Source organism: Microbacterium sp. NPDC079176, assembly GCF_040686675.1.
In the GTDB taxonomy this organism is placed as follows: Bacteria; Actinomycetota; Actinomycetes; order Actinomycetales; family Microbacteriaceae; genus Microbacterium.
Genome location: NZ_JBFBLM010000002.1, coordinates 366079 through 592152, shown reverse-complemented (window position 1 = coordinate 592152; position 226074 = coordinate 366079). Strand labels below are relative to the sequence as shown.

The 226074-nt window shown below is 67.9% G+C and carries 221 protein-coding genes, 5 tRNA genes, 1 other RNA gene and 2 pseudogenes (1 of these 229 only partly in view); 61 read left to right on the top strand and 168 right to left on the bottom strand.

Features of this window, described 5'->3' with window-relative positions:
• On the bottom strand, positions 1-204 hold the 5' portion of the coding sequence (locus AB0P11_RS06960; protein ID WP_363520766.1) for a PAC2 family protein. The gene continues 645 nt to the left of window position 1, outside the view; only the first 204 of its 849 coding nucleotides appear in the window; it begins with the start codon at positions 202-204; its stop codon lies beyond the left edge, outside the window.
• A 91-nt stretch (positions 205-295) separates the two neighbouring features.
• Between AB0P11_RS06960 and AB0P11_RS06955 the strand changes: the two genes are divergently transcribed.
• Genes AB0P11_RS06955 through lnt form a run of 9 tightly spaced genes read left to right on the top strand, consistent with a single transcriptional unit; the run spans position 296 to position 10011 of the window.
• Positions 296-979, top strand: a complete 684-nt coding sequence (locus AB0P11_RS06955) for an HAD family phosphatase (protein ID WP_072591272.1) — start codon at positions 296-298, stop codon at positions 977-979.
• Entirely contained in the window at positions 976-1995 is a 1020-nt protein-coding gene (locus AB0P11_RS06950) for a tRNA (adenine-N1)-methyltransferase (protein WP_363520763.1), read from the top strand. The genes AB0P11_RS06955 and AB0P11_RS06950 overlap by 4 nt, the downstream gene beginning before the upstream one ends.
• 10 nt (positions 1996-2005) lie before the next feature.
• A complete protein-coding gene (locus AB0P11_RS06945; protein ID WP_056278717.1) occupies positions 2006-2923 on the top strand; it encodes a hypothetical protein in 918 nt (305 codons plus the stop codon).
• The gene (locus tag AB0P11_RS06940) at positions 2923-3918 is read left to right on the top strand and encodes a WYL domain-containing protein (protein ID WP_056278718.1); all 996 of its coding nucleotides are present in this window, start codon (positions 2923-2925) and stop codon (positions 3916-3918) included. The genes AB0P11_RS06945 and AB0P11_RS06940 overlap by 1 nt, the downstream gene beginning before the upstream one ends.
• Positions 3915-4904, top strand: coding sequence for a WYL domain-containing protein (locus AB0P11_RS06935; protein ID WP_363520759.1), 990 nt, complete (start codon positions 3915-3917; stop codon positions 4902-4904). Before AB0P11_RS06940 ends, AB0P11_RS06935 begins: the two co-directional genes overlap by 4 nt.
• A 27-nt stretch (positions 4905-4931) precedes the next feature.
• The gene (gene tatA, locus AB0P11_RS06930; protein WP_053096064.1) at positions 4932-5189 is read left to right on the top strand and encodes a Sec-independent protein translocase subunit TatA; all 258 of its coding nucleotides are present in this window, start codon (positions 4932-4934) and stop codon (positions 5187-5189) included.
• Between the two features lie 54 nt (positions 5190-5243).
• On the top strand, positions 5244-6002 hold the full coding sequence (gene tatC, locus AB0P11_RS06925) for a twin-arginine translocase subunit TatC (RefSeq protein ID WP_056278720.1): 759 nt from the start codon (positions 5244-5246) through the stop codon (positions 6000-6002).
• Positions 5999-8476, top strand: a complete 2478-nt coding sequence (locus tag AB0P11_RS06920; RefSeq protein ID WP_056278721.1) for a DEAD/DEAH box helicase — start codon at positions 5999-6001, stop codon at positions 8474-8476. The genes tatC and AB0P11_RS06920 overlap by 4 nt, the downstream gene beginning before the upstream one ends.
• Positions 8477-8487: 11 nt before the next feature.
• The gene (lnt, locus tag AB0P11_RS06915) at positions 8488-10011 is read left to right on the top strand and encodes an apolipoprotein N-acyltransferase (protein ID WP_363520755.1); all 1524 of its coding nucleotides are present in this window, start codon (positions 8488-8490) and stop codon (positions 10009-10011) included.
• On the opposite strand, the gene AB0P11_RS06910 is transcribed toward lnt, so the two are convergent.
• The 4 genes from AB0P11_RS06910 to AB0P11_RS06895 form a co-directional block, all read right to left on the bottom strand.
• Complete coding sequence (locus AB0P11_RS06910; RefSeq protein WP_053096068.1) at positions 10008-10391, bottom strand: RNA polymerase-binding protein RbpA; 384 nt, start codon at positions 10389-10391, stop codon at positions 10008-10010. The two genes, lnt and AB0P11_RS06910, sit on opposite strands and share 4 nt — an antisense overlap.
• A 125-nt stretch (positions 10392-10516) precedes the next feature.
• Positions 10517-11290, bottom strand: coding sequence for a glycerophosphodiester phosphodiesterase family protein (locus tag AB0P11_RS06905; RefSeq protein ID WP_187249639.1), 774 nt, complete (start codon positions 11288-11290; stop codon positions 10517-10519).
• Complete coding sequence (locus AB0P11_RS06900) at positions 11287-12213, bottom strand: SPFH domain-containing protein (protein WP_053096070.1); 927 nt, start codon at positions 12211-12213, stop codon at positions 11287-11289. The genes AB0P11_RS06905 and AB0P11_RS06900 overlap by 4 nt, the downstream gene beginning before the upstream one ends.
• 9 nt (positions 12214-12222) lie before the next feature.
• Positions 12223-12696 (bottom strand): NfeD family protein, encoded by a 474-nt coding sequence (locus tag AB0P11_RS06895; protein ID WP_053096071.1) that lies wholly within the window; start codon positions 12694-12696, stop codon positions 12223-12225.
• Between the two features lie 120 nt (positions 12697-12816).
• On the opposite strand from AB0P11_RS06895, the gene AB0P11_RS06890 reads away from it, so the two are divergent.
• A complete protein-coding gene (locus AB0P11_RS06890; protein WP_363520749.1) occupies positions 12817-13581 on the top strand; it encodes an SDR family oxidoreductase in 765 nt (254 codons plus the stop codon).
• Positions 13582-13644: 63 nt separating this feature from the next.
• Here the strand turns inward: AB0P11_RS06890 and AB0P11_RS06885 are convergent, their stop codons facing one another.
• Positions 13645-14244, bottom strand: a complete 600-nt coding sequence (locus AB0P11_RS06885; RefSeq protein ID WP_363520746.1) for a DUF308 domain-containing protein — start codon at positions 14242-14244, stop codon at positions 13645-13647.
• A 138-nt stretch (positions 14245-14382) separates the two neighbouring features.
• Between AB0P11_RS06885 and AB0P11_RS06880 the strand changes: the two genes are divergently transcribed.
• From AB0P11_RS06880 to AB0P11_RS06870, 3 genes are read left to right on the top strand one after another with little or no spacing between them, the layout of a single operon-like run.
• A complete protein-coding gene (locus AB0P11_RS06880) occupies positions 14383-14823 on the top strand; it encodes a helix-turn-helix transcriptional regulator (RefSeq protein WP_301331491.1) in 441 nt (146 codons plus the stop codon).
• A gap of 5 nt (positions 14824-14828) precedes the next feature.
• Complete coding sequence (locus AB0P11_RS06875; RefSeq protein ID WP_056279056.1) at positions 14829-15239, top strand: VOC family protein; 411 nt, start codon at positions 14829-14831, stop codon at positions 15237-15239.
• Positions 15240-15264: 25 nt separating this feature from the next.
• Positions 15265-17616, top strand: coding sequence for an excinuclease ABC subunit UvrA (locus AB0P11_RS06870; protein WP_056278728.1), 2352 nt, complete (start codon positions 15265-15267; stop codon positions 17614-17616).
• A gap of 66 nt (positions 17617-17682) precedes the next feature.
• Here AB0P11_RS06870 and AB0P11_RS06865 read toward each other — a convergent pair whose 3' ends face one another.
• Entirely contained in the window at positions 17683-18528 is an 846-nt protein-coding gene (locus tag AB0P11_RS06865; RefSeq protein ID WP_056278729.1) for a methyltransferase, read from the bottom strand.
• A 100-nt stretch (positions 18529-18628) separates the two neighbouring features.
• On the opposite strand from AB0P11_RS06865, the gene AB0P11_RS06860 reads away from it, so the two are divergent.
• A complete protein-coding gene (locus AB0P11_RS06860) occupies positions 18629-18955 on the top strand; it encodes a hypothetical protein (protein WP_056278730.1) in 327 nt (108 codons plus the stop codon).
• Positions 18956-19076: 121 nt separating this feature from the next.
• On the opposite strand, the gene AB0P11_RS06855 is transcribed toward AB0P11_RS06860, so the two are convergent.
• Genes AB0P11_RS06855 through AB0P11_RS06840 form a run of 4 tightly spaced genes read right to left on the bottom strand, consistent with a single transcriptional unit; the run spans position 19077 to position 21510 of the window.
• Positions 19077-20186 (bottom strand): GNAT family N-acetyltransferase, encoded by a 1110-nt coding sequence (locus tag AB0P11_RS06855; protein ID WP_363520740.1) that lies wholly within the window; start codon positions 20184-20186, stop codon positions 19077-19079.
• Positions 20187-20220: 34 nt separating this feature from the next.
• Positions 20221-20553 (bottom strand): metalloregulator ArsR/SmtB family transcription factor, encoded by a 333-nt coding sequence (locus AB0P11_RS06850; RefSeq protein ID WP_072591278.1) that lies wholly within the window; start codon positions 20551-20553, stop codon positions 20221-20223.
• Between the two features lie 27 nt (positions 20554-20580).
• On the bottom strand, positions 20581-21126 hold the full coding sequence (locus AB0P11_RS06845; RefSeq protein WP_363520737.1) for a GNAT family N-acetyltransferase: 546 nt from the start codon (positions 21124-21126) through the stop codon (positions 20581-20583).
• Positions 21127-21141: 15 nt separating this feature from the next.
• On the bottom strand, positions 21142-21510 hold the full coding sequence (locus tag AB0P11_RS06840; protein WP_363520734.1) for a VOC family protein: 369 nt from the start codon (positions 21508-21510) through the stop codon (positions 21142-21144).
• A gap of 96 nt (positions 21511-21606) precedes the next feature.
• Between AB0P11_RS06840 and AB0P11_RS06835 the strand changes: the two genes are divergently transcribed.
• Positions 21607-22932: an MFS transporter gene (locus AB0P11_RS06835; RefSeq protein WP_053096080.1), complete on the top strand. Its 1326-nt coding sequence runs from the start codon at positions 21607-21609 to the stop codon at positions 22930-22932.
• 11 nt (positions 22933-22943) lie between these two features.
• Entirely contained in the window at positions 22944-23159 is a 216-nt protein-coding gene (locus AB0P11_RS06830; RefSeq protein ID WP_363520730.1) for a hypothetical protein, read from the top strand.
• A 16-nt stretch (positions 23160-23175) separates the two neighbouring features.
• On the opposite strand, the gene AB0P11_RS06825 is transcribed toward AB0P11_RS06830, so the two are convergent.
• From AB0P11_RS06825 to polA, 6 genes are all read right to left on the bottom strand, one after another.
• Positions 23176-23931, bottom strand: coding sequence for a formylglycine-generating enzyme family protein (locus tag AB0P11_RS06825; RefSeq protein WP_230100794.1), 756 nt, complete (start codon positions 23929-23931; stop codon positions 23176-23178).
• The gene (locus AB0P11_RS06820) at positions 23928-24686 is read right to left on the bottom strand and encodes an SGNH/GDSL hydrolase family protein (RefSeq protein WP_056278756.1); all 759 of its coding nucleotides are present in this window, start codon (positions 24684-24686) and stop codon (positions 23928-23930) included. The genes AB0P11_RS06825 and AB0P11_RS06820 overlap by 4 nt, the downstream gene beginning before the upstream one ends.
• A gap of 37 nt (positions 24687-24723) precedes the next feature.
• Entirely contained in the window at positions 24724-26076 is a 1353-nt protein-coding gene (locus AB0P11_RS06815; RefSeq protein ID WP_072591281.1) for an MFS transporter, read from the bottom strand.
• A gap of 42 nt (positions 26077-26118) precedes the next feature.
• The gene (locus tag AB0P11_RS06810) at positions 26119-27153 is read right to left on the bottom strand and encodes an LLM class flavin-dependent oxidoreductase (protein WP_056278758.1); all 1035 of its coding nucleotides are present in this window, start codon (positions 27151-27153) and stop codon (positions 26119-26121) included.
• A 53-nt stretch (positions 27154-27206) separates the two neighbouring features.
• Positions 27207-28883 (bottom strand): DUF885 domain-containing protein, encoded by a 1677-nt coding sequence (locus AB0P11_RS06805; protein ID WP_053096084.1) that lies wholly within the window; start codon positions 28881-28883, stop codon positions 27207-27209.
• A 102-nt stretch (positions 28884-28985) separates the two neighbouring features.
• The gene (gene polA / locus AB0P11_RS06800; protein ID WP_363520724.1) at positions 28986-31619 is read right to left on the bottom strand and encodes a DNA polymerase I; all 2634 of its coding nucleotides are present in this window, start codon (positions 31617-31619) and stop codon (positions 28986-28988) included.
• A gap of 45 nt (positions 31620-31664) precedes the next feature.
• On the opposite strand from polA, the gene AB0P11_RS06795 reads away from it, so the two are divergent.
• Positions 31665-32093 carry a hotdog fold thioesterase gene (locus AB0P11_RS06795; RefSeq protein WP_363520721.1) on the top strand — a complete coding sequence of 143 codons (429 nt, stop codon included), beginning with the start codon at positions 31665-31667 and terminating at the stop codon, positions 32091-32093.
• On the opposite strand, the gene AB0P11_RS06790 is transcribed toward AB0P11_RS06795, so the two are convergent.
• Together AB0P11_RS06790 and AB0P11_RS06785 are read right to left on the bottom strand one after the other, a co-directional pair.
• Positions 32068-32631 (bottom strand): GNAT family N-acetyltransferase, encoded by a 564-nt coding sequence (locus AB0P11_RS06790; RefSeq protein WP_363520719.1) that lies wholly within the window; start codon positions 32629-32631, stop codon positions 32068-32070. The genes AB0P11_RS06795 and AB0P11_RS06790 overlap by 26 nt on opposite strands.
• A gap of 3 nt (positions 32632-32634) precedes the next feature.
• Positions 32635-33255, bottom strand: coding sequence for a response regulator (locus tag AB0P11_RS06785; protein ID WP_042536652.1), 621 nt, complete (start codon positions 33253-33255; stop codon positions 32635-32637).
• A 101-nt stretch (positions 33256-33356) separates the two neighbouring features.
• Between AB0P11_RS06785 and AB0P11_RS06780 the strand changes: the two genes are divergently transcribed.
• A tRNA-Leu gene (locus AB0P11_RS06780) sits at positions 33357-33439 on the top strand.
• Between the two features lie 16 nt (positions 33440-33455).
• Here the strand turns inward: AB0P11_RS06780 and AB0P11_RS06775 are convergent.
• The 45 genes from AB0P11_RS06775 to AB0P11_RS06555 all read right to left on the bottom strand — a co-directional run bounded on the left by AB0P11_RS06775 (position 33456) and on the right by AB0P11_RS06555 (position 83815).
• Positions 33456-33998: a hypothetical protein gene (locus AB0P11_RS06775; protein ID WP_363520716.1), complete on the bottom strand. Its 543-nt coding sequence runs from the start codon at positions 33996-33998 to the stop codon at positions 33456-33458.
• Between the two features lie 73 nt (positions 33999-34071).
• A complete protein-coding gene (locus AB0P11_RS06770; protein WP_363520713.1) occupies positions 34072-34731 on the bottom strand; it encodes an alpha/beta hydrolase in 660 nt (219 codons plus the stop codon).
• Between the two features lie 139 nt (positions 34732-34870).
• Positions 34871-36322, bottom strand: coding sequence for a pyruvate kinase (gene pyk, locus AB0P11_RS06765; RefSeq protein ID WP_053096089.1), 1452 nt, complete (start codon positions 36320-36322; stop codon positions 34871-34873).
• A gap of 55 nt (positions 36323-36377) precedes the next feature.
• Positions 36378-37844: a glutamate synthase subunit beta gene (locus AB0P11_RS06760; protein ID WP_053096090.1), complete on the bottom strand. Its 1467-nt coding sequence runs from the start codon at positions 37842-37844 to the stop codon at positions 36378-36380.
• Positions 37837-42360 carry a glutamate synthase large subunit gene (gene gltB, locus AB0P11_RS06755; protein WP_157538235.1) on the bottom strand — a complete coding sequence of 1508 codons (4524 nt, stop codon included), beginning with the start codon at positions 42358-42360 and terminating at the stop codon, positions 37837-37839. The genes AB0P11_RS06760 and gltB overlap by 8 nt, the downstream gene beginning before the upstream one ends.
• Positions 42361-42495: 135 nt before the next feature.
• Positions 42496-43524: a prolipoprotein diacylglyceryl transferase gene (gene lgt / locus AB0P11_RS06750; RefSeq protein ID WP_363520709.1), complete on the bottom strand. Its 1029-nt coding sequence runs from the start codon at positions 43522-43524 to the stop codon at positions 42496-42498.
• Between the two features lie 10 nt (positions 43525-43534).
• The gene (trpA, locus tag AB0P11_RS06745; RefSeq protein ID WP_053096094.1) at positions 43535-44338 is read right to left on the bottom strand and encodes a tryptophan synthase subunit alpha; all 804 of its coding nucleotides are present in this window, start codon (positions 44336-44338) and stop codon (positions 43535-43537) included.
• Complete coding sequence (gene trpB / locus AB0P11_RS06740; RefSeq protein ID WP_053096096.1) at positions 44335-45603, bottom strand: tryptophan synthase subunit beta; 1269 nt, start codon at positions 45601-45603, stop codon at positions 44335-44337. The genes trpA and trpB overlap by 4 nt, the downstream gene beginning before the upstream one ends.
• Positions 45603-46373: an indole-3-glycerol phosphate synthase TrpC gene (gene trpC, locus AB0P11_RS06735; protein ID WP_072592282.1), complete on the bottom strand. Its 771-nt coding sequence runs from the start codon at positions 46371-46373 to the stop codon at positions 45603-45605. The genes trpB and trpC overlap by 1 nt, the downstream gene beginning before the upstream one ends.
• Positions 46374-46375: 2 nt before the next feature.
• Entirely contained in the window at positions 46376-46621 is a 246-nt protein-coding gene (locus tag AB0P11_RS06730) for an HGxxPAAW family protein (RefSeq protein ID WP_053096098.1), read from the bottom strand.
• Positions 46622-46669: 48 nt separating this feature from the next.
• Positions 46670-47260 carry a Trp biosynthesis-associated membrane protein gene (locus AB0P11_RS06725; protein WP_363520704.1) on the bottom strand — a complete coding sequence of 197 codons (591 nt, stop codon included), beginning with the start codon at positions 47258-47260 and terminating at the stop codon, positions 46670-46672.
• Entirely contained in the window at positions 47257-47616 is a 360-nt protein-coding gene (hisI, locus tag AB0P11_RS06720; protein WP_056278765.1) for a phosphoribosyl-AMP cyclohydrolase, read from the bottom strand. The genes AB0P11_RS06725 and hisI overlap by 4 nt, the downstream gene beginning before the upstream one ends.
• Positions 47613-48374, bottom strand: a complete 762-nt coding sequence (hisF, locus tag AB0P11_RS06715; RefSeq protein ID WP_363520702.1) for an imidazole glycerol phosphate synthase subunit HisF — start codon at positions 48372-48374, stop codon at positions 47613-47615. The genes hisI and hisF overlap by 4 nt, the downstream gene beginning before the upstream one ends.
• Positions 48374-49216, bottom strand: a complete 843-nt coding sequence (hisG, locus tag AB0P11_RS06710) for an ATP phosphoribosyltransferase (protein WP_053096106.1) — start codon at positions 49214-49216, stop codon at positions 48374-48376. The genes hisF and hisG overlap by 1 nt, the downstream gene beginning before the upstream one ends.
• A 38-nt stretch (positions 49217-49254) precedes the next feature.
• Positions 49255-49518 (bottom strand): phosphoribosyl-ATP diphosphatase, encoded by a 264-nt coding sequence (locus AB0P11_RS06705; protein ID WP_017202142.1) that lies wholly within the window; start codon positions 49516-49518, stop codon positions 49255-49257.
• Complete coding sequence (gene rpe, locus AB0P11_RS06700; RefSeq protein WP_053096108.1) at positions 49515-50195, bottom strand: ribulose-phosphate 3-epimerase; 681 nt, start codon at positions 50193-50195, stop codon at positions 49515-49517. The genes AB0P11_RS06705 and rpe overlap by 4 nt, the downstream gene beginning before the upstream one ends.
• Positions 50196-50198: 3 nt before the next feature.
• Complete coding sequence (locus tag AB0P11_RS06695) at positions 50199-51746, bottom strand: transcription antitermination factor NusB (RefSeq protein ID WP_363520697.1); 1548 nt, start codon at positions 51744-51746, stop codon at positions 50199-50201.
• The gene (gene fmt / locus AB0P11_RS06690) at positions 51743-52663 is read right to left on the bottom strand and encodes a methionyl-tRNA formyltransferase (protein WP_363520694.1); all 921 of its coding nucleotides are present in this window, start codon (positions 52661-52663) and stop codon (positions 51743-51745) included. Before fmt ends, AB0P11_RS06695 begins: the two co-directional genes overlap by 4 nt.
• A 66-nt stretch (positions 52664-52729) precedes the next feature.
• Complete coding sequence (locus AB0P11_RS06685; protein ID WP_363520692.1) at positions 52730-54712, bottom strand: primosomal protein N'; 1983 nt, start codon at positions 54710-54712, stop codon at positions 52730-52732.
• A gap of 7 nt (positions 54713-54719) precedes the next feature.
• Complete coding sequence (gene metK / locus AB0P11_RS06680) at positions 54720-55913, bottom strand: methionine adenosyltransferase (RefSeq protein ID WP_053096114.1); 1194 nt, start codon at positions 55911-55913, stop codon at positions 54720-54722.
• 93 nt (positions 55914-56006) lie between these two features.
• Positions 56007-56264 (bottom strand): DNA-directed RNA polymerase subunit omega, encoded by a 258-nt coding sequence (gene rpoZ / locus AB0P11_RS06675; protein ID WP_042536631.1) that lies wholly within the window; start codon positions 56262-56264, stop codon positions 56007-56009.
• A gap of 65 nt (positions 56265-56329) precedes the next feature.
• Positions 56330-57238, bottom strand: a complete 909-nt coding sequence (gmk, locus tag AB0P11_RS06670) for a guanylate kinase (protein ID WP_187249657.1) — start codon at positions 57236-57238, stop codon at positions 56330-56332.
• Positions 57231-58076 carry an orotidine-5'-phosphate decarboxylase gene (gene pyrF, locus AB0P11_RS06665; protein WP_053096118.1) on the bottom strand — a complete coding sequence of 282 codons (846 nt, stop codon included), beginning with the start codon at positions 58074-58076 and terminating at the stop codon, positions 57231-57233. Before pyrF ends, gmk begins: the two co-directional genes overlap by 8 nt.
• Positions 58073-61360: a carbamoyl-phosphate synthase large subunit gene (gene carB, locus AB0P11_RS06660; RefSeq protein ID WP_053096119.1), complete on the bottom strand. Its 3288-nt coding sequence runs from the start codon at positions 61358-61360 to the stop codon at positions 58073-58075. The genes pyrF and carB overlap by 4 nt, the downstream gene beginning before the upstream one ends.
• Positions 61360-62505, bottom strand: a complete 1146-nt coding sequence (gene carA / locus AB0P11_RS06655; RefSeq protein ID WP_053096121.1) for a glutamine-hydrolyzing carbamoyl-phosphate synthase small subunit — start codon at positions 62503-62505, stop codon at positions 61360-61362. Before carA ends, carB begins: the two co-directional genes overlap by 1 nt.
• On the bottom strand, positions 62502-63029 hold the full coding sequence (locus AB0P11_RS06650) for a hypothetical protein (protein ID WP_320488322.1): 528 nt from the start codon (positions 63027-63029) through the stop codon (positions 62502-62504). The genes carA and AB0P11_RS06650 overlap by 4 nt, the downstream gene beginning before the upstream one ends.
• Positions 63026-64330 carry a dihydroorotase gene (locus AB0P11_RS06645; protein ID WP_363520686.1) on the bottom strand — a complete coding sequence of 435 codons (1305 nt, stop codon included), beginning with the start codon at positions 64328-64330 and terminating at the stop codon, positions 63026-63028. Before AB0P11_RS06645 ends, AB0P11_RS06650 begins: the two co-directional genes overlap by 4 nt.
• Positions 64327-65292 carry an aspartate carbamoyltransferase catalytic subunit gene (locus AB0P11_RS06640; RefSeq protein ID WP_053096128.1) on the bottom strand — a complete coding sequence of 322 codons (966 nt, stop codon included), beginning with the start codon at positions 65290-65292 and terminating at the stop codon, positions 64327-64329. The genes AB0P11_RS06645 and AB0P11_RS06640 overlap by 4 nt, the downstream gene beginning before the upstream one ends.
• Positions 65289-65819 (bottom strand): bifunctional pyr operon transcriptional regulator/uracil phosphoribosyltransferase PyrR, encoded by a 531-nt coding sequence (gene pyrR / locus AB0P11_RS06635; RefSeq protein WP_363520682.1) that lies wholly within the window; start codon positions 65817-65819, stop codon positions 65289-65291. The genes AB0P11_RS06640 and pyrR overlap by 4 nt, the downstream gene beginning before the upstream one ends.
• A gap of 68 nt (positions 65820-65887) precedes the next feature.
• On the bottom strand, positions 65888-66421 hold the full coding sequence (locus tag AB0P11_RS06630; protein ID WP_150115069.1) for a hypothetical protein: 534 nt from the start codon (positions 66419-66421) through the stop codon (positions 65888-65890).
• A 52-nt stretch (positions 66422-66473) separates the two neighbouring features.
• Positions 66474-68051, bottom strand: coding sequence for a Rieske 2Fe-2S domain-containing protein (locus AB0P11_RS06625; protein ID WP_187249660.1), 1578 nt, complete (start codon positions 68049-68051; stop codon positions 66474-66476).
• Between the two features lie 75 nt (positions 68052-68126).
• Positions 68127-71426 carry an SNF2-related protein gene (locus AB0P11_RS06620; protein ID WP_363520678.1) on the bottom strand — a complete coding sequence of 1100 codons (3300 nt, stop codon included), beginning with the start codon at positions 71424-71426 and terminating at the stop codon, positions 68127-68129.
• Positions 71427-71482: 56 nt separating this feature from the next.
• Positions 71483-71893 (bottom strand): transcription antitermination factor NusB, encoded by a 411-nt coding sequence (gene nusB / locus AB0P11_RS06615; RefSeq protein WP_053096135.1) that lies wholly within the window; start codon positions 71891-71893, stop codon positions 71483-71485.
• Positions 71894-71896: 3 nt separating this feature from the next.
• The gene (efp, locus tag AB0P11_RS06610; RefSeq protein WP_053096137.1) at positions 71897-72457 is read right to left on the bottom strand and encodes an elongation factor P; all 561 of its coding nucleotides are present in this window, start codon (positions 72455-72457) and stop codon (positions 71897-71899) included.
• 75 nt (positions 72458-72532) lie between these two features.
• Positions 72533-72970 carry a type II 3-dehydroquinate dehydratase gene (aroQ, locus tag AB0P11_RS06605; RefSeq protein WP_285365512.1) on the bottom strand — a complete coding sequence of 146 codons (438 nt, stop codon included), beginning with the start codon at positions 72968-72970 and terminating at the stop codon, positions 72533-72535.
• On the bottom strand, positions 72967-74055 hold the full coding sequence (gene aroB, locus AB0P11_RS06600) for a 3-dehydroquinate synthase (protein ID WP_363520674.1): 1089 nt from the start codon (positions 74053-74055) through the stop codon (positions 72967-72969). Before aroB ends, aroQ begins: the two co-directional genes overlap by 4 nt.
• Positions 74052-74570 (bottom strand): shikimate kinase, encoded by a 519-nt coding sequence (locus tag AB0P11_RS06595; protein WP_363520671.1) that lies wholly within the window; start codon positions 74568-74570, stop codon positions 74052-74054. The genes aroB and AB0P11_RS06595 overlap by 4 nt, the downstream gene beginning before the upstream one ends.
• Positions 74554-75783 (bottom strand): chorismate synthase, encoded by a 1230-nt coding sequence (gene aroC / locus AB0P11_RS06590; protein ID WP_056278778.1) that lies wholly within the window; start codon positions 75781-75783, stop codon positions 74554-74556. The genes AB0P11_RS06595 and aroC overlap by 17 nt, the downstream gene beginning before the upstream one ends.
• A 54-nt stretch (positions 75784-75837) precedes the next feature.
• On the bottom strand, positions 75838-76650 hold the full coding sequence (locus AB0P11_RS06585) for a shikimate dehydrogenase (protein WP_363520668.1): 813 nt from the start codon (positions 76648-76650) through the stop codon (positions 75838-75840).
• Complete coding sequence (gene mltG / locus AB0P11_RS06580) at positions 76647-78185, bottom strand: endolytic transglycosylase MltG (RefSeq protein WP_363520665.1); 1539 nt, start codon at positions 78183-78185, stop codon at positions 76647-76649. Before mltG ends, AB0P11_RS06585 begins: the two co-directional genes overlap by 4 nt.
• Positions 78185-78661, bottom strand: coding sequence for a Holliday junction resolvase RuvX (gene ruvX, locus AB0P11_RS06575; RefSeq protein WP_053096151.1), 477 nt, complete (start codon positions 78659-78661; stop codon positions 78185-78187). Before ruvX ends, mltG begins: the two co-directional genes overlap by 1 nt.
• The gene (gene alaS / locus AB0P11_RS06570; protein WP_363520662.1) at positions 78658-81318 is read right to left on the bottom strand and encodes an alanine--tRNA ligase; all 2661 of its coding nucleotides are present in this window, start codon (positions 81316-81318) and stop codon (positions 78658-78660) included. The genes ruvX and alaS overlap by 4 nt, the downstream gene beginning before the upstream one ends.
• A 79-nt stretch (positions 81319-81397) precedes the next feature.
• Positions 81398-81586: a hypothetical protein gene (locus AB0P11_RS06565; protein WP_053096155.1), complete on the bottom strand. Its 189-nt coding sequence runs from the start codon at positions 81584-81586 to the stop codon at positions 81398-81400.
• A 106-nt stretch (positions 81587-81692) separates the two neighbouring features.
• Positions 81693-82322 (bottom strand): 30S ribosomal protein S4, encoded by a 630-nt coding sequence (rpsD, locus tag AB0P11_RS06560; RefSeq protein ID WP_052677824.1) that lies wholly within the window; start codon positions 82320-82322, stop codon positions 81693-81695.
• A gap of 161 nt (positions 82323-82483) precedes the next feature.
• A complete protein-coding gene (locus AB0P11_RS06555) occupies positions 82484-83815 on the bottom strand; it encodes a replication-associated recombination protein A (protein WP_082297813.1) in 1332 nt (443 codons plus the stop codon).
• Positions 83816-83927: 112 nt separating this feature from the next.
• Here AB0P11_RS06555 and AB0P11_RS06550 point away from each other — a divergent pair, with 112 nt between their 5' ends.
• Positions 83928-84224, top strand: a complete 297-nt coding sequence (locus AB0P11_RS06550; RefSeq protein WP_053096157.1) for a hypothetical protein — start codon at positions 83928-83930, stop codon at positions 84222-84224.
• Positions 84225-84289: 65 nt separating this feature from the next.
• Here AB0P11_RS06550 and AB0P11_RS06545 read toward each other — a convergent pair whose 3' ends face one another.
• From AB0P11_RS06545 to nirB, 4 genes are read right to left on the bottom strand one after another with little or no spacing between them, the layout of a single operon-like run.
• Positions 84290-85417 (bottom strand): uroporphyrinogen-III synthase, encoded by a 1128-nt coding sequence (locus AB0P11_RS06545; RefSeq protein WP_363520657.1) that lies wholly within the window; start codon positions 85415-85417, stop codon positions 84290-84292.
• Positions 85414-86181: a uroporphyrinogen-III C-methyltransferase gene (gene cobA / locus AB0P11_RS06540; RefSeq protein ID WP_053096161.1), complete on the bottom strand. Its 768-nt coding sequence runs from the start codon at positions 86179-86181 to the stop codon at positions 85414-85416. Before cobA ends, AB0P11_RS06545 begins: the two co-directional genes overlap by 4 nt.
• Positions 86178-86546, bottom strand: coding sequence for a nitrite reductase small subunit NirD (gene nirD / locus AB0P11_RS06535; protein WP_053096163.1), 369 nt, complete (start codon positions 86544-86546; stop codon positions 86178-86180). Before nirD ends, cobA begins: the two co-directional genes overlap by 4 nt.
• Positions 86543-89122 carry a nitrite reductase large subunit NirB gene (nirB, locus tag AB0P11_RS06530; protein ID WP_285365494.1) on the bottom strand — a complete coding sequence of 860 codons (2580 nt, stop codon included), beginning with the start codon at positions 89120-89122 and terminating at the stop codon, positions 86543-86545. Before nirB ends, nirD begins: the two co-directional genes overlap by 4 nt.
• 209 nt (positions 89123-89331) lie before the next feature.
• Here nirB and AB0P11_RS06525 point away from each other — a divergent pair, with 209 nt between their 5' ends.
• Together AB0P11_RS06525 and AB0P11_RS06520 are read left to right on the top strand one after the other, a co-directional pair.
• Positions 89332-90696: a DUF349 domain-containing protein gene (locus AB0P11_RS06525; RefSeq protein WP_363520861.1), complete on the top strand. Its 1365-nt coding sequence runs from the start codon at positions 89332-89334 to the stop codon at positions 90694-90696.
• Between the two features lie 61 nt (positions 90697-90757).
• Positions 90758-91309: a type IV toxin-antitoxin system AbiEi family antitoxin gene (locus AB0P11_RS06520; protein ID WP_053096165.1), complete on the top strand. Its 552-nt coding sequence runs from the start codon at positions 90758-90760 to the stop codon at positions 91307-91309.
• On the opposite strand, the gene AB0P11_RS06515 is transcribed toward AB0P11_RS06520, so the two are convergent.
• The 8 genes from AB0P11_RS06515 to AB0P11_RS06480 form a co-directional block, all read right to left on the bottom strand.
• The gene (locus AB0P11_RS06515) at positions 91296-93545 is read right to left on the bottom strand and encodes a bifunctional (p)ppGpp synthetase/guanosine-3',5'-bis(diphosphate) 3'-pyrophosphohydrolase (RefSeq protein ID WP_363520652.1); all 2250 of its coding nucleotides are present in this window, start codon (positions 93543-93545) and stop codon (positions 91296-91298) included. The two genes, AB0P11_RS06520 and AB0P11_RS06515, sit on opposite strands and share 14 nt — an antisense overlap.
• Before the next feature lie 65 nt (positions 93546-93610).
• Complete coding sequence (gene secF / locus AB0P11_RS06510) at positions 93611-94603, bottom strand: protein translocase subunit SecF (RefSeq protein WP_363520649.1); 993 nt, start codon at positions 94601-94603, stop codon at positions 93611-93613.
• Entirely contained in the window at positions 94603-96333 is a 1731-nt protein-coding gene (gene secD / locus AB0P11_RS06505; RefSeq protein WP_053096171.1) for a protein translocase subunit SecD, read from the bottom strand. Before secD ends, secF begins: the two co-directional genes overlap by 1 nt.
• A 52-nt stretch (positions 96334-96385) precedes the next feature.
• Positions 96386-96805 carry a preprotein translocase subunit YajC gene (locus tag AB0P11_RS06500; protein ID WP_308418036.1) on the bottom strand — a complete coding sequence of 140 codons (420 nt, stop codon included), beginning with the start codon at positions 96803-96805 and terminating at the stop codon, positions 96386-96388.
• 73 nt (positions 96806-96878) lie between these two features.
• Positions 96879-97904 carry a Holliday junction branch migration DNA helicase RuvB gene (ruvB, locus tag AB0P11_RS06495; RefSeq protein WP_053096175.1) on the bottom strand — a complete coding sequence of 342 codons (1026 nt, stop codon included), beginning with the start codon at positions 97902-97904 and terminating at the stop codon, positions 96879-96881.
• Entirely contained in the window at positions 97897-98502 is a 606-nt protein-coding gene (ruvA, locus tag AB0P11_RS06490; RefSeq protein WP_056278784.1) for a Holliday junction branch migration protein RuvA, read from the bottom strand. The genes ruvB and ruvA overlap by 8 nt, the downstream gene beginning before the upstream one ends.
• A 9-nt stretch (positions 98503-98511) precedes the next feature.
• The gene (gene ruvC / locus AB0P11_RS06485) at positions 98512-99096 is read right to left on the bottom strand and encodes a crossover junction endodeoxyribonuclease RuvC (RefSeq protein WP_053096180.1); all 585 of its coding nucleotides are present in this window, start codon (positions 99094-99096) and stop codon (positions 98512-98514) included.
• A 45-nt stretch (positions 99097-99141) separates the two neighbouring features.
• Positions 99142-99903, bottom strand: a complete 762-nt coding sequence (locus AB0P11_RS06480) for a YebC/PmpR family DNA-binding transcriptional regulator (protein WP_053096182.1) — start codon at positions 99901-99903, stop codon at positions 99142-99144.
• Between the two features lie 155 nt (positions 99904-100058).
• Between AB0P11_RS06480 and AB0P11_RS06475 the strand changes: the two genes are divergently transcribed.
• Positions 100059-101438, top strand: a complete 1380-nt coding sequence (locus AB0P11_RS06475; protein WP_056278785.1) for an aminotransferase class V-fold PLP-dependent enzyme — start codon at positions 100059-100061, stop codon at positions 101436-101438.
• Positions 101439-101453: 15 nt separating this feature from the next.
• On the opposite strand, the gene AB0P11_RS06470 is transcribed toward AB0P11_RS06475, so the two are convergent.
• From AB0P11_RS06470 to pdxS, 5 genes are all read right to left on the bottom strand, one after another.
• Complete coding sequence (locus AB0P11_RS06470; protein ID WP_295102305.1) at positions 101454-104807, bottom strand: SbcC/MukB-like Walker B domain-containing protein; 3354 nt, start codon at positions 104805-104807, stop codon at positions 101454-101456.
• Positions 104804-105463, bottom strand: coding sequence for a DUF4194 domain-containing protein (locus tag AB0P11_RS06465; RefSeq protein WP_053099121.1), 660 nt, complete (start codon positions 105461-105463; stop codon positions 104804-104806). The genes AB0P11_RS06470 and AB0P11_RS06465 overlap by 4 nt, the downstream gene beginning before the upstream one ends.
• Positions 105456-106919, bottom strand: coding sequence for a DUF3375 domain-containing protein (locus tag AB0P11_RS06460; protein ID WP_053096186.1), 1464 nt, complete (start codon positions 106917-106919; stop codon positions 105456-105458). Before AB0P11_RS06460 ends, AB0P11_RS06465 begins: the two co-directional genes overlap by 8 nt.
• A gap of 73 nt (positions 106920-106992) precedes the next feature.
• Complete coding sequence (gene pdxT, locus AB0P11_RS06455; RefSeq protein WP_053096188.1) at positions 106993-107598, bottom strand: pyridoxal 5'-phosphate synthase glutaminase subunit PdxT; 606 nt, start codon at positions 107596-107598, stop codon at positions 106993-106995.
• Positions 107588-108481 carry a pyridoxal 5'-phosphate synthase lyase subunit PdxS gene (pdxS, locus tag AB0P11_RS06450; RefSeq protein WP_363520641.1) on the bottom strand — a complete coding sequence of 298 codons (894 nt, stop codon included), beginning with the start codon at positions 108479-108481 and terminating at the stop codon, positions 107588-107590. The genes pdxT and pdxS overlap by 11 nt, the downstream gene beginning before the upstream one ends.
• Before the next feature lie 114 nt (positions 108482-108595).
• Between pdxS and AB0P11_RS06445 the strand changes: the two genes are divergently transcribed.
• On the top strand, positions 108596-109903 hold the full coding sequence (locus AB0P11_RS06445) for an aminotransferase class I/II-fold pyridoxal phosphate-dependent enzyme (protein WP_363520638.1): 1308 nt from the start codon (positions 108596-108598) through the stop codon (positions 109901-109903).
• A 46-nt stretch (positions 109904-109949) separates the two neighbouring features.
• Positions 109950-110801 carry a pyridoxal kinase PdxY gene (gene pdxY / locus AB0P11_RS06440; RefSeq protein WP_056278788.1) on the top strand — a complete coding sequence of 284 codons (852 nt, stop codon included), beginning with the start codon at positions 109950-109952 and terminating at the stop codon, positions 110799-110801.
• Between the two features lie 21 nt (positions 110802-110822).
• On the opposite strand, the gene AB0P11_RS06435 is transcribed toward pdxY, so the two are convergent.
• The 3 genes from AB0P11_RS06435 to AB0P11_RS06425 are packed head-to-tail and all read right to left on the bottom strand — an operon-like array spanning position 110823 to position 113774.
• Positions 110823-111371, bottom strand: coding sequence for an HIT domain-containing protein (locus tag AB0P11_RS06435; RefSeq protein ID WP_363520635.1), 549 nt, complete (start codon positions 111369-111371; stop codon positions 110823-110825).
• Positions 111368-113368, bottom strand: a complete 2001-nt coding sequence (gene thrS, locus AB0P11_RS06430) for a threonine--tRNA ligase (RefSeq protein WP_053096198.1) — start codon at positions 113366-113368, stop codon at positions 111368-111370. Before thrS ends, AB0P11_RS06435 begins: the two co-directional genes overlap by 4 nt.
• Positions 113369-113414: 46 nt before the next feature.
• Positions 113415-113774, bottom strand: a complete 360-nt coding sequence (locus tag AB0P11_RS06425) for a YnfA family protein (RefSeq protein ID WP_056278790.1) — start codon at positions 113772-113774, stop codon at positions 113415-113417.
• Between the two features lie 101 nt (positions 113775-113875).
• On the opposite strand from AB0P11_RS06425, the gene AB0P11_RS06420 reads away from it, so the two are divergent.
• Together AB0P11_RS06420 and AB0P11_RS06415 are read left to right on the top strand one after the other, a co-directional pair.
• Entirely contained in the window at positions 113876-114295 is a 420-nt protein-coding gene (locus tag AB0P11_RS06420; RefSeq protein ID WP_285365481.1) for a hypothetical protein, read from the top strand.
• A 56-nt stretch (positions 114296-114351) separates the two neighbouring features.
• Positions 114352-115701, top strand: coding sequence for a deoxyribodipyrimidine photo-lyase (locus AB0P11_RS06415; protein WP_363520631.1), 1350 nt, complete (start codon positions 114352-114354; stop codon positions 115699-115701).
• Between the two features lie 71 nt (positions 115702-115772).
• Here AB0P11_RS06415 and AB0P11_RS06410 read toward each other — a convergent pair.
• From AB0P11_RS06410 to AB0P11_RS06400, 3 genes are all read right to left on the bottom strand, one after another.
• Positions 115773-115844 (bottom strand) — tRNA-Val (locus AB0P11_RS06410).
• 25 nt (positions 115845-115869) lie between these two features.
• Positions 115870-115940, bottom strand: a tRNA-Cys gene (locus AB0P11_RS06405).
• A 53-nt stretch (positions 115941-115993) separates the two neighbouring features.
• Positions 115994-116066, bottom strand: a tRNA-Gly gene (locus AB0P11_RS06400).
• 152 nt (positions 116067-116218) lie between these two features.
• On the opposite strand from AB0P11_RS06400, the gene AB0P11_RS06395 reads away from it, so the two are divergent.
• From AB0P11_RS06395 to AB0P11_RS06385, 3 genes are all read left to right on the top strand, one after another.
• Positions 116219-116294, top strand: a tRNA-Val gene (locus AB0P11_RS06395).
• Between the two features lie 92 nt (positions 116295-116386).
• Entirely contained in the window at positions 116387-116839 is a 453-nt protein-coding gene (locus AB0P11_RS06390; protein WP_056278792.1) for a hypothetical protein, read from the top strand.
• A gap of 89 nt (positions 116840-116928) precedes the next feature.
• Positions 116929-117291, top strand: coding sequence for a GIY-YIG nuclease family protein (locus AB0P11_RS06385; RefSeq protein ID WP_363520629.1), 363 nt, complete (start codon positions 116929-116931; stop codon positions 117289-117291).
• A gap of 51 nt (positions 117292-117342) precedes the next feature.
• Here AB0P11_RS06385 and AB0P11_RS06380 read toward each other — a convergent pair whose 3' ends face one another.
• The 4 genes from AB0P11_RS06380 to zapE all read right to left on the bottom strand — a co-directional run bounded on the left by AB0P11_RS06380 (position 117343) and on the right by zapE (position 120823).
• On the bottom strand, positions 117343-117726 hold the full coding sequence (locus AB0P11_RS06380; protein WP_053096209.1) for an SPW repeat protein: 384 nt from the start codon (positions 117724-117726) through the stop codon (positions 117343-117345).
• A 94-nt stretch (positions 117727-117820) separates the two neighbouring features.
• Positions 117821-118399: a type II toxin-antitoxin system PemK/MazF family toxin gene (locus tag AB0P11_RS06375; RefSeq protein ID WP_363520626.1), complete on the bottom strand. Its 579-nt coding sequence runs from the start codon at positions 118397-118399 to the stop codon at positions 117821-117823.
• 20 nt (positions 118400-118419) lie between these two features.
• Positions 118420-119658, bottom strand: coding sequence for an ammonium transporter (locus AB0P11_RS06370; protein WP_053096211.1), 1239 nt, complete (start codon positions 119656-119658; stop codon positions 118420-118422).
• 115 nt (positions 119659-119773) lie between these two features.
• On the bottom strand, positions 119774-120823 hold the full coding sequence (zapE, locus tag AB0P11_RS06365) for a cell division protein ZapE (RefSeq protein ID WP_056278794.1): 1050 nt from the start codon (positions 120821-120823) through the stop codon (positions 119774-119776).
• Between the two features lie 146 nt (positions 120824-120969).
• On the opposite strand from zapE, the gene AB0P11_RS06360 reads away from it, so the two are divergent.
• Complete coding sequence (locus tag AB0P11_RS06360; RefSeq protein ID WP_363520623.1) at positions 120970-121863, top strand: sulfurtransferase; 894 nt, start codon at positions 120970-120972, stop codon at positions 121861-121863.
• Positions 121864-121882: 19 nt separating this feature from the next.
• On the top strand, positions 121883-122314 hold the full coding sequence (locus tag AB0P11_RS06355) for a SufE family protein (RefSeq protein WP_072591311.1): 432 nt from the start codon (positions 121883-121885) through the stop codon (positions 122312-122314).
• Here the strand turns inward: AB0P11_RS06355 and AB0P11_RS06350 are convergent.
• Entirely contained in the window at positions 122298-123452 is a 1155-nt protein-coding gene (locus AB0P11_RS06350) for an alpha/beta fold hydrolase (RefSeq protein WP_056278797.1), read from the bottom strand. The genes AB0P11_RS06355 and AB0P11_RS06350 overlap by 17 nt on opposite strands.
• Positions 123453-123477: 25 nt before the next feature.
• On the opposite strand from AB0P11_RS06350, the gene AB0P11_RS06345 reads away from it, so the two are divergent.
• The 4 genes from AB0P11_RS06345 (at position 123478) to AB0P11_RS06330 (ending at position 128689) form a co-directional block, all read left to right on the top strand.
• Positions 123478-124059, top strand: coding sequence for a DUF3000 domain-containing protein (locus tag AB0P11_RS06345; RefSeq protein WP_056278798.1), 582 nt, complete (start codon positions 123478-123480; stop codon positions 124057-124059).
• Entirely contained in the window at positions 124052-125245 is a 1194-nt protein-coding gene (locus AB0P11_RS06340; RefSeq protein WP_053096223.1) for an HRDC domain-containing protein, read from the top strand. Before AB0P11_RS06345 ends, AB0P11_RS06340 begins: the two co-directional genes overlap by 8 nt.
• A 73-nt stretch (positions 125246-125318) precedes the next feature.
• Positions 125319-126524 (top strand): thiolase family protein, encoded by a 1206-nt coding sequence (locus AB0P11_RS06335; protein WP_053096225.1) that lies wholly within the window; start codon positions 125319-125321, stop codon positions 126522-126524.
• A 5-nt stretch (positions 126525-126529) separates the two neighbouring features.
• The gene (locus AB0P11_RS06330) at positions 126530-128689 is read left to right on the top strand and encodes a 3-hydroxyacyl-CoA dehydrogenase NAD-binding domain-containing protein (RefSeq protein ID WP_363520617.1); all 2160 of its coding nucleotides are present in this window, start codon (positions 126530-126532) and stop codon (positions 128687-128689) included.
• A gap of 46 nt (positions 128690-128735) precedes the next feature.
• Here the strand turns inward: AB0P11_RS06330 and AB0P11_RS06325 are convergent, their stop codons facing one another.
• The 3 genes from AB0P11_RS06325 to AB0P11_RS06315 are packed head-to-tail and all read right to left on the bottom strand — an operon-like array spanning position 128736 to position 132920.
• Complete coding sequence (locus tag AB0P11_RS06325) at positions 128736-130388, bottom strand: GMC family oxidoreductase (protein ID WP_363520614.1); 1653 nt, start codon at positions 130386-130388, stop codon at positions 128736-128738.
• Complete coding sequence (locus AB0P11_RS06320; protein ID WP_363520611.1) at positions 130385-131296, bottom strand: YegS/Rv2252/BmrU family lipid kinase; 912 nt, start codon at positions 131294-131296, stop codon at positions 130385-130387. The genes AB0P11_RS06325 and AB0P11_RS06320 overlap by 4 nt, the downstream gene beginning before the upstream one ends.
• Entirely contained in the window at positions 131289-132920 is a 1632-nt protein-coding gene (locus AB0P11_RS06315) for an FAD-binding oxidoreductase (RefSeq protein WP_363520608.1), read from the bottom strand. Before AB0P11_RS06315 ends, AB0P11_RS06320 begins: the two co-directional genes overlap by 8 nt.
• Positions 132921-132940: 20 nt before the next feature.
• Here AB0P11_RS06315 and AB0P11_RS06310 point away from each other — a divergent pair, with 20 nt between their 5' ends.
• The 3 genes from AB0P11_RS06310 (at position 132941) to AB0P11_RS06300 (ending at position 135828) form a co-directional block, all read left to right on the top strand.
• Positions 132941-133549 carry a TetR/AcrR family transcriptional regulator gene (locus tag AB0P11_RS06310; protein WP_230101212.1) on the top strand — a complete coding sequence of 203 codons (609 nt, stop codon included), beginning with the start codon at positions 132941-132943 and terminating at the stop codon, positions 133547-133549.
• Positions 133546-134991: a glycerol-3-phosphate dehydrogenase/oxidase gene (locus AB0P11_RS06305; protein WP_363520605.1), complete on the top strand. Its 1446-nt coding sequence runs from the start codon at positions 133546-133548 to the stop codon at positions 134989-134991. Before AB0P11_RS06310 ends, AB0P11_RS06305 begins: the two co-directional genes overlap by 4 nt.
• Positions 134992-135132: 141 nt before the next feature.
• A complete protein-coding gene (locus AB0P11_RS06300; RefSeq protein WP_285365459.1) occupies positions 135133-135828 on the top strand; it encodes an SPFH domain-containing protein in 696 nt (231 codons plus the stop codon).
• A 57-nt stretch (positions 135829-135885) separates the two neighbouring features.
• On the opposite strand, the gene dxs is transcribed toward AB0P11_RS06300, so the two are convergent.
• The 5 genes from dxs to dut form a co-directional block, all read right to left on the bottom strand.
• Positions 135886-137826, bottom strand: coding sequence for a 1-deoxy-D-xylulose-5-phosphate synthase (gene dxs / locus AB0P11_RS06295; protein ID WP_056278804.1), 1941 nt, complete (start codon positions 137824-137826; stop codon positions 135886-135888).
• Between the two features lie 168 nt (positions 137827-137994).
• Positions 137995-140877 carry an aconitate hydratase gene (locus tag AB0P11_RS06290; RefSeq protein ID WP_171821918.1) on the bottom strand — a complete coding sequence of 961 codons (2883 nt, stop codon included), beginning with the start codon at positions 140875-140877 and terminating at the stop codon, positions 137995-137997.
• 108 nt (positions 140878-140985) lie between these two features.
• Entirely contained in the window at positions 140986-141720 is a 735-nt protein-coding gene (locus tag AB0P11_RS06285; RefSeq protein WP_056278805.1) for a DUF3159 domain-containing protein, read from the bottom strand.
• On the bottom strand, positions 141717-142304 hold the full coding sequence (locus AB0P11_RS06280; protein WP_056278806.1) for a DUF3710 domain-containing protein: 588 nt from the start codon (positions 142302-142304) through the stop codon (positions 141717-141719). Before AB0P11_RS06280 ends, AB0P11_RS06285 begins: the two co-directional genes overlap by 4 nt.
• Positions 142297-142770, bottom strand: a complete 474-nt coding sequence (dut, locus tag AB0P11_RS06275; protein ID WP_056278807.1) for a dUTP diphosphatase — start codon at positions 142768-142770, stop codon at positions 142297-142299. Before dut ends, AB0P11_RS06280 begins: the two co-directional genes overlap by 8 nt.
• A gap of 12 nt (positions 142771-142782) precedes the next feature.
• On the opposite strand from dut, the gene AB0P11_RS06270 reads away from it, so the two are divergent.
• On the top strand, positions 142783-143247 hold the full coding sequence (locus AB0P11_RS06270; RefSeq protein ID WP_363520599.1) for a DUF3093 domain-containing protein: 465 nt from the start codon (positions 142783-142785) through the stop codon (positions 143245-143247).
• A 114-nt stretch (positions 143248-143361) separates the two neighbouring features.
• Here the strand turns inward: AB0P11_RS06270 and AB0P11_RS06265 are convergent, their stop codons facing one another.
• The gene (locus AB0P11_RS06265; protein ID WP_042540214.1) at positions 143362-143655 is read right to left on the bottom strand and encodes a DUF4193 domain-containing protein; all 294 of its coding nucleotides are present in this window, start codon (positions 143653-143655) and stop codon (positions 143362-143364) included.
• Between the two features lie 196 nt (positions 143656-143851).
• Between AB0P11_RS06265 and sepH the strand changes: the two genes are divergently transcribed.
• The gene (gene sepH / locus AB0P11_RS06260) at positions 143852-144886 is read left to right on the top strand and encodes a septation protein SepH (protein WP_053096248.1); all 1035 of its coding nucleotides are present in this window, start codon (positions 143852-143854) and stop codon (positions 144884-144886) included.
• 27 nt (positions 144887-144913) lie between these two features.
• On the opposite strand, the gene AB0P11_RS06255 is transcribed toward sepH, so the two are convergent.
• Positions 144914-146035 carry a nucleotide pyrophosphatase/phosphodiesterase family protein gene (locus AB0P11_RS06255; protein WP_363520597.1) on the bottom strand — a complete coding sequence of 374 codons (1122 nt, stop codon included), beginning with the start codon at positions 146033-146035 and terminating at the stop codon, positions 144914-144916.
• A gap of 59 nt (positions 146036-146094) precedes the next feature.
• Here AB0P11_RS06255 and AB0P11_RS06250 point away from each other — a divergent pair, with 59 nt between their 5' ends.
• A complete protein-coding gene (locus AB0P11_RS06250) occupies positions 146095-148536 on the top strand; it encodes a DNA topoisomerase IV subunit A (RefSeq protein ID WP_082297818.1) in 2442 nt (813 codons plus the stop codon).
• 87 nt (positions 148537-148623) lie between these two features.
• Here AB0P11_RS06250 and AB0P11_RS06245 read toward each other — a convergent pair whose 3' ends face one another.
• The gene (locus AB0P11_RS06245) at positions 148624-150729 is read right to left on the bottom strand and encodes a DNA topoisomerase IV subunit B (RefSeq protein ID WP_053099126.1); all 2106 of its coding nucleotides are present in this window, start codon (positions 150727-150729) and stop codon (positions 148624-148626) included.
• A 179-nt stretch (positions 150730-150908) separates the two neighbouring features.
• On the opposite strand from AB0P11_RS06245, the gene AB0P11_RS06240 reads away from it, so the two are divergent.
• Entirely contained in the window at positions 150909-151121 is a 213-nt protein-coding gene (locus AB0P11_RS06240) for a hypothetical protein (protein ID WP_042540282.1), read from the top strand.
• 54 nt (positions 151122-151175) lie between these two features.
• Here the strand turns inward: AB0P11_RS06240 and AB0P11_RS06235 are convergent, their stop codons facing one another.
• Positions 151176-152216: an alanine racemase gene (locus AB0P11_RS06235; protein WP_056279082.1), complete on the bottom strand. Its 1041-nt coding sequence runs from the start codon at positions 152214-152216 to the stop codon at positions 151176-151178.
• A complete protein-coding gene (locus AB0P11_RS06230; protein WP_230101208.1) occupies positions 152213-152920 on the bottom strand; it encodes an alanine racemase C-terminal domain-containing protein in 708 nt (235 codons plus the stop codon). Before AB0P11_RS06230 ends, AB0P11_RS06235 begins: the two co-directional genes overlap by 4 nt.
• Positions 152921-152999: 79 nt before the next feature.
• Between AB0P11_RS06230 and AB0P11_RS06225 the strand changes: the two genes are divergently transcribed.
• Entirely contained in the window at positions 153000-154016 is a 1017-nt protein-coding gene (locus AB0P11_RS06225) for a sugar-transfer associated ATP-grasp domain-containing protein (RefSeq protein ID WP_053096256.1), read from the top strand.
• Between the two features lie 75 nt (positions 154017-154091).
• Here AB0P11_RS06225 and AB0P11_RS06220 read toward each other — a convergent pair whose 3' ends face one another.
• The 3 genes from AB0P11_RS06220 to AB0P11_RS06210 form a co-directional block, all read right to left on the bottom strand.
• On the bottom strand, positions 154092-154784 hold the full coding sequence (locus AB0P11_RS06220; RefSeq protein ID WP_285365447.1) for a coenzyme F420-0:L-glutamate ligase: 693 nt from the start codon (positions 154782-154784) through the stop codon (positions 154092-154094).
• Positions 154784-156016 (bottom strand): RNA polymerase sigma factor, encoded by a 1233-nt coding sequence (locus AB0P11_RS06215; RefSeq protein WP_053096261.1) that lies wholly within the window; start codon positions 156014-156016, stop codon positions 154784-154786. The genes AB0P11_RS06220 and AB0P11_RS06215 overlap by 1 nt, the downstream gene beginning before the upstream one ends.
• A gap of 167 nt (positions 156017-156183) precedes the next feature.
• On the bottom strand, positions 156184-157125 hold the full coding sequence (locus AB0P11_RS06210; RefSeq protein ID WP_053096264.1) for a PAC2 family protein: 942 nt from the start codon (positions 157123-157125) through the stop codon (positions 156184-156186).
• A 103-nt stretch (positions 157126-157228) separates the two neighbouring features.
• Between AB0P11_RS06210 and AB0P11_RS06205 the strand changes: the two genes are divergently transcribed.
• The 3 genes from AB0P11_RS06205 to sucB all read left to right on the top strand — a co-directional run bounded on the left by AB0P11_RS06205 (position 157229) and on the right by sucB (position 161962).
• A complete protein-coding gene (locus tag AB0P11_RS06205; RefSeq protein WP_056278813.1) occupies positions 157229-158704 on the top strand; it encodes a leucyl aminopeptidase in 1476 nt (491 codons plus the stop codon).
• A gap of 2 nt (positions 158705-158706) precedes the next feature.
• Positions 158707-160080, top strand: a complete 1374-nt coding sequence (lpdA, locus tag AB0P11_RS06200; protein WP_363520590.1) for a dihydrolipoyl dehydrogenase — start codon at positions 158707-158709, stop codon at positions 160078-160080.
• A 67-nt stretch (positions 160081-160147) separates the two neighbouring features.
• Positions 160148-161962: a 2-oxoglutarate dehydrogenase, E2 component, dihydrolipoamide succinyltransferase gene (gene sucB, locus AB0P11_RS06195; RefSeq protein ID WP_363520587.1), complete on the top strand. Its 1815-nt coding sequence runs from the start codon at positions 160148-160150 to the stop codon at positions 161960-161962.
• 8 nt (positions 161963-161970) lie between these two features.
• Here sucB and AB0P11_RS06190 read toward each other — a convergent pair whose 3' ends face one another.
• Positions 161971-163473 (bottom strand): hypothetical protein, encoded by a 1503-nt coding sequence (locus AB0P11_RS06190; protein ID WP_363520584.1) that lies wholly within the window; start codon positions 163471-163473, stop codon positions 161971-161973.
• A 161-nt stretch (positions 163474-163634) separates the two neighbouring features.
• Here AB0P11_RS06190 and AB0P11_RS06185 point away from each other — a divergent pair, with 161 nt between their 5' ends.
• Complete coding sequence (locus AB0P11_RS06185; RefSeq protein WP_053099128.1) at positions 163635-164345, top strand: DUF4191 family protein; 711 nt, start codon at positions 163635-163637, stop codon at positions 164343-164345.
• Between the two features lie 64 nt (positions 164346-164409).
• Here AB0P11_RS06185 and AB0P11_RS06180 read toward each other — a convergent pair whose 3' ends face one another.
• Positions 164410-165597, bottom strand: a complete 1188-nt coding sequence (locus tag AB0P11_RS06180; protein WP_053096274.1) for a RimK family alpha-L-glutamate ligase — start codon at positions 165595-165597, stop codon at positions 164410-164412.
• A gap of 26 nt (positions 165598-165623) precedes the next feature.
• Here AB0P11_RS06180 and AB0P11_RS06175 point away from each other — a divergent pair, with 26 nt between their 5' ends.
• Complete coding sequence (locus tag AB0P11_RS06175; protein WP_053096276.1) at positions 165624-166103, top strand: ATP-dependent zinc protease; 480 nt, start codon at positions 165624-165626, stop codon at positions 166101-166103.
• Between the two features lie 6 nt (positions 166104-166109).
• Here the strand turns inward: AB0P11_RS06175 and AB0P11_RS06170 are convergent, their stop codons facing one another.
• A complete protein-coding gene (locus AB0P11_RS06170) occupies positions 166110-166496 on the bottom strand; it encodes an RDD family protein (protein ID WP_157557472.1) in 387 nt (128 codons plus the stop codon).
• Between the two features lie 160 nt (positions 166497-166656).
• Here AB0P11_RS06170 and glnA (AB0P11_RS06165) point away from each other — a divergent pair, with 160 nt between their 5' ends.
• On the top strand, positions 166657-168081 hold the full coding sequence (glnA, locus tag AB0P11_RS06165; protein WP_053096279.1) for a type I glutamate--ammonia ligase: 1425 nt from the start codon (positions 166657-166659) through the stop codon (positions 168079-168081).
• Positions 168082-168324: 243 nt separating this feature from the next.
• Here the strand turns inward: glnA (AB0P11_RS06165) and AB0P11_RS06160 are convergent, their stop codons facing one another.
• Positions 168325-168564, bottom strand: coding sequence for a hypothetical protein (locus AB0P11_RS06160; RefSeq protein WP_053096281.1), 240 nt, complete (start codon positions 168562-168564; stop codon positions 168325-168327).
• A gap of 50 nt (positions 168565-168614) precedes the next feature.
• Complete coding sequence (locus AB0P11_RS06155) at positions 168615-168803, bottom strand: hypothetical protein (protein ID WP_363520579.1); 189 nt, start codon at positions 168801-168803, stop codon at positions 168615-168617.
• A 141-nt stretch (positions 168804-168944) separates the two neighbouring features.
• Here AB0P11_RS06155 and AB0P11_RS06150 point away from each other — a divergent pair, with 141 nt between their 5' ends.
• The gene (locus AB0P11_RS06150) at positions 168945-170099 is read left to right on the top strand and encodes an AI-2E family transporter (protein ID WP_082586596.1); all 1155 of its coding nucleotides are present in this window, start codon (positions 168945-168947) and stop codon (positions 170097-170099) included.
• Here the strand turns inward: AB0P11_RS06150 and AB0P11_RS06145 are convergent.
• Genes AB0P11_RS06145 through AB0P11_RS06130 form a run of 4 tightly spaced genes read right to left on the bottom strand, consistent with a single transcriptional unit; the run spans position 170086 to position 175562 of the window.
• Complete coding sequence (locus tag AB0P11_RS06145) at positions 170086-171015, bottom strand: diacylglycerol kinase family protein (RefSeq protein WP_053096286.1); 930 nt, start codon at positions 171013-171015, stop codon at positions 170086-170088. The two genes, AB0P11_RS06150 and AB0P11_RS06145, sit on opposite strands and share 14 nt — an antisense overlap.
• Before the next feature lie 9 nt (positions 171016-171024).
• Positions 171025-174000: a bifunctional [glutamine synthetase] adenylyltransferase/[glutamine synthetase]-adenylyl-L-tyrosine phosphorylase gene (locus AB0P11_RS06140; protein WP_056278817.1), complete on the bottom strand. Its 2976-nt coding sequence runs from the start codon at positions 173998-174000 to the stop codon at positions 171025-171027.
• A 9-nt stretch (positions 174001-174009) separates the two neighbouring features.
• The gene (gene glnA / locus AB0P11_RS06135; RefSeq protein WP_042541155.1) at positions 174010-175347 is read right to left on the bottom strand and encodes a type I glutamate--ammonia ligase; all 1338 of its coding nucleotides are present in this window, start codon (positions 175345-175347) and stop codon (positions 174010-174012) included.
• Positions 175348-175349: 2 nt separating this feature from the next.
• Positions 175350-175562: a hypothetical protein gene (locus tag AB0P11_RS06130; RefSeq protein ID WP_053096290.1), complete on the bottom strand. Its 213-nt coding sequence runs from the start codon at positions 175560-175562 to the stop codon at positions 175350-175352.
• A 70-nt stretch (positions 175563-175632) separates the two neighbouring features.
• Here AB0P11_RS06130 and ppgK point away from each other — a divergent pair, with 70 nt between their 5' ends.
• On the top strand, positions 175633-176379 hold the full coding sequence (gene ppgK, locus AB0P11_RS06125) for a polyphosphate--glucose phosphotransferase (protein ID WP_053096292.1): 747 nt from the start codon (positions 175633-175635) through the stop codon (positions 176377-176379).
• 178 nt (positions 176380-176557) lie between these two features.
• The gene (locus AB0P11_RS06120; protein WP_285365435.1) at positions 176558-178045 is read left to right on the top strand and encodes an amino acid permease; all 1488 of its coding nucleotides are present in this window, start codon (positions 176558-176560) and stop codon (positions 178043-178045) included.
• A 197-nt stretch (positions 178046-178242) separates the two neighbouring features.
• Here AB0P11_RS06120 and AB0P11_RS06115 read toward each other — a convergent pair whose 3' ends face one another.
• The 5 genes from AB0P11_RS06115 to AB0P11_RS06095 form a co-directional block, all read right to left on the bottom strand.
• The gene (locus AB0P11_RS06115; protein WP_056278819.1) at positions 178243-178767 is read right to left on the bottom strand and encodes a hypothetical protein; all 525 of its coding nucleotides are present in this window, start codon (positions 178765-178767) and stop codon (positions 178243-178245) included.
• A 61-nt stretch (positions 178768-178828) separates the two neighbouring features.
• Positions 178829-179185, bottom strand: an RNA gene (rnpB, locus tag AB0P11_RS06110) — RNase P RNA component class A.
• Positions 179186-179215: 30 nt separating this feature from the next.
• The gene (locus AB0P11_RS06105; protein WP_363520571.1) at positions 179216-180913 is read right to left on the bottom strand and encodes a bifunctional 3'-5' exonuclease/DNA polymerase; all 1698 of its coding nucleotides are present in this window, start codon (positions 180911-180913) and stop codon (positions 179216-179218) included.
• A 25-nt stretch (positions 180914-180938) separates the two neighbouring features.
• Positions 180939-181670, bottom strand: coding sequence for a C4-type zinc ribbon domain-containing protein (locus AB0P11_RS06100; protein WP_363520568.1), 732 nt, complete (start codon positions 181668-181670; stop codon positions 180939-180941).
• Between the two features lie 34 nt (positions 181671-181704).
• Positions 181705-182127 (bottom strand): YchJ family metal-binding protein, encoded by a 423-nt coding sequence (locus AB0P11_RS06095; protein WP_053096300.1) that lies wholly within the window; start codon positions 182125-182127, stop codon positions 181705-181707.
• Positions 182128-182149: 22 nt separating this feature from the next.
• Between AB0P11_RS06095 and AB0P11_RS06090 the strand changes: the two genes are divergently transcribed.
• The gene (locus AB0P11_RS06090; RefSeq protein WP_072591328.1) at positions 182150-182989 is read left to right on the top strand and encodes an aldo/keto reductase; all 840 of its coding nucleotides are present in this window, start codon (positions 182150-182152) and stop codon (positions 182987-182989) included.
• A gap of 54 nt (positions 182990-183043) precedes the next feature.
• Here AB0P11_RS06090 and AB0P11_RS06085 read toward each other — a convergent pair whose 3' ends face one another.
• Positions 183044-183880, bottom strand: a complete 837-nt coding sequence (locus AB0P11_RS06085) for a helix-turn-helix transcriptional regulator (RefSeq protein ID WP_053096305.1) — start codon at positions 183878-183880, stop codon at positions 183044-183046.
• 100 nt (positions 183881-183980) lie between these two features.
• Here AB0P11_RS06085 and AB0P11_RS06080 point away from each other — a divergent pair, with 100 nt between their 5' ends.
• Entirely contained in the window at positions 183981-184745 is a 765-nt protein-coding gene (locus AB0P11_RS06080; RefSeq protein ID WP_056278820.1) for an SDR family oxidoreductase, read from the top strand.
• 27 nt (positions 184746-184772) lie between these two features.
• Here the strand turns inward: AB0P11_RS06080 and AB0P11_RS06075 are convergent, their stop codons facing one another.
• Positions 184773-185663: a TIGR01777 family oxidoreductase gene (locus AB0P11_RS06075; protein ID WP_053096309.1), complete on the bottom strand. Its 891-nt coding sequence runs from the start codon at positions 185661-185663 to the stop codon at positions 184773-184775.
• A 101-nt stretch (positions 185664-185764) separates the two neighbouring features.
• On the opposite strand from AB0P11_RS06075, the gene AB0P11_RS06070 reads away from it, so the two are divergent.
• On the top strand, positions 185765-186598 hold the full coding sequence (locus AB0P11_RS06070) for a zinc-ribbon domain-containing protein (protein ID WP_082586598.1): 834 nt from the start codon (positions 185765-185767) through the stop codon (positions 186596-186598).
• 29 nt (positions 186599-186627) lie between these two features.
• Here the strand turns inward: AB0P11_RS06070 and AB0P11_RS06065 are convergent, their stop codons facing one another.
• Positions 186628-187002 carry a hypothetical protein gene (locus AB0P11_RS06065; protein ID WP_056278823.1) on the bottom strand — a complete coding sequence of 125 codons (375 nt, stop codon included), beginning with the start codon at positions 187000-187002 and terminating at the stop codon, positions 186628-186630.
• A gap of 131 nt (positions 187003-187133) precedes the next feature.
• On the opposite strand from AB0P11_RS06065, the gene AB0P11_RS06060 reads away from it, so the two are divergent.
• Positions 187134-188222, top strand: a complete 1089-nt coding sequence (locus AB0P11_RS06060) for an AAA family ATPase (protein WP_053096315.1) — start codon at positions 187134-187136, stop codon at positions 188220-188222.
• 33 nt (positions 188223-188255) lie between these two features.
• Here AB0P11_RS06060 and AB0P11_RS06055 read toward each other — a convergent pair whose 3' ends face one another.
• The 35 genes from AB0P11_RS06055 to AB0P11_RS05885 all read right to left on the bottom strand — a co-directional run bounded on the left by AB0P11_RS06055 (position 188256) and on the right by AB0P11_RS05885 (position 216560).
• Positions 188256-189059: a sigma-70 family RNA polymerase sigma factor gene (locus AB0P11_RS06055; RefSeq protein ID WP_285365419.1), complete on the bottom strand. Its 804-nt coding sequence runs from the start codon at positions 189057-189059 to the stop codon at positions 188256-188258.
• 170 nt (positions 189060-189229) lie between these two features.
• On the bottom strand, positions 189230-189544 hold the full coding sequence (locus AB0P11_RS06050; RefSeq protein WP_053096320.1) for an HU family DNA-binding protein: 315 nt from the start codon (positions 189542-189544) through the stop codon (positions 189230-189232).
• 241 nt (positions 189545-189785) lie between these two features.
• The gene (locus AB0P11_RS06045; RefSeq protein WP_056278824.1) at positions 189786-190184 is read right to left on the bottom strand and encodes a flagellar assembly protein FliW; all 399 of its coding nucleotides are present in this window, start codon (positions 190182-190184) and stop codon (positions 189786-189788) included.
• Positions 190181-191068 (bottom strand): flagellar hook-associated protein FlgL, encoded by an 888-nt coding sequence (gene flgL, locus AB0P11_RS06040; protein WP_072591334.1) that lies wholly within the window; start codon positions 191066-191068, stop codon positions 190181-190183. Before flgL ends, AB0P11_RS06045 begins: the two co-directional genes overlap by 4 nt.
• A gap of 16 nt (positions 191069-191084) precedes the next feature.
• Positions 191085-192491 carry a flagellar hook-associated protein FlgK gene (flgK, locus tag AB0P11_RS06035; RefSeq protein ID WP_285365416.1) on the bottom strand — a complete coding sequence of 469 codons (1407 nt, stop codon included), beginning with the start codon at positions 192489-192491 and terminating at the stop codon, positions 191085-191087.
• 7 nt (positions 192492-192498) lie between these two features.
• Entirely contained in the window at positions 192499-192981 is a 483-nt protein-coding gene (flgN, locus tag AB0P11_RS06030; RefSeq protein WP_053096323.1) for a flagellar export chaperone FlgN, read from the bottom strand.
• Between the two features lie 120 nt (positions 192982-193101).
• On the bottom strand, positions 193102-193350 hold the full coding sequence (gene csrA, locus AB0P11_RS06025) for a carbon storage regulator CsrA (protein ID WP_363520557.1): 249 nt from the start codon (positions 193348-193350) through the stop codon (positions 193102-193104).
• 89 nt (positions 193351-193439) lie between these two features.
• Positions 193440-195506 carry a flagellar biosynthesis protein FlhA gene (locus tag AB0P11_RS06020; protein WP_072591335.1) on the bottom strand — a complete coding sequence of 689 codons (2067 nt, stop codon included), beginning with the start codon at positions 195504-195506 and terminating at the stop codon, positions 193440-193442.
• Positions 195507-195558: 52 nt separating this feature from the next.
• A complete protein-coding gene (locus AB0P11_RS06015) occupies positions 195559-196662 on the bottom strand; it encodes an EscU/YscU/HrcU family type III secretion system export apparatus switch protein (RefSeq protein WP_056278827.1) in 1104 nt (367 codons plus the stop codon).
• Entirely contained in the window at positions 196659-197420 is a 762-nt protein-coding gene (locus tag AB0P11_RS06010; protein ID WP_042541108.1) for a flagellar biosynthetic protein FliR, read from the bottom strand. The genes AB0P11_RS06015 and AB0P11_RS06010 overlap by 4 nt, the downstream gene beginning before the upstream one ends.
• Positions 197420-197695, bottom strand: a complete 276-nt coding sequence (fliQ, locus tag AB0P11_RS06005) for a flagellar biosynthesis protein FliQ (RefSeq protein ID WP_042541106.1) — start codon at positions 197693-197695, stop codon at positions 197420-197422. Before fliQ ends, AB0P11_RS06010 begins: the two co-directional genes overlap by 1 nt.
• The gene (gene fliP / locus AB0P11_RS06000) at positions 197692-198540 is read right to left on the bottom strand and encodes a flagellar type III secretion system pore protein FliP (protein WP_363520552.1); all 849 of its coding nucleotides are present in this window, start codon (positions 198538-198540) and stop codon (positions 197692-197694) included. The genes fliQ and fliP overlap by 4 nt, the downstream gene beginning before the upstream one ends.
• Positions 198541-198668: 128 nt before the next feature.
• Positions 198669-199100: a flagellar biosynthetic protein FliO gene (locus tag AB0P11_RS05995; protein WP_072591336.1), complete on the bottom strand. Its 432-nt coding sequence runs from the start codon at positions 199098-199100 to the stop codon at positions 198669-198671.
• Between the two features lie 2 nt (positions 199101-199102).
• Positions 199103-199759 carry a FliM/FliN family flagellar motor switch protein gene (locus AB0P11_RS05990; protein WP_056278829.1) on the bottom strand — a complete coding sequence of 219 codons (657 nt, stop codon included), beginning with the start codon at positions 199757-199759 and terminating at the stop codon, positions 199103-199105.
• Positions 199759-200652: a flagellar motor switch protein FliM gene (locus AB0P11_RS05985; RefSeq protein WP_363520548.1), complete on the bottom strand. Its 894-nt coding sequence runs from the start codon at positions 200650-200652 to the stop codon at positions 199759-199761. Before AB0P11_RS05985 ends, AB0P11_RS05990 begins: the two co-directional genes overlap by 1 nt.
• Before the next feature lie 33 nt (positions 200653-200685).
• Positions 200686-201495 carry a flagellar motor protein MotB gene (locus tag AB0P11_RS05980; RefSeq protein ID WP_053096330.1) on the bottom strand — a complete coding sequence of 270 codons (810 nt, stop codon included), beginning with the start codon at positions 201493-201495 and terminating at the stop codon, positions 200686-200688.
• Complete coding sequence (locus AB0P11_RS05975) at positions 201492-202289, bottom strand: MotA/TolQ/ExbB proton channel family protein (RefSeq protein ID WP_056278831.1); 798 nt, start codon at positions 202287-202289, stop codon at positions 201492-201494. The genes AB0P11_RS05980 and AB0P11_RS05975 overlap by 4 nt, the downstream gene beginning before the upstream one ends.
• Positions 202290-202291: 2 nt before the next feature.
• Positions 202292-202507 carry a flagellar FlbD family protein gene (locus tag AB0P11_RS05970; RefSeq protein WP_042541095.1) on the bottom strand — a complete coding sequence of 72 codons (216 nt, stop codon included), beginning with the start codon at positions 202505-202507 and terminating at the stop codon, positions 202292-202294.
• A 121-nt stretch (positions 202508-202628) separates the two neighbouring features.
• On the bottom strand, positions 202629-203795 hold the full coding sequence (locus AB0P11_RS05965) for a flagellar hook protein FlgE (RefSeq protein ID WP_363520544.1): 1167 nt from the start codon (positions 203793-203795) through the stop codon (positions 202629-202631).
• Positions 203796-203825: 30 nt separating this feature from the next.
• The gene (locus tag AB0P11_RS05960; protein WP_320488432.1) at positions 203826-204308 is read right to left on the bottom strand and encodes a flagellar hook capping FlgD N-terminal domain-containing protein; all 483 of its coding nucleotides are present in this window, start codon (positions 204306-204308) and stop codon (positions 203826-203828) included.
• Between the two features lie 12 nt (positions 204309-204320).
• Positions 204321-205790, bottom strand: coding sequence for a hypothetical protein (locus AB0P11_RS05955; RefSeq protein ID WP_363520542.1), 1470 nt, complete (start codon positions 205788-205790; stop codon positions 204321-204323).
• Entirely contained in the window at positions 205787-206155 is a 369-nt protein-coding gene (locus tag AB0P11_RS05950; protein WP_285365403.1) for a hypothetical protein, read from the bottom strand. Before AB0P11_RS05950 ends, AB0P11_RS05955 begins: the two co-directional genes overlap by 4 nt.
• Positions 206152-206577, bottom strand: coding sequence for a hypothetical protein (locus tag AB0P11_RS05945; RefSeq protein ID WP_056278835.1), 426 nt, complete (start codon positions 206575-206577; stop codon positions 206152-206154). The genes AB0P11_RS05950 and AB0P11_RS05945 overlap by 4 nt, the downstream gene beginning before the upstream one ends.
• The gene (locus tag AB0P11_RS05940) at positions 206574-207902 is read right to left on the bottom strand and encodes a FliI/YscN family ATPase (RefSeq protein ID WP_363520538.1); all 1329 of its coding nucleotides are present in this window, start codon (positions 207900-207902) and stop codon (positions 206574-206576) included. The genes AB0P11_RS05945 and AB0P11_RS05940 overlap by 4 nt, the downstream gene beginning before the upstream one ends.
• A complete protein-coding gene (locus AB0P11_RS05935; RefSeq protein ID WP_157557416.1) occupies positions 207899-208537 on the bottom strand; it encodes a FliH/SctL family protein in 639 nt (212 codons plus the stop codon). The genes AB0P11_RS05940 and AB0P11_RS05935 overlap by 4 nt, the downstream gene beginning before the upstream one ends.
• Before the next feature lie 134 nt (positions 208538-208671).
• The gene (gene fliG, locus AB0P11_RS05930; RefSeq protein WP_230100771.1) at positions 208672-209754 is read right to left on the bottom strand and encodes a flagellar motor switch protein FliG; all 1083 of its coding nucleotides are present in this window, start codon (positions 209752-209754) and stop codon (positions 208672-208674) included.
• Entirely contained in the window at positions 209751-211391 is a 1641-nt protein-coding gene (gene fliF, locus AB0P11_RS05925) for a flagellar basal-body MS-ring/collar protein FliF (RefSeq protein WP_363520534.1), read from the bottom strand. The genes fliG and fliF overlap by 4 nt, the downstream gene beginning before the upstream one ends.
• A 2-nt stretch (positions 211392-211393) precedes the next feature.
• Complete coding sequence (gene fliE, locus AB0P11_RS05920) at positions 211394-211711, bottom strand: flagellar hook-basal body complex protein FliE (protein ID WP_056278838.1); 318 nt, start codon at positions 211709-211711, stop codon at positions 211394-211396.
• Positions 211711-212103 carry a flagellar basal body rod protein FlgC gene (gene flgC / locus AB0P11_RS05915; RefSeq protein ID WP_053096340.1) on the bottom strand — a complete coding sequence of 131 codons (393 nt, stop codon included), beginning with the start codon at positions 212101-212103 and terminating at the stop codon, positions 211711-211713. Before flgC ends, fliE begins: the two co-directional genes overlap by 1 nt.
• A complete protein-coding gene (gene flgB / locus AB0P11_RS05910) occupies positions 212100-212447 on the bottom strand; it encodes a flagellar basal body rod protein FlgB (RefSeq protein WP_053096341.1) in 348 nt (115 codons plus the stop codon). Before flgB ends, flgC begins: the two co-directional genes overlap by 4 nt.
• Before the next feature lie 109 nt (positions 212448-212556).
• Entirely contained in the window at positions 212557-212835 is a 279-nt protein-coding gene (locus tag AB0P11_RS05905) for a hypothetical protein (RefSeq protein WP_056278839.1), read from the bottom strand.
• Positions 212836-212841: 6 nt separating this feature from the next.
• Positions 212842-213255, bottom strand: a complete 414-nt coding sequence (fliS, locus tag AB0P11_RS05900; RefSeq protein WP_056278840.1) for a flagellar export chaperone FliS — start codon at positions 213253-213255, stop codon at positions 212842-212844.
• Between the two features lie 41 nt (positions 213256-213296).
• Positions 213297-214658, bottom strand: a complete 1362-nt coding sequence (gene fliD, locus AB0P11_RS05895; protein WP_056278841.1) for a flagellar filament capping protein FliD — start codon at positions 214656-214658, stop codon at positions 213297-213299.
• 102 nt (positions 214659-214760) lie between these two features.
• Positions 214761-215585: a flagellin gene (locus AB0P11_RS05890; RefSeq protein WP_363520527.1), complete on the bottom strand. Its 825-nt coding sequence runs from the start codon at positions 215583-215585 to the stop codon at positions 214761-214763.
• 117 nt (positions 215586-215702) lie between these two features.
• Positions 215703-216560 carry a sigma-70 family RNA polymerase sigma factor gene (locus AB0P11_RS05885; protein WP_290368294.1) on the bottom strand — a complete coding sequence of 286 codons (858 nt, stop codon included), beginning with the start codon at positions 216558-216560 and terminating at the stop codon, positions 215703-215705.
• 218 nt (positions 216561-216778) lie between these two features.
• Here AB0P11_RS05885 and AB0P11_RS05880 point away from each other — a divergent pair.
• The 5 genes and pseudogenes from AB0P11_RS05880 to AB0P11_RS05860 form a co-directional block, all read left to right on the top strand.
• Positions 216779-216940 (top strand): annotated as a pseudogene (locus tag AB0P11_RS05880) (manganese catalase family protein); the annotation flags it as partial.
• Positions 216916-217299: a hypothetical protein gene (locus AB0P11_RS05875; RefSeq protein WP_363520868.1), complete on the top strand. Its 384-nt coding sequence runs from the start codon at positions 216916-216918 to the stop codon at positions 217297-217299. The pseudogene AB0P11_RS05880 and the gene AB0P11_RS05875, both read left to right, overlap by 25 nt.
• A gap of 170 nt (positions 217300-217469) precedes the next feature.
• The gene (locus AB0P11_RS05870) at positions 217470-218060 is read left to right on the top strand and encodes a sulfite oxidase-like oxidoreductase (protein WP_053096353.1); all 591 of its coding nucleotides are present in this window, start codon (positions 217470-217472) and stop codon (positions 218058-218060) included.
• Positions 218057-218782: a ferredoxin reductase gene (locus AB0P11_RS05865; RefSeq protein WP_056278843.1), complete on the top strand. Its 726-nt coding sequence runs from the start codon at positions 218057-218059 to the stop codon at positions 218780-218782. The genes AB0P11_RS05870 and AB0P11_RS05865 overlap by 4 nt, the downstream gene beginning before the upstream one ends.
• Complete coding sequence (locus tag AB0P11_RS05860) at positions 218782-219069, top strand: DUF6510 family protein (RefSeq protein WP_056278844.1); 288 nt, start codon at positions 218782-218784, stop codon at positions 219067-219069. The genes AB0P11_RS05865 and AB0P11_RS05860 overlap by 1 nt, the downstream gene beginning before the upstream one ends.
• Positions 219070-219091: 22 nt before the next feature.
• Here the strand turns inward: AB0P11_RS05860 and AB0P11_RS05855 are convergent, their stop codons facing one another.
• The 8 genes and pseudogenes from AB0P11_RS05855 to AB0P11_RS05820 all read right to left on the bottom strand — a co-directional run bounded on the left by AB0P11_RS05855 (position 219092) and on the right by AB0P11_RS05820 (position 226073).
• The gene (locus AB0P11_RS05855; RefSeq protein WP_268778159.1) at positions 219092-219214 is read right to left on the bottom strand and encodes a hypothetical protein; all 123 of its coding nucleotides are present in this window, start codon (positions 219212-219214) and stop codon (positions 219092-219094) included.
• Entirely contained in the window at positions 219201-219440 is a 240-nt protein-coding gene (locus tag AB0P11_RS05850; RefSeq protein ID WP_157538201.1) for a hypothetical protein, read from the bottom strand. The genes AB0P11_RS05855 and AB0P11_RS05850 overlap by 14 nt, the downstream gene beginning before the upstream one ends.
• Before the next feature lie 103 nt (positions 219441-219543).
• Positions 219544-220272 carry a GAF and ANTAR domain-containing protein gene (locus tag AB0P11_RS05845; RefSeq protein WP_056278846.1) on the bottom strand — a complete coding sequence of 243 codons (729 nt, stop codon included), beginning with the start codon at positions 220270-220272 and terminating at the stop codon, positions 219544-219546.
• Positions 220269-220976, bottom strand: coding sequence for a GAF and ANTAR domain-containing protein (locus AB0P11_RS05840; protein WP_056278847.1), 708 nt, complete (start codon positions 220974-220976; stop codon positions 220269-220271). Before AB0P11_RS05840 ends, AB0P11_RS05845 begins: the two co-directional genes overlap by 4 nt.
• 204 nt (positions 220977-221180) lie before the next feature.
• A pseudogene (locus tag AB0P11_RS05835) lies at positions 221181-221683 on the bottom strand (DUF6766 family protein).
• A 142-nt stretch (positions 221684-221825) separates the two neighbouring features.
• Entirely contained in the window at positions 221826-224204 is a 2379-nt protein-coding gene (locus AB0P11_RS05830; protein ID WP_056278850.1) for a glycosyl hydrolase family 65 protein, read from the bottom strand.
• Positions 224205-224304: 100 nt separating this feature from the next.
• Entirely contained in the window at positions 224305-224439 is a 135-nt protein-coding gene (locus AB0P11_RS05825; RefSeq protein WP_072591348.1) for a methionine/alanine import family NSS transporter small subunit, read from the bottom strand.
• A complete protein-coding gene (locus AB0P11_RS05820) occupies positions 224436-226073 on the bottom strand; it encodes a sodium-dependent transporter (protein ID WP_056279101.1) in 1638 nt (545 codons plus the stop codon). Before AB0P11_RS05820 ends, AB0P11_RS05825 begins: the two co-directional genes overlap by 4 nt.
• Position 226074 lies beyond the last annotated feature (1 nt).

Sequence of the window (226074 nt, the reverse complement as noted above, 5' to 3'; positions counted from 1 at the left end):
GGTGAGCTGGCGACGCCCTTCGACGTCCATCTTCGTCGCAGGGCGCGTGTACTGGTAGTCGAAGTACAGCTCCGGGTCGATCGAGTGCACGAGGTCGTAGTCCGTCGTCTCGCGCAGTGCGGCGACCGCGCCGCTCGCGGCTTCCCCTGCGTCGTTCCACCCGTCGAAGGCGACGATGACGATGCGTGAACCGAGGCCATCCATCGTGGGCTCCCTTCGTGGATTTCGGATCGGTATCCCTCCAGGCTAGTCCGACGGCGCGGGGACAGGGTGGACCCACGGGTAACATGGTTCGGTGAGCAGACAGCCCCGCGCGATCCTCTGGGACATGGACGGAACACTCGTCGACACCGAGCCGTACTGGATGGCGGCCGAGACCGCGCTGGTCGAATCCTTCGGCGGCACGTGGACCCACGAGGATGCGCTTCAGCTCGTCGGCAACGGACTCATCGACAGCGCGATCATCCTTCAGAACGCGGGCGTCGACATGGATGCCGAGGCGATCATCTCGCTCCTCACCGACGGCGTGCAGGATGCACTGCGCACGCAGGGAGTGCCCTTCCGGCCCGGCGCCCGCGAGCTGCTGCAGGACCTGAGGTCAGCGGGGATCCCCACAGGACTCGTCACGATGTCGCTGCGTCGCATGGCGCTGAGCGTCGTCGACCTGATCGAGTTCCAGGCCTTCGACATCGTCGTCGCCGGCGATGATGTGACCAACCCGAAGCCCCACCCCGAGCCCTACCTCCACGCGGCATCCCTGCTCGAGATCGACATCGCCGATGCTGTGGTCATCGAGGACTCGCCGACCGGGCTCCGCGCGGGCATCGCATCCGGCGCCGTCGCCCTCGGCGTGCCGCACATCGTCTCGCTCGATCACGTGGGCGCGCATGAGCTGTGGCCGAGCCTCGAGGGGCGCACCGCCGCCGACCTGATCGAACTCTTCGACCGAAAGACCTCCATGACGGGAGCCACCCGATGACCGACACCACCTCACAGCGGCCGAGCGGGCCGTTCCGCGAGGGCGATCGGGTGCAGCTGACCGGCCCCAAGGGTCGCCTGCACACCGTGACCCTCCGAGAGGACGGCGAGCTGCACACGCACCAGGGCGTGCTCCGGCACCGCGACCTCATCGGTCTGCCCGACGGCTCAGTGGCCCCAAACAGCTCGGGACACGAGTACCTCGCGCTCCGGCCTCTGCTCCGCGACTTCGCGATGTCGATGCCGCGCGGCGCCGCGATCGTCTACCCCAAGGACGCCGCGCAGATCGTGATGCAGGCCGACATCTTCCCCGGTGCCGTCGTGGTGGAAGCGGGTGTCGGGTCCGGTGCCCTTTCGCTCTCGCTCCTGCGGGCCATCGGTCCGGTCGGCCGGCTGGTGTCGTTCGAGCGTCGTGAGGACTTCGCCCAGGTCGCACGGGGCAACGTCGAGACCTTCTTCGGCGAGACGCCGGACACCTGGGACGTCGTGGTGGGAGATCTCGCGGATGCGCTGCCGACGGAGTTCCCGGCGGGCACGGTCGACCGTGTCGTACTCGACATGCTCGCGCCGTGGGAATGCATGGATGTCGTCGCCGACGCACTCACCCCCGGCGGCGTCGTGCTGTGCTACGTGGCCACCGCCACGCAGCTCTCGCGGGTGGCCGAGTACCTCCGGAGCACGGGCCTGTTCACGGATCCCGAGGCGTCCGAGACGATGGTTCGCGGCTGGCACGTCGAGGGTCTCGCCGTGCGACCCGATCACCGGATGGTGGCGCACACCGGCTTCCTCCTCACGGCTCGTCGGCTGGCGCCGGGCGCCGTGGCCCCACAGGTGAAGCGCAGGGCATCGAAGAGCAGCTACGGCGATGCGGATGTCGAGGCGTGGACGCCGGGGGCTGTCGGCGATCGCGAGATCAACGACAAGAATCTGCGCAAGCGGGCGAGAGAGGCCGCGAAGGCCGCTGAGGGCGCCCGTCTCGCCGCCGGTTCGCGCGAATCCGAGCCACCGACGGAATAGACTGGAGCGCGTGCGTAAAACGTCCGCCGTTCTGGCAACCATCAGCCTCGCCGTCCTCACTCTGACCGGATGCGCCTCGGCGCCCTCGTTCGCCGGTGATGCGTGCGATCGGGCGGCGGCATCGACCGCATCCGTGAAGGATTCGGTCACCGTCGAGGGCGACCTCGGAGAGGCTCCGGACGTCACCGTGTACAGCCCGGTGAAGGCGGACGAGACGTCCTTCGCCGACGTGGTGACCGGCGAGGGAAACACCCTCACCACCACCTCCCAGCCGATGGTGCTCGACATCGCCTTCTATGGCGGCGAGAGCGGCGAGAAGCTCTACGAGTCCGAGTTCAACGGCGACCCGAGCCGTGTACACAGCATCTCCTACTGGGCAGAGCGGTCCGCCGGTCTCGAGACCGTGCTGGAGTGCGCGACCGGAGGCAGCCGGATCGTCGCGGTGCTGACCCCCGAGGACTTCGGCGAGGCGAATGTCGAGGCCTTCGGTCTCGAAGAGGATGAGAACGTGGTCGCCATCATCGACCTCCAGGATGTCTACCTCGCTCATGCCGAGGGCTCATCGCAGTTCAACGACGCCCGGGGCCTGCCGACCGTCGTCCGTGCTCCCGATGGCACCCCCGGAGTGATCATCCCCGACAGCGACGCCCCCACCGAGACCGTCACTCAGACGCTCATCAAGGGTGACGGGGAGAAGGTCGAGAAGGAATCGACCATCGTGACCAACATCATGGCGCTCGGATGGGACGACAAGACGGTCACCTCGAGCACGTGGGGTGCCGAGCCCAACATCGGCCCCGCGGCGAAGGAGCTCGTCGGCGCGACGATCGGCTCCCAGCTCCTGGTCGTCGTGCCCGAGGCAGACGGAAACCCGGCGACCGCGATCGTGGTCGACATCCTGGGCGTCGTTCCCGTCCCGGAGCAGTGATGGCGGCCCGTATTCCCGCGGAAGAGCGCCTGACGAATCTCGTCGTGGCGCTCATGGCCACGGAGATCGGGCTCACCAAGCAGCAGATCCTCGACAACGTGTCGGGTTACCGTCAGCGCGCCGATGCGGGCGTGCGCTCGGATGCACTCGAGAAGATGTTCGAGCGCGACAAGGATGAGCTGCGCACTCTCGGCGTCCCCGTCGAGACGATCGGGGATCAGGCCGATCCGAATGACCTCCGCGAAGCGCGATACCGTATTCCGCAGGCGGAATACGACCTGCCCAGCGATATCGAGTTCACGGCCGCCGAGCTCGCCGTGCTGCAGCTGGCGGGGAGCGTGTGGAGTGCCGAGTCCGCATCCGGCGACGCCAAGGCCGGCGTGCGCAAGATCCGGGCGCTCGGGATCGACGGCGACGAACCGATCATCGGGTTCGCGCCGCGGATCACCGCGCGCGATGCCGCTTTCCCTCCACTGCAGGATGCCATCGAGAAGAGCCGCGTGGTCGTCTTCGACTACCTCAAGCCGGGGGAGGGCGCACCGCGGCGCCGCAGCATCCGCCCGCTCGCACTCGTCGACTATGAAGCGAGATGGCACGTGTTCGGCGTCGATGTGGACATCGAGCAAGACCGCATGTTCCTGCTCAGCAGGATCGTCGGCGATGTGAAGATCACGGCGAAGGCATTCGACCCTGCGCTGCGCGAGGGCGCGGGGGAGCGTGCCCTGGCCGGTCTCGAGCGCGTCGCCGCTCAGAACTCTGCGCTGCTCGAGGTCACACCCGGCACCGAGGCGTCGCTGCGGCTCGGCCGCCGGGCGACTCCGGCGGCGACCCAGGGCATCCTCGTCCCGTTCGTGGACCTGCACATCTTCGCCGACGAGCTCGCGTCGTACGGTCCCGAGGTGCGGGTTGTCGAGCCTGCGGAGCTCCGCTCGGCCGTCGTCGATCGCCTGACCGCGGTCGTGGCGACGAATTCGGATGCGGGGGAGGTCCGATGAGCGCCCGAGGCAAGCCGCTGCTCGCCGCCGACCGAGTCCGCGTCTATCTGACTCTGGTGCCCTATCTCCTCGAGCACGGACAGGTCTCGCTCGCCGAGGCGGCTGCCGAGTTCGGTGTGACCTCGACGGAGATGCGGCAGATGGTCGAGAAGCTCACGGTCATCGGCCTGCCCGGTGATTCCGGCTTCTGGCAGCAGCCGCAGGAGATGTTCGACATCAACTGGGACCTCCTCGATGAAGAGGACATCATCGAGATCACCAACGATGTCGCTCTGCGCCGGGTTCCTCGATTCACGGCCCGAGAAGCCGCCGCGCTCCTCGCGGGCCTGCAGATGGTCGCGGCCGTGCCGGCGGTCTCCGACTCGGGATTGGTCAGCGGCCTCATCTCGAAGCTCTCGCGGGGCGCGGCCGATGCGCCGGCCGAGGTCGTCGTCGCACCCAGCGCCGTCGACGAGGTCCGCCAGGTGGTGTCGAGGGCCGTGCAGAACGGCGTCGCCGTGTCGTTCACGTATCGGGCCCCCGATGCCGCGCCCACGACGCGCACCGTGGATCCCGTGCAGGTGCTCATCACCAACGCGCAGTGGTACCTGCAGGGGTGGTGCCACATGCGACAGGCCATGCGCACCTTCCACCTGGATCGCGTGAGCGATGCCCGGCTGACCGACATCCCGATCACGCACGCGGGCGAGCACGTCCCTGAGGCCTTCTCGGCCGTCGAGGACGAGGGGGAGGTGCGAGTGCGGGTGCCCGAGCGGATGGCGCCCCTGCTCGGAGACTTCCTGACGGCCGACAACTCCGACGCCAGCGATGGGATCGTCACCGTTCGGCTGCATCTCGCAGACCCTCGGGGAGTGAAGCGACTGGCGGCGAAGTTCGGCGGCGCCCTCGAAGTGGTGGATCCCGGCGTCGCTCGAACTGCGGCGCGGGAATGGGCTGCGGCCGGACTCGCCCTGTATCGCCACCCCGAAGGCGACAACGCCCGTTAGACTTTCACCAAACGACGAAGGAGAATCATGGGCGCTTTCGGTTGGCCACATCTGCTGATCATCCTCGCCGTCATCCTGCTGCTCTTCGGTGCGGCGAAGCTGCCGGCACTGGCGAAGAGCCTCGGTCAGTCCGCCCGGGTGTTCAAGGGCGAGATGAAGGCGATGAAGAACGAGGACGCGACTGATGCCGCAGATCCGGCATCCCCGACCACCACGACCTCGGTCGCAGACACCACGGTGACGGCTCGCGACACGGATCCGGGTCAGCCTCCTCGATCCGCCTAGTTCGTGTCCGCTCTCGATTCCGCCGACCAGGAGACGCCGGGCCGTGACAGGCGGATGTCTCTCGGCGCGCACCTGATCGAGCTCCGTAAGCGTCTGTTCATCGCGGCTGGTGCCCTGGTGGTCGGCATGATCATCGCCTTCTTCGTGACAGGGCCGATCATCGACCTGCTCTCGGTGCCGATAGCCACGATCGCGGAGCAGCAGGGGCGCGAGTACACCGGCCTGAATTTCACCACCGTGACGAGCGGGTTCGATCTGCGCATGCGGATCGCCTTCGCGATCGGACTCCTGATCTCCGCGCCGGTGTGGCTGTGGCAGGTCTGGGCCTTCGTCATGCCGGGGCTCACGAAGAAGGAGACCCAGTACACCTGGGGATTCCTCGGGGCGGCCATCCCGCTGTTCTTCGGCGGTTGCACGGTCGCGTTCTTCGTGCTTCCGCATGTGATCGAAGTCATGGCGTCGTTCGTCCCCACCGGCATGGCGCAGTTCTTCGACTACTCCACCTACTACGACTTCGTCTTCAAGTTCCTGCTCGTGCTCGGCATCGCCTTCGTGCTGCCTGTCTTCCTGGTGGCACTCAATCTCGCCGGCATCATGTCGGGCCGCGACATCCTGAAGGGCTGGCGAGTCGCCATCCTGGTGTGCACGATCTTCGCCGCCGTCACGACTCCGCCTGCTGATGTGTTCTCGATGCTGCTGCTGATGGGATCGATGATCGTGCTGTACTTCGCGGCGACCTTCATCTCGATGCTCTTCGACCGACGCAAGCGCAAGCGCGACGCCGCTGCAGGCATCGAACCCGTGGCCGTATGAGCTCGCCGGCCGAACGATACGCCGCGGCTCGACAGGCGGCAGGGCACCCGGCGACCGTCGCCTTCGCTGCGAACCAGAAGTTCGAGCTCGACCCCTTCCAGGTCGAGGGATGCCACGCACTCGAAGACGGCCAGAGCGTGCTCGTCGCCGCGCCGACCGGTGCAGGCAAGACGATCGTCGGCGAGTTCGCCATCCATCTCGCGATGCAGACTCCACGGGACAAGGCCTTCTACACGACGCCGATGAAGGCGCTCTCGAATCAGAAGTTCCGCGAGCTGGTCGATGTGTACGGCCCGGACGACGTCGGTCTGCTCACCGGCGACACGAACATCAACGGCAACGCCCGGATCGTCGTGATGACGACCGAGGTGCTGCGCAACATGATCTACGCCGACTCGGCCGCGCTCCGGGACCTCCGCTACGTCATCATGGACGAGGTCCACTACCTCGCGGATCGTTTCCGCGGGGCAGTGTGGGAGGAGGTGATCATCCACCTGCCGCAGCACGTCCGGCTGGTCTCCTTGAGCGCCACCGTCTCGAACGCCGAGGAGTTCGGGGACTGGCTCGACACCGTGCGCGGGGACACCGAGGTGATCGTCTCGGAGATCCGTCCGGTTCCACTCGAGCAGCACGTGCTCGTCCGTGATGATCTGCTGCCGCTCTTCGACGATCGGGCGGGGATCGCGACCGCACAGGTCAATCAGGAGCTGATGCGGATCCGCTCCTTCACCGGCTCCAACTACGACAACAATCGTTCGGCGCAGGAGTATCGCAGCAATCGCCATGCCGGCCGACAGGCGCAGCGCCCGCCACGAGGCGGACGTCGCCCCGTCCGTTCCGCGAACGTGCGTCGGATCGAGCGCATGGATCGCCCGGACGTGGTGCGGCTGCTCGAGCAGGCCAACCTCCTGCCTGCCATCTTCTTCATCTTCAGCAGAGTCGGGTGCGATGCGGCGGTGCAGCAGGTCCGGAGATCGGGCGTGCGGCTGACGTCGACCGAGGAGCGCGCGGAGATCCGAGCGATCGTCGAGGACCGGACCCGTTCGCTGCAGGATGAGGACCTCGGCGTGCTGGGCTACTGGGAGTGGCTCGAGAACCTCGAGCGCGGTGTGGCTGCGCACCATGCGGGTCTGCTGCCGGCCTTCAAGGAGGTCGTCGAGGACCTCTTCAAGCGCAAGCTCGTGAAGGTCGTCTTCGCCACCGAGACCCTGGCTCTGGGCATCAACATGCCCGCGAGAACCGTCGTTCTCGAGAAGATGGAGAAGTTCAACGGCGAGGCCCGAGTCGCGATCACATCGGGGGAGTACACGCAGCTCACCGGTCGCGCGGGACGACGCGGCATCGACGTCGAAGGTCACGCGGTGGTGCAGTGGACCGAGGGCATGGATCCGCAGGCGGTCGCGGCCCTCGCGTCTCGCCGCACCTATCCGCTGAACTCCAGCTTCCGGCCGACGTACAACATGGCCGTCAACCTGATCGATCTGTTCGGCAAGCCCCGGGCACGCGAAGTGCTCGAGTCGTCTTTCGCGCAGTTCCAGGCCGACCGCGCAGTCGTCGGACTGGCGAGACAGGTCCGCGAAGCGGAGGAGTCGCTCGACGGGTACAAGGCGGCGATGGTCTGCGATCACGGCGACTTCCTGGACTACGCCTCCATCCGCCGCGAGCTGAGCGATCTCGAGAAGAAGAACCGCCAGGACTCGAACGCGCCGCGCACATCGCGTGACAAGCGCATGAAACAGATCCACAGCCTCCGCACGCGCATGCAGCGTCACGGATGCCATCGATGCCCTGATCGCGAAGCCCATGCGCGCTGGGCCGAGCGGTACTGGAAGCTCAAGCGTCAGAACGATCGCATCCGCCGACAGATCGAGACGAGGACCGGCACGGTGGCGCGCGTCTTCGATCGCGTCGTCGAGGTGCTCGAGACCCTGGACTATCTCCACCGAGACGACGAGGGCGAGACAACGCTCACCGAGGCCGGGCGGACGATGCGCCGGATCTACGGCGAACGCGATCTGCTGGTGGCCGAATCTCTCAGGCAGGGGCTGTGGAACGGTCTCGACGCGCCGTCCCTCGCTGCGATGGCGTGCTGCCTCGTCTACGAGCCTCGTCGCGACGAGGCGAATGCGGGGGAGCGGGACCTGCCCCGAGGTGCCTTCCGCGCAGCGTACGAGAAGACGACGACCCTGTGGGCCGAGCTGGACGACCTCGAGAAGGACCACCATCTGCCGGGATCCGAGCCTCTGTCGGCAGGCCTCGCCGGTGCGATGCACTCGTGGGCGCGAGGAGGGATGCTAGACCGCGTCCTCGTGGACGCAGACATGGCGGCCGGCGACTTCGTGCGATGGGCCAAACAGACGATCGATCTGCTCGATCAGCTCTCGATCGTCGCGGAAGACGGTGCGCTGGCCCGCAACGCCCGCGTGGCTCTGGACGGCGTCCGCCGCGGCATCGTCGCCTATTCCTCGATGTGAGAATAGGAAGGATGCCCGAACCCCGCGTGCCGCAGCGCCCCCTCCTGCCGCTCTCGCTCGCCCTCCCCGCTGCGGCGATGGCCGCGCTCCTGATGAATCTGTCCTATCCGTCCACTGCGGTGTGGGTGCTGGCTTTCCCGGCCACAGCGCTGCTGCTCGTGGCGCTGATCGGCCGACGGGCCGGCGGAGCTCTGGCGGTCGGACTCGTCTACGGTGTGCTCTTCTTCGGACTGCTCGTGTCCTTCACGTCTCGCTACCTGGGCCCGCTGCCCTGGGCGGCGCTGAGTGTCCTGGAAGGCGTGCTCACGGCGGCGGCCGTGATCCTGATCACCCTCGCCTATCGCTGGATGCCCCGAGCCTTCCCGAGCGTCTGGGCGCGGCTCCTGCTCCTTCCGGCCGTGGTGGCGGCGCTCTGGGTCGGGCGCGAGGTGTTCGTCGGCTCCTGGCCCTATGGAGGGTTCCCCTGGGCTCGTCTGGGCATGAGCCAGGCCGAGAGCCCGCTGGCTCACGTCGCGTCCTGGACCGGCGTGAGCGGTCTCAGCTTCCTGATGGTGTTCCTCGTCGCCCTCGTGATCCAGGTGGTGCGCGAACGACTGTGGCGCCGGCCGGCTGCGCTGATCGCACCGGTCGTCGTGACCGTGGTTCTGCTGCTCACACCGCTCTTCCCCACGACCACCAGCGGGTCGCTGCGCATCGCGGCGGTGCAGGGGAACGGGCCGAGCGGGTATTTCGACGAGCGCGAGCCTTACTCGCTCATCGACGCGCAGACCGACGCGACCGAACCGCTCTACGGCGAGGACGTCGACCTGCTGGTCTGGCCCGAGGGGTCGCTCGACTTCGATCCGTTCCAATCGGACTCTCTGGCGAGAAGAATGAGCGCGATCGCCTCGCGTGTCGGCGCACCGCTGCTGGCGAATGCCGCCACGGAACGAGACGGTCTCTTCTACAACACGTCGATGCTCTGGACGGAAGAGGGCGCTGACGGGCAGGTCCATGACAAGCGGCATCCGGTCCCCTTCGGGGAGTACGTCCCCGACCGCGCCTTCTTCAACGCACTCGCACCCGATCTGATCGGTCTGATCCAGCGCGAGTACACCCCGGGCTCGAATCCGCCGGTCATCGACGTCGACGGTGTGAAGGTCGGGCTGGCGATCTGCTTCGACGTGATCTACGACGACGTGATCAGCGAGGGCATGGCAGACGGTGCCGAAGTGCTCGTCTTCCAGACGAACAACGCGGACTTCCGTGGGACGAATGAGAATCTGCAGCAACTCGCCGTCGCTCGGATGCGTGCGATCGAGACCGGCCGCAGCGTCGTGAACATCTCGACGGTCGGCACCAGCCAGGTGATCCGCGCGGATGGCACGACGGTCTCGAGCCTGGATGCAGGAAAGGCCGGAGCGTTGCTCGAGGATGTCGAGCTGCGCTCCGGCCTGACTGCTGGAGTCGTCCTGGGACCCTGGATCCAAGGTCTTCTGGTCTGGGGCGGACTGGGCGCGCTGGCCTTCGGGTGGTTGCGCGCCCGCAGGCGCTAGGCGCCGATCTTCTCGCGGGTCGGGTCTTCACCTGCGCCGCGGCGGGCACGGATGAAGGCGAGTCGCTCCTCGAGGAGCTCCTCGAGCTCTGCGCGGGTACGACGCTCGAGAAGCATGTCCCAGTGTGTGCGGGCGGCCTTCTCGTCCGTGGCATCGAGCGTGACGGCCTGGCCGTCGACGTTCAGGCGCGCGTCCGCTCCGCAGGAACGGCATTCCCACGTCTGGGGCGGCTCTGCGTCCGCCGAGAACATCAGGTTCGTGACATGGCCGCAGGTGTCACAGATGTAGGTGGTTTCACGGCGCTCCATGAAAACGACGCCCTCTTCGCTCTGTAGGCTCTGGGCGCCGAGTCGGATGCCGCGTAGGCTGCGATCTGCCATTGTGTGGTCCTCTCGTCGCTGTCAGGTATAACGCTCCAGCCTGTGCGCTTCATCCATACGAGCGCGTTCTCGGCGCTATTCACAGCGGAATCCCAGCGCCACAGCGTAATGGCGGCGTGGCGGTCTCAGCGGCCGATCGTGACCAGCGCGAGATCGGCGCGGTCGGTGACGATGCCGTCGACACCGAGCCGGACGAGTCGTCGCATGGAGTCCGCGTCGTTCACCGTCCACACGTGAACCTCGACGCCGCGCCGGTGCGCCGCTCGGAGGAGTGCAGGCGTCAGCACCTTCACGCCGCGATGCCGCTCAGGAATCTGCAGCACGTCGATGTCGAGCAGAGCGCGGCCGGGGGAGAGGCGCAGAGCGGAGAGAGCGCGGACCGCGGCGATGGTGCGGCTGCCGCCCGACGTCGCCGGTCGGAGCGGAGCCCCCGCGCGCAGGACCGCTGCGATCGTCGCACGTCGGTTCGCATCGGAGAAGCTGGTCACGAGAACTCGATGCGTGTGGTCCGCCAGGAGGGGGCCGAGGGGTGCTGCCGCGTCGACGGTCTTGACGTCGATGTTGAAGCGCGTGGTCGGGAAGGCGGAGAGTGCGTCAGCGACCGTGAGTAGCCCGCCGTGGTCGGAGAAGATCGCGGCGAGTTCGCGGGTGCGCACCTCACCGACGGGACGGGGATCGTCGGCCAGTCTGTGCAGCGTCGCGTCGTGGAAGAGCACGACGTCACCGTCGGCCGTCACCCGGCAGTCGGTCTCGATGTACTCTGCTCCGGCGGCATGAGCGGCGGCGACGGCGGCGGCCGAGTTCTCCCAGACACCGGAGTCCCCGCCCGCCGCGGTGATCAGACCGCGGTGAGCGAGGACTCGGGGGTGACGCGCCTTGACGAAATACGGGTGCGTCACGCGCCCGGCAGGTTCGTCGGGGGCTGTCCCGGTCGCGGGGTGAACGCGGTGCCGATGCCCTTGAGCGCCTCGGTCAGCTCGCTCGGGATGATCCAGAGCTTGTTCGACTGGCCTTCGCTGATCTTCGGAAGCATCTGCAGGTACTGGTACGCGAGCAGCTTGTCGTCAGGCTCGCCCTGGTGGATGGCGGTGAACACGTTCTGGATCGCTTCGGCCTCACCCTGGGCGCGCAGCACGGCGGCCTGCTTGTCGCCCTCTGCGCGGAGGATCTCCGCCTGTCGCGCACCTTCGGCCTCGAGGATCGCCGACTGCTTGGTTCCCTCAGCCGTGAGGATCGCCGCTCGACGGTCCCGCTCGGCGCGCATCTGCTTCTCCATCGAGTCCTGGATGGAGATGGGCGGGTCGATGGCCTTCAGCTCGACGCGACCGACGCGGATTCCCCACTTGCCCGTCGCCTCGTCGAGCACGACGCGAAGCTGTCCGTTGATGTTGTCACGACTGGTCAGGGCCTCTTCGAGGTTGAGTCCACCGACCACATTTCGCAGTGTCGTCGTCGTCAGCTGCTCGACGGCGCCCAGGTAGTTGGCGATCTCGTATGTCGCAGCGCGAGCATCGGTCACCTGGAAGTAGACGACGGTGTCGATCGAGACCACCAGGTTGTCCTCGGTGATCACGGGCTGCGGTGGGAAGGACACGACCTGCTCGCGCATGTCGATGAGGGGACGCAGCCGGTCGATGAACGGCACCAGGATGTTCAGACCCGGCGTCAGTGTCTTGTGATATCGGCCCAGGCGCTCGACCACGCCGGCCGTGGCCTGGGGGATGATGCGGATGGAGCGAGCCAGCGTGACCACCACGAAGATGATGATCGCGATGACGAGGATCCACCCGATCGCTGCGGGGATGAACGATGCATCGTCCAAGAGACTCTCCTAGTCGTTGACGGGACGGACGGTCGCGGTCGCGCCGTTGATCGTCATGACGGCGATCGGTGATCCTTGCGGGATCGGCACGGCTCCGGCGGTGCGGGCGGTCCAGGTGTCGCCGTTGCTCAGCTTCACCTGGCCGGAGATCTGGGTGATGTCCTGCAGCGCGATGCCTCGGAGATCGAGAAGTGCGTCGACGTTGGACTTGGTCGGGTCCTCGCCTCGATGCAGGCGTTTGATCAGCGGCGGACGCAGGAACAGGATGAAGAGCGCGGCCGCCGCGGCGGCGATCAGCACCTGTACCCAGACCGGGATGCCGAGGAAGTCCGTGACGAGCCCGACGACGCTGCCGAAGCTCAGCATCAGGAAGGTGAAGTCGAGAGTCAGCATCTCGATCACGAGGAAGATGGCGATAAGGATCAGCCAACCGATCCATGCCCATTGGTCGATGAACTGAACGAATGTCGCGAAGTTGTCCATGCGGCCTCCTTTGCGGTCAACCTATCACGCAGGTCGAGCCCGGTCCCGGCTGGACGGGGCCGGCTTGATAGTCTGAAAGCGCCGTGTCATCACGGCGAATCACGCATCAGAGGAGTCACTGTGACCGACGTTCTTCCCGCAGGTTCTCTCGAGGGCAGGGTCGCCCTCGTCACCGGCTCGTCTCGAGGCATCGGGGCGGACACCGTGCGCTACCTCGCCGAGGCCGGCGCCGACGTGGTGATCAACTTCCGCAACAAGGCCCCACGTGCAGAGAAGCTCGCCGGGCAGCTGCGCGAGCTGGGCCGCCGCGTGCTGGTCGTCGGTGCCGACCTGACCGATCCCGCGTCCGTCGGCGAGATGTTCGATGCGGTGAAGGCCGAATTCGGACGCCTCGACGTCCTCGTCCTCAATGCCTCCGGCGGCATGGAATCGGGAATGGCCGAGGACTACGCCCTGACCCTCAACCGCGACGCGCAGCTGAACGTCCTCGACGCTGCTGTTCCGCTGCTCGGCGACGGCGCGCGGGTCGTCTTCGTCACGAGCCACCAGGCGCACTTCATCCGCACCACCCCGACCATGCCGGAGTACGAGCCCGTCGCCCTGTCGAAGCGCGCCGGAGAAGACGCGCTCCGCGAGCGGATCCCCGGCCTCGCTGAGAAGGGCATCGGCTTCACCGTGGTGTCCGGAGACATGATCGAAGGCACGATCACCGCGACTCTGCTCGAGCGCGCCAACCCTGGAGCGATCGCGGAGCGGCGCGAATCCGCCGGCAAGCTCTACAACGTGTCGGAGTTCGCCGCGGAGGTCGCTCGCGCGGCAATCGACGCTGTCCCCGCCGACAACACGCGTCTCGTCGGCGATGTGAGCGCATTCGCCGCGGAGTGAGCGGCTGATACCACCGAAAGAGCCCCGTCCGCGTGGACGGGGCTCTTCGCGTTGCGGGGAGGATCAGAGCGCGGAGTCGGCCTTCGCCGATGCCACGAACTCCTTCGCGTCCTTGCCCAGTGTGATCGCGCGCACGATCTGCACGATTCCGAGGGCGACGAGCGAGATGCCGAGCACCAGCCAGAGCACGGCTGCCGCGTACAGGGGCGAGAAGAGGACGACGATACCGGCGATGATGCTCAGCAGAGCGTAGAGCAGCGTCCAGACTCGCGAGCCGTCCTTTCCGAGAAGCGACAACGCGACCACTCCGTCGACGATCCAGCTGATGCCGATGAAGATGACGACGACGAGCGCCAGAGTGGCAGCGGCGACGCCGAGGTTCGCGAACGCGATGACGCCGGCCACGATGTACACGAGGCCCAGCACGATGTGGCCGACTCGAGCCCACCCGCCCTTCACGCGGGAGAAGATGCCGAGCCCGATGTAGACGAGGCCCGCGATCACGAGGTAGGTGGCGAAGATGCCCGTCACGATGACGGCGGACTTGGCGGGCCAGACGAGCAGGACGATGCCCGCGATCAGTGCGATGACACCGGAGACGGCCAGGACGACTCGAATGGACGTGAACAGCGATTTCGCTTCGGAAGCGAGGGAATCAGACATGGTGGGGACCCTTTCTGAGAAAATCCTGTGAGGGATGCTGACAGAGTAGCGCTGTCCGGTGACGGATGGGGGAACCCGATATCGATATGTCGCCGACGTTCACACGCCGTCACGCGCGGTCATGGCAAAATCAGGGGGGTGACCTCGGACGATGACGCGCGGCTCCGCGAGCTCGTCGTGATGCGCAAGGTGCGGGATCGGATCGACCGCGAGTACGCCACGCCTCTCGATGTGGAGGCGCTCGCCCGCGGAGCACACATGTCGGCCGGCCATCTCAGCAGGCGCTTCAAGGAGACCTACGGCGAGTCTCCATACTCCTATCTGATGACGCGGCGGATCGAGCGCGCGATGGCTCTGCTGCGCCGCGGCGACCTCAGCGTCACCGAGGTGTGCTTCGAAGTCGGATGCTCATCGCTGGGCACGTTCAGCACTCGATTCACGGAACTGGTCGGTGTCCCACCCCGCGTGTATCGTGAGCGCGCCGCCGACGTCGACGGCATTCCGACGTTCCAGGCGAAGCACGTCATCCGACCGATCAGGAATCAAGAAGCGCCGCGCACGGGCGCGCACCTAACGTGAGTCTCATGAACATCAGCATCCACTACGCATTCCTTCCGCACACCGATGCCGAGGCGGCTCTCGGCTTCTACCGTGACGCCCTCGGCTTCGAGGTGCGCAACGACGTCGGCTACGACGGCCTACGGTGGCTCACGGTCGGTCCCGCGGGGCAGCCGGAGACGTCGATCGTGCTGCACCCGCCGGCAACCGATCCCGGGATCACGGACGCCGAGCGCCAGACGATCCTCGAACTCATCGCGAAGGGCAGCTACGGCGCGCTGACTCTCGCGAGCGACGATCTCGACGCGGTGTTCGAGCGACTTGTCGACAACGGCGCCGATGTGGTGCAGGAGCCCATGGATCAGCCCTACGGCGTGCGCGACTGCGCCTTCCGAGACCCCGCAGGCAACCTGCTCCGAATCAACCAGGCCGGCTGACCCCGGTCGCTATTCGAGGATCACCATGACGACGCATCCCGCTGACGGCCACGACATCATCCGCGTACAGGGTGCGCGCGAGAACAACCTCAAAGAGGTGAGCGTCGACATTCCCAAGCGTCGCCTCACCGTCTTCACCGGAGTCTCCGGATCCGGCAAGAGCTCGCTGGTCTTCGACACGATCGCCGCCGAGTCACGGCGCATGATCGACGAGACGTACAGCGCGTTCGTCCAGGGCTTCATGCCGTCGGTCCCGCGTCCGGACGTCGACGTGCTCGAGGGACTCACGACCTCGATCATCGTCGATCAGGAGCGTCTCGGCGCGAATCCGCGATCCACCGTCGGAACGGTCACCGACGCGAACGCCATGCTGCGCATTCTCTTCAGCAAGCTCGGTGACCCCTACATCGGAGGCCCGACGGCGTTCTCGTTCAACATCCCGACTCAGAAGGCCAGCGGAGTGATGACGGGGCCGGGCGGCGAGAAGAAGATCGTCAAGGACGCCATCTACCTCGGCGGCATGTGCCCTCGGTGCGAGGGCAGGGGAGCGGTGTCGGATCTCGACCTCGCGCAGATCGTCGACGAGTCGAAGTCTCTCGACGAGGGAGCGATCATGGTTCCCGGCTACACGGCGGACGGCTGGATGGTGAAGGGCTTCTCCGCATCGGGCTTCTATCCCGCCGACAAGCCGGTCTCGGAGTTCACCGAGAAGCAGCGACAGCTCTTCCTCTACGGCGAGGTCACCAAGGTCAAGATCTCGGGCATCAACATGACGTACGAGGGGTTGATCCCCAAGATCACGAAGTCGATGCTCTCGAAAGACCTCGACGCGCTGCAGCCGCACATCCGCGCCTTCGTCGAACGCGTGGCGACGTTCGCGACATGCCCGGAGTGCGATGGCACCCGCCTCACCGAAGGAGCGAGGTCCTCCAAGATCGACGGCATCAGCATCGCCGATGCCTGCCGCATGCAGGTGACCGATCTCGCCGAGTGGGTGAGGGGCCTGGAGCTCCCCGGGGCGGCGCCCCTGCTCGAGGCGCTGAGCGCGAACCTCGACGCGTTCGTCACGCTCGGCCTGGGATACCTCAGCCTCGAGCGTCCATCTGGGACGCTGTCCGGGGGAGAGGCGCAGCGCATCAAGATGCTGCGTCACCTCGGCTCGTCTCTCACCGATGTGACGTACGTGTTCGACGAGCCGACCATCGGCCTCCACCCGCATGACATCCAGCGGATGAACACCCTCCTGCTGCGCCTGCGCGACAAGGGCAACACCGTGCTGGTGGTGGAGCACAAGCCGGAGACCATCGCCATCGGAGACCACGTGGTGGACCTCGGTCCCGGCGCAGGAAGCGCCGGTGGTGAGATCTGCTTCGAGGGGACCATCGAGGGATTGAAGGCCAGCGGAACCCGCACCGGCGCCCACCTCGACGATCGAGCCGCGCTGAAGGATTCGGTGCGCAGTGCCACCGGCGCGATCGAGATCCGAGGCGCCTCGGCCAACAACCTGCAGAACGTCGATGTCGACATCCCCACCGGGATCCTCACCGTCGTGACCGGGGTCGCGGGTTCCGGCAAGAGCTCCCTGATCCACGGGTCCGTGTCGAAGCGCGAGGGGGTCGTGGCGATCGACCAGGGCGCGATCAAGGGATCACGGCGCAGCAATCCCGCCACCTACACGGGCATGCTCGAACCGATCCGCAAGGCGTTCGCCAAAGCCAACGGCGTCAAGCCGGCCCTATTCAGCGCGAACTCCGAGGGTGCCTGCCCGACCTGCAAGGGCGCCGGTGTCATCATCACCGAACTCGGGTTCATGGACACGATAGAGACACCTTGCGAGGACTGCGGCGGCAAGCGCTTCCAGGCTGCCGTCCTCGAGTACAAGCTGGCGGGCAAGGACATCACCGAGGTCTTGGATCTCCCGGTCGCCGAGGCACGGGTGTTCTTCTCCGAGGGGGAGGCGAAGCTGCCGGCGGCAGCGACGATCCTCGGACGCCTCGAAGATGTGGGCCTCGGTTACCTATCGCTGGGACAGCCGCTGTCCACCTTGTCCGGAGGCGAACGCCAGCGCATCAAGCTGGCCATCCAGATGGGGGAGAAGGGCGACACGTACGTGCTCGACGAGCCGACCACGGGGCTCCACCTCGCTGACGTCCAGAACATCCTCGGACTGCTCGATCGACTCGTCGAATCCGGAAAGACCGTGATCGTGATCGAGCATCACCAGGCTGTGATGGCGCACGCCGACTGGATCATCGACGTCGGTCCCGGCGCGGGCCACGATGGCGGCCGCATCGTCTTCGAGGGAAGCCCCGCAGAACTCGTGGCTGCGCGATCGACGGTCACGGGCGAGCATCTGGCAGAGTACGTCGGCGCGTAGAGCGGGCGGCTGGCGCCATGTCACGAGCCGTGTCGCCAGATGAGTACGAACCTTCGCGACGAGCGATCAGTCCTTGCGTGCGACCACGGTGTACGTGCAGGGGAGAAGGTTCCGTTCCGCTTCAGGCCAGGCATACCCGCCGGGGACCTCGACCATCCGAGGACTGAACCGCCAGGGGAGTGTTCGCCCCTCGTCGAAGTGCAGAAGACGAAGGCCCGCTTTCAACAGCGACCCCAGGATCTCCGAGAGCGGGTGCGGCCATTCGTACGTGCGCGGGTGCGCGACCTTGCCGTCCCCGGCGTAGGTCGATTCGTCGTCCCATCGCTGCGCCCGGCCGTCACCGAAATACGGGTAGCGGGTCACGAGCGTCGGCGCATCTTCGTCGAGCGCGTACAGAGCAGGATGTCCGTCGCGGATGAAGAACGTGCCTCCCGGACGCAGCAGGCCGACGATCTGAGCGGCCCAGCGGTCGAGGTCGTCCAACCAGGTGATCGTGCCGATGCTCGTGTAGACGACGTCGAAGTCACCCGTCACGGCTGCGCGTGCGTCGAGGACGTCCGTCTCGATCCATGTCGCCGAAACCCCCGTGCGCTCGGCCAGCGCTTCGGCCGCAGCAAGGGCCGGCGCCGAGAAGTCGACGCCGGTGACGGTCGCTCCCGCACGGGCCAGCGAGACGGAGTCGGTACCGATATGGCATTGCAGATGGCACAGGTCGAGTCCCGTGATTCTGCCGTCGGGCAGGAATCGGCGAAGCACCGGGAGATCGGCACTGACCACGTCGCTGAGATGCGAAGGATCGTCGAACTCGTCGAGACCGTAGGCGACCTGATGCAGCGGGACGCGATCGTTCCAGTTGTCCTGATTGGCGTCGCGGGCGACCGTCCAATCGATGTCGATGTTGCTACCGTTCACGCCTAGAGCCTAGCGATGCGCTCGCATCGTTCTCGTAGCAAATAACGAGTCGCGGTTCAAGGGAGATCTTGTCGACGGCGACATCCTCTAGAAAAGCAGCATGCAGAAGATCATCTACGCCGGAGATGAGTTCCTCACTGGAGATGCGATCGCCGATGCGCTGCTGGCTTACAGCCGAGCACTGGGAGACGATGAGCGTGCCGAGATCGTCGAGATCCCGGTGCGGGAGAACGACGGCGGCACAGCAGTCGCGAAGTTCCTCATCGGTCCAGCGAGCCAGATCGTGTCCAAGGAGGCCGCTGGCGAGGGTCCGGAGATCGAGGATCCCGAACTCGTCGAGCGACTGCGACAGCGCACCCGTTCTATCGAGTCTCCGACGAGTCAGCCGCTGGAGATCGAGTATCCACCCGGATACGACCTCGAATGACATCGGCCGTCCCGCGGCGTTCTGGACGACGGCGCAGCGGGAGCCATCGAAATGGGTAATAGCCGATAATGCACATTATGTCAGTTCGAAGGAGAAGCGCCCTCTCCCGGAGGCCTGAGCGTCACCAGGGCGTACCCCTCAGATCGACGTCCCCCGGCGGCCATCGCGAGTCAGATGCGTCGTAGATGAGTATGGGAGCTCCGAAGGGCTCGGTCGCGTCGGAACCGTCGGCGATCGATATGTGACGTTCTTGCGCGCGGATCCGCCTCCAGCCGGTGCTCTCATAGAAAGGCACGACCGCCTCACGGCATCCGAGGTATCCGAAGTCGACCAGCGCGTCGTTCCGCATCGCCTGCTGGGCACGCGCCATCACCCGTCGCCCGACCCCACTGCCGCGCCAATCGGAATGCACGAGGACTCCCCCGGTTCCGGCGACGACGATCTCGTGGCCGCCTGCACTGATCGTGCGTCGCTGAAAGCCGACATGCGCGATCACGATCCGGCCGATCGACAGCATCACATGAACATGCGCCGGCGAATACCCGTACGGGCGGTCAGGATTCCAGGCGCCGTGCGTCACACGGTACTCGGAGTCGAAGAGTTTGCCGAGCGCTGACAACTGCGATGTGGAAAGATCCTGATGCTCGACGAGCTCGGTGCGTTCGATCGGGGTGTGCTCGGTCCCGAGGTCGCGGACCGTGATGAGGGTGCGACCGTGCTCGCTGACGCGGCCCGATCGGCCCGAATCCACGAACCCCAGCTTGTCGAGCACGCGACGCGAACTCACGTTCCACTCCCAGACTCCCGCCCACGCACGGCGATAGCCCGCTTCGGCAGCCCACCGCAGGACCGCCGTCGCGGCCTCCGTGGCATATCCGCGATTGTGCACGGCCTGGAGGAGCTCGAACGCTACCTCGGGCTCCTCATCGTTGCCGTTCGCGTCGAAGACGAGCCCGCAGTATCCGTAAACCTCCCCTGACACCGCGTCCTCCACTGTGAGCAGGCTCGATCGCTCCGAGGCCGGATCGGTGATGTGCGCGGCGATGTCGGACGCCGTCGGGTGTCCGGCTGCGTCCAGCTTCCGGTGCGCCGGCACGCGCTCATCCCGCTCGGTCCAGAGCGTGTGGAAGACGGTCGCGTCGGTGGCGGTCTGCGGCCGAAGGATCAGGCGCGCCGTCCGCAGGCGACCAGAAAGGGGTCTTGCGCCCGCTCGGCCGGATGTGTTCGTCACGGGGCCTCGGGGTTCTCGGCCGCCAGCGTGTCGATCATCGGGGCTCCTCCAGTCCTGCAGCGACCACTTCGAGTCGATCGGTACGGGAATCCCAGATTCGGCGCTGAGCGTCGAGCCAGTCCCCCACTGTGGCGAGTCGATCGCGGTCGAGGCTGCAGGTGCGCACGCGTCCGCGTTTGGTCGTGCGGATGAGACCATTCCCCTCCAGTGTGCGCACGTGCTTCATGAAAGAGGGCAGCGTGATCGCGAACGACTTCGCCAACTCCCCCACGCTCGCCGGACCCGATCCGAGAATCCGGATCACCTCCCGCCGCGTCGGGTCCGCGAGCGCGAGGAACACTCCGTTCACGCCGTCATGGTTAGCCATAGATGAAAGTATTCTGCACCTGGACGGTTAGCGCAAGGGCAAAGTGTCGCGGTGTCGCACCATGCACACGAGGGCCTCGCGATCCTCCCAGGATTCGACACGCAGGAAGTCCCGGGATTCATACAGACGGATCGCCGCATCACGCCAGTGCCAGACGGACAGCCGGACAGGGGAACCCGCGACCTCCAGGGCGGCATCGAGCAGAGCACCGCCGACGCCTCGTCCCCGCACGCTCGGATCCGTCCAGAACCTCTTGACCTCTGCTTCTCCGGCGACCGGCCGGATGACGACCACTCCCACGGGCTGATCGTCCAGCTCTGCGATGAGCACAACGCACCCGGCGTACGCCAGAGCGGGGTCATCAGCCTCCTGCCTGTAATGCGGCGGCAGCGTGCCGGGCGGGGATGGCACTGCGATCCCGTGCTCCCGCTTCTCGTCCTCGGTCTGGAGGAGGTACGTCCGCACGAGATGGGTCACCGCAACCGCGTCGGAACCGTGCAGGTTCGTCAGCCGGATGCGGACAGAGGCGCGCTCGGGGCGTATGAGTGTGTCGAGATCAGGCTGTTCGGTCACAGGTTCATTCTGCCCTCAGCGTGAGGACCAGACGCCGAGCTCGTTGCCGCTGGGGTCGAGGAAGTGCAGGCGGCGGCCGCCCGGGAACTCGTACGGACCTTGCACGACCGCACCGCCGGCCTCGGTGATCGCCGCCTGGGTGGCATCCAGATCGTCGGAGTACAACAGCACGAGAGGGTCACCGGGCGGGCGTCCCTGATCGGAGAGGAGCAGCCCGCCGACCTCGGATCCGTCGCCTGTGAGTGACGCGATGCCTGCATAGGCGGGACCGTAGTCGACGAAGACCCAGCCGAAGGCGTCGCGGTAGAACCGCTTCGCCGTCTCGAGATCATTGACGACGAGTTCGACGTAGTTGATGGCGTGGTGCACGGGTGCGGGTGTCATGCGGCCACGCTAGCGACAGCATCCGACATGCGCCAGACAACCGAGAGGGCGGGCTGCGCGACAGGGGAGGTCGCGACCAGGAGTACCGTGGGAGGAGTGCATCAGGTTCCCCGCTCCCCCGTGACCGCCCCGGGATGGAGAGCCTGGCTCATCTGGGGTGTCGGCGTCGCGGCGTACGTCCTGGCGATCACGAACCGCACCTCCCTCGGCGCCGTCGGGGTGGAGGCCGCGGATCGATTCCAGGCCGACGCGTCGACCCTCGCGCTGTTCGCCGTCGTCCAACTCGCCGTCTACGGCGGGATGCAGATACCGATCGGCATCCTGCTCGACCGCTTCGGCTCGCGCCCGATCATGACGATCGGCATGCTGCTCATGGCCGCAGGCCAGCTCACCATGGCCCTCTCCCCCGGCATCGGCATCGCGATCTTCGCGCGCATCCTTCTCGGCGCCGGTGACGCGGCGATCTTCCCGGCCGTGCTGCGGCTCGTGGCGACGTGGTTCCCTGCCCAGCGCGGGCCGATCATGGTCCAGTTCACCGGCATCATCGGGCAGGCGGGACAGTTGATCGCACTCGTGCCCCTCGCCGCACTCCTGCACGCGACGACGTGGACGATCACCTTCGGCAGCATCGCGGGGCTCGGCGTGCTGTTCACCATTCTCGTCGCGCTCGTCATCCGCAATCACCCGGCGGAGCGTGGGGCCGACGTGACGGTCAACACCGACACGGGTGTCATCCGCGTCGTCACGTCGGCGATCGACACCGGTGTCGGCATCCGCGCCGCGTGGGCGCACCCCGGCACCCGCCTCGCGTTCTGGTCGCACTTCACGACACCTTTCGCGGGCACGGCGTTCATCCTCCTCTGGGGAATGCCCTTCCTGACCGCAGCGCAGGGGCTCGACACGGCGCATGCTGCGGGCATCATCTCGGTGTATGTGATCGCCGGAATGGCACTGGGCCCCATCATCGGAGACCTCTCGCGTCGGCTGCCGAATCAGCGTTCGCTCGCACTCGTCCTTCCGGCCGTCGGGGTGCAGGTCGTCGCATGGGTCGCCGTCCTCGCCCTGCCCGAACCGGCTCCGCTCTGGCTGCTCTACGTCCTCGCCGTGGCGCTCGCGACGGGAGGCCCGGCGAGCATGATCGCCTTCGACCACGCGCGCACGCACAACCCCTCGCATCGTCTCAGCACGGCCACAGGAGTGACGAATGCCGGTGGCTTCATCGCCGCTCTCATCGCGATCTTCCTCATCGGTCTCGCACTCGACCTGCAGGGCGCGGGGACGCCGGAGACCTACTCGCTGGAGGCGTTCCGAGTGGCGTTCCTCATGCCCATCCCGCTGTGGATCCTCGGTGTCACCTTCATCGTGATCGAACGCAAGCGCACCCGCATCCGGATGGGGCTGGATCCTGAGCGGCGACGCTGAGGAATCCGCGGATGGTGCTCATGCCCCCGAGCTTCACCTTCTCGAACGAGGACTCGGAATCGGAATCGGAATCGCTCGTGCAGGGCATCGTCGATGATCTGCAGGAGACCTCGACCGTGAAGCGCATCATGCTCGCCACCAGCGATGCGGACGGCCTCTACGCGAAGTTCGGCTTCTCCGAGCCGGAGGGACCGAGCCGGTACATGATCAGGCCCATGTCGCGATGAGACGGCCTCGAGCGATTCAGCGCCCTGGGCGCCGCAACGGCGTCCAGCCGAACGGCACCGGGCCGTCGAACGCTGCTCTCTCCTGGTCGGCGCGCGTCGACCACCCCTGAGCTTCTCCCGGAGTCTCATACGCGCCGCGCGCGACTCGAAGCCCGACGTCCTCATGGTGCATGCGGGGTCCTCCCCCGCGACGCACCGAGGCGCGGACGCTCCACGAATCGTCTGCGAAGCCGCCCCCGCGGAACACGCGATAGTCGTCGTATCGCGCGGGATCCAGCAGATCCCAGCACCACTCCCACACGTTGCCGAGCATGTCGAACAGCCCGTTGAGGTTGGGCAGCTTGCCGCCGACCTCCTGGGGAGCCGACACACCGTCGGCACTCGTCCACGCGGCCTCGGCGAGAGGTGCATAGTGCGGCCCCGTCGACCCTGCCCGGCACGCGTACTCCCATTCGGCTTCAGTCGGGAGACGATAGCCCTCTCCGGTCACGTCCCAGGTGACGTCCTCACCGTCGAATCGGTAGACCGGGTCGAATCCCTCCCACTCCGATGCGGCGTTGCAGAAGTGGATCGCGCGCAACCAGCTCAGGTCCGCGGCCGGTCGACGGGGATGGCGTGAGGAGATCGGAAGGATCTCCGCCAGCTGCTCCTCGGTGATCGGGAAGACGCCGATCTCGAAATCCTCGAGACTGACGGTGCGTTCCACCTTTCGGCGCGCATCATGCAGTGTGACCGACCCGCCCCGGATCGGTCGCATCTCGATATCGGTCACGCCTGCGGCACCCTCTCGACCCAGTCGGGGTACTTCGCGGCACGTCCGTCACCGGACGAGGTGCGCGTGACGCGTCGCCTGACCCACGGGCCGACGAACTCTCGATAGTAGGCGAGCCCCGCGGGGCCACCCGCGGTGAGGGCTGTCGGTGACCACCAGGTCGACGGAGGCTCGTAGCCCAGCCCCTGCAGCACCCGTGCGGCGACTCGGTGGTGACCGGCGGCGTTCATGTGCAGGCGGTCCTCGGACCAGTACTTCGCATCTGCCAACTCGCGGTCGGGCCAGTTCAATGCGCGCACGACATCGTCGCGCCCTTCGACGCGTCGAAGCACGGCATCCGAGAGCTGGTCGCCTCGCCGCTGCACGAGCGATCCCATCGGGAGCTGGCCGCTCGGATTCGCTCCGGAGAGGAGGATCAGGGTGACGCCTTCTTCGTCGCAGCGGCGCAGGACCCGGCTGAACGCGTCAGCGATGTGCTCGAGGTCGGTACGCGGCCGCAGCATGTCGTTGCCTCCGCCGTTGAACGACAGGTGGGTCGGGCGCAGCGCGAGCGCCGGCTCCAGCTGCTGCTCGACGATCGGCCAAGCCAGCTTGCCGCGGATGGCGAGGTTGGCATAGCTGATCGAATGGCCGGCGGCATCGGCCCACCCCTGAGCCACGAGATCGGCCCAGCCTCGCTCGCGGCCGTCGGGCAGCACATCACCCACTCCCTCGGTGAAGGAATCTCCGATGGCCACATAGCGAACGTCTGTCACCTCGACAGCCTATTCCCGCTCGCCGACACCAGGCGCATCAGCGGTCGTCGAGCGCCATCCCGCCGCGATCGACCAGGCCCCACGCCGCCGCGGCCGCGACCACGAAGCACGCGCCGAACACCGCGAACAGCACCGGCGCGCCCCCGGCGACGAGAACGACCGGCACCGCGAGCGGAGCGATGATGGACGCGATACGCCCCACTCCGGCGGCCCATCCCGCGCCGGTGCCGCGAAGCGAGGTCGGGTAGATCTCCGGGGTGACCGCGTACAGCGCACCCCATGCGCCCAGGTTGAAGAACGAGAGAGCCATGCCCGAGGCGATGATCGCGGCTTCGGTCGTCGACGTGCCGAAGAAGACGGCCGAGACCGCCGAGCCGATCAGGAAGACCGACAGCGTCGTGCGTCGACCCCACACCTCGATGAGCCACGCGGCGACGGCGTAACCCGGAAGCTGCGCGAGCGTGATGATGAGAGTGAAACCGAACGAGCGGACGAGATCGAAGCCTGCATCGACCAGGATGCTGGGGATCCAGATGAAGGCGCCGTAGTACGCGAAATTCACGCACAGCCAGACGACCCATAGACACAGGGTGCGCACGCGGAACTCGCCGTTCCACAGTGTCGTCAGACGAGCTCGCGTCGTCACGGCGATCGCCCGCGACATCGGCTCGCGTCTGATCGCGGGCCCCGGCTCGACACCGGCGTCGGCCTCGAACGCCGAGACGATGCGATCGGCCTCGGCGATGCGCCCGCGCGACGCGAGCCACCGAGGCGATTCCGGCAGTCCCCAGCGCACGATCAGTGCGTAGACCGCGGGGATCGCGCCGAGGGCGAACGCCCAGCGCCAGCCGGCGTCGGACGCGGGGATCACGAAGAAGCCGATCAGTGCGGCCGCCGTCCATCCCACCGCCCAGAACGCCTCGAGTATGACGATCAGTCGGCCTCTGATGCGCGCCGGCGCGAACTCGCTCACGTACGTCGACGCCACGGGAAGCTCGGCGCCGAGCCCCAGCCCCACCAGGAAGCGCAGCACGAGAAGCGCGGCGAGGCCGCTCACGAGCGCACTCGCTCCGGTGGCGATGCCGTAGATGAGCAACGTCAGAGCGAAGACCTGGCGCCGTCCGAGCCGGTCGGCGAGAAGTCCGCCCAGCGTTGCGCCGATCGCCATTCCGATGAAGCCGACGGAGGCGATCCACCCGGCATCCGCCTTCGTCAGGCCCCACTGCTGGGTGAGTGCGGCGAGGATGAACGAGATGAGTCCCACGTCCATCGCATCCAGAGCCCACCCCACGCCTGATCCTGTGAGCAGACGAAGGTGGCGGCGCGTGAACGGAAGCTCATCGAGACGCCCGGCGATGGACGCCCGGCTCGGCAGCGCGGTGTTGGCCATCCCCTCATCGTAGAGGGGAGCGCCGCGCTGCCGAGTCCCGCGTCAGTCCTGGGCGGCCAGCAGCTTGCGCACCCGAGGGATGACCTCGGACCCGTAGAGCTCGATGCTGCGCATCATCGAGTCGTGCGACAGCGTGCCGGTGGCGTACTTCATGTCGAATCGCCCGAGTCCGAGCGTCGTGACGGTGTCGGCGATCTTGGCCGCGACCCGGTCGGGAGAACCGACGTAGAGGGCACCCGCGGGACCGACGTCGTTCTGGAACCGCGCCCGGCTGTAGGGAGGCCACCCGCGCTCGCGACCGATGGTGTTGTTCATCGCCTCGAAACCGGAGTACGCGGCCTCCCACGCTTCCTCGTCGGTGTCGGCGATGTGACCAGGCGAGTGCACCGCGATCGGATGCGACGTCGTGCCGAAGGATGCGATCGAGCGGTGGTAGAGGTCGACGAACTGACGGAATCGCCCCGCAGGACCTCCGATGATCGCGAGCATCAGGCCCAGTCCGTGGCGGGCGACCCGCACGACGGATTCGGGGCTGCCGCCGACACCCACCCAGGTGCGCAGACCGTTCTCCGTCTTCGGGAAGACATTCGCGTTCTCGAGCGATGCGCGCATCGAGCCGGACCAGGTCACCGGCTCCTCCTTGAGGAGCTCGACGAAGAGGTCGAGCTTCTGCTCGAAGAGCGCGTCGTAGTCGCGGAGGTCGTATCCGAAGAGCGGGAAGGACTCGATGAACGATCCGCGCCCGAGCACGACCTCGGCGCGTCCGTTGGAGAGCGCGTCGAGTGTCGAGAACCGTTCGAAGACGCGCACCGGGTCGTCGGAGGAGAGCACGGTGACGGCGGTGCCGAGGCGGATGTTCTCTGTGCGCCCTGCGATGGTGGCGAGCACCATCTCCGGGGACGACACCGCGAACTCCTCGCGGTGGTGCTCCCCCACACCGAAGAAGTCGACACCGACGCTGTCGGCTCGCTCCGCCTGCTCGACGATGTTGCGGATCGTCTGCGCGCCGGTCAGGAGCTCGCCGTCGTCGCCTCTCGTGATGTCTCCGAAGGTGTCCAGTCCGAACTCGATGCTCATGTCAGCCCTTTCTATTCAGCTGAATGAACAGCGCACACCGGCGCGGCATTCCCTCAGCGATTCAGAAGTGCCGTGCGGAGCGTGTCGAGTCCGACCCCGCCCATGTCGAGCGCGCGCTTGTGGAACTCCTTCACATCGAAGTCCGCGCCACGCTCCGCCTGATACGCATCGCGCACCTGCTCCCAGATGCGCTGCCCGACCTTGTACGACGGAGCCTGCCCCGGCCAGCCCAGATACCGGTTGACCTCGAACTGCACGAACTGATCGGACATGTTCACGTTCTTGCGCATGAAGTCCAGGGCGTAGTCGGCATCCCACGTGCCCTGACCGTCGAGACGAGGTTTGCCGAGGTGTACGCCGATGTCGAGCACGACGCGGGCTGCGCGCATCCGCTGACCGTCGAGCATGCCGAGCCTGTCCGCCGGGTCGTCGAGGTAGCCGAGCTGCTGCATCAGACGTTCGGCGTACAGCGCCCATCCCTCGGCGTGTCCCGACGTCCCTGCGAGCAGACGGCGCCAGGAGTTGAGCTCCGCGCGGTTGTAGACCGCCTGGGCGATCTGCAGGTGGTGCCCCGGGACGCCCTCGTGGTAGACGGTCGTCAGTTCCCGCCAGGTGTCGAACTCGGTGACGCCTTCGGGCACCGACCACCACATCCGGCCGGGGCGTGAGAAGTCGTCGGTGGGGCCGGTGTAGTAGATGCCGCCCTCCTGCGTCGGAGCGATCATGCACTCGAGGGTCCGGATCGCCTCCGGGATGTCGAAGTGCGTCGCGCCGAGCTCTGCGACGGCACGGTCGCTCGTCTCCTGCATCCAGCGCTGTAGAGCATCGGTGCCCACGAGCTTGCGGGACGGGTCGGCCTCGAGATGGGCGACAGCCTCTTCGACGGTGGCTCCGGGCAGGATCTCGTTCGCGATCGCGGTCTGCTCCGCGACCATGCGGGCGAGTTCTTCGCGGCCCCATTCATAGGTCTCGTCGAGGTCGATCGTCGCGCCGAGGAAACGTCGCGAGTTGAGCGCGTAGAGTTCTCGGCCGACGGCGTCCGTCTCAGTCGCTGCCGGTGCCAGCTCGTCAGCGAGGAAGCTGCGGAGCTCGTCGTAGGCGACCCGAGCGGCGGCCGAGTTGTCGGCCAGAGTACGGGCGAGCGATGCGGGGAGATTGCCTTCCTGAGGCGCTGCCTCGGCGACGAATGCAGCGAAGAATCCGTCGTCGGCGGTATAGCGATCGATCTGCGTCGCGACTTCCACGACCTGACGGCGTGCGGGGGTCACTCCGGCGGCGATGCCTGCACGAAGGGTCTCGGTGTAGCCCCGGAGCGCATCAGGGACCGCGGCGAGGCGGGTGGCGATGACGCTCCAGTCGTCCGCCGTCGCGGTGGGCATCAGGTCGAAGGCCGACCGTACGTCCTGCGCCGCCGACGCGATGACGTTCAGGTCGCGCAGGTGCCAGTCGGCATCGTGCAGTTCGAGGTCGAGACTCAGCTCGGCAGCCAGATCGGTCTTGGTGACCTCATCGATCGCGTCCACGGGTTCGAGCGCTTCGAGCGCGGCGAGGGTCGAACGAGTCGCTCGCACGATCTCCTCGTGCCCCTCGGGGCTCAGGTCGCCGAAACGGTCGTTGACGTCGTCCCGGCCGATGTAAGTGCCGAGCGTCGGAGCGAGCACCGCGATGGTGTCGACCCACTCATCGGCGACTCTGTCGATGGCAGACGGTGTGCGAGAGGAAGAGGTCATCCCTCCAGCGTAGCCCTGCGCCCCGGCGCAGGATATTGGTACCCGTCGCCGGCGCTGCCGGCCCTCGCGGTCGCATCCGTCGTCACGGACGCGCGGTCGGAATCAGTGCGCCGCCTCGTTCCAGTCCTGCCCGCGCCCGACCTGCACGTCGAGCGGCACGGTGAGATCCGCCGCATCGCCCATGCGAGTCCGAACGATCCGCTCGGCCGCGTCCCACTCCCCCGGTGCGACCTCGACGACGAGTTCGTCGTGGATCTGCAGCAGCGCACGCGAGGCGAGTCCCTCCGACCTGAGGTCTTCGTGGATGTGCAGCAGCGCGATCTTCATGATGTCGGCCGCGCTGCCCTGGATCGGTGCGTTGAGCGCCGCGCGCTCGGCGTTCTCGCGCAGCACGCGGTTGGGGCTCGCGAGGTCGGGGAAGGGTCGCCGCCGCCCGAAGATGGTCTCGGTGTAGCCGACCTCTTTGGCCTTCATGACAGATGCCCGGAGGTAGTCGCGTACCGCTCCGAACCGCGCGAAGTACTCGACCATCAGCTGCTTCGCCTCGGACTGCTCGATGCGGAGCTGCTTCGACAGGCCGAACGCGGAGAGACCGTAGACGAGGCCGTAGGACATCGCCTTCACCTTCGTGCGCATCGCGGACGTCACCTCGCTCGGTTCGACTCCGAACACTCGCGCGCCGACGAAGCGGTGGAGGTCCTCACCGCTGTTGAACGCCTCGATGAGGCCTTCGTCGCCGGACAGATGGGCCATGATGCGCATCTCGATCTGCGAGTAGTCGGCGGTGAGCAGCGACTCGTACCCCTCTCCCACCTGGAACGCGCTGCGGATGCGACGCGACTCCTCGGTGCGCACCGGGATGTTCTGCAGGTTCGGGTCTGTGCTCGACAGGCGCCCGGTCTGGCTTCCGGTCTGCACATACGTCGTGTGCACACGGTGACCGATTCCGATCGCAGTGTCGAGCGACTCGATGATCTGACGGAGCTTCGTGGCCTCACGGTGCTGCAGCAGCAGACCGAGGAACGGATGCGGATGCGACTCCTGGAGATCGGCGAGCACCGCAGCATCCGTGGAGTATCCGGTCTTCGTCTTGCGGGTCTTGGGCAGCTGGAGGTCGTCGAACAGCACCTCCTGGAGCTGCTTCGGAGATCCGAGATTGAATTCGCGACCGACGATCCCGAACGCCTCCTGTGCGAGGCGGTCGGCGCGCGTCGCCAGCTCGCCCGAGAACGTCGAGAGGACGTCGTGCGACACCGCGACTCCCGCGACCTCCATGTCGGCCAGGGTGAGCAGGGTCGGAAGCTCGATGTCGGTGAGCACAGCGGCGACCGACTCGGGGATGTCGTCACGCAGAGCCGTGGCGACGCGGAGCGCGAACCAGGCCTCCTGCGATGGGGTGGCGCCCTCCGTCTCCGGCACGAGCTGCGAGGGATCCGCCTCGGGCAGCTTCTCTCCGAGATACCGTTCGACGAGGTCGGACAGGGTCTTGTCGGGGAAGCTCGGTCGCAGCAGCCAGCCGGCGAGACTGGTGTCATAAGCGAGTCCCTGGAGTCGGATGCCGAGGCGCAGCAGCGCCTTCACCTGGGGCTTCGCATCATGCAGCACCTTGGGGCGCGTCGACTCGAGCCACGGTCTCAGCACCTCGATGTCGTCATCGTTCCAGTCGAGTTCGCGGAGCTCGCTCGCGGTCGCGGCGCCGAGACGCGTCGGTGCCCCGCCCTGCACGACGATACGCAGTGCGACGTCGTCCGTCTGCGCGTCGGCCCAGCTGACGAACTCGGCTGCGGTGACCTGCGTCGGTTCGGGCAGCACCACCGTCGCGGCCGGATCGTCGGCGACCTCGCCGGCGCCGACTGCTTCGAAGACACGGGGCAGCAGGGTGCGGAACTCGAGGCGGGCGAAGATGTCGCGCACGGCCTGAGCGTCGATCGGGGCGACCGCGAGGTCGTCGGGAGCGACGGGAAGCTCGACGTCGCGCAGCAGTCGGTTGAGCCGACGGTTACGGCGCACGTCCTCGATGTGATCGCGCAGGTTGCCGCCCACGACCCCCTTGATCTCACCGGCTCGCTCGAGCAGGTCGTCGAGCGAACCGAACTGCGTCAGCCACTTGACGGCGGTCTTCTCCCCCACCTTGGGCACGCCGGGGAGATTGTCGCTCGTCTCTCCCACGAGAGCCGCGATGTCGGGATACTGCTCGGGCCGCACTCCGTAGCGTTCCTGCACGGTCACCGGGTCGTAGCGCTTGAGCTGCGAGACGCCCTGCACGGACGGGTACAGCAGCGTGACGTCGTCGGTGACCAGCTGGATCGTGTCACGGTCTCCGGAGACCACCAGGACGTCGTATCCCTGCTCCGCGCCCTGCGTCGAGAGCGTCGCGAGGATGTCGTCGGCCTCGAAGCCCTCTTTGGTGAGCACGGGGATCGACATCGCCGCGAGGCAGTCCTGCAGCAGCGGGATCTGACCCCGGAACTCCTGCGGGGACTCCGACCGCGTCGCCTTGTATTCGGGATACTGATCGGTGCGGAACGAATGACGGGAGGTGTCGAACGCGATCGCCATGTGCGTCGGCTGCTCGGCCTTGATGAGGTTCACCAGCATCGACAGGAAGCCGTAGATGGCGTTCGTGTGCTGATTGTCCTTCGTCGTGAAGTTCTCGACCGGGAGGGCGAAGAAGGCACGATAGGCGAGCGAATGGCCGTCGACGACCATGAGGGTAGGCTTTGCGGAGTCCGTCACCCTGTCAGCCTAACGAGGACGACAGACACCCGCTGAGGAGGAACCATGAGCGACACTGCCACCAGTGCAGGACTCGACTGGGCGACAGCCCGTGGAATGGGTGCTCTCGCTAAGAAGATGGGCATGGAGTTCCTCGAATTCACCACCGAGCGATGCGTCGCGACGCTCCCGGTCGAGGGGAACACACAGCCCGTCGGCCTCATGCACGGCGGTGCCTACGTGGTTCTCGGCGAGTCGCTCGGCTCGATGGCGGCGAACCTGCACGCGGGCCCGGGCCGACTCGCGGTCGGGGTGGACATCAACGCCACCCACACGCGCTCCGCCACGTCGGGTGTCGTGACGGGCGTCTGCACACCCGTCCATCTCGGCCGCAGCATCACCGTGCACGAGATCGTCGTGACCGACGATCAGGGGCGTCGTTGCTCGACCATCCGGATCACCAACATGATCAAGGACGCTCCTGCGGCAGGCTGAGCGGCTCGACCAGCAGCAACTGGAACAGCAGGTGATCCTGCCACTCCCCCGCGATGCGCAGGTACTGCGACGCGATTCCGATGCGCTCGAAGCCGTTGTCGGCGAGCACACGCTGTGAACCAGAGTTGTGCAGAAGAGTCGCTGCCTGCAGCCTGTGCAGCTGCACCTCGTCGCGGGCGTACTCGGCGACCCGGTGCACGCCGCGGGAAGCGAGTCCCCGCCGCAGACGCGTCCTGTCGACCCAGTAGCCCAGGTCCGCATTCCAGAAAGCCCCGCGGACGATGTTGTTGAGGTTGATCCTTCCGCGGATCTCACCATCGGACGACTCGATCACGAACCGGATGTTGCGACCGGCCGAGGCTTCGATGACGCACTGCTCCGCATGGAACTCCTGCCACTCCGGAGTGAAGAACTCCGGAGCCCTGAGCGGTTCCCACGGCGCGAGATGGTCGCGATTCGCGGAGTACGCTCTCGCGAGGGCCGCGCCGTCGCCGGTCCGGACCGGACGCAGAACATGCTCTGCGTCGAGTGGAAGCAAAGGCTACTTCTTCGGAGCGAGCTGCTCGATGATCGCCTTCGCCACGTCCTGCATCGTCAGGCGGCGGTCCATCGATGCCTTCTGGATCCAGCGGAACGCCTCGGGCTCGGAAAGGCCCATCTTCTCGTTGAGCAGTCCCTTGGCGCGGTCGACGAGCTTGCGGGTCTCGAAGCGCTCGACCATGTCGGCGACCTCGGCCTCGAGCGTGATGATCTGCTCGTGGCGAGCGAGAGCGATCTCGATGGCGGGCAGCAGGTCGTTCGGCGTGAACGGCTTGACCACATAGGCCAGGGCGCCGGCCTCGCTGGCCCGTTCGACGAGTTCCTTCTGGCTGAATGCCGTGAGGAGGACGACGGGTGCGATGTTGCCCTTGTGCAGCTTCTCGGCGGCGCTGATGCCATCGAGCTGCGGCATCTTGACGTCCATGATGACGAGATCGGGGCGCAGCTCGGTCGCCAGCGCCACGGCGGTCTCTCCGTCGCCGGCCTCGCCGACGACATCGAAGCCGTTGTCGCGGAGGATCTCGACGATGTCGAGACGGATCAGCGACTCGTCCTCGGCGACGACGACGCGTCGGGGTGCGGATGACGTGGGCTGCTCGGCTGCCTGTTCTTGCTCGGTCACAGATCCATCCTAGTGGAGAGCGCCTCTGAGGTCCCCCGATGCCGCGGCGCGTGAGGATCGACACTGATCCGCTGCGCTAAAGTCGAAGACGCGACACACGAGCCGGCGTGGCGGAATGGCAGACGCGGAGCACTCAAAATGCTTTGTCCGAAAGGGCGTGTGGGTTCGAGTCCCACCGCCGGCACATCAGAGAACAGCCCTCAGACGAGTGACCAGATCTCATCGTCGATGAGGAGGTAGCGATCCAGCGCGGGCCGCATGGCCGCGTGCAGTTCGCGCTCCGCGACGGCAGGATGCTCTGCGAGCACGACCCGTGTCGGCACCGCCGCACGGATGATCGCGTCGAGGTTCTCGTCGGAGGCGTCCACCGGGGCTCCGTCACGCAGCACGGGCATGTAGGTGCCGCCACCGTAGATGCGGGCTCCGTCGTCCGCCGCGATCGTCTCGGCGATGCGCGTCTGCGCGAGCGGCACCGGCACGCACGCGATCGCGTCGCAGGTTCGGAATCGACGCTTGAGGCGGTATCGGACCCCGATGCTGCCGGACTTCGACGACGTCATCGGATCAGCCATCACCGCAGCAGGGTCGGCCGGGGCCTCGGAACGACCCGCACCGGGCACGCCGCACGGCGGCCGGGCGCTGTCGAGGCGCGCGTCCGTGGCGGGTTCGATGGTCGCTTCATCCATGGGCACGGCGCCCGCGTGGTCTGTCACGGCGTGCGCCAGCACCAGAGTATCCGTCATGCGCTGAGAATCCGTCATGTCGCGGCGCCGACCGGTCCCGAGACGGTGCCCGCGGGCGCCGAGGCCGAGCGGCTCAGGGTTCGGAGAGAGACGCGACCTCGCCGAGGACGCGAGGATCCGCGAGGATCCGGAAGTGCCCGCCTGTGTCGAGCCGGACGTTCCGGCGCGCACCCGGCAGTTCGCTGCCCTCGGGGATATGCGGATCGAAGGTGGCGTACACCGATACGATCCGTTCGTTCACGTCCTGATGCCGAGCGAGCTCCACGATCGAGGGATGCGAGGGGGCGAAGGCCCACAGGGACGGGACAGGGAGTATCCGTGCGTACCGGGAACCGCCGAAGGGAGTCGCGACCGCCAACATGGCGCGTACTCGAGTCCCCGCCGGGCCGGCCATCGCGAGCTTCCCCGCGAGTCCACCCTTGCTGTGCGCGACGAGCAGCACGTCGGACAGGTCCGCGCGCTCGAGGAAGGCCGTCACGACCCGCGCTGCATCCCGCACGGGACGCTGATTGCGTCTCAGGGCATCGACCACGTATATCGGATGACCGCGATCATGCAGGGCCGTGATCAGCGGTTGCATGAAGCGCCATGTCTCGTAGACCCCGGGAAGGATGACGATCGGAGCGGCATGGCCCCCGGCGAATGAAGACGGATCGCGGCGATCGAAGGCCGAGCGCACCTGCCAGTAGGCGGCATAGGCGTAGTCCGCGATCCACCAGCCGGTCCGTCTCACGAGATCGATGATGTCCCCTCCCCTGGCCGCCGCCGCGCCGCATCCGTCACGCCAGACGATACCAACCGCCAGGACTCCCCGGAGAAGGATACGACGAAGGGGCGGAACCGTGGCTCCGCCCCTTCGCCTCTTGCCTGGATCAGACCGTGGCTTCCTTGTAGATCGGAGCCGCGCCGTTCACGGCGTCTCCGACCTTGTGCACGCGGATGTCGTTGGTCGAGCCGACGATTCCGGGAGGGGAACCGGAGATCACGACGACCTTGTCACCCTCGACGGCGAGTCCGCTGCTGAGCAGATAGTCGTCGACCTGCAGATACATCAGGTCCGTGTGCTGGACCATGTCGACGAGCTTCGAGCGGATGCCCCAGGTGAGCGCCATGCGACGGCGGATGCTCGGCTCGGGTGTGAACGCGATCATCGGGATACGCGAGCGCAGACGCGAGAGACGACGCGCCGAGTCACCGGACTGGGTGAACACGCAGAGGAACTTCGCGTCGACGAACTCGGCCACCTCGAGAGCGGCGAGAGTGATCGCACCACCCTGCGTGCGCGGCTTGTTCGTCAGCGGGGCGATGCGCTCGAGTCCGTGCTCTTCGGTGGACTCGATGATGCGAGCCATCGTCTCGACGACGACGACCGGGTAGTCACCCACGCTGGTCTCGCCCGAGAGCATCACGGCATCCGCGCCGTCGAGCACGGCGTTGGCGACGTCGGAGGTCTCGGCGCGCGTCGGCACCGGGCTGTTGATCATCGACTCGAGCATCTGAGTGGCGACGATGACGGGCTTCGCGTTGCGGCGTGCCAGTTCGACAGCGCGCTTCTGGACGATCGGCACGGCCTCCAGAGGCAGCTCGACCCCGAGGTCGCCACGGGCGACCATGATCGCGTCGAACGCGTCGACGATCTCCTCGAGAGCGTCGACGGCCTGCGGCTTCTCGACCTTGGCGATGACGGGGACCTTGACGCCCTCCTCTGCCATGATCTCGTGCACGCGGCTGACGTCTTCGGCGTTGCGGACGAACGACAGGGCGATGAGGTCGGCGCCGATGCGCAGGCCCCAACGGAGGTCGTCCTCGTCCTTCTCGCTGAGCGCGGGGACGTTGACGGCGACGCCGGGCAGGTTGATGCCCTTGTTGTTCGAGACGGCGCCCGCGACGATCACGCGCGTCGTGACGGTGACTCCGTCGGTCTCGACGACCTCGACGCGGACCTTGCCGTCGTCGATAAGCAGGAAGTCGCCCGGCTTGACGTCGTTGGGCAGGCCCTTGAACGTCGTGCCCGAGATCTCCTTGTTGCCGATGATGTCTTCGGTCGTGATCTTGAAGATGTCGCCTTCGGCGAGCTCGTAGGGACCGTTCTCGAACTTGCCGAGACGGATCTTCGGCCCCTGAAGGTCGACGAGGATGGCGACGGCGCGGCCCGCATCGTCGGCAGCGCGACGGACGTTGGCGTAGTTGTTCTCGTGCACGGAGTAGTCACCGTGGCTGAGGTTCAGACGGGCGACGTCCACTCCGGCGTCGATGAGTGCACGCACGGTCTCGTACGTGGAGGTGGCGGGGCCCAGGGTGGCGACGATTTTCGCGCGTCTCAAAGATTGCTCCAGGGTAGTGGGGGATGGAAATCAGGCGACGGTGCCGCCGCTCAGCCTACGCGGGCTGGAGACCGATAGCGACTTCATGTGGTCGCACCGGCTCGGGCAGCACGGTGGTCCCCATGAGGAATCGGTCGACGTTCGCCGCAGCCGCGCGGCCCTCGGCGATCGCCCAGACGATCAGCGACTGTCCGCGACCGGCATCACCGGCGACGAAGACGCCGGGAACCGTGGACTCGTAGCTGTCATCACGTCGGAAGGCACCGCGGTCGGTCACCTGCGGGAGGGTGTCCTCGGAGTAGCCGTCCTGCTCCGGACCGGTGAAGCCCATCGCGATCAGTACGAGATCTGCGGGGATCTCGCGCTCCGTCCCGCTCTTGGGAACCCGGCGGCCGTCGATGAACTCGGTCTCGGCGACGCGGAGCGCGCGCACCTCGCCGACATCGTTCGAGAGGAATTCGACGGTCGAGGCGAGGAAGACCCGCTCGCCGCCCTCTTCATGTGCCGAGGAGATCTCGAACAGCGTCGGCATCATCGGCCAGGGCTGGTGGCCCGGCCGCTCGGTGCCTGGCTGCTTGCCGATCGCGAGGTTCGTCACGCTGATCGCGCCCTGACGGTGTGCGGTGCCGATGCAGTCCGCACCGGTGTCACCGCCGCCGATCACGATGACGTGCTTGCCCTCGGCGGTGATCTGCTCCGGCACCTTGTCACCGGCGACCGCGTGGTTCGACTCGACCAGGTACTCCATCGCGAAGTGCACTCCGTCGAGGTCGCGACCAGGGATAGACAGGTCGCGCGGAACCGTGGATCCGGTGGCGATCACGATGGCGTCGTAGCGGGCGCGCAGGTCGGCCCATGAGATGTCCTTACCGATCTCTACTCCGGCGCGGAAGCGTGTTCCCTCTTCCTGCATCTGGCGAAGGCGCGACTCGAGCTGCCCCTTCTCCATCTTGAAGTCGGGGATCCCGTAACGCAGCAGGCCGCCGATGCGGTCGTCGCGCTCGAACACCGCGACCGTGTGACCGGCGCGCGTGAGCTGCTGAGCAGCGGCGAGACCGGCAGGGCCGGACCCGACGACCGCGACGGTCTTGCCCGTCAGGCGGGCCGGTGGCTGCGGTTCGACCCAGCCCTTGGCGAACGCCTCGTCGATGATCGAGACCTCGATCTGCTTGATCGTGACAGGAGGCTGGTTGATGCCGAGCACGCAGGAGCTCTCGCACGGTGCCGGGCACAGGCGACCGGTGAACTCCGGGAAGTTGTTGGTCGCGTGCAGGCGATCGATCGCCGCACGGCCCTCGCCGCGCCAGGTCAGGTCGTTCCACTCGGGGATCAGGTTGCCCAGCGGGCAGCCCTGATGGCAGAACGGCACGCCGCAGTCCATGCAGCGACCTGCCTGCCGCTTCAGGACGGCCTGGTCGCCGGGCTCGTAGACCTCTTTCCAGTCCATGATGCGCACGGGCACAGGGCGACGCGGGGGAAGCTCACGTTCTGTGACCTTCAGAAAACCTTTGGGATCAGCCACCGGTCACCTCCAGGATGCGGTTCCAGACGATGTCGCCGTCGGGGTCGATGCCCTCGGCGACTGCTTCTTCGCGCATGCTGCGGACTGCCGCGTAGTCGCGAGGAAGCACCTTCGTGAACTGGCCTGCGGTCTCATCGAACCGTGCCAGGATGTCGGAGCCGAGCGGCGAGGCCGTGCGCTCCACGTGTGCCACGATCAGGCTCCGCAGCACTTCGAGGTCGGCTCGGTCGAGCGGTTCGAGCCGGAGCTCGCCGCTGCCGAGCGACTGGGCGTTGATCTTGCCGCTGTCGAGCGAGTGGATGTAGGCCACTCCCCCGGACATGCCGGCGCCGAGGTTGCGACCCGTCGAGCCGAGGATCACCGCGACGCCGCCCGTCATGTACTCGAGCGCGTGGTCGCCCACTCCTTCGACGACGGCGGTCGCGCCGGAGTTGCGCACGAGGAATCGCTCGCCGACCACCCCGGAGAGATACATGGTCCCGGACGTCGCGCCGTAGCCGATCACGTTGCCGGCGATCACGTTCTCGTGCGGAGCGATGGCAGCCCCGCGAGCGGGACGGATCGAGATGTCGCCGCCCGAGAGTCCCTTGCCGACGTAGTCGTTCGCGTCGCCCTCGAGTCGAAGCACGATTCCAGAAGGCAGGAAAGCGCCGAGCGACTGACCGGCGGTGCCGTGCAGCGTGACGTCGATGGTGCCGCTGGGAAGCCCCGCGGCGCCGTGTCGGGAGGTGACCTGGTGACCCAGCATCGTCCCGACGGCGCGTTCGGTGTTCGCGATCGGCAGCTCGACCACCACCGGTTCGCCGTTGAGGAGGGCCGGCTTGGCGATGTCGATGAGCTGCACGTCGAAGTGCTTCTCGAGCTCGTGATCCTGCGTGCGGCGGCTGCGACGCGGTTCGCTCGCCGGGAATGCCGGTCCCTCGAGCACGGGGCTCAGGTCGAGGCCCTCCGCCTTCCAGTGCTGGAGTGCGGCGTTCGCCTCGATCAGCTCGGTGCGGCCGACGATCTCATCAATCGAGCGGTAGCCGAGCTCGGCCAGGATCTCGCGTACCTCTTCGGCGATGAACTCCATGAAGTTCACGACGAACTCCGGCTTGCCGGTGAAGCGCTCGCGCAGCACGGGGTTCTGCGTCGCGACGCCCACCGGGCAGGTGTCGAGGTGGCAGACGCGCATCATGATGCAGCCGCTGACGACGAGCGGAGCCGTCGCGAATCCGAACTCCTCCGCGCCCAGCAGAGCGCCGATGATGACATCGCGTCCCGTCTTGAGCTGGCCGTCGACCTGCACGACCACGCGGTCGCGCATGCCGTTGAGCATCAGCGTCTGCTGGGTCTCGGCGAGGCCGAGCTCCCACGGCGTTCCCGCGTGCTTGAGCGAGTTCATCGGGCTCGCACCCGTGCCGCCGTCGTGACCTGAGACCAGGATGACGTCGCTCAGAGCCTTCGCGACACCCGCAGAGACCGCGCCGATGCCCGACTGGCTGACGAGCTTCGTGTGGATCCGCGCCTCGGGGTTGGCCCGCTTCAGGTCGAAGATGAGCTGCTTCAGGTCTTCGATCGAATAGATGTCGTGGTGCGGCGGGGGCGAGATCAGTCCCACACCGGGTGTTCCGCCGCGCGTGCGCGCGACCCACGGATACACCTTCTGCGGAGGCAGCTGACCGCCCTCGCCGGGCTTCGCGCCCTGGGCGAGCTTGATCTGGATGTCGTCGGCCTCGGTGAGGTACAGGCTGGTGACACCGAAGCGTCCCGAGGCGACCTGCTTGATCGCGCTGCGGCGCTCGGGATCGAGCAGACGGTCGGCATCCTCCCCGCCCTCACCCGTGTTGGACTTGCCGCCGAGCCTGTTCATGGCGATCGCGAGAGTCTCGTGGGCCTCTTTCGAGATCGATCCGTAGCTCATCGCGCCGGTCGAGAACCGCTTGACGATCGCCGAGACCGGCTCGACCTCGTCGAGCGGCACCGGCTTGCGCGTACCGGTCCGCAGCGAGAACAGACCGCGCAGAGTCTTGAGCTCCGCCGCCTGATCGTCGACCATCCTGGTGTACTCGCGGAAGATGTCGTAGCGGCGCTCGCGTGTGGCGTGCTGCAGCTTGAACACCGTCTCCGGGTTGAAGAGGTGCGGGGAACCGTCGCGACGCCACTGGTACTCGCCACCGGTCCAGAGGCGCTCGTGAGCGCGAGCAGCCTCATCCTCCGGGTAGGCGTAGTCGTGACGAGCCTGATTCTCGATGAAGATCTCTTGGATCCCGATGCCGCCGAGCTTCGACTCGGTGCGCGTGAAGTACTTGTCGATGAACTCCTCGCTCAGACCGACGGCCTCGAAGACCTGTGCGCCGGCGTACGACGAGACGGTCGAGATGCCCATCTTCGACATGATCTTCAGCACGCCCTTGCCGAGCGCGTAGATCAGGTTGCGGACGGCCTTCTCGGGGCTGATGCCGGTGATGTAGCCGGTGCGCACCAGGTGCTCGACGGTCTCCATCGCGAGGTACGGGTTGACCGCCGACGCGCCGTATCCGATCAGCGTCGCGACGTGATGCACCTCGCGGACGTCACCCGCCTCCACGATCAGACCGACCTTCATGCGGTTCTCACGACGGATCAGGTGGTGATGGATGGCCGAGACCATGAGAAGCGAAGGGATCGGGGTCAGATCCTTGTTCGAGTCGCGATCCGACAGGATGATGAACTCGGCACCGCTCTCGATGGCCTCATCGACCTCGTCGCACATCTCGGTCAGACGCTTCTCGAGCGTGTTAGAGCCGGCGTCGAAGTGGTACAGGCCCCTGATCGTCACGCTGGAGCGATCGGGAAGAGCCTTGTCGATGTGACGGATCTTCGCGAGCTCGTCGTTGTCGATCACCGGGAAGTCGAGCGACACCGTGCGGGTGTGGTCGGGACCCCAGGTGAGCAGATTGCTCTCGGGGCCGAGACCGAGCTTCAGACTCGTCACGACCTCTTCGCGGATCGAGTCGAGCGGCGGGTTGGTCACCTGCGCGAACTGCTGAGTGAAGTAGTCGAAGAGCAGGCGGGGACGCTTGCTGAGGACCGCGATCGGAGTGTCGGATCCCATCGCGCCGAGAGGCTCGACACCGTTCTGGCCCATCGGGGTCAGCAGGATGCGCACCTCCTCCTCCGTGTAGCCGAAGGTGCGTTGACGGCGGGTGATCGATGCGGGCGGGTGCACGATGTGCTCACGCTCGGGGAGGTCCGCGAGCCGCACGGAACCGGCATCCAGCCATTCCTGCCACGGGTGCATGGTCGCGAGATCGTGCTTGATCTCCTCGTCTTCGATGATGCGTCGCTGCGACGTGTCGACGAGGAACATCTTGCCGGGCTGCAGGCGTCCGCGACGCTTGATCCGCTCGGGTTCGAAGGTGAGCACACCGGTCTCCGAGCCGATGACGATGAGGCCGTCGGTCGTCTCGGTCCACCGCCCGGGGCGGAGCCCGTTGCGGTCGAGGGTCGCGCCGACGACGGTGCCGTCGGTGAAGATGAGCGCCGCGGGGCCGTCCCAGGGTTCCATCTGGTTCGAGTGGTACTCGTAGAACGAACGAAGCTCCGGAGAGATGTCGGACTGCTTCTCGTATGCCTCGGGGACCATCATCATGATGGCGTGCGGCAGGCTGCGACCGGTGAGGGTGAGCAGCTCGAGCACCTCGTCGAACGACGCGGAGTCGCTGGCACCGTCGGTGCAGATCGGCAGCAGCGGCGCGACGTCGCCCAGCAGCTCGGATTCGAGCTGCGACTGGCGAGCCCGCATCCAGTTGCGGTTGCCGCCGACCGTGTTGATCTCGCCGTTGTGCGCGAGCATGCGCAACGGCTGAGCGAGCGGCCAGGAGGGGAACGTGTTCGTGGAGTAACGGGAGTGCACGACCGCGAGCTCGGACATGAAGCGCTCGTCCTGCAGGTCGGGGTAGAACGGCTCGAGCTGCAGCGTCGTGACCATGCCCTTGTAGCCGAGAGTGCGGGCGGACAGCGTCACGAAGTAGGCGCCGAGCTCGTGACCGGCGCGCTTGCGCAGTCGGTATGCGACGCGGTCGAGGGCGATGCCGGTGAGCGGGGCGTCCGAGTGCGTCGCTCCCCCGGCGCTCACGAAGAGCTGCTCGAAGGCGGGACGCGCCTCGTCGGCGAGCTTTCCGAGGTTGTCGTTGACCGTCGGAACCTCGCGCCAGCCGAGGACGCGGAGTCCCTCCGAGCGGGCGATCTTCTCGATGCCGGCCTTCTGCTGGCGGCGCTCGCTGGAATCGCGCGGCAGGAATGCCAGGCCCGCGGCGTACTCGCCGACCGGGGGCAGTTCGAAGTCGGTGACGGCGCGCAGGAACGCGTCCGGCATCTGCGTAAGGATGCCCGCGCCGTCTCCGGTGCCGGCATCCGAGCCGATCGCCCCGCGGTGCTCCAGGTTGCGCAGCGCTTCGAGCGCGAGCGCGATGATGTCGTGGCCCGCCTCGCCGCGGAGGGTCGCGACCATGGCGAGGCCGCAGGCGTCCTTCTCGAACGCCGGGTTGTACATGCCCTGCTTCGGGGGGTAAGCGCCGGAAGCGCCGTAGGGAGGCTGAAAATACACCAGTACCGTCCTCAGATCTTCGGATGACCCGGGGGCGTCATTGGCCGGGTGGATGCGATGGGGTCCGCACGGACCGGTGGGCTATCGAGCGCCTTCCGAGTCCGTGGGAGCGGTGCTTGTGGCGCTGGCTCCTGCGGCGACTTCTTCGGACGGAGGCTCACTCACGTCCACGAAATCGGAGGGATTGTTCTGCGATTCTACATCAGCGTCGAGGTCCTTCCGGCCGCGGCCGGGCTGGTAGGGCGACGGCTCGAGACCGGGGTGACGGCGAGACTGGACGATGAGGATCGCGATGCCCACGATGATGCCGATGATGGCGGCCCACACGTTGCTGCGGAGACCCAGGATGATCTCGCTCGGATCGATGCGGATCGACTCCCAGACCACACGTCCGGCGCTGTACCAGATGAGGTAGATGGCGAAGAGCTTTCCCCACTGCAACGCGGTCGCCTTGCGGCTCAGCCAGAGCAGCACCATCACGCCGAGACCGTTCCAGATCACCTCGTACAGGAACGTGGGGTGGAAGAGCGTGCCCTCGGGAAGGCCGGGAGGGAACGCGGAGTTGTCGGAGGGGATCTCGAGGCCCCACGGCAGGTCGGTGGGCAGACCGTAGAGCTCGTTGTTGAACCAGTTGCCGAAACGGCCCATGGCCTGTGCGAGCAGGAGCCCGGGTGCCAGTGCGTCGGCGAAGGTCCAGAAGCGGATGCCGGTCCAGCGGCATCCGAGGTACGCGCCCACTGCGCCGCCGATGAGGGCGCCGAAGATGGCGATACCGCCCTCCCAGATGGCCCAGACGGATCCGGGTTCGAAGGGATTCCAGGTGTTCCTGCCCTCGCCGAAGTAGAAGTTCGGGTGGGTCAGGACGTGGAAGATGCGCGCGCCGATGATGGCCAGCGGAACGGCGAGGATCGAGATGTCGATCACGACCCACGGCTCTGCACCGCGCTTGGTGAGGCGGTGGTTGGTGAGCAGTACCGCCGCGATGATGCCGGCGATGATGCAGAGCGCGTAGAAGTGGATCCGGAGCGGGCCGAGGTCGATGTAGGAGACCGTGGGGCTCGGGATGCTGGCGAGCACGCCGCTGAAGGTGCTGTGGAGCGCGAGGGACATGAGTGCGATTCTAGTTCTCGTGTACGGGGCGTGCCGACGACGTGCCGACCGCCAGGTTTCGGGTGACCTCTGCGAGGGCGGGGATGCCGCCGTCGCGGAGGGCGCGGACGAGTGCGGTGCCGACGATGGCGCCGTCCGCGTATTCGGAGACTCCGGCGATCTGCTCGGCGGTCGAGATGCCGATCCCGACGCAGGCGCGGATGTCGCCGTGCTCGCGAAGGCGTCCGACCAGGGTGCGCGCAGCGCGGTCGAGCTCGGTGCGCTCACCGGTGATGCCCATGGTCGAGACGGTGTAGACGAAGCCGGTGGACGACTTCACGACGAGGTCGAGGCGCTCGTCGGTCGAGGTGGGCGCGGCGAGGAAGACGCGGTCGAGGCCCGTGCGCTCGCTCGCTGCGATCCACTCCCCTGCCACGTCAGGGGTGATGTCGGGCGTGATCAGGCCCGCTCCCCCCGCTGCCAGCAGGTCGTCCGCATAGCGATCGACGCCGTACTGGAACACCGGATTCCAGTACGTCATGACCAGGACGGGCACATCGGTGGCGTCGGTGATCGCGCGCACGGCCGTGAAGAGGTCCTTCATCTTGAAGCCGTTCGCGAGAGCCGCGGTGGTCGCCTCCTGGATCACGGCGCCGTCCATCACCGGGTCGCTGTAGGGCGGTCCGAGCTCGATGATGTCGACGCCGTTCTCGGCGAGGGCGATGGCGGCGCGGATGCTCGTCTCGAGGTCGGGGTAGCCGACGGGGAGGTATCCAACGAAGGCGCTGCGGCCCGCGTCATGGGCGGCGGCGATCGCCTGTTCGACGCGGCTCACAGCTCCGGCTCCCCCTTCGACGCGGCTGCTTCGGCGTCGCTCTCGTCGGCGACATCGTGCGCGAGCGCCTCGGCGTCGTAGAGGTCGAAGTAGCGGGCCGCGGTGTCCATGTCCTTGTCGCCGCGACCCGAGAGGCAGATCGCGAGCACGGCGTCCGGGCCCATCTCACGTCCGAGGCGCAGGGCGCCCGCGAGGGCGTGGGCGGACTCGATGGCGGGGATGATGCCTTCGGTGCGGCTCAGCAGGCGCAGCGCCTGCATGGCCTCATCATCGGTCGCCGGGATGTACTCGGCGCGACCGATGTCGGCGAGCCAGGAGTGCTCCGGCCCCACGCCCGGGTAGTCGAGACCTGCGGAGATCGAGTGCGACTCGACCGTCTGGCCGTCTTCGTCCTGGAGGACGTAGGTCTTCGCGCCGTGCAGGATGCCGGGACGCCCACGCTCGATGGAGGCCGCGTGGCGAGGTGTGTCGACGCCGTCACCGGCCGCCTCGACTCCGTAGAGCTTCACGCCGGCGTCGTCGAGGAACGCATCGAACATTCCGATCGCGTTCGAGCCGCCTCCGACGCACGCGATGACCGCGTCAGGCAGTCGGCCGACCTCGTCGAGCAGCTGCTGGCGAGCCTCTTCGCCGATGATCTTCTGGAAGTCCCGAACCATCGCGGGGAACGGGTGCGGCCCCGCCGCGGTGCCGAAGATGTAGTTGGTCGTCTCGACGCTCGCCACCCAGTCGCGGTACGCGTCGTTGATCGCGTCCTTCAGCGTGCGCGATCCGGAGGTGACCGCGATCACCTCCGCGCCGAGCAGTCGCATCCGCGCGACGTTGAGCGCCTGGCGCTCGGTGTCGACCTCGCCCATGTAGATGGTGCAGTCGAGGCCGAAGAGAGCGGCAGCGGTAGCCGTGGCGACGCCGTGCTGGCCTGCCCCCGTCTCGGCGATCACGCGGGTCTTGCCGAGGCGCTTCGTCAGCAGCGCCTGCCCCAGCACGTTGTTGATCTTGTGCGAGCCGGTGTGGTTGAGGTCCTCGCGCTTGAGGAACACTCGCGCTCCGCCGGCGTGCTCGGCGAACCGGGCGACCTCGGTGAGCGGCGACGGGCGCCCGGCGTAGGAGCTGAGCAGAGACGCCAGCTCGTCGCGGAAGACCGGATCGACGATCGCGTCGGCGTATGCCGCCGAGAGCTCGTCGATCGCGGCGATCAGCGACTCGGGCATGTAGCGTCCGCCGTAGTCGCCGAACAGTGGACCGTGCTGGTCTCGCAGGCTCATCACGCCTCCAGGAAGCTCTTGAGTGTGGCGACCGGGTCGCCCGTGACGAGCGCCTCCCCGATCAGGACGACGTCAGCGCCCGCTGAGCGGTAGTGCCTGACGTCTTCAGGTGTGAGGACCGCGGATTCCGCGATCTTGACCGCGGTCTCAGGGATCCGGTCGACGAGACGGCCGAAGAGATCGCGGTCGAGCTCGAGGGTCTTCAGGTCGCGCGCATTGACGCCGATCAGCGATGCCCCGAGATCGATCGCGACCTCGAGCTCGTCGGCCGAGTGCGTCTCGACGAGCGGCGTCATGCCGAGCTCGGTGATGAAGCCGAAGAGCTCACGGAGCACATGCGGCTCGAGCCCCGCGACGATCAGCAGCACGAGATCGGCACCGGCGGCTCGTGCTTCGAGGACCTGATATCGATTCGCGATGAAGTCCTTGCGCAGCACGGGAAGGGACACGCGCGCGGTGACAGCTTCGAGATCGGCGAGGCTGCCGCCGAACCGGCGTTCCTCGGTCAGGACGCTGATCGCCGACGCGCCGCCCGTTTCGTACAGCGACGCCTGGAGAGCGGGATCCGGGATCTCGGCCAGGGCGCCACGCGACGGGCTCGCGCGCTTCACCTCGGCGATGATCTTCACGCGCTCGGCGGGAGCGAGGAACGCCAGGGCGTCCTTGGCGGCGGGGCGTGCGAGAGCATCGCGTTCCACCTCGGCCAGTGGCCTGGTGAGAGCGCGACGCTCAGCGTCTGCGACTGCGCCGGCCGTGAGGTCGGCGAGCACCATTAGTGCGCCTTCGGCGAGTACTTGGGGCCCTTCACGCCGTAGCCGGCCCTCGCGAGCAGCCAGCCCACGAGCGCGCCGATCGGGATGATGGCCGCGCCGACCCAGATCAGGGCGACCCAGACGGGGCTGAACTCGGCGAGGCAGAACGCCAGCGTGCCGATCGTGAAGCCGGCGAGCATGATGATGACGCCCGTCCATGCGGCAGGCGAGTGTCCGTGGCCGGGGTCAGCGATCGGGTTGGTCATGGTCTCCTCCGGGGGACGACGTGCTGGTTCGGGTCAAGTCTATCGGGGTCATCGCGTCGGGTCGGTTCCGCGAGACAGGTCGTCCCACGAATCGATCGCGTCCACGGGGCCGGCGGTCGCGTCCACATGTGCGGCATCGGTGCGGTAGCGGCGGCCGCCGCGCTTCCAGCGGCGCCACGTGACGAGCACGACGAGGGATGCCGCGAGCAGGATGACCCAGCCGATGAGCGTCATGACGGGCCAGGCGGAGAGCTCGATGCCGGCGACCACGTCCGTGATCGCCGAGCTCCCGGCGAGACCGGTCGTCTCGGTGACGGTGGGGCCGACGGCGCCCAGCGGCTCGGTCAGCACCAACTGGAGCGTCGTCCACCCGAGGAAGAGCGCGGCAGCGGTGGCGAGCACGCCGAAGATCAGCCGGAGCACGGGACCGACGATCGAGAGCGCGATGCCGAGCGCCAGCACGGCGAGGCTGAGAGGCGCGAGCAAGGGCAGCGCGGACGCCCCTGGCACGAGGATCGCCTCTCCCGCATCGGTGCGCGCGACGGTCAGCCAGGTCTGCGTCGACGAGATGATGCCGATCGCACCGGAGAGGAGGAACCCCGAGACGGCGATCGACCGGCCTCTGCGTGCGAGCGTCATTCTGCGGAGCCCCCCTCGACGGCCTGCAGGTCGGTCGTGTCGAAGCAGGTACGCGTGCCCGTGTGACAGGCCGGTCCCGTCTGGTCGACACGCAGCAGGATCGCATCGCCGTCGCAGTCGAGCCGCGCCTCGTGCACCACCTGGATGTTGCCCGAGGTGTCGCCCTTGCGCCAGTACTCCCGGCGGGATCGAGACCAGTAGACCGCACGTCCGGTGGTGAGGGTACGTCGCAGCGCCTCGGCATCCACCCAGGCGAGCATCAGGACCTCTGCAGTGTCCCACTGCTGCACGATCACCGGTGCGAGACCGTCGTCATTGAAGGCGACCTGCGCGATGCGCTCTTCGACGTCGCTCATCGGACGAGCACTCCTTCCGCACGCAGTGCATCCTTCACGTCGCCGACCGTGAGCGCGCCGGTGTGGAACACGCTGGCTGCCAGAACCGCATCCGCCCCGGCCTTGATCGCCGGAGCGAAGTCTGCGGCCTTGCCTGCTCCGCCCGACGCGATCACGGGCACCGAGGCTGCCTCGCGCATCAGCTTCACCAGCTCGAGATCGAAGCCTTCTCGCGTGCCGTCGGCATCGATCGAGTTGACGAGCAGCTCGCCCGCGCCGCGTTCAGCGGCCTCTCGCGCCCAGTCGAGTGCGTCGAGGGTGGTCTGCGTGCGTCCGCCGTGGGTGGTGACCACGAAGCCGGATGCGGTCGTGTCGGCCCGCTTGACATCGAGCGACAGCACGAGCACCTGCGCCCCGAAGCGGTCGGCGATCTCGCCGATCAGCTCGGGGCGCGCGATCGCAGCGGAGTTCACACCGACCTTGTCGGCTCCGACGGACAGCAGGCGTGACACGTCGTCGACGCTGCGGACTCCCCCGCCGACCGTCAGCGGCACGAACACCTGCTCGGCGGTGCGCTGGACGACGTCGTAGGTCGTCGCGCGTGCATCGACCGTCGCGGTCACGTCGAGGAAGGTGATCTCATCGGCGCCCTGCGCCGCGTAGTGGCGGGCAAGCTCGACCGGGTCGCCCATGTCGCGCAGGTTCTCGAAGTTGACTCCCTTGACGACGCGGCCGGCGGCGACGTCGAGGCAGGGGATGACGCGACTCGCGAGCGCCATCAGAGCCTCGCGTTGTGGATCGCCGTGACGAGGATCGCTCGGGCACCGAGAGCGTAGAGCGCATCCATCACGGGGTTGACCCGCGCGCGGGCCACCATGACCCGCACCGCGACCCACTCGGGGTCGCGCAGGGGCGAGACGGTGGGAGACTCGATGCCGCCGGCGATCTTCACGGCGTCGTCGAGCAGAGCGAGCGGCAGGTCGTAATCGATCATCACGAACCGGCGGGCCACCATGACGCCGCGGAGACGGCGGAGAAGCGTCTCGGATCCCTCGGCATCCTGCGGACCGGCGATCAGCACGGCCTCGGACTGCAGGATCACGGGACCGAAGACGTCGAGCCCCGCTTGACGCAGTGTCGTGCCCGTCTCGACGACGTCAGCCACGGCGTCGGCCACACCGAGGCGCACGGCGGACTCCACCGCACCGTCGAGCGGCACGAGGTCGACCGCGATTCCGCGCTCATCGAGGAACGCGTCGACGAGACCCGGATACGACGTCGCGATGCGCAGACCGTCGAGCTCGGACACCTCGGTGTAGCGCCCCGAGGGCGCGGCGAAGCGGAAGGTCGAGCCGGCGAAGCCGAGTGCCTCGATCTCGCGCGCGCCGGGCATGCGGGCGTCGAGAAGCAGGTCGCGACCCGTGATGCCGACATCGATGGCGCCGGAGCCGACGTACGTCGCGATGTCCTTCGGACGGAGGTAGAAGAACTCGACGTCGTTGTCGCTGTCGACGACGTGGAGCGTCTTGGGGTCACGGCGACCGGCGTAGCCGGCCTCCGCGAGCATGTCGGCGGCCGTCTCGGAGAGAGAGCCCTTATTGGGAACAGCAATGCGCAGCATGGGATGCCTTCAGATCGAAGCGAGTGGGGCGGAGCGCTTCACAGATGTCGGTAGACGTCCTGCAGGCTCAGGCCCTTCGCGAGCATCATCACCTGCACGTGGTAGAGCAGCTGCGAGATCTCCTCTGCAGCGGCCTCGTCGGACTCGTACTCGGACGCCATCCAGACCTCGGCAGCCTCCTCGACGATCTTCTTGCCGATCGTGTGCACGCCGCCGTCGAGCTCTGCAACCGTGCCTGATCCCTCGGGGCGGGTCTCGGCCTTGACGCTGAGCTCGGCGAACAGCTCGTCGAAAGTCTTCACGATTCCAGGCTAGCGGCTCTGGCGCGGTCTCTGAGCCGGGTGACGGCCGCCTCGACGTCGTCGGCGCCGTAGACCGCGGATCCTGCGACGAAGGTGTCTGCGCCGGCGGCGGCCGCCGCCTCGATCGTCGCATCGGAGATCCCGCCGTCGACCTGCAGCCAGACGTTCGACCCTCGCCGCTTCGCCTCGTCGGCGAGAGCGCGCAGCTTCGGCATCGTCTCGGGCATGAATCCCTGCCCGCCGAACCCTGGTTCGACGGTCATCACGAGGATCTGGTCGAACTCCTCGAGCACGCTGTAGAGACCGTCCGCGGGGGTGTCCGGCTTGATCGCCACTCCGGCCCTCGCCCCGATGCTGCGCAGAGTGCGGGCCAGCGAGATCGGATCGGCGGCGGCCTCGAGGTGGAACGTGACGCTCGCGGCACCGAGCTCCGCATACGCGGGAGCCCACCGCTCGGGGTCGGTGATCATCAGGTGCACGTCGAGCGGGATCGGGCTGGTCGCCTGGATCCGCTCGACCATCTGCGGCCCGAACGTGAGGTTCGGGACGAAGTGGTTGTCCATGACGTCGACATGCGCGAAGTCGGCAGTGGCGATCTTGGCGAGATCACGCTGCATGTTCACGAAGTCGGCGGCCAGGATGCTGGGGTTGATGCGCGGTGCGCGGGGCAGGTCCACTCTCTAGTCTCCTTGCTCGGCGCTGGCGTCGCGCTGATCGGTGTCGGCTCGTCGGAGGAGCGCGAGGAACATCGCATCGGTCCCGTGCCGGTGCGGCCACAGCTGGACCCGCCCGGTGCCGTCGCTGCCGAGATCGATCGGTGAGGTCACGACACCCTCGAGGACCGCACGCGCATCGAGCTCGGTGATGTCGGTGCGGCCACGGAGCACCTCCTGGACGACGCCCGTCGTCTCGGCGAGATGCGGCGAGCAGGTCGCGTACGCGACGATGCCGCCGGGCGCCAGCGCGTCGAGGGCCGCCGAGAGCAGTTCGACCTGCAGCGGCACCAGCTCGGCGACATCACCGGGGGTCTTGCGCCATCTCGCCTCGGGCCGCCGCCGCAGAGCCCCGAGTCCCGTGCACGGCGCATCGACGAGGATGCGATCGAACTGGCCCGCGTGGGAGGTGCCGAACGTGCGGCCGTCCTCTTCATGAACCACGACATCGGCGGGCACGGCGCGCAGGGCGTTGCGGACGAGTCGCGCACGGGTGGGCACCACCTCGTTCGCCTCCAGCGACACATCGTGCTGTCGCGCGACCGCCGCGAGCAGCGCCGTCTTGCCGCCGGGGCCTGCGCACAGGTCGAGCCAGCGTTCGCCGGAACGGATCGGAGCAGCTTCGGCGAGAGCCAGTGCGACGAGCTGCGACCCTTCATCCTGCACACGCACCGTGCCGCCCGAGGAGGCGATCACGTGGTGCGGGTCGCCGCCCGGAGATCCGTAGGCCGTCGGCGCATACGGTCGACGTGGCTCCCCGGGCTCGGCGAGGCCGGGCAGAGCGACGAGAGTGACCTCCGGCGAGGCGTTGTCGGCGTCGAGGAGGTCGTCGAGCTCCTCGACGCGACCTTCAGCGGCCAACGCGCGACGCAGGGCACGGATGACCCAGACGGGGTGAGCGGAGCGCAGCGCCAGCCGCTCGTCGTCCGACCGCGCGGAGGACTCGATGCGCTGCTCCCACTCCCCCGGCGTCTCGCGGGAGATTCGCCTCAGCACGGCGTTCGCGAAGCTGGATGCACCGCGGCCCTGGGTGGCGGCGACGATGTTCACCGACTCGTTGACGGCCGCGTGCGACGCGACGCGGGTCGCGAGCAGCTGATGGGTCGCGAGTCTCAGCGCGTCGAGCACACCGGCGTCGATCTCCTCGACAGGCCTGTCGGCGGCCGCGGCGATGATCGCGTCATACGTTCCGCGGCGTCGCAGTGTGCCGTAGGCGAGTTCTGTGGCGAGAGCGGCGTCCGGTGGAGTGAGTCCTGCGTCCGCGATCGCGGCCGGAAGGATCAGGTTCGCGTAGGCATCCGATTCCGACACCGCCCGCAGCACGTCGTAGGCCACGCGCCGCGCAGGCTGCACCGTGCGCTGCGGGCCGCGGGACTGTCCGTCGCGCTTCCCGCCCCGAGCCTGGCCGTCACGTGGACGCTGATCGCGCGGCGTGCTCGGTCCCGAACGGGATCCGCGGCCGGACTCGCCGCGACGCGGCTCGCGACGTGCGCCGTCGTCCTGCCGCCCGCTCATGCGCCGGCTCGCAGGTTCTCGGTGTCGCGCTGCCCGCGCCACCAGTCGACCGCGCTCATCGCGCCCTTGCCCGAGGGCTGCACACGCGTGACCGCGAGCGGGGCCGAGGCCGTTCCGATGAGGAGAGCGGACTTGGTCGCGGTGAACGCGCCCGGCGCGAGGGCGACGTCGCTTTCCGAGGGAGTGGCCTCCAGCACCTTGAGGCGGATCCCGTCGACGGTCGTGTGGGCGCCCGGTTCGGGGGTGACTCCACGGAACCGCGCGAACACCTCGCTGAGCGGGCGGGTCCAATCGAGCAGACCATCGTCGAGAGTCAGCTTCGGGGCCAGCGACGCCTCCCCCTCCTGGGGCACAGCGCGCGCAGTGCCGTCGGCGATGGCCGCGACCACTTCCGCCGTCAGTTCGGCGCCATCGAGAGCGAGTGCGTCGAGTGCGGCATCCGCCGTCGCCTCGGGAGCGACCGCGACGACCCGCGTCGCGAAGACATCACCGGCATCGAGCGCGGGAACGAGCTGGAACACACTGGCACCCATCTGCGCATCGCCGTTGATCAGTGCGCGCTGCACGGGTGCGGCACCGCGCCACTGCGGGAGGAGCGAGAAATGCAGATTGATCCAGCCCTTCGTCGGTGCGGAGAGCAGCGGCTCGCGAACGAGTCCGCCGTACGCCACGATCACACCGAGCTCGACACCGAGCGCGGTGATGGCGGCCGTCGCGTCGTCGTCGAGGCGAGCCGCCTTGATGACCGGCAGGCCGAGCTCGTCGGCGGCGTGAGCGACAGGCGACGGCGTGAGCACCCGCTTGCGGCCCAGCGGCGCGTCCGGGCGGGTGACGACCGCAGCGATGTCGTGCTCGGCCGCGAGGCGGCGGAGTGTGGGGACGGCTGCCGACGGTGTGCCGGCGAAGACGAGACGCATGAAGGTGCTCCGGAGGGATGCGGGGGTGGATCGGGTGAGATCGGAGCGCGAGGTGGTTCTTCGCGTTCAGAGTTCCGGATCGAGGATATCGAGTCGAACCGTGAGGGCGCTCCGAGTCGACTTGCCCTTGCCCCGCCGGTTGCTGACCGCTTCGGCGACGACCGCGGCCCGCAACGTGGTGGCGACCCTGGTACCCGCGCTGTAGTCGAACCGGATCAGGGCCCTGACACGCGGCGGGTAGTCGTCAGACTCGATCGGCACCGGGCCGAGTACCGCGTCGGAGGGCAGAGCGAGCTCCTGCAGCGACGCCAGCGCTCTCGCCACGGATGCCGTCGACCCCTCGACCAGCGCGACCCTCGCAGCCGGCGGCATGTGCAACGGCGCACGTTCGGAGAGCTCGGTCCTCGCATAGGCGGACTGGCTCCAGGTGGCAAGCGCTCGCGCGATCGCTCCGTCGACGCCGACCAGATGGATGGGAGCACCGGGAGCCGCGAGTGCAGCCGCGTTCGACCACCAGCGCAGACAGGACTCGCCGATCCGCAGGTCGGGAGCCTGGAGCATCCTCGGTCCGTCGAGCAGGACCACGGCACGGTATCCGCCCTCCGCCAGCGGCTCGGCCCCCCGTGTCGCGACGACGAGGGCCGGCTTGTCGGCGACGCGCTCGACCGGATGAGCGCTGTCTGCCACGATGACCCGGATTCCGGGGAACGCCTTGCCCAGCTCATCCGCCGTCCGCTCGCTGCCCGAGGACGCGAGGCGCAGCTTGGTCGACGAGCACGTCGGGCACGCCCACGCTCGGGCTCCCCTGCCGCACCAGGCGCACACCGGCACGGCACCACGGTGCTTGGCTCCGAGCGGTCCGCCGCAGTGGGCGCACCGTGCAGGCGCCCGGCATTCGGCGCAGACCAGCGACGGGGCGAACCCCGGTCGAGACACCTGCACCAGCACCGGTCCCTCGGCTGCGGCATTGCGCGCGGAGAGGAACGCGGACGACGGCATCCGCTGTGCAGTCGGAGCATCCATCTCCTGGGGTGTGCTGAGGATCACGCGCGGCAGCACCCGACGCGCGGCCCGGACATCCTGCAGCCATCCGTGGGCGACGAGGCGTTCGACGTCGGTGGTGCGGGTGTGGCCGACGAACAGCAGTGCGGATCCCTCCTGCTCCTGACGGAGGAGAGCAGCGTCCCGTGCGTTGATGTACGGCGCGAGCGGCTCGCCGAGGAGAGGATCGCCGTCGTCCCACACAGCGACGACGCCCGCACGAACCGGCGCGTACACCGCAGAACGATTGCCCACCACGATGCACGGCGCGTCCTCGAGCGAGCGCAGGAACGCGCGGTACCGATCGGGGTTCGTCTGGCGCGAGTCGAAGCGCACGACGGCCTGGTCAGGGACATACGAGCCGAGAGCGGCGAGCAGCTGATCGAGGTCGCGGTGGTCAGGCACGACGAGAACACTCGAACGGCCTGCTGCCAGCGTCCGCGCCGCTGCGGACGCGAGAAGCGCCGCCCACCCGGGATCGTCATGATGGCGCACGGGGATCGCCTCGACCGCGGCCCGGCCGCCCGCATCGAGCACATCGGCGAGCGAGTCGTAGGACGCGATCAGCTCGGATGCGGCCGAGAGTGCTTCGTCTGATGGGGCGAGCTCCGGGGAGTCGTCGCTCCAGGCCTTCTCCACCCGCACCTGGCGCTTCGGGATGACGAGCCGCAGGACGTCGGAGGCGGAGCCCGCAGCGCGATCGGCGGCGCGGCGCGCGAGGCGGTAGAGACGCTCCGGAAGCACCGCCACAGGGGATACGACGCTGTCGACCTCGGACAGTGGCCTGTCGCCATCGTGTTCGGTGTCGAGTTCGACGACGTAGCCGTCGATGACACGACCGGCGGTACGCAGGGGCACACGCACGCGCACGCCCAGAGGGACGTCTCCGAGCTCCGCAGGCACGGCGTAGTCGAAGAGACGATCCAATTGTGGAAGCGGCGAGTCCAAGAGCACGCGAGCGATCCTCCGACTCTGCGATGTCAGAGGAGAAGGGACGCCATCAGGCATGCGGCCCTCAGAGTCCTGCAGCGCGCCGCAGCTCTTCCGCGCGATCGGTGCGCTCCCACGTGAACTCCGGCAGCTCCCGTCCGAAGTGCCCGTAGGCGGCGGTCTGCGCGTAGATCGGGCGCAGGAGGTCGAGCTGCTCGATGATCGCCTGGGGACGCAGATCGAAGACCTCGTCGATGGCGCGCGTGATCACCTCGTCGGACACCTTGCCCGTGCCGAATGTCTCGACGTAGAGACCGACCGGACGAGCGACCCCGATCGCGTAGGCGACCTGGACCTCGAGACGGTCGGCGAGTCCTGCGGCGACCGCGTTCTTGGCCACCCAGCGCGTGGCATAGGCGCCGGAGCGGTCGACCTTCGACGGATCCTTGCCGCTGAAGGCACCGCCACCATGTCGCGCCGCTCCGCCGTAGGTGTCGATGATGATCTTGCGTCCGGTGAGTCCGGCATCGCCCTTGGGGCCGCCCGTCACGAACGGACCGGCGGGGTTGATGTAGTACGTGAGGTCGCCGAGATCGAGCCCCGTGGAGGCCAGGATCGGATCGATCACGTGCTCGCGCACCTGAGCCTTGAGGTCGTCCTGCGAGATGTCGGGGTGGTGCTGGGTCGACAGCACGACGGCATCCACGGTCTTGGGGGTGAAGCCCTCATATCCGAGAGTGACCTGGGTCTTGCCGTCCGGGCGCAGGAACGGCAGCGCACCCGATCGTCGGACCTCGCTGAGCCGCTCCGCGATGCGATGCGCGGTCCACGCAGCCATGGGCATGAGCTGCGGGGTCTCGTTCGTCGCGAAGCCGAACATGATGCCCTGGTCGCCAGCGCCGAGGCCGTCGAGAGGATCGATGGAGCCGCCGTCGCGGTGCTCCTGAGCGTTGTCGACGCCGTGGGCGATGTCGGTCGACTGCTCTCCCACCGAGATGCTCACACCGCAGGAGTCTCCGTCGAAGCCGGTCTCGCTCGAGGTGTAGCCGATGCCGTTGACCACCTGGCGGACGATCGTCGGGATGTCGACGTACGCCTCGGTGCGGATCTCGCCGGCGACGTGGACGAGACCGGTGGTCACCAGCGTCTCGACGGCCACCCGCGAGCCGGGGTCTTTCGCGATGAGTCCGTCGAGGATGCTGTCCGAGATCTGGTCGCAGATCTTGTCGGGGTGCCCCTCGGTGACGGACTCGGACGTGAACAGACGCAGCGCGCTCATCAGGGCTCCAGAACGGAATCGGACAGCAGGAAGGGGGTGGCTCCCATGATGGACCGCACCGCCGACATCAGTCGGCGGTGCGGTCATCGGACGTCACTCGGCGTGACGGAGGCGGAGCTTGTCCTCGTTGATCTCGTGCAGAGCGATGGTCAGCGGCTTGTCCTCGACGGACGAGTCGACGAGCGGCCCGACGTTGTCGAACAGGTTGCCCTCGTGGAGGTCGGAGTAGTAGTCGTTGATCTGACGGGCGCGCTTGGCGGCGTAGATCACGAGCTCGTACTTCGAGTCGACCCGGTCGAGCAGGTTGTCGATGGGGGGATCGATGATTCCGTTGGTGTGGTGTCCGGCCATGGTGGGACCTCCTGATCAGGCGACGGGATCGTCGCGAAGACGGTGATGCGGGCGCGCGAAGACGCTCAGCGCGCAGAGCTCGAAGACAATTCTACGACCTCCGCGGCCGCAGCGGCGACGTCCTCGTTCACGATGAGGTGGTCGAACTCGTTCTGCGCCGCCAATTCGACCTTCGCGGTGCGCAGTCTGCGAGCGCGTTCCTCCGCGCCCTCCGTGCCTCGTCCGACCAGCCGCTGGACGAGTTCGTCCCAGGTCGGAGGCAGCAGGAAGATGAGCGTGGCAGCAGGCTCCGCCTTGCGCACCTGGCGCGCGCCCTGCAGGTCGATCTCGAGTAGCACGGTCTTGCCTGCAGCGAGAGCGGCGTCGATCGGAGCCCGCGGCGTGCCGTAGCGCGACTTGTTGTGGACGACGGCGTACTCCAGGAGTTCGTCGTCGGCGATCAGACGGTCGAACTCCGCATCGTCGACGAAGTAGTAGTGCACGCCATCGATCTCGCCAGGTCGCGGTGCGCGCGTCGTCGCCGAGACCGACAGATGGATCTCGGGGTTGTGCTCACGGATGTGGGCGGCGACGGTGCCCTTGCCGACTGCCGTGGGCCCGGCGAGCACGAGCAGACGGCTTCGTGCGCCACGCGGCTCGAGCAGAGGGAAGCGCGCGTCGAGCCACTGCGAGAGCGCCACCCGCTGGCGGACGCCGAGCCCTCCCAGTCGCTTGACCGGCGAGATGTGCAGCTCTGCCAGGATGCGGTCGCGCTTGCCCGCGCCGATCGCGGGGAGAGCGAGCAGGAAGTCCGTGATGCGCATGGACCCCTCGACCGAGTCCGGGTCTGCGGTCGCCCGCTCGAGCACGGCCTGCGGTGTGACGACACGCGTGGTCAGATCGCGCTTGAGCGATGCGCGGGCGCGGCGTCGTTCGACCGCCTTGCGTGCGGCGGCAGCGCGGTCGACCTCGGGGACGGGACGGGACTCAGCCACGGCCGGCCTCCCTGTACTCTGCGACGCGGGCGTCGATGGCGGCGGCGAGACCGGCGGGTCCGGCCGAGAGGATGCTGCGGCTCTCGCTCGCGATGACGGCGGCGCTCATCGAACCGAACCGGCGGTGCAGGTCTGACGGCGTCGCACCCTGCGTGCCGAATCCCGGAGCGAGGATGGGTGCCACCGGTGCGAAGGCGGCGATGCCGGCATCCGTCCAGTCCACGGTCGCGCCGATGACGAAGCCGAAGCTCCCCCACTCCCCTGCGGGCGTGTGCTCGGTGTTGCGCGCCGAGACGACCGAGACGATGTCAGCCGAGACGGCACGGCCGGTCTCGGAGATCGAGCGCTGCAGCACCTCGGCTTCGGGGTTGCTCGTGGCAGCCAGCACGAACAGACCCTTGTCGTGCTGATCGGCGAGGGCGAAGGCGCCGTCGAGCGCGCCGACACCCAGGAACGGGTTCACGGTGAGGGCGTCGGCCTCGAGCGGAGACCCCGGGGTGAGCCAGGCAGCCGCGTAGGCGTCCATGGTCGACCCGATGTCGCCGCGCTTGGCATCCGCGATCACGAGGAGGCCGGCGTCCCTCGCAGCCGCGATGACCTCTTCGAGCGCCGCGAATCCTGCGGATCCGAAGCGCTCGAAGAACGACACCTGAGGCTTCACGATCGCGGCACGGCCCGCCGCGGCCTCGACCGTGCGCAGCCCGAACTCCCGGACGCCCGAGGCGTCGTCGCCGAGGCCCCAGGATCCGAGCAGGGCGGCGTGCGGGTCGATGCCCACGCACAGCGGGCCGTGCGCCGCGAGGGCGACACGGACCCGTTCGCCGAAGCGTGCGCTCACACTGCGGCCTTCCGGTCGAGGGCGTACTCCTGCAGGCTCTTCACCTGGAAGCCCTCGTGCGCTGCGTCCATACCGCTCACGGCGGCGCCGAGCACCGCCATCGTGGTGAACAGCGCCTTGTCGGCCGCGACAGCCGCCGCGCGGATCTCATAGCCGTCTGCACGCGCCGCGCCCCCGGACGGGGTGTTCACGACGATGTCGATCGAGCCGTCGTTGATGAGGTCGACGATGTTCGTCGCGCCGGACTCCTGGGTCTCGCTGTACTTCTCGACCACCGTCACCGCGATGCCGTTGCGCGAGAGGATCTCGGCAGTGCCCTCGGTGGCCACGATCGTGAACCCCAGCTGCTGCAGGCGATGCGCCGGCAGGATCACGGCGCGCTTGTCGGAGTCCGCGACCGAGATGAACACCGTGCCGGAGGTCGGCATTCCGCCGTACGCGGCCGCCTGGCTCTTGGCGAACGCGGTCGGGAAGTCGCGGTCGATGCCCATGACCTCGCCGGTCGAGCGCATCTCCGGGCCGAGGATCGAGTCGACGGTCTTGCCGTCGGCCGTACGGAACCGCTTGAACGGAAGCACGGCCTCCTTGACCGAGACGGGGGCGTCGAGGGGCACTCGCGAGCCGTCCTGCTCGGGCAGCATGCCCTCGGCGCGGAGCTCCGCGATCGTCGACCCCACCATCACACGGCTCGCGGCCTTGGCCATCGGGATGCCCAGCGCCTTCGAGACGAAGGGCACGGTGCGGCTCGCGCGCGGGTTCGCCTCGATCACGTAGAGGACGCCGGCGCTGATCGCGAACTGCACGTTGAGCAGGCCACGGACGCCCACGCCCTTCGCGATCGCGAGTGTCGCCTCGCGCACCCGGTCGATGTCGGTGCGGCCGAGCGAGACGGGCGGAAGCGTGCAGCTCGAGTCGCCCGAGTGGATGCCGGCCTCTTCGAGGTGCTCCATCACGCCGCCGATGAACAGTTCGGTGCCGTCGTAGAGGGCGTCGACATCGAGCTCGATCGCGTCATCGAGGAAGCGATCGACGAGCAGGGGCTTGCCCTCCTCGATGATGACCTCGCCCGCCGTGCGCACGAAGTACTCGCGCAGCGACTCGGAGCTGTAGACGATCTCCATGCCGCGTCCGCCGAGCACGAAGCTCGGACGCACGAGCACCGGGTATCCGATCTCCTCGGCGACGGCCACCGCGCCGTCCGCGTCCACAGCGGTGCCGTGGCGCGGGGCGATGAGGCCTGCCGTGTCGAGCAGCTGCGAGAACAGCTCGCGCTCCTCGGCGATGTCGATGGCCTCCGGGCTGGTGCCGAGCACCTGGTAGCCGGCTGCCTCGATGCCCTTTGCGAGCCCCAGCGGCGTCTGGCCGCCGAGCTGGCAGACGACTCCGAGGATGGTGCCGCTCGCGGCTTCCGCGTCGAGCACCTCCAGCACGTCCTCCAGCGTGAGCGGCTCGAAGTAGAGCCGGTCGGACGTGTCGTAGTCGGTGGACACCGTCTCGGGGTTGCAGTTGACCATGATGGTCTCGAAGCCGGCATCCGAGAGGGCGAACGACGCGTGCACGCACGAGTAGTCGAACTCGACGCCCTGACCGATGCGGTTCGGACCCGATCCGATGATCACGACCTTGGTGCGATCGGACGGTGTGACCTCGGTCTCGAAGTCGTAGCTCGAGTAGTGGTAAGGCGTGAGAGCCGGGAACTCGCCGGCGCAGGTGTCGACGGTCTTGAACACCGGACGGATGCCGAGTCCGTGGCGCACGCCGCGGATCTCCGCTTCCTTCTCGCCGCGGAGCTCCGCGATCTGCGCGTCGGAGAAGCCGTGCTCCTTGGCGTAGCGCAGCGTGGCCGCGTCGAGCTCCGGTGCCGTGCGCACGATCTCGGCGACCTCGTTGATCAGGACGATCTGGTCGATGAACCAGGGATCGATCGCCGTGGCCTCGAACGCCTGCTCGACCGTCGCGCCCTTGCGCAGCGCCTGCTGGAGGGTGACGATCCGACCGTCCGTCGGGACCTTCGAGATCTCGAGCAGCTCGTCGACGGAACGGCTCTCCGCGCCCCAGTGGAAGCTGGAACCGCGCTTCTCGAGCGAGCGCAGCGCCTTCTGCAGCGCGGTCGCGTAGTTGCGGCCGATCGCCATCGCCTCGCCGACCGACTTCATGGTGGTCGTCAGCGTCGCGTCAGCGGCCGGGAACTTCTCGAACGCGAACCGCGGCACCTTGACGACGACATAGTCGAGCGTGGGCTCGAAGCTCGCGGGGGTGACGCCCGTGATGTCGTTCGGGATCTCATCGAGACGGTAGCCGAGCGCCAGCTTCGCGGCGAGCTTCGCGATCGGGAACCCCGTGGCCTTGGAGGCCAGGGCGCTCGAGCGCGAGACGCGAGGGTTCATCTCGATGACGATGATGCGCCCGTTGCTCGGGTCGATGGCGAACTGGATGTTGCAGCCGCCGGTGTCGACGCCCACCGCGCGGATGATGTCGATGCCGATGTCGCGGAGCTTCTGGTATTCGCGGTCCGTGAGCGTCAGAGCGGGAGCCACGGTGATCGAGTCGCCCGTGTGCACGCCGACGGGGTCGACGTTCTCGATCGAGCAGACGACCACCGTGTTGTCGGCGGTGTCGCGCATGAGCTCGAGCTCGTACTCCTTCCAGCCGAGGATCGACTCCTCCAGGAGGACCTCCGTGGTCGGAGAGTCGCGCAGACCGGCACCGCCGATGCGACGCAGATCCGCCTCGTCGTAGGCGAAGCCGGACCCGAGACCGCCCATCGTGAACGAGGGGCGCACGACGAGCGGGTAGCCCAGCTCGGCCGCTCCCTCAAGCAGGTCGTCCATGGTGTGCGCGATGATGCTGCGGGCGACGTCGGCGCCGGCATCGAGGACGAGCTGCTTGAAGATCTGGCGGTCCTCGCCCTTGTTGATGGCTTCGAAGCTCGCACCGATCAGCTCGACGTCGTACTTCTCGAGGATGCCGTGGTTGTGCAGCTCGATCGCGGCGTTCAGGGCCGTCTGCCCGCCGAGGGTCGGCAGGATCGCGTCGGGACGCTCCTTCGCGATGATCGTCTCGATGACCTGCCAGGTGATCGGCTCGATGTACGTCGCGTCGGCGAAGTCGGGGTCGGTCATGATCGTCGCCGGGTTGGAGTTGACCAGGATGACCCTCACGCCCTCCTCGCGCAGGACGCGGCAGGCCTGGGTGCCGGAGTAGTCGAACTCGCACGCCTGACCGATGACGATCGGGCCGGAGCCGATGACGAGAACGGAGTTGATGTCGTCGCGCTTGGGCATTACTTGGTGTCCTTCTTGCTGGCGATGACCATGTCACGGAACCGGTCGAAGAGATAGTTGGCGTCGTGCGGTCCGGCCGCAGCCTCCGGGTGGTACTGCACCGAGAACGCCGGGATGTCGAGAGCGCGGAGGCCCTCGACCACGTTGTCGTTCAGGCCGATGTGACTGACCTCGACCTTGCCGTAGCCGTGGGGGCTGTCGAACGAGCCCTCCAGCGGCGCCTCCACGGCGAACCCGTGGTTGTGCGCGGTGATCTCGACGCGTCCGGTGGACTTGTCGAGTACGGGCTGGTTGATGCCGCGGTGCCCGAACGGCAGCTTGTAGGTGCCGAGACCCAGCGCCCTGCCGAGCAGCTGGTTGCCGAAGCAGATGCCGAAGAAGGGCAGCCCGTCGTCGAGCACCGAGCGCAGCAGCTCGACATGGTCCCCGGAGGCTGCGGGGTCGCCAGGGCCGTTCGAGTAGAAGACGGCGACGGGATCGATCGCACGGATGTCATCGATCGTGACGTTCTGAGGCAGGACGTGCACCTCGAAGCCACGGGCCGCCAGGTTGTCGATCGTGGCCTGCTTGACGCCGAGGTCGAGGACGGCGAGATTGCCGACCCGCTCCCCCATCGCCGTCGTGACCGTGGCGACGTCGACCGAGACCTGCGCCGAGAGGTTCTGGCCGGCCATCTGAGGCGCCTCGCGCACGAGGCGCAGCTGCTCGTCGGCGTCGATCTGCGCGGCCTCGCCCGAGAAGACGCCGCCGCGCATAGACCCGGCAGAGCGGATGTGCCGCGTGATCGATCGGGTGTCGATGCCGCTGATGCCGACGATGCCGTCCCGCTCGAGGATCTCGTCCAGCGAAGCGGTCGCACGCCAGTTCGAGACGACTCGTGAGGGGTCGCGCACGATGTAGCCGGCGACCCATATGCGACGGGACTCAGGGTCCTCGTCGTTCATGCCGGTGTTGCCGATGTGCGGGGCCGTCTGCAGGACGATCTGGCCCGCGTACGACGGGTCGGTGAGCGTCTCCTGGTATCCGGACATGCCGGTCGAGAAGACGACCTCGCCGAAGGTGGTGCCCAGCGCGCCGTATGCACGGCCGACGTGGCGGGTCCCGTCTTCGAGGACGAGGACGGCGGGTTCGGGGAGGGCTGTCATGACGTTGCTCCTGTGTCGGGGGCGGCGGTGTCGTCCGTGGCGGGGACGAGGCGCTGCAGTTCTGAGATGAAGTTCTGGGGATCGCCGTCGGTGACCCGCAGATACGAGTCGACGATCGTGTCGTCGTCCGCATTCCAGGCGACGCGGACGAGTCCACCCGGTTCGACGACGCGGTCGATCGTCACCGTGGCGCGGTCGACGCTCGCGAGTCGTGCAGAGGCGAGGAAGACGGTCGGCGCACCGTCGAGGCAGAGTGCGAGTCCGCGATCGGTGACCGCAGCCTCTCCCCTGGCGCGATAGGCGAGCGGCCGGATGGCGAGGCGCTCCAGCGGCTGATCGTGCTTCGTCGTCGAGACGTAGAGCACCTCGTGACGGTCGAGGACCTCCGCATGCTCCGGCACGCCCAGGGGAGCCGCCAGACCCGAGTCGCGTCGGAGTCGTCGGCGCCACGCCGTGAACATGGCGACCAGGACGAGTGCCGCCACGGCAATCGTGATCGCGATGGCGATGTCGCGCGTGCTCATGCGTTCAGCTCCTCGACCACGGATCCGCCGTCGACCGTCAGCAGCCCGCGGTGGATCGTGAACTCGACGCGGCCGGGGAGGTCGCGACCGAGGTACGGCGAGTTCACGCTCCGACCGTGCAGGTCGGATTCGGTGAAGACGCCGGCGGCGGACGGGTCGTAGAGGGTGATCTGCGCAGCAGCACCGGCCTGCAGGGGCAGCCCATGATCGGACAGACGTCCGATCCGCGCGGGGGCCGCACTCATCACCCGGGCGACGTCCTCCCAGCCGATCAGGCCGGTCTGCACCATCGACTGGTGCACGACGCGCAGGGCGCTCTCGAGTCCGACCATGCCGTTGGCTGCGGCCTGCCACTCGCACGACTTGTGCTCGCTCGGGTGCGGGGCGTGATCGGTCGCCACGATGTCGATGGTGCCGTCGGCGAGGCCCTCGCGCACCGCCATGACGTCTTCCTCACGGCGCAGCGGCGGGTTGACCTTGTAGCGGGCGTCGTAGCCGCGCACCAGTTCATCGCTGAGCAGGAGGTGGTGCGGGGTGACCTCGGCCGTGACGTTGATCCCCCGCTTCTTCGCCCAGCGGATGATGTCGACAGAGCCTGCGGTCGACAGGTGGCACACGTGCAGTCGGGATCCGACATGCTCCGCGAGGAGCACATCGCGAGCGATGATCGACTCCTCCGCGACCGCGGGCCATCCGGCGAGTCCGAGCTCGGCCGACACGGTGCCCTCGTTCATCTGGGCACCCTCGGTGAGGCGTGGATCCTGAGCGTGCTGCGCGATGACTCCGTCGAACGACTTCACATACTCGAGTGCGCGCCGCATGATCAGCGGATCGAAGACGCAGAAGCCGTCGTCGCTGAAGACGCGCACCTGGGCGCGCGAGGTGGCCATCGCACCGAGTTCGGCGAGGCGCTCGCCCTTCTGCCCCACGGTGACGGCGCCGATGGGCTGCACGGTCGCGTACCCGGCGGCCTCGCCCAGGGCGAGCTCCTGCTCGACCACACCGGCCGTGTCCGCGACCGGCGAGGTGTTCGGCATCGCGAACACCGCCGTGAACCCGCCTGCCGCCGCAGCACGGGTCCCGGTGAGGATCGTCTCGGAGGCTTCGTAGCCCGGCTCCCGGAGGTGGGTGTGCAGGTCGACGAGTCCGGGAAGGGCCACCAGGCCGTCGGCGTCGATGACTCGCGCACCGGAGCGGCTCAGTCCGGTGCCGATCTCGGAGATCTGCCCGTTCTCCACGATGATGTCGGCGCGCTCGGCACCGAGAAGCTGTGCTCCGGTGATGACGAGGGTCTCGCTCACTGGTCTCCCCCTCGTTCGTCGTCTCGTTCTCCTGCAAGGAGCAGGTACAGCACCGCCATGCGGATGGACACCCCGTTCGTCACCTGTTCCAGCACTGTCGAGCGCGGGGAATCTGCGGCTTCGGAGGATATCTCCAACCCTCGGTTCATGGGTCCGGGGTGCATCACAATGCTACCGTCCGGAAGGCCGGCCACACGCAGTGCGTCCAGACCCCATCGCCTGGAATACTCCCGCTCAGTGGGGAAATATGCAGCGCTCATCCGTTCGAGCTGGATGCGGAGCATCATCACGGCGTCCGGACCGTCCGCCAGAGCCTGATCGAGGTCGTAGACGACCTTCGCAGGCCAGAGCGAGACGTTCTGCGGCACCAGGGTGGGCGGCGCGACCAGGGTGACCTCGGCGCCGAGCGTGGCGAGCAGCCAGACGTTCGACCGTGCGACGCGGGAGTGGAGCACGTCGCCGACGATCACGACCCGGATGCCGGCGAGATCACGACCGCGGCTGTCGGCGCCGAAGCGCCGTTTGCGGATCGTGAACGCGTCGAGGAGAGCCTGGGTCGGATGCTCGTGCGTGCCGTCGCCGGCGTTCACGACTCCGGCGGAGATCCACCCGCTGGTCGCGAGGGTCTGCGGGGCGCCGGAGGCGGGATGGCGGATGACGACCGCATCCGCTCCCATCGCCTGCAGCGTCTGGGCGGTGTCCTTGAGGCTCTCGCCCTTCGACACGCTCGAGCCCTTGGCTGCGAAGTTGATCACATCGGCTGAGAGGCGCTTCGCAGCGGCTTCGAAGGAGATGCGGGTGCGGGTCGAGTCCTCGAAGAACAGATTCACGACCGTCTTGCCGCGAAGGGTCGGAAGCTTCTTGACCTCGCGCGACTGGGTGTCGGACATGTCTTCGGCGACATCGAGGATGCGCAGAGCCGACTCTCGGTCGAGGGTGCGGGTATCCAGCAGGTGTCTCATGCTTCGATCGTCACCTCTTCGGTGCCGTCGTGCTCGGTCAGCCGGACGTTGACGCGCTCCTGGCGAGACGACGGGATGTTCTTGCCGACGAAATCGGGGCGGATCGGGAGTTCCCGGTGGCCGCGATCGACGAGGATCGCGAGGCGGACGACCGACGGGCGACCGATCGACTGCAGCGCGTCGAGTGCGGCGCGGATGCTGCGGCCGGAGAACAGCACGTCGTCGACGAGGACGACGGTCCTGCCGTCGATCCCGCCGGCAGGGATGTCCGTGGGCCGCGGAGAACGCGTCGGCTGCGAGGCGAGGTCGTCACGGAAGAGGGTGACGTCCAAAGCCCCCACCGGAACGGTGGTCTGCGCGATGGCGCCGATCGCTGCGGACAGGCGGTGGGCGAGAGTGACGCCGCGGGTCGGAATGCCCAGCAGTACGAGGTTCTCAGCCCCTCGATTGGATTCGAGGATCTCGTGCGCGATACGGGTGAGAGCCCGCGAGATATCGGCTTCGTGCAGCACGGTTCGTGCAGACATCGGCCGCTCCCTTCTCCGCCTCACAGGACGGTGTTAAAGGTTGCTTGATGGCACCAGTCTAGCGTGCGTCAGTGCCAGCCCAGGACCTCTCGGACGACCGCCTGCGAGACGGGGGAACCGTCATCCGGGACTCCGGCGAGCGATTCGTGCGAGAGCATCGCGCCTTCCAGGCCCGCTGCCGCGGTGATCTGCTCGAGGGCGTCGCGCACGCGAGGAGCCGCGGCTCTCGAGTAGGGCGGCGCACCGCGACGCGAGGTGTGGGGAAAGACGATCAGCTCCGACACGAGGGGTCCGACGGGACGGGACGCGACGACGACCAGCGTCGGCGACAGCACACGCTGGAACGCCCGGGGGACGGGGAACGGGAGTTCGTCGATCACGAGCCCGAGCAGTGCGCGCCTCTTCGACTTCTCCTCGTCCCCGATCTCCAGCGCGACGGCCGTCCACTCGGATCCGCGGCCTCTCAGCTTCTCGTCGAAGCCATCATGCCGTTGCTCGAAACCGGCGTCCTCGAGGAATTCCACGGCCACCCGGATCAGCCGTTCCGGCGTGGAGCGGGTGATCCATCGAGCCCCGCGGAGAGGCCCCGTGAACATCGGCATCGGCGTTCGAGCGTCGCGCCCCGATCCGTGCGGGTGCGAGGAACGAACCACGTCAGCTGGCCTCGCGAAGCACTGCGTCGGTGACCTCGTCGATCTTCGTGGAGCGGATCGGGTGGCCGCTCGTCGACAGGCAGCGGCCTGTGTTGAGGTCCCACTTCCAGTCGTGCATGCTGCAGGTCAGGATGCCGTCGTCGTCGACCTTTCCGGTCTTGGTCAGGTCGGCGCGCAGGTGGGGGCAGCGACGCTGCACGACCCAGTCGCCGATCTCGGCATCCTCGGTCTGGTCCGTCTGCTCCTGATACCAGTTCTCGACGTACTCGATGCGATCGACCGAGAGGCACTTGAGGAACGTCGTGAGGAACTCGTTGAACTTTCCGCTGCGCCCCACCTCGAACTGCATCGAGAGGAAGATCGAGTTCGACCAGTCGATCTCGTGGTCGCGGATGTTCGTCGAGACGAGGTCAGCGGGGATCGTGTACCAGTAGATGCACTCCTCGCCCGCGTACTCGCGAACCTTCGCGCGGGGGAAGTCCACGACCATGTCGAGGTCGCCGATCCTGAAGCGCACGCATCCCCCGACTCCGAGTCGGATCGTGCGCGACTTCTTCAGCAGCGGCTCCCACCAGGTCTTCAGCTCCTCGAGCATCTCGGCGGCGGGCATGACCTCGGCGCGCGACGCCTCCTCGTCACGGATCTCCCGCTGTCGGGAGGCGCGCTGCTCCTCGAGGTAGTCCCACTTCTCGTCGAAGATGTGGGCGAGCTCGGCCTCGGTGTAGAGCGACTGCTCGGTGGACACGGAGCCGCTCTCGACGGTGACCACCGTGCCCGGCACGAACAGATGTCCGTCGTACTGGGGCGAGAGCTCCTTCATGTGGGCCAGGAACTGCTTCTGGTCGGTGAAGATCGATTCGCCGTTGCGCCCGACGCCGTTGAAATCGAAGAGCTCGTCGCGCAGGAACATCGGCGGACCGGCCATCGGGAAGACGTGAGGCGCGTCCACCTTGTCGATGTAGTACATCGCCCGCTTGTTCTGCGCGTCGCGCTTGAGCTTCGCGAAGTTCTGCTTCGCATCCAGCGGCAGGTCATAGACCATGGGCCACCAGATCGCACCCGAGACCTGCGTGAAGTACGCGTCGGGCTTGCCGAAGTGCAGCAACGTGTCGAGATCGAGAGGGTGCGAGTCGTTCTGGTTGAGCACCGAGCCGGTGCCGTCGTCGACGCTCAGCGACGAGTCTCCGATGGGTCCGTCGCTCGGAGCGCGCAGCGGAGTGATCATGATCTTCAGATCGCCGCGCTCGATGATCTCACCGGCCGGGGCGTAGGTGATGTTCGTGTAGCCCAGCGCCCTGATGTCCTGCTCGAGGTCATCGATCGGGTACTCGGGTAGCAGCACCTCGATGTCCTTGCGGATGTAGCGCTCGAGGAGCCGGGGATCGAAGTGGTCGCGGTGCCGGTGCGAGATGTACAGGAAGTCCGCTTCGCGTCCGAAACGCTCCCAGTCGAGCCCGCGGTTGTCGGGGAACGGGAACCACGAGCCGAAGAACGAGGGCCCGAGAACCGGGTCGCAGATGATGTTCCCGCCGACCGTCTCGATGAACATCCCGGCGTGGCCGAGTCCCGTGATCCGCATGCATTCCTCCTGAAGTGAACCGTTCGATTCTACCGACGGGGTCCTGGGCGGACGCGGTGACCCGGCCGGGAGAAATCACGCGCCGTCGAACAGACCCTTGATGTCGTCTGCGGTGAGGGACTGCGCGAACAGCTCGTCGTCGTCCATCACCGCGGTGAAGAGCCTGGCCTTGCGGCGCTGCAGCTCGAGCACCTTCTCCTCGATCGTGCCGGTCGAGATCATCCGGTAGACGAACACCTGATTGGTCTGACCGATGCGGTGCGTGCGGTCGATCGCCTGCTCCTCGGCCGCGGGATTCCACCACGGATCGAGGAGGAACACGTAGTCGGCTTCCGTCAGCGTGAGTCCGAACCCACCCGCCTTCAAGCTGATGAGGAAGACCGGCTGCTCCCCCGACTTGAAGCCGTCGATCACCTGCTCTCTGCGGCGCGTCGAGCCGTCGAGATGCGCATACGGGATGCCGGCGGCCTCGAGCCGGGCAGCCGCGAGGTCGAGGAACGACGTGAACTGGCTGAAGACCAGAGCACGGTGCCCTTCGGCCTGCAGTTCGGCGACGCGCTCGAGCAGTGTGTCGAGCTTGCTCGACCCGATCTCGGCGTCGGCCTCGTCGACCAGCGCGGGAGCGAGACTCAGCATGCGCAGCAGGGTGAGCGAGCGGAACACGATGAAGCGGTTGCGATCGAGGTCGTCGATCAGCCCCAGGACCTTCTGCCGTTCGCGCTGCAGCACGACGTCGTAGAGGGCCCTGTGCGCCGGACTCAGCTCGACCTCGAGCAGTTGCTCCTGCTTCGCCGGCAGGTCGGGAGCGACGAGCTCCTTGGTGCGTCGCAGCATCAGGGGCCTCACTCGACGACGCAGTTGAGCGAGGCGCCGTGCGCGGTACTCGCCGCCCTCCTCGTTCTCGGGCACCTTGCCCTTCTCGATCGGCTGGATGTAGCGGTCCTTGAACTTCCGAGCCGAAGGGAACAGGCCGGGGGCGGCGAGCTTGAGCAGCGACCACAGCTCGGAGAGGCTGTTCTCCATCGGGGTTCCCGTGACCGCGTACGTGACGTCGGCATGGAATGTCGAGATGGCGCGGTGGAGCCGCGTCTTGGGGTTCTTGACGAACTGGGCCTCATCGAGGATCAGTCCGGCCCACTCGATCTCGCGGAACTCCTCCTCGTCGAGTCGGGCGACCGTGTACGAGCTGACGACGAGATCGCTCGACCGGGCCGCCGCCCTCAGGACGTCGGCCCGTTTCCCGCTCGTGCTGTCGACGATGGACACACGAAGCCCGGGCGTGAATCGGGCCGCCTCCGACCGCCACGTGCTCAGGACAGACGTGGGCGCCAGCACCAGGAACGGTCTCGTCTCGCCGGCATCCCGCGTGTGCTGGACGAACGTGAGGAGCTGCAGGGTCTTGCCCAGACCCATGTCGTCGGCGAGGATCCCGCCCAGTCGGTGACGCCACAGGAAGACAAGCCAGTCGAAGCCGGCCTTCTGATAAGGGCGGAGATCGGCCTGCACTCCCGCAGGAACGGGCGTCGGCGGAACCCCCGTGGCCTGACGGAGCCCGTCGGCCGTGGCGCGCCAGCTGACAGCCGGCTGGGCCTCGTCGGCGAGGTCTTCGAACTCCTCCCACAGATCGGTCTGGTAGCGACTGATGCGCGGACCGGTCTCCCACTCGTCGAGCTCGCCCGCCTCCTCGATGAGATCACGCAGACGATCCAGCGACGGGTGGTTGAGCGAGAAGTAGCCGCCGTCGGAGAGGAGCAGCTTCTTGCGCCCCCTGCTCAGCGCCGTGAACAGCGGTCCGAACGGGATGAGTCGACCGTCGATCGTCACGAGGATGCCGAGATCGAACCAGTCCGAGTCGGTCGATTCGACGGTCGTGACTTTGACCTCAGGATCCCCCGTCAGCTCGCGATACGCCTTGCGTTCTCCGTGGGACTCGACGCGGACGCCCACAGCCTCGAGCGCGGGAACGCCTTCCGCGATGAACGCCGCCGCATCGATGTCGTGGAACGAACCGCTCGGGCGGAAGCTCGTCGTGCGGAACTCCTGCCATGCCGCCTCGATCGCCGCGCGTCTGATCGTCTCGCTCTCGGCATCTCGCACCGCTGCGTCATTCCACGCGAACGGCACTCGGCCGAACGGACCGTACGACCACTCGAATGCGTAGCTGACGACGTCGCCGCGCTCGTAGCTGACCGTGAGCACCGCCTCCGGTTCGGGCACGTCGGGAAGCGCGACCTCCCCGACCGTGCGCACGGTGCTGCGCCGGGCCAGAAGCGGATAGGCGTCGGCGATGAACGCCTGCTCGTCGTCGGCCGGCACGAGGATAGGGTCGGAGGCCGCGAGCAGAGCACGTGTCTGCTCGCTCAACGACACTTCGGCGAGGACGACCTCGATCCGCGCACCCACGAGGCTCGCCGCGTAGACACCCGTACGACCGATCGGATGCACCTCGCGGGCGGGAATCACTCGATCGTCGATGCGCACGTCGGCGGCGACCTCCAGAGCGCCCTCCTCGGTGCGACTGATCTTCGCGGAGACGTCGGCCGCGGATGCGATCCGCACCGAGGCGCTCTTCTGACTGGGAACGAGAGGGATTCCGACGTCGGTGGCCGATCGGAGGTGCCTCCACAGCAGCGGCGACTCGACCTGGTCGAGGACGAGCCACTCGCCGGCATTGCCGGAGAGCAGCGAGTCCCGCGAGATGCTGAGGAGATCCCCGAACCAGCGGTTCTGGTCGCGACCGAACTGCGAGGCGTCGCGACGGACCGCATCCCAGCCTGCGCCGCCCTGGATCCATGCACCGGTCTGCGCGCTGCGCATCATCGGGCGGATCGCCAGAAGCAGCTCACCGCTCGGGCGGGCGAGATCGCGCGCGGTCGCCGCCCGGACGGGGCGCGGCCCCCAGTGGTTCTCGCTCCGAGACTCACGGTGACGCAGTTCGATGCCGAGAGCGAGGCGCTGCGGGTGCTGCGACACCGCAGGGTCGAGCAGGGTCCGCCACGACGCCACTGCGGCGGTGCGCGGTGCGGCGGGCTTCTGCTCCGCGTCGGGCTGCCGCTGGAGAGCCGCGGCCTGCTGCGAGTACTCGTGCACATTGGACGCGAGCAGCGTGGCGACCACGTGCTTGCAGCCGCTCCGCACCGGGCAGGTGCAGCGGGTCGTCCGAACCCGTCTCGTCCCGTTGGACGAGAGGAAGACGATCTCGGTCACATACTGGGCGTCCGAGCTGCCGCGCACATGGCCCTCGAGTTCGAGCAGATCCTCGTGCCACACCACGTCGAGCACATTGCCCTCGCGGAAGTACGCGAGACCGCGCTGGTAGCCCCCGACATCGGTGATCTGCATGAGGTCGCGAAGATCGACGTGCGGCGCGGGCATGGCCCCATCCTTCCCGCGGCCTCCGACATCTCGGAGACCGCGTCCCGAGTCGTCGCTCAGGCCGCGCGAGAGACGCGTGCGAGCACGCCGTGCACGAACGCGCCCGAATCGTCGGTGGAGAACTCCTTGGCGAGCTCGACCGCCTCATCGATGGCGACAGCGGTCGGCACCGCGTCATTGAACAGGATCTCCCAGACGCCGATGCGCAGCAGCGCGCGATCGACCGCGGGCATGCGCTCGATCCTCCAATCGCGGCTGTGGGTCGTGATCTGCTCGTCGATCTCGTCGTGGTGGTCGATGATGCCGTCCACCACCTCACGGGCGTAGAGCCAGGAGGCCTCGCGAGCGGGTTCGCTCGCGGCGCGCTTGGCCTCTGCGGCCAGGGTCACCGCGATCTCGTCTCCACGGACGTCGGCGGAGAACAGGATGTCGAGTGCGCGCTTGCGCGCTTTCGTACGGGCGCTCACGCCTTACTTCTCGCGACCGAGGTAGTCGCCGGTGCGCGTGTCGACCTTGACCTTGGTGCCGGTCTCGACGAAGAGCGGCACCTGGATCTCGTAGCCCGTCTCGAGCGTGGCCGGCTTCGTTCCCGCCGACGAGCGGTCGCCCTGCACACCGGGCTCGCTGTAGGTGATCTCGAGGATCACGGACGCGGGGAGATCGATGTACAGCGGGTTGCCGTTGTTGAGCGCGATCGTGACCTGCTGGTTCTCGAGCAGGAAGTTCTTCGCGTCGCCGACGGTCGCAGCGGGGACCGTGATCTGGTCGTAGTCCGTCTGGTCCATGAACACGTACCCGTCACCATCGGTGTAGAGGTAGGTGAAGTCGCGACGGTCGACGTTCTCGATCTCGACCTTGGCGCCGGCGTTGAACGTCTTGTCGACGACCTTTCCGGTCATGACGTTCTTCAGCTTGGTGCGCACGAAGGCGCCACCCTTGCCGGGCTTGACGTGCTGGAACTCGACGACGCTCCAGAGCTGCCGCTCGATGCTCAGGACGACGCCGTTCTTGATGTCTGCGGTAGATGCCATGCGCTGGACTTTCCGTTTCTCGAGTCTGGGGGCCGCTCGCGTCCGGTCTGGACTGGGGTGGGCCGAGAGTCGATTCTACGGGATCAGCGCTGCGAGCTGCCGCACAGCGCTCGCGTAGCCGTCGACACCCTCGCCGATGACCCGCACCGCAGCGACATCGTGCAGGTACGAGTGGTGCCGGAACTCCTCACGTGCGTACACGTCGGAGATGTGCACCTCGGCGAACGGCAGCGCGACTCCCGTGAGCGCATCGCGCAGCGACACGCTCGTGTGCGTGAGCCCGCCCGGATTGATGATGATCGCCGCGCAGTCCGCGCGCGCGGCATGGATCGCGTCGATCAGCACACCCTCGTGATTGCTCTGCACAGCGCGGATCTCGAGGCCCTCGGCTGCGGCCGCCTCAGCGGTGAGTCGCTCCACATCGGCGAGCGTCGCCGTGCCGTAGACCTCGGGCTCGCGACTGCCGAGCAGGTTGAGGTTCGGCCCGTTCACGAGCAGGATGCGGCGGGTCATTCGCTGATCTCCTGGTAGGCGGCGAAGAGCAGCGACTCATCGGGTGCCTGCAGCACGGTGGGCTTCGCGATGTCGTCGAGGAGGATGAAGCGCAGCATGCCGCCGCGGCTCTTCTTGTCGCGCTGCATCGTTGCCAGCAGCTGCGGCCACGCACCGGCACGGTAGCCGGTCGGAAGGCCCAGCGACTCGAGGATCGTGCGGTGGCGCTCCGCTGCGGAGTCCGACAGTCGCCCCGCGAGTCGCGACAGCTCGGCGGCGTACAGCATGCCGATCGAGATCGCCGCGCCGTGCCGCCAGCGGTAGCGCTCGGCATGCTCGATGGCGTGGCCGAGCGTATGGCCGTAGTTGAGGATCTCGCGCTGCCCCGCCTCGCGGAAGTCGTCCGAGACGACCTGGGCCTTCATGTCGATCGCGAGCTCGACCGCACGCCGGAACTCCGGTGTGGTCGAGTCGACGGCGCGCACCGGATCGGCTTCGATGATGTCGAGGATCTCCGGTGCCCAGATGAACCCCGCCTTCACCACCTCGGCGAATCCGGCGGTCGCCTCGTTCGGGCTGAGGCTCGCCAGCTCGTCGAGATCGCCGATCACCGCACGGGGAGCCCAGAACGCTCCAACGAGGTTCTTGCCCTCAGCGGTGTTGATCCCCGTCTTGCCGCCCACGGAGGCATCGACGAGGCCGAGCACGGTGGTGGGCACCTGCACGAGCTGCACGCCGCGAAGCCAGGTCGCCGCGACGAATCCGGCGAGGTCGGTCACGGCGCCTCCGCCGTATCCGACGACCGCGTCCGAGCGCGTGAAGTCGGCCTGCCCCATGACCTGCCAGCAGAAGGCGGCGACCTCGATGCGCTTGCCCTGCTCGGCATCCGGCACCTCGGCGAGCAGGACCTCCCGCGGACCGTTCTCGACATCGGCGAGCAGCCTGTCACGAAGCTCTGCCGCACGCGCGGCCAGGGTCGGCGGGTGGACGACCAGCACCTTGCGGACTCCGGGCTCGAGTGCCGCGGACACCTGATCGAGGATCCCCCGCCCGATGGCGATGTCGTAGGGGTTCTCGCCCGTCACGCTGATGGTTGTCGTAGTCATCCCAGTTCTCTCCTCCACGCCGCGATGTCGTCGGCGATGCGCTGCATGGGGCGCCGCGACGTGTCGAACGTCACGGATGCCACCTCGTCATACCAGTCTCGACGTTCTTCGAAGATCTGCGTCCATCGCCCGACAGGGTCGTCGCCCGCGAGCAGCGGTCGGCCGCCGCTCTGTATGCGGTCAGCCACCGCTGCGGGGGTGACCGTCAGGAAGACGACCGGATGGTCGAGCAGCAGCCTCCTGGTCGCAGGGTCGGTCACCGCTCCCCCGCCTAGCGAGATCACGCCGCCCGCACGCAGCGCCTCTGCGACCTCGGCCCGTTCGAGCGCGCGGAAATGCGACTCTCCGTGCTCCTCGAAGATCAGGGGGATGGGGCCGTGCACCGCGACCACCCGCTTGTCCGTGTCGACGAACGGGACGCCGAGCTTGCGCGCGACACGACGACCGACGCTGGTCTTGCCCGCCGCCATCGGGCCGACGAGCACCAGCGACAGCGGGTCAGCCGCGCTCGTCATGCGCGATGAGCGCCGCCTCGGACGCAGGCGTCGTCCGCAGCTCGGCCGGGATCGCAGCGAGGTAGGCGTCGAGGTTGCGGCGCGTCTCGCCGATGCTGTCGCCGCCGAACTTCTCGAGCACGGCGTTGGCGAGCTCGACGGCGACCATGGCCTCGGCCACGACGCCTGCCGCAGGCACGGCGCACACGTCGGAACGCTGATGGTGTGCCGTGGCATCCTCGCCGGACGCGATGTCGATCGTGCGCAGCGCGTGCGGCACGGTGGCGATCGGCTTCATGCCTGCACGGACGCGCAACACCGTGCCCGTCGACATCCCGCCCTCGGTGCCTCCGGCGCGGTCGGAGCCGCGCGAGATGCCGTCTGCCGTCGCGAACAGCTCGTCGTGAGCCGCGGATCCGCGTCGTCGTGTGGTCTCGAAGCCGTCGCCGACCTCCACGCCCTTGATGGCCTGGATGCTCATCAGGGCCTGCGCCAGGCGCGCGTCCAGACGGCGATCCCAGTGGACGTGCGAGCCGAGTCCGGGCGGAAGACCGTAGGCGAGCACCTCGACGATCCCGCCGAGCGTGTCGCCGTCCTTCTTCGCGTCATCGACCTCGGCCACCATCAGGGCGGAGGTCGACGCGTCGAAGCAGCGCAGCGGATCGGCGTCCAGCCGGTCCACGTCGTCCGGGGTCGGCAGCGCGGCGCCGTCGGGTACGCGCACCGGTCCGATCGAGAGGGTGTGGCTGACGAGACGGATGCCCAGCTCGCCGAGGAACGAGCGCGCGATGGCGCCGAGCGCCACCCTGGCCGCCGTCTCTCGGGCGCTGGCGCGTTCGAGGATGGGTCGAGCCTCGTCGAAGTCGTACTTCTGCATGCCGACGAGATCGGCGTGTCCCGGCCGCGGGCGGGTCAGCGGTGCGCTCCGGCCACGCGACCTGTCTGTCAGCTCGACCGGCTCCGGGTTCATGACCTCGATCCACTTCGGCCACTCCGTGTTGCCGATGCGAAGAGCGATCGGGCTTCCGAGCGTCTTGCCGTGGCGGACGCCGCCCGAGATCGTCAGCTCGTCCTGCTCGAACTTCATGCGAGACCCTCGACCGTAGCCGAGTTTGCGTCGTGCGAGATCGGCCTGGATCGCCTCGGAGGACACCGGGACGCCCGAAGGCAGACCCTCCATGACGGCAATGAGTTCTGGGCCGTGCGATTCGCCGGCCGTGAGCACGCGGAGCATTGGTCTAGTCTCCCACGCGTTTCGCCTCGGATCGTGCCGCGTGACGGCCGGTGACTACAGGGCGGCTTCCATCGCGGCGACCACGACCTCCTCCGAGGGGAGCGGAACGCTCTGGTCTCCGTGCAGGAAGACGCGGATCTGGCGCACGGCCTGACGCAGCAGCATCGCCTCCCCGGAGACGGCCCGCCCCCCGCGCCACACCGATGCGAGCGCCGACGGCCAGAGTGAGTACGCGACGTCGAACAGCGCGCCCCCGTTCTCGCTGAGGCGCGCTGACGTCGCCTCGTCCAGCACGGAGCCTCCGGGGAGCGTCGCGACGGTGAGCCCGACATCGTCGGCGTCGGCATCGAACGTCGAGGTCGTGATCGAGACGCCGAGTCTTCGTCCGAGAGCCACCAGTCCGGCTGCCCGTTCGGGACGGCGCGCCCTCACATCGACAGTGCGGGCCCCGGCCTCGACGCACGCGACCAGAGCCGAGGATGCCGTGGCGCCGGCGCCGAGGATGCGGACATCACCGATTCCCCGAAGGTCCTGCTCGCCCAGGGCGTCGAGGATCCCGCCGACATCGGTGTTGAAGCCGCGGATGCCGTCGGTGAGCAGCAGCGTGTTCACTGCTCCGGTGAGGTCGGCATAGCGGTCGTGCGTGACCGACGCGCTGTGCGCCTTCTCCTTCAGCGGCATCGTGAGCGAGAGCCCCCGCCACGAATCGTCCAGAGTGGCCAGAGCCGTGTCGAACGCCACGTCGTCGACCTGGCGACGCGTGTACTCCCAATCGAGGCCCAGCGCACGGTAGGCGGCCGCGTGCAGCTGCGGAGACTTGGAGTGCGCGATCGGGTCGCCCCAGACTGCGAGCCGCGGGGAGCTCATCCGGCCGAGCAACCCCCGTCGGGGTTCTCCTGACACCACTGCTCCCACTTCTCGACTCCCTGCAGGTGCTCCTCGTAGGTGACCGAGAACTGGGTCTCTCCGGTGGCGAGGTTCGTCGTCACGAAGTAGAGCCAGGGGCCGTCTGCGGGGTGCATCGCCGCGTCGATCGCAGCGAAGCTCGGGCTCGCGATCGGCGTGACCGGCAGGCCGGTGTGCACGTAGGTGTTCCAGGGATTGTCGTCCTCGAGCGCCTCGGCCGAACTCGACACGACGCCCTCGTGCAGCGAACCGTAGCCGTACTGCGCCGTCGAGTCCATCTGCAGCTTCATGTCGATGTCGAGGCGGTTCTCGATCACACGAGACACCTTCGGGAAGTCTGCGGTGAGGCCCTCACGTTGGATGATCGAGGCGATCGTGAGCACGCGTTGAGCATCCTCCGCCGGCACCCCGGCCTCTGTCAGCGATTCCTTCGTGCGGTCGACCATCCGCTGGATGACCTGGGTGGCGGTGACTCCCGGATCGAACGTGTAGACGGCCGGGAACAGCCACCCCTCGAGGCTCTGGGCGGTCACGCCATAGGTCGCAGGGTCGGCGTCGACCGCCGCCTGGAGCTCCTCGATGGGCATGCCGAGCGATTCGGCCATGTCGGGCAGGGAGGATTCGATGGTTGCGCCCTCGCCCACGCTCGCCGAGTTCTCGCGCTTGTTGGCGGGGTCCTGCAGTGCCTCGAGCGCCGCCTCGGCTGTCATCTTCTCCTTCAGGCTGTAGATGCCCGGATAGAAGGTGACCGCGACGTTCTCGGTGACCAGGTAGTCGTAGAAGACGTCCTCCGTGCGCGTGACGCCCGCTTCGTAGAGCGCGGTGGACACGGGAGAGCCCGTGTCGCCCTCATGGATGGTGACGAGCACCTCGCCGGATGCGAGCCCGGGCTCCCAGTCCTTGGGGTCGCCCCATCCGAGCGCCTCGCTGATCTTGTCGCCGTAGGTGCCCCACGCCCAGAATCCCGCGCCGACGATGCCGCCGATCACGGCGAGGACGATGACGAGCGCCACCAGGCAGCCCGTGCGGCGCTTCTTCTTCGCGGGCGCTGGGTGGCCGGCATCGTGTTCCGGATGCGCGTGGAAGAGGTCTTCGAGGCGTCCGCCTGCTGCCGCGCTCCCCGACGCGGCACCCACCGCGGCGCCGGCAGATGCTTCCGACCCCGAGCCGGATTCGGCTCGGTCCGCGGCCGCCTCCCCGACGGAGGACTCGCTTTCGGAAAGTCGGGCGGCAACGGGCTCGTCCGCGGACAGTGCGGGCATCGCCCTGGTCGACGCATCGTCCGACGACGAGCGGTCCGCGGGGTTGCCGGCTGGCCCGGCCGGAGCCCCCGGCTGCGCAGCCGCGGCTTCACGCGCCGCCCGGCGCGACCCTGGAGCGGGCGGGGTGTTGTCGACCGTCGGGATCTGCGGCGACGGGTCGGGAAGGTTCTCGAACAGATCGCCCAGACGGGCATCCGGATCGTGCTGAGGCGAAGCGCTCTCGCGTTCGGGCATTATCGGGGGGACTCCTCGTCGAGCGGAATCGTGGCACCGGGCGGGTTTCCGGTGCTCTTCTCCGTGTCGATCGCCTGCTGCAGCAGGATCACCGCGGCGATCTGATCCACAATGCTACGAGACTTCTTCTGTGTTCTGCCCGAAGAACGCAGAGCGGCGTGTGCGGTGACGGTGCTGAGGCGCTCGTCGACGAGCCGGACGGGAGTGCCCGTCTGCGCCTGCAGAGCCGCGGCGAACTCGCGAGCGTCGGTCGTCGACGCGGTGTCGGCGCCCTGCAGATTGACCGGCAGCCCGACCACGAACTCGAGCACGTCGAAGTCTTCGGCGATCGCGGCGATCCTGTCGATCGACGTGTCGTTGCGCTGCACGGTCTCGACCGGCACCGCGAGCATGCCGTCCGGATCGCAGCGGGCGACGCCGACCCGGGCACGCCCGACATCGACACCGAGCCGCACGCCGCGGCGGAAGCCGCTCACGCTGACTGCAGCTCCTGCGACACGGCCTCGAGGGCTGCCTGCAGAGCGGCGACATCCGTGCCACCACCCTGAGCGACGTCGTCACGACCTCCGCCGCCGCCGCCGAGTACGGAGGCGGCGCGCTTCGCGAGGGCACCGGCCTTCGCTCCGGCGGTGCGCGCGGCATCGTTCGTCGCGACGACCACCACCGGGCGTCCGTTCACGACGGCGCCGAGAGCGACGACGGCGGGGTCGGAACCGAGACGGTCGCGGACGCCGAGGACGAGCTCGCGCACATCGTCGGCCGACGCCACCTCACCGAGCGACTGCGCGGCCACACGGAACGCGCCGACGCGGTTCGCGGCATCGGCGATGGCCGGGACACGGCCCGCGCGCTCCTTGGACTCGAACTGGGCGATGCGCTTCTCGGCCGCCTTGAGGCTGGCGGAGAGATCCGCGATGCGCTCGGCGAGCTGGTCGCGAGGGGTCTTGAGCGAGGTGGTCAGCTGCGACACGAGCGCGCGTTCTGCAGCGAGCTCGCGGAACGCGTCCTGGCCGACCAGGGCCTCGATGCGGCGGTTCGACGCGCCGACCGACGACTCGCCGACGACGCTGACGAGGCCGATCTCGGCACTCGTGGTGACGTGCGTGCCCGCGCAGAGTTCGCGCGACCACGGACCGCCGATGTCGACCATCCGCACGACGTCGCCGTACTTCTCGCCGAAGAGCGCCATAGCACCGGCCTCCTTCGCCTCGTCGAGCGTCACGATGCGAGTCGTGACCTCGAGGGCGTCGTTGACCGCGCGGTTGGTGATCTCCTCGATCTCGGTGCGCGTGTCGGCCGAGAGAGCCTGAGACCACGAGAAGTCGAAACGCATGTACCCGGCACGGTTGAGCGAACCGGCCTGCGTGGCGGTCGGTCCGAGCGTGTCACGCAGCGCCGCATGCACGAGGTGCGTCGCCGAGTGCGCCTGCCTGGCGGCGCGTCGGTTGGCGGCGTCGACGACCGTGGTCGCGGGGTCGTCCACGGCTACAGCCCCGCGAGTGACCTCGACCGTGTGGCTGATCAGACCGGGCACCGGACGCTGCACATCGAGCACCTCGAGCTCGTAGCCCGGCCCGACGATGACGCCCTTGTCGGCGACCTGACCGCCGGACTCGGCGTAGAGAGTCGTCTCGGCGAGCACGACCTCGGCGATCTGCCCCTCTGAGGCGGTGCGGGCCGGCTGTCCGTCGACCAGGATGCCGAGGATGCGCGAGTCGACCTCCAGCTCGGAGTAGCCGTCGAAGCCCGTCTCGCCCAGCGCACGGAGATCGCGGTACACCGAGACGTCCGCGAGCTGACGCTTGCGGTTGCGAGCGTCCGCCTTGGCGCGCGAGCGCTGCTCCTGCATCAGGGTGTCGAACGCCTCACGGTCGACCGCGAGACCTGCTTCCTCAGCGACCTCGAGCGTGAGATCGATCGGGAAGCCGTACGTGTCGTGCAGCAGGAACGCCTCGGAGCCGCTCAGCGCCGCCCCGCCGCCCTTCTTCGTCTCGTCCAGAGCGAGATCGAGGATCGTCGACCCCTGCGCCAGAGTGCGCCGGAAGGTCTCCTCCTCGGCGAAGGCGGAGGCCGAGAGAGTCGACCATTCCTTCTCGAGCACCGGGTATGCCGACTTCATGGCATCACGGGACGTGGCGAAGAGCTCGGGGAATACCGGCTCGTCGACGCCGAGCAGACGCATCGAGCGCACCGTGCGCCGCATGAGGCGGCGGAGGATGTATCCGCGGCCCTCATTGGACGGGCGGACGCCGTCGGACAGCAGCATGAGGGACGAGCGCACGTGGTCGGCCACGACACGGAAGCGCACGTCGTCTTCGTGGACGGCACCGTAACGGCGGCCGGAGAGCTCGACCGCGCGATCGAGGACCGGGCGCACCTGATCCGTCTCGTACATGTTCTCGACGCCCTGCTTGAGGAACGCGACGCGCTCGAGTCCCATGCCGGTGTCGATGTTCTTCTGGGGCAGCTCGCCCACGATGTCGAACTCGGTCTTGCCGCGGATGTTGTCGATGAAGTCCTGCATGAACACGAGGTTCCAGATCTCGAGGAACCGCGAGTCGTCGGCCGCGGGGCCGCCGTCCTTGCCGTACGCGGGACCTCGGTCGAAGAAGATCTCGCTGTCGGGGCCACCGGGACCGGGCTGACCGGTGTTCCAGTAGTTGTCCGCACGCCCCAGACGCTGGATGCGCTCCGGCTTCAGGCCGATGATGTCGCGCCAGATGGCCTCAGCCTCGTCGTCGGTCTCGTAGACGGTGACCCAGAGGTCCTTCTCGTCGAAACCGAGGCCGCCGTCTGCCTCCGAGCTCGTCAGCAGCTCCCACGCGTAGCGGATCGCGCCCTCTTTGAAGTAGTCGCCGAAGGACCAGTTGCCCATCATCTGGAAGAAGGTGCCGTGACGCGCGGTCTTCCCGACTTCTTCGATGTCGTTGGTGCGGATGCACTTCTGCAGGTCCGCGATGCGCGGGTGCGGCGCGGGCACGACTCCGGTGAGGTACGGGATCATCGGCACCATTCCGGCGACCGTGAACAGCAGCGACGGATCGTCGCTGACCAGAGAGGCCGAGGGGACGATGACGTGGTCGTTCTTCTCGAAGAAGTCGAGATAGCGCTGCGCGATCTCCGCAGTTTTCATAGGGGTGCCAGGTGTCCTTGCGTACAGGGTGTGGAGGGGCGGGACGATGATGCGGCAGCGGCCGGGAGACCGCGCGCGATCAGTCGTCCGCGGGGTCTACGAGTCGCGCCTGCTGCTCGCGGTACGAGTCGCCGATGATGCCGGTGAACTCGTTGAAGCGAGCGTCGACCTCGGCGAGGATGTCGTGACCGCGCGGGTCCTTGTTCATGAAATGCGCAGCGACGAATCCGCCGATCACACCGATCAGGAACCACAGCACGTTCTTCATGTCGTCATCCTTGCCTCTGACCCGCGAAGGCGCGGTGTCACCATCGTATGCGCAAACGACAGAAGGCGTCGGGTGACCCCGACGCCTTCTGCGGAAAAGCTGGAACTCAGCGAGCTGCGTAGTACTCGACGACGAGCTGCACTTCACAGGTCACGGGGACCTCGGCGCGCTTCGGGCGACGAACCAGGCGAGCCTGGAGCTTGTCGAGCTCGACCTCGAGGTAGCCGGGAACGGGAGGCAGGACCTCGGCGTGACCGCCGGCCGCTGCGACCTGGAAGGGCTCGGTGCCCTCGCTCTTGGCCTTGACGTGGATGAGCTGACCCGGCTTCACGCGGAAGGACGGGCGGTCGACGAGCTGGCCGTCGACGAGGATGTGACGGTGCACGACGAGCTGACGAGCCTGCGCGGTGGTGCGGGCGAAGCCCGAACGCACGACGAGGGCGTCGAGACGCATCTCGAGCAGCTCGACCAGGTTCTCACCGGTCAGGCCGTCCTGACGGCGAGCCTCGTTGAACGTGTTGCGCATCTGCTTCTCGCGGATGCCGTACTGCTCGCGCAGACGCTGCTTCTCACGCAGACGGACAGCGTAGTCGCTGTCTGCCTTGCGCTTGGTGCGGCCGTGCTCACCCGGAGCGTAGGGACGCTTCTCGAGGTAGCGGGCGGCCTTCGGGGTGAGCGGGATGCCGAGGGCACGGCTCAGACGTACCTTGCGGCGGTCCTGGGACTTCGTGGTCACGAAGTGTTCCTTCCGATGACGTGGTCGCGTCTTTCACGACTCACGGACGTATCGTCCGCGTTCTGCCTTGGAGCGCACGCCGGGGCGCCAGCAAGGTGTGGTGTGAACGAGGAGATGCCCGAAAACACGGTTTCGAGCCGATCAAGTCTAACAGATTCGCGTCAGCGCCCGTCGAGGATGCGTCTGATGCGCTCGAGGCGAGCCGAGATGTCGCGCTCGGCACCCAGGTTCTTGGGTTCGTAGTACCGCTTTCCGCGCAGTTCGTCAGGGAGGTACTGCTGCGGCAGGATGCCGAACTCGCTGTCGTGCGGGTAGACGTATCCCCGGCCGTGACCGAGCCGCTTCGCGCCCGGATAGTGCGCGTCTCGCAGATGCAGCGGGACGCGTCCGAACCCCCCGGAGCGGATGTCGGCGATCGCCTGGTCGATTCCCACGTACGCCGCATTCGACTTGGCTGTCGTGGCCAGATAGACGGTCGCTTCGGCGAGCGGGATCCGCCCCTCCGGCATTCCGATGAACGCGACGGCGTCCGCGGCCGCGACCGCGATGGAGAGCGCCTGCGGGTCGGCGAGGCCCACGTCCTCGGAGGCCGAGATGACCAGGCGCCGAGCGATGAAGCGAGGGTCCTCCCCCGCCTCGATCATCCGCGCGAGATAGTGCAGGGCCGCATCCGGGTCGGATCCTCGGATCGACTTGATGAACGCGCTGATGACGTCGTAGTGCTCGTCTCCCTGACGGTCGTATCGCAGCAGCGCCTTGTCGACGGCCTGAGCGACGTCGTCCGCCGTCGCGGCGGGCACCGCGCCTTCTTCCCCCTTCGAGAGGGCTACGGCCGCTGCCGCCTCGAGTCCGGTGAGCGCACGCCGCGCATCGCCCGACGCCAGCCGGATCAGCGCCGCACGCGCGTCGTCGGCCAGGGTGACCGCGCCATTGAGTCCGCGCGCATCGGTCACCGCCCGATCGACCAGGAGCCCGATGTCGTCATCCGTCAGCGGCTGGAGCGTGAGGAGCAGCGATCGCGACATCAACGGCGAGATCACCGAGAACGAGGGATTCTCGGTGGTCGCCGCGATCAGCAGCACCCAGCCGTTCTCGACGCCCGGGAGCAGGGCGTCCTGCTGCGCCTTGGTGAACCGATGGATCTCATCGAGGAAGAGGATCGTCGTCTGGCCATAGAGGTCGCGCTGGGTGATCGCCTCCTGCATGACCTCGCGCACGTCCTTCACGCCGGCGGTGATCGCGGAGAGCTCGACGAACCGGCGGCCCGATGAGCGTGCGATCGCCTGCGCCAGAGTGGTCTTGCCGGTGCCGGGCGGACCCCACAGGATGATCGAGACGGCACCCGGGGATGTCGCGGCAGGGTCGGCGAGTGCGACGATCGGGGAACCCGCGCGCAGCAGGTGCTTCTGACCGGCGACCTCATCGAGCGACACGGGGCGCATTCGCACGGCGAGAGGCGTCTGCCCGGAGAGCAGTGCGGAGGCGGAGGTCATCCGTCCAGGCTAACGCGGGGCACCGACACTTCGGGTGGGAACGGCGTGACGCGATCTCGACGGTAGGCTCTCAGGCGACGTTGCACATTCACGTCCAGTAAGGGAGCACGCAATGGCCGGACGCGGGAAGAGCACGCAGCAGTCGCGCACCGAGGTGGAGCGCGCACGTCTGCACACCGCCCGCAAGACGTGGCATGAGGGTCAGATCCGGCGTCGCACCCGCGACAACACGATCGCCGTCGTCGCCGGAGTGCTCATCGTCGCCGGAGCCGTGGTGAGCCAGGTCGTTCACGCGCAGGTGAATCCCCCGGCCCCCTCGCCTTCGCCTACCGTCGAGCCGACGGAGGCGCCCGTGCCGACAGACCCCGCGACGCCGGAGCCTGCACCCACTGAGGCCCCCGCCGGATAGACCACGGTCCCTGTGGGTGGCGGACACGGGCGTTCACTGCCCGCACTCCCCCGCGCGCACCTCGCTCAGTACTCGGTGACCGCCAGGCGGTAGCCGCGTTTCACCACCGTGTGCACGAGTTCGTTGCCGCCGAGAGCCTCCCGCAGCCGTGCGACGGCCACCTCGACCGCATGTCCGTTGCGCTCGGCGCCGGGGAGCACGCCCCCGAGCTCGGCGCGCGAGAGCACACGCCCGCCCGCAGAGGCGAGCGCCTCGATCAAGGCGGCAGCCGACCGCGAGAGCGGGATGAACACGCCGTCCACGAGGACTCCGCCGCTGCGTACCTCGACCAGACCCGCGTCGGTCGGGAGTGACGGTGCCCTCCCGCCGCCGAAATGCGCGATGACCGTTCGAGCGAGGGATCCGAGTCGCCCCCGGTCGGCGATCGTGGTGCGGAGGTTCGCGCCGTGCAGCGGCGCGGCCGTGATCGGGCCCACGCACGCCAGGAGGAGGCGGCCCGACTCCGCGCGTCTCCTGATGCGCTCGAGCGCGCCGGACTCCTCTGCCACCGCGATCCACGACGCCGCTCCCGGTGCCGAGGTGAACAGCACGGCGTCCGCCTCGCCGGCCGCCGCCTGCAATGCCGAACGCCGCACCACCTCAGGATCCGGCGGCGGCCCCCACCGGTAGACCGTGATGCTCAGCACCTCGGCTCCGGCATCCGCCAGCAACTCGTCGAGGCCGTCCGATCCGGCGCCATGATGCTGCACGAGGATCCGCTTGCCCGCGACCCCGGAGGCGAGGAGGTACTCGCCGACCTCGGCCGACGTCTCGGATTCGGCGACCCAGTCAGCCGTGAAACCCGCCTGCTGGATCGCGCCGTGCGCCTTGGGTCCCCGTGCGACGAAGTGCGCGCCCTGCAGTGCCGCGTCGAGCTGTCCGTCGAGGCCGTGCTCGTGCGCGGCATCCATCCATCCGCGAAACCCGACGCCCGTGGTGACGATCACGATGTCCGGAGGACCGGCGATCACCTGCTCGGTGCGGGCGAGAAGCTGCGCGTCGTCGGAGTTGGTGACGATGCTCAGCGCCGGCGCGCGATGGACCACCGCACCGCGACGCTCGAGGGCTGTCGCCAGGTCGATCGAGCGGCGGTCTGCGGCGACGATGATCGTGCATCCGGCCAGCGCCGAGTCGAGCGTGCGCGCGGTCGTCATGTGGCGCTCTCCGCGATCATCGCCCTCGTCGGCAGCAGCAGTCCCGCGCGAGCCACCTCGCCGATCACGATGACGGACGGGTTCACGACCTGCGCAGCGGCCGCGTCCTGCGCCGCCGTCGCCAGGGTGCTGCGGATGGTCCGCTGTCGTTCGGTGTGACCGTTCTCGACGATCGCCACGGGGATGTCGCCGGACACCCCGTGCGACGCGGCCGAGGCTGCGAGGCGAGGCAGCGAGGCCACGCCCATCAGGACGACGGTGGTGACCGTCGGATCGGACAGAGATGCGAGCGCACTCGGGGTGAGGTCGCCGTGCCCGTTGATGATGTGCACCGCTGACGCGACGCCGCGATGGGTCACCGGGATCCCCGCGGCCTGAGGCACCGAGATCGCGCTGCTGACGCCCGGGGTCACACTGACCGGCACACCGGCGGCCTCACACGCGAGAACCTCTTCTCCCCCGCGACCGAGCACGAAGGGATCGCCGCCTTTCAGCCGCACCACGCGGTGGCCGGCGAGGGCGCGTTCGACGAGGAGGGCATCGATCTCGTGCTGAGGGACGGGGTGGTGACCCGGTCGTTTGCCGACATCGATGACCTCGACGTGCGACGGGAGCTCGTTCCGGAGCTCCGCGAACGGACCGAGGCGATCGGCGACCACGACGTCGGCCGCCATCAGCAGGCGATAGGCGCGCACCGTCATGAGGTCGGCGGGACCCGGCCCACCGCCGACGAGGTCGACCCTGCCCACACGCGTCCGCCTCATGATCCGACGCTCTCCGGCATCCGGACGTACACGACGCCGTCGTCGATCGCGACCGGCCACACCCGCAGTGCTGCGGGGGGCTTGCCGTGGGTCTCGATGCACTCACCGGTGCGGAGATCGAAGATCTGCTTGTGGAGTGGGGATGCGACCGTGGGGACATCCCCACGACTTCCCACGATCCCGCGGGAGATGACATTGGCTCCGCTGAACGGGTCGAGATTGTCGACTGCGAGCACGGTGCCGTCCGAGAGGAGGAACAGTGCCACCTGCTGTCCGTCCAAGAGAGCGGCTCGCCCTCGTTCGACCTCGAGGTCCTCGAGCGTGCATACCCGCACATGCGTGGTGGAGTCCATCGCGACGGTCATCGGCGCACCTCCAGAGCGGTTCCGGCGATCAGGATGCCTCCGGCGCGACGCTCCTCCGGCGACGCCGGGCGGATCTGCCCGCGCTCAGAGACATAGGCGAGTGACGGATCCGCCGTATCGGCCGCGTTGACGAACGACCGGAACCGTTCGAGCTTCACGGGGTCGGCGAGGGTGGCCGCCCATTCGTCCTCGTAGCGATCGACGTGCTGCGCCATCGAGGCATCGAGGTCGGCGCAGATGCCCAGGCTGTCGTCGAAGATCACACTCCGCAGCCCGTCGAGTCCGCCCTCGAGCTCCTCGCACCAGGGAGCCGTGCGCTGCAGACGATCGGCGGTGCGGATGTAGTACATGAAGAAGCGGTCGATGGCCCTGATGAGACCCTCGTCGTCGAGGTCCGACGCGAGCAGCTGCGCGTGCCGCGGCGTGAAGCCGCCGTTGCCGCCGACATACATGTTCCACCCCGTCTCGGTGGCGATGACTCCCACGTCCTTGCCCCGCGCCTCCGCGCATTCACGAGCGCAGCCCGAGACGCCGAGCTTGAGCTTGTGGGGAGCACGGAGCCCCCGATAGCGCAGTTCGAGCTTGACGGCCATGCCGACCGCGTCGAGGACGCCATAGCGGCACCACGTCGACCCGACGCACGACTTCACCGTGCGCAGCGACTTGCCGTACGCCTGCCCCGACTCGAAGCCCGCGTCGACCAGACGCTGCCAGATCACCGGAAGCTGTTCGAGCCGCGCTCCGAACATGTCGATCCGCTGCCCGCCGGTGATCTTCGTGTACAGCGCGAAGTCCTTCGCGATCTGCCCGATCGCGATCAGTCCCTCCGGGGTGACCTCGCCACCGGCCATCCTCGGGACGACGGAGTACGTGCCGTCCTTCTGCATGTTGGCCATCACGTGGTCGTTGGTGTCCTGCAGCGTGGCGTTCTCGCCGTCGAGCACGTGCGCGCCCACGAGCACCGAGAGGATGCTGGCGATCGCCGGCTTGCAGATGTCGCACCCTCGGCCGCGCCCGAAGCGCTCGACGATGCCACTGAACGTCGTGAGCTGAGCCACCCGTACCGCGTCGAAGAGCTGGCGCCGCGAGAGATCGAAGTGCTCGCAGAGGGCATGCGACACGGTCTGGCCGAGCTTGGTGAGCTCCTGCCCCACGACCTTCTTCACCATCAGCACGCAGGATCCGCAGGTCGCCCCGGCCTTCGTGCACCCCTTCACCGCGGCGGCGTCCGTGCACCCCTCGTCGTGCACCGCCCGGCGGATGCGCCCGGCGGTCACATTCGAGCACGAGCAGACCACGGCCTCATCCGGCAGCTCGCCACCAGGAGCCTCGTTCCCGCCTTCCGGCAGCAGGTAGGCGGCCGGGTCGGCGCCGAGCTTCGCGCCGACGAGGGGACGCAGCGCGCCGTAGGCCGCCGCATCGCCGACGAGGATCCCACCGAGCAGCGTCTGAGCGTCATCCGACAGCACGAGCTTCTTATAGACACCGGCGACAGGATCCGCATAGACGACGTCGAGCGCATGGGGAGTCGTGGCCATCGCATCGCCGAAGCTCGCGACATCGACACCCGAGAGCTTCAGCTTGGAGGAGTCGTCGTAGCCGGGGAACGCCGCATCGCCTCCGAGCAGGCGCGTCGCCGCCACCTCTGCCATGGCGTATCCGGGAGCCACCAGTCCGACGCAGCGACCGTCGAAGTTGGCGACCTCGCCGATCGCCAGGATGTGGGGGTCGGACGTCGAGCACCGATCGTCGATGATCACACCGCCGCGGGGGTCCACCTGCATCTCCGCATTGCGCGCCAGCTCGTCCCGGGGACGCACGCCGACGGTGAAGACCACGACGTCCGCCCGTTCGATCGATCCGTCCTGGAACTCGAGCGCCGTGACCGCGCCGGAGTCATCCGGGTCCAGCCGAGTCGTTCTCGATCCGGTGCGCACCGAGATGCCACGCGCTTCGAGCAGACGCTTGAGCATCCCTCCACCCGCTGAGTCGAGCTGAGCCGACATCAGGCGATCGGAGTACTGCACGACGGTGGCGTCGACATCCATTCCCTGCAGAGCGCCGGCGGCCTCGAGCCCGAGGAGCCCTCCGCCGATCACCGCGCCGCGCAGCGGACGACCGAGCATGCGTCCTCGCCGCTCGACGAAGTCCTTGAGGCCCTGGACGTCGTCGAGTGTGCGATAGACGAAGCAGCCGGGCAGGTCCGCACCGTCCACGGCGACCTTCGCGGCGTAGGAGCCGGTCGCCAGCACCAGGGTGTCGTACGGGATGCTCGTGCGCGACCTCGTCGTGACGGTGCGGGCCGAGCGATCGATCCGCAGCACTCTGTCGTCGGCGAGGAATCGCACGCGGAAGTCGTCGAACACCGAGCGATCGAGTTCGAGCTCCTCGGGAGTCGCCCCCGAGAAGAACCCGGTGAGTCCGACCCGATCGTACGGTCGACGGGCCTCGTCTCCGATCACCGTCACATGCATCGGCGTCTCGGCTCGGCTGATCAGGCTCTCCACGAATCGATGCGCGACCATCCCTGCACCGACCACCACGATCTCCTGGGGTGTGAGGAGGACCTCGCTCATGTTGCTCCAATCGCCGGGGGACGTCGTGATGGCGACGATAGGAGCCTGGTGTTTCCCGCATGTGACGCGCGGTGTTTCGTGCGTCGAACGATTCGCTCACAGAACGGTAACGGCCATTGTGAGATTCGACGACCACACTGCAACCTCGCTCTCGTACTAGGCTGAAGCTCGTCCTTTCCGCCTCCCGCGGGCCCTACCGCGCAAGGAGAATCACCGTGTCTGAGCCGTCCAAGCCGACTCCCCCCATTCCCGCTCCCCCGGCAGCGCCGCTGCCGCGAAAGCTGACCAAGCCCACTGCCGTGACTCCCGCAGCCGCAGCATCGCCCGCGACCTCCGCATCGAGTGCCGAGGCAGCGAAGTGGGGCCGTGTCGCCGAAGACGGCACGGTCGAGGTTCGCGAGGGCGACGAGTGGCGCGTGGTCGGGCAGTATCCCGACGGCACCCCCGACGAGGCACTCGCTTACTTCGTGCGCAAGTACGAGGACATCGCGTTCAAGGTGCACACGCTCGAGCAGCGTCACCAGGCCGGCGGCGCGTCTGCGGGTGACCTGGTCAAGCAGGCCGGTCATCTTCTCACCGAGGCCACCGACGCTGCCGCTGTGGGCGACCTCGCCGGACTCCGTGAGCGTCTGAACACGCTGACCTCCTCGCTCTCCGAGGCGACCGCTCAGGAGGCCCAGCAGGCCAAGGAGCTGGTCGACAAGGCCATCGCCGAGCGCACGGCTCTCGTCGAGCGCGCCGAGGCGATCGCAGCCCGCGACCTCTCGAAGGTGCAGTGGAAGCAGGTGACCGCCGAGCTCGGCGAACTCTTCGACGCGTGGCAGGCGCAGCAGCAGAACGGCCCTCGTCTGTCGAAGGGGTTGTCCCAGCAGCTCTGGAAGCGGTTCCGTGATGCGCGCGGCACCGTCGACAAGGCACGCCGCGCGTTCTACTCCGAGCTCGACGACACCCACAAGACCGCTCGTGACGCCAAGACGCGGCTGGTCGAGCGCGCGGAGGCTCTCGCTCCTCGCGGAGTCGACGGCATCCCCGCGTATCGCAGTCTGCTCGACGAGTGGAAGGCCGCCGGTCGCGCTGGTCGCAAGGCCGACGACGCGCTCTGGGCGCGATTCAAGGCAGCCGGCGACGCGCTGTACTCCGCTCGTGCCGAGCAGTCGGCGGCTGAAGAGGCGGACTCCGCCCCGAAGATCGAAGCGCGTCAGGCCCTTCTCGAAGAGGCCAAGGCAGTCGCAGACGAGCCGAACATCAAGCGCGCCCGCGCGCTGCTCACCGGCATCCAGCGCCAGTGGGATGAGATCGGCCGCATCTTCCCCCGCGAGAAGGAGCGCGCTCTCGACGATCGTCTCCGTGTGATCGAGCAGGCGCTCAAGGCACGCGAAGAGGTCGACTGGAAGAAGAACAACCCCGAGACCAAGGCACGCGCCAACGACATGAGCTCGCAGCTGCTCGAGGCGATCGAGAAGCTCGAGTCCGAGCTGGCCGCCGCAGAGAAGTCGGGAGACAAGAAGGCCGCCAAGGCCGCGGCGGATGCACTCGAAGCGCGCCGCACCTGGCTCAACGCCCTCGGCGGCTGACCTTCTCCACAGATCTCCGGATCGAATCGGTACGCGGGATGCACCGCGCCAGACTGGCGTGATGCATCCCGCGTTCCTGTATCTGCCCGGCCAACGCCTCACGATCCCCGAACTCAGCGCGGCGAGGCTCGACGGGCATCTCGTCGATCTGGGCGAGGGGTACATCCCCGCCGATCTCGTCGAGAGCGCAAGCGCGAGAGCAGCCGCGCTCGCGCCCCTCGTCCCTGCGGACACGGCCGCCTCCGGCCCGACGGCAGCTTGGATCCACGGTGCCGGCGACACTCCCCCTGCACGCCATCACGTCCGGCGCGCAGTGAGCCATCGGATCCGCCCCGCACTGCCCGCACGAGTGATCCTTCATGACACAGCGTTGCCGCCGTCGGATCTCGTCGTGATCGGCGGCGTACCGGTGATGACGCCGGAGCGCACCATGGTCGATCTCGCTCTCGGACTCCACCGCGACGGATCCCTGCATCGGTGGATGGTGCTCCTCGCCGACGCCGAACCGGATCTCGTATCCGCTGCGCTTCGGGAGCTCGAGCGCATGACCCGCGTGCCGGGAAAGCGCGCCGGACGCGGCGCGCTCGAGAGGATTCTCGTCAGGACGAGGTGACGCGGTACACGTCATATACCGCGTCAATGCGACGCACCGCGTTCAGCACCCGGTCGAGGTGGACGGCATCGCCCATCTCGAAGACGAAGCGGCTGATGGCGAGGCGTTCGTCGGTGGTGCTGACGGTCGCCGACAGGATGTTGACGTGATGCTCGCTCAGCACCCGGGTGACATCCGAGAGCAGCCCCGAACGGTCGAGGGCCTCGACCTGGATCTGCACCCGGAAGACGCTCTTCGTCGTCGGGGCCCACGACACCTCGACGAAGCGGTCCTCCTCGCTCGCGAGCGCCTTGACGTTCGGGCAGTCCGTGCGGTGCACGGACACGCCGCTGCCACGCGTCACGAAACCGACGATCTCGTCTCCGGGAACCGGAGTGCAGCACTTCGCGACCTTCACGAGGATGTCCGATGCTCCGCGCACTAGGACACCCGAATCCCCTGCCCGTGGCTCCCGCGACGGCATGCTGCCGGGGAGGTCGATCGGACCTGTGGCGGGATCGGTCGCCGCGACCAGCGCGGTGACCTTCTCGAGCACGGACTGCGTGGAGACGTGACCTTCGCCCACGGCGGCATACAGCGCAGAGACGTCCTCATAGCGGAGCTGATGTGCGACCTCGGCGAACGAGTCCTGGCTCATCAGGCGCTGCAGCGGCATGTTCTGGCGGCGCATCGCGCGAGCGATGGCCTCCTTGCCCTGCTCGATCGCCTCTTCGCGACGCTCCTTCGTGAACCATCCGCGGATCTTGTTGCGTGCGCGGGTGCTCTTGACGAAGCCGAGCCAATCCTGGCTAGGGCCGGCGTCGGGGTTCTTCGAGGTGAAGACCTCGACCACGTCACCGCTCTTAAGCTCCGATTCCAACGGCACGAGGCGCCCGTTGACCTTCGAGCCCATCGTGCGGTGGCCGATCTCGGTGTGCACGGCGTACGCGAAGTCGACCGGCGTCGCACCCGCCGGTAGCCCGACGACGCGCCCCTTCGGCGTGAAGACGTAGACCTCTTTCGCGCCGATCTCGAAGCGCAGAGAGTCGAGGAACTCGCCGGGATCCGCCGTCTCGGCCTGCCAGTCCGAGATGTGCGCGAGCCACGCCATGTCGTTGTCGGCGGCGCGGACCTCGGTCTTGCCGCCGTTCATCCGCTCTTTGTACATCCAGTGCGCGGCGACGCCGTACTCCGCCTGCTGGTGCATCTCGTGCGTGCGGATCTGGATCTCGACCGTCCGACCCGACGGTCCGATCACCGTGGTGTGCAGCGACTGGTAGAGGTTGAACTTCGGGGTGGCGATGTAGTCCTTGAAGCGACCGGGCAGCGGCGTCCAGCGCGCGTGGATGGCGCCGAGCACCGCGTAGCAGTCGCGCACCGACGCGACCAGCACGCGGATGCCGATCAGGTCGTAGATGTCGTCGAACTCACGGCCTCGTACGACCATCTTCTGGTACACCGAGTACAGCTGCTTCGGACGCCCGACGACCTTGCCTCGGATGCGCAGATCGCGCAGGTCCTCGTCGATCTCCTCGACGACCTGAGCGAGGTACTTCTCGCGCTGCGGGGTGCGCTGGGCGATCAGGTTGTGGATCTCGTTGTAGATCTTCGGATGCAGCACGGCGAACGAGAGGTCCTCGAGCTCGGACTTGATCGCCTGGATACCGAGGCGGTTGGCCAGAGGCGCGTAGATCTCGAGCGTCTCCTTGGCCTTCTTCGCAGCTTTCTCGGGCGGGACGAATCCCCACGTGCGGGCGTTGTGCAGGCGGTCGGCGAGCTTGATCAGCAGGACGCGGATGTCCTTCGACATCGCGACGATCATCTTGCGGACGGTCTCGGCCTGGGCGCTCTCGCCGTACTTGACCTTGTCGAGCTTGGTGACGCCGTCGACGAGCATCGCGACCTCGTCGCCGAACTCCGCCGTGAGGTCGGTGAGCGCATAGCCGGTGTCTTCGACGGTGTCGTGCAGCAGCGCCGCAGCGATGGCTCGAGGACCCAGGCCCATCTCCGCGAGAATCTGCGCGACGGCGAGCGGGTGCGTGATGTAGGGCTCGCCGCTCTGGCGCTGCTGGCCGGTGTGCTTCTCCTTGGCCACGGCGTAGGCGCGCTCGATGACGGCGAGATCGCCTCGCGGGTGATTCGTACGGACCGTGCGGATCAGGTTGTCGAGGTCGTTGATCCTGGGCGCGCGGGAGAAGATGCGGGGAACCAGTCGTCTCAGGCTGGAGCCCTGCGACGCCGTCTGCGGTTCCGCCATCCGCTCACCTCCGAATCACAACAGCTTACGCGTGCTCCACGGGGTGCGGCCCCGCGGAGCGGGGACTATCGGGTCTCTGCGGTCGCGAGGCTTCGCGCCTCGCGGATCTTGGCATCTCGTGCCGCGATCTGCGGCTCGTTCTCGCGGAAGAGCGAGTAGAGCGGCGCGGCCACGAACAGGGTCGAGTAGGTCGCGACCAGGATGCCGACGAAGATCGAGAGCGAGATGTCCGTGAGGGACTCGGCGCCCAGCCAGAAGGCTCCGATGAAAAGGACCGCGCCGACCGGCAGTGCGGCGACGACCGAGGTGTTGATCGATCGGATGAGCGTCTGGTTCACCGCCAGGTTGACCGACTCGCCGAAGGTTCGCGCCGAGTTCTCGCCGTCCTCCGTGGTGTTCTCCCTGATCTTGTCGAACACCACCGTGGTGTCATACAGCGAGTAGGCGAGGATCGTCAGGAATCCGATGACCGCGGCCGGTGAGATCTCGAACCCGGCCAGGGCGTATACGCCGACCGTGATGACGAGGACGTCGAGCAGGCCGAGGATCGCTGCCGCGGACATCTTCCACGTCCGGAAGTAGATCGCGAGGATCAGGAACGTCAGTGCGAGGAAGATCGCGAGACCCCAGAGGGACTGCTTGGTGACGTTCTCACCCCACGCCGGTCCGATGAACGACGAGGTCACGCTCTCGGGCTCGACGCCATAGGCATCGGCGAGGGCGTTGGAGACCTGCTGCGTCTCGGCAGCGCTCATCTGATCGGTCTGGACGCGGATGTCGTTGCCGCCCACCACGACGACCTTGGTCGCCGCACCGGGTACGACCGACTGCACCGCGGTCTTCGCGGTCTCCTGCTCGAAGCTGTCGGGCGCCTGCACGGTGAACTGCGACCCGCCCGTGAACTCGATCGAGAACTGGATCGGGCGGATGAGCGGCACCAGCGCCGAGCCGACGACCAGCACGATCGCGATGATGAACCACAGGCGGCGCTTGCCGACGAACGGGAAGGACGTCTTTCCCGTGTAGAGGTTGTTGCCGAACTCGTTCATGGAAGCCATCAGGCGTCCCCCTCGCTTCCGGTGCGGGTGGTTCTCTCACCGGCTAGTGCTTCGGCGCGCTTGCGCTCTGCGATGGTCTGACGGCGCTCGGCTTCGCCCTTGGCTCTGGCGTTCTTCGCGCCGCGGCCCGCGGTGGCGGTCGACACCTGACGGAACTGCGATCGGCTGCGGTACACCGCACCGAGCGATTCGGGATCGAGACCGGAGAGCTTGTGGCCCCCGCCGAAGAACTTGGTGCGGGCGAGCAGCTGCATCACCGGGTGCGTGAAGATCACGAAGATGAACACGTCGATGAGCGTCGTGAGCCCCAGAGTGAAGGCGAAGCCCTTCACAGTGGAGTCCGCGAGGATGTACAGCACCACTGCCGCGAGGATGTTGATCGACTTCGAGATGTAGATCGTGCGCTTCGCTCTGCCCCAGCCGTCTTCGACCGCCGAGGTGATCGACTTTCCGTCGCGGAGCTCGTCTCGGATCCTCTCGAAGTACACGATGAACGAGTCGGCGGTGAAGCCGATCGAGACGATGAGGCCCGCGACGCCGGCGAGCGACAGGCGGAAGCCCAATCGCCACGCGAGGATGCAGATGATGATGTACGTCAGAACCGCCATCACGGCGATGGACGCGATGATCACGGAGCCGAGCGCCCGATAGACGATCAGTGAGTAGATCGCCACGAGTGCGAGACCGATGAGGCCCGCGATGAGACCGATCTGAAGCTGCTGGGTGCCGAGGGTCGCGGAGATGGTGTCGGAGCTCTGAACCTCGAAGCTCAGGGGCAGGGCGCCGAATTTGAGCTGGTCGGCGAGGGCGGTCGCCGACTCCTGGTTGAAGTCTCCCGAGATGCTCGGGCGACCGTCGAGGATCTGTCCGTTCATGCGCGGTGCGCTGATCACCGATCCGTCCAGGACGAAGGCGAACTGATCACGCGGCGAGAGCTCCGCGAGGCGGTTCTGGTTGAGACGGGTGCTCACCTCGCCGAAGGCCTCGGCGCCGTCGCCGTTCATCGTCAGCTGGACGAGCCACGCGCCCGTCTTCGGGTCGCGACCCGCGGATGCGTCGGTGATGGCGTCACCCGTGAGCTCGGTCGGACCGAGGAGGTACTTCGCCTGGCCCGAGGGATCGCACGCGATGAGCGGCTGGTCCTTGGGCGCGTTCGAGGGGTCGTTCTCGGGGTTGGCGCAGTCGTAGGCCTGGAACTCCGCGGCGAGCCTGTCGGTCACCCAGGCGAGGTCGCTCGCGTCCGTCGGCTCGGCCGTCGGCGTCGCGTTCAGCGAGTCGTCCGGGGTCGGATACGCCGTCTCGTTGCCGTCTTCACCCACGTACTGATTCGTGCCGGCCGTCGTGGCGAGCACCGGGCGGAACTCCAGCTGCGCGCTGGACTGGATGCGCGCACGCGTCTGCTCGTCCGCGACACCCGGGATCTGCACCACGATGTTGCGGCCGCCCTCGGTGGTGATGTCGGCCTCGGCCACACCGGACGCATCGACGCGCTGGCGGATGATCGCGGCCGCCTGATCGAGCTGCTCCGGGGAGGGCGCAGCGCCGTCCTCGGTCTCGGCACTGAGCACGATCTGCGTGCCGCCCTGCAGGTCGAGCGCGAGCTCAGGGGTCCAGGAGCTCTTCTCGAACACGTGGACGCCGAGCGCGTTGATGCCGAAGAGGACGCCCGTCACCAGGAGCAGGCCCATGAGGACCCGCCAGGCATGACGGACCGGGGAAGAAGTGGCCACGTGTGATCAGCTTTCTAAGATGCCGGAGTGCCGAGGTGGTGCAGCGCGAAGGCTACTTGTCGTCGGCGTCGCGCTCGAGGCGGCGACGGGTCTCCTCGGGAGTCTCGAGGGCCGGAGCGTCGTCGACGACGGGAACGTCGTTCACGATCGGTGCATCCTCGGCGGCGAGCACTGCCGGGTCGGTCTCGATCGCGTCCTTGGGCTCGACGATGCGCAGGATCGCCTGGCTGTGCACCTCGATGACGGTGCCGGGAGCGATCTCGACGAGCGCGGGCGAGTCGAGGTCGTCGTGGTCGTAGGCCACGATCGTGCCGTAGATACCACCCTGGAGGAGCACCTTGACCCCGGGAACGGTCTTGGTCGCCTTCTCCTCCTGCTCAGCCTTCATCTGCTTCTGGCGCTTGCGTCCGTTGACGAACATGAAGACGACGAGAACGGCGAGAAGGCCGAAGAGGAGGATTTCCATGGGCATGGTGGCAAAGGGCCTTTCTCAGGTGCGCGCACCACAGGACGGTCGCGCAGTTATCAGGGGAAGTCTTCAGCGATTATAGGTCATCAAGTCGGAGCGCCCCGTCCGGGTGCGCGATGCCGAGGTGGCTGTAGGCCTCCGGCATGGCGACGCGACCTCGAGGTGTGCGACCCAGGAATCCGATGCGCACGAGATAGGGCTCGACGACGCTCTCGACCGTCTCGGCCTCCTCGCCCACGGCGACCGCGAGCGTGCTGAGCCCCACGGGACCCCCGCGGAAGCGCCGAACGAGCGCCTCGAGCACCGCTCTGTCGAGGCGGTCCAGTCCGATGGGGTCGACGTCGTAGAGCTCCAGCGCGGCCTTGACCCCGACCAGGGAGGCCGCGCCGCCGCCGTGAACGAGCGCATAGTCGCGCACTCGACGCAGCAGGCGGTTCGCGATACGAGGAGTGCCGCGCGAGCGACGGGCGATCTCCGACAGCGAATCCCGCGGCAGATCGACGCCCAGCATGAGGGCCGAGCGTGCGATGACGCGCTCGAGCTCCGCCTCCTCGTAGAACTCCAGGTGACCGGTGAAGCCGAAGCGATCCCGCAGCGGGTTCGGCAGCAGACCCGAGCGCGTCGTCGCACCCACGAGCGTGAACGGTGCGAGGTCCAGCGGGATGCTGGTCGCCCCCGCGCCCTTTCCCACCATGATGTCGATGCGGAAGTCCTCCATCGCGAGATAGAGCATCTCCTCCGCCGACCGCGCCATCCGGTGGATCTCGTCGATGAACAGCACCTCGCCGGGCACGAGGCTCGAGAGGAGCGCGGCGAGGTCGCCGGCGTGCTGGATCGCCGGTCCGCTCGAGAGGCGCAGCGGACGTTCGCTCTCGTGCGCGACGATCATCGCCAGCGTGGTCTTGCCGAGCCCGGGCGGGCCCGCGAGCAGGATGTGGTCGGGCGGGCGATTCTGGATCCGTGCGGCATCGAGGAGCAGCTGGAGCTGCCCCCGCACCTTCTGCTGACCGACGAACTCACCCAGGCTCGTGGGTCGCAGGGCTCCCTCGATCGCCAGCTCGGTGTCGTCTGAGGGCTCGGCGGCGTCGCGGATGTCAGACACGCGCCGGCCCCAGCAGTGCGAGCGTGCGGCGCAGCAACGGTGCGACGGCTGCCCGCTCGGCCTCAGAGGCCTCCGCGGCCGTCTGCGCGGCGGCCTCGGCGGCGACCTTCTCGGACCACCCCAGACCGACGAGCGCGGCAGCGACCTGATCGACGACGTCGACGGGTCCGTTCGCGGCGGGCTTCGACGCCGCGCCCACCGGATGCACCTTGCCCGCGAGCTGGAGGACGATGAGCTTGGCGGTCTTGGGGCCGATACCCGAGACACGGCGGAACGGGGCGTCATCCTCCGATGTCACGGCTTCCGCGATCTGGTCGACGGTGAGATGCGACAGCACCCCCAGCGCCGACTTCGGCCCGACGCCGGTCACGCTGATCAGCAGACCGAAGATCTCCAGCTCGCTGCGGTCGGCGAACCCGTAGAGCGACAGCGCATCCTCGCGCACGATGAGGCTCGTGTGCAGCATCAGCTTCTCGCCGACGGTCGCGGTGTGAGCCACGTCTGCGGGCACCGAGACGGAGAACCCGACTCCCCCGACGTCGATGATGACCTGATCGGCGGTCGAGTGGAGGACAGCGCCGTGCAGCGAGGAGATCATCCGCCCAGCCTACGCACCCGATCGTAGATATGTTCGAGCGACACGCTCCGCGTCGGCCCAAGCCTTCTGGGCCGGGGTGAGCGCATCCACACCCGGGACCCCCGCTGCGCCCCGACGCCACGCGTGGCAGAGCGCGATCGCGAGGGCGTCAGCGGCATCCGGCGGCTGCGGCGGCGCATCCAGGCGCAGGATCCGGGCGATCATGGTCTGCACCTGACGCTTGTCCGCCGAGCCGTAGCCGGTGACCGCCGCCTTGACCTCGCTCGGAGTGTGCGTGGCCGCCGGGAGTCCTGCCTCAGCAGCGAGCAGCAGAGCCACGCCGCTCGCCTGGGCGGTGCCCATCACCGTGTGACTGTTCTGCTGCGCGAACACGCGCTCGACCGCGACAGCGTCGGGCCGATGGAGCTCCAGCACTTCTCGGATGCCCGCGGCGACGATCGCGAGTCGTTCGCCGATCGGGAGATCGGGCGCCGAGCGGATGACTCCGACATGCACCAGCGTCCCTCGTCGAGCCCGGTCGACGTCGACGACCCCCACGCCGCACCGGGTGAGACCCGGGTCTATGCCGAGCACGCGAAGCGAGGAGGAGGTCACTCCCCCAGGCTAAGCGTCTCGTCCGACGGCACGCGGTCGGCGCGCCTACGCGTCGTCGTTCTCGAGCTCGGCCTGCACCTCGGCGGTGAGATCGAAGTTGGTGAAGACGTTCTGCACGTCCTCGCTGTCTTCGAGTGCATCGATGAGGCGGAAGATCTTGCGAGCGGTGTCGGCGTCGATCTCGACCTTGAGATTCGGCACGAACTCGACGTCGGCGGATTCGTAGTCGATTCCCGCCTCCTGCAGCGCGCTGCGGACGGTCACGAGATCCGTCGCCTCGGTGATGATCTCGAAGCCCTCGGCGTGCGGCTCGATCTCTTCGGCCCCCGCTTCGAGCGCGGCCATCATCACGTCATCCTCGGTGGTCCCCTCGGAGCCGACCACGATCACGCCCTTGCGGCTGAAGTTGTAGGCGACGCTGCCCGGGTCGGCGAGGGTTCCGCCGTTGCGGCTGAGAGCAGTGCGGACCTCGGCCGCAGCACGGTTCTTGTTGTCGGTCAGACATTCGATCATCATCGCGACGCCGTTGGGTCCGTACCCCTCGTACATGATCGAGGTGTACTCGACCGCTTCGCCGCCGATGCCCGCGCCGCGCTTCACTGCGCGATCGATGTTGTCCTTCGGGACCGACGTCTTCTTCGCCTTCTGCACCGCGTCGAACAGCGTCGGGTTTCCCTGCAGGTCGGCTCCGCCGAGCTTGGCCGCGACCTCGATGTTCTTGATGAGCTTGGCCCAGGACTTGGCGCGCCTGGAGTCGATGATGGCCTTCTTGTGCTTCGTGGTGGCCCACTTGGAATGCCCGGACATAATTCTCCGCTCGTCGTATCCGCCCGTGGGCACGGCCCAGGGCATCGTCCATTCTATCGAACCATGCCCGCGGCCTATGGCCGCACACGGAGCGGCGGCCTCCTGTTCCCGTGATCGCTCTGGTGTGAGGTCAGGCGTGGGTGTAGTCCTGACACATGGACCAGAGCGTCGACGATGACAGGATCCGCGGACTGGACGCCGCCCACCGAGCAGCACTCGAGTTCCTCGGGTCGCTCGACGACAGACCGGTGTGGCCGCGGGCGACCCTCGCCGAGATGCTCGACGCCTTCGGCGGCCCCCTGCCCGCCGAAGGCATGGACCCGGAAGAGGTGATCGGCGAGATCGTGTCGCGGGCGGACCCCGGTCTCGTCGCGATCCCCGGAGGACGATTCTTCGGGTTCGTCATCGGCGGCACGCATCCCGCTGCCCTCGCCGCCGACTGGCTCGTGTCCGCCTGGGACCAGAATTCGGGATCCGCCCTGCTCACGCCGACGACCGTGGCGTTGGAGCGCATAGCCGGCCGGTGGATGCTCGACATCCTGGGCCTGCCCGACGACGCGAGCGTCGGATTCGTCACCGGCGGCCAGATGGCGAACTTCACCTGCCTCGCGACGGCACGGAACGCCGTTCTCGCTCGAGTCGGCTGGAACCTCAGCGAGAAGGGACTGCACGGATCTCCGCAGATGCGCTTCGTCGTAGGTGCCGACCGCCATGGGTCGATCGACCGTGCAGCGCGGTTCCTCGGGATCGGACGCACCGGCATCACTGCCGTCGAATCCGACGCGCAGGGGCGCATGCGACCAGACGCCCTGGACAGCGTCCTCGCGGACGGCTCAGGACCGACCATCGTCTGTCTACAGGCCGGAGAAGTGCACACCGGCGCATTCGACGACTTCGCAGCCCTCATACCGATAGCCCATCGGCACGGAGCCTGGGTGCACGTCGACGGCGCATTCGGCCTCTGGGCCGCGGCCTCCGAGTCGCTGCAGCCGCTGACGGCGGGCATGTCCGACGCCGATTCGTGGGCGACAGATGCGCATAAGACGCTCAACGTGCCCTACGACTGCGGCATGGCGATCGTCCGCGACCCTGCGGACTCCATCGCCGCGTTCCGCACGGGTGGCGATTACCTCATCTACACGAGTCTGGACCCGTGGGACGTGACGCCGGAACTGTCCCGTCGCGCACGCGGCGTGCCCGCGTGGGCGGCGATGCGCAGCCTCGGACGGGACGGCATCTCGAACCTGATCGACAGGCTGCACGAGAACGCGGTGGCGATGGCCGACGGGCTCACGACGATCGACGGCATCCGCATCCTCAACGACGTCGACTACACGCAGGTCATGTTCTGTCTCGATTCCGATGAGGCGACGCGACGGCTGGGTGAGGCCGTGCTCGTGGAGGGCACCGCCGCCATGACCGGGGCCGAGTGGAGAGGTCGCGCTGCGCTGCGCTGCTCGATGTCGTCCTGGGCGACGACCCGGGACGACATCGACCGCACGGTCGGCGCGATCCGAACTCTCGTGTCGCGCTGACCATTATCGCCGGTGTCACTCGGCGGGCAGACCGACCTTCGGCCGTGCCCACGAGCGGCCGCGCGTGTCCTTGAGGATGTCGTACTCCACGTCGACATGCGGTTCGATGGCGCTGTACTTGTCGTTCGGCGCACCGATCACGAGCTGGAAGCCGAGACCCCGCCATGCTCCGATCGCACGCTTCGTGAAGTGCGCGTCCGCCTTGATCAGGGCCTCGTCCATGAACACGGGTGCATACCTCGGACGCTCGGCACCCGCGTCGCCGAGCTGGTAGCGCAGTGCCGCGCCCACGATGAAGGCGACCAGCTCCTGCGACTCTCCACCCGATTTCTCGCCGATGTGGTCGTAGAGCGCGACATGCTCCCGGGTCGTCGCATGGACCCGCTCCGCGCTCACCCGCACATGGTTGCGCACGTCGATGAGCTCGGCGAAGTCGGGAGCCGTGCGTCGCATCCGACCGATGAGACGGCTCATCCTCCGGTAGACGCTCTCACGATCGACATCCGTCTCCGCTGCGTCGATGAGGCTGCGCACCTCGCGAAGCTCCTTGCGGAATCGCCTGCGCGCCTCGGACTGGTTCTCTCGCGGTGTGATCTGAAGACGGTGATCATCGTCGTAGAACGGCAGCTCCTCCATGATCCTGTTGATCGGGTCGATGCGGTTCTTGATCTCGCGCAGTGCACGACCCAGCGTCGAATCCAGGCTCGTCAGATCGTTTCCGGAGAGCTTGAGGAGGCTGTCTCGCCATTCGGATTCCAGCTCGTGCAGGCCGTTGGTCTCGAGCGCCACGAGGATGCTCTCGAACTCCGCGACCGACTCGTCGGGGTCGGGGAGGATCGTGAGCGTATCCCAGCGCTCGAGGAAACCGGTCATCAGGCGTCGCATCTGCTCACGCTGCTCGGCGTGTGCCGCGGCTGCCGACGTGCGATCCTCGAGCAATCTGGTCGCGGCCGTGCGCAATGCGGCGTCGAGGTGAGCGAGGCGCTCCGACGCCGTCACGCTGACGGCCGCGTCTGCTCCGAGGAAGCGCGCGTCGAGGAACGAACGATGCCGCTCCTCCAGCGCGATCTCGGCCGCCTCAGCCGCATCGACGATCCGCTGACAGTCGTCGACCTGGTCGGTGACCTCCACCCAACGGTCCTGAGCGAGTGTGAGGTCTCCCCCGAGTCGGGAGCTCTCGTCGCGCAGACGGCCGACCCGTCTTCTGAGCTCCTCGGCCTGCGACTTCAGCTCGGCGATCTTCGGGTTCTCGTCGGTGACCTCCGCCTCCACTGCGACCCATCGCGCGCGCTCCGCCGTGACGGCCTCGACGTCGATCTGATCCCAGGTGAGATCCTCGATCTTCGCGTGCGCCTTGGACGTCGCCTCGATCCGGTCGAGGTCGGCCTCGGCGTCCGCAGCGGCCTGAGTCGCAGCATCGCGGCGGCTCTCGAGCTGGCTGATCTGCTCGTCGAGCTCGCGAAGACGGCGCGCGTTCGAGAATCCGAGCATGTTCGCCCGGCCATGCCCGCCATGGGACCCGCGGTCTCCGTGCGACACCTGCCCCGCGAGCGTCAGCGCGCGAGGGTGCTCGGCGAGCTCGGTCGACGAGTCCACGCACACGTACTCGAACCGCTCACGGAGTCGCTGCTGAAGCCATCCGGTGAACGGCGTCGATCGGTGATCGAGACGACCGGGGAGCGTGCGGGGGTCCGCCGTCCGAGACTCGGCGACGCCCGTCGGGACGCCTTCGTAGCTGATCCGCTCAGCGATGCGCACCGACTCGATGGCCGCACGGAACCGCCCGAGGTCCGCGACATCGACGAGCAATGTCCGCGCGAACCCGCCGAGGGCGAGGTTGAACGCGTCCCGCCAGGGCTCGAACTCGGTGCGCACCTCGATGAGCTCACCGACGAAGGGCAGATCCGTCGGGGTGAGCCCGGCCGCCTGGGCGAGGAGAGTTCTCGCCTCATGCAGATGCGCGGGAATGCTCCCGCGGAGCTCACGGGTGCGGTCCTGCTCGGCACGCGCCCGACTCAGCTCGCTCTCGACCGCTCGGCGCGACGACTCTGCATCGGCGAAGGCGGCGCGGGCTCCGCGCAGTCCGCTCTGCGGGAGCTCCCGGCCGACGCGGGCGAGCAGTTCCTCGAAATCGGATGCGGTGCGCACCTCGGCGCCGAGTTCCCTGGCGACGCTGTCGAAGCGCGCCCGCTCGCGCTGGACGTCCTCCAGTCGGCGCTCGACACCCCGCAGCTCGCGCTGAGCGGTCTCGAGGCGGTCGCCTCCGGACTGCCGCAGGACGTCGAGCAGCCCCTCCCGCTCGACCTCGGCGGCGGCGATCAGTGCGTTCTTCTCGCGGACGGCCAGCTGCAGCGCCTGGGTGCGGTCACGCAGATCCGCCTCCACCTCGCGCAGCAGATCGAGGCGGCGCTCGGCGCTCCACAGGGACGCGAGGGAGGTCGGCTCCGAGAAGACCCCGACCTCGTCCACGACGCTCATCCGCGCCGACGCCGCCTCGATGCGCTGCGAGATCTCGCGGATCGGCTCGAGAGCCGCCACCTGCTGCTTGGCGACGAGCATCCGCGTCCGGGTGCTCTCCAACTCATCGAAATGAGCGACCACCGCGTCCGCGGTCGCCATCGTCTCGGGCTCCTCGAGCACGAGCTTCTTGTAGAGGTCGTCGACCGTCGTGATCTGCTGACCGGCCTGGATGCGGGCCAGAAGACTGATCGCCTTCGCCCCCGAACCGGCCGCGCCGATGCCGAGCACGGCGTGAAGTCGAGCCGAGAACTCGCGGTCGGTCGCCACGGGCTCCAGCCCGACGGCGCGCACCGACGCGTCACTGAGTCGCTGGACCGCAGCGCGTTCGAGCTGCGAGAGGTCGAAGGCGCCGTCGATCGTGGCCCGCAATCGCGTGGTGTCCTCGAGGGTGCGGGCGTCCGCGGGGATGTACCACCCGCGCACCGCCGTGAAGCGCGAGCCGTCGTGATCCAACCACGTCATCGAGACGGCGCTCCAGGTGTCCTCGCCGTCGCCGCGCAGCACGCGGAGCTTCGTCCCCTCCTCGGTGCGGGACTCGTCGATCTTGCCGCGCCCGTACGACAGGATGTTCCGCTGCTCGTCGCCGCGGGGACGGCCCGTGACGCCGCCGTTGGACGCGCCGTTGAAGGGCGTCGTGTGCGGCATCATCAGCGCGATGTAGCCGTCCATGAGCGTCGACTTGCCCGACCCCGATCCGCCGCACAGCAGGGTCGCATCGGGCGAGAACCGCACGCGGTGGGGACCGCCGTCGTAGCCGCCCCAGTTGATGAGCTGGAGCTCCTCCGCGACCCACTGCTGACCGCGTGAGCTCGCGGGGATCATCCCGAAGAGCGTGTCCATCATCGTCATCGCGCCACCACCGCCTGGGATCGCAGCCACTCCCGCAGCTCCTTGAGCGTCTCCGCACTGAGCACCACCTCGACGAGCGCGGTGATCCGGTAGCGTCCGCTGGTCTCCTCCTGCACGATGCCCTCTCGATCCAGCCGATCCAATGCGCTGCGGATGGCGCGCTGCTGCTTCGCGGTTCCGCCGTCGACGTCCGCGAAGTAGCTCAGCACGGTCTGCTCGACGTCCTCGATGTCGATCCGCACTGAACCCTCGCCGGACGCGGACTCGCGCTGGTAGACGGTCCGCAGGTGCACCAGGACGAGCGTCTCGGCGCGCGAGTACGGAGAGTCCTTCAGCAGCACGGGCATCTCGACCTCGTCAGAGCGCAGCTGCTGCTTGTACGCAAACCCTCTGGCGTGATCGATGATCAGACGCAGGTAGATGTCGTTGAGCCGCGACTCGATCACCTGCTGGTGCTCGAGCAGCAGCGTCCACTCACGTCGGTTGCGCTCCATCGAGATGAAACGCCGCTGGAGCAGGTGCACGAGCACGCGCCTGATCTCGGGATCGAGCGTGCCGCGATCGCCGGGGAAGTGCGCCTCGAGGTCGTCCTCCATCGCCGTCGGAGCGATGAACCCCTCGTCCGCGCCGGCTGTGGTGAGGTCGTCGTCACTCATCATCTGAATCCTCTTTCGTGCTGCGGGCGGTCACGGCGCCGAATGCGAATCGCCTGCTCGTGCCGTCCGGGCGCAATGCTTCGACCGTCGAGATGCCATCTCCCTCGGTGAGGCCGTTCCGGTGCGCGATCTCGAGCAGACCGAGCAGATCGACAGGGCGCCGAGCCGCGTCGGGCACCGACCGGAAGGCATCGGCGAGGTCGAAGTCCGTCCCCAGTCCGGCGACGTATTCCTCGAGCTCGGCATATCTCGGACCACCCCAGGCGCGCGTGTCGTGATCGAGGAAGTCGACGTCATCGGCGTCGGCGAGGGGCGCCGGTGCACGCGGCGGGCGGATATCGCTGGTGGTCTGACGCAGATGCCCGAGATCGATCAGCGGCATGCTGCGCACCGGGTCGACGACCGTCGCCGGGCCGGACCACCCATGGAGCCCGGCGATGACGTCGCGCAGGAGGTCGTCGATCTGACGATCGCGCAGCGGATCGTGTGTCTTCACCTGGCCGGTGATCACGTGCGAAGCGCGGCGCTGCGCGGCCAGCACCTCCTCCACCCCCTGCTCTACGCGTCGACCGATGGCGTCGAGCTCGGCGCGCTGCGCGCCGTCGAGCATACGGGCGAAGGGCCGGCCGAGCAGTCCGCGAAGCTGCTCCGTGAGGGCATCGATGCGATCGGGGTCGCCGATCAGACGCAGGGCTCCTGCGAACGCGCGCCCCTCCGGTGTCGACTGCATCACATCCTGGGCGCGCTGCAGATACTCGCGGAGCACTTCGCTCGTCGGTCTCTCGTCCCTGCGCAGGTGGGCGACGACGTCGCGTTGCATCGACCTGAGCGACTCGGCGACGCGCGTGAAATCGGCGGGCAGTTCGCGTGCCAGGTGCAGGACGTTCTCGGCCTCCTCGAGGAGCTCCTCATCGTCGGCAGGGTCGGCATGCCCGGTCTCCTGGATGCGAGCGATCTCTGCGTCGAGCAGATCGCGTTCGTCATACAGCCGCGCCAGCCGCCGGACCGGGTCGACTTCCGCGCTCACCGACAGGTGGTCGACCGCGTCGAGGAGGGTGCGCACGCGGGAGTTGGACACGCGCGTGCGCCCTCCGCCGGTGCGGCCGGATATCTCGAGTGCTGCGACGGCATGCGCAGACAGGCGGTAGACCTCGACGTCGTCGTCGATCTGCTGGATCAGCCAGCCGAGGCGCACCCAGTTCCGGCACACGTCCCGGCCGCTCCCGGACGGAAGCCGCCTGTCGTCGTCGTACCCCGCCGCTCGGAGTTCATCGAGCACCTCGCCCAGCTCGGCGTGCGCATCCGCGACCGCGACAGACGCCCGGTCGGCGGTGAACAGAAGAGTGAGCGACGCGACCACGAACGGGGCGAACCGACCGTGCAGCAGATCGAGTGTCGGGGTGCTGAATGCGGTGACGGCACGCGCATATGCGGCCTCAGCCCTGGATCCAGTCACTCGAACGAGAATAGTCCGACCTCGGGCCCTCGCCTGTCACGCGCCGGTCCGTGGCGGGTCGCACGGCATGGCGTCAACGGCGCGAGGTGCGCTCCCGGACTCCCGCGAGGAACAGCTCGTGAAAGCGCGTCTCGCCGTCGACCTCGGGGTGGAAGCTGGTGCCGACGAGTGGCCCCTGCCGCACGGCGACGATTCTGCCGTCCGGAAGCGAGGCGACCACCTCGACCCGCTCGCCTGCGCGTTCGACGATCGGAGCTCGGATGAACGTCGCGTGCACGGGCACCTCACCGAGCGCCGGAACGTCGAGGTCCATCTCGAAGGACTCCGTCTGGCGTCCGAAGGCATTTCGGCGTACGGCGATGTCCAGGCCGCCGAATGACTGCTGTCCCTCGATGCCGTCGAGTACCTCATCGGCGAGAAGGATCAGCCCGGCGCATGTCCCGTACACGGGGAGTCCCGCAGCGATCGCGTCCCTGATCGGCTCCTGCATCCCGAATGTGCGCGACAGCTTGTCGATCACGCTGGACTCGCCGCCGGGGATGACGAGACCGTCGACAGACGCAAGCTCCTCCGGGCGGCGCACCAGCGCCACCTCGGCACCGAGTCCCGCGAGCAGGGCGGCGTGCTCGCGCACGTCGCCCTGCAGCGCGAGGACGCCGACCCGTGGACTACCAGCCACGCTCGGCCAGGCGGTGCGGCGCGGGGAGGTCGGAGACGTTGATGCCGACCATGGCCTCGCCGAGTCCGCGTGAGACCTCGGCGATCACCTTGGCGTCATCGAAGAAGGTGGTCGCCTTGACGATCGCCTTGGCGCGCTCCGCCGGGTTGCCGGACTTGAAGATGCCCGAGCCCACGAAGACGCCGTCGGCGCCCAGCTGCATCATCATCGCTGCATCCGCGGGGGTCGCGACGCCACCCGCGACGAACAGCACGACGGGGAGCTTGCCGGTCTCGGCGATCTCGCCCACGAGCTCGTACGGCGCCTGCAGCTCTTTCGCCGCGACGAACAGCTCGTCCTTCGGAAGAGCCGTGAGAGCCGCGATCTCGCCACGGATCTTCCTGATGTGCTTCATCGCCTCGGAGACATCCCCCGTGCCGGCCTCACCCTTGGAGCGGATCATCGCCGCGCCCTCATTGATGCGGCGCAGCGCCTCACCGAGGTTGGTGGCACCGCAGACGAAGGGCACAGCGAAGCCGTGCTTGTCGATGTGGTTCACGTAGTCGGCGGGAGAGAGCACCTCGGACTCGTCGATGTAGTCGACGCCGAGCTCCTGCAGCACCTGCGCTTCGACGAAGTGGCCGATGCGTGCCTTCGCCATGACGGGGATCGACACCGACGCGATGATGCTGTCGATCATGTCGGGGTCGCTCATGCGCGAGACACCGCCCTGTGCGCGGATGTCGGCGGGAACCCGCTCGAGCGCCATGACGGCGACGGCGCCCGCGTCTTCGGCGATCTTGGCCTGATCGGCGGTGACCACGTCCATGATCACGCCGCCCTTGAGCATCTCGGCGAGACCGCGCTTGACGCGCGAGGATCCGGTGGTGGTCTGTTCGGTCATGAGAGCTCCTGTCGGGGAAGCACGATGTGCATGAGTGTGTCGAACGATGTCTCGTTTGATCTAGGCCAAACAGTAGCACTGTCCGGAACGACCTAGAATCGGAGGTGAGGACACATGAGCGACCAGATCACCGGAACGACCGCAGCGGACATCGCCGACAGCGTGCGCGGTCTGCGCGAGCGCGGTGTGCTGCGCGCCGGCAGTCCCCTCCCTCCCGTGCGGGAGCTCGCCACGACCCTCGGAGTCAATCGCAACACCGCGGTCGCCGCATACCGACAGCTCGCTCAGGCCGGGCTCGTGATCTCCCGAGGTCGCGCCGGCACGGTCATCGCCGGTCTCGAGTCGGTGGCCCAGGAGGGCTACGCCTCCGATACCGTGCTGCGCGACGTCGGGACCGGCAACCCGGACCCTCGACTGATCCCCGATCCATCGCCTGCGCTGGCCACGGTGGCCGGTCGTCCGGTGCTCTACGGCGAGCCCGTCATCGACCCGGGGCTGCAGGACTGGGCGCGCGAATGGATCGCGCATGATCTCGGTCACCTCGACTTCGGCATCACCGTCACGAGCGGCGCCGTCGACGCCGTCGAGCGACTGCTCGCGCAGGCGCTGATGCGCGACGATGCCGTCGCACTCGAGGATCCCTGCTTCCTGGCGAGCATCCACACGGTCCGACTCGGCGGGTATCGGGCCGTTCCCGTGCCGGTGGACGAACAGGGGATGACGGTCGAGGGGCTGCGCGCCGCCTTGGATGCCGGCGTGCGAGCGGTGATCTGCACCCCGCGCGCTCAGAACCCGACGGGGGCGAGTCTCACGGCCGCTCGTGCGGCGGAGCTGCGCGCCGTGCTCGCCGCTCATCCGTACGTGCTGATCATCGAGGACGATCACTTCTCGATGCTGTCGCAGCGTCCATACGAATCGCTGATCGGCCCGGACCACCGGCGGTTCGCGCTGGTGCGCTCGGTCTCGAAGTTCCTCGGGCCGGACATGTGCCTCGCCATCGCGGCGACGGATGCCACCACGGCAGAGCGCCTCGCCATGCGTCTGAGTCCCGGAACCACCTGGGTCAGCCACCTGCTGCAGCGTCTCACCCTCACTCAGCTGACCGACGAGTCGGTGCTCGCACGCATCGCCGACGCCCGCGAGCACTACGCGGCACGCAATGCGGCCTTCGCGTCGCGGCTGCGCGAGCATGGCCTCGACTCCCCCGCCACCGACGGTCTGAGCCTGTGGATCGAGTTGCCGAAGCCGGCGCGCATCGTCGCCGAACGCCTCATGCGTCGAGGCTGGCTCGCTCGAACCGGCGACGACTTCGCCCTCGACGAACGCGCCGATCCGTCGCGCCATCTGCGCCTCACAGTGCATGATCTGTCCGGAGACGACACTGCGACACTCGTCGCCGACCTCGTATCGGCCGCACGATGACCCACCGCCGCGGGAGCATTCCCGCTCTGAAAGAAAGGATCGGGGAATGAAGGTCCTCTCCATCCAGTCCGCCGTCGCGTACGGGCATGTCGGGAACTCCGCCGCGGTCTTCCCGTTGCAGCGCATCGGCGTCGAGGTTCTGCCGGTCTACACCGTGAACTTCTCCAATCACACCGGCTACGGCGCCTGGCGCGGTCCGCTCATCTCTCCGAACGACGTGCGCGAGGTCATCACGGGCATCGAGGAGCGCGGCGTGTTCGGCGAGATCGACGCGGTGCTGAGCGGTTACCAGGGCGGCGAGGGCATCGGCGATGTGATCATCGACGCCGTGGCGCGCGTCAAGGCCGCCAATCCCGCCGCCGTGTACGCCTGCGATCCGGTGATGGGCAACGCGAAGTCAGGATGCTTCGTCGCCCCGGCCATCCCGATCCTGCTGCGCGAGAAGGTCGTGCCGGCTGCCGACATCATCACCCCGAACCAGTTCGAGCTCGGGTTCCTGACCGGCACCGAGCCCGACACGCTCGAGTCCACCCTGGCCTCGGTCGACCTGGCCATGGCGATGGGACCGAGCACGGTGCTGGTCACGAGCGTCGAGCGGCCGGACCGAGAGGACGACACGATCGAGATGCTCGTGGCCGACGCCGCAGGAGCCTGGATCGTGCAGACGCCTCGGCTTCCGATGAAGGCGAACGGCTCGGGCGATGTCACCGCGGCGCTCTTCACGGCCCACTATGTCGGATCCGGTGACGCGAAGACGGCGCTCGAGCGCACCGCGTCCAGCGTGTTCGACCTGCTCGCCGCGACCCTCGAGTCGGGTGCGCGCGAGCTGCAGCTCGTCGAAGCGCAGGAGTTCTACGCGAACCCTCGGATGCAGTTCACGGCACGCCAGGTGCGCTGACCCGCGATTCCGAGCCGTGGCCTACGCCGTCGTCGGCCAGGCGTTCGCCACGGCTTCGCGCACCTCGCCGAGCAGCTGGGGCAGGGCCTTGGTCTTGGCGATGATCGGGAAGAAGTTGGCGTCCGACGTCCACCGCGGCACGATGTGCTGGTGCAGGTGGCCGTCGACTCCGGCACCGGCGACGGCACCCTGATTCATCCCGATGTTGAAGCCGTCGCAGCGCGAGACCTCGCGGAGCACGCGCATGCCGATCTGGGTCAGTGCCCCGACCTCGGCGACCTCCTCGGGTGTTGCCTGGTCGTAGGTGCCGATGTGGCGGTACGGGCACACCAGCAGGTGTCCGGAGTTGTATGGGAAAAGGTTGAGCAGCACATAGGCCGTCTCCCCCCGGGCGACGATCAGCCGCTCGGCATCCGGGAACTTCGGAGCCTCGCAGAACGGGCACTCCTCGCGCAGTGGCTCAGGACCAGCCTGGATGTAGGCCATCCGGTGCGGCGTCCAGAGCCGCTGGAACTCGTCGGGGACGCCCGCGAACTCGCCGGCGTCCTCCCACGACTCCGAGGACGTCACGCCAGGTCCCCTGCTGTCTGCACGAGAGTGTGTGCATCGATCGCTGCGCGGATGCGCGCTACTGCATCGGTGATCGGCACGCCGTTCTCCTGCGTGCCGTCGCGGTAGCGGAACGAGACGGTGCCCGCGTCGCGATCCTTCTCGCCCGCGATCAGCAGCAGCGGGACCTTGCCGGTCGTGTGCGTGCGGATCTTCTTCTGCATCCGGTCGTCGGAGGCGTCGAGCTCGGCGCGCACGCCCTGCGTGCGCAGCGTCTGGACGATCTCGCCCAGGTAGTCGGCGAACTCGTCGGCGACGGGGATTCCCACGACCTGCACGGGCGACAGCCACACCGGGAAGTCGCCGGCGTAGTGCTCGAGGAGGATCGCGAAGAACCGCTCGATCGAGCCGAACAGCGCACGGTGGATCATGATCGGACGCTTCTTCTGGCCGTCCTTGTCCATGTACTCGAGCTCGAAGCGCTCGGGCAGGTTCGGGTCGACCTGCACGGTCGACAGCTGCCAGGTGCGGCCGATCGCATCACGCGTCTTAAGGTCGATCTTCGGTCCGTAGAACGCGGCCTCGCCGGGGACTTCGGTGAGCTTCAGGCCGGATGCCACGGCGACCCGGCGGAGAGCATCGGTCGACGATTCCCAGAACTCGTCCGAGCCGATCCACTTGGACTTCTCGTCATCCTTCATCGACAGCTCGAGCTCGAAGTCGGTGAGACCGAAGTCGCGCAGCATCGACAGGATGAACTCCAGGACCTTCGCGACCTCGCCCTCGAGCTGATCGGGGGTGACGAACAGGTGCGAGTCATCCTGAGTGAAGCCGCGCACTCGGGTGAGGCCGTGCAGCGCACCGGAGAGCTCGTTGCGATAGACGGTGCCGTTCTCGGCGAACCGCAGGGGCAGATCACGGTAGCTGCGCGCGCGCTCCTTGTAGATCAGGATGTGCATCGGGCAGTTCATGGGCTTCAGGTAGTAGTCCTGGCCCTGCTTCGTGATGTTGCCCTCGTCGTCGCGCTCCTCGTCCATGACGATCGGCGGGTACATGCCCTCCTTGTACGTCACGAGGTGGTTCGAGGTGAGGAAGAGGTCTTCCTTCGAGATGTGCGGGGTGTACACGTAGGTGTAGCCGCCCTCGATGTGGCGCCTGCGAGCGTGCTGCTCCATCTCGCCGCGGACGATGCCGCCACGGGGGTGCCAGACCGACAGACCCGAACCGATCTCCTCGGGGAACGAGAAGAGGTCGAGCTCCTTGCCGAGACGGCGGTGGTCGCGCTTGGCGGCCTCCTCGAGGCGGTGCTGGTACTCACGCAGCTCGTCCTTCGACGGCCAGGCGGTGCCGTAGATCCGCTGCAGCTGCGGGTTCTTCTCGCTGCCCCGCCAGTATGCGGCGGCGATGCGGGTCAGATCCCAGCCGTTGCCGATCATGCGGGTGTTGGGCAGGTGCGGCCCGCGGCAGAGGTCCTTCCAGACGACCTCGCCGTCGCGGGTCGTGTTGTCGTAGATCGTCAGCTCGCCCTCGCCGACCTCGACGGAGGCGCCCTCGGCGGCTTCCTTGCCGCCCTTGAGACCGATGAGCTCGAGCTTGAACGGCTCGTCGGCCAGCTCTGCCCGCGCCTCGTCGTCCGTGACGACACGACGCACGAAGCGCTGCCCCTCACGGACGATGCGCTGCATCTCCTTCGTGATGGCCTTGATGTCTTCGGGCGTGAACGGGGTGTCGACGCCGAAGTCGTAGTAGAAGCCGTCGGTGATGGGCGGCCCGATGCCCAGGTTCGCCTGCGGGTTGATCCGCTGCACCGCCTGCGCGAGCACGTGCGCGGCCGAGTGACGCAGGATGTTCAGCCCGTCGGGACTGTCGATCGTGACCGGCTCGACCTCGTCGGCATCCGTCACTGTCGCGGCGAGGTCCTTGAGGGTCCCGTTGACGCGCATGGCGACGACTGAACGGTCAGAGAACAGGGCGAAGCCGTCTTTCGGCTGAGCATTTTCAGGCACTGCACACTCCATCTGGGTCTGGATCTAGGCTACTCGCATGCCCGAGGGCCGCTGACCGCTACGACGCCACGTCAGACTCGGTGTTCGCCGCCGTGGGAGCGAGGATGATGATCGCCGCGCCGACGAGCGCGATCGCCGAGCCGACCCAGTCCCAGACGGTCGGCTTGAAGCCGTCGACGATGATGCCCCACGCGAGCGATCCGGCGATGAACACCCCGCCGTACGAGGCGAGCACACGTCCGAAGTTCGCGTCAGGCTGGAGCGCCGCGATGAACCCGTACGCACCGAGAGCCATCACTCCGAGCACAGCGAAGACCCAGCCACGGTTCTCCTTCACGGCCTGCCAGATCAGCCACGCGCCGCCGATCTCGGCGACGGCGGCGAGCACGAAGAGGATGCTGATGCGCAGGACGGTCATGCACTCAGTGTGGCAAAGGCCGCCACTTGGGCGGGCAGACCTGCCGCGACGCGCCCGGGCGACACCCGTGAGCTCCGATTCCGCCGGGGTAGCGTGAGCGGATGATCAGACCACTGGCGCGCTGGATCCTCGCACTCGCCCTGGGTGCGATCGGCATCGTCCACTTCACGAGCACCCGCGGTTTCCGCGTCGTCGTGCCTGACTGGGCGACTCGGGCCACTCGTCTCGACAAGGAGGCGATCATCATCGCGTCGGGCGCCGCGGAGGTCGCCCTCGCCGCCGGGCTGCTCCTGCTGCCGAACGAGAGACGGCGTGTCGGAATCGCCACCGCCGCGTTCTTCGTCGCCGTGTTCCCGGGAAACGTGCACCAGTGGCGCACTCACCGGTCCACCCCGGGGCTCGACACCGAAGCGCGGCGTCTCGGACGACTCTTCCTCCAGCCTCTTCTCGTCGCCTGGGCGCTGTGGGCGACGACTGCGCCGGCTAGACCACGGATGCGCGCGGTGCCTCGTATCCGCTGAGCAGCCGGCAGCGCAAGCCCGCCCACTCGTTCCGTCCACCCCGCCAGAATGGAGCCATGGCCTCTCCCTCGCTCGTCTGGCTCCGCGACGACCTTCGACTCGCCGACAATCCGGCGCTCAGGGCGGCGATCGATCGCGGTGAACCACTGGTCGTGCTGTTCGTCCTCGACGAGGAGTCCCCCGGCATCCGACCGCTCGGCGGAGCCGCACGCTGGTGGCTCCACCACTCCCTCGCGTCTTTGAACGACGCGCTGCGGGAACTCGGCGCCACTCTGACGCTGCGTCGAGGTCCTGCCGAACGCATCGTCCGCGAGACCGTCGCAGACTCGGGCGCGACTGCCGTCTTCTGGAACCGGCGATACGGGGGCGCCGAACGCGAGGTCGACACCGCGCTCAAGGCGGCGCTGCGCGCGGACGGCCACGAGGTCACGTCGTTCCAGGCGTCGCTGCTGCACGAACCGTGGACGGTGAAGACCGGCGGCGGCACCCACTTCTCGGTGTTCACGCCGTTCTGGCGGGCATGTCTCTCCCTCCCCACGCCGCGAGCGCCCTTCCCCGCGCCCCGGAGTCTCGCTGGGGTGTCCCAGCCCCCGGCGTCCGACGATCTCGTCGACTGGGATCTGCTGCCGACCCGCCCCGACTGGGCCGGCGGGCTCCGCGACGCCTGGGAGCCTGGTGAGCCGGCGGCCAGAGCTCGGCTGCGTACGTTCCTGCATGACGACATCGGCTCGTACGATCGCGCGCGGGATGAGCCGTCGGCGGGCGCGACGTCACTGCTGTCACCGCGTCTGCGGTGGGGCGAGCTGAGCCCGTTCACCGTGTGGCACGCGGCGGTGGAGGCCGATGGCGCGGCCGGGTTCCTCTCGGAGTTGGGCTGGCGCGAATTCGCCTGGCACACGTCGTTCCACGCACCGGACATCGCCACGAAGAACCTCCGTCGTCAGTACGACGCCTTCCCCTGGCCGCGGCTCAAGCCGTCGGAACTCGAGGCGTGGCAGCGCGGCGATACCGGGATCCCGCTCGTCGATGCGGGGATGCGCGAACTGTGGCACACGGGTTTCATGCACAACCGGGTGCGCATGGTGACGGCCTCGTTCCTCGTGAAGAACCTGCTCATCGACTGGCGGCGCGGCGAGGAGTGGTTCTGGGACACCCTGGTCGACGCCGACGGCGCGAGCAACCCGTTCAACTGGCAGTGGGTGGCAGGATCCGGCGCCGACGCCGCCCCGTACTTCCGCGTCTTCAATCCCGAGCTGCAGGCGAAGAAGTTCGACCCGCACGGCCTGTACATCTCGGAGTGGGCGTCGGATGCCCCGACAGAGCCGATCGTCGATCTCGCGGCCACCCGCAAAGCGGCGCTCGCAGCGTACGAGGTCGTCAAGCGGTCGTCCCCGGTCTCGGGGTGACCGCCGCCGGTGACGGCTGCGCCCCGTCATGGGACAACAAAAAACCCCCGGAGAACCGGGGGTTTTGTCTGTGCGCGATACTGGGATCGAACCAGTGACCTCTTCCGTGTCAGGGAAGCGCGCTACCGCTGCGCCAATCGCGCCCGTTGGGGCTATTCAGTTACTGAGAGGTGGCGACGGGATTCGAACCCGTGTAAACGGCTTTGCAGGCCGGTGCCTAGCCGCTCGGCCACGCCACCGTGTGGATTGACCCCACGTGCCGAAGGCCTTCCGAAGAAGGCCCCTGCACTTGAGCGGATGACGAGACTCGAACTCGCGACCCCAACCTTGGCAAGGTTGTGCGCTACCAACTGCGCTACATCCGCGTTGTTCCCGGTTGTTGTCCCGGGCACTTATGAAACATTAGCCGATGATCGGCGACTGTCCAAACCGAAACCGAATCTCGCGCGTGTCTCGCAGGGTGGTCAACTTGGCCTCCGACGGTCGGGTAGTATCGGTTGACGTACCCCGCAGGTATGGGCGATTGGCGCAGTTGGTAGCGCGCTTCCTTCACACGGAAGAGGTCATCGGTTCGAGTCCGGTATCGCCCACCACAGAACCCCGCGCATCTGAGATGCCGCGGGGTTTTCTCATGTCGCGAGGGCGCGGGAGCCAGCGCCGATCTTTCGATTGCTAGCGTTGCGGCATGCCCACCCTGCTCGACGACTTCCTTTCCGGAGATCGCGGACGCGTGATGCACGCGGTGTGGGAGACGATCCGCTCGCGGGATGCCGCGACTCTCGACCCCCTCGTCGCCGCGCTTCCGCAGCTCCGGCGCGAGGCGACGAGGCTCGATCTGGGCGGGATGATCTATTCGAACAACGCCCATCTGGCGCACGCGCTCACCAAACTCGAACAGTATCGCGACAGGGAGTGCTGGTGCGCCGCTTACCCCGGGCTGCTCACGAATGACCCCGAGAAGGAACAGGCGCTCGGCCACGTCAGCATCCTCTCGACGAGTGATCCTGGCTGGTCGATGACCTATGTCACCGAATGCGCTGTGTGCGGCAGGCTGTTCGATGTCGAGCAGGGGGACCATCACTTCATGTGGTGGAGATGGGTGCCGCGCGGGGTGAAGAGAAGTCGCGGAGAGGTCTGACGTCGGTGGCCGGCGGTAGCGTTCCGACCATGCCGCGCACTCCGCTCCCGAGCCCTTGTCCGCTCTGCGGCCATGGAGACGCGGTGCGCGTGACCACCGCGCTGCTGTGCGACTGGTGCGGGTGGCGTTACGGCGACTCCCCCGACCCCGACCTCCCCCGCCCGGTGGTCGAGGTGGTCTATTACATCCGCTACGACCGTCGGGTGAAGATCGGCACCAGTCGCCGGCCGCGTCAACGACTCGCGAGCATCCGCCACGACGAGCTCCTCGCGTTCGAGCCGGGTGGCCGTGCGGTGGAGCAATCGAGACACCGCGAGTTCGCCGACATCCGGGAGGGCGGCGAATGGTTCACCCTCACCCCGTCTCTCGCGGCCCACATCGATGGACTGCGCACGCTGGACGACCCCTGGCAGCTCTACGCGCGCTGGGTGGCGGCGGCATTGCAGAACTGAAGCCCCGCACAGGGCCGACGTTCCGTGCGGGGCTTCAGAGTACGTACGCCATCAGACGCGAGCGGTGGCCTTGACCTTCGCGGGCTGCGGCTGCGAGAACAGCACGACCACGATCACGGCGACGCCGACGACCACGTGCGGCACCCAGACGTTCGGCGCCTCCGTCGAAAAGCCGAAGATCCACGGCGACAGCGCCAGGAATAGGCTCGCGACGATGTCGAACACGAGGTGGACGGGCATCGGGATGACGCCGAACGGCCCCCATTCGTACTTCGTGAAGAGGCTGTAGACGATGAGCCCGATTCCGAGCACGATCGGGATGATCACGGCGGGGCCGCCCATGCTCGCGAAGCCGAAGAGCCACGGAGCGGCGATCAGCGCCACTCCGACGATGTAGTCGAGAATTCCATGGACCTTGGTGGGGATGAAACGCATGATTCCTCCTGTGGTGTCGTCGCATCCTGCGACTCACAGACTGTTCGCAGCCGTTCGTCGAACGGATTGCGACCGGGTCACACGGGTCGGGGCTTCAGGCGGTCGCCCAGCCGTATCGTCGAGCCAGAGCCGAGGCGACCTCCCCGTAGCGCGATCGGTCGAGCACCGCGGCCTCACGGCGTAGTCCGCTCTCGTGCACGCTGTACAGCAGCTCGATGTCGACCCAAGACTCCCGTCCCTGCGCGTCCCAGCCGCCGGAGCCGATCGACAGGTAGTCGCGGTCGCCGTCGTGCGCCTTGCTCGTCATCCGCACCGCATAGACACGTTCTGCGGATTCGCGCCCGATCACGAGCACCGGCCGATCCTTGCCTCGACCGTCGTTCTCCTCGTAGGGCACCCAGGTCCAGATGATCTCACCCGCGTCAGGGGCGCCGTCCCGGTCGGGCGCGTAGCCGATGCGGAGCTCATCGATCCGGTCGGGGTCGACCCGCCGTGTCTCGGTGCCGCGCGACGCCCCTCTCGACTCCCCTGAGGCGGAAAGAACCTCCTCGGAGGTGCGCAGACGCGAGACCGGGCGTCTCGGACGAGTTTTCGTCCGAGACGCCCGGTCAGATCCCAGTGCTGTGAAGAGGATCTCCGCGAGTCGTGCCAGGATGCCGTTGGTGTTGCTCACACGGTCACCCTAACGGCAGTTCAGGCGTCGGCCAGCGCGTAGCCCTCCTCGCCGTGGACGACCTGGTCGACACCGGCGATCTCGTCTTCGCTCGTGATGCGGAAGCCGATCGTCTTCTCGATCGCGAAGCCGATGATGAAGGCGACGACGAAGGAGTAGATCAGCACACCGAGCGCTGCGATCGCCTGGACGGCGAGCTGACGTGCGTCGCCTCCGACGAACAGACCGGTCTCGGTGGCGAAGAAGCCGAGGTACAGCGTTCCGATGAGGCCACCCACCAGGTGGATGCCGACCACGTCGAGCGAGTCGTCGAAGCCGAGACGGAACTTCATCTCGACCGCCAGGGCGCAGACGATACCGGCGACGGCACCGAGCAGCAGCGACCATCCGGGCGTCAGGTTCGCGCAGGCCGGGGTGATGGCGACGAGACCGGCGACCGCGCCGGACGCTGCACCGACCGAGGTTGCCTTGCCGTCCTTGATGCGCTCGATGAGGATCCAGCCGAGGATCGCGGCCGCCGTGGCGCCGAGGGTGTTCAGGCCGATGAGTCCGACGCCGCCCATGTCCTCTGCGAGCCACTCCGCGCCGGCGTTGAAGCCGAACCAGCCGAACCACAGCAGCGCTGCGCCGAGGAGCGTCAGCGGCACGTTGTGCGGCTTGAGGATGCCCTTCTGGAAGCCGATGCGCTTGCCGAGGACGATCGCGAGGGCGAGAGCCGCGGCGCCGGCGTTGATGTGCACCGCGGTACCACCGGCGTAGTCGATGACGCCGATGCCGCTGTCCTCACCGAACAGCGTGGTGCCGAGGTTCATGATCCAGCCGCCGCCCCAGACCCATGCGGCTACGGGGAAGTATCCGACGGTGGCGAAGACACCGGCGAAGATGAGCCAGCTGCCGAACTTCGCGCGGTCGGCGATGGCGCCCGAGATGAGCGCGACGGTGATGATCGCGAAGGTCGCGCCGTAGGCGACTCCGAGAAGTGCGACGTTCGAGCCCTCACCGGCCGCGAGGCTCGAGAGACCGAAGTCGGCGAAGGGGTTGCCGGCGAATGCCGTCGGGCTGTCGACCGCGCTCATCGAGAATCCGAAGAGGATCCAGAGGACGGCGACGAGACCGATCGAGCCGAAGCTCATCATCATCATGCTGACGACGCTCTTGGCCTTGACGAGACCGCCGTAGAAGAAGGCGACGCCGGGCGTCATGAGCAGTACGAGGGCGGTCGCGGTGATCGCCCAGGAGATGTTGCCTGGAGCATCCATAGTCAAACCTCACATTCGGGAAACTGAGAGCTTCAGTGTGACGAGGCCCGATTTCCGGAATGCGTGAGGTTTGTTGCGGTGGCGTTACAGAGACGCCGCGTGTGTGAACACTGCGTTACGCGACACTGCGATCCGCGTGTGTAAGTGCATTGAGTCTGGAGACAGCGCGCAGGTATTTCTTGCGGTATCCCCCGTTCAGCATCTCTTCTGCGAAGACCTGGTCGAGGCTCACACCGGTGGCGACGATCGGGATCTGCGCGTCGTACACGCGGTCGACGAACGCGACGAAGCGCAGAGCCTCGGACTGATCGGTCAGGACCCGCACATCCCGCAGGCCCACGAGATCCAGCTCGGCGATGATCCGCAGATACCGCGAGGGGTGCACCCGGGCCAGGTGACGGATGACGTCGGCGAAGGAATCGTCGGACGCGTTTCCGTGCCCCGCCCCCTCGTCGATCGCGCGGGCATAGGAATCGTCGTCGCTCACGACGGCGTGCCCGTCGAGCGCCCGCTGGCGGAAGTCGACACCGTCGATGCGGATCGTCTGGAAGCTGTCGGACATCGCGTGGATCTCTCGGAGGAAGTCCTGTGCGGCGAAGCGGCCCTCACCCAGTGCGTTCGGCGGAGTGTTCGAGGTCGCCGCGAGCTTGGTGCCGGTGGGAACCAGCTCACCGATGAGCCGAGTCATGACCATGGTGTCGCCCGGGTCATCGAGTTCGAACTCGTCGATGCACAGCAGGTCTGCACCCTTGAGCAGGTCGACGGTGTTCTTGTAACCGAGCGCGCCGACCAGAGCCGTGTACTCGATGAACGAGCCGAAGTACTTCCTGCGCGCGGGCATCGCGTGATAGATCGACGCCAGCAGGTGGGTCTTGCCGACGCCGAATCCGCCGTCGAGATAGACGCCCGGCTTCGTCTCCGGCTCCTTCTTGGCTCGGCTGAAGAATCCGCCCCGCTTGAGCGGAGCACCGCGTCCGGCGAACCGGATGAGCGTCTCCTTGGCGTCCTCCTGCGAGGGGTAGGCCGCATCGGCACGATAGCTCTCGAACGTCGCACCGTCGAACTGCGGCGGCGGCACGAGGCTGGCCAGCATCTCGGGACCGGTGACGGTCGGCTGTCGATCTGTCAGGTGCACGATGCCCGTGCGGCTGGGCGTGTCGGTCATCACGGTCCTGTGTCGGGGGCGCACCTGTGTCGAAGTCTTACGAATCGGGTGCAGGGCGCACGGCGTGGATCTATCGTCGAAGTATCGGCTCCACATTACGCCGTCGTCCCCTGCATCATCGCCGCTCACCGTCTGAGGAGATCCCTGTGGCCATCGAGTTCGACACCACTTCGTCAAAGTTCGCCGAGTACGCCGAGCCCGGCCGTCTCGTGAGCACCGAGTGGCTGGCCGAGCGCCTCGGCACACCGGGCCTGGTCGTCGTCGAATCCGATGAGGACGTGCTGCTGTACGAGACGGGCCACATCCCCGGCGCCGTGAAGGTCGACTGGCACACCGAGCTCAATGATCCCGTCGTGCGCGACTATGTCGACGGCGAGGGCTTCGCGAAGCTGCTCAGCACCAAGGGCATCTCCCGCGACGACACCGTCGTGATCTACGGCGACAAGAACAACTGGTGGGCCGCCTACGCGCTCTGGGTCTTCTCGCTCTTCGGCCACGAGGACGTTCGGCTGCTCGACGGCGGACGCGATCGCTGGATCTCCGAGGGCCACGAGATCACCCGGGACGCCCCGCAGATCACGCCGACGGAGTATCCCGTGGTCGAACGCGACGATTCGGAGATCCGCGCATACAAGGAGGATGTCCTCGCTCACATCGGCAGCCCGCTGATCGATGTGCGCTCTCCCGAGGAGTACAGCGGTGAGCGCACCACCGCACCGGCCTACCCCGAAGAGGGAGCCCTGCGCGCGGGGCACATCCCCACCGCCCAGAGCGTGCCGTGGGCGAAGGCCGTGGCTGAGGACGGCGGCTTCCGGTCGCGGGCCGAACTCGACGCGATCTACCGTGACGGGGCCGGACTCGCCGATGGCGACGAGGTCGTCGCGTACTGCCGCATCGGAGAGCGCTCGAGCCACACGTGGTTCGTCCTCACGCACCTGCTCGGATTCGAGAACGTCCGCAACTACGACGGCTCGTGGACCGAGTGGGGCAGCGCGGTGCGGGTCCCGATCGTGACCGGCGCGGAGCCCGGATCCCTCTGATCGTGGGAGAATGACAGGGATGAGCACCACGCACGTTCCTGACACCCTCGCCGAGATCCGCGACGGATTCCTCGAGACCCCCGAGGCGGATCGACTGCTGCTCCTGCTGGAGTACTCGGACGAGCTGCCGGAGGTCTCCGAAGAGGTCGCGAATCACCCCGAGATGTGCGAGCGCGTCGCGGAGTGCCAGTCACCGGTCTACATCTACGTCGAGGTCGCCGACGGAATCGTGACCATGCACGCCACCGCCCCGCCCGAGGCGCCGACCACGCGCGGATTCGCGAGCATCCTCGTGCAGGGCATCTCCGGCCTCACCCCTGACGAGGTTCTCGCGATCCCCGACGACTATCCGCAGTCGATCGGTCTCACCCGCGCGGTGTCGCCGCTGCGCATCGGCGGCATGACCGGCATGCTGATGCGCGCCAAGAAGCAGGTCATGCAGAAGCGCTGAACCCCTGCGCTGCGAGCCATCCGGTGATGGCATCGCTCCACCCTGCCTGGTCGTAGTTCCAGATCTTGGTGTGCCGGGCGACCGTGAAGCGGGGCATCGTGACCAGGTCGGGTCTGGCCTGCTCGAGTGCGTGCGATGCATCGGCGGGCACGAAGCCGTCGTCGTCGCTGTGCAGGATGAGGATGGGCACCGACAGCTCGTCGGCGCGCGACACCATGTCCAGGCTGTCGAACGGGATCGCGTTCTCCGCGCCGCTGAGCCGCGCGGTGAACGGGACGGACAGTGCGCCCATCGCGAGGTCCGGCAGCGGTGCGTGCATGCCGGACTCGCGCGCTTGGAATCGCAGCACGCTGCGCCAGTCGATCACCGGCGACTCGAGGATGAGACCGACGATGCGGTCGCGGTTGCCCGAGTTCAGGGCGGTCTGCATCGCGACCGCTCCGCCCATCGACCATCCCATCAGGATCACTCGATCGGCGCCGTGTCGGAGCGCATACGACACCGCCGCATCGACGTCGCGCCACTCCGAAGCCCCCAGAGCGTACGCACCGCTTCGGCTGCGCGGCGCCTCACCGTCGTTGCGGTACGAGACGACGAGGTTCGGGAAGCCCGCGGCATGCAGCACGGGGACGGCACGAAGGCACTCGGCTCGGGTGACCCCTCGTCCGTGGACCTGGATCACCCACGTCGAGGAGTCGGCCGGGAACAGCCAGGCGGGGCATGGCCCGGCCGGGGAACCGATGAGCACGTTCTGCGAGGGCAGGTGGAGCTCGCCGGGAGTGGAGTAGTACCAACCGCTGAACGCCGCGCTCCTGTCGACGCGGGCGCCCGGTTCGATCTGCGTCAGCAGCTTGCGCCTCACGGTGGTGGCATCAGCGCTCAGCACCGCGCCGAGCTTTACGTAGCCATACGTTCCCGAGGTGAAGAGTCCGTATCGACCCGGGAGCTCGGTGTCCCGCGTCCGGGTGAGCTCGATCGTCTGCGCCCCGGTGTCGACGGCGAGGATCTCGACGTTCGCCGGTCGCTTCGCCGGCATGACGACCCGACGGGCGACGCTGAAGACGAGCAGAGCCAGCGCCGTCCCCAGAGCGAGCAGAGCAGGGACAAGGAGTGCAACGGCGTGCCTGAGACTCTTCATCGCTTCCTGACTCTAGCCTGTTGCCGTGACCGCACACCCCGATGCCGGGACGATCTTCGACGCCGCCGTGGCTGAACTGCGCGACATCGCCTTCCGCTCAGACATCACCATCCGCGAGATAGCGACGCCGCAGGGCCTCGCTCCGCACGCCCTCGCCCTCGCAGCAGACGTCCGCCCGGACGACGGCGGAGAGTCGGCATACGGGACGGGACGTTTCGTTCTGCTGCATGATCCCGACAACCCGGCCGCATGGGACGGCGACTGGCGGATCGTGATCTTCGCCCAGGCGCCGCTCGAGACCGAGATCGGCACCGACCCCCTGCTCGCCGACGTCACGTGGTCCTGGCTCGTCGATGCACTCGACTCGAGAGGCGCCGGCTACCACTCCGCGTCGGGCACGTCGACCAAGACCCTGTCGAAGGGGTTCGGCGGACTCGCCGACGAAGGAGACGGCGCACAGATAGAGTTGAGGGCGTCCTGGACACCCGAGGGCCCCTTCACACCCCATGTCGAGGCCTGGGTCGAACTGGTCGGGATGCTGGCGGGTCTTCCGCCCGGTTCCGAGGGCATCGCCGTTATCGGCGCGCGAAAGGCAGCACGTGACTGAATACTCCGTGATCTCCGACGTCTCGGAGTTCCACGCGGCATGCGCCGCACTGGCCGCAGGAACTGGGCCTGTCGCCGTGGACGTCGAGAGGGCATCCGGATTCCGCTACTCCCAGCGCGCCTATCTCGTGCAGGTGTTCCGCCGCGACGCGGGGGTCTTCCTGTTCGACCCTCCCGCTCTCGGCGACTTCAGCCCTCTGCAGCAGGCCATCGGCGACGCCCTGTGGGTGTTCCACGCCGCCAGCCAGGATCTTCCGTCTCTGCGCGAACTCGATCTGCTCCCCCACACGATCTTCGACACGGAGCTCGCATCGCGACTGCTGGGTCATGACCGAGTCGGACTCGCCGCGGTCGTCGAGAACACGCTCGGCATCACGCTCAAGAAGGAGCACTCCGCGGCGGACTGGTCGACCAGACCCCTTCCCGCTGCATGGCTCGAGTACGCGGCACTCGATGTGCTGCACCTCATCGACGTCTACGAGGCTCTGGAGGCGGAGCTCGAGGAGCAGGGGAAGACCGAGTACGCGGCCGAGGAGTTCGCCGCCACGCTCGCCCGACTGCCGAAGCCTCCTCGCGAAGACCCCTGGCGACGACTCAGCGGACTGCACCAGGTGCGCGGCGCGCGGAACCTCGCGGTCGCTCGCTCGTTGTGGCAGGCTCGCGAGAGCTTCGCCCAGGATCAGGACGTCTCTCCCGGCCGTCTGGTGCCGGACCGGTCGCTCATCGCGGCCGTGCTGGCGAACCCGCAGAGCAAGCAGGCGCTCGCGGGGATCAAGGAGTTCCAGGGCAGAGCGAGCCGCACCCAGCTCGACCGCTGGTGGCAGGCGATGGTCGACGGACGTGCCACGGAGGAGCTTCCCCGGGAGCGGGTTCCCAGCGATACGCTGCCGCCGCCGCGAGCCTGGTCCGATCGCAATCCGGAGGCCGACGCGCGACTCAAAGCCGCCCGCCCGGTCGTCGAGGCCACGGCCGAGGAACTCGGGATGCCGACCGAGAACCTGCTCACCCCCGATCACCTGCGCCGTGTGGCGTGGGATGTACCGGGAACGACGCCCGAGGCCATCGGCGAGGCACTCGCCGCGCTGGGTGCTCGCCCGTGGCAGATTGCACAGACTGCACAGAAGATCGCGGACGCCTTTGTAGAGGCGGCGCAAACGCCCGACGAGGCGTCCGCACCGGCTTCGTAGGTTCGATCCAACCGATTCCTCCCCGTTTCCGGCCCTCCATAGACTGAGGCCACCGCACAAACTTGGAGGCAGAGTGGCCGAGATCTCGGACGTCTTCTTCGTCGATGGAGTGCGCACCCCCTTCGGGCGCGCCGGCGAAAAAGGCATGTACTGGAACACCCGCGCTGATGACCTCGCCGTCAAGGCGACCATCGGCCTGATGGAGCGGAACGCAGCCGTTCCGGCCGACCGCATCGACGACGTCGCCATCGCCGCGACCAGCCAGACCGGAGACCAGGGCCTGACCCTCGGGCGCTCCGTGGCGATCCTCGCGGGACTCCCGCAGACGGTGCCCGGACTCGCCGTCGAGCGCATGTGCGCGGGAGCGATGACGAGCGTCACCACGATGGGAGCATCGATCGGGGTCGGCATGTACGACTTCGCGCTCGCCGGCGGGGTCGAGCACATGGGTCACCACCCGATCGGCGGCAACGCCGACCCCAACCCGCGATTCGTCGCGGAGCGCATGGTCGACCCCGGCGCTCTGAACATGGGTGTCACGGCCGAGCGCATCTTCGATCGCTTCCCGCACCTCACCAAGGAGCGCTCCGATCGATTCGGCATGCTCAGCCAGCACAAGGTGCAGGCGGCGTACGACGCGGGCAAGATCCAGCCGGATCTCGTGCCCGTGGCGACCAAGACCGCCGACGGCGCATGGGGCCTGGCGACGGAGGACGAAGGTCGTCGTCCGCAGACCACCATGGAGGACCTCGCGGCCCTCAAGACTCCTTTCCGCCCGCACGGCCGTGTGACCGCCGGAACCTCGTCACCCCTCACAGACGGCGCCACGATGTCACTGCTCGCCGGAGGCGGCGCGGTCAAGGAGTTCGGTCTCGCGCCGAAGATGCGCATGGTCTCGTTCGCCTTCGCAGGCGTGCAGCCGGAGATCATGGGAATCGGCCCGATTCCGTCGACCGAGAAAGCCCTGAAGAAGGCCGGACTCACGATCGCCGACATCGGCCTGTTCGAGCTCAACGAAGCCTTCGCCATCCAGGTGATCTCGCTGCTCGACCACTTCGGCATCGCCGACGACGACCCCCGCGTCAACCAGTGGGGCGGCGCGATCGCGCTGGGCCACCCGCTCGCGGCATCCGGCGTGCGTCTGATGATCCAGCTCGCGGCGCAGTTCGCCGAGCGACCCGATGTGCGCTACGGCCTGACGGCCATGTGCGTCGGTCTCGGACAGGGCGGCTCGGTCATCTGGGAGAACCCGCACTTCGACGGCAAGAAGAGGAAGTAAGCCTGATGGCCCACTCGATTTCCGAGCAGTACGGCAACGTTGACTTCTCCCCCATCCAGGCGCTCACCGACGGCGAGGTGATCACGCACTCCCCCGTGCGTGACATCCGTCTCGCGTCGGGCAAGGTGCTCGCACTGATCACCCTCGACAACGGACGCGACCACACGCGTCCGAACACTCTGGGGCCGGCGACGCTCACCGCCCTCGGTGAGACGCTGGACGGCCTGGCCGCTCGTGCGTCAGCCGGCGAGATCCAGGCGGTCGGCATCACCGGCAAGCAGTACATCCTGGCCGCCGGCGCCGATCTCTCCGACATCAGCAAGGTCGGGTCGCGGGACAACGCTCGCCTGATCGCGCAGCTCGGCCACAAGGTGCTCGGAAAGTTCGGGGAGCTCGGCGTTCCGTCGTTCGCCTTCGTGAACGGACTCGCACTCGGAGGCGGACTCGAGATCGCACTCAACTCGACCTACCGCACGGTCGACGCCTCCGCCGCGGCGATCGCACTCCCCGAGGTCTTCCTCGGCATCATCCCCGGCTGGGGCGGCGCCTACCTGCTGCCCAACCTGATCGGGATCGAGAACGCCCTCGAGGTGGTCATCTCGAACCCGCTCAAGCAGAACCGGATGCTGAAGCCGCAGCAGGCGTTCGACCTCGGCATCGTCGACGCGATCTTCCCCGCCGCGAACTATCTCGAGAACTCGCTCGCGTGGGCGGACGCCGTGCTCGGCGGCAAGAAGGTCGAGCGCAGGAACGAGCCGGGCAAGATCGAGCGACTCACGAAGTGGCCGATCGCCATCAAGATGGCACGCGGCATGCTGGAATCGAAGATCGGCACCGTCCCGAAGTCGCCCTACGCCGCACTCGACCTGCTCGACAAGGCCAAGAGCGGCACCAAGGCGGAGGGCTTCGCCCGTGAGGACGAGGCGCTCGCCGAACTCGTCACGGGCGACCAGTTCGCAGCATCCATGTACGCCTTCGACCTCGTGCAGAAGCGTGCGAAGCGTCCGGTGGGAGCCCCCGACAAGGCACTTGCGAAGAAGGTCACGAAGGTCGGCATCATCGGCGCTGGTCTCATGGCGAGCCAGTTCGCCCTGCTCTTCGTGCGCAAGCTGCAGGTGCCGGTACTCATCACCGACCTCGATCAGGCGCGCGTCGACAAGGGCGTGGCCTACATCCACGAGGAGATCGGCAAGCTCGAGACCAAGGGCCGCCTGGATGCGGACTCCGCGAACAAGCTGCGCGCGCTCGTGACCGGGACGACCGACAAGAACCTCTATGCGGACTGCGACTTCGTCATCGAGGCCGTGTTCGAGGAGGTCGGCGTCAAGCAGCAGGTGTTCGGCGAGATCGAGAAGATCATCGCCGAGGACGCGATCCTGGCGACCAACACCTCCTCGCTCTCGGTCGAGGAGATCGGCGCGAAGCTCGCTCACCCCGAGCGCCTCGTCGGCTTCCACTTCTTCAACCCGGTGGCAGTGATGCCGCTGATCGAGATCGTCAAGACACCGACGACCTCGGAGGCGGCGCTCTCGACCGCGTTCGTCGTCGCGAAGAATCTCGGCAAGAACGCGGTCCTCACCGCCGACGCGCCGGGCTTCGTCGTGAACCGTCTGCTGGCCAAGGTCATGGGCGAAGCGGCTCGCGCGGTGTACGAGGGCACCCCGATCACGGATGTCGAGAAGGCCTTCGCGCCCCTCGGACTCCCGATGGGTCCCTTCCAGCTGATCGATCTCGTCGGATGGAAGGTCGCCGCCCACGTGCAGGACACGATGGCGCACGCGTTCCCCGATCGCTTCTACGCGAACGAGAACTTCCACGCTCTCGCGGAGCTCGACGGGGTCATCGAGAAGGACAAGGGCGGTCGTGTGACCGGCTGGACGAAGCAGGCCGAGAAGCTGCTGAAGCCCGCTGTCGGCAAGACGCCCGCGTCGGCCGAGACGATCCTGCAACGGGTGCAGGACGGCCTTGCGAGCGAGATCAAGATGATGCTCGACGAGGGCGTCGTACCCGAGGTCGAGGACATCGACCTGTGCCTGATCCTCGGCGCGGGCTGGCCCTTCATCGATGGTGGGGCTTCGCCCTACCTCGACCGCGAGGGCGCCTCGCAGCGCGCGTTCGGCGGAGAGTTCCACACTCCGCAGATCCGCGGCATCGAGCACCGCTGAGCTGAACCTCTGGGGGGCCGCCGTCCGGCGGCCCCCTTTTCCGTGTCTACGGTGCAGGACGCTCGTCGAGCTCACCGGAACGCGGCCAGAACGACATCGCTCTCTCAGCGAGCGCGGTGATCGTGAGCGACGGATTCACCCCGGGATTCGCGGGAACCGCTGCGCCGTCCATGACGTGCAGCCCCGGGTGACCCCACACCCGGTGGAAGGGGTCGACGACACCGGTCTCGGGCGCCCCAGAGATCACCGCTCCGCCGAGGAAGTGGGCGGTGAGCGGAATCCCGAAGATCTCGGGCCAGGATCCGCGAGGCTCGGCGGCGACCCCGCCGTCCTTCTCGACACGCGCGGCGATCGCCGAAGCCGCGCGATGAGCCTGCGGAAGATGACTGGGGTTCGGTGCGCCGTGCCCCTGCGCGCTCGTCATGACCATCCGCCCGAATCTGCGCCGGAGCGACAGAGTGAGCGAATTGTCCAGGGTCTGCATCACGAGTGCGATGATGCCCCGTTCGCTCCAACGTCGGAGCGAGCCCAGGCGCAACTGACGGATCGGTGCGCGGGCGACCTGGCCCAGCACACTCACGAGACGGCCTCCGAGACCTCGGTCGCCCGGCACCATCAGCGACGCAAGGGCCCCCATCAGGTTCGATCCCGGCCCGTACCGCACATTCTCGACGTGAGTGCTCTCGTCGATGTGGAACGAGGTCGTGATCGCGACACCGTGCGCGAGTTCGAGGGACGCCGGAACGGCGACGGCGACGGCACCGTCGAGAGCCTCGGAGTTGGTCCGCGTCAGGCGACCCACCGCATCGGAGACCCGTGGAAGGGCCCCGGACAGCTTCATCCGATGCAGCAGCTGTTGCGTGCCCCAGGTTCCCGCGGCGAGCACCACCTGACGCGCGCTCACGGTGCGACGGTCGCGCCGGAACCACGCTCCGCTGCGCTCCGTCGTCACGGCGAAGCCGCCGTCTGCCAGGGCACGCACCTCGGTGACGGTGCGCAGCGCTTCGATGACGGCGCCTCGCCTCTGGGCCAGAGCCAGGTAGTTCTTCATGAGCGTGTTCTTCGCGCCGACGCGGCATCCGACCATGCAGTTGCCGCAGAGAGTGCATCCGGTGCGGTCCGGCCCCTCCCCACCGAAGAAGGGATCGGGCGTTCGAACTCCCGGCGCGCCGAACCAGACCCCGACCGGCGCGTGTCGGAATGTGCTTCCTACGCCGAGATCTTCGGCCGCTCCTGCCATGATGCGCTCGACGGGTCCGGAGTGCGGGTAGCGCTCGACCACCCCGAGCATCCGCTTCGCCGTCGCATAGTGCGGCGCCAGCTCCTCCTCCCAGTCTGCGAGAGCGCCCCACTGCGGATCCGCGAAGAACGCTCCGCCGGGCTGGTACAGCGTATTGGCATAGTTCAGAGACCCTCCGCCCACGCCCGCCCCGGCGAGGATCATCACGTGCGGCAGGCGATGGATGCGCTGGATGCCGAAACAGCCGAGCCTCGGTGCCCACAGATAGCGGCGCACGTCCCAGCTGGTCTTCGCGAAGTCCTCGTCCTCGAAGCGTCGGCCCGCCTCGTACACGCGGACACGGTAGCCCTTCTCCACGAGCCGCAACGCAGCGACCGATCCGCCGAACCCCGAGCCGATGACGACGACGTCCTCGTCGAAGTCCTGGGCGTGGTGCGGAGAAGCCGACCTGTGGTTCACGGTGTCCCTCCGGCACCTGAGGGGACGAGGACGGCCAGAGCGGAGCGCCGGATTCCGATCGTGCACTCATCTTCGGCGATGCGCTCTCCGTCGGCGTAGACGACGAGTCCACGCGCGCTCACTGTCACGGTACGAGCCTGGCGCCGCGTCACCTCCGGTCGAGCGAGATGCACTCCGCGCAGCAGGAGCGGGAACAGCCGCAGCAGGCGGAGCCGGGTCAGCGACGCGACGTGCACGATGTCCAGCATCCCGTCGTCCGCGGCGGCGCCCACGCAGAGAGGCATGCCACCTCCGTAGCTCGGCGTATTGCCCACGGCGACGAGCGTTCCCGGCACGTGAACCGGCTCCGCGCCATCGAGGGAGACGGTGAAATCCATCGGCCGCAGTCGCACGAGCTCCACGACCAGCGCCAGGTAGTAGCGCAGCACGCCGCGCGGCCAGCGCAGCCGATTGGTCCGATCGCTCACCTTCGCATCGAACCCGAGGGCGGCGATCGTCAGGAACAGATCGACGCGGTCGGCGGCGCGGACTTCGCCGACATCGATCGTGCGCGGGATACCCGTCAGAGCGAGCTCGGCCGCAGCGACCGCGTCGCGACGCGGCAGGCCCAGGGCTCGAGCGAGGTCGTTGCCCGTGCCCGCAGGCACCAGGACCACCGGAACCCCCGCAGCGCAGACCACGTCGAGGATGCCGGACAGCGTGCCGTCTCCGCCCACCACGACGAGCACCCCCGGGCGCGCGTCGAGCGCCCGAGTCGCCAGGAGCCGACTCGATGCCGCCGACTCGCCCGTGTACGCCCGCACGTCCGCTCCTCGGGATCGCAGGTGCGCCACGGCGACCTCGGTCTCTCGGGCACCACGACCTTTTCCTGCGAACGGGTTCGACAGCACCGCGATGTGCTCAGCCACGTCCGCGCGACCGATCCGACGAGATGACCGCTCCCGGGTTGAGGATCCACGTCGGATCGAGCTCCCGCTTGATGGCCGCGAGGATTCGCACCCCCGTGTCTCCGATCTCCTGCTCCAGCCAGGCGGCATGATCACGACCGACCGCATGGTGATGGCTGATGGTACCCCCCGCCGCGAGCAGCGCATCGTTCACCCGTCGCTTGATCTGCGTCCAGGTGTCGAGCGGTTCGGATCGGAGGTTCGCGATCACCGTGAAATACAGCGAGGCTCCGGTGGGATAGACGTGCGAGACGTGGCACATCACGTACGACCGGGCGCCGGCATCCTCGAATCCTGCACGAAGAGCCGACGTGACCGCCGCTCTGAGGTGCAGCAGGTTCGACCAGGTGGTCGCCGTCTCGAGCGTCTCGCAGAACACTCCTGCGTCCAGCAGCGAGTCGCGCAGATACGGACCGTCGAAGCGCCCGGAGAGCCACCCCTCTGCGGCGCCCTCACCCGACGAGATCCCACCGGCCGCCGCCAGGATCGCCGATGTGCGCCCCCGACGCTCGGCGATGTCGTCTCCCTCATAGACGGTGACGAGGCTCGCGCCCTTCGCGAGGGCCCGCCCGATCCGACCGACCTGGGCGAGGCTGACCGCCGTCTCGGCTTCATCCGACAGACGCAGCACTGTCGGGCCGCCACCGTGCTGCGTCACGCTCCGCAGTCCCTCGACGCCCTGCGTGAAGTCCGCGAAGGTCCAGGCTTCGAAGAGGCGGTCACGCGGTACCGGATGAACGCGCACTCTCACTTCGGTGATGACGCCGAAGATGCCCTCCGACCCCAGGAAGACGCGGACGAGATCGGGCCCGGCTGAAGATCCCGGCGACCGTCCGAGCTCGATGTCGCCGGTCGGCGTCGCGACTCTCAGCCCGGTGACCATGGAGTCGAATCGCCCATGCCCTGCCGAGTTCTGACCTGACGAGCGTGCAGCGGCGAACCCTCCGATCGTGGCGTACCGGAAGCTCTGGGGGTAGTGACCGAGTTCGAACCCCCTGGCCGCGAGCAGAGCCTCAGCATCCGGCCCCGTCGTTCCGGCGGCGAGAATCGCTTCGCCGCTCGCCTCGTCGAAGTGGATGAGGCCCGAGAGCCGGCGCAGATCCAGGCTGACGACAGCGCGGTGCGTGCCGCGTTCGGGATCGAGAGCGCCCACCACGCTCGTCCCACCGCCGAACGGGATCACGGCTATCCTCCGGTCGACGCACGCCCGGAGCACCGCCGCGACCTCATCGTGGGTTCCCGGCAGCACCACCGCGTCAGGGGAAGTCTGCTGAGGTCTACGGCGCCGGAGAAGGTCCGGCGTCGAACGTCCCCCGGCATGGCGGATGCGCGTCTCGCTCGAGATGTCGATGTGCTCCGCGCCGACGACGGCGGCCAGTCCCTCGAGATCGTCCTCCTGGAGCGACGACGGCGCGAGCGCCACCTCGGCGAGTTCCACGGGCGTCGCGGGCCTGTGCACGCGACCGAGCAGCAACGGCAGCATCATCCGGACGGCGCGCGGCAGATCCGACGCCCTGGCGGGATCGCCCCAGCCGTTCCATCGCATCTCTGTCGTCACGGCAACCCTGCCGTTCTCTGAGCCCATGCGTTACAGTGTGACAGATCATGGAAGAACGTCAACTGGTGCTCGACGCGATGTCCGACCGCGCTCCGGAGTGGGATGCCACGCAGTCGCGCATCCTCGACGCCGCCGATGCGCTGATCGGTCGACGAGGCGTGAATGGCGTCACGATCGCAGAGCTCGCTCGGCGCGCGGGTCACAGCCGGCCGACGATCTACCGCAGCTGGAACGACGCCGACGATGTCGTCCGCTCAGCGCTCCTGCGCAGAGTCGCGGTGATCCTCGCGCAGTTCCCCACGCACGCGACCAGCCGACACGGACTCGTCGACGATGTTCTCCGCTTCTCCACCCTCTTCCGTGCCGACGACGTGTACGGACGGCTTCTCGCCGATGAACCGGAGGCGTTCACCCGCTACACGCTGCAGCGAGTGGGTTCGAGCCAGAGACTCATCCTGAGGTGGCTGGCGACCGCGATCGGTGCGGCGCAGCAGGGAGGATCGGTGAGGCACGGCGATCCCGACGAGATTGCCGTCATGCTGCTGCTCATCGCGCAGTCGGCCGTGCTCTCGCACGGAACGGTGTCGGAGCTCCTCTCTGAGGAGTCTTGGGAGCGCGAGCTGCGAGCAGCCCTCGACGGGCTCCTGCGGCCATGACCGCGCACTCCCCCGACCTCAACGTCGCGCGTCGGGCCGCAGAGCTCTCCCTGGCCGCGGAGCAGACCGTCGACCTTCTGGTGATCGGCGGAGGCATCACGGGGGTCGGTGTCGCGCTCGACGCCGCCTCGCGGGGTCTGAGCGTCACCCTTCTCGAAGGCGAGGACCTCGCGTTCGGCACCAGCCGATTCAGCTCGAAACTGGTGCACGGCGGACTCCGTTATCTCGCCACCGGCGATGTGGCCACGGCGAAGGAGAGCGCATTCGAGCGTCACCTGCTGATGACCAGGATCGCGCCGCACCTCATTCGCTCTCTCCCGCAGCTGCTGCCCTTCACGACAGGGCTGACGGCCCGCCAGCGCGCAGCCGGCGCGGTCGGGATGGCCCTGGGTGATCTGCTGCGGATGCGAGCGGGCACGCCGCGCCGGTTCCTCCCCCCGCCGCGTCTCGTCTCGGCGCGTACGGCACAGCGGCTCTTCCCGTCGCTCGCCGGAGCTGGGCTGCGCGGAGGGATGCTCTCCTACGACGGGCAGCTGATCGACGACGCCCGCCTGGTCGTGACCGTCGCCAGGACAGCCGCCAGTCTGGGCGCCCGCGTCCTCACCCGCGTCCGAGCGCTCGAGCTGCGCGTCGACGGCGCGACCGCCGAAGACGTGCTGACGGGCGAGCGTCTGAACGTGCGCGCCCGATCCGTCGTCAATGCCACCGGCGTCTGGGCCGGAAACCTCGACGAGTCGATCACCGTGCGGCCCAGCCGCGGAACGCACATCGTGCTGGATGCCGCGGATCTCGGCGACCCGTCCGCGGCACTGACCATTCCGCATGAGGGGTCGATCAGCCGCTTTGTGTTCGCGCTGCCGCAGCAGCACGGCCGCGTGATCGTCGGACTCACTGACGAAGATGCGCCGGGCCCTGTTCCGCGGGTCCCCGAGCCGACCGAGGGCGAGATCGAGTTCCTGCTCGCGAACCTCAACCGAGTACTGACCGTCCCGATCACGCGCACGCAGGTCAGGGGATCGTTCGCGGGCCTGCGGCCGCTCGTCGACACCGGTGCGGCGTCGACGGCGGACATCTCCCGTCGGCATCTGGTCCGCGTCTCCGAGCGCGGCTTCGTCAACGTCCTGGGAGGCAAGCTGACCACCTACCGGCGGATGGCGGAGGATGCGGTCGACCTCGCCGTGGCATCGGCGGGGCTCGACGCCGGCGCGAGCCGCACGGTATCCCTCCGCCTCACCGACTCCGCGATGAGGGCCGAGGACAGCGGGGGCCGGGGGCACATCTCCCCAGCGACCATCGACTTCGCCGTCCGCGCGGAGGGCGCGATGACCGCCGACGACGTCCTCGATCGCCGCACCCGGCTCGGCCTCGTCGACGAAGACCGGGAGCGGCAGAGGGCGTTCGTCGAATCCGAGGTCGCCGAGATCCTCGCCACGTTCTCCTGACGACGCCGCATCCGCGCGACCGCCGCCAACCGTATCCGCGTCACGGCACACCGGGTAACGAGCACGGAACAGCGAATGAACACCTTCGCCAGCGCCGCTCAGAGAGCGCTCCGAACGCGATCGAGGGGGCACAGTGGTGGCATGGACATGCTCCTCTCGATGTTGGGCGGCAAGGGAATGTCGGGGCTCTTCAAGACCGGCACGGCGATCCTCACGATCCTGCTGGTCGTGCCGGCGCTGCTGAAGATCTTCATCGTCACGGTCGATGAGGGGTGGGCTGCGATCCGCACCCGGAACGGCAAGCCGATCATCCGGAACCGCCCGCAACGGCGCCCCACCTCACGTGGCGGAGCGGTCGGCGAGGTCGTGGTCCTCGTTCCGGGGTCGCATGGCGCGTTCCCCCTGTTCTACTGGTACCGACTGATCGATGTGCGCTGCAGGGCGACGGATCTGCCCGCGCGCGAGATGACCGGGGCGAGCGGCCATCAGCACCGGGTGCACGCGTCGTTCGAGTGGCGACCGATCCCGACCGGACGAGATCTCCGAGTGTTCGAACTCGACGTCGTGAACGTCAAAGAACGGGCCTCGAACATCGTGGGCGCCGCACTGCGCGACGTCATCCGCGGCCTCGAGGGCGCGGAGCTGCCCCACAACGACGAGATCAACACCCGCGTGATCGCGGCCAGCGCCGACGAGGTGCGTCGGGCATGCGGCGTCGAGCTGGTACGCGTCATGGTCACCGGTGACGCGCTCACCGACGGCTATCTGCTCTCGGCCGCGCTCCGGGACACCGATCGCGGGGCGCAGGCGGTCGCCGCACTCCACGCTCTCAACTGATCGCAGCGGTCGAACGGTCGGTGACCGTCATCCGCCGTCACGCGGTGGCGACGCCGGTCAGCGGCGTTCGTGCAGCGGCAGATCGACCGTCCCGCTCGTGCCCGCATCCCGAGCGACGGGGATCCGAGTCCCGAGCACCTGCGACACGACGTCCTGCGCGATCTTCGATGCGGTGAGACCGGCGTCGGCGAGGATCTGGTCCCTCGACGCGTGATCGATGAACTCGTCAGGAAGCCCCAGCTCGTCGACGGCGGTGTCGATGCCCGCCTCGCGAAGCACCTGCCGGACACGCGTGCCGATGCCGCCGACGCGGATGCCGTCTTCGATGGTGATGACCAGACGATGACGCGCTGCCATGCTCACGATCGACGGCTGCACCGGGATGGCCCAGCGCGGATCGATCACCGTGGCGCCGATGCCCTGAGCGCGCAGACGCTCTGCGACGTCCATCGCGAGCGCGGCGAACGGGCCGATGCCGATGAGCAGGACATCCTCGGATTCGCCGCGGGCGAGCACATCGACGCCGTCGTGCAGCCGCTCGATGGCCGGAAGATCCGCCGCGACGTCGCCCTTCGGGAAGCGGATGACGGTCGGCGCATCGTCGACGAGCACCGCCTCATCGAGGGCCTCCTGCAACCGGGCTCCGTCACGCGGCGCGGCGATGCGGATGTGCGGGACGATCTGCAGCATCGCGAGATCCCACATGCCGTGGTGGCTGGGACCGTCCGGGCCGGTGACGCCGGCGCGGTCGAGCACGAAGGTCACGCCCGCCCGATGCAGAGCGACGTCCATGAGCACCTGGTCGAAGGCGCGCCCCATGAAGGTGGCGTAGACCGCGACGACGGGGTGCAGACCTCCGAAGGCGAGACCTGCGGCCGACGCGACGGCGTGCTGCTCGGCGATGCCCACGTCGTACACGCGATCGGGGAAGCGCTCGGCGAACGGCGCGAGACCGGTCGGTCGCAGCATCGCTGCGGTCATCGCGATGACGTCGCTTCGACGCTCTCCGATCGCGACGAGCGACTCGGAGAACACGTCGGACCAGCCCGTTCCGCTGGAAGAGAGGGTCTCGCCGGTCGCGGGGTCGATGCGTCCGACCGCATGGAACTGGTCGGCCTCATCGTCGCGAGCAGGCTGGTAGCCGCGGCCCTTCTCGGTGATGGTGTGCACGATCACCGGCGCACCGTACGATTTGGCCAGCTCGAGCGTCTCGAGCAGGGCGGGGAGATCGTGCCCGTCGACCGGGCCGAGGTACTTGATGTCGAGGTTCGAGTACAGCGCCTCGTTGTTCGTGAACCGCGAGAGGAAGCCGTGGGTGCCGCCGCGCACCCCGCGGAACACCGCGCGGCCGACCGGACCGAACGCACGGAAGAGTCGGTCCGACTTGTGGTGCAGCTCCTTGTACGCAGCCGCGGTGCGCACCCGATTGAGGAACCGGGACATGCCGCCGATGGTCGGCGCATAGGAACGACCGTTGTCATTCACGACGATCACGAGGTTGCGATCGTTGTCGTCGGAGATGTTGTTGAGCGCCTCCCACGTCATGCCGCCCGTGAGTGCTCCGTCGCCGACGACGGCGACGACGTGACGGTCAGCCCGCCCCGTGGCGGTCAGCGCGCGCGACACACCGTCGGCCCAGCTGAGCGAGCTCGACGCGTGCGAGGACTCGACCACGTCGTGAGGGCTCTCGCCGCGCTGGGGATACCCGGCGAGTCCACCGCGCACTCGAAGAGACGAGAAGTCCTGGCGACCGGTGAGGAGCTTGTGCACGTAGGACTGGTGCCCCGTGTCGAAGATGAAGGGGTCGTCGGGCGACGAGAAGACGCGGTGCAGAGCGATCGTGAGCTCGACGACACCGAGGTTGGGGCCGAGATGCCCGCCGGTGCGCGACACGTTCTCGACGAGGAACTCGCGGATCTCACCGGCGAGTTCGATCAGCTGATCCTCTGACAGGGAGTCGAGGTCACGGGGTCCTGAGATGCTCGGAAGAATGGGCATCTGCACCTCCTCTTAGGCACCGTTCGCGGCGCCGATTCCGGTACGGACGCCTGCTCGATCCTACCCCGGGCACCCGGGAAAGCTCGGAGAGCGACTCCCCCTTGACACCGCCCCCGGCACGCGGAAAGGGCCCGGTTCCGAAGAACCGAGCCCTTTCCGATCGTGCGATCAGACCAGCGAACGCAGCACGTACTGCAGGATGCCGCCGTTGCGGTAGTAATCCGCCTCACCGGGGGTGTCGATGCGGACGACCGCGTCGAACTCGACGACCTGCTTGCCCTCGGGCGAGTTCTCGCTCGGCGTGGCCGTGACGCGAACCGTCTTCGGGGTCACGCCGTTGTTGAGCTCCTCGAGACCGGAGATCGAGACGATCTCGGTGCCGTCGAGACCCAGGGACTCCCAGCTCTCACCGGCCGGGAACTGCAGCGGGACGACGCCCATTCCGATCAGGTTCGAGCGGTGGATGCGCTCGAAGCTCTCGGTGATGACCGCCTTGACGCCGAGGAGGCTCGTGCCCTTCGCCGCCCAGTCGCGCGACGATCCCGAACCGTACTCCTTGCCACCGAAGATGACGAGGGGCGTGCCCTGCTCCTGGTAGTTCATGCTCGCGTCGTAGATGTACGACTGCGGTCCACCGGGCTGGGTGAAGTCGCGGGTGTAGCCGCCCTCGACGACCTGGCCGTCGTTGACAGCCGAGACCATCAGGTTCTTCAGGCGGATGTTCGCGAACGTGCCGCGGATCATGACCTCGTGGTTGCCGCGACGCGATCCGAAGGAGTTGAAGTCCTTGCGGTCGACCCCGTGCTCCATGAGGTACTGCGCCGCGGGGGTGCCGGGCTTGATGTTGCCGGCGGGCGAGATGTGGTCGGTCGTGACCGAGTCGCCCAGAGTCGCCATGACGCGGGCGCCCTCGATGTCGCGCACCGGGGTGAGCTCCATCGTCATGCCGTCGAAGTACGGAGCCTTGCGCACGTACGTCGAGTTCTCGTCCCACTGGAAGATGTCGTCGTCCGGGGTGGGCAGGCTGCGCCAGCGCTCGTCACCGTCGAAGACGGTCGCGTACTGCTTGATGAACTGCTCACGCGAGATCGAGGAATCGACGATCTCCTGCACCTCGTCGGGCGTCGGCCAGATGTCCTTGAGGAACACGTCGTTGCCGTCGGATCCCTTGCCGAGCGCATCGTTCTCGAAGTCGAAGTGCATCGACCCCGCGAGGGCGTAGGCGATGACGAGCGGCGGGCTCGCGAGGTAGTTCATCTTCACGTCGGGGCTGATGCGGCCCTCGAAGTTGCGGTTGCCCGAGAGCACGGCGGTCACGGCGAGGTCGTGATCGTTGATGGCCGCGGAGACCTCTTCGATCAGCGGACCCGAGTTTCCGATGCAGATGGTGCAGCCGTAGCCGACGGTGTAGAAGCCGAGGCCCTCGAGGTCCTTGTCGAGTCCGGACTTCTCGTAGTAGTCGGTGACGACCTTCGAGCCGGGGCCGAGGGTGGTCTTGACCCAGGGCTTCTGCTTCAGGCCCTTCTCGAGCGCCTTGCGGGCGACGAGACCTGCGGCGATCATCACCGAGGGGTTCGAGGTGTTGGTGCACGAGGTGATCGCCGCGAGGGTCACTGCACCGTTGTCGAGGATGTACTTCTCCCCCGACGGAGTGGTGACCGGCACGGGCTTCGACGCGTTCGCCGGTGCGCCGCTGTTGATGTGCACGGGCCGGGTGGTGCGCGGCTCCTCTTCACCGGGCGCGTTGCCCGGGTCGGAGGCGGGGAACGAGTGCTTCGACTCGAGGTCGACGACGTCGTCCGAGGTCGACGGTGCGGCGTAGGCCAGGATGTCCTGCTCGAACTGCGACTTCGCCTCGGAGAGGAGGATGCGGTCCTGCGGGCGCTTCGGGCCGGCGATCGACGGCACCACAGTGCCGAGGTCGAGCTCGAGGTACTCGCTGAAGACGGGCTCCTGCGATGCGTCGTGCCAGAGCTTCTGGGTCTTCGCGTACGCCTCGACCAGCGCGACGGCCTCGTCGCTGCGGCCGGTCAGACGCAGGTAGTCGAGGGTCACGTCGTCGATCGGGAAGATCGCCGCCGTCGAACCGAACTCGGGCGACATGTTGCCGATCGTCGCGCGGTTGGCCAGCGGCACGGATGCCACGCCCTCACCGTAGAACTCGACGAACTTGCCGACGACTCCGTGCTTGCGCAGCAGGTCGGTGATCGTCAGCACGACGTCCGTGGCCGTGACGCCGGCCGGGATCTCGCCGGAGAGCTTGAAGCCGACGACGCGCGGGATGAGCATCGACACGGGCTGGCCGAGCATCGCGGCCTCGGCCTCGATGCCGCCGACGCCCCACCCGAGCACACCCAGGCCGTTGACCATCGTGGTGTGCGAGTCGGTGCCGACGCAGGTGTCGGGGTAGGCGCGCAGCACTCCGTCGACGTCACGGTCGTAGATGACCTTGGCCAGGTGCTCGATGTTCACCTGGTGCACGATGCCGGTTCCGGGGGGAACGACCTTGAAGTCGCTGAATGCCGTCTGGCCCCAGCGAAGGAACTGGTACCGCTCGCCGTTGCGCTCGTACTCGATCTCGACGTTGCGCTCGAGGGCGTTCTCGGAACCGAAGAGGTCGGCGATCACCGAGTGGTCGATGACCATCTCGGCGGGCGAGAGCGGGTTGATCTTGTTCGCGTCGCCGCCCAGCGCCGTGACGGCCTCGCGCATGGTGGCGAGGTCGACGATGCAGGGAACACCGGTGAAGTCCTGCATGACTACACGGGCCGGCGTGAACTGGATCTCGGTGCTCGGCTCAGCCGCGGCATCCCACGAACCCAGTGCTTCGATCTGCGCCTTGGTCACATTCGCGCCGTCCTCGGTGCGAAGCAGGTTCTCGAGGAGGACCTTCAGACTGAAAGGGAGCTTGTCGAAACCGGGCACCGTGTCGATGCGGAAGATCTCGTAGTCGGTGCTGCCGACCGTCAGGGTGCTCTTGGCACCGAAGCTGTTCACCGTGGACACGAATCCGTCTCCTTCTATTCGGATGGGAGCGACAGGCGCCTCCATCTTGCTCGCCAGCGAGCCCCTGCGGCTAGCAAGGCAGACCTAACCAGTCTGCTCCGCTCAGCCCTCAGGCGAAAGCCTGCAATTTATCTTGATGTCAAGATAAATCTATCACGGCTGAGCGGCCTTGTCGGCATCGGCGCCGCGCGGATACAGCGCGCGCACGACGAGCCAGGTGACGGCGATCAGCGGCGCGAACAGCGGCAGGCCCATGATCAGCTTCAGCGTGCCGAGCGCGGTGACGTCTCCGGCGAGGTACAGCGGCAACTGCACTGCGAGACGTGCGAAGAACAGAGCGGCCCAGGCCACGCCGAGCCACAGGAAGGCACGACGCTTGCGACGGTCGCGCCGCCATGCGGTGCCCTCCCCCATCAGAAAACCGACCGCGAGACCGATCAGCGACCAGCCGATCAGCGCCGACACCAGCATGCCGGTGCCATAGAGGGCGTTGGTGATGAGACCGGGGACGAAGTTGTCTTCGCCGCGGCCCGTCCACAGCGCGAGCGCAGCCGCGGCTGCGGCGGCCACGAGACCGCCGATGGCCGCAGACGGGGGTGACTTCTGGATCAGCCGCACGACGGTGAACACCGCGGCGAGCCCGACCGACACGCCCAGAGGAACGATCAGCGGCTCGGGGCGGATGGTGAAGAGGATGACGAACGCGAGGCTCGGAAGGACGGACTCGAGGATGCCGCGCCATCCGCCGATCGCGGACCACACCACACGGTGCGTCGCGCCGCTCTCGTTCGGGTCGAGACCCGCTCGGCGAGCGGCGCCGCCGAGAGCCGCGCCGACGATGTCCGACGCGCTCTGCTCGCGCTCGGGCTCCGGGGCCGGGGTGGTCACGCGGAGCCGGGAGTCGCGGGCATCTTCAGCGGGATCAGGTCGCGCGGCGGCATCGGAGCGCCACCGCGCACGACGACGATCGACCGGAAGAGATCCTCGACCTTGGCGGCCGCTTCGAGATCGGATGCCGCGGCTCCGCCGATGACCCCACGAAGGAACCAGCGGGGCCCGTCGATGCCGATGAAGCGCGCGAGGCGCAGCTCGGATCCCTCGTTGGCCGCCGCGGGAACCTCGGCGAGGAGCTCCTTGCCGAGGGGACCGTCGCGCTCCTCGACCCGGCCGCCCTGGGTGCGCACCTGATCACGCAGCTGCACCCGGGTCTCGTCCCAGAGACCGCCCGAGCGCGGTGCCGCGAAAGGCTGCACCTGCAGGGACGAATCGGCGTAGTCGAGCCCGACGGCCACGATGCGCTTGGACTGCTCTTCGACCTCGAGCCGAAGGTTGAGGCCCTCGCGCGGAAGGATCTTGATGCCGCCGAGATCGATGTAGGGCCGGACGGGGTTCGCCTCGGAGTCGTCGAACGGGCCCTGTGTCGCCCGGTCGTCCGGTGCGGACTTCGAAGGAGTCGCGTTGTTGTCAGTCATTGGTCTGTCCTGCCGAAGGGGAATGGGATCCTGCCTGGTAGCCCGTCGAGCCGAAGCCACCCTCGCCGCGGACGCTCTCTGGCAGCTCCTCGACCGGGATGAACACGGCTCGGGTCACGGGCATCACGATCAGTTGCGCGATGCGATCGCCGACGGCGACATCGTACGCGCTGTGGATGTCGGTGTTGATCAGGCTCACCTTGATCTCACCGCGATAGCCGGCATCCACCGTGCCGGGCGAGTTGACGATCGAGATCCCGTGCTTGGCCGCGAGTCCGCTGCGCGGCACCACGAAGGCGGCGTATCCCTCGGGCAGGGCGATGCGCACTCCGGTGGCCACGAGCGCCCGCTCGCCGGGTGCCAGGTGGACGGCCTCGGCGGCGACGAGATCGGCGCCCGCATCACCGGGGTGGGCGTAGCCGGGCACCACAGAGGCGATAATGGGGACATCAACGGAATCAGTCACCCCACGAGGCTAATGCAGAACATCGCTCCTGACGCGCGGATCCACTACCGCGAGAGACTGTCCCCCAGCCTGTGGCTGCTGGTGACGGTCGCTCTGGCGGGCCCCATGGTGGCGCTCATCTTCGTGCCCGTCGGCTCGACCATCGCCCTGGTCGTCGGCGCAGCGGTCTCGGCTCTCCTCGTGATCGCCTTCCTCGCACTCGCCCCGCCCGTCTCGGTCGACGGCGATGTGCTGCGGGCCGGTCGAGCGCACATCGACGTCCGACACCTCGGCATACCACGGGCGCTGAACGGCGAAGAGGCGCGCCAGGCTCGAGGACCGGGGCTTCCGGCGCGAGGCTGGCATCTGATCCGGGGCGGGGTCGACGGCATCGTCGTCGTTCCGAACATCGACCCCGACGATCCCGTCGACACCTGGACCATCTCGTCGCGCACGCCCGATCGGCTGGCCGCCGCGATCGTCGCCGCCCAGCGCTGACCACGCCGCCCGCCTGAGCACGCTGCGGGATCGATCACGCCGCTCAAGGCCGGAAAGACGACGCGCCCCTGACCAAGCGGTCGGGGGCGCGTGAGATCTCGCTCTATGGTGCGCTCAGGCGGCGCACTCCTTGCAGATGGGGCCGGATGCGCCCTCGTGGTCGAGCTGAGAACGGTGCTTCACGAGGAAGCAGTTCATGCAGGTGAACTCGTCCTGCTGCGCGGGCAGCACGACGACATCGAGCTCGAGGTCGGAGAGATCCGCTCCCGGGAGGTCGAAGCTGGACGGGTTGTCCGCGTCTTCGTCTCCCGATGAGCCGGAGAGCTTGTCCGGCACACGCTCCTTGAGGGCTTCGATCGACTCGGAGTCGTCTTCACTCTTGCGGGGAGCGTCGTAGTCGGTTGCCATGTGGTAAATCTCCACTTTCATGCGAGTGGGTGGTGCGCCGTCGGGGTAATCGGCGGCCATAGTTTGCATGACCGCGGAGGAATAAGCAAATGCCCGCGGCTGCGACAGACCAAACTCACGGCACGCCCAGACTATTCCCGGTTCTGAGCGGCCCCGCGTGACACCATGAACGCACACCCATCAGAGGGGCATTCGCATGGAAAACGTCACCATCGTCGGCACAGAAGCAGGACTGCTCGTACTCGCGACCGAGTCGGGCGAGCGGTTCGCGCTGCCCATCGACGACGTCCTGCACCGAGAGATTCGTCGGGCGACGCGACAGAGCGAGCCGGCTGCTCAGCGTCTCGCGGCGAGCCCGCGCGACATCCAGGCTCAGATCCGCGCCGGTCTCACGGCGCCCGAGGTCGCGGCCCTCCTCGGCATCGGCGTCGACGACGTCATCCGCTTCGAAGGACCCGTTCTCGCCGAGCGCGAGCACGTCATCGGCCAGGCGCTCGCCGTACCCGTCCTGATCGGCAGCGATGTCGAGCCCGACGCTCAGCCGACTTTCGGCACCGCGATCCGAGCCAAGCTGTCAGAGGTCGAGGCCTCTGCCGAGCGCTGGGCGAGCTGGAAGGACGAGAGCGGCTGGATCATCAAGCTCGAGTTCACCGCCAACGAGGTCGAGCACGACGCTCGCTGGAGCTTCGACCCCCGCCGCAGCGCCCTCGCACCGCTCAACGCCGATGCGACCCAGCTGTCTCGCCAGGGCTCGCTGCCGGACGGACTCATCCCGCGACTGCGCGCCGTCGAGGCCGAACGGCAGGCATCGCCCTACAAGGACGACAGCCGTTTCGACTCCGGCGCATTCGGACCACGTCTGCTCCCGGCGCCCGAAGCCGAGGTCGACGACAGCATCGCCCCAGAGCGCTCGATGGCAGCGGCGCAGGACGCCGCGATCAAGCGCGCGCCGGAGTCCGCGACGACGAGCCCCGAGACCGCCGACCTGCTCGAGGCGTTGCGACGCCGGCGGGGTCAGCGCGAGACCGCACCGATCCTCGACGAGCCGGACGACGAGAACACGGACCAGAGTCCGATCGCGCTGTTCGACGCCTTCGAGAGCGTTCCTGCGGAAAGTGACGAGCCGGAGCCCGCACCGGAGCCCGCGAACGAGGGCAACGGTCGCCGTCGACGCCGCAACGCGATGCCGTCGTGGGACGAGATCGTCTTCGGGGCCCGCACCGACGAGTAGACCGACACGTGGCACGAGTGCGAGAACTCAGCGCGCGAAGGCTCCGAACCTGAGCAGCGGAACCTGACGCTCTTCCGGAGTCAGCCCCCCGTGCTGCCCGATCATTCCACGGCCGCGCTGGTCTGCAGCCGTGCCGTCGTAGACGGCACCGTTGCCCCGGGCCACGACGAGGACATCGCCGATCCGCGATGAGGCCGCCTCGGTCACCTCCGGGCCGAACAACCCCGCCGCGATCACCTGATCCCTGGTTCCGACATCAGCGACGCCGTCGAGGTCACGAACCCACCGCTCGGCGACCGCAGATGCGTCGGCATCCGGTTCGACATAGACGTGCAGCATCCGCGGTTCCCCACCGAGATGGCGAACTCCCTCGAGGTGCTCTGCCTCGAGAACGATCTGCCGGTGCGCCGGCACGTCGAGCATGCCGTGGTCCGACGTCACGAGCACACCGACACCCGGCGGCACACGTCGTGAGAGCGCGGCGTCGATCTCCTCGAGCGCGGCGATCCAGTGCACGGAGTCGAGGCCGTATCTGTGCCCCGCCTTATCGGCCTCGGGCAGGTAGCAGTAGACGAGCGAGCCCGGGTGGCGCTCCGCGAGGTCGTATGCGGCCTCCACTCGCTCGGCGGGTGTCTGGGCGGCGACGAAGTCGGCACCGCGCAGCGTCGCACGGGTGAACCCGCTCCCCGCGTACGCCGCGACGCCGACGGCGAAGGTCGGACGACCCTCTGACCTGGCGCGCTCGAAGACCGTCGGAGCCGCCTGCCACGTCGCCGGATCGAGACCATCCGACTCCCAGCCCGTGAGCTGGTTGACCAGCACGTCCCTGTCGGGATCGAGGACCCGGTAGCCGACCAGTCCATGCTGGCCGGGCCATGTACCCGTGAGGATGCTGGTGAGAGCCGCCGCGGTGGTCGACGGGAAGACCGAATGGGCGACATCCTTCTTCGCCATGCCGGCGGTGAGCGCTCTGGCGTGGCCGGCATGGGCGCGCAGACTGATGGCGCCGAGGCCGTCGATGAGCACGAGGACGACGGACTCAGCCCGCGGCAGGGTCGCGGACTCACCGCGCAGAGCGGCGAACACGTCGTCCGCCACCCCGACGACGCTCCGGGCTGCCGGCGACTCGGACGGTAGAATGAGGGACATCCGAGCCAGTCTGACACAGGCTCCCGTACGCCCTCAGCCTCGCACCATTCAGGATGCCCATGCCGAAGACCCCGCCTGCCGAGCTCGCCCCTGAGCGTATCCAGGACATCGATCTCGAGACAGAGATGCAGGGTTCCTTCCTCGAGTACGCCTACTCGGTGATCTACTCGCGGGCTCTGCCCGACGCTCGCGACGGCCTGAAGCCCGTGCAGCGACGCATCCTGTATCAGATGGCCGAGATGGGCCTCCGTCCCGACCGCGGTCACGTCAAGAGCGCCCGCGTCGTGGGCGAGGTCATGGGAAAGCTGCACCCGCACGGCGACTCGGCGATCTACGACGCCCTCGTGCGCCTCGCCCAGGAGTGGGCGCTGCGCGTGCCGCTGGTCGACGGACACGGCAACTTCGGCTCGCTCGACGACGGTCCCGCGGCTGCGCGCTACACCGAGGCGCGTCTCGCCTCCCCCGCGATGGCGCTCACCGAGAACCTCGACGAGGACGTCGTCGATTTCATCCCGAACTACGACGGCCAGTTCCAGCAGCCGTCCGTGCTGCCCGCAGCTTTCCCGAACCTGCTCGTCAACGGAGCGAGCGGTATCGCCGTCGGCATGGCGACCAACATGGCACCGCACAACCTGATCGAGGTCGTCGCCGCCGCCACCCACCTGCTCGAGAATCCCGACGCGACGACCGAAGAGCTCATGGAGTTCGTCCCCGGACCGGACTTCCCCTCGGGCGGCATCCTGATGGGTCTCGACGGAGTCAAGGATGCATACGCGACCGGACGCGGCGCATTGAAGGTGCGCGGCAAGGTGTCGGTCGAGCCACTCGGCCCGCGGCGCACCGGCATCGTCGTATCCGAGCTGCCGTACATGGTCGGGCCGGAGCGACTGATCGAGAAGATCCGTGATGCCGTCCAGTCGAAGAAGCTGCAGGGCATCAGCGACGTGACCGACCTCACCGACCGCAACCACGGCCTGCGCGTCGCGATCGGCATCAAGACCGGGTTCGACCCCAACGCCGTCCTCGAGCAGCTCTACCGGCTCACGCCTCTCGAGGATTCCTTCAGCATCAACAATGTGGCTCTGGTCGACGGCCAGCCGCGCACCCTCGGGCTCAAGGAGATGCTGCGCGTCTATGTCGCGCACCGGCTCGAGGTCATCACGCGCCGCAGCCGCTATCGCCTCGCTCGCCGCGAAGAGCGTCTGCATCTCGTCGAGGGGCTCCTCATCGCGATCCTCGACATCGACGAGGTCATCCAGGTCATCCGCTCCTCCGACGACTCCGAGCAGGCGCGCGCACGACTGCGGTCCGTCTTCGACCTCAGCGAACTGCAGGCGGAGTACATCCTCGAGCTGCGCCTGCGGCGTCTGACGAAGTTCTCGCGCATCGAGCTCGAGACCGAGCGCGACGCGCTGCTCGCCGAGATCGCCAGACTCCGCGATCTCCTGTCGAGTGAGGCCCTGCTGCGCGCAGTGGTCGCACAGGAGTTGGATGCCGCAGCCGAGGCCTACGGCACTCCTCGCCGTACGCTCCTGATGAACGCCGCGCCCCCGAAGCCGCGCGCGACGAAGGGGGCCGTCGACCTGCAGATCGCCGATGCTCCCACCGTGCTCGTGCTGTCGACGACCGGACGCGCCGTGCGCGTGGACCTCGCCGAGGGGCAGGAGCTCACGCTGCCGGCCCGACGGAGCAAGCACGACGCGATCCTGACCACCGTCGACACGACGGTGCGCGCGGAGATCGGTGCACTGACGACGGAAGGGCGCGTGCTGCGCTTCTCCCCCGTCGATCTGCCGTCGGTACCGTCGTCTTCCGTGCAGCTCGCAGCAGGCGCGCCGCTGCGCGACTACCTCGGGATCACCACCCGCGGAGAGCGGATCCTCGCGTTCGTGCGCTTCGACAGCGACGTCCCGATCGCCCTGGGCACGGCCCAGGGCACAGTCAAGCGGATCGTTCCCTCCACGCTCCCCGTGCGTCCCGACCTCGAGGTCATCGGCATGAAGCCCGGCGACACGGTCGTGGGTGCTGTCGAGGCTCAGGATGACGCAGACCTCGTGTTCGTGACCACGGATGCCCAGCTGCTGCGCTTCTCGGCCTCAGCGGTGCGCCCGCAGGGAGCACCGGCCGGCGGCATGGCGGGCATGAAGCTGGGGGCCGGCGCGTCCGTGCTGTTCTTCGGCGCTGTCACTCCGGATGCCGATGCCGTCGTCGCCACGGTCTCCGGTTCCGACAGCAGCCTGCCCGGTACCGAACCGGGACGTGCCAAGGTGACCTCGTTCGCGGAGTATCCCTCGAAGGGCCGAGCGACCGGCGGAGTCCGTGCCCACGCCTTCCTGAAGGGCGAGGACCGCCTCATGGTCGCCTGGGTCGGGCCGAGCCCGGCGCAGGCCGTCGATCCGACGGGTGCGGTGCGCAAGCTCCCCGAACCCGGCGCACGACGCGACGCATCGGGTCAGCCGGTGGACGGCGTGATCGGGAGCATCGGCCGCACTCTGGTCTGAGCGCTGTTCCACGCCGCTTGCCGAACGCCCACCGCGACGCGCTGCTCGACGTCTACCGCGCGGCTCTGGCGCTGAGGCGCTGACCGATCAGGCGTCGATCGATTCCCGGGAGAGGCGATCGGACGAATCGATGATGAACTCACGTCGAGGCGCGACCTCGTTGCCCATCAGCAGCTCGAACACGCGACCCGCCGCCTCGGCATCCTCCATGCGCACCCGGCGCAGCAGGCGGCCGCCGCGTTCCATGGTGGTCGTGGCGAGCTGCTCCGCGTCCATCTCGCCGAGTCCCTTGTAACGCTGAATCGGCTCGTGCCACCGCTTGCCCGACTTCCGGAGCTTGGCGAGAAGGGCGTGCATCTCCTGCTCGCTGTAGGTGTAGATGGTCTCGTTGGGCTTGGAGCCCGGATTCATCACGATCACGCGGTGCAGCGGCGGCACCGCGGCGAACACGCGGCCATGCTCGATGAGCGGCCGCATGTAGCGATAGAACAGCGTGAGCAGGAGGGTGCGGATGTGCGCGCCGTCGACATCGGCGTCGCTCATCAGGATGACCTTGCCGTACCGCGCGGCGTCGATGTCGAAGCTGCGGCCGGAGCCCGCACCGATCACCTGGATGATCGATGCGCACTCGGCGTTCGACAGCATGTCGCCGACCGACGCCTTCTGGACGTTGAGGATCTTTCCGCGAATGGGCAGCAGCGCCTGGAACTCGCTGTTCCGCGCGTTCTTCGCTGTGCCGAGCGCGGAGTCTCCCTCGACGATGAACAGCTCGCTGCGCTCCACCTCGTTCGTGCGGCAGTCGACCAGCTTGGTCGGAAGGGTCGAGGACTCGAGCGCGTTCTTTCGGCGCTGGGTCTCCTTGTGGGCACGGGCGGAGACTCGTGCCTTCATCTCCGCGACCACCTTGTCGAGCAGCTGCGTCGACTGGCTCTTGTCGTCGCGCTTCGTCGAGCTGAATCGGGCGCCGAGATCCTTCCGGAGCACCTGGGCCACGATCTGACGTACGGCCGGGGTGCCGAGGATCTCCTTCGTCTGGCCCTCGAACTGCGGCTCGGGGACGTTCACCGTGAGCACCGCGGTGAGCCCGGCGAGGACGTCGTCCTTCTCGAGCTTGTCGTTGCTGCCGACCTTCAATCGACGTGCGTTCTGCTCGACCTGCGAGCGCAGCACCTTGAGCAGCTCCTGCTCGAAGCCCTGCTGGTGGGTGCCGCCCTTGGGGGTCGCGATGATGTTGACGAACGACCGCGTGGTCGTGTCGTAGCCGGTGCCCCACCGCATCGCGATGTCGACGGCGCAGACGCGCTCCACCTCTGTGGCGATCATGTGGCCGTCGGCCTGCAGCACCGGCACTGTCTCTTTGAACGTGCCTTCGCCCTGGATGCGCCAGGTGTCGGTGACGGGAGCGTCGTTCGCGAGGTACTCGACGAACTCCGAGATGCCGCCGTCGTACCGGTAGGACGTCTCGATCGGCTGGCCCTCGACCTCGGCGCCGTTGGCCGCGCGCTCGTCGCGGATCACGAGTTCCAGCCCTGGGACGAGGAACGCCGTCTGACGTGCGCGGGTCACCAGGTCGTTGAGCTGGAACGCGGCATCCTTCGTGAAGATCTGGTGATCCGCCCAATAGCGGATACGTGTTCCGCTCGTGCCGCGCGGCGCCTTGCCGACGACCCGCAGCTCGCTCTTGTCCTGGAACGGGGTGAACGGAGCGTCCGGCCGCTTCTCACCCTTGTCGGCGAAGAGTCCGGGCTCGCCGCGATGGAACGACATGGCATAGGTCTTGCCACCTCGGTCTACCTCGACGTCGAGCCGCTCCGAGAGGGCGTTCACCACAGAGGCGCCCACACCGTGCAGACCACCGGATGCCGCGTACGAGCCTCCACCGAACTTGCCGCCGGCATGCAGCTTCGTGAAGACGACCTCGACGCCGGTGAGACCGGTGCGCGGTTCGACGTCGACGGGGATGCCGCGACCGCGGTCGTGGACCTCGACACTGCCGTCCTCATGCAGGATGATGTCGATCTTCGAGCCGTTGCCCGCGACGGCCTCGTCGACGGCGTTGTCGATGATCTCCCAGAGGCAGTGCATCAGGCCCGGGGATCCGTTCGAGCCGATGTACATACCCGGGCGCTTGCGGACGGCCTCGAGCCCTTCGAGCACCTGGAGATGATGGGCGGAATACTCGGCGGTCACAATCTCCGAGTCTATTCGCGATGCCTCTCCACCAGCCGCAGACACTCCCCGGGAGCCCTCAGTACGGCACCCGCGCGTACGCGCTGAGCGAAACACGCCGCAAACCGGGCATGCACACAGCCCCAGCGTGGTTGTATTGAACACGCCCAGCCAGCGAACCCGACACTCAAGGAGGCCCCGAGATGAACGCAACGACCGAACGTGAGACCTCCGCCGTCGAGTTCCGCCTGACCGCCATGGATCGCTGTGATTCATGTGGCGCTCAGGCCTACATCGCCGCCGAGGTCAACGGATCCGAGCTCCTGTTCTGCGCCCACCACGGTCGCAAGTACGAAGAGAAGCTCCGCAGCATCGCAACGAGCTGGCACGACGAGACCGCACGACTGATCGACTGATCGGTCGCGGTTCGATCCGCCTCGGAGCCCGTCATCAGACGGGCTCCGCCTTCGTTAAGGGGTGGTGACCCGGCGCACGCGGCTCGTGAGCCGGGTGAGTATCTCCTCGCCGACGGTGTCGACGCGCTCGGCGAGGGTCGTCGCACTCGCTTCTCCGTGCTCGCCCGCGCCGAACAGCCAGACCGAGTCGCCGATCTGCATCCCCGGCCACCCCTGGACCAGCGACGTCGTCTCGTCGATCCGCAGCAGCTCGCGAGATCCGCCCGGGGTGCCCACGTCTGCTCCTGCGAGAGTGGACGGGATGCCGTCGAACGACCCGACGCCGACCTGAGCGTTCCCGTCCACGATCTTCCGGACCGTCGCCGTGAGCTCGGCCACCGGCGTGACACCCGGCAGGTCGGGTCCCTCCGCCGAGCGGACGCCGTAGCAGAACGCCCCGATCCGAGACAGCGAGCCGCGGAGCTCCGGCCGCCACCAGGACGCAGCGGATGCCGTCAGGTGCAGCGCCTCGGGCGTCGGTCCGGACTGCTCCACGACACGGACGGCATCGAGGAACAGGGCCTGAGCATCGTCGTCCTCGTCGTCGCTCGCCTCGGCGAGGTGGCTCCAGATCCCGGCGAGCTCGAGGTGTCCCGCCGCTTCACCCGCGCGCACATCGGCGACGGTGCGCTCCCACTCGGCCGGGAGCAGACCGTTGCGATGCAGCCCCGTGTCGATCTTGAGGTGGATACGTGCCCGCGCGCCGGCATGCGCAGCCCTGGCGGTGATGCGCGCCAGGTACTCCGCCGATCCGACGCCGAGGTCGATGTCGGCGCGCAGCGCGTCGTCGATCTCCTCGTCCGTCGAGGTGACCCACGCGAAGATCCGACCGGTGTCGCCGAGCACGCGTCGTGCTTCGACCCCGCTTCGGACGTCGTATGACCCGTACCACTCGACGCCCGTGTCCTTCGCCGCCTCGACGGCCCACCGGAGTCCGTGACCGTACGCGTCGTCCTTGAGGACGACCATGAGCTCCGACGGGGCGATGCGATCGCGGACCGCGCGGATGTTCGCTCGGAACAGGTCGGTGTCGATCCGCAGCTCCGGCCGACTCATGCCTCCCACCCCCGCTCCGCGTGTGCACCCGCGACGGTGACGAGCTCGGCGATCGTGAGTCCGGTGACGGCGCTCCATCGGGCGAGCCCGGGAGCGGCCGGCCCGCGACCTCCGAAGTAGGTGGCCTCGGCGCCCACGGTGACGGCGGCGGATCCCTGCAGATCTATCACGCACACATCCATCGCGACACGCCCGATGATCGGGCGCTGCACACCGTCGATCTCCACGTGGGCGGCATTGCCCAGCGCGCGCACGATCCCCTGGGCGTAGCCGCCGGTGATGAGTGCGGCCGTCGTGTCATGGGCCACTCGATGGGTGTAGCCGTAGGAGACCGCGTCTCCGGCCCTGAGCGGCTTCGTGGAGAGCACTCTGCCGACGAGCCGCATGACCGGCCTCGCGCTCAGTGCTCCCTCCGCATCGGGGAGCCCGTAGAGCAGGAAGGGGTCGATATCCGGTGCGCCGGTCGTCACGGCGTCGATGCCTTCGAGAGCCAGGGCCTCGACCTCCTCGGCATGGTCGACCAGCACGGCCTCCGCACCGGCGGCGACCACCGCGTGTGCGACGGAGAGCACCCCATGCCCCCAGGCATCGCGGCGGAGGTCGGCGACGCGTCCCCCTGCATCGACGGCGGCAGCGGATGCGACCGCGAGCGCCGACCGCGAGATCATCGCGCGCGGGCGGGAGCTGGATGTCTTCTCACACACGTTTCCAGCCTAGCTCCGCCTTCTCAGGATGCTCCACGCACCCACCGTAGACTGGAGGGGACCCCGAACTTGGAGATCCATGTCACGCTTTTCCCTCGCGCCCCGCGTCCGCTATCTGCTGGCGCGTGCTCGCCGCATCGACGTCGCCTCGGTCATCGAGAGGGCCAAAGAGGCGTCTTCTCAGCACGGCAAGGCCGTTCCCCTCGTGGTCGTCGACATGCTGTGGTCAGCGGGCCGCCACAACGTCGGATTCCAGGACTACATCGACTACGACTTCGCGATCCTCACCAAGGCGGAGCGCGACACGTTCATGACCCACCCCGTGTCGAACGAGATCTCGCAGAAGTACGACCACCCCGACTATCGGCACCTGTTCCATGACAAGGCAGAGTTCAACGCCGTCTTCGATGCCTTCCTCAAGAGGGAGTGGATGCTCATCACGCAGGGCAACGCGGACGAGCTGCGTTCATTCACCGAGCGCCAGGGCACGATCGTCGTGAAGGAGACGCACGGCCAGGCGGGCACGGGTGTCCACCGCTACCACGCCGCCGACGTGACCGACTGGGATGCATTCCACGCCGAGCTGCTCTCGAAGAAGCAGGTCCTCGTCGAAGAGGTCATCCGCCAGCACGCCGACCTCGCGGCCGTGTGCCCCGGCACCGTGAACACCACCCGCATCACCGCATTCTTCGATGGCGAGAAGACGCACATCCTCGCGATGGCCCAGAAGTTCGGACGCGGAGCGGTGAGCGACCAGATGAGCTTCGGCGGCTTCTACACGATGCTCGACGAGAACGGTCACTCTGTGGGATCCGGATACGACTCTCACGGCCACGTGCACGTCACGCACCCGGACTCCGGCTTCCCGATCGCCGACTTCCAGCTGCCGATGATGGACGAGGTCCGCGAGTTCGTCGACCAGGTCGCGCGCGTCGTACCGCAGATCCAGTACGTCGGCTGGGATGTCGTGGTCACGCCTGACGGTCCGGTGCTCGTCGAGGGCAACTGGGGCGCCGGCGTGTACGAGAACAAGCCGAGCGTCACCGGGATCCGCACAGGGCACAAGCCGCGCTACCAGGCCGCGATCGGGTTCTGACCGCGGCAGGCATGAAGAAGGGCCCAGATGCTGAGCATCCGGGCCCTTCTTGCTGAGGCGTCGCTCACGCGGAGGTCAGACCTCGCGGACGATCCCCATCGGGGTCGACTGCGTCGCCTGGCCGAGAGGATTGTCGCCCAGGATCTGGACGAGCCGACGCTCCCCCGTCTTGTCGAGCGTCGAGCCGAGGATGTTGCCGCCGATGTCGTTGATGTCGACGACGGCGACCTCGAGGTCGCCGCCGAGCATCTTCTTCAGACGGAGGGCCACCTCACGCGGGTTCTTCGGTCCGAGGACGACCGCCTGGTTGTACGGCGGGATCGTGTTCTTCGTCGGGCCGTCGATGGCGCGTGCCTTGTCACCTGCGATGCGGTAGAAGTCACCGCGACGCCCGAAGGCCTTGGTGATCACCGAGACGCCGGCTGCGAAGAGGATCCGCAGGGTGCCGCATTCGCGCAGGGCCATCTCCATCGTCTCGGGCATGCCGAGACCGATGCCGTAGGAGGTGCGGACGACGTATCGCGACAGGAAGCGCGCAAGCGGACGGGGCGTGATCTCGTCGAGCCGGTACGACCGGCCCTGCGTGATCGCCACGATCTTCTCGGTCACGAACAGCAGGTCACCGGGCTGAACAGCTTCCTTCGCGTACTCCAGGACGACGGAGTCGAGGTCGTCGTTCGGCATGACGACGCGCGTCCGCAGCGGGATGCGCGCGTAGTTCTTGCCGTCGACGCTCGCCTCGAGCGCCTTGCCTTCGTTCGCCTGCATCACTCGAGGTAGTCCCGCAGCGACTGCGAGCGGCTCGGGTGGCGGAGCTTCGCCATCGTCTTCGACTCGATCTGACGGATGCGCTCACGCGTCACGCCGAACGTGTCACCGATCTGGTCGAGGGTCTTGGGCTGTCCGTCGCCGAGTCCGAAGCGCATCCGGATGACACCGGCCTCACGCTCGGAGAGCGAGTCGAGCAGCTGCTCCAGCTGACGCTGCAGCATCGTGAAGCCCACGGCATCCGCGGGGACCACTGCCTCGGTGTCCTCGATGAGGTCACCGAACTCGCTGTCGCCGTCCTCACCGAGAGGCGTGTGCAGGGAGATCGGCTCGCGGCCGTACTTCTGCACCTCGACGACCTTCTCGGGCGTCATGTCCAGCTCGCGGCTGAGCTCTTCGGGCGTGGGCTCACGGCCCAGGTCCTGCAGCATCTGGCGCTGCACTCGGGCGAGCTTGTTGATGACCTCGACCATGTGCACGGGGATGCGGATGGTGCGGGCCTGGTCTGCCATCGCGCGGGTGATCGCCTGACGGATCCACCAGGTGGCGTACGTCGAGAACTTGAAGCCCTTGGTGTAGTCGAATTTCTCGACGGCGCGGATCAGACCGAGGTTGCCCTCCTGGATCAGGTCCAGGAACTGCATGCCGCGGCCGGTGTAGCGCTTGGCGAGCGAGACGACGAGACGGAGGTTCGCGCCGAGCAGGTGGCTCTTCGCGCGCTGACCGTCGCGGGCGACCCACTGCAGGTCGAGCCCGAGCTGGCTGGCCTTCTCGGCGGCTGTCATCGTGGAGAGCTTCTCCTCGGCGAACAGGCCGGCCTCGATGCGCATCGCGAGCTCGACCTCTTCGGCCGCGTTCAGCAGGGCGACCTTTCCGATCTGCTTCAGGTAGTCCTTGACAGGGTCGGCGGTCGCACCGGTGATCTGGGTGGAGTAGACGGGCACGTCTTCGTCGTCGTTCGACGAGATGACGATCGCTCCCGTGGGCAGAGGCTCGGTGAACTTCGGCTTGGAGTCCTCATCGTCCTCATCGGGCTCTGCGGCGGGAGGAGTCTCGTCGTCTTCGACGATGTCATCGGCCTTCTTCTTCTTCGCGGGCGCGCGCTTGGCAGCGGCACGCTGCGCGGCGGTCTTGGGCGCCGGCTTCTCAGCGGCCTCCTCGACCGGAGCATCGACCTCGGGAGCGTCGGCGGTCTTCTTCGTCCGGGTCTTCTTCGTCGTGGCAGGAGTCACGTTTCGCCTTTCACGGGGCCGCTCGCAGGCCCCGGAGCATTTCGGACACTAGTAAGACCCTTGTCAAGTCCAATCTCCGGAAAGATCGATTGACAACGGGTCAGAGTCCTAGTATCGCACACGTGTGGGCATGCAGGTGCAATCCGCCCAAGTTCGCTCGCTCGATGTCAGCCGCGACCCGGCTTGTCCTCGTCGCCGCTGGGGCGCGAGGCGAGGTAGCGCTCGAGTTCTGCGGCGAGCTCGTCCGCGCTCGGCAGGTCGCGCTCGTTGAATCCGCCCTCGTCGTACGACCCGTCCTCAGGATCACGACCGGCCATATACGCGTCGTAGCGGCGCTCGAGCCCCTGCACCATCTGCTGCAGCTCATCGTTGCCCAGCACCTGGTCGTCGACGCGCGTGAGGTAGTCCTGGCGGCGCTCCTGCACCTCGTCGAGCAGGATGACCAGGCCCGTGGCGGCCATCAGCTTCTCGGCTGCCGCGATCACGGCGTCGGGGTTCTCGGTCTCGGCGAGGTAGTGCGGCACGAGCAGCACGAACCCGACGACGCGCTCGCCGTGCTCCGCGAAGCGGAATTCGAGGAGATGCCCCGCAGTGGCCGGCACCTGGGTGCGCGGGCGCCATACCGAGTGAGCCACGGTGAGCTCACGGCGGTTGCCGCTCACCGTCGTGCCGATGGGGCGGGTGTGCGGGACCGGCATCGCGATCGAGTGCACCCAGTTGAGTCCGGAGACCTCGAATTCGTCGGCGAGCTCGAGCACGGTGCGCGCGAACTCGTTCCAGGCGAAGTCCGGCTCGTAACCGGCGAGGAGGAGGAACTTCTGGCCGAGGGCGTCGGTCGCGAGCGAGAGCTCCAGCCGGGCAGGACGGAACTCGGTCAGGTGATCCTGGTCGAAGGAGATCACCGGGCGGCGGGCGCGGTAGTCCAGCAGCACGTCGTTGTCGAAGACGGCGATCGGTTCGGGCGACGTCGTCTCGCGAAGGTGCTCGATGAGCCCGGAGACGGCGCTGCCTGCGTCGGTGAAACCCGTCAGGAGCAGGACAAGGGGCAGTCCGCGCGGCACGACCGGTGCGTTCGCTACACGTTCATGGATCTCTCCGGAGAAGGGCATGAGTCAATGCTACGAGCAGCTTCGGACGGCCGGGCGGTGACCTTCAAGCTGAGAGCGAACACCCGCTCGGCGCCCGGGCGCGCGACCCTCCTAGGATGGAGGTATGACGCTTCCCGCGCTCTCGCGCACCACAGATCAGTTCCCAGGAAGCGCTGCAGACGCCGCAGTGCTCGTCATCCCCGAGATCTCGGACTCCGCAGAGTCGCTGACCGGCTACCCCGGACTCGCCGACTCCCTGCAGGCCGTCGGCCACACCGGCTCGGCCTCGTCGTTCACGCGGGCCTACGCCCCCGAGGTCACGACCCTGCCGTTCGCCGTCGTCGGCGTAGGCCGTGAGCCCGATGCCTCCGCCGTGCGCAACGCCGTAGGCACAGCCCTCCGGTCTCTGACCGGCTTCGAGACGGTCTCGGTGGCCCTGGCTCCCGGTCTCGAGCAGTTCGCGGCCGCCGCCGCAGAGGGCGCCGTGCTCGGCGGCTACCGGTTCGACGGCTACCGCAAGGAGTCGGGCAAGACCCGCGCGTCTTCCGTCCTGCTGCATGCCGACCTCGACGAGTCCGCACTCTCCAGGTCCATCGCCGTCGGCGAGGCGATGGCCCTCATTAAGGATCTCGTGTTCGTCCCGGCCGAGTGGCAGAGCCCGGCCCAGCTCGCACAGAGCGCAGCCGACAGCGTCGACGGGCTGGCGGATGTCTCGGTGGAGATCCTCGACGAGAAGTCGCTCGCCGAACAGGGCTTCGGCGGTATCCTCGGCGTCGCGCAGGGCTCCGACAGGCCGCCGCGCCTCGTCCGTCTCGACTACGCACCCGCGAACGCCACACGTCACATCGCACTCGTCGGCAAGGGGATCACGTTCGACACCGGCGGGCTGTCGCTCAAGCCGGCGGCCTCGATGGTCGGCATGAAGTTCGACATGGCCGGTGCCGCGACGAGCGTCGCAGCACTGCGGGCGATCGCCGCTCTCGCCCTGCCCGTGCACGTCACCGCTTGGCTCTGCATCACCGACAACATGCCGTCAGGTCGTGCATTGCGTCCGGGAGACGTCATCCGCATCCTCGACGGCACGACCGTCGAGGTTCCGAACACGGATGCAGAGGGGCGCCTGGTCATGGCCGACGGCCTCGTCGCGGCCAGCCGCGAGAACCCCGACGTCATCATCGACGTCGCGACTCTCACCGGAGCGATCGTGATGGCTCTCGGGCACCGCCACACCGGCGTATTCGGTGACGACGACTCCGTCGCGGAGTTCCTCGCCGCCGCCGACGCCGCCGATGAGCTCGCGTGGCACATGCCGCTCCCGGCCTACATGGAGGACTCGCTGGACTCCCCCATCGCCGACATGCAGAACGCCAACATGAGCGATCGGATGGGTGGGGCGTCGTACGCCGGCCTCTTCCTGCGCCGCTTCGTCGGCCGGGTCTCCGACGAGAAGGACGCCCCGCGCATCCCGTGGGTGCACCTCGACATCGCCGGCTCCGGCGAGCACAACGGCGCACCGTACGGCTTCACCGACAAGGGCCCCACCGGAGCGATGGTCCGGTCGATCATCGCGTTCGCCGAAGCATCCCACAAGGAGGCATGACCATGACCACGCACACCTTCGACATCGTCGTCCTGGGCGGAGGCAGCGGCGGGTACGCCGCCGCTCTGCGTGCGAGCGAGCTCGGCAAGTCCGTCGCGCTCATCGAGAAGGACAAGGTCGGCGGCACCTGCCTGCACCGCGGCTGCATCCCGACGAAGGCGCTGCTGCACGCGGCCGAGGTCGCCGAGCATGTGCGAGACGCCGCCCACGTCGGCATCTCCGCGACCCTCGACGGAATCGACCCCGCCGGGGTGCGCGCATACCGCGAGGGGATCGTCGCTAAGAAGTACAAGGGCCTCGAGGGCCTGGTGAAGGCCCGCGGCATCACGACCGTCGCCGGCTTCGGTCGCCTGAACGCCGACCGGTCGGTGAGCGTGGGCGACGACGTCTACGTCGGCGCCGATGTCATCCTCGCCACCGGCTCGTACAGCCGGACCCTCCCGGGACTCGAGATCGGCGGGCGGATCCTCACCAGCGAACAGGCGCTGTCGCTCGACGTGATCCCCGAGCGCGTGCTCGTGCTCGGCGGCGGCGTGATCGGCGTGGAGTTCGCCAGCGTCTGGCGTTCGTTCGGCACCGAGGTCACCATCATCGAAGCGCTGCCGCACCTGGTGCCCAACGAGGACATCGCGATGAGCAAGGGCCTCGAACGGGCGTTCCGCCGCCGCGGCATCCAGTACTCCCTCGGCATCCGCTACCAGAGCGCCACGCAGGACGACACCTCGGTGACCGTCACGCTGGAGGACGGCAAGGAATTCACCGCCGACTACCTTCTCGTGGCGGTCGGACGAGGTCCGGTCACGGCCGACCTCGGCTTCGAAGAAGCAGGCGTGACTCTCGATCGTGGTTTCATCACGGTCGATCAGGACCTGCGCACCGGTGTGCCCGGGCTCTGGGCCGTCGGAGACATCACGCCCGGTCTGCAGCTCGCTCACCGCGGTTTCCAGCAGGGCATCGCCGTCGCGGAACGCATCGCCGGTCTCTCCCCCGCGCACGTCCCCGACATCCAGATCCCGAAGGTCACGTACTCGAGCCCCGAGGTCGCCTCGGTCGGCGTCACGGAGGAGGCTGCCGTCGCCGAGCACGGCGCCGATGCTGTCGTGGCGTACGAGTACAACCTCGCCGGCAACGGCAAGAGCGAGATCATCGGCACAGCCGGCCTCGTGAAGGTGGTCCGACTCAAGGACGGGCCGGTCATCGGTGTCCATCTGCTCGGCGACCGAGTGGGCGAGCTCATCACCGAGGGCCAGCTGGCCGTCGCGTGGGAGGCCCACCCCGAGGACATCGCCCCCCTGATCCATGCGCATCCCACACAGAGCGAGGCGCTCGGTGAAGCCTTCCTCGCCCTCGCCGGAAAGCCGCTGCACGCCCTCTGAACACCAACCGGTGAACAGTTCACTAAGCTAGACACGCGTCATTTAACTTCCTGAAGGAGACTCAGTCATGAGCACATCCGTCGTCCTCCCCCCTCTCGGCGAGAGCGTCACAGAGGGTACCGTCACCCGCTGGCTCAAGCAGGTGGGAGACACCGTTCAGGCGGATGAGGGCCTGCTCGAGATCTCGACCGACAAGGTCGACACCGAGATCCCCTCGCCCGTCACCGGTGTGATCGAGGAGATCCTCGTCGCCGAGGACGAGACCGTCGAGGTCGGCGCGCTCCTCGCGCGTATCGGCGACGGCAGCGCCGCTGCTCCTGCCGCGGATGCTCCTGCAGCCGCAGCGCCCGCCGCGGAGGAGGCGCCTCAGGCTGCAGCACCGCAGGCCGAGGCCCCCTCGGAGCCCGCTCCTGCTGCCGAAGCTGCGCCCGCTGCCCCGGCTGCTCCGGCCGCTGCCCCTGCTGGCGACGCTACGGACATCGTCCTCCCCGAACTCGGCGAGAGTGTGACCGAAGGCACCGTCACCCGCTGGCTCAAGCAGATCGGCGACACCGTCGAGGTCGACGAGGCCCTGCTGGAGATCTCGACCGACAAGGTCGACACCGAGATCCCCTCGCCGGTCGCCGGCGTGCTGCAGGAGATCGTCGCCGCCGAAGACGAGACCGTCGAGGTCGGCGCTGTGCTTGCTCGTGTCGGTTCTGGAGCAGCTCCCGCCGCCGCACCGGCTGCGGAGGCTCCGGCCGCCGAGGCTCCTGCCGCTCCCACCGAGACTCCCGCATCTGCGGCAGAGGCACCTGCTGCTCCCGCGGCAGAGGCCCCCGTGCAGCAGGCTCCGGCAAGCGAGGGTGCGTCCGCACCTGTCGCCCCCGCCCCGGCGGCAGCGCCGTCCGAGCCCGCGCCCGCGGCGGCATCGGCTCCGGCTCCGGCTCCGGCTCCGGCTCCGGCCGAGCAGAAGCTGTCCCTCCCGACCGAGAGCGACAACCTGTACGTGACCCCGCTCGTGCGCCGTCTGGCTTCGCAGCAGGGCGTCGACCTGGCCAGTGTCACCGGTACCGGCGTCGGCGGACGCATCCGTAAGGAAGATGTGCTCAAGGCCGCAGAGAGCGCGTCGGCGGCACCCGCCGCTGCGGCCGCCCCTGCTGCGCCCGCTCCGCTCGAGGTCTCGCCGTTGCGTGGCACCACGCAGCCGATGTCGCGCCTGCGCAAGGTTCTGGCCAAGCGCGCCGTCGAGTCGATGCAGCAGACCGCACAGCTCACGACGGTCGTCGAGGTCGATGTGACCGCTCTGGCGGAGTACCGCGACAGCGTCAAGGCGTCTTTCCTCGAGAAGACGGGCGACAAGCTGTCGTTCCTGCCGTTCTTCGCCCTCGCTGCCGCAGAGGCTCTGCGTGCCTTCCCGATCGTGAACGCCACGGTCGACGGCGAGCAGATCGTCTACCCCGAGTCCGAGAACGTCTCGATCGCCGTGGACACCGAGCGCGGTCTGCTCACGCCGGTGCTGCGCGACGCCGCGTCGAAGAACATCGCCGAGATCGCGCATGAGATCGCCGACCTCGCGGCACGCACGCGCGACAACAAGCTGAAGCCCGACGAGCTCGCCGGCGGCACGTTCACGCTGACCAACACGGGTTCGCGTGGCGCGCTGTTCGACACTCCGGTCGTCTTCCTGCCGCAGTCGGCGATTCTCGGCACCGGAACGGTCGTCAAGCGCCCCGGTCTCGTCAAGGTCGGCGGCGCAGATGCGATCGCCGTCCGCTCGTACGTGTACCTCGCTCTCTCGTACGACCACCGCATCATCGACGGAGCAGACGCCGCACGCTTCCTCGGTGCTGTGAAGGCCCGCCTCGAGTCGGCGCAGTTCGCCGCTCAGCTCGGAGCCTGACCGCCGCATCATCCTGGCTGGTCCGCGACGTCGTACACGTCGCGGACCAGCCATTTCTCTGCCACCCGGACGAGTACGACCATCCGCTCCCCAGCGGCGGACTCCGCCCCGTCCTCTTCCCCTCCCGACGCAGAAGCTCGGATCACGGCGACATCCCCGTACTCGTCCACGGGTTCGAGCTGTAATGCTTCCTCACCTTCCGCCAATGCGTCCGCGACCCCGATGGACCCCTGAGCGACCGCTTCGGCACAGACCGCGTCGTCGTTCGCCGCACAGGTCCTGATCGCGTCGATGAGGTGGTGCGCCGCCTCGACCGGATCCTCCGGATCGGCTCGCTCGGGCGGTGATCCCTTCGGGGACTCGTCCGGCTTCGGTTCGGGTGCCGTCGGCGTCGCCGCCGGTGACGGATCGGCAGACGCAGAGTCGATCTGCTCCGCGTCCCGACCGCTCGTCGGCACCGCCGTGGTACCCCCGTCGCCCGGTTCCCCTGTCGCTCCCCCAGGCCAGAGAAGTCCGCCGGCGAGCACCGCTACGGCCGCAGCCGCAGCGACGATCGCCCTCCGCCCACGTCGCACGGGGGTTCGGACGCCCCCTGTGGGGGCCTCCATCCTCCTGTCGACGCGAGCGGCGCGTGCTCGATCCGCGTCTCTCCGATGCCGGCGCGCGACCACGAGGAGCATCGCACCCCGCCAGAGGTCGAGGCGACGCAGCAAGGGCGCGACGACGCGAGACGTCACAGCGCGCACGCGGCTATCCGCCATAGGTCGAGTGGCACGGGTTCTCATCCGACTTCGCTCGTCGGGTCGCACGACCGCTGCGCGGATCGCTGCGTCCGCACTTCTCGCCAGCTCAGGCGCATGCACATCGCGTCTCAGCGGCTTCGGCGCCGCGGTATCGAAGAGCTCTGCCTCCCACCCCTCGAGCTGTCGCATCGGCATCCCCGGCCGTCCTGTGGCAGCGCTCAGCCCTTCCTCGATCGTGACGAGCAGGCGACCGAGTGCGCGGTCGACGCAGTCCTCGCGAATCCGCGCGACGAGACCCGCCGCTGCCGTCCGTGCCGTCTCGCCTGCGCCGATCACGAAAGTCGGTCGCCCGTCATCCGTGAGCCACCAGCCACCCGTGTGTTCGTGCTCGTCGGTCCGTCCGAGCTCACCGAGACCTCGCAGGATGCTGGCGACCAGGGTCGTCATCTCCCCGGAGCCGAGCGCGACGCCGGCTGCCGCGCGACGACCGACGAACGTCGCGACCCTCTCGGTGCACCATGGGAGCAGCGCGTCGTGCCCGTCGGCGCGCCGCACGATGTCGAGCGGCCCCGCGACGTGGTCGTCACCGGCGTGGTCCCACCCAGCCCACCCGCTGATCGAGGCGGAGTCCACCAGAACGGCCATCGCCGCGCCTCGGGTGACCAGCGTTCCCGCGTACGGCCCCTCGTCCGCGTCGATCCTCCTGATCGTCCGATGCGCACCAGGCACCAGTGCCGCACCGCTCGCCTTCGTTTCCGTCTCCGCCATTCCCCCATGTCATCGCATCGCACGGCGCTCCCACGCAGACATCGCATGATGTGTACGCATGCGCACGAATCGGCCGCGTGTGCAGGAGAAGACGAGGCGCCCGAATCCGCCCGACGCGAACGACGCCATCAGCGCACCCCGGAGTCGGTATTCTTATGCACATGGCAAACCGCACGTCCGCGCCCGAGAAGCGTCCGGGATTCTTCTCCCAGATCAAGTCCCTCTTCAAGTTCACGAGGGAGATCTACCCCTGGCTGCCCTGGGCCCAGATCGCGCTGCTGGTCATCGGTGTCCTCATCGGCCTCATCGTCGGCTACCTGATCCCGCCGTTCCAGGTGTGGACTCTCATCCTCTGGGGCATCTCCGGTCTGATGCTCGGCCTGCTCGGCGCGATGTTCCTGATGACGCGCCTGTCGACTTCTGCGATGTACCAGAAGATCGACGGCATGCCCGGCGCCACGGGCCACGTACTGAGCACGAGCCTCGGCCGCAACTGGCAGGGATCCGAGACGCCGGTCGGCATCAACCCGAAGACGCAGGATGCCGTCTACCGCACCGTGGGTCGCGGCGGGGTCGTGGTCGTCGGAGAGGGCTCCCGCGGCCGTCTGACCCGACTGGTCAACGATGAGCGCAGCAAGGCCGCCCGTGTGGCCCACGGCGTGCCGGTCACGGTGCTCTACGTCGGCCACGGCGACGACGACGTCGCGATCGCCGACCTCGCAAAGACCATCAAGAAGCTTCCGAAGGTCATCGACAAGGCCACCATGGGTGCCGTCATCCGACGCATCGAGTCCGTGTCGCAGTCGATCTCGTCGCTCCCTATCCCGAAGGGCATCGACCCCACCAAGGTCAGGGCGCAGCGTCCGCGTTGAGCTGACCCCCGCACACGCAGAAGCGCGGCCGCACCTCATCGCGAGGGCGGCCGCGCTTCGTCGTTCACTCCGACAGCGGCTGACGCGGAAGGCGACGGACCTTCGCGCGGCGACGGCGACGTTCCGGAACCATCGACCGCATCTCGTCGAGCTTGCCGAAGCAGAAGAGCCGATCCTCGGCCTCGAGGACGACGTGCTTGCGCGGGTTCGGGATGACGGAGACGCCGCGGTGCAGCGTGAGCACGGTGATGTCGCGCTCCCACAGTCCGGCTTCGCCGAGTGTCTTGCCGACGAGGTCGACAGCTCCGTGCACCATCAGCTCGGCGACCCCGTATCCCGTGGAGACGGTCAGGCGCTGACGCACATCGATCTCGGGGAATGCGACCTGGCCGGCGATGTAGTCGATGATGGCGCCTGCGACGTCGAGCTTCGTGGCCGTCTCGATGCCCTGCAGGCCAGGCGACGAGTTGACCTCCATGACGAGCGGGCCGTCGTCGCCTTCGAGCATGTCGACTCCGGCGACGCGGAGCCCCATGATCTGGGCTGAGCGCACGGCTGCGCGCTCGTAGATCGGATCGAGCTCGACGGCTTCCACCGAGCCTCCACGGTGGACGTTCGAGCGGAACTCGTCACCCGCCGCCGATCGCCGCATCGCGGCGACCACGCGGTCGCCCACGACGAGAGCGCGGATGTCGCGCCCGCGGCTCTCGGAGATGAACTTCTGGATCAGCACGTTCTGCTTGGTCGAGTGCAGCGTCTCGATGATGGCCTCGGCCACCTTCACCTGCGGCGCGAGGATCACACCGATCCCCTGCGTGCCCTCGAGGAGCTTGATGACGACAGGAGCACCCCCGACGCGTTCGATCGCCGGACGGACGTCCGCACGGTTGCGGACGAAGGCCGTGGGAGGCATCGCGATGTTGTGGCGCGAGAGGATCTGATTCGCGCGGAGCTTGTCCCGCGCGCTCGAGATCCCGTTCGCCGTGTTCGGCGTGTAGACGTCCATCTGCTCGAACTGGCGCACGACGGCGGTGCCGAAGTAGGTGATCGAGTTGCCGATGCGAGGCAGGATCGCGTCGTAGTCGCTGAGCTGACGGCCCCGGTAGTGCAGGTCCGGCTCGTCTGCGGTGAGGTCGATCGCGAATCGCAGCGTGTTGAGCACCTTGACGTTGTGACCGCGCTGGAGCGCAGCGGCGCGCAGCCTTTGGGTGGAGTACGCCTGCGGCGCGCGGGAGAGCACTGCGATCTTCACGGGGGATTTCCTGCCAGGATGGTCGGGTGAGTAAGTCATCCCATTCAAACACCCTTATCGGGTGGCGAGAATGGGTGAGCCTGCCTGATCTCGGAGTCGACTGGCTCAAAGCCAAGATCGACACGGGCGCGCGCACCTCTTCGCTGCACGCATTCCAGATCCAGGAGTTCGAGCGCGACGGCGTGTCGTGGGTTCGGTTCCGTGTGAAGCCCTGGCAGGACAGCCAGGAGGATGCCGTCATCGTCGAGTCCCCTGTGCATGATCGCCGCGCCGTGCGCAGCTCATCGGGCCATGCCCAGGAGCGACTCGTCGTCGAGATGCTGATCCGTCTGCATGACCGGGAGGTGCTCGCGGAGGTCACGCTGAGCAACCGGGACGAGATGGGTTTCCGCATGCTCATCGGTCGCGAAGCGCTGCGACAGGGTTATATCGTCGACCCTGCCCGTTCGTTCCTCGGCGGTCGCGCTCCGCGCGAGGCCAGACGCCGCAATCGCGGCAAGGAGTGAGCCCGATCAGGCGCGGATGAGCACGAGTCCCGTCACCTTGTCGTGGATTCCTCGCTGATCGGCGTCCCAGATGACCGCCGGGATCACGACGATGATCAGCAGGGTGCGGACGATCGGACGCCAGATCCCCACCCAGCCGCCGCCCAGACGTACCACGCGCATGCCGAGGATACGGTGCCCGGGGCTTCCGCCGGCCGTCGGGATGAAGAGGATCTGCAGCAGGGCGAAGACCGCCATCGGCGCGAACATGGTGAGGCCGGCCTCGGCGGGCAGTGCGAACTGGTCGTAGCCGAGGAACCCGGTGGCGATGATCGTCGCAGCCACATAGTCGATGAGAAGGGCCCCGATTCGCCGTCCAGGGCGGGCGATGCTGCCCGTCCCCGTCTGCGGCATTCCGAGTCGTTCTCCGGGGTACGTGTTCACAGCGTCCGTCACGTATCCAGCCTACCGGCGCGTAACATGCTCGAAACAAAGCGGATACCGTGGGGTAACGCCCCGCACGTACTGTGCACAATGGCCGTGAAGCCATCGATCCGCAATCCAGGAGTCGTACATGTTCAAAGATTCGTCCGAGGTGCTGACCTACATCAAGGAGAACGACGTCAAGTTCCTTGACATCCGATTCACTGATCTCCCTGGTGTTCAGCAGCACTTCAACATCCCTGCGGCCACTGTCGACGAGGACTTCTTCGTGGACGGACAGCTGTTCGACGGCTCTTCGATCCGTGGCTTCGCCAGCATCCACGAGTCCGACATGCAGCTCATCCCTGACGTCACGACGGCATACATGGACCCGTTCCGCGAGGCGAGCACCCTCGTGATGATCTTCGACATCTACAACCCGCGCACGGGAGAGATCTACTCGAAGGACCCGCGCCAGGTCGCGAAGAAGGCCGAGAAGTACCTCGCCTCCACCGGCATCGCCGACACGGCGTTCTTCGCCCCCGAGGCCGAGTTCTACATCTTCGACGACGTGCGCTACTCGGTCACCGCCGGCGAGAGCTTCTACAAGGTCGATTCCGAAGAGGCCGCGTGGAACACCGGTCGTGAGGAAGAGGGCGGAAACCTCGCCAACAAGACCCCGTACAAGGGTGGCTACTTCCCCGTCAGCCCGGTCGACAAGACCGCTGACCTGCGCGACGACATCACCCTGAAGCTGATCGACGCCGGGTTCATCCTCGAGCGCTCGCACCACGAGGTCGGCACCGCCGGCCAGCAGGAGATCAACTACCGCTTCGACACCATGGTGCACTCGGCGGACGACATCCTGAAGTTCAAGTACATCGTCAAGAACACCGCCGAAGAGTGGGGCAAGGTCGCCACCTTCATGCCGAAGCCGCTGTACGGCGACAACGGATCGGGAATGCACACGCACCAGTCGCTGTGGAACGACGGCAAGCCGCTCTTCTACGACGAGGCCGGCTACGGTCAGCTCAGCGACATCGCTCGCTGGTACATCGGCGGCATCCTGGCGCACGCTCCGGCGCTGCTCGCCTTCACGAACCCGACCCTGAACAGCTACCACCGTCTGGTCAAGGGCTTCGAGGCTCCGGTCAACCTGGTCTACTCGGCCGGAAACCGCTCGGCTGCCATCCGCATCCCGATCACGGGCTCCAACCCGAAGGCCAAGCGCATCGAGTTCCGCGCGCCTGACGCATCGGGCAACCCGTACCTCGCCTTCGCCGCGCAGCTCATGGCCGGCCTCGACGGCATCAAGAACCGCATCGAGCCGCACGAGCCCGTCGACAAGGACCTCTACGAGCTTCCCCCCGAGGAGGCGAAGAACATCCCGCAGGTCCCGAACTCGCTGCTCGACTCGCTCGACGCACTGAAGGAGGACCACCAGTTCCTCCTCGAGGGTGGCGTCTTCACCGAGGAGCTCATCGAGACCTGGATCTCGTACAAGTACGAGAACGAGATCCTGCCGATGGCTCAGCGCCCGCACCCGTTCGAGTACGAGCTGTACTTCGGGGTGTAACCAGATCCCGCGGGATTTCGGGGGTAGGTCCGCCGAATCGCACAGAGAGCCCGTCAGGCCATGCCTGGCGGGCTCTCTGTGCGTCTCGCGTAGAGTCTTTCTCGGTCCCGCCCTAGGCGCGTGAGCTCACCCCGGCTCCGCGTCCAGTTTTTCGGAGAGGGAGGCTGCCCGTTCGAGCCGGGCCGGGATGGGCCTACGCGCCCGCTACGGTGTAGCCCTGGGCGACGGACGGCGGCGCCGAGCTCACCGGTCGCGGCTGCGTCGAAGCCCGCGGACCTTGCGCACCTGCCATGCGAGCAGCACGGCCGACCCGGTCACCATGACTCCGATGAGGATCCACTGCGGGAGGGAATAGGCGACGCTCCAGGTCAGCGTGACCAGCACGAGCCCGACCATGTAGGCGAAGAGCAGCGCCGACACCGCAGTCAGCAGCCACTCGCGGCGGTACCGCCACCGTGCACCCCGTCCACCCCGCTTCGCCATGTTCTGAAAGACTACGCGAGCCCGCGGCATCCCCCCGGTCGCGGAAGTTCTCACTCGCCGGCGCGCGAATCCACAGCGACGCCGATCGCGACGCCGATCGAGAGGCCCAGGCCCATTCCGAGTGCGAGGTTGTCGAACACGGTGAGTCCGAGCCCCGCCCCGACGGCGATGCCCAGGCCGAGGCCGACTGCATGACCGTTCTGCGGCTTCTTCTGCGAATCCTTCTCTGCATCCGTCATGTCATCCACCGTACGAACGCCTCGCGGTCACCGCATCCCCCGCATGGGGGATCCGGCACCCGCACGACCGTGTCGCGCTTGCTTTCACCCGCCCCTACTGGTCAACTGAGGGGTCCGAATGAACACAAGTGGGGGGCCATCATGCGCCGCAAGTACGACAGGCTGCAGCCGAAGAGGGTCCACACCACCGAGACTCCTCCCGCGCAGCCGAAGACAGCGGCCGCGGCGATCGCCCGGATCAACCCGTTCATGTTCGGCCTCCTCGGTGCTCTGGGTGTGCTCGTCGCGCTGATGCTCGGCGGAATCGTCAACCAGCTCGCCACGGTGCTGGTCTACATCGGGGTGGCGATCTTCCTCGCACTCGGGCTCGACCCGATCGTCTCGTTCATCGAACGCAAGCTCCCTCGCCCGGCCGCCGTCGCCATCGTCGTGTCCGTCGTGATCCTGGTCTTCGCCGGCATCATCCTGGCCATCGTGCCTCTTCTCATCGAGCAGGTGACCAACCTGATCCAGGACGGCCCGAAGATGGTCGAGGACTTCATGGCCAGCGCCTGGTTCAAGGACGTGAGCGAGCAGTTCGGCTCCACCTTCGACGACGCGGCGCAGGGCGTGCTGAGCTTCGTCCAGGATCCGGGCAACATCCTCAACATCAGCGGCGGAGTCTTCGCGGTCGGCGCCGGCATCGCCGGCGGCTTCACCGGCGTCACCATCGTGCTCATCCTGACCCTGTACTTCATGGCCTCGCTTCGAAGCATGAAGCGCGTCGCGGTGCGCTTCGTCCCGTCCTACCAGCGCGACACCTTCGGAGGGCTCCTCGAAGACGTCTCCGGCGCCGTCGGGCGTTACGTGATGGGGCAGGCCAGCCTGGCGCTCATCAACGGCATCCTGAGCCTGATCGTGCTGAGCATCATCGGAGCCCCCGTGCCGGCGCTTCTCGCGCTGATCGCCTTCATCGGCTCGATGATCCCGCTCGTCGGAACGTTGAGCGCCTCGATCATCAATGCGCTCATCTGCCTCATCGTGAGCCCGGTGACCGCTCTCATCGCGTTCGGCTATTACCTCGTCTACATGCAGATCGAGGCATACGTCCTGTCCCCGCGAATCATGAACAAGGCGGTCGCCGTTCCCGGAGCACTCGTGGTGATCGCGGCCGTCGCCGGTGGCGCACTCGGCGGGATCCTCGGCGCACTCGTCGCCATCCCCGTCGCCGCGAGCATCATCATCATCGTGCAGAAGGTCGTCTTCCCGACGCAGGACAGCAAGGTCGTCCCACCGGGAACCCTCAGCGAACGGTGAGGGCGGCGGGCTGGACCCGCACGGTGAAGTCGGAGATGTGTCCGACCTCTTCGCCATCGATCTCGAACATCTGCGGTGACGCGAGCTGCACGCGCACCCGCTCCGCGGAGATGTGCGTCGTCGAGTCGGTGCTCACAGCGGTGTCGACATTGCCCATCATGCGACGGATGCCGTTCTCCCACACGAAGGCACGGACGGTGTCGAGCCACTGGAGGGGCCCTTCGGCGCTCACGAGCAGCATGTCGAGCAACCCGTCGTCGAGCACTGCATCCGGCAGGAGACGGATGCCGCCCTGCAGCATGCCGCAGTTGCCGATCAGCATGGTGTGACCGCGAAGCCCCTGCGGCTCCTGATCGTCGAGCGTCAGGGTGATGTCGGTCATCTCGGTGCCGGCGAGAGCACGTCCCATCGCCTCGACGTAGGCGATCCATCCGGCTCGGTTCTTCAGGTCCTCGTCGGTCTCGACCAGCATCTGCGCGTCGATGCCGAAACCGACCATCACCACGAACGCGTGCTCGGTGCCGTCGTGGTCGACCCAGCCCATGTCGATCCGCTGCGGCTCGCCGTCGCGCACCCGAACCAACGCGGCGGGGATGTCGTTCAGGGGGATCTCGAGGTTCCGCGCGAGCAGGTTGCCCGTGCCCTGCGGCACGATGCCCAGCGCGGCGTCCGTGCCCGCCAACGATTCAGCGACCGCCCGGACGGTGCCGTCGCCGCCGACGGCGATCACCACGTCGCAGCCTGCGGCCACAGCTTCGGCGGCCATTCCCCGCCCCGGGTCCTCGATGCTGGTCTCCCACCACTCGACAGGAGTGCCGACACCGTCGGAGACGAAGGTCTCGGCGACGGCTGCGCGCAGCGAGTCCCCATCGACCTTCGAGGGGTTCCAGATCACACCGAGCTTCGAGATCGTCATGGAGCCAGGCTAGCCGTAGAAGAGCTGCTCGAATGCCCGGCGCGCACGCCGGGTCACGCCGAGGTAGTCGTCGTCGAGAATGCTCGCCGAACGGTCGGGGTACCCGAGCAGCCGACCGATGGCGTCGAGGTCGCGCGGATCCGTCGGGAGCACGTCGCTCGTCTTGCCCGTGTAGAGGGTGATCGCAGATCGCAGACGGCTCGACAGCAGCCACGCGGCCCGGAGGAGATCGGCGGATTCGGCGGGAACGTAGCCTGCGTCGACGGCCGCCTGGAGCGCCGTGAGCGTCGACGTGGTGCGCAGGGCCGGTGCGTCATGGGCGTGCTGCAGCTGGAGCAGCTGCACCAGCCACTCGACGTCGCTCAGCGTGCCCGGACCGAGCTTCAGGTGTCGACGAGGATCGACTCCCTGAGGCAGCCGCTCTCCCTCGACTCGCGCCTTGATGCGCTTGATCTCGCGGGTTCCCTGCAGGTCGATCTCGGCGGGGTAGCGGATGCTGTCGGCGAGGGCGGTGAACTTCTCGATGAGAGTCGCGCTGCCCGCCACGCCTCTCGCCCGCAGGAGTGCCTGAGCCTCCCAGGAGAGCGACCAGCGCCGGTAGTACTCCGCATACGCGTCGATCGATCGGACGACGGGTCCGTTGCGTCCCTCCGGACGGAGATCGGCATCGAGGTCCAACGGCACACGGTGGTCGGTGAGGTGCTCTCGGAGGCCGGCGACGATGCGCGTGGCGAGCGTCTGCGCGCGTTGCGGATCGACGCCGTTCGCGTCGTACACGTAGAGGATGTCGGCATCGGAGCCGAAGCCCAGCTCCGCTCCCCCGAACCGCCCCATGCCGATCACCGCAAAGTCGAGCGCCTCATCGTCGAGCGGGACGATCTCGCGGCGGACCGCGCGCAGCGCCGCCTGGATCGTCGCGTCGGTGATCTCGGTCAGGGACGTCGCGATCTGCTCGATCGAGAGCACGTCGAGGACGCCGCCCATCGCCGTTCGCAGCAGCTCGCGCCGCCGCAGCGCTCGCACCGCCTGCAGCGCGTCGCCGACGTTCCTGTGCCGCGTCTGGATGGCCCTGGCCTCCTCGTCGAGAGCGGCCCCGCTGCGGGGCCGCAGCAGCTCGCTGCTGTCGAGCCAGGCGACGGACTCGGGTATCCACTCCATGAGCTCGCCGACGTAGCGCGACGACGAGAGGAGGCGCGTCAGGCTCTCGGCAGCGCCCGAGGAATCACGCAGCATCCTGAGGAACCAGGGAGTGTCGCCGAGGCGTTCGCTGATGCGACGGAACGCGATCAACGCATAGTCGGGGTCGCTGCCGTCGGCGAACCAGCGCACCATCACGGGCATGAGGTGCCGCTGGATGGTCGCCTTGCGGCTCAATCCGGTGGTGAGCGCACCGATGTGGCGCAGGGCGCCGGCCGGATCCCGGAAGCCGATCGCCATGAGCCGGTCGTGCGCCTGTGCCGTGGACAGCGTGCGCTCCTCTTCCGGCAGCGCCGCCACAGCGCTCAGGAGAGGCCGGTAGAACAGGCGGGTGTGGATGTCGCGCACCTCCCGCCGCACGCTCTCCCAGCGCGCCCAGATCGCTTCACCGGACTCGCCCAGGCCGGTGCTGCGCGCGAGCACCCGGAGGCCCGCCGGTGTGCGGGGCATCAGGTGGGTGCGGCTGAGCTCGCGGAGCTGCAACCTGTGCTCCATCAACCGCAGCACGCAGTAGTCATCGGCGAAAGACGCAGCCTCGGCCCGGCCGATGTAGCCGCCCTCCACCAGGGCGTCGAGGCTCTCGAGTGTGCCCCGCGTGCGCAGACGGGGGTCTGTGAGGCCGTGCACGAGCTGCAGCAGCTGCACGGTGAACTCGATGTCCCGCAGGCCGCCCGAGCCGAGTTTGAGCTGGTACGGGGCATCCTCGGGGTCGATGTGCTCCATGACCCGCTCGCGCATGCGCTGCACGCTGTCGACGAAGTTCTCACGCGCGGCACTGGAGAAGACCTTCGGCTGCACGGCGGCGATGTACTCGGCGCCGAGCTCCGCATCGCCCGCGAGGGGTCGCGCCTTCAGTAGCGCCTGGAACTCCCAGCTCTTCGCCCAGCGGTCGTAGTAGGCCAGGTGCGAGCCGAGCGACCGGACGAGCGCGCCCTGCTTGCCTTCGGGACGGAGCGCGGCGTCGACCTCCCACAGCGGGGGCTCGACCTCGATGCCGCTCAGTCCTCGCATCGTCTCCCTCGCGAGACGGGTCGCGATGTCGATCGCGCGCGACTCCGGGACGGCGTCCTCGTCTGCGGTTCCGCCGACGAAGATCACATCGACATCGCTGACGTAGTTCAGCTCGCGTGCACCCGCCTTGCCCATGCCGATGATCGCCAGCTGCGTGGCCGCGACCTGCTCGCGACTCATCGTGTCGACCAGCCGCCGACGCGCGATCGCCAGAGACGCCTCCAGCGCCGCGCCCGCGATATCGGCCAGCGCGGCGGCGACATCCGCGACGATGCGCACAGGGTTGTGCGCCGTCAGGTCGATCGCGGCGATCAGAGCGAGGTTGCGGCGATACGCCACACGCAGCGTGACCACCGCGCTGTCATCGCCCGACTCGGCGAATCCGTCGCGCGCTCCGACGGCCTCGAGCATCCGATCGCGCAGCTCGTGCGCAGAGGGCAGTTCGGTGGACGTGTCGCCGAGCACCGAGATCTCGGTCGGATGCCGCAGGAAGAAGTCGGCGAAGCCCTGCGACGCCCCGAACACCCGCCACGCACGTCGGCGCGCCCGCTGGTCGGTGAACAGGGCGGCGATGGGTGCCGCATCGCGCCGTGCCACGCGCAGCATCCCCTCGACCGCCGCATCGGGGTCGGCCGCGTCCGCCTCGCTGAGCAGAAGTGAGCGCTCGACTCCGATCAGGGTCGCGAGCTCGGTGAGATTCGCCGCCGCCTCACTGAGCTCAGCGAACCCCAGCCTGGCCAGCGCGGAGAGAGAGACGGAGTCGTCCGAACGGGCCATCGGCGACGCTCAGAGCAGCTCGAGGTTGTTCTTCAGCTCCAGCGGAGTGACCTGGCCGCGGTAGGCCTCCCACTCCTTGCGCTTGTTGAGCAGCACGTAGTTGAAGACCGATTCGCCGAGGGTCTCGGCGACGAGCTCGGAGCTCTCCATGTACTCGAGCGCGTGGTCGAGGCTCGCCGGAAGCGCAGAATAGCCGAGCGCGCGGCGCTCTGCGTCGCTGAGCGACCACACGTTGTCCTCGGCCTCGGGAGGCAGCTCGTACTCCTCCTCGATGCCCTTGAGGCCGGCCGCGAGCATGAGGGCGTACGCGAGATACGGGTTGGCTGCCGAGTCGAGCGCGCGGTACTCGACACGCGACGAACCGCCCTTGTTGGGCTTGTACATCGGCACGCGCACCAGAGCGGAGCGGTTGTTGTGGCCCCAGGTGACGAAGCTCGGAGCCTCGTCGCCGCCCCAGAGCCGCTTGTAGGAGTTCACGAACTGGTTGGTCACCGCCGCCATCTCGTTGGCGTGTCGCAGCAGGCCGGCGATGAAGTGTCGTCCGGTCTTGGAGAGCTGGTACTTGGCGCCCTCTTCATAGAACGCGTTGCGCTCGCCCTCGAAGAGCGACATGTGCGTGTGCATGCCGCTTCCGGGGTGACCGCTCAGCGGCTTCGGCATGAAGGTGGCGTAGACGCCCTGCTCGATCGCGACCTCTTTGATGACGGTGCGGAAGGTCATGACGTTGTCGGCCATCGTCAGCGCGTCCGCGTAGCGCAGGTCGATCTCGTTCTGACCCGGGCCGCCCTCGTGGTGGCTGAACTCGACGGAGATGCCGAGATCCTCGAGCATCCGCACGGAACGGCGGCGGAAGTCGTGCGCCGTGCCGCCGGGAACGTTGTCGAAGTAGCCGGCGGAGTCGACCGGAACCGGACCCTCAGGGCCGAACGACGACGACTTGAGGAGGTAGAACTCGATCTCGGGGTGCGTGTAGAACGTGAATCCGGCATCCGCCGCCTTGGCGAGCGTGCGCTTGAGCACATGGCGGGGGTCGGAGACGGCAGGACGGCCGTCCGGCGTCGTGATGTCGCAGAACATGCGCGCGGTCGGGTCGATCTCGCCGCGCCACGGCAGGGTCTGGAAGGTGGTGGGGTCGGGCTGGGCGAGCAGGTCAGACTCGTAGCTGCGGGTCAGGCCCTCGATGGCCGAGCCGTCGAATCCGATGCCCTCGGCGAATGCGCCCTCAACCTCGGCCGGCGCGATGGCGACGGACTTGAGCGTGCCGATGACATCGGTGAACCACAGGCGGACGAACTTGACGCCGCGCTCTTCGATCGTCCGGAGGACGAAATCCCTCTGCTTGTCCACGGTCACTCGGCCTTGCCGATACCGGCGTCCCAGCCGCTCTCGGCTGCTTCCTCCTCAGCCCAGGCGCGCGAACGCTCCTTGAGCTTCTCCGGAGCCCGAGACGCCTCAGCCTCGGTGTCGAAGGGGCCGACGCGGTCGGCCGATGCGGAGATCATGCCGAATTCCACCTGGCCGGTCTCCAGGTTGTACCAGTACTTCTCATCGCCGTTCGACATGGCCGATCCCCTTCTTCACGTGGTGTCATCGATCCTACTGGCGCTGAGCGTGGTCGCTAAGCTAACCAGCATGGCAAAAGCGATCGGCGTCGACATCGGCGGCACGGGTATCAAGGCAGGTCTGGTCGACCTCGAGCACGGCACCATGGCCTCGGACAGGGTACGCGTACCCACTCCTGAGGGCGCATCACCGCAGGACGTCCTGCAGGCCGTGCAGACGGTTCTGAAGACGCTCGACGTCAAGGACACGACTCTTCCCCTCGGCGTGGCGTTCCCGGCGATCGTCAAGCGCGGCAAGACGCTCTCGGCCGCCAACGTCTCGAAGGAATGGATCGACTTCGACGCCGAGCGGTTCTTCCGCGACGGGCTCGGGCGCAACATCGTCTTCGTCAACGATGCGGATGCCGCCGGCGTCGCGGAGGCCCGCCACGGCGCGGCGCGGGATGTGCGCGGCTTCACGCTGCTCACGACCCTCGGCACGGGCATCGGCTCGGCATTCCTGTACGACGGAGTCCTGCTGCCGAACACCGAGCTCGGCCACCTGAACTTCGGCGAGTACGAGTCGGTCGAGACGTATGCAGCCACCTCGGCGCGCGAGCGCGAGGGACTCAGCTGGGCGGAGTGGGCGGAACGTCTGCAGAAGTTCTACTCGCACATCGAGTTCCTCTTCAGCCCCGACCTGTTCGTGGTCGGCGGCGGAGTGTCGAAGAACGCCGGTGACTTCCTCCCGCTTCTCGACCTCAAGACACCGATCGTCCCGGCGATCCACCGCAACAACTCCGGCATCATCGGCGCGGCTTCGCTCGCCGGCGACTGATTCCCCGACCACAGAGACGACGAAGGCCCCGCCGATCCGGCGGGGCCTTCGTCGCGTCCGGGATTGCGGCGCGTCTCACCGGATCACCCGCGCGGCGGCCCGGCGACGTGACACTATGGCACCCCGCCCGTCTGCGCCTCGACGGTGAGACCGGACGGCAACGAAAGGCAGCGTCGAGATGAACGAACCATCCGAATCATCATGGGACCGGCCGGTATCGCCGGAGACGACAGCCGGGATGGTGCCCGTCGACAGACCACAGGCGAAGAAGCTGCGGTCGCGTCACGTCACCATGATCACCCTCGGCGGCATCATCGGCGCGAGCCTGTTCGTCGGATCCGGGAATGTCATCCGCGCCGTGGGTCCGGCCGCCGTGCTGTCGTACCTCATCGGCGGCCTGCTCGTCTTCCTCGCCATGCGCATGCTGGGCGAGATGGCGGCGTCGCGCCCGGCGATCGGCTCGTTCATGGAATATGCGCGAGTGGGCCTCGGCAACTGGGCCGCCTACCTCGTGGGATGGCTGTACTGGTACTTCTGGGTCGGAGTCCTCGCGTATGAGGCGGTGCTGGGCGGCGAGACGATGGCGAGCTGGTTCCCCGCCGTGCCGTCATGGGCCTGGTCGCTGATCCTCATCGGCATCTTCGTCGGCACGAACATCATCTCGGTGCGCGCGTTCGGCGAGGTGGAGTTCTGGCTCGCCAGCGTCAAGGTGCTCGCGATCGTCGTCTTCCTCGGCGCGGGTCTGCTGTTCGCCTTCGGCCTGTGGCCGAACTCGGAGGTGTCGATCTCCAACCTCTGGGAACACGGCGGATTCGCCCCGAACGGCTTCGGAGTCGCGTTCACGGGTGTGGCCCTGGTGATCTTCTCGTACTTCGGCACCGAGATCGCCGTCATGGCCTCCGCCGAATCGGAGGATCCCGCCAAGGGCATCCGTCAGGCGACGAGCACGATCATCTGGCGCATCCTGCTGTTCTTCGTCGGCTCGGTGCTCATCATCGTCACCGTGGTGCCCTGGAACGAACTGCCTGTGCCGACCGACGTCGCCAACGCGCCCTTCACCTACGCCCTCGAGCAGTTCGGCATCCCGGGCGCGAGCATCATCATGCAGCTCGTGATCTTCACGGCGGTGATCTCGGTGCTCAACTCGGGCCTGTACTCGGCGTCGCGCATGTTCGCGGCCCTCGCCGAGCAGGGCTTCGCGCCGAAGATCGTGGCGAAGCGGTCGAAGAGCGGCGTCCCGGTGATGGCGCTGCTCGCCTCGACCAGCGGCGGCCTGATCGCAACGCTCGTGAACTTCTTCACCCCGGGATCGGGCATCTTCGACTTCATCATGAACTCCGCGGGCCTGGTCGCACTGTTCGTGTACGTCTTCATCGCCGTCACACAGTGGCGACTCCGCCAGAAGATGACGCCGGAAGAGGTGGCGAACCTGAAACTCAAGATGTGGCTGCACCCCTGGCTGAACGTGCTCCTGATCGCGTGCATCGCCGCGGTGATCGTCGTGATGATGTTCAGCGAAGGGGGTCGCACCCAGGTCTGGACGAGCCTCGTCGCCACCGGCGCGCTCGTGCTGTTCTGGCCGCTGGTGCGACGTAACCTCGCGCGCAGGAAGCTCGAAGATTCCATGCCACGAAAGGATCAGCCGGGGCAGGACCGTCTGGCGTGACGACCACGCCGATGCCGTGAGCGAGAGAAAAGAGCGCCCCGGGGAACCTGGGGAATTCGCGGGGCGCTCGCCAGCATGCTGGGGACCTGCTGGCAGGTGACCCAGAAGTCGCGGTCACGCGCACAACATATCAAGATAACTAGCTAAGCAAAAGACTTGCTCGGCAATGCAACTGCGATCGCCACGCTCCCCCGCTCTCACTGACGCTGCGGCTCCCTCACGAACGGCTCCGTCACGAGCGGCTCCATGGCTCCCGGTCCCAGCGTGAGCACATCACCGGGGTACAGCATCGAACCCAGACGGCTGTAGGTCATCGCCGCATAGACGTCCGTGCACAGCCGCTCCCTCACGGCGGATGGCGCATCCCCCGCCGCGACCGTGTAAGTCGAGATGAGCCCGTCTGCCGTATGCGTGACCGTGCCGCGAGCGAAGTCGGTCTCGCCGTTGTCCACCGGTGCGACACCGTTCCATGTCGCGTAGAAGGTGGGTTCCTCGTCTCCCTCGCTGTATCCCGGGATCGAGATCATCGACAGCACCGTGCAGCGACTCGCCTCTGCGGGTGGGGTCGGTGTCGGCGCGGGCGTGTCGCTCGGCGTCGGCACAGCCGCGGGCTGAACGGCTGCCGTGGTCGCTGCGACCTCAGGCATCGTGGCGGTGCACCCGCTGAGCGCTGCGAGTGACAGAGCCGCGAGGAGCGTCGTGGCGGCAGAACGGTTCGACATGCCCGAACGCTATCGAGCATCCGGCCAGGAAGCCAGCGCGGCCCTGCTCAGGAGGTGGGTGCGAATGGGCCGACCTGTACGCCGGGTTCTGTTCCGGGGTTCTTCGCCCCTTCGACGGCCATCTCTCTCGGCGACACGTTGCCGTGGCACTCTAGCGGTCTACCCGAGGACTCGGCGAGCCGCGTCAACATCCTCTGTCTGACCTTGCTCCGGACGAGGTTTACCTGGCGGGCCATGTCACCATGGCCCCCGGTGGTCTCTTACACCACCCTTTCACCCTTACCCCTTGCGGGGCGGTCTGCTCTCTGTGGCACTTTCTCGCGGATTGCTCCGGGTGGGCGTTACCCACCGTCCTGCCCTGAGGAGCCCGGACGTTCCTCGGTGCGGTTGCCCGCCACGCGGCCGTCCAGTCGACCCATTCACAGCTCCAGTCTACGACCAGGCTGCGCTACTTCTCCGCCGACTCCGCGATGCGGAGATCGAGCGGCACGTCGATCGGGAAGTTGCCGAAGAGGCGGCGGGTGGCCACAGCCGCGGCCTCGCGCACCGCGTCGGCCGCAGCATCCGCCTGCTCCTGCGGGACATGCAGGATCACCTCGTCGTGCAGGAAGAAGGCCAGGTGCGCGCGGGAGCCGAAGATCCCGGATGCCGGAGCTTCGCGCTCCGCGACGGGCAGCAGTTGCAGGCGATGCCTGATCTCCGCCAGCCAGATCAACGACCACTCGGCCGCGGTCCCCTGCACCACGAAGTTGCGGGTGAAGCGGCCCCAGTCCCGGGCCCGACGCCGGGCGAGGGCGACCTCCGCAGGGTCGGCATCCGCGCCGGTAGCCGCAGCCTGCATCGCCTCCCACTCCGTCGACGGGCGAGGAGACGATCGTCCCAACCACGTCGAGACGACTCCCCCGTCCTCTCCGAAGCGCGCGGCGCGGTCGACGAGGGCCATCGCGCGCGGATACACCTTGCGCAGTCGAGGGACCAACCTGCCGCTGTCACCGGTGGTCGCGCCGTACATCGCCCCGAGGACGGCGTACTTGGCCTCCTCTCGCGTGGCGACCGCGCCGGACTCGACGACTCCCTCATAGAGGTCCTTGCCCTGGGCCGCCCGGGCCATCGCGCGGTCACCGGCCATGCCGGCCAGCATCCGCGGCTCGAGCTGGGCGACATCCGCGACGACGAGCGTCCATCCGTCGTCAGCGCGCACGGCGGCGCGCAGATTGCGCGGCAGCTGGAGGGCGCCGCCACCCGCCGATGCCCATCGTCCCGTCACGACGCCGCCCGTGATGTAGATCGGTCGGAACCGGCCGTCGTGCACCCACTCGGCGAGCCAGGCCCACCCGTTGGCGCTCAGCAGCCGAGACAGCTTCTTGTAGGCCAGGAGCGGTTCGACCACGGCGTGGCTGTGCTGGGCGAGTTCCCACCGGCTCGTCGACTCGACCTGCACGCCGACGCGGTGCAGAGCGCGCAGCAGCTTCGGCTGGCTCTCGAGGTTGAGCGTGGGGTCGCTGAGGATCGAGCGCACCCTCTCTCCTTGAACCACCATGCGGCTGGGAAGGCCGCCCGCGATCGGTCGAGTGCCCAGGATCTCGGTGAGGATGCCGTCGTGCACGGACTCGTTCCACGGCAGGCCGGCAGCGCGCATCTCCTCGGCGATGAGGCCACCCGCCGACTCGGCCGACGTGAGCAGGGTCAGCCGCCCGTCCTTGCTGTCGCGCAGGACTCGGCGCTGCTCGCGGTACTGATCGAGCGCATCCGCCACGGGGTCGTGCGAATCGCTGTGCTCGGCGACCTCGAACAATGCCGGTGCGTCGTCGACTGGTTCGCGTCGCACCCACGATGCGGACGGTGCGAGCGGACGAGCGACGGTGTCGGTGTCGCGGAGGATCGCGTGGCAGAGCACCAGATCGTGCGATCGGCCGAGAAGAACACCCGAGGCGAGCAGCACGGGGTAGATCTCCCGGGCGCTGCGGATCACCCACCGGGGCGGATCGACGCGTTCCTGCTCGGCCACCCACACCGGCATCTCGGTCGGAGAGAACTCGGTGCGCGCGACCTCGACATCGTCCGAGTCGAGCTCCACGGCGATGTATGCACCGGTCGCGCCCTTGACCAGGGCGATCCGACGTTCGGTCTGGAGCCGCGAGCTCACCGCCGTCGCGCTCGCGGCGCGCGGATCACAGCCCGGATTCCTCGGTGCGCACCAGGATGCACCCGCACTCGGGGCAGGACACCACGAGGTCGTCTGCCGCATTGCGGATGTCGTTCAGGTCGGTGCCGGGGAGCAGGATCCGACATCCCTCGCACGTTCCGCGGGTGAGCAGCGCCGCACCGGCACTGTTCGCAGCGCGACGCGTGTACTCGGCGAGGAGCGGCGCCGGAAGGGTCGCCGTGACCGCCTCACGGTCGCGAGTCAACTGCGCGATCAGATCGGTCGCAGTGGCGACGTCGGCCTTGGCCTGAGCGGTGAGCGCGGTGCCCTCCGCGGTGGTCGTCCCGAGCAGTGCCTGCTGTGCGGCGACCGCCGCGTCTGCGTCCTCCACGCGCCCCATGACGTCGAGCTCGATATCCTCGAGATCGCTCTGGCGCTTGGTGAGACTGGCGATCTCGTGCTCGAGAGCCTGCGCCTCCTTCGAGTTCGTCGCCGTGGCCAGTCGATCGGCGTCACGGGCGCGACGCTGTTCGACGAGCTTCACATCGGCTTCGAGACGCGTGAGCTCGGTGCGAACGTCATCGCGCACACCCGTCAGAGTCGTCAGCTCTCGGAGCTGCTCCTGACGGATGGCGACGAGCTCGGCGATGCGAGCGGCCTGCGGCGGCTTGGTGCGCGCGCGCTCAGCCTGCGCGATGCGCCGGTCCAGGTCGGCGACGTCGAGCAGGATGCGCTGGTGTTCTGGGCTGGCGTTCACGCTCTCAAATCTAGTCGCTGCCCAGCCCCGTCCATCACCCGACCTGACCGTCGAGGTACAGCCAACTGCGCTCCTCCCGCACGAAGCGGCTCCGTTCACGCAGCGAACCGCGCTCGGCATCCTGCCGCCAGAACGCCTCGAACTCGACCACGCCCTCTCGGTCGAAGGGTCCGCCGTCGACCCGATCGATGATCACGAGCCGCCGCCACACCACGTCGAGGTCGAGGTCGAGGTCGGTCGGACGGGTCGAGGGATGCCAGGACGCCAGGAGGTACGCGGCATCCCCGATCGCGAACGCCGTGAACCGGGAGCGCATCAGGCGTTCGGCCGTCGGCGCAGCGGCGCCGCCGAGCAGCGGGCCGCAGCATCCGCCGAAGAGATCTCCGGAGCCACAGGGACACCGCTCGGCATTATCGGGGACACCGTCATCCGACGCCATCCTCTGCACCACGCTCATCGCTCCAGCGTACGCTGGCGCCATGACGGCTCTTCCTCACTTCACGGCACACAACGGCTTCGCTCTTCCGGCTCTCGGACTCGGAACATACGCGCTCGACGGCGACGCGGGTGCGGATGCGGTCACCACGGCGATCGGGGCCGGATACCGCCTGATCGACTCGGCCTTCAACTACGAGAACGAGGGGTCAGTCGGTCGCGGCGTGCGCGCATCCGACGTGGACGCCGCAGAGCTCATCGTCACGACCAAGCTGCCCGGACGCCATCACCCGCGCGCGAAGGCGCGGACGAGCATCGAGGAGAGCCGGTCGCGGCTCGGGGTCGACGCGATCGATCTGCATCTGATCCACTGGCCGAACCCGCAGCAGGACGAGTACGTGCAGGCCTGGGAGGCGCTGGTCGACGCTCAGCGGCGCGGCGTCGTGAGGCAGATCGGCGTCTCGAACTTCCTGCCGGAGCACCTCGAGCGCATCGAGCGGGAGACCGGGGTCAGGCCCGTCGTGAACCAGATCGAGGTGCACCCGTACTTCCCGCAGACCGATCAGCTCGCCTACCACCGGGAGCACGGCATCCTCACCGAAGCATGGAGTCCTCTCGGTCGGGCGAAGCAACTCATCGAGGAGAGGGTGATCGGCGAGGTGGCTGCCGCCCATGGGATCTCCCCCGCGCAGACCGTGCTCGCCTGGCATGTGGCACGCGAGACCGTGGCGATCCCGAAGGCGTCGTCGCTCGAGCATCAGGTGTCGAACCTCGCGGCCGGAGCGATCGTGCTGTCGGATGCGGAGGTCGAGGCGATCACGGCGCTCGGACGCCCCGATGGGCGACTGTTCGACGCGGATCCCGCATCGCACGAGGAGTCCTGAGGCGTCCTGAGGCGTCTCGGTCGTAGAGCCTCGGACGACGGCGCGTCACGGCTCTCAGACGCGCTGCGTCCCGAGCACTCTGAGCAGCTCGAGCTTGCTCTCGGCGTCGCTGCCCGGCGCCGCTGTCAGGACGATGAGCGCCTGGGATTCGTCCTCGGTGAAAAGCGCCTGGCAGTCGACTTCGATCGGACCGATCTCGGGATGGATCAGGACCTTGTGGTCTTCGAAGCGCCGCCTGACCTCGTGCACCTCCCACAGCTGTGCGAACTCCGGGCTGAGCGACGCGAGCTCGCGGACGATCTCGCCGGCGCGAGACCGCTCGCCCAGGGCGCCATAGGCGGATCGGAGGGAGGCCACGAGCACACGACTGTGACGCGGATGATCCTCCTCCGGGTACCGCCGGCGCTCGTCGTCCGGGTGCGCGAACCAGCGGTAGATCCCACTGCGCTCGATCCCCTCCAGACCGCTCGCGTCGCCGAGCAGAGCGCGTGCTGCGTCATTCTGGATCAGCACCTCGTCGAGCGCGGAGACGACGAATGCGGGCGTGTCGTGAAGCCGGTCGAGCACGCGGAGCATCCCCGGATGCACGTAGTCGGTGAAGATCGTGCGGTCCGGTGCGCTGTGTCCGCAGACCCGATGCAGGTAGTCACGCTCGTCGGGGGTCAGACGCAGCGCCCGCGCGAGCGAGCCGAGGATCTGTACGCTGGGCTGCGGGCCGCGCTGCTGCTCGAGCCGCGCGTAGTAGTCGGTCGACATGGCGGCGAGCTGCGCGACCTCCTCGCGTCGAAGCCCGGGGGTGCGTCGACGCGCCCCCGCACCGAGGCCGACGTCGGACGGCTTCAGCTGCTCCCTGCGACGCACGAGGAACTCGGCCAGTGCTTCTCTGTCCACCTCTGCAGTATCTCGTGCTCTGCCTCGCGCATCCAGGGACGCCCGATCCCTGGATGCGCCATCTCTGGAGGGCCTGGGCGAGAGCACGAAGAGTGGACGTATGAACATCAGCGGAAACACCATCTTCATCCCCGGTGCCACGAGCGGTATCGGCCTCGCCCTCGCTCTGCGGCTCAGCGATCGGGGCAACACCGTGATCGTGGGCGGGCGTCGCGCCGAGCTGCTCGACGAGATCGCCGCGGCGAACCCGGGCATCCACACCGTCCGGATCGACACGACGGACGCCGACAGCATCCGGGCGGCCGCGCAGACGGTCATGGCCGCCCACCCCTCGCTCAACGTGGTCATCCCGATGGCCGGGATCATGCGGGTCGAGGACTGGACGTCGCCCGAGGGGTTCCTCGACGACGCCGAGGCCACCGTCACCACCAACCTCCTGGGTCCGATCCGGCTGATCGCGGCCTTCATCGAGCACCTGCGCACCATGCCGGACGCGACGATCATGACTGTGTCGTCCGGTCTGGCCTTCGCGCCGCTCCGCGTGACGCCCACCTACAACGCGACGAAAGCGGCCATCCACATGCTCAGCGAATCTCTGCGTCTGCAGCTCGCCGACACGAGTGTGAGCGTGCTCGAGCTCGAACCGCCCTCCGTCCGCACCTCGCTCATGCCGGGGCAGGAGACCAGCGAGTTCGCGATGCCGCTCGACGAGTTCGTCAGCGAGGTCGTCGACCTGATCGAGACCCAGCCGGATGCGACCGAGATCCAGGTCGAGAACGTGAAGTTCCTGCGCTACGGCGAAGCACGGGGAGACTATGCGCAGGTGGTCGAGACACTCAATCGGCGCGACCCGCACGGGCACTGAGCCTGCACGGCCGTCGTCGTCGCCCGATCACAGCGCGGCGTCGACGGCCTGCTGGGCTGTCGTGTGCCGAAACTCGAAGCCCGAGCCTTCGAGCGCGCCGGGTCTGACGTCCGCATCGGAGAGCAGCAGCGAATCGGCGGCCGACCGACTCAGCGCGAGCCGGAGGGCCCAGGCAGGAGCCGGGATCCAGAACGGTCGGCGCATCCTCTTCGCGAGGGCGCGACCGATGTCGTTCGCCGAGGCACGCGTCGGCCCGGTGAAGTTGACGGGCCCCTCGAGGCGCTGGTCGATCACGTGTCGGATGCCGCGCACCTCATCGTCGAGAGAGATCCATGGCCAGATCTGGGTGCCGGGCCCGATCGGACCGGCGACCCCGAAGCGAGTGAGCTGGATGAGCGGCTTCAGCACACCCTTGCGATGGATGATCGGAGCGGTGCGCAGCAGCGCGACCGTCGTCTGCTCCCCCGCGCGCAGCGCCTCCTGCTCCCATCGGACGCACAGCTGCGCCAGGAACGTGTCGCCCGCGAGCGACGCCTCGGTCAGCACCTCGCCCGGCGCCGAGCCGTAGTAGCCGACAGCGGATGCCGACACGAACGCCGGAGCATCGTCTCGCAGGGTGCGCACCGCCGTCGCGAGCGTGCGGGTGCCCGTCAGTCGGGACTCGACGAGTTCGCGGCGATACCGTCGCGTCCAAGGCAGACGCCCGACGCTCGCACCACCCAGCGCGACCACGGCGACAGCGCCCGCCAGCACATCGGGGTCGAGCTCGCGCTCCCCCGGCATCCACTGCACCTCAGACGGATCACGCGGAGGGCGACGCACGAGGGTCGTCACCTCCACACCGTCCGACCGCAGCGACGAGGCGAGCGCCGTGCCGATCAGGCCCGATGCGCCACTGATCACGATCCGCTGCGGCATGACGACTCCCTCTGTCCGTTCATCGGACTCATTGCTCTCCGCGAGTCTGTCACGTCCAGCCCCTCCTGGCGATGTCCGGAGTGCCCGGTAGGTTGCCCGACGTGACCGAACCCGTGCAGTCGTGGTGGGCGAGACGCCAGTTCTCGCGAGGACGGGAGGTGCCCTACGAGATCGGCACCTATCGTTCGCAGTGGGCCGCCTACCCCGAACTGATCCGCCAGTACCACCCCGAACTCAATCACGGCATCGCACTCTCGCAGGTGCCGTTGGCGGCCGATGTGCTGTTGTGCTGGGAATGCCGAGTGGGCCATCGTTTCGCCGCCACCCCCACTGAGCAGCGCGAACGCCCCGGGCGGGTGCGCCGCCAGTCGGCGTGGTGCCCGGAATGCTCGACGCTCGCCAGGCCCCAGCCGGTCGTGCTGGGCGAAGCCCGCGCGATACCCCGACGGCCGAAACGCCCGCTCACCCTCTGCAGCAAGACGCCCGATCTCCCCTCCGGCGAAGCCTTCTCCAGCGTCTGCGCCCCGGCACCGGCATCCGCCGCCGAGGCCAGACTCCGCGCGATGCTCGCCGCCCGCATCTCCGTCACGACCGGTGTCAACGCGGTCAAAGTCTCTCGCCCGTTCTTCCGCCATACCGAGGTGTGGCCGGACATCCTGCTGCCGGAGCTCCGTGTCGCGATCGAGTACGACACGGTCGGGCGCCACGGACTCGAGCATGTCGGCACCCGCGAGCAGACCGATCTCCGCAAGGATCGCGCCCTGCGCTCCGCCGGCTGGGAGGTGATCCGGGTTCGCACCGGACGGCTCGAACCACTGGGACCCCACGATCTGCAGATGCCTTCGGTGACCGCGCGGGGAATCGATCGCATCATCGACGAGCTTCGCGAGATCCGCGGGGCGCTGATCGTCGACGCGTTCCTGACGCCGGCCTGACGGTGCCGCCGGGAGTGGCAGGCTCGCGCTCAGCCCTCGGGGAGATCGCCCGCCTGCTTCACGACCGCATCCCACTCGGACTGTAGGAAGGTGGCCTCGCCGGCGGCGACGATCTGGGCGTTGTCGTTCGGCCCGAGCTCCGGCCGCATGGTGAGTCCGCCGACCTCGAGGCTCGGGATGCTCTGCCTGATGCACTCGACGCTGCCGCGCACCAGCAGCTCCGCCGTCTGCTCCGGTGTCGTCGCGGCGCCCATCACGGCATCGTCATGGGCGATGAGGATCACCTGCCATTCGGGCTGACGATCGTCAGGATCCAGCGTGTACTGCAGCAGCCCCTGCGGCGCGGCCTCGACCACGATGACGATCGACCCCGCGATCGGCTGCTCGCCTGCGTTCGTCCCCATAGCGGTTCCCCTGACCCGGGCGTCCCCACGCCCGCTGTCCGCTCAGGGTACTGCGAAATTATCTCGCCGAACGCCTTACGACAGTCCGATCTCAACCGATATATCAACACGGGGAGCGAAGGAGAAGGATCTTGACCAGCACCTACATCGAGACGGGCGGACACGTCCGCGTCTACGACGACGCCGTCCGCACGCATCATGAGTTCCCTCTCGGCACCTATCGGGTGCACTTCACCTCGAAAGAGGGCTTCAGCCTGATCAAGATCGACGACCTCACCGTCGGCACCGAGCGCGTCTACGGCGGCCGAGACAGGAAGGTCGACAAGATCTTCCGGTCCTACGCCCTCTCGGACCGCAGCCTGGGCGTGATGCTCTCCGGCGACAAGGGGATCGGCAAGACGCTGTTCCTTCGCATGGTCGCCGAGGAGGCCCTCGAGCAGTGCCTGCCCGTCGTGATCGTCTCAGAGGACAACGACGGCATCGTGGAGTTCCTGGACACCCTCGACGAGTGTCTGATCATCTTCGACGAGTTCGAGAAGATCTTCCCCGCTGGCCGCCGCGGGGGCGCAGAGGGAGGCAATCGACAGAACCAGTTCCTGTCCCTGTTCGACGGCCTCTCGTCCGTGAAGCGCATCTACTGCCTCACGGTGAACGACATCAGCGACGTCAGCACGTACATCGTCAATCGCCCCGGCCGGTTCCACTACCACATGCGATTCGAGTACCCCGGTCCCGACGAGGTGCGCCAGTACCTCATCGATCAGGCCCCCCACGCGGACCCGGACGAGATCGAGAACGTCGCGCTGTTCTCGCGTCGCGCTCGCCTCAATTACGACCACCTCCGCGCCATCGCCTTCGAACTCGAGCAGCCGGACGCACTGTTCGCGGACGTCGTGGAGGATCTCAACATCAAGGCGGTCGAACCGAGCACCTATCGCATCGAGGCTCGCTTCCCCGACGGCAAGGTGTGGTCGGATGAGGTCGAGATGAACCTCTTCGAGCGCGGAGACGTCGGTCGCACGTTCGAGCTGCGCCACGCGACACGGTCGATCTTCGCCTCGTTCGTGCCGAAGGATCTCATCTTCGAGCCGGACGGCGGCATCTTCGTGCCGATCCACAAGCTCGAGCTGCTCGACGATGAGGATGAAGAGCCCGAGGTCTACCCGACGACGGTCAGTCTCATCCTGGTGGGTCAGCCCAGCTACGGCTTCGGTCTCTGACGGCCCTGCGGCCGCGCGCGTGCGCGCGACGGATCAGACGCCGACCGCGTGCGACAGTATCGCGCGCGTGAACCGCTGACCGCCGGCCGCGAGGCGCTCGAAGTACGCGTCCAGCGCCGACGCGGAGGACCGCGCTGCCGGTGCTGCCTCACGCTGAGGGGTGTCGGCGTAGTGCCGATCCAGCGCATCTCGAAGCATGCGCACGGCTTCCGCACGCTGCTGCGAGACGGCGGCGTGGGAGACGCCCAGCTGCTCCGCGAGATCCTTGACCGTGCGGTCCTCGAAATAGATCGCCGTGATGATCGCCCGCTTGCGCTCCGGCAGGGCGTCGACGGCGCGCCGCAGGAACTCGTCGCGCTCGGAGGCGATGACGAGCTCCTCGGGCAGGTAGCCGGTCCACACGATCTCCGGCGCGTCCGGCGCATCGAGACTCGTCAGCAGACGCTCGGCGTCGGCGAGCCCTTCGCGCGCGACGGCGGTGTCGACGCCCATGGCTGCTGCGATCTCCGCCACAGTGGGCGTGCGACCGAGGGCGGCCGTGAGTGTCTGTCGGACCTTCGTCGTCTGCTTGGCTCGCACCCGAACATCTCGAGGCGCCCAGTCCATCGACCGCAGCTCGTCTTTCAGCGCCCAGTTGACGCGTCCTCGAGCGAACGCGCCGAAGGGCACGCCGAGGGTCGCGTCGAACTTCTCGGCTGCGCGGACCAGCGCGAACGCACCGGCAGAGGCGAGGTCGTCACGGGAGACATGCGTGAGTCGAGACGCCACATATGCCGTCGCCGCGCCGACGATGTGCAGGTGATCGACCACGAGCTGGTTGCGGGCACGCATAGGCATCGGATTCGCCTCTTTCACTGTAAGTGCAAGCCCTCCCCAGCGACTCACAGCGCGGCCTCTCCCCAGTGGCCAGAACTACATCTGACTACAGACTAGGGGTGCGACGGGCAAGAAATATCCCCGGAGGCCAAAACCTCCGGGGATTCTCGTTTACGTTCAGATAACGATGACTAATCGTTCACCTTGACGCGGCGGTTCACCTCGCGCGTCGCGGAGAACTTCAGCACGGTGTAGTCGTTGACCTCGGCGTCTCCGTCGTCCTTCGCGAACTGCACCCGGTGCCCCTTGTGCGTCTGCGGATAGAACTTGCCGAAGTTGGTGAGTGTGACCGTGTTCCCGCGGCCTACGAGGTCGAGGAGCTCGTCGATCATCGCGTTGTACGCCGTCTGTGCGGCCTGAACCGAGATGCCACCGCGTCGTGCGAATCTCTGCACGAACTCCCGCTTGCTCACCCGATTCGTCTCGAGCGTCCTTGATGTGCTCATGTCGTCTTCCGTCCCATGGAATGTCGCTCGTCACCGAGCGTCGTGCGCTGTACCCCTACCAACCGCATCCATGACGTGCCCCAGGTCCCGATCTCCTGCGACGACGCCGGGATCCCGCCAGTACCCCAGCCTGTGCTCTTAGAGGATAGATGCTCTTCCTTGGTATATGCGGTGAATCTCGGAATTCTCCCCGTGCCGGGAGTCCACCCTGTCGAAAGAGCCGTCGAACGTCACGTCCTGCTCAGGCACCCAGCAGGGCGCGGATCGGGTAGCGCTGATCCTCGAGGATCGCCTGTGCGGCACGGCCGGATCCGGTGTGGATCAGGATCGGCGCACGCAGGTTGATGTACACGCCGTCGGCCGAGGGGTTCGCCACGACGAACACCCGGATCTCCGACTCGTCGGCGGCGCCGATCTCGGACTGCACGTCTGCGGGGATGCTCGGCTCGTAGCCGTAGTCCCCGGATCGCGGGTCGAGGAGGAACAGGCGCACGTCGGCATCCGTCGCGCGCAGCGCGTGCAGGCCCTCCGCTCCGTCGATCTGCTCGAGGGTGAAAGACGTGTGCGGAGCGAGTCCGGGCATCGGCGAAGCGAACTCGACGTCGACCGTCGCCGTCGTTCGGTCAGTGGGTGCGCTCATCGCAGGAACTCCATCAGATTGGTCTGCAGCGAGCGGGCCGTCACCTGCAGGGCGGATTGGAACACGAGCTCGGCCGACTGCAGGTGCACGAGCACCTCGAGACTGTCGACGTTCTCGACCTCGGCACGGCGCGCTTCGAGGTCGATCGACGAGGAGAGATTCTGCGCCGACGCCCGCTCGATCTGCACCTGACGAGCGCCCGTGGATCCGCGAGCCGCGGTGACGTCCTTCAGCCGCGCATCGATGTCGCCGAGACGCGAGCCGACCTCGGCACCGCTGCGCAGTTCCGCCGCGATGTCGTTCAGCAGGGCGAAGGCGCTGTCGGCCCCTTCGCCGAACGCCTGAGCGCCGTCGAAGTCCACGCGCACGGTCTCGTTCTCGCTGATGCGGCGATGCACGCCGTCGCCCGCGCCGCCGTTGAAGCTGAAGGTGGTGGGATCGAACGCGGCTCCCGCATCGCTCGTTCCCGCGAAGACGCTGCGGCCGAGCACCCTCGTGTTCGCCTTGGCGAGCAGCTCTGCGCTGATCGACTCGAGCTCCTGGGCGATCGACTCGCGAGCGGTCGGGCTCAGCGCGCCCGAGTTCGCTCCCTGTGCGGTGAGATCACGCGCGCGGTTGAGCAGATCGGCGCTCGCGCCGAGAGCGGTGTCGACCGTGGTCACCCACGCCATTCCGTCGCTGAGGTTGCGGGCGAACTGAGCGACGCGCGCCTGATCACCGTGCACACCGAGCGCCGTGGCCGCGGCGGCCGGATCGTCGCTCGGCGAGCGGAAGGCGCGCTGCGACGCGGCCTGATCCTGCAGCCGTGCGCGATCCGCGAGGTTGGTCTGCAGTGTGCGCAGCGACTGCTGCGTCATGGTGCTGGTCGTGATTCGACCGATCATTTCACTCTCCCCAGAGTCAGCGGCCGACGAGGCCGGTGCGGTTGATCAACAGATCCAGTGCCTCATCGACGGCCGTCAGAACGCGAGCCGCCGCCTGGTATGCGGTCTGGTAGGTCAGGAGGTTGATCGTCTCCTCGTCGCCGTCCACCGAGGCGTTCGACTGCTGCGCGGTGACCGCCGCGACCGCGCCCATATCGGCGATGTCCGCGCGTTGCAGGTCCCCGGCGACGGCGACTGCGAAGCCGGTGACGAACGTCGACCACGTCTTGCTGGGCCCCGTCGCAGATGTCCCCAGCGCACTGATGCGGTCGGCGATGGTGGTGTCCTTCGCGCCCGCACCCGGCGCTGCCAGTGCCAGCTGATCGAGTCCCGTCGGGACGACACGGAGTCCCAGCGCCGCCGGACCCGAACCGTCGAGCGCGAAGAAGTCGCCTCCGGCCGCTCCCGACGAGGTGACGCCGGTGCGGTGCACATCGTTCACGGCGGTCGCGAGCGCGGTCGCCGTCTCGTTGTAGGCGGCCGCGACACCGGCGAGCGTCCCCCCGTCGGACGCGGGGGCCAGAGCGCTGATCGTGCCGCCGACGACGCCACCCGTGATCGGCACCGCGAGGTTCGGTCGATCCGCCCATGAGACGGTGATCCGACCTGCGTCCGCGATGTCACGCGGTCCGCTCGCGACGAGCGCTCGGCTGCTGTCGCCCGACACGAGCGCATTGCCGTCGACGCGAAGAGTCAGTGTGCCGTCCGGCTCGACGATGCCCTTCGCACCGACGGCCGACGAGAGCTGCTGGGCGAGGACGCTGCGCTGGTCCATGAGCTCGTTGGCGTTGCGCCCCGATTGCAGCGCCTCCCTGATCTGTCCGTTGAGAGTGGCCACCTGGCTCGCAGCGGCGTTGACGTCGGCGAGCTGACCGTCGACCTGACTGCGCAGGTCGTTCCACTGCCCCGCGATGGTCTGGTAGCCCTCCGCGATCTGTCCGATGAGCACGTCGGCATTCGAGAGCACGACCTGCGCCGCTGCCGGATCCGGCGTGTTGGCGAGGTCGGACCAGCCCGACCAGAACCTGTTGAGGTTCGCGGCGAGACCGTCCTTCGTGGGTTCGGCCAGCACGTCCTCTGCGCGGCTCGCTGCCGTCGCACGAGCCGACCAGAAGCCGGAGGTCGACAGCGCGTCGCGCACACGGGCATCGAGAATGTCGTCGCCGAGCCTCGCGATCCCGGTCACGCCCACTCCCCCGCCGATGGCGATGCCGGATGGCCAGAGCCCCGTCTGCCCCGGCGCCGAGAGCGAGGTCTGCTCCACCCGCTGGCGCGTGTAGCCCGGAGTCGTCTGGTTGGCGATGTTCTGACCCGTGACGGTCATCCCCGCGCGTGCGGCCGAGAGCGCGGATTCTGCGAGGCGGAGCCCTGCGAAGGAAGACATGGTTACCTCAGACCCTGGTGTCGAGAAGTCGGGCGTCCGCGCCGCGGACGACGTCGCCGTGCGTGTCGTACTCGCCGGTCGGCACCCCGAGGCCGGCGATCGTCTCCTGCGTCACCCGGATCGCCGTGCGCAGACGCTGCTCGTTGACCTTCTTCATGTCGCCGATCTCGTCGGCCAGAGTGGTCATGGCCTCGAGATGACCCGACAGGATCTCGCGCCACGCGTCGGTCGGCGCAGCCTCGATCAGATCGCGGAGCGTCGTCGCCTCGGGCACGCCCCACTCATCAGCCACCGCGATGACCAGCGTGTCGCGCGACAGTGCGACGGTCGGCATGGCCGCGAGGACCCGCTCGATCTCGTTCGCCGCATGGTGGATCCACCGGTTGCGTCCGGTCGCGAGCAGCATCTGCTGCTCGTCGAGCTTGAACAGCAGCACCTCCAGCAGATCGCGCTCTCGCATCAGTTGCATGCTCAGGTCGTGAGCGGCCACGATTCGTCACCTCGTCATGTCGCGGTTTCCATGACGGGATCGCCCGTCACATGAACGACTATCGCGACAACGCTCGACGCAGTAACTCGGAGTCCCGGAGATGACACTCCGAGCGTCCGATCATGGAGCAGGGGTGGTTCTGCCCAGGGCGCCGAGAATGAGCGATTCGGCGGAGTCGACGGAGGAGGTCTGCACGGCCTCCTGATTCGCATCGCTCACGGCGATGACGATCTCGGCGCGGTTGATGCGCTTGTCGCGAGGGGCGTCGATGCCGACACGGACACCGCTCGGCGTCACGGCGAGGATCGTGACGGTGATGTCGTCGCCGATCACGATGCTCTCGTTGGCGCGTCTCGTCAGTACCAGCATGCGTCGTCTGCCTTCCATGGCGTGAGCGCCGGTGCGCCCTCTGCTCACAAACGTATCGCACTCAACTCATAAATGAGCAGAATCGAACGCTACAACGCGCCGCTGGGAAGAGCCGACTGCGTCATGCGGACGACGCCGACCACGTCGGTCGCGAGACCGCCCGCCGCAGCCTCGTCGTAGGAGAGCACCGGAAGGCCGCTGACCTGCGATGACACCATCCGACGCACCGCCTGTCGCAGCGACGGCGCGCAGACGAGAACGGGCTCCGGACCGACCTGGTCGAGTTCGGCGACAGTGCGACGCACGTTCTCGAGCACCTGCATCGTCGCCTCCGGCGTCAGCACGATCTGCGGGTGACCGTCGACGACGCGCATGCCCTCGAGCATCTGCTGCTCGAGGATCGGCTCGAACATGACGACCCGGATGCGTCCGTCCTCGGCGAAGCGCGAGGCGATCGCCGGCCCGAGCGCCGCCCTGGCCGCGTCGATGAGACCCGCCGTCTCCGTCGACGTCTTGCCTCGGAGTGCGAGCGCCTCGTAGATGCGCGCCAGGTCGTTGATCGGCACCCGCTCGGAGAGGAGCCCCGCCAGCACGCGCTGGATCGCGGCGAGCGACAGCACGGCCGGGGTGAGCTCCTCGACCGTCGCAGGGCTGGACTGCTTCAAGTGCTCGGTCAGCTGGCGGACGTCTTCGAGGGAGAGCAGGCGGTCGGCCTGGCTCTGCACGATGTCGGAGAGGTGGGTGATGATGACGCTCGCCCGATCGATCACCGTCGCGCCGGCCATGTCGGCGGCGTGCGACATCTCGGCGGGGACCCACTTGCCCTCGAGACCGAACACCGGGTCGACCACGGCCGTGCCCGGAAGCTGCTCGAGTCCCGTGCCGATCGCGAGAACGTGGCCCCGAGGAACCGACCCGCGTCCGGCCTCGACCCCGGCGATGAGGATCGAGTACGTCTGCGCGGGCAGCTCGATGTTGTCCCGCGTGCGCACCGGCGGCATGAGGATGCCGATGTCGAGGGCGAGCTTGCGGCGGAGGGACTTCACCCGGGTGAGCAGATCTCCCGCTCCCCCTGAGGCGAGATCGACGATGTCGGGAGACAGCGAGATCTCGAGGGCGTGCACGCGCATCCGGTCCATGAGGTCCTCCGGGCCCTCGGTGCCGGCCTCGACGGCCTCCTGCTGCAGGGCATCCGCCTCACGTGCGGCATCGCGGTCCTCGTTCGCCTTCACGCGGGATGCCGCGAACAGCAGTACTGCACCGATCGCCAGGAAGATCACGAGCGGCATCCCGGGGATGAACCCCATGGCGATGGCGGCGAGTCCGGTGATCACCAGGGCGTTGCGGGACTGCATGAGCTGACGGCCGGCGGCCTGACCCATCTCGGCCTCCGCGTTCTCACGCGTGACGATCATGCCGGTCGACACCGCCATGAGCAGGGCGGGGATCTGGGTCACCAGCCCGTCGCCGATGGTGAGGATGCTGTAGGTCTCGAGCGCCTCGCCGACCTCCATCCCGTGCTGCACCATGCCGATGATGATGCCGCCGACGAAGTTGATGACCACGATCACGATGCCCGCGATCGCATCTCCCTTGACGAACTTCGACGCACCGTCCATCGCACCGTAGAAGTCGGCCTCCGCGGCGACCTCTGCGCGTCGCCTGCGCGCCTCGTCATCCGTGATCAGACCGGCGTTCAGGTCGGCGTCGATCGCCATCTGCTTGCCCGGCATCGCGTCGAGCGTGAAGCGCGCGCCCACCTCGGCGACGCGCTCGGCACCCTTGGTGACCACGACGAACTGGATGACGGTGAGGATGAGGAAGATCACGGCACCGATCACGAGTGAGCCGCTGATGGTGATCTGACCGAACGCCTGGATCACCTGACCCGCGTGGGCCTCGCTGAGCACGAGGCGGGTCGACGCGACGTTGAGGCCGAGCCGGAAGAGGGTCGCGACGAGCAGCAGACTCGGGAACACCGAGAAGTCCAAAGGCTTCTTCACGAACATCGCGGTCAGGAGGATCAGCAGCGCGAACGAGATGTTCAGGACGATGAGCACGTCGAGCAGACCGGTCGGGATGGGCACGATGAGCAGGAGGATGATCCCCACCACACCGACGGGAACAGCCCCCTTGGACAACAGCTGACCGATCATGCGTCTCGCCTTCTGATTCTCTCTGCTCGTTCTGATGTGCTCGCGGCCGGACTCACAGGCCGCGGTCCCTGGTGCTGGCGAAGGGCATCGTGTGCGTTCCCCTGGCCGAGCCTCGACGTTTGAGGTGCTCGATGAAGGCGAGCACCTGGGCGACCGCGGTGTAGAGTTCTTCGGGGATCTCCCGCCCGATCTCGCAGGCCGAGTGCAGCGCGCGTGCGAGAGGGATGTCCCTGATCATCGGCACGCCGTTCTCCTCCGCCTTCTCGCGGATCTTCTGCGCGACGATCCCCGCGCCCTTCGCCACGACCCGTGGCGCCGACTTGCCCGGCTCGTAGCGCAGCGCCACCGCCACGTGCGTGGGGTTCACGAGCACGACGTCGCTGTCGCCCACCGCGGCGATCATCCTGTTGCGGCTCATGGCGAGCTGCCGCGAGCGGCGCTGGGAGCGCACGAGCGGGTCGCCCTCGGTCTTCTTGTGCTCGTCCTTGGCTTCGTTCTTCGTCATGTGCGTGTGCTTGCGGTTGCGCCGCATGACCACCGCCACGTCGATCGCTGCGAGCAGGATGCCCACCGCCACGGCGACCTGCAGCAGCGCGACCGCTCCCCCGGCCGCCTGCTCGAGCAGCCAGGTGATGTTGTGGCTGCCGCTGGCCATCAGTACCGGGACGAGACCCGAGACGACGATCCACAGTGCGAGCCCGATGGCCACGGTCTTCAGCAGCGCCTTGGCGCCCTCCCAGAGCGCCTGTCGGCCGAAGACGCGCTTGACGCCCGACACGATGTTGAACTGCTCGGTGCGCATGGTCACCCCGCGCAGGTGGATGCCGCCCTGCGCGACCGCGGTGGCCGTGGTGGCGAGCAGCACCACCACCAGCATCGGAAGCAGGATGCCACCGAGCGAGGTGATGGCCGAGCTCAGCACATCCATGGCGGCGCCGTCGGTGGGGTTCATCGCGACGGGCGTCACGGCGAGGAACAGCTCGGTGACCACCTGCGTGCCCGAGGCGATCGTCGGCACCATCATGACGGCCGCGGCGGCGATGCAGACCCAGGCCGTGAAGTCCTGGCTGCGGCCGATCTGGCCCTTCTTCCGCGCTTCCTTCAGGCGACGCTCGGTCGCCTTCTCGGTGCGTTCGCCGGTGTCGGTCTCGCTCATCGGGTCACCCCCAGGAGCAGTCGCGCAGCCTCCTCGGCGATCACGGCGACCACGCTCGGGAGCGCCGCGTAGACGAATCCGACGAGCAGGAGGGTGAGACCGATCTTGATCGGGAAGCCCATCGCGAAGGCGTTCAGGGCGGGCGCGACGCGGCTGACCAGACCGAGTCCGACGTCGGCGAGGAAGAGCACGATGAGCAGCGGTCCCGCGATCTGCACCGCGCTGAGCATCATCTGTCCCGCAGCGCCGACGAGCGCCTCGGCGGGCTTGGCGAGATCGATCATGCCGGTGACCGGCACCGCGTCGAACGATCGGAACAGACCGCCGAGCACGAGCTGGTATCCGTCGGAGGCGAACAGCAGCATGATCGCGGTCATCTGGAACAGTCGGGTGAACTGTGCGCCGTTGATCGCCATGCCGGGATCGAAGGCCTGAGCCAGCTGAAACCCGCCGAAGGTGTCGACGAGGTGGCCGGCGCCCTGGATCGCGCTGAAGAGCACCATCACGAGGAAGCCGAGGAGCGCCCCCGTGAGGGCCTGCCCTGCCAGTGCGAGCATGAAGGCCCCGGTGTCGAGGCGCTCATATCCTGCGGTCACGACCGGCGACACGGCGAGAGCGAGACCGACGCCGAGCATCGCGCGGATCCGCATCGGGATCGTGCCGTGACTGAACGGCGGGGCGAGGACCAGGAATGCCGTGATCCGCACGCAGGCGAGCGAGGTCGCCTCCAGCCAGGTGAAATCGATCGGGATGTTCATCAGCCGCCGTTCAGCAGCGACGGTATCCGCGCGAACATCTCGTTCGTGAACGCGATCATCTCGGCGATCATCCAGTGCCCCGTGACGAGGAGCGCGATGCCGACGGCGACGAGCTTCGGCACGAACGAGATCGTCATCTCCTGCACCTGGGTGATGGACTGCAGCAGCGAGATCGCGAAGCCCACCACCAGGGCGGTGATGAGCAGAGGCGCGCAGAGCTTCGCACCGACGATGAGCGCCGCCTGACCGATGTCGATGACCGCTTCGGGATTCACCCGCCACCCCCGTTGTAGGACTGGACGAGCGCGGTGATGACCATGCCCCATCCGTCGATGAGCAGGAACAGGAGGATCTTGAACGGCAACGAGATCATGACGGGCGGCAGCATCATCATGCCCATCGACATGAGTGCGCTCGCGACCACCAGGTCGATGACGAGGAACGGCACGAAGATGATGAACCCGATCAGGAACGCCGCGCGCAGTTCGCTGATCATGAAGGCCGGGACGAGCGTCTGCAGCGGGATGCTCGCGGCGTCGGTGGGGTTCTCCATCTGCGCTGCGCGATGCATCAGCGCGATGTCCTCTTCGCGCGTGTACGAGAGCATCCACTGCCGCAAGGGCTCCTGGGCGAGATCGAACGCCCTGCCGAAGTCGATCTGGCCGTCGGTGAACGGCGCGACGGCGACGGTGTTGATGTCGGTGAGCACCGGCCACATGATGAACAGCGTCAGGAACAGGCTGAGACCGGCCAGCACCTGGTTCGGCGGGATCGACGGCAGCGAGAGCGCGTTCCGGGTGAGGGCCAGCACGACGAAGATCTTGGTGAAGCTCGACATCATCAGCAGCAGCGCCGGAGCGACGCTGAGCACGGTGATGCCCAGCAACGTCATGATGCTGTCGGACGGCGCCCCGTTGATGCCGTTGATCGTCACGCCGTCGCCCTCGCCGTCACCGACCTGAGTCGGGACGTGCATCGCCGCTGCGTGCGCCCCTGTGGCCTGCAGCAGCACGAGTGCGGTCACGACGACGAGCACCGCCGCGAGCAGCACCCACACGCGGCGAGGCAGTCGCGGTGCGCGCGCAGACGGCGGCGCGGCGACTGCGGCGGATGCGGGCACGGCGGCACTCCGAAGATGGGTGGCGTGGCCGATCCGTAGCCAGGGGGTCGAGCGATCCGTGCTCGCAGTCGACTATCGCGACATCACGAGGTGCACGTAACCGCGTCGACCGATGCGCTGACCGCGGGTCAGGCGACCGAGCGCAGCGCGCGGTCGACGATGTCGTCGGGCATCTCGACGGAGGCGGATCGTACGTCCGAGGAGACGACCTCCTCCTGCTCGAGAGGAGGAGCCTCCTGGGTGTCGACGACGTTGATCCCGTGCTCCGTCACGCCGAGCACGTAGCGGATGCCGCCGAACTCCGCCACGACGAGCTGTGCCTTGCCGCCGATGCCCGACCTCGCCACCACGGTGATCTTCTCCGGGCGCGCACGCGGCGCCGCGGCGGGCCGCGTCGGCACGAGCTCGGTCAGCTTGGCGAGCTTCTTCGGCATCAGCCCAGCCAGCGGACTCACGCCCTTCGCCTGCGACTTCTGCAGGCGGCGGCTCAGGAAGAGCAGCAGCCCGAGCACCGCTCCCAGCGCGACGATCGCACGGAGCGCGACGAGGATGTCGTCCACGCTCAGACCGTCTCGGCGCTGTCGAGGATGCGCTCGACGCGGATCGCGAAGTCGCCCTCGGCGACGACGACCGTGCCGTGCCCGATCAGTCGGCCGTTGAGCTTGATGTCGGCGGGAGACCCGGCGGCGCGGTCGAGCTCGACCACACGGCCCGGCTCGAGCGAGAGCACGTCGCGCACCGGCATCCGCGTGCGCCCGATCTCGACCACGAGCTCCATCTCGACGCCCGCGATGCGGTTGAGCCGCTGCGGACCCGACGCGGATGCCGCCCTGGCTCCGTCGATGCGCACGGATGCGCGCGCCACGACGCTGCCGTCGGCGTCGACCATGTCGAACACCTGGGTCCCCGAGTCGGTGAAGACCTCGGCGGCGTCGACCACGGCTCCGTCGCCGAGCGAGCCGCTGCCGAGCACGGCGGCGGCCGCCTCGAAGATCGGGTGCAGGCGATCGGCCAGCTGAGCGTTCTTGGAGCCGTCCTCGAGCTGCGACGGGTCGACGACCTGGATCGCGATGCGGGCCCCGGGGCTGCCCGTGAAGGTGACGACCACCGCGTCGCCCGACGCGCCGGGGTCGGTCGACGGTGCGGGGATCACGGGGTAGCCGAACGGCAGCTTGCCGGCGATCGCCGCGGCGATGGCGGTCTCGTGGAAGGTGCTCATCAGTGGGTCTCCTCATGGGTGGTCGTGATCTTGCAGGTGAGGCGCGAGCCTCTGCTGCCCGGTGTCGCGAGAGCTATCCGGGTCTGCCCGGCCATGAGCTCGTACGGCCGGGTCTCGGGGTGAGGCAGGCGCAGCAGGTCGCCCGGTGCGAGATCGAGGATCTCTCCGGTGCCGATCGTGATCGGCGCGAGGCGCAGCGTCAGCTCCAACGGCGTGCTGCGCACCTGCTCCAGGGTCTGATCCGTCGAATGCGCCGATGCCGCGTCCGATCCCGTGGCCGCGAGGCGGTCGACGACCGCGGTCGCCGGCAGCATCACCGTCGCGGTCGACTCGGAATCGCCGAGACGCATGGTGTATCGGGCGACGATCACGGCCGCCGTCGCGGAGATGACCTGCATGTACTGGGGGTTGTAGTGCACCGCGGTGAAGCGCGGTGCACCAGGGAGCAGGGCGCCGAGGCTGGCGTGGAGGTGCTCGAAGGTGCCCTCCATGAGGTTGCGGACGAGGGCGAGCTCGATCGGCGTGAATGTGCGGGCTTCGGGAAGCGATGTGCTCCTGCCGCCCATCATCTGCACCACCCACAGCAGGGCGCTGTCGAGGCCGAACTGCACGACGCACGGCTCGTCGCGGTCGGCGAACGAGCCGGCGACCATGGACGTCGTGCCGGGCAGGGTGTCGGCGTACTCCTCGTAGGACACGAGCTCGACGGTCTCGAGTGCGAGATGGGCGCGCACGCGGATCTTCGCCGTGAGCTGGGACGACCACAGCCGGGCGAACGACTCGAAGGCCGCTTCGAGATGGCGGGTGCTCTCGCGTCCGAGCTGGGCGGGGCGTCCGAAATCGTATGCCGGATGGCGCAGGGCGGGGTCATCGAGCACGGCGGATGCGGTCATGACGGTCTCCTCGACGGTGGTGTTCACGTGAGCTCAGTTGTTCGCAGCAGCCGCAAGAGCGGGTATCAGCGCTCTCACCTGCTCTTCTTCGTTCGATTCGACGATGATGTCGACGCGTCTGTTGCTGGCCAGCGCCTGAGGGGTGTCGCCCGGCACGATGGGTCGGGTGTCCGAGAACGCCGTCGCCTTCACACGGGGTCCTCCGACGCCTTCGTGCTCGACGAGGAACCGCGCCACCTGGGTCGCGCGCCCGCCGGAGAGCTCCCAGTTGGTGGCGAAGGGTGCGGCGGAGACGCGGTGGTCGGCGTGCCCCTCGACACTCACCTGGTTGTCGACCGTGACGAGCACGTCTCCGATCGTGTCGAGCACGGCGTCCGCCTTCGCCGAGAGGTCGGTGCTGTTGTCGGCGAAGAACGTCTCTGCGCCGACCAGCCCCACCTGGAGCCCTCGGTCGTCGATGACGAACTGCACCGTGTCCTGCAGGCCCTGTGCCGCCAGCGAGGTGCTCATGCGATCGCGCAGTCCCTCGAGCGACTCGAACTCGATCTCGGCCCGCGCCGCGAGGTCGACCACCCCGTCATCGTCCTGCAGTTCAGGCGGCACGATCACGCCCTCGGCCGTGTCGGCACCGCCCTCGGTGCTCTCCTGCCCGAAACCCGTGGCGAGGCTGTTCGCGAGCAGTTCGAACTTCGTCTTGTCGACGTTCGACACGGCGAAGAGCACGATGAACAGGCACATCAGAACCGTGACCATGTCCGCGTACGAGACGGCCCAGCGCTCGTCCGGCTCATCGTGCGAGTCATCCTCATGCCCGCGACCGCGAGCTCGACGGGCTGTGCTCATTGCACGCCCTCTGCCCGTTCGGGCTCGCGCTTCTTCTTGGCGGCCTTGGGCTTCACGGTCGACAGCGCCTCGAGGCGCTCCTGGAGCAGGTGCGGAGCGCTTCCGGCCTGGATGGCGAGCATGCCCTCCGAGACCAGGGTCATCCGCTCGAGCTCGACGGCTCCGATCCGTCCGAGGCGACCGGCGATCGGGTTCCAGATGAAGTTGGCCGAGAGCAGACCCCAGAGCGTGGCGACGAAGGCCGCAGCGATCATCGGCCCGAGGTGGTCGGGTTCGTCGAGCTTCTCGAGCACGTGCGTCAGCGAGACGACGGTGCCGACGATCCCGATCGTGGGCGCATATCCGCCCAGCGAGCCGAAGAACTTCGACGCCACGCGGTTGCGCGACGATGTCGCGGCGATCTCGTCGTCCATGACCGTGCGCAGATCCTCGGCATCCGTTCCGTCGGCGAGAGCCTGCAGCGCCTGTCGGGTAAATGCATCGGGTGCCGAGTCGAGCTCCTGCTCCAGTGCCAGCAGACCTTCGCCCCTGGCCTTCTCGGCATACCCCACGAGGAAGGGGATGACCGCCTCCGGCGTCATCTTCGGGCCCCTGACCATGCGCCCGAGGCTCTTCACAGCGAGGATCGTGTCGCGGAGGGTGTGGCTGGCGATGCCGACGCCGATCGTCGAGCCGAGCACGAGGATCATCGGCGCCGGAATGAGCAGAGCCTCGAAGCTCGCCCCCTCCATCGTGATCATCGCCACCAGCGCGCCGAACGCCAGGATCACCCCGATGATGAATGCGGGATCCACCGTCATGCCCCCGTCTGCGAGGTCAGTGCCTGGGCAGCGCCGAGCACGCGCGCCCGGTACGCGACGATCAGATCGATCAGGGCGTCGAGATCCTCCTCGACCACGTACACATGACCGTCGACCATGTGCAGAGTGGTGTCCGGCGAGGCGTGGATGCGTTCGATCAGGTCGGGGTTCACCGCGAACCGGGTGCGGTCGAGGCGGGTGACGATGATCATCGGGGGTTCTCCGGGCTTCGGATGAGAGGGGGAAGTCTGCTCCGACTATCGCGACGAGGCCCGCCCCCGGTAACCAGGGGCGGGCCTCGTCGCGCGTGTCCGACCGAGTCGGCGCAGGCGATCAGCGCTTGAGCTGCGTGAGCTCCTGCAGGACCTCGTCGCTCGTGGTGATGATGCGCGCGTTGGCCTGGAACCCGCGCTGGGCGACGATGAGGTTGGTGAACTCCTGCGAGAGGTCGACGTTGCTCATCTCCAGCGCACCCGAGACGAGGTTGCCGAAGCCGGCCTGGCCCGGCTCCCCGATGCGCACAGCTCCGGAGTTCACGGATGCGCGGTAGGCCGTGCCGCCCGCCTTCTCCAGCCCCTCGGGGTTCGCGAACGTCGCCATGGCGATCTTGCCGAGCGTCTGCGTCGCACCGTTGCTGAACGTGCCGACGATGGATCCGTCGCCGGTGATGCTGTAGGACTTCAACGTGCCGGCAGCCGATCCGTCCTGCTCCGTCACGGCGACCGTCGACATGTTCGCGTAGCCCGTGACCGCACCCAGGTCGACGCTCACGGCGCCGGCTGCGAGCGTGAGGCCTGCGCCGGCCTGCTTGCCGTCGGTGAAGGTCAGCGCCCCCGTTGCGCCGCTGGTCGGCTCGGTCACGTCCCATCCGGTCGCCGTCTTCGTGAAGGTCAGGCTGAGGGTCGACGGCGTGCCCTGGGCGTCGTAGACGGTCACGTCGCGCACCAGCTCGTCACCCACCGCGGCGGTCGAGGGCAGGTTGCCGGTGACCGTCGCCGAGGTCGTCGCCTTCGCAGGTGACACCGCCTCGAGCGGCAGCACGATGTTGCCCGTCGCCTGCCCCGTGTTCACCACGCCGTCCTGCGCCGACCAGCCCTGCACGATCGAGCCGTCGGCGGTCACCATCTTGCCGGTGGGGTCGAACGAGAAGCCGCCCGCCCGCGTGTAGAGGGTCTCTCCGCCGGCTCGGACGGCGAAGAAGCCGTCGCCCGAGATCATCAGGTCGCCACCGCGGCCCGTCGCCTGGGCCGAGCCCTGAGCGAAGTTGGTGCGCACGCCGGCGACCTGCACGCCCAGACCGACCTGGGCGGGGTTGCGACCACCGACCTCGTCGTCGGGGATGCCCGGGTTGCCGATGAGCTGGGACAGCGAGTCCTGGAACAGCACGGACGAGCCCTTGAACCCTGCCGTGTTGACGTTGGCGATGTTGTTGCCCGTGACGTCGAGCATGGTCTGGTGCGAGCGGAGACCGGAGATTCCGGAGTAGAGCGAGCGAAGCATGGGGTTTCTCTCTTCCTGGGTGAGACGGGGTCAGACTGCGGCGGGGGTGGGCGCAGCGGGGGTGGTCGGTGCGGGGGTGGTCGGTGCGGGGGTGGTCTGCGCGGTCGCGACTCCGGTGATGACGTCGAGCGCGACCGTCTTGTCGCCGATGGTCACCTGCGGGATCGGTCCGTCGAACGAGACCTTGGTCACGATGCCCGAGACGGTCTTGCCGTCGGCGTCCTTGTAGCTCGCCTCCTGTCCGATCAGGGCGCTTGCCGCCTGACGCATGTTCAGGGCGAAGGCCTCGGCGCCGTTGTCGGCGAGCGTGGTGAGCTGCTCCATCATCGCGAGCTGGGTCGTCTGCGAGATCATCTCGTTCGTGTCCATCGGGCTCGAGGGGTCCTGATGGGTCAGCTGCGTCACCAGCAGCTTGAGGAACACCTCGCCGTCGAGCACCTGCTTGCGGGCTGCGGGATCGGTCGTCCCTCCCGTGTGGATGGAGCTCGGTGCGGTCACTGCGTCGACAGTCATTCGGTCGTCCTCTCAGGCGAAGATGTCGAGCCCTGCACCGGATGCGGCAGAGGACGTCGTCGGGATGATGCGGGAAAGATCGGGGCTCTGCTCGGCCCCGCGGCGCTGGTCGGAGCGTCCGCGCTGCGCGTCGCGATCACCGGAGCCCTGCTCCGGTGACGCATCGCCCGCGCCCTGCTGGCCGCGGTCTCCGGCGGTGTCCGCCGACGCCCCGTGGGAGACGTTGAGAGTCGCGTGCGGCATCACCGCGGCGAGATCACGGCGAAGGTCGACGAGCATGGTCCGCAGCGCGTCGCGCCCTGCATCGGTGGCGCCGCTGAGCTCGACCTGCACCTCGCCCGCTGCGCTGATGTGCGCACGCACGGTGACGGGGCCGAGGCTGTCCGGGTTCACCGTCATCGTGAGCTGATGGGTGCCCATCGGGCGCTGCGCGATGCTCACCACCACGGGTGCGACCTGCGCGGCGACGGCCCGGTTGGTCGACGCGGCCGCTTCGGGCGAGGACACGGGCATGGCCGTCGCCGCAGCCGGAGATGCGACCGGAGCGAGAGTCGTCGCAGGCGACCCGGGCTGCGGACCCGGCAGTGGATCGACGGAGTCGCTCGACGGCAGCGGCTCTGCCTGGCCGCCCATCACGGACGCAGCGGAGACGCCGACGGTGGTCGGGATCGGAGTCGACGGTGCCGCGTTCCGCGGGGACTCGGACCGCGGAGCCGCAGCGGCAGCGGAGGATGTCGCCGGGTCGGCAACGCCCTCCGCCGGGTCCTGCTGACCCGTCACCGGAGCGTCACGGGGAGCGTCGCTCGACAGGGTCTCCGGGCGCACTCGGGCGCCGGCCACAGGAGGCGCCCCGTCAGCGCCCCTCGCCGACGCCGACGCCGATGCCGATGCCGATGCCGATGCCGATGCCGATGCCGATGCCGATGCCGATGAGATCTCGGGCGCAAGAGTCCGTTCCGGCGCCGACACGCCGAGAGGCGGGGAGGTCACCGTCGCGCCCGTCTCGACGGCTGCCGCGGCCGGGCCTGTGGGGAGCTCGGCAGGGCGCGCCTCACCCGACGCTGCGGCGGGAGCGGGGAGAGCGCTGCGGGCGCTCCCCGCTGCCTCCGGCGCCGTCTGCACGAGCGTCGTCCCATCGAGCGTCGTCGCATCCGGCGTCCTCTGCGCAGGCGTCGACGTGGATGCAGGGGCCGCCGCAGCCACGGCCGGAGCGAACTGCGCGGTGAGGTGCATCATGGTCGCGATCGGCGCCTCTGCCCCGCTCGCGTCGTCGGATGCCGCAGTCTCCTCGGCAGTCGGCGCGTCCTGTCCGTCCGGCGTGAGCGTCGCTGCGTCCTGATCCGTCGCACCGTCGAGCACCCGGCCAGCGGCGATCAGCGCGTCGCCGAACAGAGAGCCCGAAACGGCCGAAGATCGTCCACCTGTCTCTGTTTCGCCGGTTCCTGAACCCGCCACCGTCGCGAGCAGCCCCACGGCGGTCATCGGAGCATCTCGATGATCTTCTGCATCGACGCCGTCGAGCTGTCTGCGCCGGTGGCATTGGCCGAGAACAGCGTCTGCAGCGCCGAGATGACCTCAGCGCTCGCGTCGCCGCCCGCTCCCGTGCCGGCTGCCGCCGCCGCAGTCTGCGGGGTCTGGCCGGCAGCGGGTGCTTCCGGGGTCGAGGCCGCCTTCGCCGCTTCGAGGACTCCAGCGAACGTCGTCGCGCTCGCCGCCGACGTCTCGGCGGTCGCCGCGGTCGCGGTCGCTGCAGCCGACGCCGCCGCCGCGCGGCCTGCCGGATCCAGCGACACGATCTGCGTCTCGATCGCGTCGACGCGGGCGATCACCGCCGCGAGCCCGGTCATGCGGCGCTCCCCTCATGTCGCGAGGTGCGGACCACAGCGATCTCATCGAGCGCCGACTGCTCCGCGGCGAGCTCGGCCTTGGTCGCCTCCACGCGGTGGGTGCTCTCGAGCCGCTCGAGTCCCTTCAGGTCGCGCCGCGCTTCGACGTGGGCCGACTTCGCCTCCGACTCCGTGCCGCGCCTCATCTCGACGAGCGCCTGCAGATCGCTGAGCGTGCTGCGTCCCGCGGCGCGTGCGGCGGCCATGGCCATCAGCGCTCGTGGATCGTCGATCTGCGCGCTGATGTCGGCGAGGCTCGAGATCGCGGTCTGCTCGTCGAGCTCGGCCTGCGCCCGTTCCGCGCTCGCACGCGACAGCTGCTCGGCGGCGACACGCTCCTGGGCGCCGCGCACGCGCAACAGGCCAGCCAGTGGGAAGGTCATGGGGTGAGTCCTCCGAAGTCGGTGGTGAGGGCGGCGAGCCGCTGCCAGGAGTCGTCGGATGCCGCAAGATCGTCCATCCGCTGGGTGAGGAAGCGCGAGATCGCGCCTTCGTGCGCGAGGGCGGCGTCGACCATCGGGTTCGCTCCCTGGCGGTAGGCGCCGATCTCGATGAGGTCGTTCGCGCTGCGACGAGCCGCCAGGACGCTGCGCAGCATCACCGCGTCCTGACGCTGCTCAGGAGTGGTGATCTTCGACACGACGCGAGACACCGAGCCGAGCACGTCGATCGCGGGGAAGTGTCCGCGGATCGCCAGCGCGCGGTCGAGCACCACATGGCCGTCGAGGATTCCTCTCGCGGCGTCCGCGATCGGCTCGTTGTGGTCGTCGCCGTCGACGAGCACCGTGTACAGGCCGGTGATCGATCCGACGGGTCCGGTTCCTGCGCGCTCGAGCAGGCGGGCCAGCACCGAGAACGTCGACGGCGGATACCCGCGGGTGGCGGGCGGTTCGCCGGCGCTGAGCCCGATCTCGCGCTGCGCCATGGCGACGCGCGTGAGGGAGTCCATCATCAGCACCACGTCGAGGCCGTCGTCGCGGAACGCCTCGGCGATCCTGGTCGCGACGAATGCCGAGCGCAGGCGCGCCATCGCGGGCTGATCCGAGGTCGCGACGACCACCACCGACCGCGCCAGACCCTCGGGGCCCAGGTCGTCCTCGAGGAACTCGCGCACCTCGCGACCGCGCTCCCCGACGAGGGCGATGACGTTCACATCGGCAGTGGAGCCACGGGCGATCATCGACATCAGCGACGACTTGCCGACGCCGGAGCCGGCGAAGAGCCCGAGACGTTGCCCCGAACCCACCGGCGTCATCGTGTCGAGCACACGGACGCCGAGGCCGAGCTGACGATCGATGCGCTGGCGATCCATGACGCTCGGCGCATCGTGGTCGAGCGAGACGGGAGCGACACCCCGGTCGAGCGGCCCCTTGCCGTCGATCGGTCGCCCGAGTCCGTCGAGCACGCGTCCGAGCAGCGCTCGCCCGGTCGGCACCTGCAGCGGCGCTCCCCCGTGCCGCACCCGGGCACGGGCGGTGATCCCGTCGAGCCTGCCCAGCGGCATGCAGCGGGCGGCGGCTCCGTCGACGGCGACGATCTCGGCATCCACCACACGGCCGTCAGTCGCGTCGATGCGGATGCGGTCGCCGACCGCGCCGTCGATGCCCAGCACCTCGACGCCGAGCCCTCGCACGGCTTTCACGGTTCCTGAGCGCTCCGGGCGCGCTGCCAGGAGCGCACGGTTCCACGACCGCGTCGAGGTGATCACACGATCACCTCGGCATCCTGTTCGTCGCCGTCGAGTGCTGCGGCCGCGCGGGCGAGCGCCGACGTGATGCGCGTGTCGACGGCCCCGTTCTCGATCTCGACGATGGCGCCGCCGTTGTCCACGGCCGGAGAGGCGGAGATCCGGATGCCGCGCAACGCGTCGATCGACGACGTCTCGTCCTGCAGGACTGCGACGTCCTGCTCGCTGAAGGCGACCCCTGTCCAGCGCTCCGCCGGCATCTCCGTGAGCGCCCGGCGCAGCGCATGCGCCGCCGAACGTGCCGGATCCGACAGCTCTGCTCCGAGGATCGTGGTGGCGAGGGCGACGGCGAGCTCTTCGATGCGATCGGCGGCGAGCATGCTCAGCTCGTCGATGCGGCGGTCGAGGGCCGCGTGCGCGCTCTCCAATGCGCGCAGACCCGAGCCGCGCTCATGCAGGTACAGCTCCTGGAGTTCGTGCATTCGCTGCTGCTGCGCGGCGTGCTGCACCTCTCCCTCGTCGAGGGCGAGCCTGCGGCCCTCGGCGAAGCCGTCGGCATAGCCACGGGTGCGGGCCCTGTCGGCCTCGCCGCGGAGGTCCATGGGCGTCTCGCCGACGCGCGGCACGACCAGTGGCGTGAAGGCGGAATCGAGCACGGCGGACACCTCGGAATCGAAGGGCGAGGCCTGTCCGTGGCCCGTAGGTCGAGCGATCCGTGCTCCAGACCCACTATCGCGACACCCGGCTGCGTCCGTAACCGGATCGGCCGACTCACCTGCCGTCAGAGGGATCACTCGATGAGCTCATCCTCGTCTTCGCGCGAGATCGTGATCTCCTCCGCGGCTTCCAGGTCGCGGATGATGCGCACGATCTCGGCTCTGGCCTCATCGACCTGACGCATGCGCACGGGACCGAGGACTCGGGTCTCCTCAGCGAGGTTCTCCTGGTTGCGCTCCGTCATGTTGCTCTTCACCTTGTCGGTGATCTGGTCGTCCGCGCCCTTCAGCGCGAGGGCGAGCATGCGCAGGTCGATACCGCGCATCACCCGCTGGACGTCGCGATCCTCGAGGCGCGCGATGTCGGCGAACGTGACCATGCGGCTGCGGATGTCCTCGGCCAGGGCGAGATCACGGCCTTCGAGGCTTGCGAGGAGCGACTTCTCGAGCGCGGTGTCCGAGCGGTTGATGATCTCGACGAGAGGCTGCACGCCTCCGATGGACTCATGGTTGTCGCGCATCGCGAAGACGCCGGTGCGCGAGCGCAGCGAGTCGGCCACGATGGAGATCGCCTCCTGCGTGGCGGTGCCCATCGTCGCGATCGCCTGAGCGACGTCCGTGCGCAGGGGATCCTGCAGGGCGGCGAGAACCGCCGCCGCACGATCGGCTCTGAGATTGGCCAGCACGACGGCGACGGTGGTCGGAAGCTCACCCTCGATGATCGTGGCGAGCTGGGCCGGGTCCGCCGCATTGAGGAAGTCGAACGAGACCGACCCCTGCGACATGACCCGGCCGACCATCCCGACCGCCTTCTCGCGGCCGAATGCCGTCTCGAGCAGTCCGGTGGCGAGCTCCTGTCCGCCCCGCGACGGCACCGAGCCGCCGGTGGCGATGCGCCGGAACTCGCCGAGAGCACGGGCCGTCGAGGCCACGTCCACTCCCCCGAGCTGTGTCAGCTCGGCCGCGAGCATCTCGGACCGCTCCTCGCCGAGGTGGCGGAGCACTTCGGCGCTGGCGGCACGATCCATGTTCATCAGCACGATCGCGGCCTTGCGCAGTCCGCTCATCTCCGGCGCAGCCACGGGCGCCGGCGCCTCGACGGCCGACACCTCGACTGTGTCGGCCTGCGCGTCCAGCAGCTCGGTCAGCGCGCTCATACGGTCGCCTCGTCCATCAGGTCGGCCAGTGCGCTGGCGATCGTGTCGGGTTCGCGCTTGGCGAGGTCGTCGATCTCCCGGCGACGGCGCTCGACCAGCACCTTGTCGGGCTCGGGCTCGTCGTCGAGATCAGCCGACGCGGACGGCAGCAGCTTGGTCGGCGCCGGGGCGATGATCGCCTCGGCCTCCTTCAGCCCTCTGAGAGAGCGGAGCTTCTGCTCCTCGCTCTCGGTGACCGTCGCGAAGTACTCGATCGGTCCGTCTTCGGTGTACATCACCCGACGCTTCATCTTGCGGCGCACGATGAGGAAGACGATCAGGATGATCGCCGCGAGCAGGATCGCGGCGCCGATGATCGCAGAGCGCAGCAACTCCTGCTGGAACTGCGCGTCGCGCTCGGCCTCCGCCGCCTGCAGCGCTGTCTGCGCCGCCGTCGCACCCGCCTGATTGAACTCGACGAACTCGACGGCGATCTCGTCGCCGCGCTCGACGTCGATCCCGGCCGCAGATGCCACGAGCGATTCGATCTGGTTCGCCGTCACTCCGGTGACCGTCCCGCGGTTGAGCGCGATGCTGACGGTCTGCCGCGTCACCTCTCCGGCGGGGGTGATGGTCTTCTCCGTCGACTTGTTGACGGCGTTGTTGCGAGAGGTCTCCTCGAACTCATAGGCGCCGGTCCCCTCGGCGCCGTTGGGAACCGCGATGTTGTCGGGGCCGAGCACGCCGGCACCTCCGCCCTCGCCGCCGTTGTACGTCTCGGTCTTGGTCTGCTCCGATGCGCTCAGCTCTCCCTCGGGGGCCGAGTACGTCTCGTCCATGCGCTCGGATGTGGAGTTCGCGACATCGGCCGATACCGTCACCGTCGCGTTGCCGGGCCCGACGATCGTCTCGAGCATCTTGCTGACGGATGCCGCGACCTTGGCCTCATGCTCCGTCGCCTGCTTCGAGGAGTTCCCGGTGAGCCCGGTGCCGACCGCCGAGAGCACGCGGCCGTCCTGATCGGTCACCGCGACGTCCTCCGGCGTCATCCCCGGCACGGCGGCGCTCGTGAGGTGCACGATCGCCTCGATCTTCTCGTCGCTGAGCCCTGAGCCGTTGCGGGTCTTCACGAACACGGATGCGGTCGGGCTCTGCTGCTCCGAGACGAAGACGCTCTCCTCCGGGATCGCCAGCTGCACCGACGCCGTCGAGATGCCCTCCATCGCGCCGATCGTGCTGGCCAGCTCGCCCTCGATGGCACGCTTGTAGGTCACCGACTGCTGGAATTCACTCGCCGTCACACCCATCTCGTCGAGCAGGGTGTAGCCCTCGCTGGTGTCGCCGGGCAGCCCGGCGGATGCCGCCGCGAGACGCTGTGGATAGACCTGGTCGTCGGGCACGAGGATCGTCGCGCCTCCCTCGGCGAGCTCGTAGCTCACGCCTGCCGACTTCAGCTGCTCGACGACGGCCGACGCGTCGCCGGCGCTCAGGCCGGTGAAGAGCGGGCTCATCTGCGGCTTGGTGAGCCACGCGCCGAGGGCGATGGCGCCCATCACGAGCAGCGCGACACCGATGATGGCGATCGTGCGCTGTGCGAGGGAGAATCCTGAGACGACCTGCTTGGCGCGGTCGTAGTAGGTCGTGAGCATCTTGGGCATCGTCAGGCCTGCATCCTCATGATCTCGTTGAACGCCGAGACGCTGCGGTCACGCACGGCCACCACCAGGTCGAGCGTCACCGAGGCGCGCGTCGACGCGATCATCGCCTGATGGATGTCCTGCAGGTCTCCCGTGACCGCCTGCACCGCGAGCTCGTTCGACGTCGACTGCAGCTGCTGCAGGTTCTCCATCGCCCCCGAGAGCGTCGTGGCGAAGGCGTTGCCGGAGGCAGGAGCGCTGGTCGCGTCCGGGCCCGTCTCGAAGCTGAGCGCCGAGAGCGGCGCGACACCGGAGGCGCCGATGGCCTCGATGCCCGACATCAGTTGCGGCCGATCTGCAGCGCTGCCTCGTAGGTCGTCTTCGCCCGGTCGACGACAGCGGCGTTCGCCTCGTATCCGCGCTGGGCGAGGATCAGCATGCTCATCTGGTCGCCGAGCTCGACGTTCGGGTACTGCACGTAGCCGTCCTCGTTCGCATAGGGGTGCTCGGGGTCGTACACGAGCTTCGCGTCGGCTTCGGATTCGACCACGCCGGCGACGTACACGCCGGGGCTGTCGGTGCCGGCCTGCACGGTCACGAACTTCTCCCGGAACGCCTCTTGGCCTGCGGGTGTCGCGGTGTTCACGTTGGCGATGTTGTCGCTGAGCGCGTCGAGCCACTTGCGGTGCGCGGTCAGGCCGGTGCCGGCGATGCCGATCGCGTCGAAGGTCATGCGGAGGCCTGCCCGATCGCCTTGGTGATCGAGGCCGCCTGACCGCCGATCGCCTGACTCGCGAACTGGAAACGCAGCACGGTGTCGATGTTCGAGAGCGTCTCGGTGTCGAGGTTGACGTTGTTGCCGTTCAGCCTCGTCGGCTCGAGCGAGCGCTCGACCGTCGCGGCGACGCTTCCCGAGCCGCCCTGGACGGCAGAACGGAGTTCATCCTCGAACCGCACGCGCTGGGCCTGGTAGCCCGGCGTGTTGACGTTGGCGATGTTCTCGGCGATCGAGCGTTGGCGCAGGGCCAGCCCGTCGAGCGCGCTGATGAGCGCAGAGGACGTGACGGATTCGAGCACGGGGGCACTCCGGGATGTTGGTGGAGAGGCCGATCCCTGGCCAATCGTCGAGCGATCCGTGCTCTGTGCCGACTATCGCGACACCCGGGCAGTCATGTAACCGCTGTGCTCAACCCTCGACGTCGAGGTATGCCGGCACATTCTGGGTGGAGGTCGGCACGCGTCGCAGTGCGGCGATCTCGCGAGCCACATTGGCGCGCGACGTGACGAGTCCGCCGATCATGAGCTGCTGCCGCGCGAGCACGGCTTCGGCACGCTCGCGCAGCTCCTCGGGGACGGGGCCGTCCGGCGCCTCGAAGGACTGCTCGTCGAGGTGCTCGTCGGCGGCGTCGAGGGCGCGCTCGAACTGGTCGAGCACCGTCAGCCAGGCCGAGAGAGTGTCGGGCACGGTCGCTCAGGCCAGGGCCGTGATGGGGGTCTGCGCGGTCGACGCGACCGCCGCAGCCGCCGCATGCCACGCTTCGCGGAGCGGCACGACGAGAGCTCGGCATTCCGCGGTGGCCGCGCGGTCTCGAGCGATGTTGGCGGTGATCAGGCGTCCCGTGAGGTAGGTGTACACGCCGTGCAGCTCTGCGGAGCCGTCCCACTCATCGGTGAGCGAGCCGTTGAGCTCGGCGACGATCTGCTGCGCGTGCACGAGGTGGTTCCCCGCGGCCGCCCATTCCCCCGCTTCCTGGCAGGCGTCCGCGCGCTCGATGTCGACCAGGAGGCGGTCGTAGAGCAACACGAGAAGGCGCTCAGGCGTGGCGGAGGCCACCTGCTGCTCCAGATACTGCTGCTTGGCCCGGTCGAGTGAGGTGAGTGCCATGAGTACGTGCTCCGATGCGATGCGATGTCACGAGGACGAGGTCAGGAATCCGACGGGGTGAGTCCGGCGAGCTGGCTGGTCAGCCACGACGATTGCGACTGCAGCTTCGAGAGCTGCACCTCGAGCTGCGCGTACGTGCGTTCGAGGGTGGCGCGGCGCTGTTCGAGCCGGATGTCCCAGCGCTCGACCTGGGTCTTGAGCGTCTTGACCTCGTCCTCCTGGCCGGTGATGCGCTTGGTCAGGAGGCCGTCGTACTTGTCGGAGTACTGGGTCGTCACGTCCTGCACCCGCGCCGAGACGGCGGAGAACAGCTCCTGCGTGCCCTCCGGGTCTTCTGCGAGAGCTGCGGCGAACTTCTCGGCGTCGAACGAGAGCACGCCCTTGTCGCTGACGGTGATGCCGATCGTCGAGGGCGAGATGCCGTCGATCGGATGCTGCACGGCGGTCGCCAGCGCGCCGCGAAGGTTTCGCACCGTGCTGTCGCCGGTGAAGACGCCGAGGGTCGTGGTCTCGCCGACCTCGCCGATGGTCGCCTTCGAGCCGTTGTCGATGCGGACCAGCAGCGCGGCGATCTCCTTGACGAACGCCTCCGCCGTCGAGCTCTGCTTCTTCGCATCGCGTGCGACGGTCACGGTGACGGGGTCGGCACTGGCCTTCGTGACGGTGACCTCGATGCCCTCTCCGACGGTGATGGTGTTGCTCGCGCTGTTCAGGGTCTGCTCGGCGTCGGTGCCGGCGAAGAGGCGGATGCGGGCATCCGCGCCCTGGGTGAGTAGTGCGGCGCCGGGGGCGGCACCGAGGTCGACCGCGGTTCCGGCGGTGACCTCCGCCGCGGTTCCGCGGTTCAGGGTGAAGGCACCAGCCGCGCCCGTCTCGGCGGAGGTGAGCTGGATGCGCGAGAGCGGCTTGCCGTCGGCATCCGTTCCCGCGGGCACGACGGTCGCGCTCACACCGGCCTTCGACGCGTTGATCGCCTTCGCGAGGTCCTGCGGACCGGTGCCCAGCGGAGTGACCTCGACGGCTTCGCCGTCGGATCCCACGAGGGTGAAGGTGCCGCCCCACGCTGTTCCTCCTGCGGCAGCGGTGACGACGGAGTGCGCTGTGGCGACGGCATCCACCACGATGGCGGTCGAGAATGCGGTCGCCTTGCTGCCGGCGGTGATCGTGACCGTCTCGGACGACGAGGACGCGGTGAAGGATGCCAGAGAGCTGGGACCCGCGGCGGTCTTGGCCTTGTCGACGAGCTCCTGCAGCGTCTTGTTCAGCGACTGCAGGTTGGTGATGACCGAGTTGCGGTCGGTGATCTTGTTCGTGATGAGCGTCTTCGGGATCGCCGAGACGTCCATGAGCGCCTTGATGAGCTCTTCGGTCTTGAGCCCTGATACCAGTCCGTCGAGTTTCATCCCGGTCGTCTTCCGTGCGTTGCGGTCAAGGGTGTCCTACAGGAAGGCGCCCGGGCGGAGGTGACTCCGCCCGGGCGCCCTGTGCGCCTCAGGCGCAGCGACTCAACGGAGAAGCTGCAGGACGCCCTGGCCCGACTGGTTCGCCTGAGCGAGCATGGCGGTGCCGGCCTGCTGCAGGATGTTCGAGGCGGTGTACTTGACCATCTCGGCGGCCATGTCGGTGTCCGCGATGCGGCTCTTCGCTGCGGCGAGGTTCTCGGCCGAGACCTGCAGCGAGTTGATCGTCGACTCGAAGCGGTTCTGCACCGCACCGAGGCCGGCGCGAGCCGTCGAGACCTTGGTGATCTGCGCGTCGACGGCCGCGATCGTGGTGAGCGCGTTCGCGGCGGTGTCGACCGTGAGCGCACCGATCGTGGCACCGAGACCCGAGAAGTTGGTCAGCGTGACAGCGATCTGGTCCTCGGCGGCCTTGGAGCCGGCGCCGACCTGGAACGTCAGGGTGTTCGCGCTGTCGAGCAGCTTGATCCCGTTGAAGTTCGTGCTGGCGGCGACGCGGGTGAGCTCCTCGCCGAGCGAGTTGATCTCGGTCTTGATGGCGCCACGCGACTCGGCGTTGTTCGAGTCGGAACCCGCCTGCACGGCGAGGTCGCGAACGCGCTGCAGGATCGAGTGCACCTCGGTGAGAGCACCTTCTGCGGTCTGGATGACCGAGATGCCGTCCTGCGCGTTGCGGGCTGCGACGTTCAGGCCGTTGACCTGCGAACGCAGACCCTCGGAGATGGCCAGACCGGCGGCGTCATCGGCTGCGCGGTTGATGCGCAGACCGCTCGAGAGCTTCTCGAGCGACTTCGAGACGTCGTTCTGGTTGACAGAGAGGTTGCGGTACGCGTTGAGTGCACCGACGTTGGTTGCGATCTGAAGACCCATGAGAATTCCTCCGTGGTTATGGGGCTGGACGCGGGCCCATCCGTGGGCCTGCACAACCGATATTCGCGACATCGGCCGCCGGCGTAACCACGGATCCGGAAGATTCCACGGGTCGCGTCACACGGCGGCGAGGAGCTCGCTCGACCGGTCGCGGATCTCGGCGCGGACGGGCCCGAAGAGCGCCTCGAAGAACTCGGCCCTGGCTTTGGTCGATCGGTCACCCGTCGTGCCGTTCTCCCAGGCCTCCATGGCCTCGCGCATCAGTTCGAGTCCGCGCGAGCGCAGCTTCGACACGTAGGCATGACTGACGGCGAGCTCTTCGGCGATGTCCTTGACCATGCGGTCTTCGAGATAGATGCCGCGCACGACCTGCTGCATCGCCGTGGGCAGAGCGTCGACCACTCGGTTCATCATCGCTCGCGTCTCGGACTGCTCGACGGCGTGCTCGGGGAGGATGACGCTGTCGGTGAGGTCGACCGCCTGTCGGCCGGTCTCGGCGTCGAAGTGCTCCTCGAAGCTGATCGCGGTGCGCACCATCTCGTCGAGCTTCATCATCTCCGAGACGACCTCGGCGGTGAGCCCCGACTCCCGCGCGAGCTCCGCCGTGCTCGCGGCTCGGCCGGAGCGGGCGAGCACCGTCTCGGCGGCGACTCTCACGCGCTCGATCTTGTCGCGTCCTCGCTCGCCGGCGGGGTCGGCGCGGCGCATCTCCGACAGCATCGCCCAGTTGATCTGGCTGCTCGCGAACGCACCGAAAGGAATGCCCCGCGCGGCGTCATACGACATGGCCGCGCGGGCGAGGCCCAGGCGGGCGGCGGAGAGAAGGTCGTCCAGATCGACGTGCGTCGCCGACCGCGCCTTCTCCACAGCCAGGAAGGTGGCGAGCGGCATGTTGTCGCGTGCGAGTTTCTCGGGCGAAGCGGGGGCTTCCGGGGGCTGAGTGGAATCAGCGGAAACAGCAGAACTACTCAGCAATGTGACTCCGTGGCTAGAACAACTGTTTTACGAGTGAAGCTAGCACGAACAACACGTTTATGAGCAGAAAACGCGGGAACTCGATCCTCGAGTCGTTCAGTTCTCCGGACCCGGTTCGCGGATTATCCCCGTCGCCCGTCGGTCTGTGAAGCCCTTATCCCGTCGCAGCGAGAACCGGTCTCATGGGCACCCATCACGATCCGACCAGAAAGGCAGCCATGTTCTTCCATCGTCAGGAACTTCAGTTCACCGCCACCCCCGAAGCCCCGGATGCCGTCTACGCCCGAAAGCTCCAGGAGGTCCTGGGCGGCCAGTACGGCGAGATCACGGTCGCCATGCCGTACCAGTTCCAGGCGTGGAACATGCACATCCCCGGCAAGCGTTCCCGAACCCCGGCGCTGAGGACGGCACGGACGTCTCGGTCAAGGTCGAGGCTTTCCCGCAGGTCTTCGCTGCCGGCATCGACCCCGCCATCTCCGAGGTCCTCGCCGTGGCACAGCGCCCCCTCGCAGCCCTTGCGTTCAGCGAGGCCGCACCGGTCGCTGCATGGAAGACCAAGCCTGCCTTCGGCATCGTGTCCGCTGCCGACCACACCATCAACCCGGACGTCGAGCGCTTCGGCTACACCCGCGGCAACTTCCGTCGCGTCATCGAACTCGACGCACCGCACCTCGTGATGCGCGCCCTCCCCCAGGACATCATCCAGTTCATCGTCGAGGCGGCTGCCGAGGTCGTCTGACCTCTCGAGGGCGGAGACGCCGTCCGGCGCTCTCCGCCCTCGAATGGTGCGACACCGCGCCCCACGGTCCTAGAATCGGGGCGACCCGCGCGTGCCGCGTTCGACACCTGCAGGAGGCGTCCGCCCGTTCAATCGGGTGGAATGAGTGGGACCAACGAAAGAAGGCGATCATGGCTGTGATCTCCCGCGGCTTCGGCGCCCGGCGACGCGAGTCGGATGACCGGCTCCCCCCGGGTCAGTACCTCACCGAGGACTTCCCGGTGCTCTCGGCCGGACCGACACCCCGAGTCGCGACCGACACCTGGGAGTTCGCGGTCGTCGGGCTCGACGGCATTCGCCGCACCTGGTCGTGGGATGAGCTGCAGGCACTGCCGATCGATACGATCACCACCGACATCCACTGCGTGACGCGGTGGTCGAAGCTGGGCACGCAGTGGCGCGGAGTCTCGCTCGATCATCTGCTGCAGGATGCCGGAGACGGCGACTTCACGCGGGTCTTCTCCTACGGCGGGTACACGACGAATGTTCCCCGCGCCGACCTGACCGGCGGAAAGGCGTGGATCGCATTCGAGTTCGAGGGCGAGCCGCTCGCGGCAGAGCACGGCGGCCCCGCCCGACTTCTCGTCCCCCACCTCTACTTCTGGAAATCCGCGAAGTGGGTCCACGGCCTGGATCTTCTCGAGAACGACGAACCGGGGTTCTGGGAGCAGAACGGATACAACATGTACGGCGATCCGTGGAAAGAGGAGCGTTACTGGTGACCTCGTCGTCGCTGTGGCTTGTCGCCAGTGTCATCGAGGTCCGACGAGCCACACCCCATGGCCGCGTGCTCTCCCTCCGGGTCGACGGGTGGCCGGGGAATCTCGCCGGACAGCACGTCGATGTGCGTTTGACCGCTGAGGACGGCTATCAGGCCGTGCGGTCGTACTCGCTCGCATCGTCCGGAGAGGGTGACGTGCTCGAGCTGGCCGTCGACGAGGTGCCGGAGGGCGAGGTCTCTCCGTATCTCGTCGAGGATGTCCGGCCCGGCGACGAGCTGGAGGTCCGCGGTCCGATCGGCGCCTACTTCGTGTGGACCCCTGCCCAGCCCGAGCCCGTTCAGCTCATCGCGGGCGGGTCAGGGATAGTGCCGCTCCTCGCGATGGCCCGGGAGCATGCGCGCTCGGCCAGCTCCGCACCGATGCGGCTCCTGTACGCGGTGCGTTCCGCGGACGACGCTTTCTACGCGGCCGAACTGGGCGATCTCGCCGACGACGCCTTCAGCGTCGACTGGGCGTACAGCCGCTCGGCACCGGTCGGCTTCGCTCGCCCCGCGGGCAGGGTGGATGCCGCGACGCTCGAGGCCTCGACCATCCCCGCCGCCCAGCGCCCCTCGGTATACGTCTGCGGGCCGACCGGCTTCGTCGAGGCGGTCGCCGATCTGCTCGTCGCGGCGGGGCATCCGCCCGACCGCATCCGTACCGAGCGTTTCGGAGGTGCCTGATGAACGCTGCCCACCCCGGCCATCGCACGAGAGTCGACGGCAACGCCGCTGGCGGGATCCTGATCGAAGTGTTCGGCAGGGACATGACCGGTGCTCGGGCCACCTGCACGCGCTGCGATCGCAAGGCCGTGCTCGGCGACGCCGTCGCAGAACTGGATCCGGCCGGCGTGATCCTCTTGTGTCGCGGATGCGGACACACCCTGTTGACCTGTATTCAGATCGACGGGCGGTACTCGCTCGATGTCGGGGCTCTGTCCCGCCTGGAGTGGGCCTCCGACGGCGACTAGCTCGCTCGTCGGCGACCGGCGCTCAGACGGGGCCCGAGTCGAATTCGGCGTCGAACACCTCACGGACGTCGTCAGGCTCGAATGCCGTGGTCGCCGTCGGCACAAGCGCCAGAGCACGGGCCCGGATCCCCTCAGCTGCGGCCATCATCGTCCTCGATCTGCGGCGACAACTCCGCGTGCGCCACCGCGATCGGCAGCATGGCACCGAGCGTCACCCGCACACTCGACCGACCGCCCGCGGGGCCGACGACGGGGATCTCCACGACATCCGAGCGCCGCTCCTCCGCCAAGGCCTTCCAGTACTCCAGCACCGCGTCTGCGGTCGCGTCACCCGTCAGGTAGGTGCCGACCTGGGTGATGAGGGACTTCATGATCACTCCCGGAACTCTCGACGGTTGCATTTCCGCTACCGGGGCCGGGGCAGCGATTTCACGCTAGGCCCGATCGTGTGCGAGGTCGACCCCCCTTGCGCTTTCAGGATTCAGGTGATTCAAGCCTGATGTCCCGCCGCACGATGCGTTCAGCCACCTCGCTCAGACGCAGGCCGCGATCACGGGCGAAGGCGCGCATGAGCGTGAAGGCATCGGGGATCGGCACCCCCGCCGTGAACGAGACAACACCCTTGGCCTGCTCGATCATCACCCGGCTGTTCAGTGCGGTCTGCAGTTGCGACGACAGCGATTCCTGCTCTCGGAGGCTGCGCTCGTGCAGGATCCCGATCGTTGCCACATCGGCGAACGCTCGCGCCGCGGAGAGGTCTTCAGGGGGCGGCGACCCGGTATCGGATCGGAGCAGGTTGAGGGTGCCGATCGTCGTGTTCCGCAGCCGCATCGGTATCGCCTCGATCGACGCGAAGCCGTTCTCCAACGCCGCCTGGCGGAAGACCGGCCACTTCTCTGAACCGGCGGCGATGTCGGGAACCGACACCGCTGTCCCCGTCAGGAAGCACTCGATGCAGGGTCCCGCCTCTGCGGCGAGCTGGATCACCTCGACGAGCTCGGTCGCCTCGCTCGTGGATGCGACGAGTTCGAGTTCACCGGAGGGGTCGGCGAGAAGGATTCCGGCGTCGCTCGCATCCAGCAGCTCCTGGCACGCATCCACGAGTGTCTGCAGCAGATCCACGACGTCGTAGTCGTCGACCATCGTGTCGGCGAGGGTGGCGAAGAGCTCCAGCAACCGAGCTTCGCGCGTGGGCGCGGTCATGACCCCGCCTCGATGCCGCCTGACGTGCGCGAGAAGCGGAGAGTACCGTCGACTACCGCCTGCGCGACCTCCATGACGCGCTGCCCGGTCGAGAACGCCCGCGCCTGAAGCATGAGCAGCGCGTCGTCCGGACCGATGTCGAGTTGCGCGAGAACGATGCCGGTCGCCTGGTGCACGGTTCGTCGAGAGTAGATGCCCGTCTGCGCGTCGTTGTCCGCGAAGTCCGACAGCGCGTCCCTCAGCACATGCCGGCTCACCACATCCGCCATGGCGCGCGCCTGCGTGCACTCGCTCGGAGTGAGCGCCACGGGTGCTGTCGAGTAGAGGTCGACCGCCCCCATCTTGATCTCGCCGACCGACAGCGGGAAGGCGAACATCGACGCGACCTCCGCGCCGTCCTCCACAGCCGAGGCGAAGGCGGGCCACCGAGAGACGCCGCGGTGCCGGAAGTCGGGCTCGAGGACAGCGGCAGAGGTGCGCATGGCCTCCCAGCACGGGCCTTCACCGAGGTCGAACTGGAGCTCATCCAGGCGTGCCGCCACGTCGTCGGACGCGGAGATCGTCTCGCTCCCGAGCACGTCCCCCACCGTCGAGACCGCGGCACCGGTGACCGGGAACCGATCGACGAAGAAGACACTGAGGGCGTCCAGCTGACGACCGGAGCGCTCCAGATCACTCAGCGCATCGTCGAAGGACTCACTCATAGTGGTCTTCACGATACCGCCACCGGACTGGCCGCGCGATGGAGGCACCTACGAAGTCCGAGAGCTGCACAACAACCGGTCGGTGACAAGCCCCGGGCCGGTTTCACCCCGCGCGTCTAACTTCTCCTCTCATGAAGACGGCACACCGGCAGCGACGGCAGCGCGATCCGTACAACAGGCGTGAGGTCCTGGCCGGATACCTGTTCATCTCGCCGTGGATCCTGGGTGCTGCGCGTTCTGCTCGTTGGCGACGACATGGCCGGCGAGCGACTGGGCGAGCCACGAGAGCAGGAAGATCGTTCCCATCGCGAGCAGAAGCGAGTTGGAGTAGATCCACCCGCGCAGTCCGTGCACCTTCGCCCAGCGCGGGGAGTCGACATGCGCGTGCTCTCCGACGAGTTGATCGGCGTCCGACCCCACTCCCTCGTCGCCCGGCTTCTTGGATTCAGGTGATCCTCGCTGGATGACCAGATGGTCGCGAGGATGAAGAGGAAGAACTGCAGGAACTCCGACTGCCAGTTCTCCGCCACATCGACGAGGAAGTCGGAGGAGGTGATGAACTCCAGATACGGAGTGGGCGGCTGACCGTGCCGAGCCAGCTCCTGGTTGTTGTAGGCGTGTCCCGCGATCGACTGCCCGATCAGGCTGAGCGCGAAGATCGCGAGGAAGACGAGGCTGAGTCCCCCGTCTCTGACGAAGCGACGCATCTCGTTCACCTCCCCATCACAGGCAGGGCGATCATGGTCGCCAGCCCGACCACGATGAGGAGCGTCCATGACCAGAACGCGATTCGCATCGATGCGCGACCGATGGTTCGATCCGACAGGACTGTCTCCTCTCTCTGCCACCTCAGGCGCTGAACGCCTCGAGCGCCGGTCGGGGCGCTCGTCCTCGAGGCTGCCGGGGCTGCGGCCCCCGCGACTGCAGTGGTGGAATCCCTCTGGTGACGGGATGTCCGGCGTCGAGCGTCACCTGCTCGTCGTAGTGGGTGATGGTGACCGGGTCGCCTGAGGCGAGCCGATAGGTGGCCTCCGCCTGGCGGACATCGACACGCAGGATGCAGCCGTGGATGCGCACCCCGAACTCGAGCCCGTCGATCTCGGACGGAAGACGCGGGCAGAACCGCAGGCCGCTGTCGCTGTCGCGCATCCCGCCGAAGCCCGCGGTGATGGCCGTCCAGACCCCCGCGAGAGCGGCGACATGAAGCCCCTGACCGGTGTTGCCATGAAGGTCGTCGAGATCGAGAGTCGCGACCTCGGCGAGGTAGTCGAGCGCGAGATCCAGGTGACCGACCTCTGCGGCGACCACGGCCTGCGCCGCCGCCGACAGCGATGAGTCCCGCACGGTGATCGCCTCGTAATACTCGAACGCACGCTCCTTCTGCTCCGCGGTGAACGACTCATGCGAGAAGAACAGGGCGAGCACCAGGTCGGCCTGCTTCACGACCTGCTTGCGGTAGAGGTCGAAGTACGGGAAGTGGTCGTGCAGCAGGTATTCGTCCGGCGCCGTCGACTCGAAGTTCCACCGTTCGAGGTCGGTGTAGCCGGCGGACTGCGGGTGCACGCCCCGTTCGTCATCGAAGGGCACCGTCATCGCCGCGGCAGCGAGTTCCCACCTCGCGATCTCGTCGTCTACGACCTCGAGCTCCGACGCGACCTCCGGATGCCGTCGGGCAGCGGCCGCCGCCCCTCGAAGGTTCTTCTGAGCCGCCAGGTTCGTGAAGACGTTGTCGTTCGCGATGGCCGAGTACTCGTCCGGCCCCGTGACGCCGTCGATGTGGAAGCCGCCGTGCGGGTCCCACCGACCGAGCGAGGCCCAGAGGCGAGCGGTCTCGACCAGGATCTCGAGGCCGGCCTCCCGTTCGAAGTCGGCATCGCCCGTCGCCCGCACGTAGTGCAGAACCGCTCCGGCCACATCGGCGTTGATGTGGAACGCGGCCGTGCTGGCAGGCCAGTACCCCGACGACTCTCTGCCGTCGATGGTTCGCCACGGCAACGCGGCACCCTGCAGATGCAGTTGCGCCGCCCTGTCACGAGCGCGGTCGAGCACGGAATGTCGCCATCGCAGCGCCTGCTCGGCGGCGTGCGGGAGGGTCGAGGTGAGGACGGGGAGCACGAACGCCTCGAAGTCCCAGAAGGTGTGCCCCTCGTATCCGGAGCCGGTCAGCCCCTTGCCCGGAACGGATCGCAATTCCATGCGGGTGGAGGCCTGGAACACCTGGAAGAGCGCGAAGCGCACGGCCTGCTGCAGCCGTGCCGGTCCGTCGACCCGCACGTCGGCGCACTCCCAGAAGTCGTCCAGCCGTGCTCGTTGATCGGCGACCAGTGCGTCCCATCCGGCCCGCAGCGCGTCGCCGACCGCCGTCTCGGCCCGGTCCCGCAGGGCGGCGGTCGAGAGGTCGGACGAGAACTCATGACCGACGAGCTTGACGATCTCGAGCGTCTCTCCGGCAGCCAGGGATGCGCGCACCGTGGTACGCGCACGGTCGCCCGTCGCATCGACATCCGTCTCGACGCTCGGCTCGTTCCGGGGAGAACCGCTCACGCGATGGTCCATCGCGACAGCGGTCGTGAGCCCGCTCTTCCTCGTGCGGTGCACGAGGGTGGCGGCACCCGCGCCGGCGGCCGAGGCCACCCCCTCGAGCGGCTCGCTCAGCAGCTCCTGCACCCGGGGGTCGTCGTGCGTGATCGGCAGCGGCTCGTTCGCCAGCAGTTCGGAGATGACGGTGACGTCCGCCGGACCGCCGAGCGCCTGCACACGGTAGTGCACCGCTGCGACGGAGCGGTGCGCGAAGGAGACGATCCTCGTCGACCGGATCCGCACCCGCTGGCCGGTCGGACTGGTCCACTCGACCTCGCGTTCGAGAGTTCCCGCGCGGAAGTCGAGTCGACGGGTGTGCGACGTGAGCGATCCACGACGGACATCGAACGGCTCGTCCCCGACGATCAGCCGGATGAGCTGGCCGTTGGCCGCGTTGATCACGCTCTGCCCGCACTCGGGGTAGCCGTATCCCTCTTCGGCATACGGCATCGGGTGCTCTTCGAAGAGGCCGTTCAGATAGCTTCCCGCGACGCCGCGCGGGTCGCCTTCGTCGAGGTTCCCCCGCCAGCCCACATGACCGTTCGAGAGGCCGAAGACGGACTCCTCATGGGCGAGGTTCTCGACGTCGATGCCGTCGGCACCGATGCTCCACTCGTCGATATCGAATCTCGGCCGCGTCCTGCTCATGGGCTCCTCTTCCGTCGACAGTGCTTCTGGAAGAGAAAGTAGTCAGGATCGAGGAACGTGGGGAGCGGGTTGATTCCCGCTCCCCGTGCAGGTAAGACGGTCAGAGCTCGACGGGCGGCGCCGGCTCCGAATCCGCTGCCTCGGGGTGACGAGCGAGGTTCACGACGGCGGCGATGAGGCCGCCCCAGATCGTGACCATCGCGATGATCATCATGACGACCGCTGTCGTGGTCATGCGCCCGCTCCCTTCTCCGTCGCGTGCGGTTCCGAGGTCGCGATCAGCGGGATCGACGAGGTCTCGGCATCCGGTTCGTAGTCTTCCTCGGTGAGGAACTCGTCGTACTCGGGATCATCCTTGGCGTGGGAGCGGCCGCTCCATGGCAGCGCCGAGAGCAGCAGTGCGATCACGACGAGCGCGATGACCATGCCCCATCCGAAGACGGCGAGGAACCATCCCGGATAGCCGCCGTACGGCTCGGAGATCTTCGAGATCAGCTCGGTGACGAGCAGGTACCCGAGCACGAGGGGCGCGAGCGCGCCGACGAGCAGCATCCACACTCGCCCGACCCGGAAGCTCGACCGACGATCGAGGTGGTCGACGAGTGCCGGCAGCTTGTGCAGCAGCCATGCGACCACGATCACCGCGACCAGTGCGACGGCCATGATGCCGAAGGCATTGACGAAGGCGTCAGCGGTATCGAGCACGGACAGCGCGGTGGTCGTCGAGAACAGTGCCAACGAGACGATCGCGAGCGGGATGGACACCGTGAGCGTCGTGCGGATGCGCGCCCAGCCCAGCTTGTCCTGCAGCGCCGCGACGATCACCTCGAGGATCGAGATGAGCGAGGTCACCCCCGCGAAGACCAGCGCTCCGAAGAAGAGGACGCCGATGATCGAGCCGCCTGCCGCCTGAGAGACGATCGTGGGGAAGGCGATGAAGGCCAGGCCGATTCCCGACGACGCGACACCGGCCACCTCGGTCCCCTGTGCCTGCGCCATGAAGCCGAGGGCCGCGAACACGCCGATTCCCGCGAGGATCTCGAAGCCGGAGTTCGCGAACGCCACGACCAGACCGGAACCGGTGAGGTCGGTCTTGCGCTTCAGGTACGACGAGTAGGTCACCATGATGCCGAAGGCCACCGACAGCGAGAAGAAGATGTGGCCGTAGGCCGATGCCCAGACGGCCGGGTCGCCGAGCGCTTCCCAGTTGGGGGTGAAGAAGGCGTTCAGCCCGTCCATGGCTCCCGGCAGGAACAGCGACTGCACCACGAGGATCGCGAACATCACCGTGAGCAGAGGCATCAGGATCATGTTCGCCCGGCCGATCCCGCGCTTCACACCCAGCGCCATGATGACGATGACGATCAGCCAGACCGCCACGAGCGGGAGGCCGACCTGCGGCACGAAGTCCGTCGAGATGCCCACCTCGGCGACATCGGCCGAGCGGAGGAAGTCGATGAAGAAGAAGTCGTTCTCGTTGCCCGGCCCCCAGGTCAGCTGCGCCGAGAACCAGGTGTACATCGCAGCCCACGCGATGATCACCGCGTAGTAGACCGCGATCACCACGCAGATGAGCACCTGCCACCAGCCGAGCGGCTCGGCCCTGCGGTGCATCCGTCGGAAGGCCAACGGCGCGGAGCCGCGGAACCGGTGGCCGATCGAGTAGTCGAAGAAGAGGAGCGGGATTCCGGCAGTGAGAAGCGCACACAGATACGGGATGAGGAACGCCCCGCCTCCGCCTTCGTACGCCACGTAGGGGAATCTCCAGATGTTCCCCAGCCCGACGGCAGAGCCGATCGCAGAGAGGATGAAGACGTTGCGCGAGCCGAAGGCCTCGCGTTTCGGGGTCTGCGTCGTTGCGGTGGCCATG

Coding starts and splice junctions, on each gene's coding strand:
- AB0P11_RS06415 (WP_363520631.1), top strand. CDS start 114,352: ATGGCCTCTCCCTCGCTCGTCTGGCTCCGCGACGACCTTCGACTCGCC.
- AB0P11_RS06280 (WP_056278806.1), bottom strand. CDS start 142,304: ATGACTGACAACAACGCGACTCCTTCGAAGTCCGCACCGGACGACCGG.
- thrS (WP_053096198.1), bottom strand. CDS start 113,368: ATGGAGTGTGCAGTGCCTGAAAATGCTCAGCCGAAAGACGGCTTCGCC.
- gltB (WP_157538235.1), bottom strand. CDS start 42,360: ATGTACAACCCGGCGTTCGAGAAGGACGCCTGCGGCCTCGCCATGGTC.
- pdxS (WP_363520641.1), bottom strand. CDS start 108,481: ATGACCGAACAGACCACCACCGGATCCTCGCGCGTCAAGCGCGGTCTC.
- AB0P11_RS05825 (WP_072591348.1), bottom strand. CDS start 224,439: ATGACCACGACAGCGGTCGTCATGATGATCATCGCGATGGTCACGATC.
- AB0P11_RS06390 (WP_056278792.1), top strand. CDS start 116,387: ATGCCCACCCTGCTCGACGACTTCCTTTCCGGAGATCGCGGACGCGTG.
- fliE (WP_056278838.1), bottom strand. CDS start 211,711: ATGTCGGGCATCGAGGCCATCGGCGCCTCCGGTGTCGCGCCGCTCTCG.
- AB0P11_RS06810 (WP_056278758.1), bottom strand. CDS start 27,153: ATGAGCATCGAGTTCGGACTGGACACCTTCGGAGACATCACGAGAGGC.
- AB0P11_RS06190 (WP_363520584.1), bottom strand. CDS start 163,473: ATGGCGGAGACGGAAACGAAGGCGAGCGGTGCGGCACTGGTGCCTGGT.
- AB0P11_RS06185 (WP_053099128.1), top strand. CDS start 163,635: ATGGCAAACCGCACGTCCGCGCCCGAGAAGCGTCCGGGATTCTTCTCC.
- AB0P11_RS05820 (WP_056279101.1), bottom strand. CDS start 226,073: ATGGCCACCGCAACGACGCAGACCCCGAAACGCGAGGCCTTCGGCTCG.
- AB0P11_RS06220 (WP_285365447.1), bottom strand. CDS start 154,784: ATGCAGGCGAACGAAGGCAAGGCGCTCGAGGCGAGCGTCGACGGCAAG.
- AB0P11_RS06155 (WP_363520579.1), bottom strand. CDS start 168,803: ATGACGGATGCAGAGAAGGATTCGCAGAAGAAGCCGCAGAACGGTCAT.
- AB0P11_RS06010 (WP_042541108.1), bottom strand. CDS start 197,420: ATGAACATCCCGATCGATTTCACCTGGCTGGAGGCGACCTCGCTCGCC.
- AB0P11_RS05945 (WP_056278835.1), bottom strand. CDS start 206,577: ATGACCTTCCCACTGGCTGGCCTGTTGCGCGTGCGCGGCGCCCAGGAG.
- AB0P11_RS06225 (WP_053096256.1), top strand. CDS start 153,000: ATGTCACGCTTTTCCCTCGCGCCCCGCGTCCGCTATCTGCTGGCGCGT.
- AB0P11_RS06895 (WP_053096071.1), bottom strand. CDS start 12,696: ATGGACAACTTCGCGACATTCGTTCAGTTCATCGACCAATGGGCATGG.
- AB0P11_RS05990 (WP_056278829.1), bottom strand. CDS start 199,759: ATGAGCACCTTCCACGAGACCGCCATCGCCGCGGCGATCGCCGGCAAG.
- AB0P11_RS05960 (WP_320488432.1), bottom strand. CDS start 204,308: ATGACTGTCGACGCAGTGACCGCACCGAGCTCCATCCACACGGGAGGG.
- AB0P11_RS05985 (WP_363520548.1), bottom strand. CDS start 200,652: ATGACCGCATCCGCCGTGCTCGATGACCCCGCCCTGCGCCATCCGGCA.
- AB0P11_RS06565 (WP_053096155.1), bottom strand. CDS start 81,586: ATGAAGAACGTGCTGTGGTTCCTGATCGGTGTGATCGGCGGATTCGTC.
- AB0P11_RS06055 (WP_285365419.1), bottom strand. CDS start 189,059: ATGCCTATGCGTGCCCGCAACCAGCTCGTGGTCGATCACCTGCACATC.
- fliF (WP_363520534.1), bottom strand. CDS start 211,391: ATGCCCAAGATGCTCACGACCTACTACGACCGCGCCAAGCAGGTCGTC.
- AB0P11_RS06065 (WP_056278823.1), bottom strand. CDS start 187,002: ATGGGGACGAACGCAGGCGAGCAGCCGATCGCGGGGTCGATCGTCATC.
- AB0P11_RS06235 (WP_056279082.1), bottom strand. CDS start 152,216: ATGAGTCGGCCGGAGCTGCGGATCGACACCGACCTGTTCCGAGCGAAC.
- mltG (WP_363520665.1), bottom strand. CDS start 78,185: ATGCCCGAACGCGAGAGCGCTTCGCCTCAGCACGATCCGGATGCCCGT.
- AB0P11_RS06730 (WP_053096098.1), bottom strand. CDS start 46,621: ATGACCAACCCGATCGCTGACCCCGGCCACGGACACTCGCCTGCCGCA.
- AB0P11_RS06120 (WP_285365435.1), top strand. CDS start 176,558: ATGAACGAACCATCCGAATCATCATGGGACCGGCCGGTATCGCCGGAG.
- AB0P11_RS06870 (WP_056278728.1), top strand. CDS start 15,265: ATGACGACGCATCCCGCTGACGGCCACGACATCATCCGCGTACAGGGT.
- zapE (WP_056278794.1), bottom strand. CDS start 120,823: ATGACCGACACGCCCAGCCGCACGGGCATCGTGCACCTGACAGATCGA.
- AB0P11_RS06355 (WP_072591311.1), top strand. CDS start 121,883: ATGAGCACCACGCACGTTCCTGACACCCTCGCCGAGATCCGCGACGGA.
- AB0P11_RS06050 (WP_053096320.1), bottom strand. CDS start 189,544: ATGAGCACATCAAGGACGCTCGAGACGAATCGGGTGAGCAAGCGGGAG.
- AB0P11_RS05845 (WP_056278846.1), bottom strand. CDS start 220,272: ATGACCGCGCCCACGCGCGAAGCTCGGTTGCTGGAGCTCTTCGCCACC.
- sepH (WP_053096248.1), top strand. CDS start 143,852: ATGGAAAACGTCACCATCGTCGGCACAGAAGCAGGACTGCTCGTACTC.
- AB0P11_RS06250 (WP_082297818.1), top strand. CDS start 146,095: ATGCCGAAGACCCCGCCTGCCGAGCTCGCCCCTGAGCGTATCCAGGAC.
- AB0P11_RS06380 (WP_053096209.1), bottom strand. CDS start 117,726: ATGCGTTTCATCCCCACCAAGGTCCATGGAATTCTCGACTACATCGTC.
- AB0P11_RS06465 (WP_053099121.1), bottom strand. CDS start 105,463: ATGAGTGACGACGACCTCACCACAGCCGGCGCGGACGAGGGGTTCATC.
- AB0P11_RS06305 (WP_363520605.1), top strand. CDS start 133,546: ATGACCGCGCACTCCCCCGACCTCAACGTCGCGCGTCGGGCCGCAGAG.
- metK (WP_053096114.1), bottom strand. CDS start 55,913: ATGAGCGCGCTGCGTCTGTTCACGTCCGAGTCCGTCACCGAGGGGCAC.
- AB0P11_RS06210 (WP_053096264.1), bottom strand. CDS start 157,125: ATGCCCTTCTCCGGAGAGATCCATGAACGTGTAGCGAACGCACCGGTC.
- AB0P11_RS06140 (WP_056278817.1), bottom strand. CDS start 174,000: ATGGCCCGTTCGGACGACTCCGTCTCTCTCTCCGCGCTGGCCAGGCTG.
- AB0P11_RS06545 (WP_363520657.1), bottom strand. CDS start 85,417: ATGACGACCGCGCGCACGCTCGACTCGGCGCTGGCCGGATGCACGATC.
- AB0P11_RS06115 (WP_056278819.1), bottom strand. CDS start 178,767: ATGTCGAACCGTTCTGCCGCCACGACGCTCCTCGCGGCTCTGTCACTC.
- efp (WP_053096137.1), bottom strand. CDS start 72,457: ATGGCATCTACCGCAGACATCAAGAACGGCGTCGTCCTGAGCATCGAG.
- AB0P11_RS06480 (WP_053096182.1), bottom strand. CDS start 99,903: ATGTCCGGGCATTCCAAGTGGGCCACCACGAAGCACAAGAAGGCCATC.
- aroB (WP_363520674.1), bottom strand. CDS start 74,055: ATGACTACGACAACCATCAGCGTGACGGGCGAGAACCCCTACGACATC.
- AB0P11_RS06090 (WP_072591328.1), top strand. CDS start 182,150: ATGACGGCTCTTCCTCACTTCACGGCACACAACGGCTTCGCTCTTCCG.
- AB0P11_RS05965 (WP_363520544.1), bottom strand. CDS start 203,795: ATGCTTCGCTCGCTCTACTCCGGAATCTCCGGTCTCCGCTCGCACCAG.
- AB0P11_RS06625 (WP_187249660.1), bottom strand. CDS start 68,051: ATGCGGATCACGGGACTCGGCCACGCCGGGATGTTCATCGAGACGGTC.
- fmt (WP_363520694.1), bottom strand. CDS start 52,663: ATGCGTCTCGTCTTCGCCGGCACACCGTCGGCAGCCGTCCCCACACTC.
- AB0P11_RS06270 (WP_363520599.1), top strand. CDS start 142,783: ATGCAGAACATCGCTCCTGACGCGCGGATCCACTACCGCGAGAGACTG.
- AB0P11_RS06725 (WP_363520704.1), bottom strand. CDS start 47,260: ATGACGCTCGCACGCAGAGGCCGGTCGATCGCCGTCTCGGGGTTCCTC.
- AB0P11_RS06950 (WP_363520763.1), top strand. CDS start 976: ATGACCGACACCACCTCACAGCGGCCGAGCGGGCCGTTCCGCGAGGGC.
- sucB (WP_363520587.1), top strand. CDS start 160,148: ATGAGCACATCCGTCGTCCTCCCCCCTCTCGGCGAGAGCGTCACAGAG.
- AB0P11_RS06095 (WP_053096300.1), bottom strand. CDS start 182,127: ATGAGCGTGGTGCAGAGGATGGCGTCGGATGACGGTGTCCCCGATAAT.
- AB0P11_RS06160 (WP_053096281.1), bottom strand. CDS start 168,564: ATGGCGAAGCGGGGTGGACGGGGTGCACGGTGGCGGTACCGCCGCGAG.
- fliS (WP_056278840.1), bottom strand. CDS start 213,255: ATGGCACTCACCTCACTCGACCGGGCCAAGCAGCAGTATCTGGAGCAG.
- carB (WP_053096119.1), bottom strand. CDS start 61,360: ATGCCCAAGCGCGACGACATCAACTCCGTTCTCGTCATCGGCTCCGGC.
- fliD (WP_056278841.1), bottom strand. CDS start 214,658: ATGAAACTCGACGGACTGGTATCAGGGCTCAAGACCGAAGAGCTCATC.
- AB0P11_RS06015 (WP_056278827.1), bottom strand. CDS start 196,662: ATGAGCGAGACCGACACCGGCGAACGCACCGAGAAGGCGACCGAGCGT.
- tatC (WP_056278720.1), top strand. CDS start 5,244: ATGTCTCTCGGCGCGCACCTGATCGAGCTCCGTAAGCGTCTGTTCATC.
- AB0P11_RS06585 (WP_363520668.1), bottom strand. CDS start 76,650: ATGAGCTCCCCGCGGCTCGCAGTCTGGGGCGACCCGATCGCGCACTCC.
- AB0P11_RS05950 (WP_285365403.1), bottom strand. CDS start 206,155: ATGACCGGGCTCGCGGCGGTGATCGCCCGCGTCGACGCGATCGAGACG.
- alaS (WP_363520662.1), bottom strand. CDS start 81,318: ATGAAAACTGCGGAGATCGCGCAGCGCTATCTCGACTTCTTCGAGAAG.
- AB0P11_RS06075 (WP_053096309.1), bottom strand. CDS start 185,663: ATGCCGCAGCGGATCGTGATCAGTGGCGCATCGGGCCTGATCGGCACG.
- cobA (WP_053096161.1), bottom strand. CDS start 86,181: ATGAGGCGGACGCGTGTGGGCAGGGTCGACCTCGTCGGCGGTGGGCCG.
- trpB (WP_053096096.1), bottom strand. CDS start 45,603: ATGAGCCTGCGAGACCAGCACGGTCCACTGTTCGGCGACTACGGCGGA.
- AB0P11_RS06350 (WP_056278797.1), bottom strand. CDS start 123,452: ATGAAGAGTCTCAGGCACGCCGTTGCACTCCTTGTCCCTGCTCTGCTC.
- AB0P11_RS06080 (WP_056278820.1), top strand. CDS start 183,981: ATGAACATCAGCGGAAACACCATCTTCATCCCCGGTGCCACGAGCGGT.
- AB0P11_RS06130 (WP_053096290.1), bottom strand. CDS start 175,562: ATGTCGAACGGCGATGAGAAGTACTGGTACAACCTGGAGACCGGCCAG.
- carA (WP_053096121.1), bottom strand. CDS start 62,505: ATGACAGCCCTCCCCGAACCCGCCGTCCTCGTCCTCGAAGACGGGACC.
- AB0P11_RS06255 (WP_363520597.1), bottom strand. CDS start 146,035: ATGTCCCTCATTCTACCGTCCGAGTCGCCGGCAGCCCGGAGCGTCGTC.
- AB0P11_RS06595 (WP_363520671.1), bottom strand. CDS start 74,570: ATGACGAGCGCGGCTGACCCGCTGTCGCTGGTGCTCGTCGGCCCGATG.
- nirD (WP_053096163.1), bottom strand. CDS start 86,546: ATGACCGTCGCGATGGACTCCACCACGCATGTGCGGGTATGCACGCTC.
- AB0P11_RS06425 (WP_056278790.1), bottom strand. CDS start 113,774: ATGACCGTCCTGCGCATCAGCATCCTCTTCGTGCTCGCCGCCGTCGCC.
- AB0P11_RS06875 (WP_056279056.1), top strand. CDS start 14,829: ATGAACATCAGCATCCACTACGCATTCCTTCCGCACACCGATGCCGAG.
- AB0P11_RS05860 (WP_056278844.1), top strand. CDS start 218,782: ATGAACGCTGCCCACCCCGGCCATCGCACGAGAGTCGACGGCAACGCC.
- lnt (WP_363520755.1), top strand. CDS start 8,488: ATGCCCGAACCCCGCGTGCCGCAGCGCCCCCTCCTGCCGCTCTCGCTC.
- AB0P11_RS06935 (WP_363520759.1), top strand. CDS start 3,915: ATGAGCGCCCGAGGCAAGCCGCTGCTCGCCGCCGACCGAGTCCGCGTC.
- pyrR (WP_363520682.1), bottom strand. CDS start 65,819: ATGTCTGCACGAACCGTGCTGCACGAAGCCGATATCTCGCGGGCTCTC.
- glnA (WP_053096279.1), top strand. CDS start 166,657: ATGTTCAAAGATTCGTCCGAGGTGCTGACCTACATCAAGGAGAACGAC.
- hisI (WP_056278765.1), bottom strand. CDS start 47,616: ATGAGCGACGTCGAAGAGCGCATCGCGCAGGTCGCCTTCAATGACGAC.
- AB0P11_RS06300 (WP_285365459.1), top strand. CDS start 135,133: ATGGACATGCTCCTCTCGATGTTGGGCGGCAAGGGAATGTCGGGGCTC.
- AB0P11_RS06240 (WP_042540282.1), top strand. CDS start 150,909: ATGAACGCAACGACCGAACGTGAGACCTCCGCCGTCGAGTTCCGCCTG.
- AB0P11_RS05870 (WP_053096353.1), top strand. CDS start 217,470: ATGGCTGTGATCTCCCGCGGCTTCGGCGCCCGGCGACGCGAGTCGGAT.
- AB0P11_RS05855 (WP_268778159.1), bottom strand. CDS start 219,214: ATGGCCGCAGCTGAGGGGATCCGGGCCCGTGCTCTGGCGCTTGTGCCG.
- AB0P11_RS06630 (WP_150115069.1), bottom strand. CDS start 66,421: ATGCCGATGTTCACGGGGCCTCTCCGCGGGGCTCGATGGATCACCCGC.
- AB0P11_RS06045 (WP_056278824.1), bottom strand. CDS start 190,184: ATGAGCGCACCCACTGACCGAACGACGGCGACGGTCGACGTCGAGTTC.
- lgt (WP_363520709.1), bottom strand. CDS start 43,524: ATGTCCCTCGCGCTCCACAGCACCTTCAGCGGCGTGCTCGCCAGCATC.
- lpdA (WP_363520590.1), top strand. CDS start 158,707: ATGACCACGCACACCTTCGACATCGTCGTCCTGGGCGGAGGCAGCGGC.
- aroQ (WP_285365512.1), bottom strand. CDS start 72,970: ATGACCCGCCGCATCCTGCTCGTGAACGGGCCGAACCTCAACCTGCTC.
- AB0P11_RS06500 (WP_308418036.1), bottom strand. CDS start 96,805: ATGCCCATGGAAATCCTCCTCTTCGGCCTTCTCGCCGTTCTCGTCGTC.
- AB0P11_RS06515 (WP_363520652.1), bottom strand. CDS start 93,545: ATGGCGGAACCGCAGACGGCGTCGCAGGGCTCCAGCCTGAGACGACTG.
- AB0P11_RS06775 (WP_363520716.1), bottom strand. CDS start 33,998: ATGACGGATACTCTGGTGCTGGCGCACGCCGTGACAGACCACGCGGGC.
- AB0P11_RS05980 (WP_053096330.1), bottom strand. CDS start 201,495: ATGAGCACAGCCCGTCGAGCTCGCGGTCGCGGGCATGAGGATGACTCG.
- csrA (WP_363520557.1), bottom strand. CDS start 193,350: ATGCTGGTACTGACGAGACGCGCCAACGAGAGCATCGTGATCGGCGAC.
- AB0P11_RS05970 (WP_042541095.1), bottom strand. CDS start 202,507: ATGATCATCGTCACCCGCCTCGACCGCACCCGGTTCGCGGTGAACCCC.
- AB0P11_RS05840 (WP_056278847.1), bottom strand. CDS start 220,976: ATGAGTGAGTCCTTCGACGATGCGCTGAGTGATCTGGAGCGCTCCGGT.
- AB0P11_RS06290 (WP_171821918.1), bottom strand. CDS start 140,877: ATGGAGGCGCCTGTCGCTCCCATCCGAATAGAAGGAGACGGATTCGTG.
- AB0P11_RS06815 (WP_072591281.1), bottom strand. CDS start 26,076: ATGGCCAACACCGCGCTGCCGAGCCGGGCGTCCATCGCCGGGCGTCTC.
- AB0P11_RS06170 (WP_157557472.1), bottom strand. CDS start 166,496: ATGCCGCAGACGGGGACGGGCAGCATCGCCCGCCCTGGACGGCGAATC.
- AB0P11_RS06265 (WP_042540214.1), bottom strand. CDS start 143,655: ATGGCAACCGACTACGACGCTCCCCGCAAGAGTGAAGACGACTCCGAG.
- AB0P11_RS06860 (WP_056278730.1), top strand. CDS start 18,629: ATGCAGAAGATCATCTACGCCGGAGATGAGTTCCTCACTGGAGATGCG.
- AB0P11_RS06695 (WP_363520697.1), bottom strand. CDS start 51,746: ATGAGCGGGCGGCAGGACGACGGCGCACGTCGCGAGCCGCGTCGCGGC.
- AB0P11_RS06370 (WP_053096211.1), bottom strand. CDS start 119,658: ATGGATGCTCCAGGCAACATCTCCTGGGCGATCACCGCGACCGCCCTC.
- AB0P11_RS06805 (WP_053096084.1), bottom strand. CDS start 28,883: ATGACCTCTTCCTCTCGCACACCGTCTGCCATCGACAGAGTCGCCGAT.
- AB0P11_RS06920 (WP_056278721.1), top strand. CDS start 5,999: ATGAGCTCGCCGGCCGAACGATACGCCGCGGCTCGACAGGCGGCAGGG.
- AB0P11_RS05890 (WP_363520527.1), bottom strand. CDS start 215,585: ATGGGTCTTCAGATCGCAACCAACGTCGGTGCACTCAACGCGTACCGC.
- AB0P11_RS06910 (WP_053096068.1), bottom strand. CDS start 10,391: ATGGCAGATCGCAGCCTACGCGGCATCCGACTCGGCGCCCAGAGCCTA.
- hisF (WP_363520702.1), bottom strand. CDS start 48,374: ATGGCGCTCGCGAGTCGCGTCATCCCCTGCCTCGACGTCGCCGCCGGC.
- AB0P11_RS06310 (WP_230101212.1), top strand. CDS start 132,941: ATGGAAGAACGTCAACTGGTGCTCGACGCGATGTCCGACCGCGCTCCG.
- nirB (WP_285365494.1), bottom strand. CDS start 89,122: ATGAGCGAGGTCCTCCTCACACCCCAGGAGATCGTGGTGGTCGGTGCA.
- AB0P11_RS06850 (WP_072591278.1), bottom strand. CDS start 20,553: ATGGCTAACCATGACGGCGTGAACGGAGTGTTCCTCGCGCTCGCGGAC.
- AB0P11_RS06330 (WP_363520617.1), top strand. CDS start 126,530: ATGGCCCACTCGATTTCCGAGCAGTACGGCAACGTTGACTTCTCCCCC.
- AB0P11_RS06205 (WP_056278813.1), top strand. CDS start 157,229: ATGACGCTTCCCGCGCTCTCGCGCACCACAGATCAGTTCCCAGGAAGC.
- tatA (WP_053096064.1), top strand. CDS start 4,932: ATGGGCGCTTTCGGTTGGCCACATCTGCTGATCATCCTCGCCGTCATC.
- AB0P11_RS05955 (WP_363520542.1), bottom strand. CDS start 205,790: ATGACCGCCGTGGGGCTGCTCGCGACGGTGGCGGGTTCAGGAACCGGC.
- AB0P11_RS06555 (WP_082297813.1), bottom strand. CDS start 83,815: ATGACCTCCGCCTCCGCACTGCTCTCCGGGCAGACGCCTCTCGCCGTG.
- AB0P11_RS06520 (WP_053096165.1), top strand. CDS start 90,758: ATGCATCCCGCGTTCCTGTATCTGCCCGGCCAACGCCTCACGATCCCC.
- AB0P11_RS06620 (WP_363520678.1), bottom strand. CDS start 71,426: ATGCCCGCGCCGCACGTCGATCTTCGCGACCTCATGCAGATCACCGAT.
- ppgK (WP_053096292.1), top strand. CDS start 175,633: ATGGCAAAAGCGATCGGCGTCGACATCGGCGGCACGGGTATCAAGGCA.
- fliG (WP_230100771.1), bottom strand. CDS start 209,754: ATGAGCGCGCTGACCGAGCTGCTGGACGCGCAGGCCGACACAGTCGAG.
- hisG (WP_053096106.1), bottom strand. CDS start 49,216: ATGCTGCGCATTGCTGTTCCCAATAAGGGCTCTCTCTCCGAGACGGCC.
- pdxY (WP_056278788.1), top strand. CDS start 109,950: ATGAAGGTCCTCTCCATCCAGTCCGCCGTCGCGTACGGGCATGTCGGG.
- AB0P11_RS06795 (WP_363520721.1), top strand. CDS start 31,665: ATGAGCGACACTGCCACCAGTGCAGGACTCGACTGGGCGACAGCCCGT.
- AB0P11_RS06640 (WP_053096128.1), bottom strand. CDS start 65,292: ATGAGACACCTGCTGGATACCCGCACCCTCGACCGAGAGTCGGCTCTG.
- AB0P11_RS06150 (WP_082586596.1), top strand. CDS start 168,945: ATGCGCCGCAAGTACGACAGGCTGCAGCCGAAGAGGGTCCACACCACC.
- ruvA (WP_056278784.1), bottom strand. CDS start 98,502: ATGATCTCCTCGCTGCACGGCGCTGTCCTCCACTCGACCGCCGATCAG.
- AB0P11_RS06685 (WP_363520692.1), bottom strand. CDS start 54,712: ATGCCTGATGGCGTCCCTTCTCCTCTGACATCGCAGAGTCGGAGGATC.
- AB0P11_RS06475 (WP_056278785.1), top strand. CDS start 100,059: ATGGACCAGAGCGTCGACGATGACAGGATCCGCGGACTGGACGCCGCC.
- AB0P11_RS05850 (WP_157538201.1), bottom strand. CDS start 219,440: ATGAAGTCCCTCATCACCCAGGTCGGCACCTACCTGACGGGTGACGCG.
- AB0P11_RS06940 (WP_056278718.1), top strand. CDS start 2,923: ATGGCGGCCCGTATTCCCGCGGAAGAGCGCCTGACGAATCTCGTCGTG.
- AB0P11_RS06315 (WP_363520608.1), bottom strand. CDS start 132,920: ATGGGCTCAGAGAACGGCAGGGTTGCCGTGACGACAGAGATGCGATGG.
- flgL (WP_072591334.1), bottom strand. CDS start 191,068: ATGATCGGTCGAATCACGACCAGCACCATGACGCAGCAGTCGCTGCGC.
- dxs (WP_056278804.1), bottom strand. CDS start 137,826: ATGCCCATTCTTCCGAGCATCTCAGGACCCCGTGACCTCGACTCCCTG.
- AB0P11_RS06420 (WP_285365481.1), top strand. CDS start 113,876: ATGATCAGACCACTGGCGCGCTGGATCCTCGCACTCGCCCTGGGTGCG.
- AB0P11_RS06020 (WP_072591335.1), bottom strand. CDS start 195,506: ATGATCGGTCAGCTGTTGTCCAAGGGGGCTGTTCCCGTCGGTGTGGTG.
- flgC (WP_053096340.1), bottom strand. CDS start 212,103: ATGACCTTCGACGCGATCGGCATCGCCGGCACCGGCCTGACCGCGCAC.
- secF (WP_363520649.1), bottom strand. CDS start 94,603: ATGGCTTCCATGAACGAGTTCGGCAACAACCTCTACACGGGAAAGACG.
- AB0P11_RS06145 (WP_053096286.1), bottom strand. CDS start 171,015: ATGACGATCTCGAAGCTCGGTGTGATCTGGAACCCCTCGAAGGTCGAT.
- AB0P11_RS06650 (WP_320488322.1), bottom strand. CDS start 63,029: ATGAGCACGCGCGACATCGCCATCGCGATCACGATTGCCGTGGCGGCA.
- AB0P11_RS06840 (WP_363520734.1), bottom strand. CDS start 21,510: ATGACACCCGCACCCGTGCACCACGCCATCAACTACGTCGAACTCGTC.
- AB0P11_RS05830 (WP_056278850.1), bottom strand. CDS start 224,204: ATGAGCAGGACGCGGCCGAGATTCGATATCGACGAGTGGAGCATCGGT.
- AB0P11_RS06550 (WP_053096157.1), top strand. CDS start 83,928: ATGGCCGGACGCGGGAAGAGCACGCAGCAGTCGCGCACCGAGGTGGAG.
- AB0P11_RS06445 (WP_363520638.1), top strand. CDS start 108,596: ATGAGCGACCAGATCACCGGAACGACCGCAGCGGACATCGCCGACAGC.
- flgK (WP_285365416.1), bottom strand. CDS start 192,491: ATGTCTTCCTTCGCAGGGCTCCGCCTCGCAGAATCCGCGCTCTCGGCC.
- AB0P11_RS06885 (WP_363520746.1), bottom strand. CDS start 14,244: ATGTCTGATTCCCTCGCTTCCGAAGCGAAATCGCTGTTCACGTCCATT.
- AB0P11_RS06830 (WP_363520730.1), top strand. CDS start 22,944: ATGGTGCTCATGCCCCCGAGCTTCACCTTCTCGAACGAGGACTCGGAA.
- aroC (WP_056278778.1), bottom strand. CDS start 75,783: ATGCTCCGCGTGCTCACGGCCGGCGAATCGCACGGCCCAGAACTCATT.
- rpoZ (WP_042536631.1), bottom strand. CDS start 56,264: ATGGCCGGACACCACACCAACGGAATCATCGATCCCCCCATCGACAAC.
- AB0P11_RS06470 (WP_295102305.1), bottom strand. CDS start 104,807: ATGACGATGATGGACACGCTCTTCGGGATGATCCCCGCGAGCTCACGC.